The following is a 230,686-nucleotide window of genomic DNA, read 5'->3' as shown; positions in this document are numbered from 1 at the left end:
TTGATGTGAATTCCAATCTTGCAATTAAAGCGGATAAAGCAACAGTTCTTGAGCAATTCGGCACCTTCACCACCGATCTTGAATCTAAAGCTGATAAACTTACCCTTCAGCAGGAAGTGAACCGGATAAAAGTTGTTGAAGATGGATTGATTGATGTGAATTCTAATCTTGCGATTAAAGCGGATAAACTTACGCTTCAGCAAGAAGTTAACCGGATAAAAGTTGTTGAAGATGGATTAGTTGATTTGAATGATAATCTTGCCATTAAAGCGGATAAAGCAACAGTTCTTGAGCAATTCGGCACTTTCACCGCCGATCTTCAATCTAAAGCGGATAAACTTACTCTTCAGCAAGAAGTAAACCGAATAAAAATTCTTGAAGATGGATTAGTTGATGTGAACTCCAATCTTGCAATTAAAGTAGATAAAGCCACAGTTCTTGAGCAATTCGGCACCTTCACCACCGATCTCCAATCTAAAGCTGATAAACTTACACTTCAGCAAGAAGTTAACCGGATAAAAGTTGTTGAAGATGGATTAGTTGATTTGAATGATAATCTTGCCATTAAAGCGGATAAAGCAACAGTTCTTGAGCAATTCGGCACCTTCACAACCGATCTCCAATCTAAAGCGGATAAACTTACACTTCAGCAGGAAGTTAACCGAATAAAAGTTGTTGAAGATGGATTAGTTGATGTTAATTCTAATCTTGCAATCAAAGCGGATAAAGCCACTGTTCTTGAGCAATTCGGTACTTTTACCACAGATCTTCAATCTAAAGCAGATAAACTTACGCTTCAGCAGGAAGTGAGCCGAATAAAAGTTGTTGAAGATGGATTAGTTGATTTGAATTCTAATCTTGCAATTAAAGCAGATAAAGCTGTTGTTCTTGAGCAATTCAACGGTGTTAACATTAATTTAGGATTAAAAGCCGATAAAGCTACAATTGACCCCGAACTGAATAAAATAAAATTTCTTGAAGATGGATTGGTTGATGTAAATTCTAATCTTGCCATTAAAGCGGACAAAGAGACTGTTCTTGAGCAATTCGGTACTTTCGCCACCGATCTTCAGTCTAAAGCCGATAAACTCACACTTCAGCAGGAAGTGAACCGAATAAAAGTTGTTGAAGATGGATTGATTGATGTGAATTCTAATCTTGCAATTAAAGCAGACAAAGCCACAGTTCTTGAGCAATTCGGCACCTTCACAACCGATCTCCAATCTAAAGCGGATAAACTTACGCTTCAGCAGGAAGTGAACCGAATAAAAGTTGTTGAAGATGGATTAGTTGATGTGAATTCTAATCTTGCAATTAAAGCAGATAAAGCAGTTATTCTTGAGCAGTTGAATGGTGTTAATATTAATTTAGGATTAAAAGCGGATAAAGCTACGATTGAACCAGAACTGAATAAAATAAAATTTCTTGAAGATGGATTAGTTGATGTGAATGCTAATCTTTCCATTAAGGCTGATAAACTTACGCTTCAGCAGGAAGTAAACCGGATAAAAGTTGTTGAAGATGGATTGATTGATGTGAATTCCAATCTTGCAGTTAAAGCGGATAAAGCAACAGTTCTTGAGCAATTCGGCACTTTCACCACCGATCTTCAATCTAAAGCTGATAAACTAACCCTTCAGCAGGAAGTAAACCGGATAAAAGTTGTTGAAGATGGATTGATTGATGTGAATTCCAATCTTGCAGTTAAAGCGGATAAAGCAACAGTTCTTGAGCAATTCGGCACTTTCACGACCGATCTCCAATCCAAAGTTGATAAACTCACCCTTCAGCAGGAAGTTAATAAAATAAAATTTCTTGAAGATGGATTGATTGATGTGAATTCTAATCTTGCAGTTAAAGCGGATAAAGCCACTGTTCTTGAGCAATTCGGTACTTTTACCACAGATCTTCAGTCTAAAGCAGATAAACTTACCCTTCAGCAGGAAGTGAACCGAATAAAAGTTGTTGAAGATGGATTGGTTGATGTTAATTCTAATCTTTCAGTTAAGGCAGATAAAGCAACAATTCAGGAACAACTGGGTGGTGTGAATGCCGATCTCCAAAATAAGGCAGATAAAGAAGCATTAGAAAACCACCTTTGGTCAGCAGATTCGCATATCAGCTATTTAACAAGAAGAGATGCTTCAAATCTTGATTCTAAAAATATTTATGATTGGCAAAAGGTTTTAGGGATTGTAGATTCTACAGAGCCTAAAAGGAACTATAAAATTTACAGAGCACTATTACATGTGGATGAAAAATCTTTCGAACCCAGATTTACTGTATTAGAAAACACAATTGGAGATATTAATTGGAGCCGTAATGACGTTGGTTTCTACACCGGATTTATGGAAAAAGCGTTCCCCGAAGGCAGAGTTTGGATCAATAGCAAAATCAATAAACCATATAATAAATCAACTCCGGTAGATTGTATGGCGGCAAGGTCTGATGATCATATGGTAAATCTAAATATTTTCACGCCAAGGGAAGATTATGTTCCTGTTGATATGACAGGAGAATTCGGAACTATAGAAATATATGTCTATGATCCAGAAAAATAAGACTTACTGCAACTACAGGATAGCAAGGGCAAAAAACTTTCATACGAACAAAAAAAAGATGAATTTTGAACTTTAAATCTATGAATACTAATTGGCTCCGGAGGGCAATTGTATCAGGAAAATAAACAATAAAATATCAAAAACACAATGAAAGAAAAGAATATTTTAATCCAAAGAAAAGAACTGAAAACCTATTTTGAAACAGGTAAATATCCTACACAGAATCAGTTTGGAGAGTTCATCGATAATTATGTCCATTTAAATGAATTTAGTTTCGGATTGGATGTAAAACCATCTCGGGATTATAAGAAAAAATACTATCATTTCTATGTCGCTGAAGATATCGAGAAATCTGGCAGAGGTCATATAAATATTGAAGATCCGGAAGAAAATGAACCCCAAAAGATAGATGATTATAAACATGTTTCAAGTAGAAATGTAGCTTATAAATGTTTGAACGTAAAATTATTAACCGACTTAGATATCGATAAATATCAACCCAAAATCATCATTAAACGCTACAAACAACAAAAAACACTTAAAAGTGGTTATGTAAAAAATGCAGGTTATTATCAGGAGCTTTTGTCGGATGCAGAATCTTGGGGTCGACAGTCGGAATATCCGGTAACGTCTAACGAAATGATTATAGATCTTAATCCGATCAACTATTTTAAACCTGATTCAGATTACAACGAGTTTGCTCCGTCGGGAACATTTAACAGACCTGGTTCATTTAAATATTCTGCGCATCACAGAAAACCATTTTCACTTATTCAAATGTTATTAGAAATTAATATTAATGGAACAAAATTCAGATCGCAACCCGTTACTATTAAAATTATTTTAGGACGAGACGAGAATGATTTAATCAATTACATTATAAATTAAAAATTACAACCTTAATAGAGTAGATGCTCTTTAATAAAGCATTTTGCTCTTGAAATCATACAACCAAACGTTCAATAACATGACAGATTTAGAAACAATATTAAGTTGGTTTCAGACCGGCGACATGCCAACACAGAAAGAATTTCAACAAACTTTTTCTTCTTTTAGACACACTAACACAAAAATTCCGATCACAGAAGTTGACGGATTAGAAGCATCATTAAATAACAAGGTGAATGTCGGCGATATTATCGACGGTGGAGGAGAAAAATCTATTCCTTTAACGGGTACAACTCCAGAGTCACCGGCATCAGGTTTAATAACAGTTCAAAATGAAGGTGGAAGAATAGAGTTTGGTAAAAATGGAGTAAGTAATTCTCACTTTTTAGCTACAGAATATGTAAACTCAGATCAGGTGTTCTTTATGACCAATATAGAAGAGGGTATTAATACATCTGTTTCTACTGAAGATTTTAACACGATGAATGAGTTAAAAATAACTAAAACTTTTACCAGACTAAGTGCTATGTCAGCAGGAGTAGGTACAGTAGAATTAGATATAAAACCAAAATCTTTTAAAGTAACAACATCTGATGCTACAGGAGGAGGCAGTAACAAAATTACTGAGATAACTCAAAACGGGATTAGAACAGAAGCTTTAACGAATGCTCAGGGAGATCCCAGTTTCAATAGAAAATTAGTTCAAAAAAACACTGGTGAGATAGGGTATATTGAAGTAGGCATTAAAGAAACAGGACAAATCAACTCTGAGGATTTTATTATGTCGGGAGGTTCTTCTGCAAATGGTGTAATTAATTTTGAACATCAGGAAGGAAGCGAGTATGTTACCATAAGATTTAGATTAAGCGCCACAATTAAAGATGAAAATATTTATATCCCTTTGCCTTTTGGAATTGGTATATCTAATCTTAAGAGATTTGCAAATTTTGGTTTTAATGACCAGTTTATTAATATTTCATCTCAGGAACAAGTAATTATATTATCTAAACTCAATTTTGCTGGAGATTTGAGTGTTTATATTAATGAATGTATTGTTTTTCCTTATGGTTATGAAGGAGCACAAGATTAAAATAAAACAGCAAATATAATAACAGTTTAAACGCAGACTTTGTTTTCACTTCTATCAGAGAACTATTTGTATGAAAAACTTAATCAAAAAAGTTAACTAATGAGAATTTTAAAATCAATTTAAATAATAAAAAACAATAAAAAAATGAGATGTTACAAAAGTTATTTTTATTCATAGGTGAGCAACTTTTCGGTTGAGGTCTATTAAAGTAAACCACTTTATAGTGCGAAATTATTTTACAAAATACCTCAATCGGGTGAGATGTTCTTTAACAGGAAACCTTTTGTCTTTGAAATAATGGAATTTTCTGATGTGAGAGCATTAGAATCTCATCCAAAAAACAGAATAATAGCTTATGGCTGAGCTATTATTTTCTTTCAAGCGAAGATCATGATTCCTTGAGAGCGGAAGATTGATTTTTTAACAAGTAGGAATTTCAGGAAGGGAAAGACTTTCAACAAAAAATAATTGCTTAGGCAGTTTGGGTAAGACTTTCTAATATGAATTACGTTTACTACTAGTAACCAATTAATAATTGTTTTTCAAAAATTTTAAGACAAAAAAGAATTGATTTGCTACACTTAGAAAGCAGAAACAAGAATTTATTGAAAGAGATGAAGAAGAGTAAATTTTGAATTTTAAAAAATAAAAAAGACTAAAAAACCAATGGAACAAGAACAAATACAAAAATTATTTACTCATTTAGAAGAGGTTATAAAATGGCGTATCAACAATGCTTCAGAAGATTTTAATACAGCAGCACCCGAATTGAAAACTAATGATCATGAAGGCTTTCAGCTAGGAAACTATATTTCTGGGAAAAAGCTTAAACATCAGGAAGTTATAATTCTGTTGATGGCTTTGTTACCAAGACTGGATCCGTCACTGCTGAAGCGTATTTTTCTGGAGTTTCCAAGTAGTGTGTTGTTTGATTACTGTGTAACCAATGATAATGGCAGACTTTTTTATCCGACAATTCAGACTGTTCAATATATTTTGGGTGGAGAAAGCATTTCAGAACGACTGAAGGCTTTAGATTATTTCGATCCCAATTCGGTTTTGATTAAAGAAGAGCTTATTGTTTTATCGGGTTCATCTGAGCATAGTTCAACGAATAGCCAGATAAGTGTGCATCAGGAAACTTTTAATACGATTGTTTTCGGAGTAGAAGTATTGCCAAAAATGAGCAATGATTTTCCCGCAGAGCTATTACAGACCCGCCGATCGTGGGATGATTTGATACTTCCTAAAATCACATTAAACGAAATTAAAAGCATTGAAGACTGGTACAACAGCAGCCGGATTCTTATGGAAGATTGGGATATGCAGAAAAAACTTAAACCAGGCTTTCGGGTATTGTTTTATGGCGAACCGGGAACGGGGAAAACTCTTGCAGCGAGTCTTTTAGGGAAATATACGAAACGCCCTGTCTTCAGAGTTGATGTTTCGATGCTGGTCTCAAAATACATCGGCGAAACTGAAAAACATTTAGCCAAATTATTTGATAAAGCAGAAAACAAAAACTGGATTTTATTTTTTGATGAGGCAGATGCCATTTTCGGAAAACGAACCAATGTACGGGATGCTCATGATAAATATGCGAATCAGGAAGTTTCTTATCTGTTACAGCGAATAGAAACGTTTTCGGGACTTATTATTTTGGCATCCAACTTTAAAAATAATATGGATAAAGCCTTTACGAGACGTTTTCATAGCTGCATCAAATTTAATAATCCAAAGTATGAAGAGCGTTTGCGTATCTGGCAGCAAAATTTGCCTGCGCAATTACAGCTTAAGGATATAAATTTAGAACAAATTGCCAAACGGTACGAGCTCACCGGCTCTAATATCATGAATGTTATACAAGATGTCAGTTTAAAAACAATTGCATCACAGGAACCTGATTACAGAGTAAGTTTAGAAGTGTTCTTAGAAAGTATTAAAAAAGAATATGTGAAGGAAGATAAAATATTTACATAAAGATAAAAGTCGGGAAACATTGTTTACGAATACAATAACTTCCTTCTACTCCTGGCTTCTTTACCCTAATAATTTCAAAAAATAAAGCTTATGAAAGCAAAAATTCTGCTGCTGATTATATTCAGTGGCCTCATATTGTGTTGCCGAAGTAAACATAAAATTACAACCACTTATAAAGAAAATAAAAGTGAGACAGAGAAAGTAAAAGTAGATTCTGCAAGTGTACAAAGCACAAAATCTATTCAAAACACAGCTGTAGATGCATTAGTCAAAGAAAAGAAAAATGAAATATCCGGAGAGGTATTGATTACAGGAAAATCTGATCTATCCAACCCTTTTGTTTTCCATAATGTTGTTGGAAGCGATACCGTTCAAAGTATTTCTATCACAGGAAATGCAGAATATGCAATCAATAACCATTATATAAAGACCGACAATAAAAAATCGGAGGTCAGAAAAGAAGAATTTACATATATTTTTCAGGATTCAGCTCAGAATGCTGTTTTAAAAGAAGCTAACAGAGAAATCGATTCAGAAGTTTTTGAAGAAACTAAAAACATCAATTCTACAGGCTTTCAAGCCGGAACATGGATCGTAATTACGATTGTTGTGACCTTTTTAATATTCATCTTTTTCGTCTATAAATATTTTAAGAAATGAAAACATCAAAAAAAGGAATAAACCTGATTTTATCATTTGAAGGATTCAGTTCAAAACCTTATTTGGATTCAGCAGGAATCCCGACAATCGGCTACGGAAATACCTATTATCCGGGCGGGAAAAAAGTAACCCTGAAAGATCCTTCAATTAGTAAAGAAAAAGGAGTAGAATTATTTTCATCTGTTTTACCGACGTATGAAAAAATAGTCAGCAATAAAATTAAAGTCGCTCTTACACAAAATCAATTTGATGCTCTTGTCTCGCATACTTACAACACAGGAGGATCTGATACTCTGTTTTCACTGATCAATAAAAAAGCAAATTCAGAAACTATCAAAGATTGGTTTATCTCAAGATATACGACCGCCGGAGGAAAAACTTTAAACGGTTTAATCAGGCGTAGAAAAGCTGAAGCAGACTTATTTTTTTCGAAATAAGATTTTAAAAACTGTAATTCGTATTGCCTTCAGAGGAAGTCTGTTTTAGATTAACTGGCTTTAGCAGCAATACAATAAAATGCATGGTTTTCTTGATGATGACCATGCAATTCATTAATTGATAGGGTTGATAAAGAGGAATGAAATCAAGAATCACTCAAAAAATAGAGAATTTTTACTAAAGCAATAAGCCTGAAAAGACAGATCACTCCCAATTATCAATTTTATCAAAAACTAATTTTAAATCATTAAATGAGTACACCATTACATACAATCTTCAGTTGGTTTGAAGCTGGAGATTTTCCAACGCAAACACAGTTTGAAGATACTTTTTCATCTTTTCATCACAAAGATGACTTGATTCCTAGGGAGAATATTGACGGGTTTGAAGAAATTTTTCAATCATTTACCCTACAGATTGATGATATTAAAAAGATACTGGTATCGAGTGATCTGTCTCTGGACGAACTTCAGGAAATAGTCGATTTCATTAAAAAAAACCGGCAGGACATTGAAGCTTTAAAAGCTATGCCGATAGGAGAATCCAGGGAAGATAAAGTGAAACTGTTATTCGATTATGATTGGTTAAACAGTCCGAAAAATCAACAGGAATTTAATAAGCAAATCTATGATAAGGTTTTGCTCATCTCACAGACTTCTACAAGTGCAGTGGTACAAGTGACAGGAAGCACAGTTTTCCCAAACACCTTAGAAACTGAAAATGTAATCATTCAGGCCCGGGATAGTGTGACGGGTAAAAAAATAAATATTGACGATTACGCAACCAATCAAACCATAGAAATTAAGATGCTGGGAGATCTTCCCAATCCAATTAACATTCTCATTTTAAAAGTTAAACCATAAATAAAAATAAAATAACCATGAATAATAACGCAGTAATAAGTAATAACGCACATCAGGATAATTTTTTTGGAGAACTGAAACGTACCAGATTCCAATATTTTGACACATTTCCGAGTACAGATAATGTGCCTGCAGGTTGGGTAATTGATTATAAACGTGAGTTGCATCAATGGAACGGTGCCGAATGGATTAATTTAGCCCAAAATTATGTACATCCTGATTATCCGCTGACCAATAATCCTTTTCAGACAGATCAGACTGGTGGACTTCTATTGCTAAGCCAGATCCTGACGAATAGTTCGGGACACGTTATTAAAGTAGCGGGCCGAAACCTTACCAATGCAGATATCGTCTCCATTTTCCTGAATGATGCTACGCAGTCGGGTACCTATACATGGTCATCTAATAAGATTAAAACTTATATTGAAAACTTAATAGGGCAAAGCCTTACAGGAGCATTAATTTATCAGCCGGGAGGCTATATCCCTGCGACAGTTAAAGGATCAATGTCCACTCCTTCGCCAATTACATCAGCTACCATTAAAACAGGGATGGTCTGGGTGATTACGGCAAATGGTTGGGTGGGTGATGAGCCCGTTTCAATCGGTGATCATCTTATTGCTAATACCGATAATGCTTCTAATGTTGCTACAAATTATCAGATTATAGAAAAAGGAATTCCTGATATTGTAGATGCTACAGATACAGTGAAAGGACTTATTCAGATCGCTACAGATGTTGAAGCTATTGTGGGAACTGATGCTGTTAAAGCAATGACTCCAAAATCGACGAAAGCTGTTTTGGATGCAAAAATTAAAAGCAGAACATGGCAGATCGGTGACGGCTCATCTGTAACTTTTTCATTAACGCACAACTGGGAAACCCGAAACGTTGATTATACCTGCTACCGAAATGCAGATAACAGGAGAATAAATCTCAGCTGTGTACCTGTTACCGAAAATGATGTGCAGATCGATGTTTTGGCACCTCTTACTCCGAACGAATATAGAATAACCTTAACTGCAAGATTAGATTGATGATCGCACCCGAATATTTTAATAATCACGTCGCCGTTGAAGGCGAAATTATCGTAAAAAGTGTTCCAAACGAGGCCGGTTTTGTGTTAGTTTGGAACCCTACTACAAAAAAAATCAGTAGAAGAACACATACAGAAATAGTTTCTGATTTAAATTTAGTAACATCAAATCAGCTAGGGAATTATTGGCAAAAATATGATGGCAGTTTCAGAGGTATTAATGATGATGATGGGCAGAATTTTTCATTTCTTACAAATGGTGGTGGTAGTGCAAAAAAATTAAACACAGGTGGATTATTGACCTCTGATTTATATTCAGACCAACAATATATTCCAACAAATGGAATTTATTCAAAAGGAAATATTGCCACTTTAAATTATGGATCAGCAAGTGATTGGAATGCTAAAGTAAGTCAAAGTCAATTAAACGATTATATTACTTTAAATACAGAACAAAACATAGAAGGTGCCAAATGGTTTAAAACTATTGGAGGTAATCAATATCTTAATCATAGATTAAGAATAATATCAGAAGATAATTCAAATCCTGGAATGGTATTCTATAAATCAGGGGTTAATGTTGGAACTATTCAATATGATGGGTCAAACTATCTCTTTACTACCTCTGATACTAATGCTTTCGCAAATTTAGCTTCAGCTGGATTTATTAAAGAAGGTTCAAATGATGGTTATGCACTACTAGGAGGTGGAGGTCACAAACCAATTTCAGATTTTGCATTAATTAATCATACTCATAGTTTTCTACAATCAACAGCTACTGGAGAAGCTGATTTGAATAATCTTATTAATGATTATACGTTTAATTATTATCCAGTAATATATCCTACCTCAACTAACTTATTTCCAAATGCTGTAGATAATGCAAATGGTTTAATATCAATAAATACACACCCTGGTTATGGTATTCAATTGGGTATTAATACTTATGGTGATATTTATAAAAGATCTTTGCACACTGGTAATTTTTCAGGATGGTCTAAAATTGTTACATCAACCGATTCTGATAATTATGTTACCATTAATACACCACAATGGATTATAGCTGATAAAAATTTTGCTTTAACTTCTAACGTTTCTTTTTATGGTAATGAACAAAATCAAGTAGATGTTTGGAAGACTTCATCATCTATTAATAGTATTGTTTCAGGACATATTTATCATTTTTATAATACAAGATGGAAGGTAGGTAATAAAAGAGGTGGTAGTTCTGATAGTTTAGGATACGCTTTCCAGTTTTCCTCTGATGGTGGGGCAAATTATTCTGAACAGGTATTAATTCAACCTGATGGTAATATTCTTACGTCTAATTTTGGTTCTGCAAATCTGTGGAATGCTAAAGTAGATCAAAGTCAATTAGCAAATTATCAACCATTAGGACAATATGTAAGAATTGGAGGAACTGGAACAACTGGTAATAATATACTACTCGGCTGGACTGGTTCTCAATTACAAGCAACTGTTGATGCTACAACAATTGGTAATTTATGGCACTCAGGGAATTTTAATCCTTCTAATTTTCTTCAAAATGATAAGATAGCATCAAAATCAATTGGTGTTGTTGCCACAACTTTAGATGCAGAATTACCAAATGGGGGTTTTATTTCTAGTTATTATTCATCTAGTTGGGCTGGAACTGATAGACCAGATGGAGCAAGTTATGGAGGTTATATAAAATTTTCAGAAGTCGGGGGAGACAATAATAATTTAGATTTTTATTATAATAACGGTCACAATGGTGATGTTTCAAGACTTTGGTTTAGAACAAAAGAAGCTGTTAATGGTGTAAGACCTTGGATGGAATTATGGCATTCAGGGAACTTTAATCCAAATAGTTATGTCACCATTGATACGCCACAAACTATAATTGCACATAAAACATTTTCTGGTGCTGAAGGAAATGGTTACACAGGTGCTGGTATAATGATTAACGGTAATGGCAGCTCAAATACCATTTATCCTACTTTATCCTTTCATCAGCCGACATTGTATGCTGGAACTATTAGCCATAGAGGGGATGGTTTTTACTTCATGAATATTAACGGTGATGGTTTTGACAATGTAAAAGCTAACGGATTTTTGAAATCAGGATCACATGATGGCTATATATTATTAGGTGGTGGTGGACATAAGCCTGTTTCCGATTTTGCTACTTCTGCACAATTAGCAAACTATCTGCCATTGTCAGGTGGTACTTTAACTGGAGGAGGTAGAATTAGTGAACAAGGTGTTATTACAATTCAACAAGCATCAACATTAAATGCCACTGGATTATTCTGGGAAAAGATGGATGATTCTGATTTTATGGCAGGTATTGGCGCTTTAACTACAGGAGATAATTTTGCTCATGTTTATATGGGATGGGGCTTAACACCTTGGGCTTTTGCAAATAGTTTAGCTGTTGGGGAAAATGCATTTCGCTATAAAGATAATCAAGTTTGGCACGCAGGAATTTTCAATCCTGATTTATATTTAACGATAAGAGGTGGTCAAGATACAGCATTAATAGCTAAAACAGATTTTCCTTTATCTATAACAGATTATGCTGGAGACCCAGCATTAACAAATTTCCAAAGTTATTATGGAACTTCATTTCATTTCAAAGGAGGAAACACCTGGTATAACAGATTAGATTTCCCAACAACTGCTGATAACTTATTTTTATATCAAGGTATCAACACCACCGATATGTCTTTGAGGGGTTATATTCCTATTATTGACATCAATGCTATAAACTGGACTTCTCTGAATTTTAGCCCTGATTCAAAAGTAAGCAAATCAGGTGATACCATGACCGGAGCATTGCGTATTGGTAATACTAACATAGGCAAACAAAGAGTTCTTCATTTAGCAGAACCCACTTTATTAGATTCTTATGGGTTTGATTTCTATACAGATACCAATACAGGGTTATTAACTCTGCATAGTTTAAATAATGGACTAAACAATTCGGCACCAATTTTATCAGCAAACAGGGCGAATAATTTTGTTGGTATAAATAAGGAAAACCCTACAACTGAATTAGATGTTAATGGTAATATTACTTCAAATGGTTTTATTAAGAATAATTCATCCGATGATTACTTCCTTATGGGAGGTGGAGGCCAGCTTACAAAATATAGTAAGGATGATGCATTTGTTAATTCATATAGAGATTTTACAGATGGTACATTAATTACAACAAATATTGACTATTCGCAGACTCAGGGAGAATCTTTTCTTTTAGAAATTAAGGGTAATATGTACGGAGGTGGTATACCGATGGATACAAAAGTTCAGGGTTACATCTATGCAGATACTATCATCAATCAGTCAGGATATTCAACCTATTCAGATCTTACTACTATTATTGCAGTAAATATCAACGGAAACCTATGTTTTTGGTTTCCAAGATTGTGGTACTGGCAAGGATTTTCAGTAAAAGCTATAACCACTGGCGGTGGCGGTCAAACAACTGTTAATCGCGTAGTTTCAATTGATAACTCAGCTGAACCAGTAGGAACGAAACAAGTAAAGATAGCAATCTATACATTAGCAACACAGAACTGGGTAAATAATCAAGGATTTCTGACCTCAGCAAATTTAAATAGCTATGTCACACAATCTGCTTTAAATGCTCAATTAGGTAGTTATGCCACATTGAATGGTGTGCAAACTTTCGCCAATACAAATACTTTTTTACAAAGTCCTGTTATTCCAAATGGTACAATTGGTGTTCATGCCGTCAATTTAAATCAGTTATTAGATGTAGCACCACCTTATCATTGGAACTATGTAGGTCAACCAGCTATCACTAATAGACGGGTTCTAAGCGAAATGACCTGGAATAATTACGGGAATGGCCATACTATATTTGATATTTCAAGTGGTACAACTCCTTGGGGAACTTCAAAATCAAATGTAGACGCAGAATACCAGTGGAATCCTAGTTATCCAACGTTAGTAGGTGGAAATGGCTCCGGAACTTATGGTGTAAGAGTAGATAGCGCAAGGAATGCTGATAATTTAGGTGGAATTTCATCAGGCAGTTATGCAACACAAACATGGGTTGATAGTAATTTCATTTCTAATTCACATCCTGTAAATAATATAACTCAAGCTAATATTAATTCATGGAATGCGGCAGCAGGAGGAAGTTCTCATACCCATTCCAATTTATCTTATCTAAATAATATTGACCAATATTTAGGGACAGGACAAGCTCCACAATTCAGCAGTGTGAGATTAATGAATAGCATAGGTTACGGAACATTAGCCTTAGAAGAAGATTACATTGACGGAGAAGCTGGACTTGTTGATTTATCTAATGAAGTGTTCTACGCAGGTAGAATCAATGAATACATTAAATACGGCTCATCATTTAATGGATTTGAAGGATTAAATATTCATTTTGATGCAAAGTTACTTGGTATAGGAAGAGAGGCAGGTAATCATGAAGATAAAGTTCAGATAGCTGGAGATTTATCAGTAGATACGGTTGACATTCATAACACTTCTATGCAGTTGATTCTTAATCCTCTGTATAACACAGATGGAGATGTAAGACGTTCTAGAAATGCTCATATTTATATTGTAACAAGAGAAACCGTAAGATTACCACAAAAACCAATATTAGGACAGCGTATTGAAATCTTCAATGATAGCGACAGCTATATAGAAGTGACTCATGATAATGTAGGGACAATGTTTAAGGTTCCTGGTTTTTGTAAAATAACAGGTATAGCTGCTAATAAAGGATTCAAATTTGATACGGAGCCAATTTATACAAAGCAATATGACATCTAATGAAGAAGTAGTAAAATACTATTTTTTTGTCTACTGCAACTACAGAATACAGAGATCAAAAAACTTTCATAAGAACTAAAAAATAGTGAATTTTGAACTTGTAATTACAAAGCAGTATCATCAGATTTTACAATAATAATGGTTGCTGCAACTACAGAATGGGGAAGGCAAAAAACTTTTATAATACCCAAAAAAAATTGAAATTTGAGCTCTGAATAATTACACTCTAGAGTAAGTTGAAATTGTTATAAAAAACGGTAAGTGAATTTGTTGAGGTGACATACAGTCACCATATTTACAACGGACACTGTTTTTTTAGTAATGATCTTATCAGTAATTCATTCGCAAATACTCTGATAAAGAAGGGGGTGAAATCAAAAATAGCTTAAAAAGATATAGCATTCATATAGGATATTAAACTTATGAATCATGTAGACCTTCCCCAATTATCAATTTTATCAAAACTAATTTTCAATCATCAAATGAGTACACCACTAAATACAATTTTCAGTTGGTTTGAAACTGGAGATTTTCCAACACAAACACAGTTTAAAGAAACGTTTCTGTCTTTTTATCATAAAGAAAACTTAATCCCTATGGAAAGTATTGAAGGGTTTGAAGAAACTTTTCAATCATTTGCAAGTGCAGAAGCTTTCCAACAGCATTTAGCAGATTCAATGGCTCATTCGGGATATCTGGCTTTGCTGAATGCGGATAATTTAACAGCAACTCATGTTAGTAGCTGGAAAAATAAACTCGGAATCAGCAATGTTGCTACGACTGACAGTTCTGATCAGTTGGGGAACGTGTACACAAAAATACAGGTAAATGGTTTTGTCGATGAATTGAAAGATGCAGATAAAGACCTGACACTGGAGATAGAAAATATTAAAAACAAACTATTATCAAACGACCTTTCTTTAGATGAACTTCAGGAAATCGTAAACTATATCAAAGAAAACACGCAGCAGATAGAATTGCTAAAAGACGATATTATCAGAGGCAGTTATGATGATAAAATAAACGTTGTCGGAACATATTCAAACTGGAACGCAATCAAATATCAAAATCAGTTTAATGATCAGGTGTACGATAAAATCAAAAATATCGAAGACGCAGCCAGTTTAGAAAAAATCAAGTACGAAGAAAGAGTGAGGGGAGACTCTAGAATAAAACATGATCTTGATACATTAAGCTTTGTGATTGATGCATACGACACAGTTACAATGTTTACAGTTCCCCTTAAGGTGAGACGAATAGACAACAATACTATTGAAGTGCTGTTTGATTCTGTACCACCCAATATAATTCAGTTAACAATAAAAAAAATATAATTATGGACATTAAATACGCTTATTACAGAAGCTCTGTAGGTTACAAAATTGAAGGTAAAACAGACAATGATATTTTAACCGCTGGAGGTAGCACAAGACCGATCAATTCTTTTTGGCATGATGGAAATTTGAACCCATTAGATTATGTGCCAAAAACAAGAACGTTAACAATCAATGGGACAGCCTATGATTTATCAGCAAACAGAGTAATTACAACGCCAGACACGATTACCCGTCTGAAAGGGGGTGCATCTGGAACTCTAGTCTCTGGGGATGTGACCCTTGCAGCAGGAGCTAATATGACGATCAACCAAACCGGAAGCACAATTACATTAGTTTCTACAGATACAACGTATAGTGCAGGTAATGGTTTGACATTGTCTGGTACTTCATTTTCACTACCGGTTACTACGTCAGGTACAGGGAATGTGGTTACAGGAATTACTCAGACCGCCAACGGAATTACGGTATCTCTAGGTTCTATGCCTACTGCGGCAGATTTGGCTAATTATGTTCCTTTATCACAAAAAGGCGCAGCGAATGGGGTTGCTTCATTGGATGCATCAGGCTTGGTTCCTGCATCTCAATTGCCATCGTATGTGGATGATGTTTTGGAAGGATATTATAAAACGGCTGATGGAAAATTCTACAAAGAAGCAGCATATACCAACCTCATCGCAGGAGAAACGGGTAAGATATATGTATCTCTTGATACCAACAAAACCTATAGATGGACGGGTACAACATTTGTCTATATCACCTCCGGAGCTGTAGATTCTGTCAATGGATTAACGGGAGTTGTGGTTTTAAATAAATCTCATGTTGGCTTAAGTAATGTTGATAACACGGCAGATGCAGCGAAAAGTGTTCTTTCCGCTTCAAAATGGACGGCAGCACGAACGATTACGCTTTCCGGAGTTACCTCAACAGCACAGACGATTGACGGTTCAGGAAACGTTGCAATTCCTGTTACTGCTGTTCCTGCAACATTATTGACGGGGACTGCAGCAATCAATACCACAGGGTCAGCTGCAAAATTGACAACAGCGAGAACAATTTCTGCTTCAGGTGACGCTACATGGGCCACAACCTTTGATGGTTCTGCAAATGTTACTTCAGCGTTGACATTAGCTGCAACAGGAGTAGCGGCCGGAACTTATGATGAAGTTACAGTAGATGCTAAAGGTAGAGTCGTTGCAGGTAGTAATATTGTAAGATCATACACTACTGCTATTTCCGGTACTTCAAGTATAGCACACAACTTAGGGACTAGAAACGTAGATGTTGACATGTACGATACTGTAACATTTTACAAAATCGAAGGCAGAATAAAACTTACCGATCCGAATAAAATAGATGTAGAATTTGATTCTGCTTTACCTAATACTGTATCTATAACAGTAACCCGTAAAGATATTTAAAATGGATGTTAAATACTCATATTATAACACCTCCAAAGGTTATAGAGTGACGGGCGGTACTGCCGCCCACTTTTTAAAGGCGGATGGTAGTTTAGATAATACTTCATATATTCCTGCGAATACAGAAATTAATATGGGGGATAAAAACCTCAATTTTACTTCCGGAAGCCTTTCAAAATTTGAAAATAGCTCACGGGTTTTCAATAAAGTTTACCAAAGATCTAGTAATGCCAATCAGGTTGGGATTTTGAGCTTTAAGTTTCCACAAGCAAGTACATCTGCAACAATGTTTGATGTAACTTTAAAAATTTATGGTTGGCAAAATAGAATTTTAGGTAATATAAGAATTGGATTCTATAAGATAACCGGCGTAGCGGTTAACGGAAGTCATAAGGCTATTATTGAGTGTTCAGATAATTTCCCTACGAATATAATTAATGTGGGAATTGATGCGGCTGGAATGGTTTGTATCAATATAGGTGAAGCAACAACAGTATGGAATACCTATCTGAATGTTGAAGTTGAAAGGGTAGTATCTTTCCATTCTGGTGCAAATTTTGATTGGTCAAAAGGCTGGTTACAAACCATTGAAACAGACGTTTCTTCTTATATTTCAATTGCTAATGTTGCTACAGAAGTAGTGGCATCCAGAAGTTGGACTGATGCAAACAATATAGGTTCTATTCCAAAAGCCCCAACAGCGTTAAGCGATAATAGTTTAAATACGATCACAACGCCTGGTTTTTATAATCAAACTGCTGATGCTAATGCAACCATAGCAAGAAATTATCCTATTGCTAATGCCGGGTCTTTAAATGTTTATAGAACTACAATCAATGGTGTAATACAAGAATATACTACTTATAACAATAATATAACTTATAAAAGAAATTATAACGGTTCTTCTTGGGGGGTATGGAAAACAATGTTAAACAGTGTTGATCTAGGAAGTTCTGCTATAACATCAAATACAAATCAAACTGGATTAACAGGTGATAAAACAACATCGGGTAATTGGATATTTAATGGAACAGGAGCAAATAGTTTAACAGTATTAAGACCAGGTTCCACTATCAATAATAGTATTGCTTTAGGTTTTGATACACCTTCTATGTATATGGGACTAGCTGATGCTGATACATTTGCAGTAGGAACAAATGCAAATTTAGTTTTATCTAATAGAACTTTTTGGGTCGATAACATAGGCAATGCTTCTTTAAAAGGTAATTTAAATTTTAATAGTGAACTTATTTTGCAAAGAAATAATGTTACGAGATTTAGAACATCAGGAACAGACACTGTAATTTCATCGGAAGGAACTAATATTTATCTTAGACCAAAAGGAGATTCATCGAATGTAAATCAAATAATATTCAATAATAATACTTCTCAATACACTGATAACCATAATATATTATTAGGAACTCAAACGAGCGTAGGATCTTCAGTTTTTCATACGGGTGTGGCTGGTGCATTATCGGGATATGGCGCATGGATGGGACATAATTTACAATGGGATGGAACAAATTTCATTCAACCAAGAGGTAATTTACATTCATGGGGATTTACTGCCAACAATCACAAAGGTTTTTCATTTAATTTTGGACTTAGCACAGGAACTAATGGAGGCATAGTAAGCTTAACTGAGGTTTTGAAAATAGATAATTCAGGTTTGATTACTACTTTAAATCATGGTAACTCTTCTCAATGGAACACTGCATTTAATTGGGGAAATCATGCCAATGCAGGGTATGCCACTACTGCGCAGTTAGGTTTGTATATCCCATTGTCTCAAAGAGGTGCTGCAAATGGTGTAGCTACATTAGATGCTGCTGGATTAATACCGACTACACAATTACCAAGTTATGTAGATGATGTTATAGAAGGTGCAAGTTTAGCAGTAATTAATGCATTACCAGCAAATGAAAAGCAGACCGGTAAAATATATGTCACAACAGATACCAATAAGTCTTACAGATGGAGCGGAAGTGTCTTTGTGGAAATTTCATCAGGGGCAGTTCAAAGTGTAAATGGTCAAACAGGTGTTGTTAATTTAACATATTCAGATGTTGGTGCATCAGCAGTGAACCATACCCATACAATTGCTCAGGTCACAGGATTACAAAGTGCATTAGATGGTAAAGTAGACGATTCTCAGGTTTTGACAAATGTACCGGCAGGTGCAGTATTTACTGATACTATTTACACTTTACCTACAGCGACAAGTACTAATAAAGGTGGTGTTGAAATATTCAGTGACACTGTACAAACAGTTGCATCGAATACAGTTACAGCTGCAGCAAGCAGAACCTATGGTATTCAGTTAAACTCCGCAGGTCAGGCTGTTGTTAATGTGCCTTGGGTTGATACAAATACAGCTTATACCGCTGGGAATGGATTAACATTAACAGGAACTGCATTTAGTTTACCTATCACAGTATCAGGTTCTGGTAATTATATCACAGATGTTGCTCAAAATGCCAATGGAATTACAGTTACTAAAGGTAATTTACCTTCCTATTCGCTTACAGTAGCAACATCAACTTCACTAGGAGGGATAAGATTATTTTCTGATGTTGCAAATAATATGGCCCCAAATTCAGTTACAGAAATAAAAGGACGTTCTTATGCTGTGCAACTGAATAATAATAATCAAGCTGTAGTAAATGTTCCCTGGACAGATAGTAACACAATCTATACAAGCAGTAATGGTATTGTCTTATCAGGAACCAATTTTACGCCAACATACGGAACAACTGTAAATACTATTGCACAAGGTAACGATTCAAGAATTAATAACGGTGAAACTGCATTTGGTTGGGGAAATCATGCCAATGCAGGATATCTTCCCTATTCTGCATTATCAAATTATTACACTAAAAACGAGTCTTTAAATTTATTTGTAAAAAGCAGTGGTGTTGAGACTATATCAGATACTAAGACATTTACTCATAGCCCTGTTATTCCAAATGGAACCCTCGGTGCACATGCAGTAAATAAAAGCCAAATCGAATTAATCACTAGTTCTGAAAGCGAAGGCGGACAACAATTATATATAAGCGGAAATAATTCTGTAAATCTTACCAATTACTTTGTAACATCAAGAGACGGATCAAGAAATCCAGATGATATAACACCAAACTCTACTCCCCGAAGGGTGAGATTTGATTTTGCTAATTCTACGAGTGCTGGTTTGGGAGGTTCTGGAAATTACGCAGGTATTATGACTTTTGCTCCTTGGGACGGTACAACTGCTTCTACAGGTGATTCTTCTTATCAGTTGGCATTTGCAAATCAAAGTGGTAGCAATGGTGCGGGAGCTCCAATGTTGAAACTTAGAAAAGGAATTGATGATAAATGGGGTAAGTGGACTAAATTCTGGACAGATGCAGATTTTACCAATTTAAATATTCAGCAATGGAATTATGCTTCTCAATATGGATTAAAACTAAATGAAGAATTTTCCATCAATACAGGTTCAAGATTAATGCTTGCAGATGGCTTCTACGGAAATGAATCGGGGATGATGGATCATACTTTTGAAAGATTTGTTTCGGGTAAACAAAATGAATATTATAAATATGGTTCACGTTACGGCAATTTTGATGGGTTAAACTTCAATGTAGATACACAACTCTTCGGAATGGGAAGAGAGGCTAATAAGGATGATAAGTTGACTGTAGAGGGATCTGTAAAGGCAAGTAAAAACTTTAAATCAGAAGATGAAAATCCTGATACCCTATTTATTCCTAATGGTAACTTAGCTACTTTAAGAGATGAAATTGTTAATGATCAATCTGATTATGCCATTAGATTAGATCCACACGAATATAATATAGATCCTTCCGGCGTCCTTGCTGTAGATGATAGAAATAGACTGATCCATATTATTGGCGAACAGGTTAAAATGACTGTTGATTTTAAAAGAGTTTATCCTAAACAACAGATCGTCATTTACAATTTTGATCAATCTGGAGGCACAATGGCGGTTAAAATACAAGGCAAGCTTATAGCTACTCTTAGTGCACGTTGCTTTCTTAGATTGTATGTAACGAAATCACAAAGAGTAATTGCTGAAAGACAACAACCATGTGACTTTGTTTGGTAGGAATTAAAACGTTTTCCAACAAATTAAAAGTTTAGTAAATATTTAACTAAAATAAAGCCCACAGTAAGAGGAAAGAAACCTTTTCACTGTGGGTTTTTGTTGTAATACAATGAGGAATAGCGCTATTTCTACAAACAAAATCTTACTCTGTTTGGTATTTAGATCAATTGATATTAAAATCGGTAGCCAATACTCAATCCAAGTTTTAAAACCTGATTGTGATCTGTTTTATCTGCATTGAAGATTAGTCTTCCGTAGCCGACATTGGCTTCAAAAACAAATCCTTTTTGGGTAACCACTTTCCATCCAAAACCGGCGCCTAGTGCAAGATCGTAAACATCTTTGCCTTCAGTGAAGGTCACATTGTCTGCTGCGTATACTTTTGTTCCGTCAATGGAAGTGAACATTCCAAATCCTTCGACAAAAAAACCTGAAGCATATTTTTTTCCGAAATAGTATCTGTAATATGGGGAGACGAAGTAATTCATATCGTTTTCTTTTGTATGATCATATACAAATAATGCAGAGATTCCACCGATGACTTTTTGTTGAGGTACCGTTCAAAACCAACTTCCACAGCGCCGGATAATGGCGTGATAAGATTCAGCTTAATTTCATTGTTTTTCTGATAAGGGTTTGCATCAGTTTCATTTTGGGCATTCACAGAGCAGAAAGCAAACAAAATGATGAACAGTAAAAAGTTCTTTTTCATAAAAAAGTTAATTTGAATTATTTAAGTGCAAAACTCAAATAAATCAAATTAGAAAGGGTTTCAAAAGCTTAAAAATGGATAAAATGGTACTTATTTGTTGCTGTTTTTTTATGCATTGGGTGTCTTACCGGTTACTTTTTTAAAGGCATTGTAAAAAGTTGTTTTTGAGGTAAAACCAGATTCTAGGCCCATTGTGAGCAAAGTATAATGTGCATATTCCGGATCCGACATCATTTCCTTAACAGCTTCCACACGATATTGATTGATATAATGCGCAAAATTGTCTCCTGTTACCGTATTTACAATTTGTGAAACATATCCTGCGCTTATGCCTAATTTTTCAGCTACTTTTTCTCTGTTTAATGTACTGTCGGTATAAATGTGCTGATCTTTACAAAGAAATTCTAATTTTTGAAAATAAAGGTTATCTGCTGTGATAGATTCCTTATGTTCATGTGGTGTGTCATTACCATTTTTTTGTACAGTTTGCAGATTAGGATACAAAATAGCTGAATCTTGATTTAGAAAATTGTAGATGGCCTCTTTGTTTTTTGCTAGTTTATATTTGTAAATGCCGATATATGCTGTCCAATGAATAATAAATGTTGCAAATAAAGCCACAGCACTCATTGTAGAAGAAATATCATAGTTAAGAAGTAATCCGGCTAGGGCGGTAATGAGCCAGGCAAATAATAATAAAGAAACAATTGTTAATAAGGTAAATATCCATTTTTTTTCCTGAGAATCTTTGAGATGTCTTATCATAAAATAAGAGTAAAGCGGCAGGAACGGAATGAATGTAACGGCTAAAACAAGATGAAACAACCCAAGTGCATTAATTATAGCGAGACCTGCATCTGGGAAATTATAAATCCCGGCAATATGATCAAGATCGTTTATAATATTAAGGATAGCGGAATAGACAAATGGAATAAAACACCAGTAATCTTTTAGTTTGCTTTTTCCGGTATGATCTGTTTTGTTTTTAATAAAGAGGAATAGGAAAGCTGGTATCAGAAATACCCATTCGATGTTGTCTACAAAACGCAGAAGAGGATAAGAAGTAAATACCTGCTGAATCTCAAAAACATGAGTCAGTAATTTAATTGAAAGCGTAAACAGTAAGTAGGCTAAATATTTGTTTGAATGACTAGTGAACAGGGAGGACTTCAAAATCACTAATCCCAATACTATTCCCTGGAAAATAGCAATATTTAAAAGCGTTGTATAAATCAATTTTGGATAAGAGTTATTTCAAAGACTTGCCTCGGCATATCATGGTAATTATTCTTTAAATATAGCTCTTTCAGGCGAATTGATAAAGATGAATTTATTTTAAGACTTTGGACTCATCATTTCAGCTATTAAGATTTTTTAGTGAGTAGAGTTTTCGATGTATAGATTTAATAATTTCATTAATTTAATAGAATAATAAATGTAAGTGCAAAGTATTCACACAAAGCTTTGTAGATTTTTATCGATACTGAATTTTAATTCTGTTTATTGCTTACCTTTGTGAAAACTCAGATTGATGACAAAAATATATTTTATATTTATTGCCGTATCATGTATTTTTTTTAATACTGTTAAGGGCAATAATTCTTATACCAGAGGAGATTCTCTCCAACTCAATACTAATTCTTTAAGCAATATTAAAAATAATAAGCACTTATCCATTGAAAAAATAGATAAGTTTTCGACGTACTTTAATAATGACCCGGAAACTGACAGAGAAATCGGTAAAGCAATGGGAGCATTTAATGAACTGGAAAGCAGTGGTAATTTTACAAATACAATTAATCCCAATGAGCTAACAGAATTTCCGATAGGTCTTAAAGAGAATATATCAAATGTTGAATATGGAATTGTTGTTACCAAAGCTAAATTTACTCCTGAGTATGCTTTAATTAATGTTTATGCAAGAGTTGTAACGCCACAAGCCGGCGCAGAAGGAGGTAAACGAACTTTATATTTTGGTGCAGAAGGTGTCATGCTTTCTTATAAAGGAAAGATAATAGGTGACGCAAAGCTTTCATTGCTTGGCAACATTCATATCCCGTTTAATCAAGACCAATGGATGCTCACTTTGGAAGGAGGAGTGATGAACAAATACAGCGGAGAAAGTGTTGATGTAAATACCTATGTCATAATTGATTGTGACGGGATCAAAGAACTTGCTCTCAAGGGAAACGTTCAGATTTCCAGAAACGTCCTCGTTCCCCTGGATAGCAATGGTGCGGTACTTCCCGAAGTAGGAAATGACGGCTACACCAATCGTGTACAAGGTGATTTTGCCTTAAAAGCCAGTGACTGGAATGATTTGCTGGTCAATGTAAGCATCACACCATTTGCTATAACATCGCAGATCAAAAATCAGGATAAAGGCTTTTTCTCTTTCTATGTCAATAATGCCGTCTTGGATCTAAGTGATTTGAGAACAGATCCTAATGTTCTCTTTCCACAATATTATGCCACTCACGGATACTTGATTGGGGGAACAGACTCATGGCGGGGTCTTTACGTAGAATCTTTATATGTAGGTCTTCCACAGGAGTTTAAAACAGAAGATCATATTGATAGAAGAGTGTCCTTTCAGGCGCAAAATCTGTTAATAGACTCTTATGGAGTTTCAGGCAACTTCTCAGCAAATAATTTATTTCCTTTAGAAAAAGGGATTACAAGTGAACAAAATTCATGGAGATATTCTCTTGATCAGATTGGGGTAGATCTAGCTGCCTCAAAAATTGTTGGGGCAAATCTTAAAGGGAAAATACAGTTACCAGTCCAGAAACAGAATAATGCTAATCAGAATGAGAATTTACCTGATCGCCTAGGTTATCAGGGGGTAATTACCGAAGAGGAGTATATGATCACAGTGGCTACTTTAGATCATATCAATTTTGATATCTGGAGCGCAAAAGCAACAATTGCTCCCGGTTCTTACTTAGAATTAAAGGTTAAAAACAGAGAATTTTTACCAAAAGCCGTGCTTACAGGAACCTTGGCAATCGGAGCTAATGGAAAATCTACTGAAAACAACAACGATCCCAATGCAAAGAAAGACGCAGATTTTAAAGGAATTAAATTCCAGGAACTGACGCTTCAAACCCGAGCACCTTACATCACTGCACAATATTTTGGAGTGCAGGGAGAGCAAAAATTAGTAGGTTTTCCTGCAAGCATCAAAAACATATTTGTAGAAGCGGATAATGGCTATGCCAATCTGGGATTTGAGATAACTGTAGGGTTACAGGAAGAACGTTTTTCAGCGTCGGGAGGTATGAAAATCAGTGGTCTCATCATCAATGAAAACAATCGCCAGAGATGGAGATATGATGGGTTTAATTTAACCAAACTAGGTTTAAAAAATGTAGACATAGGCGTAGCAATCGTTTCGGGAGAGTTCCAGATTATGCGTAATGATCCTTTATACGGAGACGGCTTTACGGCACATTTGAATGCAAAGTTGAAAGAACTGAATATTGAAGTGAATGTAAATGCCGCGTATGGATTCAGTACTTTCCGATATTGGGGATTTGAAGGTTCAGTAGACGGGCTTAAAATTCAAGCATCCGTATTAACGATTACAGGATTTACTGGAGGAGCATTTTACAGAATGGTTCCCAATAGAGATATGTCAGCAGATCCTGCATATAGAGATAAAGCTTTGGTTTTAACTCCGGACAATACGGTTGGCTTGGCATTGAGAGCCGGAATTTATGGATCTATTGCCAGCAAAAATGCAGTAAGTATTATGGCGGGCTTTAATATGTCAACCAATCCAAACGGAGGTTTAGCCAATGTTGGATTTATTGGAGAGGCTCTGGTTATGGCCGATTTATCTAAGCTTATTCCCGGAGATCCTTTAGCAGGCGTTAAAGACAAGTTTAAAGAAATGGTAGGAAAGTCGGAGTTTTTAAATAAGTTAAAAGATGATGAGATCGTCAATTCTTTCCTTGATACAAAAGCTGTTGACGAGCAATATCCGGTAACCAAAGATGTGAAAGGTGCTATTTATGCCAAGCTGGCAATGAATTATGACTTCAACAACAGTGTTTTTCATGCCAATTTAGATGTTTTTGTAAATATTGCCAATGGAATAATTTCCGGTATCGGGCCGAATGGCCGAGCTGGCTGGGCAGTCGTACATATTGCACCCAATGAGTGGTACATGCATATCGGGACACCAACGGATATGATTGGTTTAAAAGTTGGCTTTGGAAGTTTTTCATTACAATCCGGAAGTTATTTTATGGTAGGAAATCGTATTCCGGGAAGTCCGCCACCACCACCTGAAGTTGCCGATATTTTAGGATTAAAGCTGGATGATATTGATTATATGAGCAGCCTTAATGCTTTAGGAGATGGTAAAGGATTTGCGTTCGGAACACATCTTAAATTTGATACCGGAGATATGACAGCTTTGTTTCTGTATGCAAGATTTCAGGCAGGTTTAGGAACAGACATTATGTTGAAAGATTATGGCGAGGCAAAATGTTCAAACCGGGGTGGTGACCAAATCGGAATCAACGGATGGTATGCAAACGGACAGGCTTACGTTTATCTTCAGGGAGAACTTGGGATTAAAATAAAATTGTGGTTCATTAAGAAAAGAATTCCAATTATTAAAGCGGGTGTCGCTTCATTACTTCAGGCAAAAGGTCCGAATCCTTATTGGGTAAGAGGATATCTTGGTGGATACTACAATTTACTCGGAGGGATGATTAAAGGAAGGTTCAGATTCAAAATGGAATTTGGAGAAGAATGCGTATTAGAAAATGCTTCTGTTTTAGGAGGAATGAAGATTATAACAGACCTTACTCCAAAAAATGATGATACTGACGTGGATGTATTTGCAATCCCACAGGCCACATTTGCAATGAGAGTGAATGAGCCTATTGTTATTCCTGAAGACGATGGTGATCACACGTATAAAATTGTTGTCGAAAAAATGACCATTGTTGACGATCAGGGCAAGGAAATAAAAGGAGTCATAGAATATGCAAATTCAAAAGACGTTGCCAATTTTGTTTCAGATGACATTCTTCCGCCGAGTAAAACTCTGAAAGCAATTATGCAGGTAAGCTTTATGGAAAAAAAGAATGGGATGTATGAAGTGGTCATGGTAGACGGCCAAAAAGCGATTGAAGTAGAAGAACGCACCTTTACTACAGGTACTGCTCCTAATGTAATTCCTTTGTCTAATATTAAATATGCTTATCCTGTGGCCGAACAAGAAAATTACTATACGCAGGAAAGCAATAAAGGATATATAAAACTAAAAAGAGGACAAGATTATTTATTTGATGATCCAAACTGGACGACAAAAATTGTCTTTGCAGCAGACTCTCCGGCAGAAAGTAACTTCTCATATAATGGCAACGACAACATCGTGAATTTCACTGTTCCAAATCTAAGCAAGCAGAAAGATTATACGTTGGCATTAATTGCTAAAAATAAAAATGGTGCCGGTAACTCTTCCGGTAATCAAACGGAAGAACAAACCGTAAAAACAGAAGAAAATGAAGACGACTCAGCTGTTTCTGTAACCACAGAAGTGAAGAAAGCTCAAAACCTTTCTAAAAATGGTGAGATCGACAGGCTTTCGTTTGTTTTCAGAACAAGTAAGTATAATACAATGTCTGATAAATTATCTGCGCTGAACTTTAATTCGTTATGGATAAAACTACACTCAGATGTCGTAACGCTTCAGAACAATATGAATGCCGATGAATATTTTGATGTAACCGAACTTACAGGTTCTAAATATACTGACAACAAGCCTCTTATCAATCTCATGGCTTTGATGGATGATTCTTTCGCTGCTAAGTTCAAAGGTCTCTTTTATGACGCATATCCTGTTGACCAATTGACATTAGACAGAGCAGAAAGTGAAGAAGACTTTGCAGGAATTCCTCCTGTTAAAGCATTCCCGGTATTCACATCCTACTTACAATATTTAGGTAGTGACAAAGGAAATACATTTCTTAAGCAGACCTTCCCCTACAAATATGATTTGTTCAGTTTCTATAAATCAGACTGGTACGTATTAGTTTCAAAATCTGCCTCAAAATATGTTGGCATACCTTTAAATGCAAGACCGCAGGCTATTAACAATTTGCTTCGATCTACTTACGGTATAATCCCAACCTTGAAATACAGAGTAAAAGCGAAATACATTTTACCGGGAGATAAAGCAGGCTCTGAAAAACAAATCGATTACGAATTTAAGTAAACGATAATTTCAGAGTAAAAGAGCAAATTTAGAGCAGATCAAAAAATAACACAAAACAGAGTGATGAACCATTCCTACAACGATAAAAGAAAATATAAACCGTACTTCAGACCGAAATTTAAAAGTTTCGGAATGAAAATGTGGGCATTGACAATGCTTGTGCTATTGGGCTTTCAGTCTATCGCTGTAAAATCGCAGCAGTATCCTGTAAAGTTGGTTCCTGTGGTGCTCCCGCCGTATAGCATGCGATTGGGAGATTATGCTACTTCCACCGATAACAAATTACAACTGCAGGTATTGATGACCGACTTGATGGAGCCGCAACATCAAACCGGCATCAAATTTACCTTAGAAGCCGGATTGAGTGCCGTTCCTTTTGCAAAGAGCAATGATTTTATTGTCGGAATGAATACTTTTATGCTCTATCCGGGCAGTAATGTTACGCTGACCAATGTAGATTTAAGAGCTCTATTTGAATTACAGAATTTAGGAGGAATCAGTGCGGTACAATATGGTCAACCTTTATCTGACGGGGTGTATCAATTTTGCTTTCAGGCGTATGATTTTTATACTAAAAATAATCTGTCATCCAAAACCTGTGCAACGGTATTTCTTACGCAGTACGACCCGCCGATGCTTAATCTTCCGCAAAATGCCGAAAAAATACAGGCAATGTCCCCGTATGCAGGAGGAAGCGGAATCGTATTTCAATGGATGCCGAGACAGATCGCTCCCAACACAAAATACATTTTTACACTTAAAGAACTGTGGGATTTAGGACAATCGCCGATTTCAGGATTTTTGTCTTCTCCGCCACTTTGGCAGGAAGAAACCTATGCACCCACATTGTATTACAGTTTGGATAAAACGCAGCTCATTCCCGGTAAAAGATATGCTTGGCAGGTGCAGGCCAAAAGCGGAAACCCCGTTTTGGGAGCCAACCCTACAGAAGATAATGGTATTTATAAAAACAACGGACTTTCTGAAATTTACTATTTTGATTATGTAGAAAACTGTACTGTTCCTACACTTTTGATGACAAAAAATGTAGGCAGAGGAAGAGTGGAAATTAGTTGGAGTCTCGGAGGCAAACCTGCCGGTTTATACAATGTACAATACCGTAAAAAAGACAGCAATACGGACTGGGTTACTCAGCAAAGTTACCAGTCTCCTGCAATTCTCAACGGCTTGGAAGACCTTACGGAATACGAGTACCGTGTAGGTTCTCTTTGTGGGAATATGAACGGAAATACTTCCGGCAATGCCTATTCTTACAGCGCAATACAATATTTTACTACCAATGCCAATGATGTAGATAATAACTACCAATGCGGGATAATGCCTTCAGTTGATATTGCCAATAAAAACTCTCTGCAGACTATGTTGGGTGTCAACGAAGTATTTACTGCGGGAGATTTCCCTGTTACGGTACTTTCTGCAGAAGGCAACAATGGTATTTATACAGGAACGGGATATATTATTGTGCCATATTTGGCTGATACTAGGGTAAAAGTGATTTTCAATAATATTATGCTTAATACCGACAAGAAATTAATTGAAGGTGTTATTGAGACTACATACGACCCAAATGAAAGCGCAATACATTATGCTTCTGCAGGAATAGGAGAAACATTTGGTGATGCTGGCGTAAAAGACGTTTTCATTACTTTCCCAATTGGTAATATTACTTATTCTGCAACACCTCCTCCTGGAAAAATTACCATTACAGGAAGTGATGGAGGCGGTGGAACCGGAAGCACAACCGAATATCCGGGAGGTAAAGACTACACCTTCACAGACTCTAAGGGGGAGATTTGGACAGTGGATGAAAATGGAATTGTAACTAAAGGCGGAACCGTAGCAAAAGGTGGGGCCTCAACCTCTACCAATACAGATGGGGTAACGGGAAGCGGAAAAAATGCTACAGTAAATCAATATACGGCGAAAGGCGTTAAGATAGAATGGAAAGAGAATGTTGCTGGACATTTTGCCTACGATACGGAAGAGAAAAACAAACTGCCAAAAGATAAATATCCGTCGGTAAAAGACTCGGAAAACAATACTGTTTCCGTTCCTTACAAAGCAACGGTTAATAAAAAGACTGAACTCTTTGACGCCAAAGTAAGTATTACCGATCCTTTATTGAAAGATGCGACAATCATCTTCAAAACATTGAGCATCGGTAAAGCGATTGAAGCTACAGAAATCAGTAAAACAGATACGGAAAGAAACTATCAACTGAAATTGATTGGCTCATTTGATTACGCTGAAGAAGAAGTGATTGCGGTATTGATGCCGAAAGACAGCATTTCAAAACAGAAGGTAATCAGCAGTTTCAGATTGGTACACCTAAGCCCGAAAACGGTAAATGTAAGTTTAGTTCCATTGGATGCAAATTCACAATCTAAATTACAATCTCAAGGCGATCAGCTGAACCAGATCTACAATAGGATAGGGGTTACTTTCAATATTAAAAAAGAGCCTGTTTTAGATATCGGCGGTATTGTAAGCGAAGATACCATCAATAGTGAAGATTCTGACCTAATGATTACCTACAGTCCTCAGCAGCAGCAGATCAACGCAATGTTCAAAACGACTTATGACAGGTATGTTCTTTTCGTTACCAACAAAAAATCTTCGACAGGACAAAAAGGATATATGCGCCTAAACGGTCAGTTTGGGTACGTGTACAACAATGCACAAGACAAAACAGGAGCTCACGAACTGGGACATGGTGTGTTTAAACTGGAACATCCTTGGAAAGCTTACGGAACTACGCAAAGTGCAACTCCTCTATTGATGGATTACAGCAATGGCGAAGAGCTTTCTCATTTGGACTGGAAACAGATCAATGATCCGAAGCTTAAATTGTATGCGTTTCAAGGGCAGAGTAGTGGAGAAGATAGAAATGGAGACGGTATAGATTTACTTGGAAATATAATTGTTAAAGTTAAGCAGGATGCTACTGATTTATTAAAGCATTTAATTGTCGGACAATTAGATCAGAATAAACCTTATGTAAGATCTGGATATGACGTTTATGACATCTCAAATGGAACTGTAAAAGAAGATACAAGAATTTCTTATACAGCTATTGCAAGAAACGGAGCTGTAGTTTACGAAACGGAAAGTGGAGCTAAATTCCCATACAGTATAGAATTAAGTACTAAAGGAAGCGCAGTGGTAAAGGCGCTTGATCAATCCACAAGCTGTTCATTCAAATATCAGACTATTATCTGGGAAAAACCATCCAATAAAACTACTGCGGAAATATTAACACTTATTGCTGCAAAACTGGATCAATCTAAATGGAAATATCAGGAACTGTTTAATAAAACATGTAATGATGACATTGACCAGTTTTACAAAAATACAATCGGCAATGGTGGTCTGGAATGTCTTAAAAGATCTGCAGTACGTGCTAAAGATATTATTAAAATTAACCCGACACCTTTAGGTTTTGGTCTTGCACTGTACACGGGGGGACTAGAATATGGTATCTGCATGACAGAGGAAGATAAGCTGAATGCTAATGATGCCTACATTACTAAATTCTCATATGGTTTTGTAAATGAACTTTTCCATACCATAGATATAGAAGCTATGGCAAGTGGACTCACGAAAATTGCTGTAGAGAAACTGGTAAAAGACATCAAATGTATTACAGATAAACGTGGAACAACCTTGATGGTTACAGGACCGAACCAAAGTCAGCTGGAATACATGTATGAATGTATGGGTATTGTGAGTCCTGCCGAAGTTACCAAGTATAATAAATTAATTAATGCTGCATGGGAATGGGCAAAGAAAAACTATTCAAACCCATACGTACAAGGAAAGGCTACTTTCTTTATAGCGAGTATTGTAATTCCTGTGGTGGGAGAAGCAAAACTTCTGAGAACAGAGAAATTATTGGCGACAGTAGAAAAAACAGAACCTTATTATGACGATTTTGTAAAATTATCTAATGATCTGAAAGGTAAAAATGTTGATGAGGCTGTTGATATCCTGAAAGGCAATAAATCTGCATTAGTAGAATCGCTTGCTTTAGAACTTAAAAACACTTACGATGAGCTTATAACTGCTGGTTTAAAAGCAAGTGAAGAAAGCGCAGTTATCAACTTCCATGATGAGGCAGGAACTTTAATAGCTGAAATTAAAAATAATAAATTTGTAACTAAAAAATGGGTTACTGCTTATAAAAATGATCTTATAAAACATACTGATGCTGGATATAAACTTATAAGGAATAAGGAAGGAATTTTAGGCTTTGATATTGGCTTCAAAGATGGTAGGGTACTAACAGCTGAAGAGTTTAATGAGTATTATATTGCAATAGGAAGAAATGATCCTTATCGTCAAGGAACACCTATTATTGAAAGATCTTTACAAAAAGGAGATAAGGTATATGTTGTAGAAAATTTAATTAATGGTAAAACGGGTAAGGTAGAACCTAATCCAGGAGGTTGGGGATCAAAGAATGCTATTACAACTGAAAAAGAATTGAGAGAATACCTTGCTGTTTTAGAGGATTGGAAAAAAGCACAAGGAATTGATGATGCTTTAGTACTAAGAGAGTATACTGTTACAAATCCTTTACAGGTACGTGATGGTGTAGTTGGTCCACAGATGGATAAATTTCCTGATGGCTCATATAAAGTATATTACGGAGGTGAACATCAATATGAGTTTATACAATACCTTGGAGACGCAAATTGGAAAAACTTCTTACAACCTAAAACAGAACAAGGTGTAATTTTAAAAAAATAAATATGAATTTTAGAGTTTTTAATAAAGAAGGAGCTGTAATACCCTTAAATTTAGATTTAAATGCAGATTATTGGGCACTTGGAGATAAAGATGCAGCATTTAATTTCATGTGTAATCCATCAAAAAATGGAATAATGTGGGATCATAATGATGAAGAAATTATTTTAGAGGACGAGAATGCCGATCTTAAGGGTTATCCTACAGCAAATTTAAAAAATGTTGTAGTAATTTATTTAGGTATTAATGGAAAACATAAACCACCGCATAATTGTGTAATTTATAATTTAGATGGAAGTATTCATAAAATACTTGAAATACCATCTTTAAAATCTCCACTAGCTATAAAAAGAATGGAATTTTTAAAAGAAGAAAATCCTCCTCTTGATACAGCCCTTTATGAAGGTGCTTTATGTTTCTCAGGTTTTAGTGTTATTAAATTAAATACTGGTGAAATTGTGAACTCAATTGCTATAGACTATGATAGAGAATTATGGGAAACTAGAATTTTAAATCCAGAAACAGGAGAAATTGGGGATTTGATTTATTATGGTAAAAATTAATACTTTACGAACCTGAAAACTTTTTAAAACAAATCCTATATATAAAGGTGGGGAACATCAATTTGAGTTTATTGAAAACTTGAGAGGAGATGAATGGAAAAAATTTTTAAAAGTCAAAGATGAAGAAGGAGAACTGTTAAAATAAAACCAATGTTATCAAAAATTATAAAATTTAATCAACATGGAATGATAATTCCCATTTCAATCGGTTATGAAAAAAGTGAATTTGATCTAGTTTCGAAGCAAGAAAAATTAGATTATGTAAATTCCTATTCTAAAGAAAGTTTTAGTTGGGAATATAATGGTGAAAAAATTATTATTTCGGATGAAAAAGTTTCGGTTTATGGATACCCCACTGTAGACAATAAATATATTATTATTTATAAAGGTATAGATGGACAATTTAAACCACCAAATAATGCAGTGATTTATAATCTTGATGGAAGTATCCATATGATATTAGAAATACCACAATTGATTTCTGAAAGAGCAAAAAAATATTTGGAGAAAGAGAAATTGGGTAACCCACCATTGGAGTTGGTTAAATACGAATCTGGATTAAATTTTTTAAGCTTTGGGTGGAGAAAGAATGAAAATGGAGAACACTTTAATTATATTTCTATACAATATGATCTAGATTATGGAGAAGGAAGAGAGTTAAATACGGAAACAGGGGAGATTGGTAGATTAATAGATGACTGGTATAATTATTACTAAATGATACAAATTTTTGAAGTTACAAGCGCATCAGGTGCAATTTTACCTGTTAAATTAGAGTTTCCATTAAATCCATTTGAAAATGTGGATCATGAAAATTATCAATTATATTTTGATTCATCATTACAAGGAATATCATGGAAAAATGAGGAAAATCAGAGGGGTATAATTAACGATGAAAATGTTGATGTAATAGGATTTCCTACAATAGATTTGAAATATATCGTGGCAATATACAAAGGTATTAATGGTGCATTTTTGATACCAAATAATGCTGTTATTTACAATTTAGATGGAACAATACATAAGGTACTGAAAATAACTGAATTAATTTCAGAAAGATCTAAGAAGTATTTAGAAAAAGAAAATCTTGAAAATCCCCCATTAAGTTTGGCAAAATACCCACAAGGTTTAGCCTTTAGCAATTTTGGTTGGAGAAAAGATATAAATGGAAATTTAATTAATTCAATTTCAATAGATTTTGATAGAGATTATGGTGAAAAAAGAGAACTTAATCCTGAAACAGGAGAAATTGGAAAAGTATTAGATGATTGGCAAATTAAAGATAGATTTTTTATAAAAAGTAATATTTAACTCTATTAAGGATTCCATCGTATACAAGAAGAAATTCTTAAAAGTCAAAGATGAAAAAGGAGGGTTAATGTTAAAAAATAATTATTATGAAAATAGATAAATTGATAGATAATAAATCTCAAGTTTTATATGATGGGTTTTGTGCGGAGCTTAACCAAGAGTTTAATATAATTATTGGAGAAGAGAATATAGCTTTTAAAATTTCTGATCTAATCAATAACAGTTTTAAAAATATTAAAGACTTTTTAAGTAAAAATGATCTAGAAATAATTTTGGAAAAAGGTGAGATAAAAAATAATGTTCCAGAATATATTAAAAGATTAATTTCTGAAAATGAATATACTGATTTAATAAAAAATGCAAATTATTATAAATCTGAAAGTCATTTAGCTTTAAATTATTTCGTAAAAAATGATTTACTATTATTATTTACTTATGGTGAAAAGCAACCCTCACGTTGGATTTTGATACTAGAGAATGTTTGGAAAATTAAATAACAAATATCTATTCTGAAAGATTGAAAAAAGAAGACATTCGGGAAGGTTTGGTTACAAGAGAATATACTGTAATAAAGCGACTTCCAGTAAGAGACGGAAACGTATACGAATTTGGCGGGAGGTGATACTGAAGCAAAATCCAGATTCAGTGTTTTTATGAATTTTTGGAGCTTTCAAATAAGAAAGAAATACAATTAAAGCATAATGTATAGAAAAAATAATTAATATTTAAACACAACAAAAGATGAAAATTAAATTAATACTCGTTGCGACAATGTTCGCGGGCATTTCCGTATTCTCTCAGGAAGTAAAAGTAAAAAAAGGAGAAATCCAGATTGACGGAAAATCAGTTGCCAAAATCGACAGAGAGAAATATATTTACACGATCAGCGATTTGTCGGGTAAAGCTTTATTTACTGCCACAATTACCAATAAAACTCCATTAAATAATGATGCTTCCAAAAGCTGGCTACAGCTTACCGGAACCAATGGTGTCGTACGAGAGCTGGAGCTAATTGACAAAACCAGTTTCTCACTTGGATTAGAAAAGCCAATCACAGAAAATCTTACAAAGAGTACAGATCCTCTTTTACCTGCTTCCGGAATTGACGAAGCAAAGATAAACAGCTTTTTCCAAACCGAAGACAAAAGTATTTCCAAAGCAGAAGATGCCGCAATAGAGGAAACTAAAGAGATTATCCGGGCAGAAGATGCCCTAGCTGCTGAAAACAAAATATTGATCGACCGTGTCGGCATCATCAGTGCAAACAATGAGAAAATCGGGTATATTGTACGAAAAGTAACAGGAAAAGATGGGATCCAGACATATCTTTCTTATACAGTTTTAGATATCAACAAAATTCCGATTGCAAAAATAGATTTTTCAAACTATGACGGTGCCAACGCAAAATATGGTTTAATAGTAAAAACGTATGACGGAAAATCTTTCCCAATAAAAATGGCAAATTATACTTCCGAAAGGTTAGAAGAAGATAAGCTTGCACCAAGAGTCATTAAAAAACTGTATGCCAATGGTTACACTTTGGGAGATATGAAATCGATAACAGAGATTGCATATCAGGAAAACGCAGATGCCGCCAACCAGCAAAATAAAGAAATGGAAGACCATGCTAAAGCAAATTCAAAAAACATTTATGATACCGCAGGTTATGTTATTGACAAAAATGGAAACAAAAAAGAAGGAACCATTACAATGGAATTCGAGTCGATTTCTGAAAAAATTGGAAAAGAGAAAAATATTTCTGACGTTACCAGCTACGGAACTTTTGTTCTTTTAACAACAAACGGAAAAACTGAAACCCATAAAGCTAAAGACGGCGTAAAATTCTGTGTCGTGGAAAGATGCTTTGTAGGTGCAGACGGCTTGGAAGACGGCGGAACCGGAAATAGTAGTGGTTCGCAATTAAGTGTATTAGGAGAAAGCCTTTTCTTTGAAATTTTGGCAGAAAATGAAGGAAATTATGTCCTCAATTATGTCAAAAACCCTCAATATTTATATTTGAAACTGGCTAACCAGTCGAAAGCAATTTATCTGGGAAACAAGGCAGGTTTCGGAACAAAAAAGCCTGAAAAAATAAAGAAGATATTTGACGAGTATATGAAATGTCCAACGTTGGATTTTTCTAAATACGATACCACAACGAAAGAAGGATTGGTACAGGTTCTCGCTGATTATTCTGCACAACGTAAAAAATAAATCCTATTAACTATTCATCTCTTCCTGTCAATAAAAGATGGGAAGATTTATCCATTATATTTTATGAATAAAAAATACCTATTGAGCTTTTGCTTTCTTATGATTTCAGTTTTTGTTTTTTCGCAAGAAAAGCAGGACAAGGTCATTATCCCACATATCCGTTTGAAAGTAGATAACAAAAAAAACCATATTTCGCTACGATGGGCTGTTGATGAACCGATATCTTGGCAAAAAGCGAACAAAACAGGTTTTGTTTTAAAAAGATATACACTTTCAAGAGACGGAAAGTTGCTCGATAAACCCGAGGAAAAAGATTTGGGCATTTTCAAACCCGCTTCTGAGGCAGAATGGAAAAAGATTGTTGAGAAAAATGATAATGCCGCTACTGTGGCACAATCACTTTTCGGAGACACTTTTGAAGTTGAAATGGGAGAAAAACAGGGCAAACTTGAAGGTGTAGTCAACAAATCTCAGGAAGTAGAGCAGCGTTTTTCCTATGCATTAATGGCTGCCGATTTAGATTTTGAAGTCGCTAAACTTGCTGGTTGGGCCTATAAAGATGTCAATATAAAATCTAATGAAAGATATCTCTATTCAGTAAGTATTAATCAAAACAATAGTTCGGGAGTTTCAGCTTTGGTTGTAAAAGGTGATGCTGTAGCAGAGGTTTCCAGTAATTCAGATTTGCCAAAGCCTGTTGATTTCATTGGGATTTTTAAAGATCAGACAGTTACAATTTCGTGGGAATATTTACAGTTGAGAGATACCTACACTTCATACTATGTCGAAAAATCTGAGAATGGAAGTGCTTTTAAATCTTTGGGTGACCTTCCGGTAATGAATATGAATGATACCGACGGTAGACAGGCACAGGGAATGACATTTGTAGACTCGTTGGCTCAAAACAATTCAAAATTCAGCTACAGAATCAGAGGAAAAACCATTTTTGGAGATTATGGTCCTTATTCTGACGCTATTTCAGGAAAAGGAAAGAAAAGTCTTGAAATTACTCCTAGAATTTCAAATTTTAAGATTTCCGAAGACGAACAAATCGCCATAAATTGGGAGTTTCCTAATGAGGTCGAAAAAGATATTATTGCTTTTGAGCTTCTTCACTCTGAAACAGATCTGGAGAATACCTACAAAGTTGTTAAAAATAAAATCCCTGTTATTGACAGAGCATTGGTGACCAAAAGTTTGGCTTCATCTAATTATTATAAAATTCAGGCAATAGGAAAGAACAAAGATAAAAGAGAATCTTTTGCAGTTCTAGTTCAGCCCAATGATATAACACCTCCCGAAACTCCTCTAGAATTGAAAGGAAAAATAGATTCTTTAGGGATTGTTCATCTGCAATGGAAAGCCAATAGCGAGAAAGATTTGGAGGGCTATCATATTTTCAGAGGAATACAAAAAGGAGATGAGATGGTGCGCATTACTCCGCAAGCCATTTCTAAAAATATATATAAAGACAACGTCGTTTTAGAAAATCTGAATTCTACAGTGTATTATTATGTAACGGCAACAGATATCAGAAAAAACCAATCTAAACCATCTATCATTTTAGAATTAGAAAAGCCCGATAAAGTAAAACCTCAGGCTCCGGTTTTTACAGAATATAAATTGGAAGAAGATGGTAAAATTACTTTAAGCTGGCTGAGAAGCTACAGTGATGATGTTGCACTGCATCAATTATATCGTCAGGATAAAGACGGAGCAGATAAAAGCTGGAAAATGATCTATGAAGCCAAAGATATTCAGCCAAATTTCATTTATACCGATAAAAATGTAGAGGCTGATAAACGATATGCTTACTATTTGTTGGCGATTGATAAAAACAAATTGAAATCTGATAAATCTCCTGAAATTACACTAAGGAGCAACAGCTTTGAAGCACAATCTGTTTTGACCAATTTATCGGGTTCTGCAAATAGGGACAAAAAGCAGATCGAATTGATTTGGAAAATAGATAAGAAAGACGTAGGTGAAATTTTGGTATACCGACAGAAAGGAATAGAAAAACCTACTCATTGGGGAACATTGAGTGGAGCTCAAAATTTCCTGGAAGATAAAGCGGTTCAAACAGGGAATGTTTACACCTATCTTTTGAAACCAATGTTAAAAAATAATCATGTTTCAAAAACGGAAAAAATTACCATAGAATTTTAAAAACACAAATACGATGAAAAAAATATTATTTTTATTACTACTAATAAAGGCTGCTTTTCTTTGGGGGCAAGGCGGTCAGGCGGAGTATAAATTTGAATTGTATAATTTGAGATTTGAGATTAGAGAACCCGTTAAAAATAACACAAGTTCAAATGTAACTCTTACTCTTAAATATGAAGATAATTCAGAAGAGCAAATTTATTATAGAAGCATTTCAGAAGAAGATCATGACGAATGGGACTGGAATTTAAACCCACCATTAATTAGGTCTAAACGTCCTGTTTCTATACGTGTTTCGGGGTTTGTAAACTTTAGATCAGGTACTGATGCAAGCTATGATATTACAAATAGTTTGACAATATGTCCGCTGCAGAATTTTTCAGTGGCAAGTAATTCTTCCAGAATGTCTGAGATAACTTTTAAAACAAGAGTTACACCGGTTCATTCTTTAGTCTCTTTAACAGATACAGGAAGCACAAATACATTTTTACCCAGTGACGATAAAATACATTTTTATGCAAGACAAGGTTTTGCAGCAAATCTATATGGCTATCAATATAGCGTTGACAATGTAAATTGGGTAGACATTAATTCCTCTCTTTCTATACTTAATAAACTTAGTATTTCCGCAAAAGACCTTTTCGGATCCAATTACAGCCAATATATAGGACAAAATATTTACTTTAGAGTAGCATCTTGTTTATCTAGCGGAGTATATCAAGCGGTTTCTCCACCTGTAATTTTAACATTGGTAAAATCAGCACCTCACATTCTCACAAGCTCAGTAACCCCTACAAAATGTTTCGATACCATAGATGGTACTGCAACACTTAATTTTGACAGAACTTTACTTGCAGGAGAAACCCTTAAAATCTCTTTAGTAAATACAGTAACCGGAGCAGCAGTATTTAATCAGGATATTACTAACGATTTACAGACCATTGCCTCATATACTTTACAAAATCTTCCTCCGGGGACTTATAAACTAGATATATTAGGAACTTATAATGGTAATGCAACCTATACCGACAGCCCCACTCATACCATCAATTTTGAGATTACAAAACCGACCCCAGTTACTTTTGATATGACTTCCAAAACAGACGTATATTGTTTTCAAGGAAATGACGGTATCATCAACATTACTGTAGGAGGTGGACAAAACCAATATCAATATATCGTAACCAAAAACGGACAACCTTTTTTGGATTGGACTAATTTTACAAGCGGACAGACTGCTGCTATTCAAAATTTGAGTGCCGGGATCTATAAAATACAAGTGAGAGATTCTAACATGTGTATTGCAAAAGATCCTTCTAATTCGAGTGTTGAAAAAGAAATTACGATCACTATTACCCAACCTTCTGAGGCTATTGCTCTTCCAGCTGCTGATATCGAAATTGCACAACCATCAGGATACGGATTGGGCAACGGGTATATTTCTGTACGGGTAACAGGTGGAACGCCTAATACAAACGGAAGTTATAACTTTGAATGGAGAAAAGATACACCAAACGGAGCTGTTATTTCTACAGGAATTACGACAGATGCCGTCAATAATCCTTACACAATAAAACTTGCTAATCTTCCTGCGGGAAATTATTACCTGACCGTAAAAGATAAAAATTATGCGGATGCAAGCACCCAGTTAGGAAATTGTGGGATTATTTCTCAGGAATTTATAGTAGAGCAGCCTCAACCTTTAGTTGTAACTATAGAAGTTGAAAGACAGATTTCATGTAATATTTCCAATGATTACCCCAATAAATTGGATTTAGATAATAACGGAATTCCTGATGAAGCTGAAGATGGTAACCTGAAAGCTGTAGTTACCGGAGGAGTAGGAGCATACGAATACCAATGGCAAGTTTTAGCTGGAGGAACTTTCCAAGATATTCCGGGAGCAACGCAAGCAATTTTATCTAATCGCTCTGTAGGAAATTACAAAGTACTGATAAACGATATCAATAGCAATATGACAAATGCAGAATTTACATTTGCGTTTCCTCCACAATTGTCTATCACCTTATCGGCAAATACAATATCATGTTATAATCAAAATACGGGTATGGTTTCCGTAGATGCTACAGGAGGAACCGGAATGCTTTCTTATCAATGGAATACTTCTCATACCACCCCAACGGTTACAGGATTGCCCGGAGGGAATTACTTTGTATTGGTTACAGATTCTAAAAATTGTAAAGTGAAGGGTAATGTGCAGATTATTCAGCCGGATCAGGTTATCATTACTGATATGTCTGTGCAAAATCCTATTTGCTTTGGAGCAAGCAACGGAGAAATTAAAACCAATATTACAGGAGGCGAAGCACCATATTCTATACTTTGGTCTAATGGAGCGACCACAGCAGATAATATCGGAATTCCAGCAGGAAATTATATGATGACTGTTACTGATGCGAATGGATGTATTTCAACTAAACAATATATTCTGATTGATCCTTTGCAACTTACGGTGGATTTAGGAGCAGATGTAACTTTATGTTCTGGCGATACACAAGTTTATACTGTAGCAGTAAATGACCCTTCTGCTACTTATCTCTGGGAAGATCAAAATGGAAATATAATTGGTAATTCATCAACAATTACTTTGTCTGCAGCAGGAACTTATACTGTAACTATAACAGATTCTAAAGGCTGTATAGCTACCGATAGTGTGAAAATAAAGAATTCATGTGAAGTATTGAATCCTCAGTTTTTACTGGCTACCCACGCTTATTCCGAAGCCAGTGTGGTTTTAGTGAATACTTCTCCAACTCAGCCGCAAGCAGTTGAATGGATAGTTCCGACAAATAATAATATCCAGGTCATTCAGAAGACAAATAATCTATTAGAGCTCAAGTTCTCCGTTCCTGGTACTTATGAAATAGGATTGAAGGGAATTCAGGGAGAATGTGTAAAAACGTTCTATAAAAAAGTGATCGTTGAAGAAAATACGTCGGGAGTTACCCTCAATCCAACAAAAGCCTCTAATATAACAGAATTTACAATTCTCCCCAACCCGAATAATGGAGTATTCAAAATTTTAGTAGGTCTTGGAACAGAAAATTCGATTAAAATCCGAATAATGGATATGGTTTCTCATGAAGTTTTTCCGGCAGTGATGCAACCTAAAGCAGCGTACTTCGTTGTACCATTTAATACTTCTCTGCCTGCAGGAACATATCTGGTAATTTTAGAGACGGGTAATGAAGTGCTGGTAAAAAGAATGCTGGTACAATAAAAACAATTGGTGACTAAAAATAAAAACACAATCAATGAATTTTCACAAATATTTAAAAAGAATGTATTCTGCAGTTCTTTTAGTAATCCTCGCAATCACTTTCAATGCATGTGCTGTAGAAGAAGAAATTCAGATAAAAGCTGATTTCACAATAAAAGTGAGTAACGATGACTATTCGGTGCCTGTAAAAGTAGAAATTATTAACAAATCTACCGGAGCAGATACCTACGAATGGTCATTTGAAGGAGCAACAGTAACGAGTTCTACAGAAAAAAATCCTCAGCCGATTATATATGCCGAGGCAGGAGTTTATAAGATAAAACTAAAAGCTTCTAACAAAGATGGCAATGAAGACGAGAAAATTGTAGAAATAAAAGCTGATGCCTCAATGAAAGTAGATTTTGAATGGCAGATGCAGGGAAGTGATATTTCTCCGGTAACCTTACAGATGGTAGACAAATCTTTGGGAGCCACGCAATACCTATGGGAATTTGCAGGAGGAATCCCGGCTACTTCTAATGCTCAAAATCCAACAGTGGTATTTACAACGCCAGGAGATCATATTATCAAACTGACCATATCCAACGTATTGGAAACCTATTCTACTCAAAAAACGGTTACCATACAACCGGAAATGACTATTGATTTTAACTGGAGCGTAGATCCTATTGATAATGATTACGAAGCACCGTTATTATTACATCTTAATAATTTATCGACCAATGCTTTTTCGTACGAATGGGAAATAACTGGAGCAACCCCTTCTATATCTGCAACGACTAATCCTGATGTCAATTTCAGCAGCGCAGGAACTTATACCATTATTTTGAAAGCGACAAACGATAAAGAAACCAAAATACTTCAAAAGCAGATCACCATACAGCAAAATACCAATTTGCTTTCTTTTAGTAATGTGAAATTGGGAATAAATAACGCTCATTCTACGATTGGGTGCTTCTTTTCTTCTTATATAGGAGCGGTTATTAGACAGGGAGATGTTACACCTGCAAATGGTTCTAAAATCGATTTTGGATTTTTTGGACTTAATTCATCATTTGCCTATAACCAATTTGTATCTCCGGATGAGGTTCAGAATACTGCTTTTTCTTCAATCCCGAATGCGACTCACAGTAAGATCATTAATTCACAAGAGTTAGTAGGTAATCAACTTTCCATTTCAGGTTTTAATGCTATTAATGCAGGAAGTGATTTTAATTCTATTAATGTAACGGAAAGCAATGCCGGAAAGACGCCATTCAATAATATTACTGTTCCCAGAATAGTATTATTTAAAACAGAAGATGGCAGAAAGGGGGCAATAAATATTACAGACTTTGTATCAGCCGGAACAAGCTCCTATATAATGGTAGATATTAAAGTTCAAAAACAACCATAATACTTTTATGATGAAGATTTATACTAGAAATATTGTACTGGTATTGTTGGTTTCGGCTTCAGCATTATATAAAGCTCAGGAAGTTGACCTAGAAAACTTAGGTAAGAAAACAAAAGAAGAACTCAAAAAAAATCCTTTTAAAATAAGTGGAGGGATTTCAGCAAATTCTGTTTTTTATAGCTCCAATGTATACAGAGGAAGAGAGCCATTTACCTATTTTCTTAACGGAAATCTGAATCTTGGTTTATATAAATGGTCGATGCCCATCTCATATAGCCTTACCAATCAGGGCAGTCAATTGGGATATCAGGTACCGTTTAAATTTAATCGTATAAGCATTGCTCCAAAATATAAGTGGGTAAAAGCTTATATGGGAGATGCTAATATGACATTTTCACCTTATACATTCAACGGATTACTGTTTACAGGAGGAGGGCTAGAACTCACACCCAAAATACCATTAAAAGTAGCTCTGATGACAGGACGCCTCAACAAAGCAGTAGAAGATGATGGAAACCCAAATACAATCCCTGCCTATAAAAGAATGGGATATGGAGCTCATTTGAAATGGGAAAAAGACAAGTATAAATTGGGGTTAATTGGGTTTTATGCAAAAGATAATGTCGGTTCTCTGAAGAATGCGCTTGATGATAAAGGAGTTTTACCACAGGAAAACCTGGTGCTTTCAATGGCTGGAAATTTTAAACTCGATAAAAATATAGAGGTCTATGGAGAATATGCCAACACCGCTGTAATCAACGATCTAAGAGCGACAGAAAACGGAGCGGTAAAGAAAGGTATTTCTTCTAAATTTCTTTCACCAAATTCTTCAATGGAAAACTATTCTGCCTTCAATACAGGGATAGACCTTAAGTTGAAGAAAGGAATGATTGGTATTAAATATGAAAAAATAGATCCCGGATACAAAACGTTGGGAGCGTACTATTTTAATAATGATCTTGAAAATATTACGCTTAATTCTTCTTTTACAATGTTGAAAGATAAATTATCACTTTCAACAAATATCGGAAGACAACGGGATAATCTTGACAATAAAAAGGCCAAGCAAACCAGCCGTTGGGTAGGCGCAGTGAATGCTAATCTTAAAGCTTCAGATAAATTGATGATTACTGCAAGTTATTCCAATTTCACCATGTTTACAAGCAGGCAGTTGAATCAGTTTAACACCATAAATGATAATCCATTAATCATACAGCAGCCAAAAGATTCTATTGATTATAAACAGATTTCACAGAATACGAATATCAATATAAATTATATCCTTTCCAGCACAAAAGAAAAGGTACAGAATATCAATTTTAATTACTCTTTGAATGATATGGCCAACAGGGAAAACGGAATTGTGAGAAGAGGCGGTTTATCAAGATTCCATAATGCCAATTTAAATTATAATTTAGGCTTACCCGATAAGAAAATGAACATTGCGGCTTCTTTCAATTTTACACATACCTTTGCAGCATCACAAGTTTCAAAAATTTGGGGACCAGGCGTTAATATTACCAAATCTTTCTTAAAAGAGGAAAAATTAAAAGCCAGTGTTGGAGTGTCATACAACCACTCGGCGAGTACTACTGCTAATATTAATGTGATGAACTTTAGATTGGGAGCCATTTACATGCCTTGGAAAAAGCATAATTTCAATCTGAATTTTATTCAAATGTTTAGAAATACAGATCAGGCTATTGAAAATCCAAAGCTTAATGAAATGACCTGTACAGTGGGTTATAATTACAGTTTGTAGAATTTTATTTTTCAGAAAATCAAGAGAATTTTAGTAGTTCAATTAGTCAATATTTATAAAAAACGGCGCCACTTATATTAAAATGGCGCTATTCGGTTATATGACAAAAAAGGAAGTTTATAATGACTTTATTCATTTGATCCAATTTAACAGGAATCAGAAAGTTTTTTTATCAGATAATTTCTTGTAGGTGAAATTTCTTGCATTTAATTTTTAAAAATAATCGAAATTGAAACAATTGATCTTTTGTTTGCTTTAATTGTCTTTACTTTCACACACAGATTTTACGAATAATAGAATAGAATTTCTGGATTTGCTAAGTGCTTTTTCTTTAAAGATTGAAAGAAAGATGATTTACTTATATTTGCTTCGCAAAGCAAATTCAAATGTTCAAAAAAATAAGCACTGTATTTCTCCTTGGCTTTTTTACGGTTTTTTGTTCGGCCCAACAGGTTCGTCCTTCAAAATCATCTGAAATTTATCGCGACCTCAAAACGCTCAAAAATTTACCTAAAGTTTTATACTTAGCTGCTCATCCTGATGATGAAAATACGGGATTACTTTCTTGGTTAATCAACGACCAAAATGTAGAAACGGGTTATTTATCTTTAACAAGAGGTGATGGCGGTCAGAATTTATTAGGCACAGAACAAGGTGCTGCATTGGGTTTAATTAGGACGCACGAGCTTTTAGAGGCTAGAAAGTTAGACGGCGCCCAACAGTTTTTTACCCGCGCTATTGATTTCGGGTTCTCTAAAAACACGACCGATACCTTTAAACAATGGGATGAAAATAGTATTACAGCTGATGTAGTTTGGGTAATCCGTAAATTCCGTCCTGATGTGATCATTTGTCGTTTTCCGCCTACTGCGGCGGCAGGTCACGGACAGCACGCGGCTTCGGCTGTGGTTGCAGAAAAAGCTTTTAAGTTGGTAGGCGATAAAACGGCTTTCCCAAATCAACTAAAATATGTGAATGTATGGCAACCAAAACGTATCCTGTGGAATACTTTCCGCTTTGGTGCAGTTAATACAACCGCTGAAAATCAACTGAAAGTTACCGTTGGGCAATATGATGCACAACTGGGAATGGGCTATGGTGAATTGGCAGGATTAAGCAGAAGTTTACATAAAAGCCAAGGTGCAGGAACACAGTCTGTAGCAGGCATTAAAACTGAATATTTTTCTCATGTTAATGGCGAACCTGCAAAAGAAACACTTTTTGACGGAGTAGCTAAAACCTGGACTGCAAAAGGAAACGCTGATATCGATCAATCATTGGATAAAATTATTTCCGCTTTCAACTTCAATAATCCTGAGCTTAGCTTGCCTGCTTTGCTTGCTTTGCGAAAAAAGGTAATGACGTTACAAGATTCAGAAATAAAAAAGGATAAAATTAAATCTCTCGATAATATTATTTTAAGCTGTGCAGGGTTTATGGGTGAAGTTGTTACTAATCAGGCTGAAGCTGTTGCCGGAGAAAATTACAGTTTTAGGTTAAATCTGATTTCAAGAGCTGATAATCCTGTCGTTTTAGAAAATGTAAAATGGTTGAATCAATCAGAAAGCTTCAACAGAAAATTGTCAAAAGATTCTTTAATTACCATTCAACACGAAATTCAGATTCCTGCAGATGCGGTACTCACAGAACCTTACTGGTTGGCCAAACCAGCCACGAATGCAGCAACTTTCTCTGTTCCGAATGATACTTTAGTCGGTTTGGCAGAAGCAGAATCACCACTGAATGTTTTCCTTGGTTTAAAAATCGGTTCGGAAAAGTTTCAGGTTAAACTTCCTTTATCTTTCAAGAAATTAGATCCGGTGCGTGGTGATGTGGTTGAAGCCTTGCGCATTGTTCCTGCATTGGAACTTAAATTTACACAACCACTTTATTTAGTGAAAGAAAACGAAGATTTGAATTTAAGCTTAAATTTTAAGGTTAATTCCAACAAACAGTTCAATAATGGAAAAGTAAATCTGATGTATAACGGAGAACGTTTAGGCGGCGGTGATTTAAAATCAGTTAATGGAAAAGATTTTACCATTGATTACGTTATTCCGAAAAATAAGCTTGCCTCAATCAATTCGAGTCGTTTGCAATTGGATGCAAATTATGTTGCAGATGGAGTAACTTATAATAAAAATAAGGTATTAATTCAATATCCGCATTTACCTGCCTTACAATATTTTGCGCCTGCAACGGTAACCGTAATGAAAGGAGATATTCAGGCGAAGGTTAAAAAAGTAGGTTACATAGAAGGTGCAGGTGATTTCATTCCTGAATTTTTACGCATTGCAGGAATTCAGGTAGATGTCTTGAAAGACGAAGATTTTTATGGCAATTTAGATGAATCCGGTGGAAACGGTGGTCAAAATAAGTTATCACAATATGAAGCCATTGTTCTTGGTGTTCGTGCCAATAACACGGAGAAAAAGCTAGGTCGCTGGATGCCTTTTTTATGGTCTTATGTAAAAGGCGGAGGTAATCTGGTGATGCAGTATAACACCAATCAGGATACAACGGTTGACCAATTGGGAATGTATAATTTCAGTATTGCTAATAAGCGGGTTACCGAAGAAAATGCTGAGGTTAAATTTTTAAATCCAAATCATAAATTACTGAATTTCCCAAACAAAATTACCGAAAATGATTTTAAAGGCTGGGTACAGGAGCGTGGCGCTTATTTCCCAGCTCAATGGGACTCAGCGTATGAACCGCTTTTTGAAATGCACGATACCGGTGAAGAGCCTCTGCAGGGATCAACTTTATATGCAAAATACGGAAAAGGTAATTTTATTTATACACCTTTGGCATTTTTCAGACAGTTGCCGGCAGGAAATGTTGGTGCGGCACGCTTATTTTTAAACTTTTTATCTGCACAGAAAAACTGATGAACAATCAACTTAAAAATTGGAATATCTGGTATATACTATTAGCAGTTGCATTAGTAGTTCAGATCGTATTTTATTATTTGTTTACTAAATTCTGGGCATGAGTACAATAGATTGGACCGTTCTTATTTTTACACTGGTTGCAGTGGTTGTTTATGGCGTATTTATTGGTCGTGGACAAAAAAGCAACGAATCTTACCTGAAAGCAGATAATAAAATGCCTTGGTACATTGTGCTTATCGGTATTATGGCGACGCAGGCAAGTGCGATTACGTTTCTTTCGGCACCGGGTCAGGCTTACACAGACGGTATGCGTTTCGTGCAGTATTATTTTGGTTTGCCTTTGGCGATGATTGTGATTTGTATTACTTTCATCCCGATTTTTCAGCGATTAAATGTTTACACCGCCTATGAATATTTAGAAAACCGTTTTGATAAAAAAACAAGGGTACTCACTTCACTACTTTTTCTTTTTTCCAGAGGCTTATCAACAGGAATCAGCATTTACGCTCCGAGTATCATCTTATCAAGCGTTTTAAACTGGGATATTTATTTAACCAATGTTTTAACGGGTGGCATTTTGTTGATCTACACTTATATTGGCGGTGCAAAAGCAATCGCTCACACCCAAAAAATACAGTTTTTGATCATTCTGGGAACTATGGCTTTTGCAGGTTATTTGCTAATTCAAAATATGCCAAATGGAATTGGTTTTAAAGATGCACTTTATCTCGCAGGGAAATCTGGAAAGCTTAACGTAATCACCACAGAATTCGATTGGAAAGATAAATACAATATTTGGAGCGGCTTAATTGGTGGTTTTTTTCTGGCACTTTCTTACTTCGGTACCGACCAGAGTCAAGTTGGTAGGTATATTACTGCAAAGGACAATACCAATGCAAAAATGGGCTTGCTGTTGAACGGATTGGTTAAAATTCCGATGCAGTTTGCTATTCTGCTTATTGGTGCTTTGCTTTTTGCATTTTTTTCTCTAAAACCTGCTCCGATTTATTTTAATGAACGCTCTTATCAAAATCTGAAGGAAACACAACCTGAACAGGCTGCAGTATTTGAAAAAGAGCATCAGGATTTACAAACAAAATTTAATTCAGAATCGAAAGAAATTTTAAAGCTAAAAGAAACTCAATCTCCTCAACTTAACAAAACAATTCAGGATTTTAAAAATACACAAACCGAAGTAAAAGCGCTTCACGGAAGGGTAGAGGAAGCTATTAATAACTCAAACTATAATGCTGAGAAAACAGATACTAATTACATTTTCCTGTATTTTGTGAAAAACACCTTGCCTGTTGGGATGATCGGTTTACTGTTTGCCGTCATTTTTCTAGCCAGTTGGGGTTCAATTTCTGCAGCGCTGAATTCCCTTGCTGCCTGCTCACTGAAAGATGTTCATTTGATATTTAAAAAAGAAATTCCAGATGATGCAACCGAATTGAAGTATAGTCGTCTGCACACTTTAGCGTGGGGTATTTTCTCCATCGGCGTAGCGATGTTTGCCACTCAAATGGGTTCACTTATTGAAGCGGTTAATGTGTTGGGTTCTCTTTTCTACGGCCCGATATTGGGGATTTTTCTTGTCGCTTTTTATTATAAAAAAATCGATGGAGCGAATGTATTTATCTCTGCCATTTTATCAGAAATTACGGTGATTGCTATTTACAATTTCGATATTGTTTCATTCCTTTGGCTTAACGTAATCGGTGCAGCGGCAGTCATTATATTTTCGTCAATCGTGTTACTATTTTATAAGCAGAAAGCATTAACTTCGTAACGCATAAGTATAAAATACATACAACAAAAATATTATGAAAACAATCATTAAAACTGCTACTGTACTTTTTGCTACAATGGCAATTTCAGTAAATGCATTTGCACAGGAAGCTAAAAAACCTGCCAGTCCTCCGGCTACTGCTACGGGAAAGATTAAAGATGCAACCATTACAATTGCCTACAGCAGTCCGTCTGTTAAAGGTCGTACAATCTGGGGTGGTTTGGAAGCTTATGATAAAGTTTGGCGTGCAGGTGCGAATGAAGCAACGACTTTCGAAACCAATAAGGACATTACCGTACAGGGCAAAAAATTGCCAGCAGGTAAGTACAGCTTTTTCTTAATCCCTAAAGAAAGCGGAACCTGGACTGCAATTTTTAACAAAGAGCCAAAGCAATGGGGCGCTTATAAATACGAAGAAGCTAAAGATGCTTTACGTGTTGATGTAAAAACAAAAGCTTTACCAGCAACACAGGAAACTTTAGTGTATAAAATAAACAATAAGGGATTCACAATGGATTGGGATAAAATCTCAGTTCCTGTAGAAATCAAATAAATTGAAATATTTAGAAATTAAATCCCGTTTATGCGGGATTTTTTTGTTTATAATTTAAATATTGCTTCAACGATTAAAGTTAAATTCCGGTTATTGTTTAGAACAGCTTTTAGAATTGCAAATTAGAATAGTAAATCCTTAGTTGGCTTTATTATTCTTGTACCCACATTTGGTTAGAAGATTTAGTGAGAATTTCTCAAATTTAATTTTAGTTTTAAAAAATTATTATGAAATTAAAAGGTATATATAAACACTTTGTTACCCGATATGATAATATTTTAAAGTCTTAAGTTGATTATAATAGATTATATAACAAATTAGAAGAGTTAGGTTAACTTACCTGACGATTAAATAAAAAAAGTGAATCAATTTTGATTCACTTTTCATTTGTATATATATTTTAACTAAGCCTCAATAAACTCCAAAAGGTCTTTATTAATCGTCGCTGCTTCCGTAGTCGGCATTCCGTGAGGGAAACCAGGATATGTTTTTATCGTGCCATTTTTCAATAATTTGATTGATTTCAACGCCGCATTTTGATAAGGAACAATCTGGTCATCTTCGCCGTGAAGCACCAAAACCGGAATATCAACATTTTTCAAATCCTCAGTGAAATCAGTTTCAGAAAACGCTTTGATTCCGTCATAATGAGCCACAATTCCACCCATCATTCCCTGTCTCCACCAGTTTCTCTGCACGCCTTCTTTCACATCTGCACCTTCTCTGTTGTAACCGTAGAAAGGGAAAGTCAAATCGATGTAAAACTGTTGTCTGTTGTTCAAAGTCTGGTCTCTGATACCATCGAAAACAGACATCGGAACACCATCAGGATTTTCATCACTAGCCACCATAATTGGAGGTACTGCACTGATTAAAACTGCTTTTTTAGCTCTTCCATTAGCATATTTATTCACATAACGGATCACTTCGCCACCACCAGTTGAGTGACCGATGTGAACTACATCTTTCAGGTCAAGAAATTCTACCAATTCAGCTGCGTCAGAAGCATATTGCTCAATGGTATGATTATAAATATCCTGACTGGAACGACCGTGACCTCTTCTGTCGTGCGTCACCACTCTGTACCCTTTTTGTAAGAAGAAAATAACCTGTGCGTCCCAATCGTCTGATGATAAAGGCCATCCGTGGTGAAACATCAAAACTGGTCCTTCGCCTTGGTCTTTGTAAAAAATCTCTGTTCCGTCTTTTAATTTAAGTGTGCTCATAATTTAATTTTTTTAATGTTGTGATTACTTTATTTTAATATTTTGTTGTCTTAATTCTTTAGCAAATGTAGGATGGTTCAATTCGTTTCTCGTTAATCTAGTTTAATATCGTACATTTTTTATGATTTTTTATTTGGGCAGCTTTATCCGCCTGGAGTTTATCCTGAGCTTGTCGAAGGGTTCCCAATCTTTTTTGCTCGAAGATTTCAGCTAAATAGAAATTGATTGCAAGCAAAAAAGGATTTCCACTCAAGTCGGGCTGCAGATTCGGTATAACACGATTTGATTTCAGAAATTAACTTAAGTGTTCTTATTTACGCTATGATAAAAACTTATACTTACTTAAGTGTCAAAAAATATTTTGTAGTTTAACTCTCAGTATTCTCCCTCAAAAGCTCAACCAAATCTTCCGCGCCACCATCATATTTCTTTCCATTCACGAAGAATGAAGGTGTTCCGTTCACGCCGCTCATAATTCCGCTTTCAAAATCTGAATCTACTTTATTAGCCAGTTCAGTACTTTCCAAATCCTTTTCAAATTGAGGAATGTTCAGTTTTAATTGTTCCGCCAGCTTCATCAGCAAGTTTTCATTCAAATCTCTCTGATTTTCATAAATCGCATCGTGCATTTCCCAGAATTTCCCCTGAAAATTGGCTGCTTCTGCTGCGATGGCCGCCGGTCTTGCGTATTGATGCATCTCAGACAATGGAAAGTTCCTGAAAACAAATTTAATTTGACTTCCATATTCTTTCATCAATTCTTTCAGAATAGGATAAGCAGCGCCACAGTATGGACATTGATAGTCGCCATATTCTACGATAACAAGTTCGGCTTCTAAGTTGCCTTGTGAGTGGTCAGCTTGGCTGACGTTTGGTTTTAGTGACATAATTTATTTTGTGTTAAGGTTTTCTAAAGCGTCTAAAATTCCGTCTGCGCCAGGATTAATTGCCGTTGGTGACAGATAACTCCATTCGATGATGCCTTCTTTATTGATGACGAATAATGCCCGTTTACATTCACCTTCTTCATCATCATAAACGCCGTACTGTTTTGCGATTTCTCCTTTAGCTTCAAAATCGGCTAACAAAGGAAAATGTAAATTTCTTGACTGCGAAAATGCAAGATGACACCATTTGCTGTCTACGGAAATTCCGAAAAGTTCTGCATCGTATTTCTTGAAAAACTTCAAAGTTTCATTATACAAAGCCATCTGGTCGCTGCAAACCGGACTCCAATCCGCTGGATAAAAAGCGAGGATGACATTCTTTCCTTTGAATTCTGAAAGTGTAATTTTCTGGTCTGGCGTTGCGTACAAAGTGAAATCTGGAGCAACATCGTTTTTCTGTAACATAATATTAGTTTTTAGTGTTATTTTTTGAAATCAAAATTCCGCAAATCATTAGTAATAATGCAGGAATCATCAAAGTCAATTTTACAAAATAATCGAGTAGGAAAGGGGCGACAAATGCACCTGATAAAAAGCCAATCCACAGCAGCAAAAGATGAATAGCGTTGGATTTATACTCTTCTTTTTCCATTTTATCATCTGTCATCGTCAGCATTGCGCTGTTCCTTGCCAGACTGTTCAGAGTTCCCGTCACGAAATCCGTATTCACTTTTTGGTTTCCTACAGAAGTCACAATCGTGTTCATCAATCCCATTGAAAATCCGACAATTACAATGGATAACAAATTATTGATATCATAAAAATAAGCAATAATTGAATAGAAAATGAGAATTCCGGAAACTATATAAAATGTTAATATTTGGTTCTTAATTCGCTTCCATAATAACAGGCAGGTTCCGGTGTAAATTCCTATTAAAAAGCAAAGGATAACTGTGACTGATGTAATTATAATTCCAGATTTATCGGTTGAAATTGCCGCTCCTAATGACGTGGTATTTCCACTCATAAAAGAGACGTACGTTTTCCATTGAATCAGTCCTGTTGCATCAATATAACCTGCAATTAAAGCTAAAAGTATCGCCAATCTCTCTTGCATCTTAATCGAATCAGATGAAGCGGAAATGTTTGTTTTGATGACAGAATTATCCATTATTTCGAGAGATTTTATTCTAATCTTATTTCTGAGGCTGAATGAAGACTTTCTCAGTCGGGAATTTTTCGATTTCGCCTTCTTTCAAACCAAAATTGGTTACAACAACATCTTTTGGATTTCCCGCCAGCCATTCGCTCAAATCAATCGATTCATATTTTCCGCTGTTGAAGCCAATCAGAATTCTACAAACCGTATCGCCTGTATTTTTGATGTAATGTCCGGCTCCCATTGGAACATAACCGACATCTCCTGCACTGAATTGTTCTGTAACGCAAGTAGATTCTGCAAGGAAAACCGACATTTCGGCCTGTCCTGAAATAAAATATTGCCATTCGTCAGCATTCGGATGCCAGTGCATTTCTCTTAAAGCGCCAGGCTGCAATTCTAAAATAGAACCCGACATTGTACTGCTGATAGGGAATTCTTTGCTCGTTACCAATCTCTGTAAACCTCCGCCCGGAACGATTCTCGGTTGTTGAGAATGCAAAGGATAACGGTGGAAACTCGTTAATTCGATATCGGATTCATCCGGACGAGCCTCGGCTGTGAATGACATTTCATCCGGAACAATTCCCGCTGCGAAATAGGCTTCTTTCTGCGGCAAAGCAGCCACTTCTTCTAAAGTTAAACCCAAATTTTGCGCAACGATTTCAGGTGGTACTGAAGAAACAAAATCTGTCACGCTGAACGTATGGTCTTCAGAAAAATTACCGTTATCAAAAATCAAAATGAAATGACATTCTTCCGTTCCCGTCGCCTGAATCGAGTGACCGTACCCTTTTGGAAAATACCAAACATCACCCGGCTCAAAATTGTCTGTGTAGCTGTGTCCGTCAGGATGAATAATTGTTGTACGAACCGTTCCTGAAATTACATAAGCCCATTCTGCGGCGTTAGCGTGCCAGTGTAATTCTCTCATACTTCCAGGTTTCAATCTCATAGAAACGCCGGCAATGCCTATAGAAGCAGGGAAATCTTTTACAGAAGCACCTCTTGTCGTTCCGCCGTCGTTGGTTCTTGGTTCTTTTTTCTCTAATTCGTATTTGAAACTTAATGATGCAGTATTCATAATGATAAGTTTTTGTGATGAATGATAGTTTGTCTTTATTTCTACTGTAAAGCTACCTCGGAATCACAGGATTTTGAAGTGCTTTTCGGTGAATGGGCAAAATGAGTCGGTGGGAATTTGAAAGAGATAGTTGGTGAATTGTTAGGATGCCACGAATGCACGAATTTTTTTTTACATGTCTGTTTTAATCATAACACTAAAATCATCATTCATTTTGTCGTTCCATAGTAATCTAAACTACTTTATTTTCAGTGTGTTGAGATTCCTCCGGAATGACAAACAAACTGTCAAAAACTAATTTATTACAAATTACGGATAATCATATTTTTGTAAATCAAAATCGGAATTTAAAATACTTTCATCAAATTAATTCGTGCATTCGTGGCTGTTAGCATTTATCTTTAGAGTAGAGAAAATAGATAAAAGACAAAAGAGTTTCAATTTTGAATTTTATTAATTACAAGAATCGTAAGCAAGTCGATTTCAATAATAAAAAATCCTTCACAATTTGCATTGAGAAGGATTAAAATTTGCGGGTCAGATTATTATTAAATCTATGTATTGCTTTATCTCACAAGAATAATCTTTCCTGTATGCGAACCGTCTTCAAGCAGTCGGTGAGCTTCTGCAGCTTCCGAGAAAGGAAATGTTTTATAAATGACAGGTCTGAACTTTTTAGATTCAATCAAAGGCCAGACATTTTTCTGAATCTCTTTGGCCAATTGTTTTTTGAACTCATATTCCCGACTTCTCAAAGTACTTCCTGTAACAGTCAAACGCTTTGTCATTACTTTCCAAATGTCTAAATCTACGTGACTGCCACTTACCGCATTGATGTGAACCAATCTGCCTTCAGGTTTTAGAATGTTGATGTTTTTGGCCAGATAATCACCGCCAATCATATCCAGAATGACGTCGACACCTTCATTTTGAAGTTCGGTTTCAAAATTCTGGGTCTTATAATTAATGTAAGAATCAGCGCCAAGTTCAAGACATTTCCGTCCTTTTTCATCAGAACCAACTGTGACAATTACTTTTGAACCCAATGCGTGAGCAATCTGAATGCCTGTGATTCCAATCCCGCTGTTTCCGCCGTGGAGCAAAAGGGTTTCTCCCGGTTGAAGATTTCCTCTCTGAAAAATATTAGACCAAACTGTAAAGACTGTTTCCGGTAAGCTTGCCGCCTCAGCAAAACTTAAATCTTCCGGAATCGGTAAACATTGACCTTCTCGCACAGCGACATATTCTGCGTAACCGCCACCTGCTAAAAGTGCACAAACTCTGTCGCCAACAGTAAAATCTACGACATCAGATCCGCATTTTACAATAGTTCCGGCAACTTCCAATCCCGGAATTTCGGCGGAAGCTCCTTCCGGTGCAGGATAATTTCCTTCACGCTGAAAAACATCGGAACGGTTGAGTCCGGCTGCTTTCACTTCGATTAAAACTTCGTCTCCGGAAATTTCGGGAGTAGGGTAATCCTGTAATTTCAATACTTCAGGACCTCCAGATTTTGTAATAACGATTGCTTTCATTTTTTTTAAATTTTAATATCACATTCATTTTCAAACTCTCTTCCAGGTCAGTTTGTGAGTCACCAACCTCGAATTGCTGGTGAACGGTTTTTCGCTTTCAAGATGCAGAAAACCATCTTTAAAGATAACGATTCTATTCTGCGTTTGCCCCGTCCAGTTGGGAAAAAGGGAGATGTATATCGTGTGGCTCACCAACTGTTTTTCATCGTCCGTTTTGAACGGCCCTGAATACGCAAGATAGGTCGATCCTTCCTGTGTATATTCTTCCGGCGTGGCATTGGTCCAATGTTCCTGATGAAAGTTTTCCCGATGCGTATCCATAATTTGTGCCGACATATAACCATCAGGATTGTAAATAATCAGTCCTTTCGGATTTTCGCCCATCGGATGCGTAATTTCGCCGCCGTTGACAGGAACTTCGATGAGTTCTACCAAAATCCAGCTTCCTACAAGTTTTTCAAAAAGTGTTTCCATAACTTTAAAATGAAATGAGCGTACCGAAATACGCCCATTATGTTTTTTGAATTAGAAAGGTTGATTGTATTTTCCGGTCAACGCTTTGTTTTCGATACTTTTTGCAAAGTTGGGCGTTTCTTCGTGATTGTGTGCATCGGAAGCGGCTTGTCTGGAAGCTGCGGCATCAGCAAGATTCACGTTGTGTTCTTTCAGATATTCAAACATTTCGGGAGTGGCTGTTGCGTGAATTTCGTTGGTGTACAAGGTCGTGTTATCATCAATTTTAGTGGCTTTCAGTTCCCATAAAACCTGAACTTTGGTACGTCCGCCTTTGGTAATAGAATCTGAGATGGATAACATTCTGCAGTAATCAGGACGGTGTTCTACCGCCACATAATGCTGAACCATCAAAGCATCTCCGATTGTTTCAACGTTTAAAGAAACGGGTTCGCCATCATACGTAGTCGAAATTGCTGCTCCGATGTGCTGAGTAGAGCATCTTTGATATTCTGCATCGGGAAGATTTAATAACCAATCTGCGATGTTAACTTTTTCGATTGGGGCATTGATAATCGCTGTAACGGTAGAGTGAGATAATGCGTTTTCTGGTGTTTGAATAATTTCCATAATGTATAAAGTTTAAGTGTTTGTATATGTTAATTTGATGGTGTAAAGCTACATTCAACAAATTTCAAAATCAATTGGTGTTCGATGAACAGGCGGAAAGTGTCGTTGAATGAAAAAATAAGATGGTCATATTCCGTAGACTATTTATGTAAAATAAAAAGTTGTTTATTCCAAACAGGGTTGTTTTAAACAAATGTAAAATGCATTTTATTTCAAACGGTTTGCGGGAAACAATCTGCAATGTTATTTAGTTCCAGACAAGGTTATTTTAAATAAATGTAAAATGTATTTTGTTTCAAACAAGTTGCAGGAAACGAACTGCAATGTTATTTGGTTCCAAACAGGGTTGTTTTAAACAAATGTAAAATGCATTTTGTTTCAAACGGTTTGCGGGAACCCATCTGCAATGTTATTTGGTTCCAAACAAGGTTATTTTAAATAAATGTAAAATGCATTTTGTTTCAAACAAGTTGCAGGAAACGAACTGCAAAGTACATTAGTCTCAAATAAGTTGCGGGAAACCAACTGCAAAATAATCTTGACTTACCGAAAACAACACACACAGTTTGTCATTACGTAGGAAACCTAATGAAGTGGTTCGATGAAGTGAATCTAGGCAGTTTAGATTCTTTCTGAATGACAAAAAATGGCACAAAAAAATCACTGGAAAATTCCAATGATTTTAAATAGATTTAGATGAATATTCAATTACTTATAAAGCCATTTTCTAATCAGCTTCGTGTAATTCGGCATCACCACGTAAATCACCAAAAAAACCAGACAGCCGGTACTCACTAACGTATCAAAATAACCATTGGCAGGAATATTCATTAATCTTAAAGAGGGCAATAATAACAATTGCATCAAGAGTGACAAAGGAAAAATGGCAGACCAAGTTGTCAGATATTGTTTCCATCGAACCGGAACTTTGGTGTCTGTTTTTTCGCCATAGAACAAAAAATCCAGTCCGGATTTGATTTCGTAATTATCTTCTTTTGTGAATAATGGATGGGCTTTATCAATCAATTTTCTTCTGGTATCAGATTCCATCCAGGTTCTGAGATTTTCAATCGTGTCAAAGCGGATAATCACGGTGTAAACAAACGTCAGATCGGGAATCGGACGAATGATTTGCCAGTCGATAAAACCTTTGGCACTTTTGGAAACGGGTAGAATTTCTTCCAGCCATTTTTCATATTCGATTTGTTTTCCGGCCAAAACGTGATGTGTGATAACCACAGATGCGCCTTGAGTTTCCATAATGAGATTGGTTTTTAATAAATTTAATGATCGATGGCTTGCATAAATAATTTTGTTTCAAAGAAAGATTTCAGCAAAACATCTTCTAGTTCTTCCAAAGTTTTTTCTGATGCCGGATTTTCTTCGGTTGTTAGTTCTAAAATATCTAATTTTTCCTCTAATAGAGGAAGCAAACCCATTATCGCAACACTCGATTTCAAATCGTGTGCTTTCAATTTTAGTAATTCGAAATCTTTGTTTTCATAAGCCAGTTTCAGTTCCTGCAAATGAGTTGGGACATTATCTAAAAACTGCTGCGTCACGGTTCTTTCAAAATTTTTGTCGCCATTGCTGATAGACTTCAAATAAGTAAGGTCGATGAACTCGTAATTAGAAACGATTTCTTCGGTTTTCGTTTCCGTTTTTCCGTTTTCTTTCAGTCCGAAATTTGAAATTAGTTTGAATAATTCTTCCTCTATGATAGGTTTTGAAATGTATTCGTTCATTCCACGACTCATACATCTTTCGCGTTCGCCTGCCAAAGCGTGTGCGGTCATTGCGATGATTGGCGTGTTCAGTCTAAGTTCTTCACGGATTGTTTGTGTGGCCACGTAACCGTCCATTTGCGGCATTTGGATGTCCATTAAAACCAAATCACAGTCGTTGTTCCTGAGAAATTCTACTGCTTCCAGACCATTGTTTGCAGTATCAAAATCGACGTTCCATTGTGAGAGAAGATGCTTCATCAGATTTTGATTGATAGCGTTATCATCCACGATTAGCACTTTCAAAGGTGTATTTGTTTTATCTTTAAAATAATCTATATCAATTTTAGGAATTACATTAAGCTGTTCTTTCGCAATTGTGTAAGGAATATAAAAATGGAAAGTGGTCCCTTTTCCCTGTTCGCTTATCACTTCGATATCGCCGTTCTGCAACTGAATCAGGCTTTTCACAATCGATAAACCAAGTCCGGTTCCTCCGTAATTTCGTGTCGTTGAATCTTCGCCCTGATTGAATCTTTCAAAGACTTCAATGAGTTTTTCTTTATCAATTCCGATTCCTGTGTCAGAAACTTTAAAACCGACAATGACTTCGTTTTCGGTCTGTTGTTTATTGTAAATTTCGATATTGATAGTTCCCTGATGCGTAAATTTGATGGCATTTCCGATGAGGTTGACCAGAATCTGAGTCAGTCTTGTGGCGTCGCCATTCAAAGTATCAGGAATTGAGGTGTCGATTTTGCTGGAAATCGTCAATCCTTTTTCTTTGGCGCGTTCCATAAAAAATGTTTCAACAGAGTTCGCTAGTCCACTGATGCTGAATATGCCTTTGGTAATGCGCATCATACCGGCTTCAATTTTTGATAAATCGAGAATATCATTAACAATTGCCATCAGATTCTCTCCTGAACGTTGAATTGATGAGACAAATTCTTTAGAGGTTTCATCCAAAGGTCTTTTTTGTAAAAGGTTTGTAAAGCCCAGAATTCCGCTCAAAGGAGTTCTGATTTCGTGGCTCATATTGGCTAGGAAATTTTCTTTGGTCTGTGCTGCGACCGAAGCTTTTTTCTCTGCAACATCCAATTCCTGAATCAACAATCGCTGACGTTTGAACTGACGTAGAATGTGATAACCAACAATTGAACCGCTTAAAATCAAAAGAATCAACAGGGAAATATCATACAATCTCGCTTTTTGTCCCATTGCTTCAGTCTCTTTGCTGAGGTCGACCATATGAAGTTTTCGGCTTTCGTAAATTTTTGCAGTGATAGAAGTGATTTCGTTCGAAATTTTTCTAGCTCTCGGGTTGGCGATGGAAGTGTTGTCGTCCATATTTCCAAGGGTGTGGTAACGAAGCAATAATTTATCCTTCGTTGTTTTCTTTTCCATCGCAAGAACGCTCAATCTATGAATCAGCTTTTCTTCTACGCCATCTGAATTGTCTTTGGAAAGTGAATCTAGAAAGTTTTCTATCTGATTAATTTTCTGGTCGATTCCTTCAAGATGAGTGGTGTCATTGGTTGCTATGGAAGCTCTGATTCTGCTTTCCACGCCGAGAATATCACGGTCGATTTCACGTAAATGATTACTTGAACGCAACTCGTTCAGAAGTCTGTTGTTATTTTTAATAAGTTCTTTGGTATTTTTAGCTGAGTTGATTTGAACCGCTATCAATAGGAGAGAACCCGCAATAAATGTGAGGATGATGAAATAGCTGAACCGTCTGTTTCCCATTACTGAGGATATTTTTTTCATAAGCGTTTATACTTATTTTGAATTGTTAAAACCACCCCGTCAAATATTCTTTCGAATTTTCGCCACCCCTCCAGAGGAGGGGAATTTTACATTCGAATTAGAACGTCGAATTGTTGCAGCCCGACTTGAGCGGAAATCCTTTTTTGCTTTGAATTAATTTCCATTTAAAACTGAAATCGTGTGCAAAAAAGATTGGGAGCGGAAGGCGGATAAAGCTGCCCAAATAAATAATTAATAAATCTGGCTAATTCTAAAAAACATTCATTCTGGTGTTGAGCGCTCTTCTGTACGCATCTGCAACGGGAATGAATTTTCCGTTTATCATAATTCCGCCGTCCTGAAGCGTGTCTATCTTGCCAACCGAAACGATGTAAGAGCGATGAACTCTGATAAAATGGTCTTTCGGGAGACGTTCTTCTGCCGTTTTCATCTTGCCGTGAATGGCAAACATTTTTTCCCTTGTGTAAAACTTCACGTAATCGCCCATTGCCTCCGCATAAAAAATATCGTCGAGCCTCAAACGCCTTGTGATATTGGAATCTCTGACGAAAAGGAACTCATCTTTGGTCACTTCAACATCTTCTTTTCTGCTTTCCAAAATCGATTGTGCTTTGCTTACCGCCTGTAAAAATCTTGCAGGCATTACGGGTTTCAGGATGTAATCTGCGATATTCAGTTCGAAAGCTTCGAGTGCGTAATCCTTATTTGAAGACGTAAAAATGATGATGATATCTTTTCCTGCAAGGTTTTTGGTGAGTTCGATTCCTGTCATTTCCGGCATTTCGATATCGAGAAATATCAAATCTACCTGATTGTTCTGCAAATGATTGTAAGCTTCAATCGCATTGGAATATTCGTTGACAATCGTCAAATTCGGGACTTGTTTTGCCAAATGTGCGAGCGTGGTTCTTGCGATATCGTTATCATCAACAATCAAGGCTTTCATAGAGATAGTTTATTATGGTTGACACAAATATAATTATTCCTTTTCTTATTTTCTTTAATTTCTGAAGTAAGAACGTATCATCCAAGCCATTTCTTCGTGCGTTTCTATCAGACTTGTGATGAAGTCGCTGGAACCGTAATCTTTGTATTTTTCAGCGAAAGGTGTAACATTTCCTCTTAGAAAATCGATGATGCTTTCGTGGTCTTTTAGTAAATCTTTCATAAAGCCTAATCCGTCATTGGTTCTTTCGCTGTATTCTGTAAGATGCGTCAATTCAAGATAGATTTTCATTGTGGCAGGTGCGTAATGTCCGATTTTTCTTAGACGTTCTGCAACGCTGTCAATCAACCCGTCCAACTGTTTGTACTGTTCTTCAAAGAAAATATGGTTGGCGTGGAAATTATCGCCAGTCACGTTCCAATGGGCATTTCTGGTTTTTATGTAAAGTACAGTTTCGTCAGCTAATAATTTTGCCAATTGTTCTGCAACAGCCTCTGTGTTTTGCTCTGTAAGTCCGATGTTTGTTTTCATAATTTTAAGATTTAAGTAAGAGCGGTATTGCTCTTTTTCTGATGTAAAGTTCAGAATGAATCTTAAAAAATGGATGACTTTTTCGGTGAATGGGCAAAATGAGTCGGTGAATTCAATTTTTAATGAAGTTTCATAATTAATAGAAAAATTATATAAAATGTGATTTATTAAACTGGTTAAATGTCCAGCATTTTTATCGGTATAAATTTTTATATCAAAATTAAACAATCAACAAAAAAGAAACAGATTATTAGTACTAGGACAGCGTTAACATCAATGGAAAGAACTTTTTTGTAGCGATGTTGAGATCATCAATAAAAATAATGTACCTAAAAAAGGTCTTTAGGAATGATGTAAAAAAAATTAACTTTTGCGCAAAAAATGAATATTTGAATAGGTTTTATTAAAGTTTTATAAAACATTATTCTGGTATGCTCTGGCATAAAAAAAACAGCTCCATTTAGATTAAAATGGAGCCATTTGGCTGTTTGTGACCTCGACAGGATTCAAACCTGTAACCTTCTGAGCCGTAATCAGATGCGCTATTCAGTTGCGCCACGAGGCCTTGTTTAAAGGTTTGCAAATATAATACTTTTTTAGTTTCTTTGAAAGATGAAAGCAAATTTTTTACTGATAATCGCATTTTTATTTCTAACCAACTGTAAAAGAGAACAAAAAATATCGTCTCCCGATTGGGAAGTGATCTCTTCTAGACTGCAGTTTAAAGATGATGATGGGAAATTAGATGTGAAATCGGGTAATTTTACTTATAGTTTTGAAAAAAATAAAGTTCCTTTCCATAAAATTATACTTTTGAATGCAAGTTTGATGGGCTTTGTTTCTGAGCTCGAAGCCGAAAATGTAGTGATCGGAATTGCAAGTCCCGAATATATTTATTCAGAAAAAATTCACGGTTTAGTAAAATCGAGAAAAATTCAGAATGTCGGAAACGAACAGAAATATGATGTAGAAAAAATAATTTCGATGAAACCTGATGCAATTTTCACCAATTATATCGCGAGTTTTGACAACACGTACCAGCTTTTGAAAAACAATAATATTCAGGTTATTTTTTTAGATGAATATATGGAGCAAAGTCCGATGGTGAAAACTTCATACATCAAACTTTTTGGGAAACTTTTAGGAAAAGAAAAAGAAGCGGAAGAAAGATTTAACCAAATTCAGAAAAATTATAATGATTTAAAAAAAATAGCTTTACAATCAACGTCAAAGCCTAATATTTTGGCGAATGAAATGTACGGCGATGTTTGGTATATGCCGGGTGGAAAAACATTTACAGCCAATTATATTGCAGATGCAAACGCTCATTATATTTTAAAAGATAATACTGAAGAAAAAGCTGTAACGATGAGCTTTGAAGAGGTTTTTGCAAAATCTAAAAATATTCAGTTCTGGGTAAACGCAGGAAATCATTTATCGAAAAAAGAGATGCTGAATATCAATCCGTTTTATGGAAAGCTAGACGTTTTCAACAAAGGAAAAATCTATGGTGTTTCAGGAAGAGAGAAGCAGAAAGCCAATGATTTTTTTGAAAGCGGAGTGGTGCGGTCAGACGTTGTTTTAAAAGATTATATCAAGATATTTCATCCTGAGCTTTTGCCCGATTATCAATTGACTTATATGAACGAAGTACGGTAACTCGCAGTATTTTTATACTTTTGCGTTAAGTTTTTAGCATATGTGGAAAAAAATAAAACAATTTATTTTTATTGTTCTGATTTTGAATGTGGTTTTTATTGTTTGGGGAAGGTTTTTCAATCCACCCATTACGATTACACAAATCAGTGGTCTTTTTGAGTACGGAAAACTGCACCGTGATTACATTTCTTACGATGAGATGGGAGCGAACGTAAAAAAAGCCGTCATTGCCTCCGAAGATCAGAAGTTTTTCAATCACAACGGTTTTGATTATACAGCGATCGAAAAAGCCATGAAAAATAATGAAAAAGGGAAAAAACTGAGAGGCGGAAGTACTATTTCACAGCAAACGGCTAAAAATGTTTTCCTTTGGCAAGGCAGAAGTTGGGTGAGAAAAGGGCTAGAAGCAGTTTATACATTCATCATCGAAAAGGTTTGGTCTAAAGACATTATCCTGGAAAGATACCTGAATTCTATTGAAATGGGGCAAGGTGTTTTCGGGGTAGAAGCTGCTGCACAGTATTATTTTGGAAAACCTTCTAAAGATCTTAATACTTCAGAAGCAGCATGGATTGCCGCTGTTTTGCCTAATCCTAAAAAATACGATCCCAAAAATCCGTCCGCTTATCTGAGAAAGAAGCACAACTGGATTATGAGACAAATGAGGAATGTGAGTTTGAAATAGTATCTTTGCACCAATGAGACTGTTGAGTTCGAGCACAAAAAATTTTGAATCTGTCCTTAAAAAGTATTTTTCTTTTAAGAATGAGACTTCTTCATTGGAGCCTTTAGCAGAGTTTTTAGAAGCAATAAAAAAGACAGATTTTAAGAATGTTCTTGATTTTTTAAAGTCAAACCCGAGCTCTGCAAATCACTTCAGACATTATCTTTTCACTATTTTTGAAGAAAGGCCTTTCAATCTTTCTTTAACGGAGGCCAATATTCTCTCGGAAAACGCTTTCTTTCCCGAACTCAAAAAAAGGATATTAAATAAAATTTTACCGCCGGTAGAACATGAAAAAACAGTTTGGTATGTTATTGATAATGTCAGTTTCAGTCCAAAAAAAGATATTGAATATCTGCATAATATTCCTGAAGATGAGGTTAATGAATTCCTGAATATTTTAGGAATTTCAGATTTCATCGAAAAAACAAACGTAAAAAGCGAACTTATATTTTCAATGAATATCCTTTCGTGGCGCGTGACAGGTATGGCTCTGGAAGTTGATGTCGTAAGAATGGCTCCTGAATACAGAAATTTTGATAATCCTTTTTTGGCATTACAAAACGAATTAGAAGCTTTGGCTGAAGATTTTAAAATCAATCCTGAGATTCAACTGCATTCCAAAGACAGCCGTTATAAACAGATCAAAATTTATGCTGAGCAATGTCAGAATTTTGTAAATATCGCTTTTAAAAACTCTTCAAAATACGGTATTTCGGGGAAGATTAATCAATCTTTGCTTAAGATTCGCCAGCAGACACAGAGAATCTCTGAAATTGTCAATTTATTGATTATTGATCAGCCTGAAGATGTTGTTATAAAATCTAAACAGTTGGTTTTTAATATTCTGAGCTATAAATCGCACAAGAATAATATTTCAGATCTTATCAATGACAGCACGCGTTTGATTTCGCATTTGATTACAAACCACACCGCAGAAACCGGAAGTCATTACATCACCTCAAGTCGCAAGCAGTACATGAAAATGTTTTACAAAGCAAGCGGCGGCGGAATTATTGTTGGTGCTTTATGTGTTCTGAAAATGCTGTATGGTTTTATGCCTGGTAGTGACTTTTTCCATGCATTTTTGTATTCATTAAATTATGCAATGGGATTTGTGATGATTTATCTTATGGGCTTTACTTTAGCAACAAAACAGCCTGCAATGACGGCTGCAACGATGACAAAAGTCTTGTCTGAGCAAGAAACTACAAAACAAAATTATAATGAATTTGCTGATTTGGTCTCGAAATTATTCCGAAGTCAATTCATTGCTTTTGTGGGAAATGTACTTCTTTCCTTCCCGATTGCATTGCTGATTATTTATGGTTTGGATGTTTTTTTCTCGCAGAATCTGGCGGTAGAAAAATCGGACAGGTTGCTGAAAGATCTTGATCCTTTTAAATCTAAAGCAATTTTACACGCCTGTATTGCGGGTTTTTATCTTTTTATTTCAGGGATTATTTCAGGGAATATTGGGAATAACTCTGTGTTTTATCAGATTCCGGATCGAATTGCCAAAAATCTTCCCATAAGAAGGATTTTTGGAGCTCGTTTTGCGAAAAGTCTCTCAAAATATTACGCAAAAAACTGGGCTGGTATTATTTCTAATTTCTGGTTTGGAGTTTTCCTTGGTGCAACAGCGCCCGTCGGCCTATTTTTCGGTCTCGATCTCGATATTCGTCACATTACTTTTGCTGCCGGTAACTTTGCAATTGGTTTGTACGGAAAAGATTTTACTGTAGATTCTTCAGTTTTCTGGACTTCCTTTATAACCGTTTTCATCATTGGATTTTTCAATTTTCTGGTAAGTTTCAGTTTGTCTATGTTTTTGGCATTCCGCTCTAGAAAAATGAATTTTGGCGAAGTAAGGGAAATTTACCGTGCAATTTTCAGATATTTTGTAAGAAATCCTTTGAAGTTTTTCATCCCTTTGCAATCGACTTTTGATTTGAAAGCAAATAGTCTGGTACAGAATTCAATTCCTACAAAATCTGAAGATCAATAAATTTTTCTTCCCCAAATTTATCCTGAAACTTTTTTAGATAAATGCTTTTTCTCATTTTAAAATCATTTTTCAGCAAAGGTGAATTGATTCTGATCTGAATAATTTTGTCGTCTATATTGACACTGACAATTTCCTGAAAAAGACTTTCATCAAGATAATCTTCCAAAAAATCTTTAATTTCAAAAGCAATCAGCTTATCTTCAAAACCATGAATTCTCGCAAAAGATTTTACCAACTCAGAAGATTGGAATTCTCGTTTTTTATTTTTTTTCATAAGATCACACTTCAAAAATTATACTCTCTTCATTAATCTTCTTAACCACACTTTCAGTACGTTCTCTGTGAGTATCGGTAATGAAAATCTGCCCGAAATTTTCCTGATTAACCAATTTAATCAATTGAGCAACCCGGGTATCATCGAGCTTATCAAAAATATCATCCAGTAAAAGAATGGGTGTTTTATTCGTTAATTCTTTTATCAAGCTCATTTGAGCTAATTTTAATGAAATTAAAAACGATTTTTGCTGTCCCTGAGAACCTATTTTTTTTATGAGAACGGAATCCATTTCAAAAAGCAAATCATCTTTATGAATTCCTTTTGAAGTGTAGGTCAGCATTCTGTCCCGTTCTAAACTTTCAATTAAAAGTTCATGAAATTTTCTGTCAGGCTGAGCGGAGTCGAAGCCTTCCAATAGATGAGATTCATAAATAACAGAAACACTTTCTTTTCCACCAGAAATAATCTGATAAAAATTCTGAACGATTGGGTTTAATTTTGCGACAAACTCTCTTCTTTTCTCAAAGATTTTAGTTCCGGATTTCGTGATCGGGTCATCGTATATTTCCAATGAATCTTTATCCCAAACTCTGTTTTTTGCAAAATATTTCAGTAAAGCATTTCGCTGTTGAATGGTTTTCTGATACTGAATCAAATCATAAAGATATCCGGAATCGGTCTGAGAAATCATCGAGTCTAAAAACTTTCTGCGGCTTTCCCCGGAATCTGAGATGAGGTTTGAGTCGTAAGGAGAAATCATCACACTTGGCAAATAACCAATGTGATCGGCCATTCTGTCGTAGCTTTTATCATTCTTTTTAATGACCTTTTTAGCTTCTCTCGGCTGAGATATTTTTAAAGTATCTTCACTGTCTTCATTCTGAATTTCAGCATCAAGGGTGAAAAAATCTTCATCTTTTTTGATGTTGTTAGTATCAGTATTTCCTAAAAAGCTTTTTCCTACAGAGAGATAATGCAGCGCATCGAGAATATTGGTTTTTCCAACGCCGTTGTTTCCTACAAAACAGTTTATTTGCGGGGAAAATTCAAACTTTTTTTCAGAATGATTTTTAAAATTGTAAAGGGTAAGTTTATTGATGATCATTTATAAAGTAAAATGTTCGGGATTTTGTCTGGCGTCCCAAATTCTTAAAATTCTAATTGTTTCAGGTTTTATAGAGTAATGAATGTAGTAATTTTCAACTAAAACAGCTCTTATATTTTCAATGTTTGTTTGAATTCCGGAATCTGGATTTTCTGAAATTTGTTTCAGCTTTTGTTCAATTAAAAGGTTTAATTTTTTACTGTATATATTTGATCTGTTTTTTGAAATCCAAAATTCAAGAATTTCTTTTTTATCAAAAAGAGCTTTAGAAGACCAAATTATTTCAACCATTCTTCAGTCATTTTTCTTACTTCTTCATCAGTGTAGAAATTACCACTTTCAATATCTTGTTCGGCTTCTTTAATTAATTTTAGCTGCTCATTTGTAAAGTGAATTTTTGATTGATAAATTGCTGTATCGTCACTCACAATGTTTTTTATATTGTTTTTTTCAAATTCTGAGATGTATTCTTCTATTTTTAAAAGAACTTTAATATCATCAATTCTGATTATTTTCTGAATCAGTCTCAATTTATATTCATTCATATTTTCCATCACTCAAAATTTTAAGTAAAGATAAATAATTAAAAACAAAAAAGGAAGTCCCGAACAACTCTCAACCCAAAAAGAATAATATGAATCTTTATTTGTATTCTTAGAAAAATAAATAAGAATAAAGGTGAAAATTAAGGTTAAAAAAAAGCTGGCAGCAAATTGAATCTTTAAATAAAAAATAGATAAAATGCAGGCAAGAAAAACTAAAAGATAAGCAAGATATTTTGTGTTTTGAACGCCAATTAATTTTGGGAATGTCTGAATAGTATCACTTTTCATATCCCGAATATCGAATGGTAAAACAAGTGCCGTCACAAAAAAGAAACTGATAAAAGATATAGGCAAATTAAATTCAGGTAAAGTCAGCCATGAATTGACCAGTGCCCAAACTAAACCTACATAAAATACTTTTAACAAAGGAATTTTCCGAATATACGTTTCTAAAAAAAAGCTGTTGTATAATAATCCTAAGACGACAATGACAAACCATTTTACCAAACGTATTTCATTATGATTAAAAATAATTAAAGCCGCAGAAATAATTCCGGTGACGATATTTAATAATAAAATTTTGTAAAAATATTTTGTGTTTTGGTATTTTGTATAAAGATAGCCACTGAAATAAGTGATGAATATCAAAAGAGTAGAAGGGAAACGGAATGTGTTTTGCTCAAGCATGAAAAATACTGCGAAAACTGTTCCCATTAAGGATACGTAAAGTTGGCTGTCTATGACATATTTTTTCAGTACTTTTAAACAATTCATTTATCAAAAATAACACTTATGCAAAGATTTTCCAAGGTTTTGTTCCTGATCCTATTTTTATCGTGTTTTTCTAATGCTTTTAGTCAAAAGTATTACGATACGCAATGGAAAAAAATACAAGAAAACTACGAAAAAGGAACTTACAAATCAAATCTTCCGGTTGTTTTAGAAATTCAAAAACAAGCTATGAAAGAAAATAATGCGCTACAGTTGATTCGGTCTCTAAAAGCAGAATTCAGCATTGTAAACCAGACTATTGATGACGAGAAAAATGATTCGGCATCAAAGTTTTTTGCTAAACTACAAACTACAGAAAAGAATCTGAAAGGCGATGATCTTTTATTGTATAAGGTTTTGTTGTCTGGTTTCATGTTCGATTATTATAATCAGCATTCATGGGAAATCAATGGCAGAACCAATATGAATTCTCAAGATGTTTCTCAAATTGAAACATGGAGCAAGCTTGATTTTAAAAATTATTTAATTCAAAACTTTAAGGAGCTTGACCAACAAAATCAGGCGATGAACAAAATATCTTTGTTAAAATACAAAGATATTTTTTTGAATACAGAAGATATTTCTTATTTCTCTACTTTACAGGACTGGTATTCTCTGAAAAAAGTGAATTTTTTATCGAATAACGAATTATTTACAAAGAACGAACTTGCTGAGAACAGAGTTTTAATCAATGCGATTTTTGATGAATTAATTGCTAAAAGTACAGGCAACCAAAAGCTCTACTTCATGCATCAGAAACTGTCTGAAAATTGTATTTTCAATTCTTGTAAAGATAAATTGGTACAGCTTCAGAATCTGATGAAATCTAATATTGAAGGTGATTACAAAGTGCTTATTGGAGAAGAAATAATAAATGAATTAATTACAGGAAATAAAGAAAAAGAGGCACTTCAGCTTGTCAATTCTCTCAAAAATCAATATCCTAAATCGCCTTTCATTCAAAATATCAAGAATAAAGAAACTCAGATTGTTAATCCTTTATTAAGTTTCAAATATGAAGAGCAGACTCAGCCTAATCTTCCAATTCATTTGGTTGCTGAGTTTAAAAACGTGAAAGAATTTTCTGTGAATATCTATGAAGTGAAAGACAATCTTTTACCATTGATGCAATATGCAAGAAATCCTTATAATGATGCGTACTCAAAAGTTAAAAAAACGTTGGTAAGAAAAGAAGTTTTTCAGTTGAATAATCCCCAGGATTATCAGGTTCATAAAACTTCGATTGAAATGAAGGCGCTTCCTCCCGGAATTTATGTTGCAGAATATGAAGTTTCCGGTTCGAAACCTGAACAGGATAGTAATCATAACTTTTATTTTATAGTTTCAAATCATAAAATTATTTATCATAATATCAACGCAAGCAATACCCTTTCTAATGAATTGAAATTAATCAGCTCAGAAAACGGCCAGCCAATCACTAATGAAAATCTTACATTTTATGAATTTGTAGAAAATAAAGCATTAAATAAAGTTGTCGGTAAAACCAATGATAAAGGTGTTTTTAAATTTCCAGCGACCAATAATAAAGATTATTACAGAGCTATTTTAATCCAACAGCCGAAAACCAACGATTTTCAGTTGATGCAAATGTATGGCAACAATAATCGGGAAATATATAATCCCAACAAACAAACCCGTACTAAAGCTCAGATTTTTACGGACAGAGCAATTTACAGACCCGGACAAACCGTATATTTTAAGGTAATTAATACCAAAATAGATAAAGAAATAGAATCGGTTGTAGCAAATTTTAAACAGAAAATAACGTTGAAAGATGCCAATAATCAGGAAGTTTCGGTACAGGATTTCACAACCAATGAATTCGGTTCTTATCATGGAAGTTTTAGTTTGCCAAAAGGAAAGCTGAACGGAAATTTTACAATCTCAACTGATGGAAATTCTAATGGCTACAAATACATAAAGGTCGAAGAATACAAACGCCCAAAATTTGAAGTGACTTTTGATCCTGTAAAAGATGAATATAAATACGGTCAAACTATCGAGCTGAAAGGTAAAGCCATGATGTTTTCCGGCGTGGCTTTGAGTAATACGAACGTTAACTACGAAATCAAAAAACAAAACATCCGTTGGAGATATTTCCCTTGGTATCCGAATGATAATGATAACGAAAACTCGATTCTCGGCGAAGTAAAAACCAATGAAAAAGGAGAGTTTACCATAAAATTAGATCTTAAAAAAGATGAAAAAATAGAAGGAATTCAGATAGATAATTATCAAATTAACGCTTCTGCTACTGATATCAACGGCGAAACGCAAACTGCGAATACCAATTTGAAAGTGGCTTCGGTATCTCATTACATCAAAGCAGATGAGATTAAAAATACTTTTGCAGATGACAACATAAAAGTAAAAGTTGAAACCAAAAACTATAACGATCAAAATCTTAAAAAATCCTATCAGATAAAACTTTCAAAACTGGAAACTCCGAACAGGATTTTTAGAGATAACTTCAAAACAGAAGTTCAGAATTTGCCAAAATTTTCAAAAGAAGAGTTTATCAGCAAATTTCCGCATGATTTGTATGATAAAAATGATAAACTGGAAAACTGGAACACGTCTTCTGTCATTTTGAATGGAACACAAAAAAATGAAGAATCTCTAGATTTAGGGAAACTGGAAGCCGGAGATTATCAATTAGAATTATATAATATTGAAGGTAAAGACACGATAAAAACCTCGCAGAATTTCAGTGTTTGGGATAAAAAATCTTTAAAACCAAGTCAGAAAACTTTCTTAACGGTTTTAGAACCAAAAGATGAGGTTTCAAGAGGTGAAAAAGCGAAAATTTATGTTTATTCATCAATTCCAAATGCTTTGGTGAATGTTTTCCTGCAAAATGGTTTGGGAAAAACAGTTACCGAAGTTCATCAGTTTAAAAATGGAGTGCTCGAATATGAAACTGAAATTCCAAATGATAAAAATGTGACGGGTTTAAATATTCAGTTTCAGTTGGCTTCATTTAATGATATTCAGACAGAAACGGTTGATTTAAACATTAAAGATACAGAGCAGCCATTGAAAATAGAAACGGTAACATTTAGAGATAAAATAGAACCTAATTCTAAAGAAAAATGGACAGTGAAGGTTTTAGGAAATGATAAAGAAAAGATAAATGCTGAGGTTCTGGCCAATATGTACGATATGTCCTTGGATCAGTTTTCTGTGAATACTTTCAACTGGCAAAAACTCTACAGGCCTTATTCATTTATATCTTCTTACGCAATTCGTAACGGTCTTGAAGAAAAATATTTTCAAAGCAGAATGGAGTATTTTGATGGGAAATATGTAAATATTCCTCAGTTTAATTGGTTTGATGGTAATATTTACTTCACAGATTACAGCACACAATTGGAAACCACAACGGGAATGGTCAGTCAGGAAGGTGTAAAAGCAGCTGCATATACTCCGCCACCTCCACCACCAAGCGCAGTTGCAAAAAGAAGTGCTTTAATGGTGAAGGCAGAAGTTGCAGCTGATGAAATGGTGGAAATTATTCAGAATGTTGTTCCTGAACCTGCAAAAGCTCCGAGAATTGATGGAGATAATGTTTCAGATAAAAATCGAGAAACTTTAGGAAGCGTTCAGGTTCGTCAAAACTTAAACGAAACTGCATTCTTCTATCCTGATTTAAAAACCGATGCAGAAGGAAATGTCAACTTCGAATTCACCTCTCCTGAAGCTCTTACAAAATGGAAATTGATGTTCCTGGCTCATACAAAAGATGCAAGAGCAACAACATTGGAAAAAGAAGTGGTGACGCAGAAAGAGTTTTCTGTTACCCCAAATTACCCAAGATTTTTGAGAGAAGGCGATGAATTGAATCTTCAGTCAAAACTATCAAACTTAACAAACAAAAAATTGAATGGTTCTGCGCAACTGCAGATTTTGGATGCATTTACCAACGAAGATATTTCAGAGAAATTTGGGTTGAGTACTTTGACGGCAGTTTCCGGTTACAATAAGGAGCAAGCTTTTTCGATAAACGAAAACGGAAACTCTGCACTAACCTGGAAAATAAAAGTGCCGAATAATGTTTCATCAATCATTTTAAAAATAGTAGCAAAAGCCGGAAAATATTCTGATGGTGAGCAAAAAGCAATTCCGGTTTTACCAAACAGAATGTTGGTGACCGATGCGGTTTCGATCTTTGTGAAAGAAGGCGAAACGAAAACTTTTGTTTTAGACAATCTTAAAAATACAAACTCGACAACCATTTCTAATGTTTCAAATACTTTAGAATTGACAACCAATCCGATTTGGGAAATTATGTTTGCGCTTCCAAGTCTGAAAAATGACCAGAATAGTTCTGCAGATGTAGTCTTTAATAAATGGTTTGCGGATGTTTTGGCTTCTGAAATTTTTAAAGCAAATCCGAAACTGAAAACAGTTTTTGAAGAATATCAAAGCAAAGGGTTATTAACTTCAAATCTTGAGAAAAATCAGGAACTGAAACAATTGTTGCTTGAAGAAACTCCTTGGGTTTTGGAAAGTAAAAACGAACAGGAACAGATGGCAAAATTGGCATTGTTGTTTGACACGAATAATATGCGAAATGCGATCAATCAGGATTGGGATGATTTCAAAAAACTGCAAAATCCGGATGGTGGTTTCTCTTGGTATCAAGGGTATCCGAGTTCGTACGGAACGTCTCTTTATATTCTTAAAAATTTAGGGAAAATAAACGTTTGGCTAAAAGATAATGTGAAAGACTATCAATCTTCTGAACAGAAAGAATTGATAGCAAAACTGATTGGTTATGTTGATCAAGAAATCAATAAATACACTGATGTTAAAAAAGAAAATGTAATCAATAACTGGACTTTAGATTATCTTGATACCCGAAATTATTGGGAAAAACAATATCCTTTAAAAGGAAAAGGAGCAACGCTAAAATCATTAGTAAAACAAAAAGCCAAAAAAGCAAAAATTACCGATTTTACATTCTTCGGATTGCATCGTGCAGCTTTATTGATGAGCGATTATGGCTTAAAAGATGTTTCGGATAAATTATTAAATTACTTAAAAGAAACTTCAGTCGATTCTAAAACTCAGGGAATTTATTGGAAGCAAAACCTTGATGATTGGGGTTGGTTCAGTTCAAAAGTTGTTAATCATGCAGGAGCTTTGGAAGCTTTTAATAAACTAAAACCAAACGATCAGAAATTCATCGAGGATATGAAAATCTGGTTGATTACTCAGAAAGAAGTCAATTCTTGGGGAAGCTCAAGAGGAACTTCAGAAGTGATTTTCACGATTTTAAATTCAGGAAAATCTTGGACTTCAGCAGAAAGCGATAAAGCAACAATTATTTGGGGCGGAAAAGAACTGAAACCGGAAACTCAAGCAACAGGTTATTTGAAATCTGCTGTAAAAACAGATGTTTTAGATAAGAATTTAGCGACCGTTACCGTTACAAAACCAGGTGCAGGAATTGTGCAGGGAGGTTTATTCTGGCAATATTATGAAGATTTAGATAAAATAAAATCTTCCGAAAATTATATCTCTCTTGTAAAAGAACTGTATAAAAAAGTAAAAACAGTAAACGGTGAAGAATTACAGAAAATTTCTCCCAATACTCCGCTTAAAGTCGGCGATAAAGTAACGGTAAGAATGATTTTGAATACAGATCGTGCAATGGAATTTATTCATATAAAAGATATGCGTGCTGCAGGTTTTGAGCCATTGAATGTGCTTTCCGGTTATCAGTGGAATAATAGTCTGGGATATTACCAATCGACGAAAGATGCGTCTACAAACTTCTATATTCAGTATATGCCAAAAGGAAAATATGTGTTCGAATATGATTATGTAGCCAATGCATCAGGGAAATTTTCTAACGGAATTACCACTATTCAAAACTACTATGCGCCGCAGATGAATTCGCATACAAAAGGCAGCAATGTAGTAATTGTGGAATAATTTTTGAGCGTAAGGAATTTGTAATTTTAAATCAAACAATTATGAAATTTTTAAAAGCAGTATCTGTAGTATTGATGATGGTTGTAGTAGGTAATGTATCTGCTCAGAAGAAAAAAACAGATAAATTTGAAAAACTGCAAATAGAGATGTTTCCAAAAGCTAAAGAAGGTTTTAAGCAAGTTTATATTCAATTGCCTGTTGCAAAAAATGAAAACGATTTGAAGGTTGAATTCTTTGTAGGAGCTGAAAAAATGTTGGATTGTAATAAGCATTTTCTAATGGGAAAAGTAAACACTCAAGATTTGCAAGGCTGGGGATAAAGTTATTATGAAGTAGAATCTAGCGGAGAAACGGGCGGAACTTTAATGGCTTGTCCGGATCAGAAAAAAACAAAGAAGTTTGTTTCATTACAACCTGAAATTGTAAGATACAACAGCAAATTACCATTGGTTTTTTATGTGCCTAAAGACTTAGAAGTTCGATACAGAATTTTGCGTCCCGATGCAGCAATGAAAAAAGCAACTCAGAAATAAATTAGTTAGGCTCCGTGTAAATTTACATGGAGCTTTTTATTAAAATGAAGTGAAACGCCTGTATTTAGCTTAATTTTAATACACTAATACATTATTCTTTGTCTTGCTTTTCATTTAAGCAAACTAAAAATAGAGAAGTTTTTCATCCAAATATTTTATTGATAATTCACCGTCCAAATTCAAAAAAAATCTTTAAACGAAACAAAAAAACTGATATATTTGTTTTCAAAGATTTAGACTAAAATGGAAAACGTATTTGACGCAAAAGATGCTCAGAATTATATCAATAGAATCAATAATCTTGTGGAAGAAACGCACGGTTTGTGGGGGAGAATGACGGTAGATCAGATGTTGGCACACTGTTGCGTGTCTTACGAAATGGTTTACGAACCCGAAAAACACAAAAAACCGGGAGCTATTGCCAAGTTTATTTTAAAAACTTTCGTAAAACCAAAAGTGGTGGGCGAAAAAGCATATCCGCATGATTCTCCTACTGCACCTCAGTTTTTAATAAAAGAAAGACGAAATTTTGAGGAGGAAAAAAAGAGACTGATCGGCTACATTCAAAAAACCCAGCAGTTGGGAGCTTCTGCTTTCGATGGTAAAGAATCTTTTTCTTTTGGAAAACTAAATTCTCAGGAATGGAATAATATGCTTGCTAAACATCTTAATCACCATCTGAGCCAGTTCGGAGTTTAAAAACCACAAAACATGAGAAAAATTTTATTTTTCATTATTCTCGTTTCCAATTTTGCTTTTGCGCAGATGCCAAATATTTCCAGTGTTTGGCTGAATAATTCAAAGCCTTATGTAGGAACGATCGGAAATGATAAAGAAACCATTAAACTTAAAATAAATATTTCTGAGCAAGATAAGAAAAACGATCAGGAATATTTCGTTTCAGGATATACAGTCGTGGAGAATAACTACTCAAAATTTGAAGGAAAACTTAAAATCACCAAATATAAAGATGCCAAGAAAAAAGGTGTTGTTTATGGCGATTACGAGTTGGTAGAAGAAAATAAAGGCAAACATTCAGGAGTTTTTACAGGTAAATTTATTTATACTTTTAAATGGAATAAAACATCCGAAAAAATTCAAAGCCAATACATCGAATTAGTTGGTGACTGGAAAAGCTACGACAAAACTTTGGATTTTAAAACACTCTTAAAAAATCAATAATTATGGTAAGAAAAATACTGGCTGTTTTTGCGGGAGTTATCGCTGCATCCATTTGTATCTGGGCGATTGAAACGATTAATCATTTAATGTTCCCTTATCCTGATGGGATCAAGCCAAATGATATGGAAGGATTCAAGGCGTATGTTCAGACTTTACCCTTTTTAGGGAAGTTTATGGTGATTATTGGCTATGCCGTGGGCGCTTTGGTAGCAGGATTTATTTCTACTAAAATTTCGAAAGACGGAAAACCCACCGCAGCAATAATTTGCGGAATTGTTTTTCTTGTTTTCACCATTTACAATATGACAATTTTACCAACACCTATTTGGTTTTGGATTCTCGGGATTTTAGTTTGGACACTGGTTTTAGCAGGATACAAATTGGCGTTAAATAAAAAATAAAAGATATGAAATCGCCTTGATTACTTCATAAACAATCAGAAAAAGGCGATGCATATTGCAAATAAAAAACAATAAAAAGAACATATGAAATTAGGTGTATTTTCGCTAAGTTTAAGTGTAAAAGACCTTTCTAAATCTAAAGAGTTTTACGAAAAACTAGGTTTCTCTGCGATGGGCGGAGGTATGGAAAATAATTATCTCATCATGAAAAACGGAAGTACGTTAATCGGTCTTTTTCAGGCAATGTTCGACGGGAATATGTTGACATTCAATCCGGGATGGGACGAGAATGCTCAGAATCTTGAGGAATTTGATGATGTAAGAGAAATTCAGAAAAAACTAAAAGAAAGTGGAGTAGAATTAGATAAAACCGCAGACGAAACCACATCCGGTCCGGAGCATATTTTCCTCAAAGATCCCGACGGAAACATGATTCTTATCGATCAGCATCGTTAACTCGAGCCTCGAGATTCGTGTTACGAGTTCCGCACGTCAAACGCACGTTCCGAATCTTGTATCTCGAAACCCGTATTCCAATCTCAAAATCAAATAAAAACTATATTATGGCAACAGTAAATGTTTATCTTACCTTCAACGGAAACTGCAGAGAAGCTTTCGATTTTTACAAATCGGTTTTCGGCGGCGAATATCCTTACATCGGAACTTTTGGAGAAATGCCTCCGCAGGAAGGAAAAGAAATGTCTTCTGAAGATAAAGACAAAATTATGCACGTCTCACTTCCGATTTCAAAAGAAACAATGTTGATGGGAAGTGATACTGGCGGAGAATGGTCTTCAAGCTTAAAGGTTGGAAATAATTTTTCAGTATCTATTAATGCAGATTCTAAAAAGGAAGCCGATAAACTTTTCAACGGACTATCTGAAGGTGGAAATGTTACAATGCCTCTTGAAGACACTTTCTGGGGAGCGTATTTCGGAATGTTTACCGATAAATTTGACATCAACTGGATGGTAAATTATGATGATCCTGCGAAAATGCAGCAACATCCATAAAATTTAGATTCTAAATGTGAATATAAAAAAACAATAACCGGCAATCATCTGTCGGTTATTGTTTTATGAATACTTTAATTATGAAGAAATTGGTTTTTCTTCGATGAGTGACACGCCTTTGCGAACGAAAAATATTTTCAAACATTTTAAATAAAAACTTTGCGCCCTTTGCGTTAAAAAATAAAAAAGTATCCATTTTTAATTGTAATTAAAATTACAATGATTTTAATTCACTTATAAATTAGTAAACTCAGATTTATTTAAAAAATTCAATCAATGATTCTTTTGGTATTATAGATTTTTAATATTAATTTTGTTGAATACGATAGATGAATGAAATAATTCATTCTATTATGTAAAATATTAATTTGACTAAGAAAATCGAAACCTTTGGTTTTAGCAACGAATTTTTAGGTCTTGAATTTTTGTTTCTTTTGTTTCACTTCGTCGAATCTTTGATTTCGAGACAAAAGAAAAGTAATAATAAAATTATGAAGTTTTTTAAAAAGTTAGCTGTTTCTGTTTTGTGTTTTGGAAGTATCCTGTCATTTGCTCAGGAAAGTGGTTTGGGAGCTTGGTATATGTATTTTGGGAATAATAAAATCAGCAAAAAACTGAATTTCCATAATGAGATTCAATACCGTAATTTTGATGGAATTGGTGATTTGGAGCAATTGTTAATTCGTACCGGAATTGGTTATGATTTGACAGAGAATAACAATAATGTTTTGTTGGGTTATGGTTTTATTTTGAGTCAGCCTTATGTAAAAGGTGAAAAATCAGAAAATATTGAGCACCGTATTTTCCAGCAGTTTATTACAAAACAGAAGTTTGGAAGATTTAATCTGCAACACCGTTACCGTTTAGAAGAACGTTTTTTACAGGATGATTTCAGGATGAGGTTCCGTTATTTATTGGGATTGAATATTCCGATTAATAACAAAGAAATGTTGCCCAAAACAGTGTATATTTCAGCTTATAATGAGATTTTTCTTAATTTAGACAGTCCTGTTTTCGATAGAAATCGAGTTTATGGAGCTTTAGGATTTATCATTAATAAAAATATGAGAATTGAAGCAGGATATATGAACCAGCTTCAGGAGAATAAAAACCGGGGACAAATTCAAATCGGTTTTTATAATAATATACCTTTTACTAAAAATTAATTTTTTTTAAACCGCAAAAGAAACAAAAGATTTATGAGCCTTAAGTTGTTCAAAAGTTTCCAAAATTGTAAATGAAGTAAAATATTACCTTTTGCAACCTTTGAAATCCTCTTTCTTCAATTATTCCTTTTGTAGCTTTTGCGGTTAAAATTTATGTCTCAAAAAATTAAAGTAAAAAAGACGTTGATTCGGTCTTTAAAAACAGAATCTGTAAAGAGTTTTCAAAACTCAAAAAAACTAAAATACTTTTTTATAACAACTAAATAATCACAGACCATGATTCACGATTATGTAATTATTTCCATCGCTGTACTTTTATCGGTGATGATTTTGGTGATGGTAGGGCAGAAACTCAAAGTAGCTTATCCGATTTTTCTTGTGATTGCAGGTTTACTCGTAAGCTTCATTCCGGGAATGCCGCAAATAGAAATTGAGCCCGATTTGGTATTTCTCATATTTCTTCCGCCCATTTTATTTGAAGCGGCCTGGTTTACTTCGTGGCAGGATTTTCATAAATGGCGAAAACAGATATTTTCAATGGCATTCGGATTGGTTTTTTTAACATCGATTGTCGTTGCCTATCTTTCGTCATCCATTATTCCGGGATTAACTGTTGCAATGGGATTTCTTTTGGGTGGTGTAAATTCTCCTCCGGATGCGGTCGCAGCAACTTCTGTTTTAAAAAACATGAAAATTCCAAAAAAAATCACCACCATTTTAGAAGGCGAAAGTTTGATTAATGATGCATCGAGTTTAATTGTATTTAAATTTGCTTTGGCTGCGGTAATTTCAGGACAATTTATTTTCCGTGAAGCGGTAACCGATTTCTTTACAATGGCGATTGGTGGTGTCGCTGTAGGAATTGGAGCAGGTTTTGTTTTTGGAAAATTTTTAAGATTAATTCCTTCCAATTCAAATATTGATACCGTAATTACTCTGATTGTTCCGTATGTAATGTATGTTGCGGCAGAACATTTTCATTTTTCAGGAGTCTTGGCGGTTGTTGCAGGAGGTTTGTTGATGTCTTATAATTCGCATTGTTATTTAAGCCATACGTCGAGAATTCAGACCGGAAATGTCTGGAGTGTCATTATTTTCTTAATGAATACCATTATTTTCATTTTGATCGGACTTGAATTACCAATCGTAGTTGCTGCAATGAAAGATTACACTATTTCAGAAGGTATTTTTTACAGTATTGTGATTGGGGGCGCTATTATTTTCACACGTTTAGCTTACAGTTATGCGATTGTTTATGTTCCAAGACTTTTGTCAAAAAAGCTACGGCAGGAAAATCCGAAACCAGATTGGAAAGAACCATTTATCATCAGTTTTGCAGCAATGAGAGGCGTAGTTTCTTTGGCTGCTGCTCTTTCAATTCCTGTTTATATAAGTCCGGGAGAAGCATTTCCACACAGAAATATTATTCTGTTTGTGACTTTTGTGATTATTCTGATTACTTTGGTTGGGCAAGGATTATTGCTTTCGCCAATTTTAAAATTCTTAAAAATTGAAGATGCAGGAAGTGAACTTCCGGAAGAAAAACAGGAAGCTATTTTAATGAAAAAATTAAAAGAAACTGCACTCGAAAAACTGACTTCAGATTTCTCCGAATTGTCTGAAAACAACAGTCTCGTAAGACATCAGATTTATAAACTGGAAAATGAAATGAAATTAATTGCCGATAAAGCACAATGTATGGGCTCGGCGGTAGATTATGCATCAGCAATGAATGAAAATAAAGATGTTTTAAGACAAGTCATTCAGGCGCAGAGAAACGAACTTCATCGCATAAAACGTGAAAAAGCTTTTGACGATCATGTTTTGCGAACGATAGAAATGCAGCTCGATTTTGATGAAGCCAAGATTACAGGTTTTGCCCATTAAATTTAAATACATCTGTTCTTCAATTGAGCAAGCTGCATTATAAATTAGCAGAGAGGAATAAAATTTGCTATTTTTGGTGAAATTTTAGAAATAAAAAATGAAAAATAAGATAATTGTAGGTTTTGCAGCTTTACTTATGGTAATGTCTTGTAATAACGACGAAAAAATATTGACTTCTTTAGCTGATTATAACGCATCAATGGAAACTACAGGTTACCATTTTGGTGATAAACTGGATATTCCTAAAGACGTTTTAGATAATGCAGAAAGCATTACCATCAGTTTTGGAGAAAAAGAGTCTACAAGCCTTATTGTAGACCCTAAATATTTTACGCTAGGTGATAATGCCGTAACTTTTAATATTAAAACTAAAGGTGGCGAAACTTTATATCAGGATGCAACCATTAATGTATACAGCAAAAGTCCAGAGCAAAATTTAAACTATGAAATTGTTGCTGAATATCCGCACGATCCGGAAAACTTTACACAAGGTTTCCAGATTGATGGCAATACAGTGTATGAAAGTGAAGGACAATACGGTTCGTCAAGATTGATCACTTATAAACTTGGAGAAAACACTCCTATTAAAGAAACAAAACAACCTGATGATGTTTTTTCGGAAGGAAGTACAATTGCTGGCGATAAAGTGTATCAGCTGACTTGGGAAAACAAAAAAGGATTTATTTACGATAAAAATACTTTGAGCTTGGTTTCAGAATTTGCTTATCCCGATATGATGGTGAAAGGTTGGGGTTTAACGTATGACGGTAAAAACCTTATTGCTTCTGACGGTACAAAGAATCTTTACTTTTTAGATGCAAAAGATCCTTCGAAAATGGTGAAATACATTTCTGTGGCAGGAAATACTTCAGTATATGATCAATTAAACGAGCTGGAATTTTATAAAGGATTTATCTATGCAAATGTTTGGCACAAACCGATAATTTTAAAAATTAATCCTGCAAACGGAGAAGTTGTCGGGAAATTTGATTTTACAAAAATTGCCGATCCTTTTACCAAAGCAGACAGTGAAAATGTATTAAACGGAATAGCTTTCAAAGGTGATAACATGGTAATTACCGGAAAAAAATGGTCTAAAATCTATGAAGTTGCCATCAAATAGTTAAAATTGAAAGCAAGTTCAGATTGAATAAAATAAAGTGTGTAAATTGGTAGCGTTCCTTTTGGAGCGCTATCTTGGTAAAAAGATTTTTTTTGAAATTAATATCTCTTTTTCTGGTATTTGTTTTCTGTTCGGTTTCTGCGCAGAAAGTACTTCCTTTTGATACCTTAAAACTTAAGGAAACAAGAGATATGTTTGCAGACGATTACGGAAGCATTTATCTGTACAGAAACAAGGATTTCAGTTTTACCAAATACGATTCTTTGGGAAGACAGTTAGGGAAAATGATGTTTACGGTTCCTTATAAAGTTCAGGGAGTACAGAATCCTTTAACTGTGGCTCTTTTTTCAGAAAATGCGCAGGAAATAAAATTTGTCGATCAAAATCTTAATGATATTCAGAGGTTTGATTTTAAGCAGAAATTCAGTTTTATAAAACACGCTTACGCAGAAGATCTTCAACAGATTTGGCTGCTTGATGAAAGTGCAAAACGTCTTTTGCAGTACAATTTCAGGAACGAAACAACCATCAATTCTTATCCTTTTGATGCCAGTTTTGATGAGGTTATTGATCTGTTGGTTTTCGAAACTAAGGTATATATTTTATCTAAAAATAAATTCAGTGTTTACAATTTAAAGTTCGAAAAACTTTTTGAAGCTCCGATGGAAAATGCCAAACGTTTCCGCAGAGAAAATGAAGTAATTTTAATTATCGCTAAAAATACCATATTCAAATACATTCCTGAAAAAGGATTAGTCAAAATTTTTGAAGATCCTGAAGCGCAGATTGTGGATAAAAATTCGTTATCATATTTTGAAATAAAAGGCAACAAACTCTATCTTTACAGCCTTGAAGATATCGCTGATATTAAAAAACTTAAAGAAGCCGAGAACCAGAAAAAAGAACTAGAAAAATCCATTGAAAAACTTGAAAAAGAAAGATCTGAAAAATCGGATATTCTTAAAATAATGGATGAAATTCAGGACTTGGGATTTTAGATTTTAACATTTCAAAATAAAGAGATAAATATGCATATTGCAGTTACAGGGAACATTGGTGCAGGAAAAACTACTTTAACGACGATGCTTGCCAAACATTACGGTTGGGATGCCCAGTTTGAAGATGTAGATCATAATCCTTATCTGGAAGATTTTTACGCAGATATGAGTAAGTGGAGTTTTGCATTGCAGATTTATTTTCTGGGAAGCAGATTCCGTCAGGTAAAGGAAATCAGAGAAAGTGGGAAAAATATAATTCAGGATCGTACAATCTATGAAGATGCGCACATTTTTGCAGAAAACCTGAATGATATGAAGCTTTTATCTGACAGGGATTTCAAAAATTATGCATCGCTTTTTGATCTGATGAAAACTTTTGTTTCGGCACCCGATTTGCTTATTTATCTTAAATCTGACGTGCCCAATCTGGTCAAAAAAATCTATAAGAGAGGGCGGGAATATGAAGCTTCAATCAGTATAGAATATCTTTCTAAGCTGAATCAGAAGTATGAAAAATGGATTTCAGATTATACAGAAGGGAAATTATTGATCATAGAAGTAGATGATCTTGATTTTGTAGAAAGACCGGAAGATTTCGGATTTGTTTTAGAAAAAATAGATGCTGAACTGAACGGTTTGTTTTAAATAACCAGCTTAAATTTTATTATGATGATTAAGGTCTTACACAACGGTAACTGTTCAAAATCAAATGCTGTTTTAGAGTATTTGGACGAAAATGGTGTTCAGTTTGAAATCATCAATATCATGGAAGATCCTTTAAGCGTTTTGGAACTTAAAACGGTTCTGAAGAAAATGAATCAAAGTGTCTTTCATATTATAAGAAAAGAAGAGAAGCTCTATCTGGAAAAATTTGCGGGAAAAGATCATTCAGAAGAAGAATGGCTTCAGATTTTGTCTGAAAACCCGTCTTTGATCCAGAGACCAATCATTATAAAAGGCTCGGTTGCTATGCTAGGAAGGCCTCTTGAAAACGTAAAGTTTTTTATTGAAAAATAGATTAAAATCTATATAAAAAAGAAAAGGTTAGTTGTGAAAACTAACCTTTTTTTTATTGCTCTTATTTTTTTTTAATTAAAGTAAAATAACTCCTTCAATTTTTGCCACTTCCTGATAAATTTTAATTACCTGATCTGCATCCAAAACAAAAGCATTCACATTACATGCGGTATATTTCCCGTTTTTACTTTCTCGGTTTCCCAGTGTAAATTTGATGCCGTCAAAAACTTTGTAGATCTCTGTAAGCCTGGCCTGGTCTGTAGGAATAATAAATTTGAACAAATAGTCTTCCGGGAAATCATGTTGATTCTCCAGTTTTTCCTTTAATGATTTATAAAATTCTTCAGGATTTGTGTTTTCATTTCCTTGTAATATTTCCATTTTCTTCCTTAATTATGTATAAATTTAACGAAAATCAGCCTATTTTCCAAATGGCGCAAATAAAGACGCAGAATTTTGCTTTTCGTGATCTTCGATGATATTAAAAAGGCCGTTTACAATTTGCTCTGAAGCCAACGTGCTCAATCCGCCTGCATTCACATTGGTTTTATTGCCGCCCAAAAGACTTCCTAAAAGATTAGTTCCTGATAATGCCGTATTAATTGTTTTTACAATGCCATATTTATTAAGTTCCTCTTCAACTCTTGGTGCAATTGCGGCAACAAGTTGTGTTTGGGTTTTTTCTTTCAGAATTAAAGTGGCTGTTCCTTTTTCACCTTGAATAATTCTGGTGACGTCTTGCGCATTCAGACTGTTTACTGCTGTTTCTAAAATTGGTTTTGAAATATTTACAGTATAAACTGCAGCTTCAGCAATGTATTGTCTCTCTTTAGCAACAATGGAAGGTGCTATTTTTTCTAAAGTAGTGTTGATGTCTCTCAGTTCTTTTGGTAAAGCTTTATCAACTAAATTATTTTGTAAGAAAGCTTCTTTATTACCGTAGATATTGGCTCCTTTGTTGATTCCGCCTAATAGAACTCTTTTAATGACTGCCAGTCCAAGATCTGTCGTAGCAAGCGTAGAGCAAGAATGCAAGCTTGTGGTAATCACTGCACCCGTTCCGAAGATCAGTGCAGCCGCTATAATATATTTTTTCATTTCCAATTTTTTTATCATTGTCAAATAACGCACCAAAGGTAATTACAATTGTGTGTTTAACAAAAAATTATTTGTTTGTAATAAAACCGATTTTAAATTGAGGATTAAAGTGATTACATAGAATTTAGACTTTAAAAGGTGTTTTTGGGTGTTTTTTAGTCAAAAATAAGCTTTGCTTCAATATGAAATATTCATTTTTTTTAAAACTTTCAATTGCGAAATTTATTAAAATTTAGTTTTACTTAACATATTTGATAAATTAATCATCAATTAATAAATTATTTAACTAAAATTAACATCAGTTGATATTTTTTATATTTTTGAACAAAGTCTTCTTTTGAGAAAATAGAATTTACCAAAGGCTTATTTTTCAAAATTGATTATACAAGATAAAATTAAACTATATGAAACAAACTAATTTAAAGTACTCTTGTCTTATTGCCGTTCTCTATTTTGGGATGAATGTCAATGGGCAGGTTGCTCCTAAAGACACTGTTGCGAAAGAGCAGAAAATAGAGGAGGTTGTGCTCATAGGATATGGTACACAGAAAAAAGAAAACATTACAGGGAGTATTGGTTTGGTTACAGCAAAAGATCTTGCTGATAAACCCAACTCAAACCCACTTAGTTCTGTTCAAGGGAAACTGGCAGGGGTAAATATTACCAATACTGGTACTCCCGGAGGTTCACCAAGAGTTGACATCAGAGGAGTGGGTTCATTAACCGGGAATACAGTATTTATTGTAGACGGTATGATTACAACGGATATCTCTTATCTTAATCCGCAGGATATCGAATCGATGAGTGTTCTGAAAGATCCATCGAGTTTAGCTATTTTTGGAGCTCAGGCAGCGAATGGTGCTGTAATCATTAAAACGAAGACTGGAAAAGGAAAACCTGTTTACAATTTCAATTCTTATATTGGATTTAAAAAGGTAACTAACATTCCTAAAATGGTTAATTCTGATCAGTATATCGAGTTATACAACGAAAAACTGATAAATGACAACGGTTCGAGTGCTGGCTCTATTTCCAGAGCAAATTTCCCTGCAGATACAGATTGGTACAAAGAGATTTTCCGTACAAGCATTATTAATGCTAATGATTTTTCTGCAACAGGAAGTATTGGAAAACTAAATTATTATGGTAGTTTAGGATACCTTCAGGATGAAGGTAATCTCGCGGCAGGTAGTGGTATTAATTCGGGAAGTGGGTTTAATAGATTTAACAGTAAATTAAACTTAAGCTATAAGATTACCGATAACATTACCGATAACATTACGATAGGAAATAACTTCAGTTTTTCTAAAATGCGTACTGATATCTCAGCGAATCCTTTATTAACCGCTTTTATTGCTCCACCAATATTTTCCACAATCAATCCTACCACAGGAGATTATCAGTATTTTGACGGGTATAATATTGCTAATCCAAGAGCACAGCTTGATCTTTATCGTTCTCAAAGAAGAGAAGAAAGATTATTGAATAATGTGTTTGGAGAAGTTAAGTTTTTAAAAGACTTTACGGCTAGAATAAGCTATTCTTCTGATAGTTATAGTCCTAGTCAATATGAATTTACACCAACTTTAACTTACATTCCTGATGATAAGGAAACTCCTTCAACTTTAGTTACCCGAAATTACAGAAATAGAAATTACGTTTGGGATAATACCATCAATTGGAAAAAGAGCTTCGGAAACCATAACTTTGATGTATTAGCAGGATTCTCTAGAACGAGAACATCTGTATCACAGGATTATTGGTCTGCCAGAGGTGTCAATTATAATGGAACAAACGAATCTCTGAACATTAATAATGGTACCGGTCTCGTTCACCATATTATAGATGTCCCAGATTTAAATGTAGATCAAGATCAACAAAGAATTGAATCTTTCTTCGGAAGATTAAACTATGATTATAAAGGGAAATATCTGATTAATGGTTCTATCCGTAGAGATGCAAGTTCACAAGTTAGTGTTGATCGAGCTAGGGTGTTTCCTGCTGTTAGTGCAGGCTGGGTAGTGTCTAAAGAAGATTTTATGAGTGGACAGAACGTTTTCAATCTTTTGAAATTGAGAGCAAGTTATGGTGAATTAGGAAATCCTAATATTGGAAGAGGATATACTGCAAACATATCACAAATACTAAGTGGTGCCTACTTCGGAAATGTAGGAGCTCCTGCTACAACTGTTGATCAATTTATCGATCCTAACATTGGTTGGGAGACTACTACTGGAAAGGATGTAGGAATAGAAATGGCATTATTTAATAATAAGCTGAAAATTGACGCTGCATATTACGATAAAGATTCTAAAAATGTAGTTTATGGAGTGAATCAGGGTACAGTATCTGGTGCTGCTAACTGGAGAAATTTCGTCACCAATGCTTATTCTTTCAATAACAGAGGTTTTGAAGTTTCTGTTAATTATAATACTAAGCTTAGTGATAATGTTAGTTTTGGAGTGTATGGTAATTTTACATCACTTAAAAATGAAATCACATCTGTTTATCTTGACTCTTATTTAGAAACTGGAGCCAGCTTATTTGGTAATTCAATTATAAGATTAGAAAAAGGTCATGCAGTTGGTTCTTATTATGGTTACGATGTTGCAGGTGTCTTTCAAACAGACGCAGAAGCAGCTGCATCAGGACAACCAGGTGCAAAAGCAGGATGGTTTAAGTTTGCTGATCAAGATGGTAATGGGGTTATTGACACAAGAGATAAAACATTCTTAGGAAGTCCGATTCCGAAAGGAACGTATGGTTTTGGGGTTAACTTTAATGTGTATGCTTTTGATATTGCGGTTGATTTCCAAGGTGTATTCGGTAATAAAATATACAATTACAATCGTGAACAACGTTACGGTAACGAGACTTGGGATTTAGACATGTATAACAACAGATGGAATGGAGCAGGCACTTCTAATACCAATTCTATGATCACATCCAACCAATTAATAATTGCACCAAACAGTTTCTATGTTGAGGATGGTAGTTATATAAGAATAAGAAATATTCAGGTTGGTTACAATTTACCGAAATCTTTTGCCAATGCTTTATCTATAACAAAACTAAGATTGTACGTGAGTGCTCAGAATCCTTGGACGAGCTTCAAGTATAATGGCTTTTCACCTGAAATTACCAATACGGATAGAGTGCAAATGGGAATTGATAATAATATTTATCCAATTTCAGCAATTTATACAATGGGTATGAACTTAACATTTTAATTAGAAAATCATGAAAAAAATATTTTTAGCAATCTCTTTGGTTTCGTTAATGGCTAGTTGTAGCGAAGATTTTGTAGATATCAAAGATGAAGGACGTACAGAAGTATCAGACTTCTTTACAACACAAGATGATGCGATGCGTGCAACAAGCGCTATTTATAGTTTTTTAAGAAGCTGGGAAAATACTGGTTTCCCTGCACAGTTTGTTTATGGAGTAACTGGTGATGATGTTGAAAAAGGATCTAATCCTGGTGATGCAGCTTTTATAAATGCATACGATAATTTTACTTTTACAGTAAGTGATGACGGAGTAAGAGGATACTGGATTGGGCAGTGGCAAGCTGTTAACAGAGCCAATCAGGTGATTACCAATGTTCCTAAAATTGAAATGGATACTACACTTAAAAATAGATTAGTAGCAGAAGCCAGAGTGTTGAGAGCCTACTTCTATTTCAATTTAGTAAGAATTTACGGTGGAGTTCCTATTTTTGACGGATTGCCTGCAGATGGAAATTATCTGAAAGCAAGAAATTCTAAAGAAGAAGTTTACAAGTTTATTGTTGCAGATCTTATTGCAGCGTCTGAAGTTTTACCTCAGACATATCCTGCATCAGATCTTGGAAGAGTTACCAAAGGAGGCGCTTTAGGACTACTTTCAAAGGTATATCTTTACATGAAAGATTATCAAAAAGCTTATGATACTTCAAATCAGGTTATTGCAATGGGATATTCTTTGGATCCGGACTTTAATCATTTATTCAGACCTGCTGGGGAATTTGGTACAGAGTCTGTTTTTGAAGTTAACTGTGGTTGTGATCCCTCTTTAGGTAAAGATGCAGGGAGTCAATATGCGGAAGTTCAAGGTGTAAGAGATCAATTTGGATGGGGATTCTTTACTCCAACAACAGCATTAGAAAATGCCTTTGAACCAGGAGATATCAGAAAGGAACTTACTATTTTAAGAGAAGGAGAAACAACTCTTGAAGGAGATTTAGTTAAGAAAGGAGATCCTAATGCTGGAAACATGTGGAATCAAAAAGTGTATGTTCCCAGATCTCTAAATAATAGCTCATGTGGCTACGGTTCTATTCAAAATGTTAGAATCCTAAGATTTGCTGATATTCTTTTAATTAATGCAGAAGCAGCTAACGAATTAGGAAATACATCTGCTGCTATCTTAAATATTAATAAAGTGAGATTCAGAGCAAATCTAGGAAATACTACAGCTTCTACACAGGCTGCTCTTAGAACGGCTATTTGGCAAGAAAGAAGAGTAGAACTGGCTATGGAAAACGACAGATTCCCGGATTTAGTAAGAACAGGACAGGCTGCTGCAGTTTTAGGGCCTAAAGGATTTACTCCAGGAAAAAATGAACTTTTCCCTATTCCTTTGGATGCGATGAATGCAAGCAATGGACTATTCGTTCAAAACCCTGGTTATTAATAGTAATCAATACACAAGAGGAGAATGAAAGTTCTCCTCTTCTTTTAGTATTTAAGTTTAAAAATTGATATAATGAAAAGGATAATACTCTCAATTGCAGCGGCATCATTACTTGCCGTTTCTTGCAAAAATTCTCAAATTGCAAAACAGGAATCTACCCAAAAATCAGTTGTAAAATCTAATATTACTGATGAGCAATTGATGGATAAAGTCCAGAAAGATGCTTTAAAATATTTTTGGGATTATGCAGAACCCAATTCTATGTTAGGAAGAGAGCGTTACCATGAAGACAATATTTATCCGGATAACGACAAACATGTCATCACTACCGGAGGTTCAGGATTCGGTTTAGCAACTATTTTAGTGGGGGTTGAGAGAGGTTTTGTTCCAAGAAAAGAAGCGGTGAAAAGATTGACAACAATTATGGATTTCCTTGCAAAAGCAGATCGTCATAAAGGTGCTTGGTCACACTGGATTAACGGAGAAACCGGGAAAACCGTTCCTTTCGGAAAAAAAGATAATGGCGGAGATTTGGTGGAAACCGCATTTCTTACCACAGGAATTATTCAGGTGAGAGAATATTTTAAAAACGGAAACGCTGAAGAAAAAGCTCTTGCCAAAAAATGTGATGAGCTTTGGAAAGGAATTCAGTGGAACTGGTACACCAAAGGAGGCGAAAAAGTACTGTATTGGCACTGGTCACCAGAATATCAGTGGGAAATGAATTTTCCTTTGGAAGGATATAATGAATGTCTTATTACCTACATTTTGGCAGCATCATCACCAACCTATTCTATCGATGCCGAAACGTATTACAAAGGCTGGACAAGAAATGGAACCTATCTTTCAGACAAAGAAAAATACGGACTTCCGATGTATGTAAAACACAACGGAGCTGAAGAATATGGCGGACCGTTATTTTGGGCCCAATATTCCTATATCGGCTTAGATCCTACCAATTTATCGGATAAATTAATTAAAAATTATTTCGATTTAAATAAAAATCAGGTCTTAATTGACTACAAATACTGTGTCGAAAACCCAAAACAGTGGAAAGGTTACGGACCCAATTATTGGGGATTAACGGCTGGTTACTCAAGAAATAAAGACGGAAGCGTTGGCTATAATGCTCACTTCCCGCAAAATGATCACGGAGTCATCACTCCGACGGCTGCTTTGAGCAGTTTCCCGTATTCACCAAAAGAATCTATGGACTTTTTGAGATTTATTTATACTCAGAAGCCAGAATTCATCGGTTCTGCAGGCCCTTACGATGCAACATCGATCAATTATGATAATTGGACGACGCCACGATATTTAGCGATTGATCAGGGAACTATCGCCCCGATGATCGAGAATTACAGAACAGGATTTTTATGGAAATTATTCATGAATGCTCCTGAAATCCAGAAAGGATTAAAAAAATTAAGCTTTACATCAGAAAAATATAATATTAAATAGTTTTTAGGAGCTATTTCCCGCTATCCGCTTTATCTTTTGTGTTACGACCTCCGCTTCGCTCCGGTCGCAAAACAAAAGGATGTCGCTCCTATCGGGGCTAAAAGATGCAGTAAGAATAGAATGTTTATCAATAGAAATGGGCTTTAGCCCTTTTAACCAAAACCAAAAATCAAACGGCTTTAGCCAAAACCTAAAGAAATATGAATTTAAAACTAAAATACTTACCACTTTTGCTTTTACCATTTTCTTTAAGCTTAAATGCTCAGGAAATCAAAGCAGAACTGAATAAAGAAGTTAAACGAGTAGAAAAAATATCATATATTTTAGATTATCCTCAAAAGGTAAAAGGTAATGTACCTTTGATTGTATTTCTTCACGGTTCCGGAGAAAGAGGAAATAATCTTGAATTGGTAAAAGCGCACAGTCCTTTTACATACAAAAATCTGATCAAAGAACCCGTGGCAATTTTAGCGCCTCAATGTCCTGAAAATACTTGGTGGGATACGGTAAGTGTTTATAATTTGATTAAAGAAATTCAGAAAAAATATAAAATTGATGCTTCCAGAATTTACCTCACCGGGCTTTCGATGGGAGGATGGGGAGCATTAAAACTCGCAATGGAACATCCCGAAATGTTTGCTTCAGTAGTTTCTGTCTGTGCACCGACAGATCGTGTGATGTATGCCAATATTCATCAATACAAAGATTTAAACATGAAAATATTTCATGGCGGAATGGATGATGTCGTGCTGCCGGAAAATGCATTTAATTTTTACCAAGTACTTCATCCGGTGAATCCATCTGCCGAATTGACGATTTTCCCGAATGATAATCATAATTCTTGGGACTCTACTTATTCAAATCCAGCGTTGTACGAATGGATGTTGTCTAAGAAAAAATATAAATAATGTAATTAATTGATAAAAATCTTTGAAAAATTAACTATTTAGTTTTTCTTTGCTTTAAATAGAATCATTGATAGAACAAAAAGGAATATAATTTAAGAAGTAAGATATATGAAAAAGTTTATTGTAATTGCGACTTTAGCATTAGCTCCCGTGTTTTCAGCACAGGAAATGGTAACAAAGCCGGTTCAGTCTTATCAGACCGCTCAATATCAGTCAAAGAAAAAGGCTTTTGTTGATGCTTTGCTGGCTAAGATGACTTTAGATGAGAAAATTGGCCAGTTAAATTTACCGACTTCCGGAGATTTTACAACAGGTCAGGCTCAAAGTTCAGACATCGGAAAAAAAGTAGAACAAGGCTTAGTTGGTGGATTATTCAACATCAAAGGAGCAGATAAAATTAAAGCAGTTCAGAAAGTTGCTGTTGAAAAAAGCCGTCTTAAAATTCCAATGATCTTTGGGATGGATGTTATTCACGGGTATGAAACGACTTTCCCTATTCCATTAGGCTTAGCAGCATCATGGGATATGAATTTGGTGCAACAATCAGCAAGAGTTGCCGCAAAAGAAGCTGCAGCAGACGGAATCAACTGGACGTTCTCACCAATGGTAGATATTTCACGTGAACCAAGATGGGGACGAGTTTCAGAAGGTTCTGGTGAAGATCCGTATTTAGGAAGCGAAATTTCTAAAAATATGGTCTACGGTTACCAAGGAAAAGATTTGGCAAACGGAACCAATATTTTGGCTTGTGTAAAGCATTTTGCATTGTATGGAGCAGGTGAAGCGGGTAGAGATTACAATACGGTGGATATGAGCCACGTAAGAATGTTCAACGAATATTTTCCACCTTATAAAGCAGCTGTTGATGCAGGTGTAGCTTCTGTAATGGCTTCTTTTAATGAAGTAGACGGAATTCCTGCAACAGGAAGCAGATGGTTACAGACCGAGGTTTTAAGAAACCAGTGGAAATTCAAAGGTTTTGTAGTGACCGATTATACCGGAATCAACGAAATGGTAGAACACGGAATGGGCGATCTTCAGCAGGTTTCTGCTTTAGCTTTAAAAGCCGGTGTTGATATGGATATGGTGGGTGAAGGATTCTTAACCACTTTAAAAAAATCTTTAGCTGAAGGAAAAGTAACGCAGGCCGAAATTGATATGGCAGCAAGAAGAATTCTTGAAGCTAAATACGATTTGGGTTTATTCGATAACCCTTACAAGCACGGTGATGCAAAATTAGCGGCTAAAGAGGTTTACAATTTAGAAAACCGTAATATCGCAAGAAGTGTGGCAGCGCAGTCGATGGTTTTGATGAAAAATGAAAACCAGGTTTTACCTTTGAAGAAATCAGGAACTGTTGCAGTAATTGGCCCATTGGTCAACAACTCTCTGAACATGGCGGGAACTTGGAGTGTAGCTACTAAACATGCAATCTCTGTTAACTTAATGCAGGGTCTTCAGGCTAATTACGGAAAAGAGGTGAAGTTCCTTTCTGCAAAAGGAGCCAACATTGATTACGATGCTAAATTAGAAGATATCTATGCGGCTCACGGTAAGAAAACAGACAGGGATAACCGTTCAAAAGAAGCGTTATTAAAAGAAGCGGTTGACATTGCCAATAAAGCTGACGTTATTGTTTTGGCAATCGGGGAATCTGCAGAAATGAGCGGAGAATCTTCGTCAAGAACTGAAATTACAATTCCTCAATCTCAGGTTGATTTGTTAAATGAATTGAAAAAAACAGGGAAACCAATTGCAATGGTACTTTTCACAGGTCGTCCTTTGGCGTTAACCAATGTGAAAGATGCTCCTGATGCTATTTTGAATGCCTGGTTTGCAGGTTCAGAAGCTGGAAACGCAATTGCTGATGTACTTTTCGGTAAAGTAAATCCTTCAGGAAAACTTCCGATGACGTTCCCGAGAAGTCTGGGTCAGGTTCCGATTTATTATAATGCTAAGAATACAGGCCGTCCTTTAGCTCAGGATAAAGTAGATAAATGTGTATACGAAAGATTCCGTTCCAATTACATGGATGAGTGTAATACGCCGTTGTATCCGTTTGGATATGGTTTGAGTTATTCTAAATTCAATTATTCTGATGTAACGGTTTCGAATGCAAATCCGAAAGGAAATCAAACGATTCAGGCTTCAGTTACGGTTACAAATTCAGGAAATTATGATGGGGCTGAAGTGGTGCAGTTATACATCAGAGATATGGTAGGAAGTATCACAAGACCGGTAAAAGAATTGAAAGGATTCCAAAAGGTAATGTTGAAAAAAGGAGAATCTAAAAAGATTACTTTTGACATCACTCCAGAAAGCCTGAAATTCTACAACGGAGATTTAAAATACGATTGGGAATCCGGAGAATTTGACATCATGATTGGTACAAATTCTGAAGAGGTGAAACATTCAAAAATCCACTGGACAAAATAAAATTTATACAAAGCCATTCGAGAGAGTGGCTTTTTTGTTTTGGTATAGTTTTTCCATTATAGTTACAGTTTAAACATACAAATTATGAAAAAAGTAATATTATCAGGTGCAATTTTCTTTTGCGCTTTTAGTTTTGCTCAGACAGGTAGCGACAGAGGTTCTCATGGCTGTATTGGTTCTGCAGGATACACTTATTCGAAAATTAAAGAAAATTGTGTAAGAGTTTTTGAGCAGGAAATTAAAATGACCCAAATAGATCAGAAAAATAGTTCGTCTTCGATGGCGGCAATTATCTTTAGTGATAATAAGAGAAAAGCTGAAGTATTGTTACCCGGTGAAAATATTATTCTCAAAAAGAGATGTAAAAAAGATATCTGGAAAAAAGGAAAATATATCTTGACACCTACTGAAACAGGATACAAGTTGGAAAAAGATAATATAGCAATCTATCAATAATCAATAAATAAAATAGGGAAGTCATTTTTGACTTCCTTTTTAATATGTAACCTAAATTTTTCGTTATCAATAATAAAAATAAAGCACGATATTTTTAGAAAAAACAGCAATTCCATTTTATTGTTGAATAATTTTTTTAAGAGAAATTCATACTTAATTTCACAAATTAGCGATAAACGATGTAACGTTTCATATACTTGAAGCGTCTTATAAATATATCGTTTAACCAAATCCATGAAATATGAATTTAAACTCCAAAATTTTAGGTATTACGCAAGTGGTAATCACAAGTCTCATGATGAATGCACAAACTACTGATAAAAAATTGCCGGGCGACCCGACATTGGTTTCATCAAAAGCTACGATAGAAAAGCTTATTTCTTACGACAAAGGAAATTTTAAGTATAAGGTAGAAGATTATTTTGCCAGGCCGAAAGCTTCACAATTTAAACTTTCTCCCGACGGGCAGTACCTGTCGTATAAAGAAAAGGATAAAGACAGTAAAAATCATGTCTATGTAAAAGATCTGAAATCTGGTGAAATTACAAAGGCATTGGTTGAAAAAGATGATTTAATAAGAAGCTACGGATGGCTTGATAAAAAACGTCTGTTTTACACTCAGGATAAAGGTGGAAACGAAAATATCCACTTATACGCCGCTGATATTGACGGTAAAAACTTAAAAGATCTTACACCATTTGAAGGAATTACGCTAAATTCTGTAAGACTGATTAAAGATACTGAGTTTGTTATTGTGAGCATGAACAAGAACAATAAGCAGATTTTTGAACCGTATAAAATCAATTTTAATACCGGCGAAATTACGCAGTTGTATGAAAACAAAGATGTAAAAAGTCCGATTGATGATTATCTTTTCGACAGACAAGGCAACCTGAGAGGCTACACAATTCTTGAAAATGGTTTGACGACCAAGCTGTATTACAAAGATTTGCAGACCGGTAAATTTAATCTTGTTAAGTCGACCGACTGGAAAGATACGTTTAGCGTAATTGGCTTTAATGATAATTCTAAGAACAAAGATGAGGTTTATCTGGTAACCAATCTTGGCAGTGATAAATCTAGAATTGTATTGTATGATTTAAAGAAAAACGCAATTATTAAGGAGGTTTATTCCAATCCTACATTTGATGTTTCTTCAATCGCACAGGCTGGAAAAAGCAGAAATTATGAATTAGATTACATCAGCTATAACGGAATTAAAAACGAAACCATTCCTGTAAGTAAATTTTACAAAGAAATTCATGATAAACTGACTTCTGAATTTGGCGATAAACAGTTTGGAATTGCTTCTTCAGATGATAAAAACGAAAAACTATTGGTTGTTGTTGACAGTGATAAACTGTATGGAAAGTATTATGAATACAATACAAAAACCAAAACAACCAAACTCCTTTTTGATTTGATGCCTCAGTTGAAAGAAGATGATATGGCTGAAATGCGTCCCATAGAGTTTAAAAGCAGAGACGGACTTACCATTTACGGGTATATTACATTGCCAAAAGCAGCAATAAATGGTGAAAAAGTTCCTTTGATTGTAAATCCTCACGGCGGTCCGCAAGGAATAAGAGATGATTGGGGCTTCAATCCTGAAACACAGTTGTTTGCAAGCAGAGGATACGCTACTTTGCAGGTTAATTTCAGAATTTCTGGTGGTTACGGAAAAGAGTTTCAAACATCCGGATATAAACAAATCGGCCGTAAAGCGATGGATGATGTAGAAGACGGCGTAAAATATGCAATCTCACAAGGCTGGATAGATAAAGACAAAGTAGCTATCTATGGTGGAAGTCATGGTGGTTACGCTACATTGATGGGATTAATTAAAACTCCTGATCTGTACTCTTGTGGAGTTGATTATGTAGGTGTTTCCAATATTTTCACGTTCTTCGATTCTTTCCCGGAATATTGGAAGCCGTATAAAGAAATGGTAAAGCAAATCTGGTATGATTTGGATAATCCTGAAGAAGCCAAAATAGCAAAAGAAGTTTCACCGGTTTTTCAGATTGATAAAATTAAAAAACCATTATTTGTGGTTCAGGGGGCGAATGATCCTAGAGTAAACATCAATGAATCTGACCAAATCGTTAAAGCTTTAAGAAGCAAAGGATTTGAAGTTCCTTACATGGTAAAATATGACGAAGGACACGGTTTTGGAAAAGAACCCAACAGAATTGAGTTTTACAAGTCTATGTTAGGTTTCTTTGCAGAGAATTTCAATAAATAAAAGAAGACAGTTTTTATAAATAATTGAACGGGAAGTATTTTGCTTTCCGTTTTTTTATTTAAATACAAATAAGCACTAATTTTTTTCACGAATATCACCGATGAATAAAACCAACCTTATATTTTTATCTTCTGATTTGAAATTCGTGAAGAAATATTTGGGTTATTAGTGTTTGTAAAAACACGATTAACAAACGAAAAATTGAAAATCCGAAAAAATATTTTAAATTTATTAAAGTAAAACAAACAGCACAGTCGTCCTAGCAATATGGAGATTGTCGAAAAATTACCAATGCCACAGAAGGAAAAGGAAAACATTATTTCGCAGACCGTAACAAGTTACGGTGGAAAATTGATGTCTTTTATTCGACCGAAAGTGAAAAATACCGAAGATGCAGAAGATATTCTGCAGGAAGTTTGGTATCAGTTCAGCAGTTTGACCAATCTTTCTGAAATTGTAAATGTTGGCGGATGGCTGTACCGCGTTACTGCCAATAAAATTACCGATAAATACCGTAAAAAGAAGACCGAAAATCTAGAAGATTTTGTCTACGAAGATGAAGACGGGACATTCTCTATAAAAGATATTTTGCTTTTGGATGACAGTGCAGGACCAGAAGTAAAAATGTTTCAGGATGAAATCTGGAAAAAACTGTTTGAAGCGTTGGAAGAACTTCCGGAAAAACAGAAGCTCGTCTACATGGAAAACGAACTGAACGATAAGACTTTACAGCAAATCGCCGATGAACAGGGTGAAAATATAAAGACCATTATCAGCCGGAAAAATTATGCGGTAAAGCATTTGAGAAACAGATTGAAACAATTGTACGAAGATTTAAATAATTAGAAATAAATAAAATGAACAATAAATATAAAAAAAGCTGGATTCTTTTAATTTTATGTCCGCCATTGATTTTCCTTGCCGTTGCGCTCATCGTAATGTGGCTTTGGAACTGCATTCTTCCCGAAATTATCGGTGTAAAAACCATTAATTATTGGCAGGCAATGGGAATTTTAATTTTAAGTAAAATTCTTTTTGGAGGCTTTCATGGAAAATTCGGAAGAGGAATGCGAGATATGAAGGAAAAACATCTGAGACATAAAATGGAAGGAATGTCTGACGAGGAAAAAGAAAAATTCAAAGAAGTCTGGAGACAGAAATGTTCAAGCGGATTCTTCAACAGAAATAACGAATAGTTTAAGAAATTTTCTTTTCCACGATCCTAAAGGAAGTGAAATTTCTTCATCAAAATTACACCCTTTAGGGTTTGGGGAAATTAATTTTGATGAATTTTTAAAGAAGTAGTAAAGTAAAAACTTAAACGAATTCGTCTCTATAAAAAAACAAGAAGTAGTAAAATTTAAAATTTAAGAAAATGAAAAATTCAGTATTAAAAGGAGTGTTAGGAGCGCTTGCTGTTGCCGGAGTTGCAATAGTTGCAAAAAAAGTAATCGAAAGAAAAAGATTTGTAAGAGGTATTTTTGATGAATACGGAATCAAAGAAAAATCTCCATTCGGATTGGCAGATAAAATCAGAGAAATGGATGATGAGCAATATCAGGAACTAAAAGGAAAGTTCAAAAAAGAATTTGCTAAATGTTGCGGAAAAGATAATACTTGCAAAGCGTAAGCTTTATAAAACTAAATTGAAATTGTTAATTCAGGCGCGGAAAGCAAAGCTTCCCGCGCCTGAATTTTTTTGCAGCGAATGAGTTTTTTGCCACGAATGCACGAATTATTTTTTACATTAAATCAATACAAACGTAAAGGAGAATAAAATTTAAAAAATTAAGATTCCTGTTTGCTGAGTGAAACGTCTCTGCTAACGAAAAATATTTTCAATAATTTAAAAAAAACTTTAGCGACCTTCGTTAAAAAACACTTAGTCAGGCTTGCAGTGACAAAATTCGTGTATTCGTGGCTTTTTTATTTTTGTCCACAGTGACAAAATCCTTATTTTTGTATTCACTTACATGAAAGATTACTACTATTTTCTCGGTATTCCTCATAATGCTTCGGATGAAGACATCAAAAAATCCTACAGAAAACTTTCATTAAAATACCATCCCGACAAAAATCAAGATGATGATTTTTTTGCAGACCGCTTCAAAGAAATTAAGGAGGCGTACGAAACACTGAGCGATAAAGGACGAAGAATTACGTATGATCAGAATTTAGAAAGTCATCAGAAAAGTTTCAGATATACCGTTCCGCCATCTATTAAAACTTTTACAGCAAACAAAATTCATGCGAAAAAAGGGGAGGAGATTATCATAACCTGGCAGACCCAGAATGCCGATGTGGTGAAGGTTTTACCGTTTGGTCTTGAGAAAGCTTACGGGGAAAGAATTTTTAAAATCACAGAATTTAAAAACGGAAAATTTCAGTTGTTGCTTCATGCAACGAATTCACTTTTACATAAAACCGTAGTTCAGGGAATTACGATAACCGAAGTTTTTGAAAACGATGGAGAAAAATTCAGAGACAGAGCAGAAGAACTTTTTAAGTCACAGCCACGAACCGTAACAAATCCTAAAGGACAACCCAAAATTTTCAGAATAATCCTGGCGATCCTATTTTTAGCTTTAGCATTGTACTTTTTAATCAGTAGTCTAACTAACTAACTAACTAACTAACTAACTAACTAACTAACTAACTAACTAACTAACTACGCCAATTTCTTATTTCCCGGGCATTTTTTGCACCTTTTTCCTTTCTTAAATTTTTTGCAACAAGATTTTTTGTCACCACAGAACATTTCTTCATTCTTGAAAGAAAATGCCGGCGATAATGGCGGTACTTTAAAAGGAGTGATGATATTCATACTGCAAATATATTAATTTAGAATAAATATAGATAATAAAATTTAAACTTTCTTGAAATGCTGATTAGTAGATGGTTTTAAAGATTTTTTGCGCTGTTTTTACTTGAATCATAAGAAAGTTAGTAGTATAAAAAAATAAGTGCCTGAAAATTTCCTAAAAATTACTCCCTTTAGGGTCGGGGAAATAATTTTGAGGAAATTTTCAATTCATTTTTCCGGTCTTTAGGGGTGAGGAAAAGAAAAATGTATTCAAAATTTTTTTCTATGAATCTTTTTAAGAAATTTATCAGTACTCATTTTTTTAAAATTAACATACTAACAAAATAAATATAAGAAAGTTTGAAGGCATATCACGTCCATAGAAGATTTGAATAAATTCCATTTTGTCGCCTGTAATCACACATTATGAAGTTTCAAAACCCGTATTTTAAAGCCAATTGCAAAAAGCCAATTTCCGATTGTTACTTAGGTTGCAAAATCATTTTAAAAATCGTAATTTTACGAATCTTTTTTTACAAACAAAATCTAATATAAAAAATGAATACAGAACAGTTTGTGAGCCGTCACATCTCCCTAAACGAAGCCGACAAGCAGGCGATGTTGGAAAAAGTTGGCGTTTCAAGTATCGAAGAATTAATTTCTCAAACCATTCCATCATCGATTCGTTTAGAAAATGATCTGAACATTTCAGAGCCACTTTCGGAGTATCAAATGTTGAATCATTCGAAAGAATTGGCATCGAAAAACACGGATTATACAAGCTATATCGGTTTTGGATATCACAATACCTTGTTGCCATCGGCAATTCAGAGAAATATCTTTGAAAACCCTAGCTGGTACACAGCGTACACGCCTTATCAGGCAGAGATCGCTCAGGGAAGATTAGAAGCTTTGCTTAATTATCAAACTGTTGTGTGCGATTTGACAGGTTTTGCTTTGGCAAACGCATCTTTATTGGACGAATCTACGGCAGCTGCAGAAGCAATGCACATGTTCTTCAACAACAGAACAAAAGATCAGAAGAAAGCAGGGGCGAATAAGTTCTTTATTTCTGATTTGGTTTTACCTCAAACCGTTTCTGTTCTCAAAACAAAAGCTGAAGGTTTAGCAATCGAAATTGTAGTTGGTGATCACAAAACTCACCCGTTTGACGAATCTTATTACGGAGTTTTATTGCAATATCCTGGTAAAAACGGAATTGTTTTAGATTATACGGAAGACATCGTTGAGTACAAAAAATTAGACTTACAGGTTGTTGTTGCTTGTGATCCTATGGCTTTGGTTAAATTGAAATCTCCGGCTTCAATGGGCGCTGACTGTGCTGTTGGTACTTCTCAGAGATTTGGTATTCCATTGGGATATGGTGGTCCTCACGCTGCATTTTTCTCTTGCAGAGAAGAATACAAAAGAGATATTCCGGGAAGAATCATCGGGGTTTCTCAGGATATGTACGGAAAACGTGCATTGAGAATGGCTTTGCAGACTAGAGAGCAACATATTAAAAGAGAAAGAGCAACTTCAAATATTTGTACAGCTCAGGTTCTTTTAGCTGTAATGGCAGGTATGTACGCTGTTTATCATGGTCCAAAAGGATTAAACTATATCGCTGACCAGATTCACTTTAAGGCAAATGCTTTGAAAGGAGGATTAAAAGCTTTAGGTTATCAGACGGTTGAAGAGCCCATCTTTGACACTGTAAAAATCGTGATGAGTGAAGATGAGAAAACAAGATTATGCAGAATGATGCTTGATCACAAATTGAATCTTAACTACTTTACAGAAGGAGTTGTGAGCATTGCAATCAATGAAAGCACGACGCTTGAAAAACTAAATGTTTTGATGGCTTCTTTCGCTCAGTTCAAAGATAAGCAGACTTTTAAATTAGAAATAAAAGAAGGATACAGCATTCCTGAAGAAAATCTTAGAAAAGATGAGATTCTGACGGAAGAAGTATTCAACAAATACCATACAGAGACAGAATTGATGCGTTACATCAAACGTCTTGAAAGAAAAGATTTATCATTAACACATTCAATGATCTCTCTTGGTTCTTGTACCATGAAGCTGAATGCTGCAACTCAGATGTTGCCGCTTTCTTGGGCAGAATGGGGAAGTATTCACCCATTTGTACCGGTAAATCAGGCAGGAGGATATCAGGAAATGATCAAAGAATTGGAGAAAGATCTTTCTGAAATCACAGGTTTTGCAGGAACTTCTCTTCAGCCAAATTCTGGCGCTCAGGGAGAATATGCAGGATTGATGGTAATCAGAGAATATCATATCTCAAGAGGCGAAGGTCACAGAAATGTAGTGTTGATTCCTCAGTCTGCACATGGAACGAATCCGGCTTCTGCAGCAATGGCAGGAATGAAAATTGTTGTTGTAAAAAACCTTGAAAGCGGAGAAATTGATTTTGAAGATTTCAAAGCTAAAGCAGAAGCTAATTCTGAGAACTTATCTTGTGTAATGATCACTTACCCGTCAACGTACGGATTCTTTGATGCTAACATTAAAGAAATTACTCAATTGGTTCACGATCATGGCGGGCAGGTTTATATGGACGGTGCCAACATGAATGCTCAGGTAGGATATACAAGTCCGGGAAACATCGGAGCAGACGTTTGTCACCTTAATCTTCACAAAACTTTCGCTATTCCTCACGGTGGTGGAGGTCCTGGAGTTGGTCCGATCTGTGTTGCTAAGCATTTAGTTCCTTTCTTACCTACGAATGCTAACATTAAAGTTGGTTCTAAAGAAGCAATTGAAGGTATTTCTGCTGCACCTTACGGTTCTGGATTGATTTTAAATATTTCTTATGCTTACATCAAAATGTTGGGAACTTCAGGTTTGAAAAAAGCTACTGAGCACGCAATTTTAAATGCAAACTATTTAAAAGAAATATTAGCTGAGCATTTCCCTATTTTATATTCAAATACAGAAGGTAGAGTAGCACACGAGTGTATCGTAGATTTCCGTCAGTTCAAATCTTTAGGAATTGAAGTGGCTGATGTTGCAAAAAGATTGATGGATTATGGTTTCCACGCACCAACGGTTTCTTTCCCGGTTGCAGGTACATTGATGATTGAGCCTACAGAATCTGAAAGCAAGTCTGAAATCGACCGTTTTGCAGAAGCTCTTATTGCGATCAAACATGAGATCGATGAGATTGCTAACGGTGAAGCTGATCAGGCAAACAATGTATTGAAAAATGCTCCTCACACTGAGCAATTGGTTATTTCTGATTCTTGGGATAAACCATACAGCAGAGAGAAAGCCGCTTATCCGCTAGATTGGGTAAGAGATCACAAATTCTTTGCTTCAGTTTCCAGAGTTGATGAAGCTTACGGAGACAGAAACTTAGTTTGTACTTGTGAGCCGATTGAAGCTTATATGTAATTAAAAGTTTTTTTATATAATTAATCCCTTTCAGTTTTTGAAAGGGATTTTTTTATTCAAATTTTAAATTACCTTTTTTTGGAGGTAAAGACAATTAACATTATAATTCCTCCAAAAATAAAAGTAATAATTGATACTGTTTTGATTGAAATTTCACTTGTTGTAGTGTATTCTTTTCCACACGAAACGAGGAAAAATGCTATCATTAAAAAATAGCTAAGTAGTAATTTTTTAGTCATATGTGTTGTGTTTTATGTTTAAAAAGATAAGAATAATTTATATAGTTCGCTAATTTTCAACTATTATTTATTATTCTTCACATAGTTATTTAAAGTTCATAGTGCTTTTCTTCTCAAAGAGTTATTCCTTTTTCTGAGTCAAATTTTCCGACTGTGTCTTTGTTGTACTAAAAACTGATCACTCTTCAATTTCAATATATATTAATCAAATTATTTTAATGAAATTTTGAGCTACTTTATTGATTTATAGTAACCAGCAGGATTGTGCAGGATGCTCATATTTACGTTTGTGTTTAGCTTGGTTAACACAAAATTAATATTTATGAAAAATAAATCTTTACTGATTAAGCAGGCTTTAAAATCATTGTTGTTATGTGGATTGACCTTATCCGCTGCTGGCTTAGATGCTCAGACATTGGCGTTTCCGGAAGCTACCGGTTTTGGTCGATTTACTACAGGAGCAAGAGGTGCAGCCAATCCTCAAATCTATTTGGTGACTAATTTAAATGACAGCGGTGCCGGTTCTTTTCGTGATGCGGTAAGTCAACCGGGGCGTTTTGTTATTTTTAAAGTAGGAGGTATTGTTAATTTACAATCTGTAGTTGCTGTCGCAGCCAATACTACAATTGCAGGACAGACTGCTCCTGGAGAAGGGATTTTATTTCTCGGTCCGAGAGTTTCATTTACCGGAGCCAACAATACGATTGCGAGATATCTGCGTATCCGTTATGGAGGAACTTCTCAAAATCAGGATGCGTCGGGAATTGCCAACGGAGCGAATATCATTTTAGATCACATGACTTTTACATGGGGTACAGATGAGGTATTTTCTGTCAACTGGGATAATAACGGAACAAGTCCTGATAACATTACGATTCAGAACTCGATTATCGGACAGGGAATGCACCGACACAATCATTCCGCAGGAGGATTAATGCAACCTCCAGCAGGTGGAAAAATCAGTCTGATAGGAAATTTATATATCTGTAATAAAACCCGTAATAATAAAATAAAAGGCATCAACGAGTTTGTAAACAATGTGGTGTACAATTGGGGGAATTATGGAAATACCTATGGCCACACCCAATCTGGGGAAGCGTATATTATGGGCGGAGATTCTGCAGGTGCTTCGTATGCCAATATCATCAACAATTATTTTATCGGAGGTCCCAATACGAGCGGTACGGTTTCTACCCCTTTCAGCGTAGGAAATGCAAACTTTAATTTATATGGTTCCGGAAATTATTTCGACAATAATAAAAACGGAGTTCTGGACGGAACTTTAGTTCCTGAGAATTTAACGGGATACCCTGTCGGAGACATCAATGCGATCCAGACGACTTCATATGATTATCCAATGAAAAATCCGACCTTGACTGCACAAGGAGCTTTTGATAATATTGTTTCAAAAGTAGGCGCTTCCTATCCAAGGCGTGATCAGGTGGATCAGTTGATGATTTCAGATCTGATGTCAAAAGGCACAACTGCAACTTATGTTTATGTACAAAGCGATTTAACAACTCAATTCGGGTTTACCAATGGTGGAGCAGGGCACATTTATGGCGCTCCGGCTCCTTTAGATACCGATAATGACGGAATGCCCGATGCTTGGGAAACTGCAAACGGACTGAATCCAAATGTTTTTGATGCTTTGGCAGTAAGTACAACGCATGCTCCATATCTGAATATTGAGGTATATATTAATGGTCTGCATAATACAGCAGCTCCGGATTTTATTATTCCGCCATCTAATTTAAATTTCACAAATCCAGTGACAGCCGGAACTCCGGCTTCAAGCTCATTAACGGTTAACTGGAATGATAATGCAACCAATGAAACCAATTATGTATTGGAACGTTCTCCCAATGGCACAGCGTTTACAGTCATTGCAACATTGCCGGCTAATACAACGACTTATAATGAAACGGGTTTAACGCCCAACACTCAATATTATTACAGAGTGAAAGCGGTGAATGCCACAGAATCTTCTGTGTATACTTCAAATGCTTCAGTCACTACACCGCCTGTTCCGTCAGCGCCTACAAAAGCAGCTAATCCAAATCCTGCCAATGGATTTAATGACTTACAGCTGACCAATGGAAATTTACTTTTAAAATGGACTGGAAGTTCCAACACTACTACCTACACCGTTTATTTTGGAACCGATCCTCAAAATTTAAGCAATGTGGCTACGGTTCCTTATGCTGCAGCACCATCGTATCAGTTGAGTAATTTAAATACGGCAACTAATTATTACTGGAAAATTGATTCGTCTAATGCTTTAGGTTCTGTAACAGGAGATGTTTGGAGTTTCCGTGCATTGACGCCTAGTCTTGTCGGGAACTGGCCATTCTCAGAAGCTCCCTTATCTGGTGAGCAGATTGCAGATTTAACGTCTTATGCCAATCACGGAACATTAAATGTAGCCTATGATAATGCTAGTGTGAGAGTTACAGGAAAAGAGAATTATGCCCTGGATCTGGCAACTTCACCCAATACTCCGTACATAGCGAGTATTCCGCATCAGGATCAGATTTTATTTAATACTAATTCTTTTACGGTTTCGTACTGGATGAAAGCTCCGACAAGTATGATCCCATCGTCTTCGGCAACCAGTCTGTATGTTCTGTGTAAAGGTTCGTTTACTAAAAATACGGCAACAGGAGCTACAGGAAAGCGTTTTAACGTAGAAATAAAAGGCGGCCAGCTGCGATATGCCATCGATGATGATGTTACGAAAAAGGAAATCACCTCACCAATCGCCAATTATTTTACCAACAACTGGGTACATGTTGTAATTCAGAGGGATATTACAGCGCATAAAATGAGAATTTATACGAATGGTGTTTTAAGTTCTGAAGGAGACGAAACCGCGGTTACAGGAATTGGTGAAGCAAGTGATCTGATCATCGGAAATATTGGTGAACTTGAGTTTTTATCAACGACCAATTCTCCAGCTCCTTACAAAGGTGCTTTTGATGAACTTAAAATGTATAATTATGCATTATCTCCAACGGAAATATCTGCTTTGTACAATCAGGCGGTGTTGAGCAATGCAGAATTCAGTATTAGCAAAAATGTGGGAACGGTTTATCCGAATCCTGTAAAAGATCAGATTTTCATTAAGCTTCCTGAATATAAAAAATCAAGTTTAACTGCCACAATTTTAGATATGACAGGAAAAATAATCTTTAAAGAGAAATTAAATGCTAACGGAAACGGAGTATTTAATTTAAATATTGCCGGTAAAAAAGTTTCAGGAAATTATATATTGAATGTTTCAGGAGATGAATTGAACAGCAATTTTAAAATTATTGTTCAGTAAGAAAATAAGAGCACACTTAGTTTAATTCATATTGTATCAAAAGGAAATCCTTTCAATTTTTTGAAAGGATTTTTTGTTTGTGAATATTTAAATTAAAAAAATGGTTTTTCCTGCTCTCTGATCAATACAATGTTTGCAGTTATTATTTACTTGGAGGTGGAGGTCCAACTTTTGCTGCAGGCTTATATCTAGATAATTGTTCAGGTGTCCCTATAATCTTGACATCATCATCAATGTATAGTATATTCATTTTAAGATTCTGATTTTTTATTATATCAATTGTCTTTATATCATTATTGTCTATAGTAATTTGTATCAAGTCGAGATTATTCGATAAATCAAGACTTTCTAATTTATTATTATCAATAGTCAAATATTTTAATTTTTTAAATTGAATTAAGTCAATCTTTTTTATTTGATTATTCATCATATTTAAAGATACAATATTAGGACAGTTTTTAATTTTGACTGCTGTTAATTGATTTAATCCACAAGCAAATTCATTTAGCAATGGTAGATTAGAAATTTCAAGTTTTTTCAACTTATTTCTTGCGATGTATAATTTCTCTAATTTAAAAAAATCCTTAATTATGAATTCTTCAATATTGTTGATTGTAAGTGATAAATAGGTCAAGTTTTTGAAATACTTTACGTCATTTGCATTTGTTAAGTTTGTTTCCATTAAACTTAGTTTTCCCAAACTTTCAGCTTCATTTTGTTCAATCCGATTGTTTTTGTTTGCATCAATTTCAGGATATTTTGCTAAAACTAATTTTTCAAATTCTGGATTCTCAAATTTTATACTTTGAGCGGAATAAATAGTTGTAACAAGTAAAAAAACAGTTGATATAATTTTCATAAATGTCAATTATGGATAGTATTGCTTAAAATTGCAGGTAACGTTTCTGTTTTTATGTTTTTTTGAGTTGAATATTTTCATCAGTCTACTATTACTAAACTTATGTTATCTGCTGTGGTTATTTGTCCGTTTCGCTTTTCCATTCGTGTTCAATATTGGTCATTAATAAAGCATTGTCAAAAGTTACCGAGCCTTTTGGGAAAAATTCTTCATTTTCAAAAAAAGTTGATTTTACATTTTGAACATCAAGTGGTTGAACTTCCCATTTATAGGCTTTCAATCTAAGTCCGTCAAACTTCCCTTTGTTGGGGGAGTAACCTAAATCTCCGCTTTCAAAAAAATCAGAAGCATTATTTAAGTTTTCAAAAATTGAACTATTGTTAAAGGACTTTGTTTCAATTGCGTCAATCAAAATCTCAGTGTCATCCGAACTTTTAAAATCAATATGATAATTTCCCTTGTCTTCTTGTACGTTAAATTTTGCGTAATAATGTTTACCTGGAAATATTCTTCCGCCTACAAGGGTATTTAGTTTAAGTGAAGTGTCTCTACGAGGAATATAAACTCCCGATTTAGTTTCTCCGTTTTCGTCCCACTCAACTGCAATTCTATGTGCTCCATTTTCTGAATTAACTCCAATAAAATCAGGAAATCCTTTTGGTTTAATATTTTTCAGTCGGATTAAGCAAATTCCCACAATAGCTTTGCCTTTATAAAGTTTTGGTCTAAACGGAAACGGAATAATTTTTTCCACAGCTTTTGGGTCAGCAGTGAAATTGATTAAAATTCGTCTATCAATATATCCGTGTATCGTCGGTATTTTCATTGTTGATATGTTTTTTTTACCATTGCAGGGAATATATTTCCTTAAGCAATGTGCCCATCCAAACTATATTTTGCTAAAATAAACTTTCGATCAGAACAATCTTTAAACATTGCAAAAAATTAAGCTTTCACAACCAACTCTGCCTCAAAAACATCCACAAAATGCTTTCTGATCTTGGCTTTAATATCTTCCATTTCTTCGGGAGTAAGCTCTCTTTCCAATTCTCTTTTCAGAGAAGTTACCTGCTTGTCTTTGATACCACAAGGAATGATGTATTCAAAATAACGCATATCGGTATTGATGTTTAAGGCAAAACCATGAAGAGTAACCCAACGTGAAGCTTTTACCCCCATCGCACAGATTTTTCTGGCGTAAGGTTTTCCGACATCTAGCCAAACTCCGGTTTCTCCGGGAGAACGCTCGCCTTTCAATCCGTATTCGGCAATGGTTCTGATGATGACCTCTTCAAGATTTCTCATGTATTTGTGAATGTCTGTGAAGAAATTTTCAAGATCTAAAACCGGATAACCCACGATTTGTCCGTAACCATGATAGGTAATGTCGCCGCCACGATTAACTTTTACAAAAGTGGCATCGATCTCTTTCAGTTTATCGATCCCGGCAAGCATATTTTCTTCATGACCGCTTTTACCGAGTGTATAAACATGAGGATGCTCTACCAAAAGAAAATGATTGGGCGTGGTAAGATGTTGTTCGGCAGGGAGATCCCTGTTTTTAACTTTAATATCAATAATATCTTTCATCAGTTTTTCCTGATAATCCCAAGAGGGTTGATATTCTTTGATGCCTAAATCTTCAAATTCTACGACTTTATTCTGATGTGTATTCATTCTTTAATTTGATGAAACAAATTTAGTGATTTTTACGCTCTTATGGAATGGATGAAATCTATGGCTTTGGTCTTCCAATCTCTATTTTGCAGAAGGATGTTGACGAAAGCAGTACCAATGATTCCGCCGTCTGCTTTTTGGGTAACGTTTTCAAAATCTTCTTTAGATTTAATTCCAAAACCTATCATTACAGGATTTTTGAGTGGGAGAGAGGCAAGCCTGGAAAAGTATTCTTCGTTTTTTAGAACAGCATTCTCATTTCCTGTTGTGGATGAAGAACTTACCGCATACAAAAACCCTGAACTTAAAGAATCCAAATATAAAATTCTTTCATCTGAAGTTTCGGGAGTTACCAAAAACGTAAAATTTAAATTGTATTTTTCTAAAATTTGCTGATAATTTTTTTCAAATTCAATCGGTGGTAAATCAGGAATAATTAAACCTGAAACTCCACTTTCAGAACATTCTCTGCAAAAATTTTCAAACCCGAAACTTAAAACCGGATTGATGTATCCCATTAATATAATTGGAATTTTAATTTCCTCTTTAATAGATCTCAGTTGAGAAAGTAAAGTTGAAATTGTCATTCCATTATTTAAAGCCAGTTCGTGCGCTTTTTGAATGACAGGACCATCAGCAACAGGGTCAGAATACGGCATCCCAATTTCCATCATATCAGCTCCGGAATCTTGAATAAGTTTTATAATTTCAGCGGTATCTTCCAGTTGTGGAATTCCTGCTGTGAAGTAGATGTTTAGTTTTTTCATAATAGAGTTGTATTAATGTATCATGTAAAATGTATTTATGTACTTAAAATCATTTTACATTAATACTTTTTACATTTTACAAGTTCTTTAAGTAAGTTTCCATATCCTTATCACCACGACCAGAAAGACAAATAACGACAATATCATTTTCGTTAAATTTCTTTTTATCTAAAACGGCTAAAGCATGAGCGCTTTCCAAAGCAGGAATAATTCCTTCTAATTTGGTTAAATCAAAAGCGGATTGCAAAGCTTCATCATCATTAATGCTGAAAAATTCTGCTCGGTTTTCTTTAAATAAATGCGCATGAAAAGGCCCAATTCCGGGGTAATCTAAACCTGCAGAAATAGAATGTGGTTCAATAACTTGCCCGTCTTTGGTTTGCATAACCAGACTTTTACTTCCATGTAAAACGCCTAAAGTTCCCAGAAAAGTTGTCGCAGCAGATTTCCCTGAATCCACTCCAAAACCTCCGGCTTCTGCAGCAATAATTTTTACATTTTCTTCCTCTACAAAATGATAGAAAGTTCCTGCAGCATTACTTCCGCCACCAACACAGGCGATAACATAATCAGGGTTTTCTCTTCCAATGTGTTCAAAAAGTTGTTCTTTAATCTCTTTTGAAATCACAGATTGAAATCTCGCCACCAAATCGGGAAACGGATGCGGACCAACCACACTTCCGATAACGTAATGAGTGGTTGTCGAGTTGTTGATCCAGTCTCTTAACGCTTCATTCACGGCATCTTTCAAGGTTTTTGAACCAGAAGTTGCAGGAACGACGGTTGCTCCAAGCATTTTCATTCTCGCAACATTCGGAGCCTGTCTTGCAATGTCGATCTCGCCCATGTAAACGATACATTCCAAACCAAGAAGTGCACACGCTGTAGCAGTAGCAACTCCGTGTTGTCCGGCTCCTGTTTCGGCAATGATCCTATGCTTTCCCAAACGTTTTGCCAACAAAACCTGTCCCAAAGCATTGTTGATCTTATGTGCTCCGGTATGGTTGAGGTCTTCTCTTTTTAAATAAATCTGAGTTTTATATTTTTCGCTTAAATTTTTCGCCAAATATAATGGAGTAGCACGACCTACATAGTTTTTCAACAAATCCTGATATTCATTTTGAAATTCTTCAGATTCTATGATTTCAAGATAATTTTTTTGCAGTTCTTCTACATTCGGATAAAGCATTTCGGGGATGAAAGCACCGCCGAATTCTCCGTAATAGCCTTGTTCGTCTGGATTTTTATAATTTGTTTTAATCATTTTTGTAATTAATTTCAGGTTGATGTTTTACTTCAAAATTCAATGAATTGGCAATAAAGCAATATTCATTTGCTTTCTGATGAAGTTCGATTGCTTTTTCTATCATTTCTTTTTCGGCAACCAAAATTTTGGGTTTTAGGATAATTTCTGTGAACTTTCCACTGCCGTTTTCGCTTTCTATCATTGTTCCTTCTGCAAAATCTAGATATTCTAAAACAAGAATGTCATTGACCGAACAAAAATGTAAATACCACAAAAGATGACACGAAGAAACGGAAGCCAACAGCAAATCTTCAGGATTATAAAGCTCGGGATTTCCTAAAAATACAGGATCTGAAGAACCTTTTATTTCAGCTTTTCCATCCACCGATATGGTATAACTTCTTTCATACGAACGATAGTTTTTTGTTGATTCACCGGTGTTTCCCGTCCATTTTATTTTTGATTTGTATTGATGGTTTTTCATGTTTTATATTTTTTGTGTCATAAGATTTTATTAAACTACCATTATATACTTTTCTATAATTGATTTTTGATTTCACTAATTATAGTTTCCACGTTTTTATTCTGCCAAATTTCAATCTCTCGAGTTGCTTTTTCTTTATCAAAACTATGCGCTTTGTTTTTCCATTCTAAGTTTTTGATGACATGTAAAATAGCTTTGTTGTATGAAATTATTGCAGTTTTATAAATTTCTGTTTTTTTAGATATAATTTCAATAGTCAAATTACTCAAAATAGCATTTTTTAGAATTTGTTTTTTCAATTCTAATTCTTCTTTTTTCTTTCTGGGTTCATTTCTCGGAGCAAAAGATGGCACTTTTATTTATAATATAAGATTGTTTAAACTGACGAATTAATATGATATTTAATATTTTATTAATGATAAAAATTCTTTTATTTTTTCTAAATCTTTAATTCCAGGCTCTATTTCAAATTTTGAATTGATGTCTAAAGCAAATGGTTGTTGGTTGATGGTTTTTAGTTGATGGAAGTTTTCCCAAGAAATTCCGCCGCTTAAAAAATAGGGAAGTGGAATTTTTATTTCGTTGAGAATATTCCAGTCGAAAGTTTTTCCTGTTCCGCCAAATGCTTTAGAATCGGTATCAAATAAGAGATAGTTGATAGTTGTTGGTTGTTGGTTGTCAGTCTGAGCGGAGTCGAAGATTTTTTGTGTCTGAAATCTGAAATCTGAAATCTGATTTCCAACTCTAATCACTTTTATAATTCCAACTTCAGTATTTAATTTTTTTCTCAATTCCAAAATAAAATCATCACTCTCATCGCCGTGAAGTTGAATAAAATTTAAATCTGCTTTTTCGGCAAACTCTATTATCTTATCTATATTCTCATTGACAAAAACCCCAACTTTTCCTTGATGATTTATTTCTGATATTTCATCTAAATTTAAATGATTCAGAACATATCTCGGTGATTTTTCGTAGAAAATAAAACCGATAAAATCAATTTTTAATGCCACTAATTCACGAATTTGGCTGAGCTGTGTCAAACCGCAAATTTTGAGTTTTGGTTGAGGATTTTCTGTTGATGGTTGTTGGTTCTCAATCATTGCTAAATTGGTAACTGTTATATTTTTACATTAGAAACGAATTCAGAGAATTTGTTTCCGGGATTTTCATTTTTCATAAAATATTCTCCCATCAAAAATCCATTAAACCCTTTTTCTTTTAAATATTTAAAATCATCTTCGTTATAAATTCCACTTTCTGCAACAGATAAAATATTTTCAGGTAGCTGATTTTTTAGATTGACAGAATGTTGTAAATCAACTTTAAAATCTTTTAAATTTCTGTTGTTGATGCCTACAAAATCAATGCTTTTATTGATATGTTGAAGTTCTTCTTCAGTATGAATTTCCAATAAAACTTCTAATCCTAATTTATGAGAAAGTTCTGTAAACTCTAAAACCTGATTGGGTGAAAGACAAGCGGCAATCAACAAAATTACATCTGCACCGATTGATTTTGCTTCATAAAACTGATATTCATCAACCATAAAATCTTTTCGCAGAATCGGAATTTGGATATGATCTCTTACACTCAAAATATCATCAAAACTTCCGCCGAAAAAATCTTTATCAGTAAGGATAGAAATTCCGCTTGCCCCAAATTTTTCATAAGCTGAAGCCACTTCTAAAGGCAAAATTTGATTATTAATAATCCCTTTTGAAGGCGATTGTCTTTTAAATTCTGCAATAATTCCTGATTTTGATTTTAAAGTTTTTTTCAGAGAAAAACTTTTTCTTCCAAAAAAATCTGAATCTTTCAATTGCTGCAAAGAAATTTTAGACTTTGAATCTTTTATTTCCTGTTTTTTTCTTGCTATGATTTTATCTAAAATGTTCATTTTTATAGGGTTGATTGTTTTTGCTTATTCGTTTCTATTAAGATAAAAAACTATCAACCATCAATTAATAACTGTAAGCTATTCAACGCTTTTCCTTCAAACAAACTTTCTTTTGCTAAAGTCAAGCAATCCTCATAAGTTCCAAATTTATTGGTGTGATGTAGGGCAACAGCTGCATTGGCTAAAATCACAGCATTTTGTGATTCGGTACCATTTCCTTCTAATATATTTTTGAAAATTTGTGCAGTTTCTTCAATCGTTTCTCCTGCTTTTATGTTTTCAGAATCAACCGATTTAAAACCTAAATCTTCTGCCGAATAAATATTTTCACCACTTTTGGTGATGATTTTACTGTCTTGAGTAAGGCTGATTTCGTCATATCCATCCATTCCGTGAACTAAAACAAAATCCTGATTTTCTTTTTGAAGCAAATATTGATAGAGTCTTGCAATCTCCAAATTATAAACTCCAATCACAGAAAACTGTGGTTTTGCCGGGTTTACTAACGGACCGAGTAAGTTGAAAAAAGTACGCAACCCTAAAGATTTTCGCAATGCACCTACAGACTGTAATGCCGGATGAAAATAAGGAGCGTGAAGAAAACAGATATTCGCTTTCTCTAAATCCTGATTAAGTTCGTCTGAAGTTTTTTTGAACCGATAACCTAAAGCTTCTAAAACATTGGATGAACCCGTAACAGTTGATGCACCGTAGTTTCCGTGTTTGGTCACTTTTTGTCCGGCTCCTGCAACAACAAAACTTGCCAGAGTAGAAATGTTGATGGTGTTTTTTCCGTCACCACCTGTTCCGACAATGTCAATGCTATCGTTAGTATTCAAATTAACCGGAACCGCCATTTGAAGAAGTGCTTCTCTAAAACCTTTCAATTCTTCCAAGGTAATATTCCGCATCAGAAAAATACTGATAAAAGCTGTAACTTCAGTAGCGTTAAATTTATTTTGAGCAATCTCAATCATAATAGCCTTTGCCTGCGATTTTGACAAAGTATGATGATTGAAAAGATATTCTAATATTTCTTTCATAATGGTAGGTGGTTGCTGGTTGTTAGTGATTGGTTGTTAGTTTTAAAGTATTTTTATAATAATTTTCTAAACTATCAACTAATTTATTCCCCAATTAAAAAATTTCTGATAATGGTTTCTCCATCGGGAGTTAATATACTTTCAGGGTGGTATTGAACGCCGTGAACATCAAATGTTTTATGTTTCAGGCTCATAATCATTCCTTTGCTGTCTGTACTGGTAATTTCCAATTCGTCAGGGAAATTTTCAGGGTTAACAGCCCAGCTGTGATATCGGCCAACTTCTAAAGTTGGAGGTAAATCATTGAAAATTTTATGCTTGCTGATTTGGATTGCTTCCGTTGCAACACCATGATAAATTTCGGTGAGATTGATTAAGCTTCCGCCAAAAGCTTCTGCAATTGCCTGTTGACCAAGACAAACGCCAAGAATACTTTTTGTTGGAGCGTATTTTTTAATTACATCTAATAAAATTCCGGCTTCTTCAGGAATTCCTGGTCCTGGAGAAAGAATGATTTTATCGTATTTCTGAATGTCTTCAAGTGCGATTTGGTCATTTCGAACGACATCTACTTTTTCGCCTGTAATTTGCTCAATCATTTGAACCAAATTGTAGGTGAAGCTGTCGTAATTGTCAAATACGAGGACTTTGGTTGATGGGTTTATATTTGTCATTTTTTCTATATTTTTTAATTGGATTTTATCCAATTCTATGGTAAATCATCCTTTCAGGACTCATTATCATCTGTTTTTTGATTTTTCTGACCTTAATTTTCTAGTTATGACGAAATTGCGACCCGGCTTGAGCGGAAATCCTTTGTTATTGCGATTGCTGAAAAATTCTAAAGATTGTTTCACTTTGTTCGCAATGACAAAAAAATTGACTACGTCGAACCACTTTGTTAGGTTTAGGAGCGGAAGACGGAATTTGTCGCCATAAAAGTTTCAAACCAGTTTCTCTGCTTTCTCAACAGCTTTTTTCAAAGCATTTAGTTTATTATTAACTTCTTCCAATTCATTCTGAGGGATTGATTTTGCAACCAAACCAGCTCCTGCCTGATAAAATAAAGTGTTGTTTTTGCTTAAAAATGTTCGAATCATAATTGCCTGATTACAATCGCCGTTCAAACCAATCATCCCGATGCAACCGCCGTAATAGCCGCGCGAATCTTTCTCGTATTCATTAATAAGCTGTAGCGCTTTGTATTTTGGTGCTCCGCTTAAAGTTCCCTGTGGAAAAGTATCAGAAACAATATCAAAAGGATTGGTGTTTTCCTCCAATTCAGCAGTAACTTCACTTACCATGTGAATAACGTGAGAGAAAAGCTGAATCTCCTTTAATTTGGTTACAGTCACATTTTTTCCTTTTTTTCCTAAATCGTTTCGGGCTAAATCTACTAACATCGTATGTTCAGCATTTTCTTTAGGATCTTTCTTTAAGGCTTCTGCAGATTGTAAATCAGTTTCAAAATCTCCGCTTCTTTTAAAAGTTCCTGCAATAGGGTGGATGATGGCTTTGTTGTTTTTAATAATTAATTGACTTTCAGGGCTTGAACCAAATAATTTGTAATTTCCGTAATCGAAAAAGAATAAATATGGCGATGGATTGATATTTCTCAAAGCACGATATACATTAAACTCGTCTCCTTTAAACTTCTGCTCAAATCTTCTGCTCAAAACCAATTGAAACACATCACCTCTTTTGCAGTGTTTCTGTGCTTTGTCTACGAGCTCCAAATATTCTTCATCAGTAAGATTTGAGGTTTCTGAACCGTCTTTTTCAAATGGATAAACAAGGGTATTTTTATTTTTAATTAAATCCTGTAACAAGAGCATTTCAGATTTTACACCGTCAATTTTATTTTCTATAAGATGCATTTCATCATTAAAATGATTAATCGCAATCACATATTGATATAGCCTGTAACGCAGAATCGGGATTTCAACTTCTTTGCTTTGAGGCTTAAAACTGATATTTTCAAAAAGTGGAACGGCTTCAAAACTTGTGTATCCAAAAAGACTTTGTGCAGTTTCTTCTATGTTGTCGTTTGTTTTTTCACAAACAAAAACTTTAGAAAAATCGTTTAGTAAATCGGTTACTTTAATATTTTCCAGAGATTTTTTCTCCGGATTTTCATTGGGGAATTTCACTTCATATTCATGAAGATTTTTGATTTCAATTCCGGCAATGGCATTTACAGCAATGAAAGAAAAGTTATTGTCGATATTTTTTGAATCTGAACTTTCAAGCAAGATCGTGTCGCGAAATTTATCTCTTATCTGAAGATAAATATTCATCGGAGTTTGAAGATCTCCCAGTGTTTTTTTTGAGGTGGTTTTTATATTAATTGTATTGCTAAACATATTATATTATTTAAGGTAATGAACAAAAAAAAGACTTCAACGCAATCGTCAAAGTCTCTGTATGTTTTTCTATAGAATTCCAGTTGTAATTTTAACAACACGACAATAGCATCAGACCCGACGAAGAGTTTGAGTGCCACCACCAATTTTTGTTGTTAGAAATAATCATGTGACAAATGTAGATAATTTTTTAATATCAAAAACAAAAAATTTAAAAAAGCTGAAATATATTTTTTATTTCTCTGGAATCAGTTTAAATATGATTTAATATAGCCCTAAATCTCACATTTGAAACTTTATTTTTTATATTTTTGTGACCAAATTAGAAAAACAATGAAAAAAGTATTAGCAATCGTATTCTTAGGAAGTTTAGTAGCAGTAAGCTGTTCAAAAAAAGCTGACAAATCTTTACAAGACAGCAATATTATGTTAGAAGAGCCTGCAGCACCTACTGTTGTAGATTCTACAGCTAAGAAAACCGATTCTACACCGGCTCCGGCTGCAACACCTGCACCTGCAACAACAGATTCTACAGCGACAAAATAATGAAACAACTGTTTTTAACAGGGATTGTAAGTCTACTTATAATTTCTTGTTCTAAAAAAGAAAATTCAGAAATACAGCCTTCTTCAGATACTTCTACACCTGTTCCGACCAATGCTTCAGGAAAAGATTTAATAGAAGCTTCTGACTGTATGGCGTGTCATAATGCTGTGGAAAGAACGATAGGCCCGTCTTATAAAGAAATTGCCGAAAAATATTCTGATAAAGATATTGAAATATTGGCATCGAAAATTATAGAGGGCGGAAGTGGAGTTTGGGGAAGCGTTCCGATGCAGCCTCATCCACAAGTTTCAAAAGAAGACGCCAAAAAAATGGTTGAATTTATTTTAAGTCAAAAGAAATAAATGACTGCCGAAAAATCAACTCTGCACCCAAGAAATCTGCACCGAAATTCTTATGATTTTGAACAGCTGATTTCTTGTGTGCCGGAATTGAAACATTATGTTTTCGTTAATTCTTACGGAAATCAAACTATTAATTTCAGTATTCCAAAAGCTGTAAAACTATTGAATAAAGCTTTGTTGCAGCATTTTTATGGAGTTAAAAACTGGGATATTCCTGACGAAAATCTTTGTCCGCCCATTCCGGGAAGAGCAGATTACATTCATTATCTCGCAGATTTATTGACTGAAAATTCTAAAGAAATTCCAAAAGGATTATCCGTAAAAGGTTTGGATATCGGAACAGGCGCCAACTTGGTATATCCTTTAATTGCTAATCAATTTTACGGTTGGGAAATGTTGGGAACCGATATTAACGAAAAATCTTTGGAAAATGCTCAGAAGATTTTAGATAATAATCCTGATTTTTCTGAAAATATTAAGTTGAAATTTCAATCGGATTCAAATTTTATATTTAAAAATATTCTTTCTCCCGAAAATAAATTCACATTCTCCATGTGCAATCCGCCTTTTCATGATTCTGAAGAATCTGCGATGAAAGGAAATATCAGGAAGACAAAAAATCTTAAAAAAACAAAGACTCCAAAAACCAATCTCAATTTCGGAGGACAACAATCTGAGTTGTGGTGTGAAGGTGGCGAATTGGCTTTTATCTCAAAAATGATTGAAGAAAGTGCCTTATTCTCATCCCAAATTCTATGGTTTACGTGTCTGGTTTCTAAGCAAGAAAATTTGTTTAAGCTGACTTTACTTTTAAAAAAAGTAAAAGCTGTTGAAGTGAAAACTATTGATATGTCTCAAGGTAAAAAAATCAGCAGAATTCTAGCTTGGACGTTTGTTCCAAAAGAAAATAGGGGAAATTGGTTTTAAAATTTTAATTATTCGGGCAGCTATTTCCTCCTTCCGCTCCCAATCTTTTATTCGTCGTTCCTCCTCACAAAAGGATTTCCGCTCAAGTCGGGCTGCGATTTCAACATAAAATCATAAATTATCATTTCTATAGAATCTAAGCAACGCTGTAGGAATTCCTACGGAATAACAAATTCACGGTGAATATAAATCTGCAAAATTTCCTTAATCTGCGAGAAAAATTTCTTACCAAAATTTAACTTCCATAAACCTATAAAATTCACTATTTTTGCAATTCGAAAAAATTGAATTACAATGCAATTATCAGAACAGGAAATCATTAGAAGAGAAAAGCTGAATAAGCTTGTTGAAATGGGAATCAACGCATTCCCTGCAGAAGAATACACGGTTACAGATACTACAGAATCTATAAAACAGAATTTTTCTGAAAGTAAACAGGTGAAGATTGCGGGCAGATTGATGTCTCGTAGAATTCAGGGGAAAGCTTCTTTTGCTGAATTGCAAGATTCTACAGGAAAAATTCAGGTATATTTCAACAGAGACGAAATCTGTAAGGGAGAAGATAAAACTTTATATAATGACGTTTACAAACACCTTTTAGATATCGGTGATATCATTGGTATCGAAGGAGAATTGTTCACAACTCAGGTGGGTGAAATGACGGTTTTGGTAAAAAACTTTATACTTTTAACGAAGACTTTAAGACCTCTTCCTCAGGCAAAAACTGACGAGAATGGAGTGGTGCACGATGCTTTCAATGATGCTGAATTGAGATACAGACAGCGTTATGTAGATTTAATTGTGAATCCTCATGTAAAAGAAATTTTCATGAAACGAACAAAATTGTTCACCGCTATGAGAAATTTCTTTAACGACGCTGGATATTTTGAAGTAGAAACACCAGTTTTGCAATCTATTCCTGGTGGAGCTGCTGCAAGACCGTTTATCACGCATCATAATGCTTTAGATATTCCTTTATATTTAAGAATTGCGAACGAATTATATCTTAAAAGATTGATCGTTGGTGGTTTTGACGGAGTTTATGAATTTTCAAAAAACTTCAGAAATGAAGGGATGGACAGAACGCATAACCCGGAATTTACAGCCATGGAAATCTATGTAGCTTACAAAGATTACAACTGGATGATGGATTTTACAGAGAAGTTACTCGAGTTCTGTGCAACTCAAGTGAACGGATCTTCAGAATCTACTTTCGGTGAACATACAATCAACTGGAAAGCACCTTACCCAAGAGTTTCTATGACGGAAGCAATTGTGAAATATACAGGTTTTGATATTACAGGAAAGACTGAGCAGGAGTTGTTTGACTTTGCTAAATCTATCGGAATCGAAGTAAACGAAACAATGGGTAAAGGAAAATTAATCGACGAGATTTTTGGTGAAAAATGTGAAGGAAACTTCATTCAGCCAACTTTTATCACTGATTATCCGGTAGAAATGTCACCTTTAACCAAAAAACACAGAAGTCAGGAAGGTTTGACAGAGCGTTTTGAATTGATGGTTTGCGGTAAAGAAATTGCCAATGCATATTCTGAGCTGAATGACCCAATCGATCAAAGAGCACGTTTCGAAGATCAGCTGAAATTGGCTGAAAAAGGTGATGATGAAGCAACAGGATTTATCGATGAAGATTTCTTGAGAGCTTTAGAATATGGTATGCCTCCAACTTCAGGTTTAGGAATCGGAATGGACAGATTGATTATGTTTTTAACCAACAATCCTTCGATCCAGGAAGTGTTATTCTTCCCACAAATGAGGCCTGAAAAATTGGTTCCTCAAATCGAATTGGGAGAAGATGAAGAGATTATTCTAGAAATTTTAAAGTCTGGTGAGCAAATCGCTTTAGCAACTGTAAAAGAGCAGTCTAAACTTTCAGGTAAAAAATGGGATAAGGCTTCAAAAACTTTAACGAAAGGAAACTTGGTGAAGGTAGAGAAGATTGAAGACGTTGTTTTGATGAAATTGGTTTAAGCTTAATTATCAAACAAAATTATATTTAAATTCCTGAAACTATTTTCAGGAATTTTTTGTTTTCTGAAACAATAATTAAATATTTCTCCGTTCTAAATAAAACTCAAAATCTGATGAAATATTTTGTATTATTTTTTTTGATCTCAATTGGATATAAGGCGCAAATGATGACTTCTGTTTATTTTGCACATAATTCTTACGAGCTAAATCCCGAATCTAAACAAAAACTGGATAGTTTAGCACAATTGAAAACCAGCCTAAAATTCAAAATATTTGGAAACTGTGATTCTTCCGGAACGAATGAATATAATAGTAAACTTTCGGAAAACCGTGCAAATACCGTTCGTAATTATCTTCAGAATAAAGTTTCAGGAAACATTCAATTAATCAATGCTGTTGGTTTAGGAGAAGAAAAACAAATCAATGACAACAGTACCGACGAGTTGCGTGGGAAGAACCGTAGAGTTGATATTTTTATTGAAAAAGCTTTTGTTCAGGGAGAGAAAATTTCAAGAAATGCTTTGCCTAGTTTTTTAAGTACGGAAATTTCTCAGATGAAAGTGAAAGATACTTTTGCGCTTCCGAATGTCAATTTTGTTGGAGGTCGTCATGTTTGGCTTCCGAAAGGACAATCTGAGATTGTAAAACTTTTAAAAAAATTAAAAGAAAATCCTACATTAGAAATCGAATTGCAGGGACATATTTGCTGTGATTATGAAAATTTTGATGGTGAAGATTTAGATTTAAAAACATTCAATCTTTCTTTTACCAGAGCCAATGCAATCAAAGAATTTTTATTGAAAAACGAAATCAATTCCAACAGAATTACTGCAAAAGGACTCGGCCATCTCAATCCTGTTGCATATCCCGAAGAAACAGAATTAGATAAAACTAAAAATCGAAGAGTAGAAGTGGTTTTACTGAAGAAATAAGGCTTTAAAATTTAAGATTGTTAAAAAATATTCAAACTCAAATATTTTTTATACATTTATAATGGCTGAATAGCCAATAAAAACACAATCTTATCTATGTTTGATCTGAACAAAGCTATTGAGCTAATTGATGAAAAACTTGAAATTTGGTTCCGCGAAATTGTAAAAATTTTACCAAATCTGCTTTTGGCAGCACTTATCCTCGTAATTGGATTCTTCATTGCAAAATGGATCCGGAAACTGACGTTAAAAATTTTTAGTAAAATTTCCTCCAACCATACCATAACCAATCTTTTTAGCACTTTTATTTATATCACTGTTCTCGGTATTGTTTTTTTTACAGCACTGAGTATTTTGAAACTTGATAAAGCGGTAACGTCAATTCTTGCGGGAGCCGGAATTTTCGGGCTGGCTTTGGCTTTTGCCTTTCAGGATATCGCATCCAATTTTATTTCCGGTATTTTTATTTCGTTCCGTAAACCTCTGCATATCGGTGATATTGTTTCGGTAAAAAATTATATGGGAAAAGTAATGGAGGTGAATCTTCGTGATACCGTTATTAAAACTTTTCAGGGAAAAATGGTTATTATTCCGAATAAGGAGGTTTTTCAGAATCCGGTGGAGAATTACTCACTTCTTGGTAAACGACGTCTTGATCTGAAAGTGGGTGTTTCTTATGATGCAGACCTTGAAAAAGTGGCTCAGGTGGCTTTAGATGCTTTAAAAAATATTGAAGGTCTTGCTCCTGAAGAAGAAATTACCCTTTTTTATCAGGAGTTTGGCGATAGCTCGATCAACTTTACAGTTCGTTTGTGGTGCAAATCTACAGAGCAGATAGATTATCTTAAAATGGGTCATGATGCTATTATTTCAATTAAAAAAGCTTTTGATCAGCACAAAATAAGCATTCCGTTTCCTGTTCGAACGCTGGATGTCAACTGGCCGGAAAAACTGTAGCGATTTTCCGGAGTTTAAAATGATTAAAATTTAAAATCAATTATTTTTTTGATGCTTTTGAAAACGAAAACATCAGATAAAACAAAAAAGGAAGAATAAAAAGCGATCCCAAAACCAAGGCCCAACCTAATGCTGTAATAGTCTTTGGAGCTGCAACATGCTTCAGTAAAGAAAGGTGCTGTCCGTTTCCTAATAAAATAATATCCGGATTGTGCTGATAAGTTGCAGCCACTAAAATCATAATAATTTGAAACCCAGCTAAAGCTCTTACCGGAAGCAGTTTTTTCTTATGCATCGCCCTTAAAATTAAGCCTAAAGCAACGGTTGCAAAAGTAATCGCCATCACACCCAGATATTTTGAGAAAATCCATTTTGTTAGTGGAATATCAGACAGATAGGCTGCTAGAAAAACCAATAAACCGGTAACGACTACAAAAAGCATCGTTTGGTGCGATTTGCTGATCATTAATTCTAATTCTAGCCTGTCGCTGGTTTCCCTTAACGAAAAAATGGACGCTAAATAGGCACAAAGTGAAACGGTGAATAATCCTACTGCAACACCGAACCAATTAAGCCAGCTGAAAACATATAAATCTAAAAAGTTATTTGCATCAGGGTTTATCGATTGTGAAACGGTTGCAGCCGCTATTAAACCTAAGAAAAAAGGCGTTAACAAACTCGCATAATAGAAAATCTGCGTATAAATGATCTGCCATCGATCTTCCACTGCATCGTAATGTCTGAAAGTAAAGGCTGTTCCTCTCGCAATAATCCCAACAAGCATTAATACTAAAGGAATATGAAGATAAGTAGAAAGGGTGGTATAGATTTCAGGAAATCCTACAAATAAAATAACAATGGCAATGATGAGCCACATGTGATTGGCTTCCCAAACAGGAGCAATCGATTCGTACATTATTTTTTCGGTGTACTTTCTGTTTTTCTTTTTGGTCATCAATTCTACGATTCCGGCTCCGAAATCTGCACCACCCAAAATTACATAAAGACATACGGAGAGCCATAGAAAACCAATTACAACGTAGATCATGATTTTTTGTTTTTAGAATTAAACTGAGGGTCTGTAGGATCGTAAAGTTTGGGAACCATTTGTATCTGTCTTCTCAAAAGAAATATAATAATTAATGACAATGAAATAAAAATTGCTGTGAAAAAATAAAATGAATACTGAATTCCCGGCATCGGTGTAACAGCATCTACGGTTTTCATAATTCCGTAAATAATCCAAGGCTGTCTGCCAACTTCTGTGACTGTCCAGCCTGCTTCCAAAGCAATATAACCAAATGGTGTAGCAAAAAGGAATGTTTTTAACAGCCAGTTTTTTGTCAGCCAATCTTTTTTGAAAAAGAAAGCATACAGATAAAGAGATCCAATGGAAATCATGACAACGCCAAAGAAAATCATAATCTGAAAAGCATAATGCACAACGGCAACAGGGGGCCATTCATCTCTTGGGAAATCATTCAGTCCTTTTACTTCGGCATTAAAATCATTACTCACCAAAAAGCTTAAAACTTTTGGAATTTTTATAGCATATTTAATTTCTCCCTTTTCTTCATCAGGAATTCCACCCAATACAAAAGCTGCTCCTTTTTCAGTTTCAAAATGAGCTTCCATTGCCGCTAATTTTATAGGTTGTCTTTCGGCAACAGATTTTGCGGCAACATCGCCACTCAAAGGAGCACCGAAAGCTCCAATCATTGCAAAAGCTGCAGCAATTCTAAATGCCTTAGTGTGAAATTCTACATTTTTCTTTCGCATAATTAAAAAAGCATGAACTCCTGCAACCGCAAATCCTGTTGCACAAAAAGCGGCAACCGTCATATGTAATGCCTGTGGAAACCAAGCGTCATTAAACATTGCTTTTATAGGGTCTATATTGACGTATTGTCCATTAATATAGTCAAATCCGGTTGGTGAATTCATCCAGGCATTTGCCGCAACCACTAAAATTCCTGAAGCTAACCCGCTTAAGCCAACTAAAAATCCGCAAAACCAGTGAAACCATTTATTAAATTTATCCCAACCGTAAAGGAAAAATCCGATGGCAATGGCTTCAATAAAAAATGCGGTTCCTTCAAGAGAAAAAGGCATTCCGAAAATAGGTCCAGCGTGTTTCATAAATCCCGGCCAGAGCAATCCGAGTTCAAATGAAAGCATCGTTCCCGAAACTGCTCCTGTTGCAAATAATATAGCAACTCCTTTGCTCCACGCTTTGGTAAGACCTTTATAAATTTCGTTTCCGGTTTTGAGGTATTTCCAATGGGCAAATGCCATCAAGAAAGGCATGACCATTCCGACGCAGGCGAAGATGATATGAAAACCTAAAGAAAGCGCCATTTGGGCGCGTGCAGCAATAAAGTCATCCATAAAATTTAATTTTTCAGTTTAAAGTTAAGGATAAATTGCTGAGATTAAATATGATTTAAAACATTCCGGTCAATTCAAATTTGCATTGTAACTTTATTGTTTTTTTTCCTGAATGAATCGCTCAAATTTTAGGATAAATTCTGACATTTTAAGATGTAAATTACTTTGATAAGTCGAAAAAAATCACGATATTTGTGGGTCTTTGCATTAAGCAAATTTATTCAATTTATATGAGTCAAAAACAATATACAGCTAGTAGTATCCAGGCATTAGAAGGCATGGAGCACGTTCGACTAAGACCATCTATGTACATTGGTGATGTAGGAGTGAGAGGTCTTCATCATTTGGTTTATGAAGTAGTAGACAACTCTATTGACGAAGCGCTTGCAGGTCATTGCGATACAATATTAGTTACAATACATAAAGGAGAGAGTATCTCTGTAAAAGATAATGGTAGAGGGATTCCTGTAGATTTCCACGAAAAAGAACAAAAATCAGCTTTGGAGGTTGTAATGACCAAAATCGGAGCGGGTGGAAAATTTGATAAAGATTCTTACAAAGTTTCCGGTGGTCTTCACGGGGTTGGTGTTTCTTGTGTGAACGCACTTTCTACCTTGTTGGTGGCTACAGTAAGCCGTGACGGTAAATTATATCAACAAAAATATTCTGAAGGAAAAGCTTTGGCTGATGTTGCTGAAATAGGAACTACGGATGAGAGAGGAACTGAGGTTTTCTTCCAGCCAGACGGAACTATTTTCCAGGAATTGGTGTATAATTATGATACACTGGCTTCAAGATTAAGAGAACTATCTTTCTTGAATAAAGGTATTACAATTACACTTGTTGACGAAAGAGAAGAAAATGAAGACGGCACTTTTGCGTTTGAAGTTTTCCATTCTGAAGGTGGTTTGAAAGAATTTGTTGAGTTTATCGACGGAAACCGTGAAGCGATCATGGAAAATGTAATTTTCATGGAAGGTGAAAGAGATGATATTCCTGTAGAAGTGGCGATGCGTTACAATACATCTTTTAACGAAAATCTTCACTCTTACGTTAATAACATCAATACTCATGAAGGGGGAACTCACTTGGCTGGTTTCAGACGTGCTTTGACGAGAACATTGAAGAAATATGCAGATGATTTAGGGATTCCTGCAAAAGAAAAAGTAGAAATTACCGGAGATGACTTCCGTGAAGGTTTAACGGCTGTAATTTCTGTAAAAGTAATGGAGCCTCAGTTTGAAGGACAGACAAAAACTAAATTAGGAAACTCTGAAGTTTCTGGTGCGGTTGATAAAATTGTAGGTGAAATGCTTACCAACTTCTTGGAGGAGAATCCAAACGAAGCAAAAATTATCGTTCAGAAAGTTGTTTTGGCTGCAAAAGCAAGACAGGCTGCGAAAAAAGCTCGTGAAATGGTTCAGAGAAAATCTCCGATGGGAGGTTCTGGTTTACCAGGGAAATTATCTGACTGTTCATCAAAAGATCCTGCAGAATCTGAATTGTTCTTAGTCGAGGGAGACTCGGCAGGTGGAACTGCAAAGCAGGGGAGAGATAGGCATTTCCAGGCTATTCTTCCGTTGAGAGGTAAGATTCTGAATGTTGAGAAATCAATGCTTCATAAAGTTTACGATAACGAAGAGATTAAAAATATTTATACCGCTTTAGGTGTATCTGTAGGAACTGAAGAAGATAGTAAGGCCTTAAATATGGCGAAGTTAAGATATCATAAAGTAGTGATCATGACCGATGCCGATATTGATGGATCTCACATTTCTACACTAATTCTTACGTTCTTTTTCCGTTTTATGAAGGAAATGATTGAGAACGGATATATTTATATTGCACAACCGCCTTTATACTTATTAAAAAAGGGTAATAAGAAAGTTTACGCTTACAATGAAAAAGAGCGTGAAGAGTTAACTCTAGAAATGTCTCCGGACGGAAAAGGAGTAGAAGTTCAGCGTTATAAAGGTCTTGGGGAAATGAACCCTGAGCAGCTTTGGGAAACTACATTGAATCCTGAACACAGAATTTTGAAGCAGGTAACAATTGATAATGCTGTAGAAGCAGATTCAGTTTTCTCAATGTTGATGGGAGATGAGGTTCCACCAAGAAGAGAATTTATAGAGAAAAATGCAAAGTATGCTAAGATTGATGTCTAAATCATCTTTTGAATAATATTTCAAAGACTCCATTTTTTGTGGAGTCTTTTTTTTGTTTTAAATAGGTAATAATTCTCATATTCATGATAATTTTTTTTAACATTTATTAAGATTTTATTAAGATTTTTTATATTTTTGGAGAAAATATTTACGAATGATGAAATTATGGTGTGTAGGAGCGCTTTCTCTAGCCTCTTTTTACTACGCACAAAGTTATCCGGTATCAGAAATTAGTGATGTTTTAAAGAAGAATGCAAGTGCGGTGATCCGAAACGAAAGTACGATTTTGGAAATCAATAAAGTGGATGAAATTGTTTACCGAAATTCTTCTGCAATAACTGTAATCAACAAAGATGCGGTTGGCTTTTCTTTACCCAAAATATATTATGAAAAAGGAAATACAGTTTCCAACGTCAAAGTAACTGTCTACGATGAGAAAGGAGCTAAAATAAAAAGCTACTCCAAAAGTGATTTTACGGATGTCGCAGCCAACTCGCAAGGCTCGTTTTATTCGGATAACAGAATGATGTATTTATCTTATACGCCTACAAGTTATCCCTATACTATTGAGTTTAGTTACGATCAAAAAGATCAGAATACGGTTTTTATCCCGGATTTTACACCTTATAATGATTTTAATATTTCTTTACAGAAAAGCAGTTTTAAGATTATTAATAAATCAGGAATCAATTTACGATCGAAAACTTATGATTCGCCTTTCGGATTTGCTTCGGTAAATACTTCTCAAGAGGACGGAGGAAAATTATATACTTATCAAAATATACCTGCAATTGATAATGAAAATATGGTTCCTAATCCACAAAAGATTTTACCAAAAGTGAGTTTTTCTTTGGATCAGTTTAGTCTGGTCGGAAAAAAAGGGAATATTACCACCTGGAAAGATTTCGGTTTATGGTATTATAATAGTTTATTGACACCGGTTGCAGCTTCCACACCACAGATAAAATCTGAAATTACAGCACTTAATCTTTCAGGATCTACAGAAGAAAAAGTAAAAAAGATTTATCAGTATATGCAAGGTAAAACAAGATATGTTTTTGTAGCCTTGGGAATTGGTGGTTGGCAGCCCATGATGCCCGATGAGGTACAGAAGAAAGGTTACGGTGATTGTAAAGGCCTTACCAATTATATGAAAACGCTTTTGGACGAGGCGGGCATAAAATCTTATTATGCAATCATTAATTCTAATTCTTCACCGATAAGTTTTGATACTGATTTTCCAAAAATGGGAGGAAATCATGTGATATTGGTTATTCCAACAGAAAAAGGAAATATCTGGCTTGAAAATACTTCTCAGGAAATGGCTTACAATCATTTAAGTTTTAATACCACAGACCGGAATGTTTTAGCAGTAAAACCGGAGGGAATTGAGATTATGGAAACGCCAAGTTATTCTTCACAGCAAAATAAAGAAAAGCAGATATTAAATATTCAGCTAAATCGGGATAAAACGATTACCGGGAATGGTAAATTTACTTACACAGGAAATCAGTATGATTTTAATTTAGCCTATGCGGGGCTTAGGCAGACTGAAAAAAATAATGCCATAAAAAATGCATTTTCTACATTAGATTTTGAGAAAATTGAAATGTCTGATTTCAAAAATAACAGAGATTTGGCAACAATCGATTTCGATTTAAATTTCAAAGCGATCAATTATTCCAAAATGGTGGGTTCCAGCTATATTTTCAGGGCGGTTCCTATTTACTCGAATGCTTCATATCATCAGGATGAAAACAGAAATCTTCCTTTTGAAAACCGTTTCTCTTTTGAGGATGAATATGAGATTATTTATCAGCTTCCTGCAGGCTATATCATTGAAGAAATGCCGGATAACAGTACTTTGAGTTCAGATTTTGGGACATACAGAATCTCTTTTGAGAAAAAAGATGAAAAATTGATTGTCAAAAGGTTCATTCAGATCAAAAAAGGACTCCATTCTAAAGAAAAGTACAATGACTATGTAAGTTTCAGAAAGAAAATAATGAATGCTGATAACTCAAAAATTTTAATTTCAAAAAAATCATAAATGAAAAACATAATAACCTTATTGTCTCTTTTTTTGATCAGTACAACTGTTTTTGCACAGAATCAACAGTTTCTGAAGGTTCCTAAGTTTAATAAAGAAGATCTAAAAAAAGAAAAATCAGAGATTGATCCTAAAGCTCCCGCAGAATTGCTTTATCGCGCTATACATTACAGAATAGATAACAGAACAGGAAATCTTATAAAGGAATACACGTATCGTGTGAAGATGTACGAAAAAGATAAATCTGAAGATTGGCACAATCTGGAGGTATCTTTGTATGATAACAATTCCGGAGACCGTGAAGTTTTGGTGAATATGAAGGCTTTGGTCTATAATCTTGAAGGCGACAATGTAGTGGAAACTAAAGTTGATAAAAGCTCAAAATTTAAATCAAAAGAAAATAAATATGTTACAGTTAGTAAATATGCTTTTCCCAATATAAAGAATGGTTCGGTTATAGAATATCACTATGAAGTTTCTTCACCATTTACGTACGAAATTCCGTTGATCTATATCGAACTGGATATTCCTTCGGTCTATACGGAATATGTTTTTGATACTCCGTTACAAATGTCTTACAGTGTAGATTTTACGGGAAGTCTTTCGCCTAAATATAAAATTGTGAAAGAAGATATTATTTATGGCTCACAACATAAAACATATAGATTCGGTTATGATAATCTGAAAGGCTTTAAAACTGAAAAGTATGTGAAAAATAATGATAATTACAGAACAAAAATACGAGCAGAGCTTCATTCAACTTATTTTGGTGATAACCTTAAAATGTACACTTCCACTTGGGAAGACATTAGAAAGAAACTTTGGGATCATGATGATTTTGGGGCACTGTATAAAAAAGACAGATTGGTAAAAGAGCTATTACCTGCAGGAATTGCTGATGAAAAAGATGATTTATCAAAAGCCAATAAAATTTTAGATTATGTGAAAACAAATTTTACATGGAACTATGATAATGGTATTTATGCAGAAAACGGAATTAAAGATCTTATAAAAAATAAAACAGGAAATGATGCAGATCTCAATTTGATGTTGGCAGCTATGTTTCGAAGTGCTGGTCTTACGGCATATCCTATACTTATATCAACCGTGAGAAATGGAAATTTAAATTTAGCTTTTCCAAATTTGGGTAATTTTAACTATGTAGTGGTAGGAACCGAAATCAACAATAGATTTTATCTTTTTGATGCCACTTCAAAACAGTCACAGGCTAATCTTTTGCCATCCAGAGTCTGGAATAATAACGGACTTTTGGTGAAAGATGATAAAGCCGAAGTAATTACGATGTTTAATGCTAAAATGAGTTATGGCAAATATCTTACGAAAGCTAAAATTAATGATGATGGTACTGTAAGTGGAACTTATGAAGATAAAGATGCCGGACTTTTCGCTCTCGATGCTAAGGAAAGCTATGACGAAAACCCGGATAAGTATAAAAAGCAATATAAAGACAGTTATGCTATAGATTTTTCAGATATCAATTCTTCTGTTAAAGATAATGGTGATTTTGAGTCTAAAATGAAGTTTTCATCCAATAGCTTAATTGATAATGTAGGAAAAAAGAAAATTTTTAATCCTTTGTTATTTCTTCATCAGTCTGGTAATGATTTTAATGAAACGGAAGAGAGAAAATACATGATCAATTTTGTTTCACCTTATACAAGAACTAAAAAAGTAGAAATAGAAATTCCTGAAGGATATACGGTAGCCGATTTACCAAAAAGCAAAAAGATAACAACAGACGATAAAGAGATTTCGTATTCTTATATTGTAGAGAATAAAGACAATAAAATTACAGTAACTTCTGAGGTCAAAATCGCAAGTGCAGATTATCCTAAAGAATATTATCCTGCATTCAAACAAATCTGGAAAGTAATCTCAGATTCTGAAAGTCAGGTAATGAGTTTGATTAAGAAATAATCGATTATTGATACAAATTTTAAAAACCATTCATTTTGTGAATGGTTTTTGCATTCTAGTCGAAAAATAACTATTATGAAAAATAAAGTTGCAATAATGTTACTCTCTGGCGCTTTTCTTTTAGCCGCCTGCAAAAAGACAGAATCGGAAACAGTGAATGTAAACACAGAAAATAAAAGTCCTGAAAAATTTACCGTAGATTCTCTTAAAGTAAATGATTCTATGAGGATTAATGACAAGCTTTCTGTGAATTACGCATCAAAAGTATTAATTTTCCCAACTTTAAAAGATAAAGCTCTTTTAGACAGTATTTATTATGATAAAAAAGGGATTACCGATTACTCAAAACAAGGATTACAGAGCTTTTTAGACAAAGATAAAACCGAATTTTACGCATCAGTAAAAGAAGATAGTAAAGAATGGATTTCAGATATACAAAATCCACAAACCTGGGAAGCCGGCTCGTTTATGAAGCTGATTTCTCAAAATGATGATTTTCTTCAGATTGAATATTTACATACTTCTTATCAGGGCGGAGCGCACAGTAATTATTCTTTCGGTGCAAAAGTTTTTGATTTGAAAAACAATAAAAAATTAGATCTAAAAGATATCACCACAATGCCAAAAGCAAGACTTGAAGAACTTTTAATGAAAAATCTTGATAAACTGCCGAGCGGAACGACTGATTCTGATGGTCCGGTAAAAAATTCAGATATGCTTTTGGTAGATGTAATTCCTGCAAACCAAGCTTTTTATTTTGATAATGAACACCTCTACTTCCATTACAGTCCTTACGAAATTGCAGCTTTTGCAGCCGGAGATATTGTAATTCCCGTCTCCTGGAAAGAGCTCGACGGGACCATTAATCCGGAATTTAAAAAGAGAATGAAAATTAACTAATATTAATGCTTCCAAATCAGGAAGCATTTTTTACTTTTGTGACCATGGAAAAAGTTGCCTTTATCATTAATCCTTTTTCGGCAAAAAAAAATTATCAGCCCTTTCTAAATGAACTAAAAAGTAAAGTGCAAAACCCTTTGTACTACATTTCTGAGTCTATTTTGGGAACTGATGATTTTATCGAAAGTCATTTTGATGATGTTGATTTTTTTGTGGCTATCGGAGGCGACGGAACTATTTCTACAGTTGCCAAAAAGCTTATCGGCACCGAAAAAGTGCTGGCTATTTTTCCGGCAGGCTCTGGAAATGGTTTTTCTAATGAAACACAATTCAGCAAAAATTTAGATGAATTATTAAATAAACTAAAGGCTAAAAAATCTCGAAAAATAGATACTTTCACCGTAAACGACAGGCTTTCTATCAATGTTTCAGGAACTGGTTTTGACGGAAAAGTTGTGAAAGAATTTGAAAAAACGAACCGTGGATTTAAGAATTACATTAAAGTTTCTTTGAAGACTTTTTTTAATTATAAACCGATAAAGCTTAAATTTTTTGACGAAAATTATAAACAATATAACGGGAAGTATTTGATGATTAATATTGCAAATACGCGTCAGTTTGGTAACAACGCATACATTGCGCCGATGGCGAGTAAGAGTGATGGTCTGGTTGATATGGTTTTGGTGAAAAAATTTCCGTTGACTTATTCGCCACTTTTTGCTTTCAGAATGTTTACCAAAAAGCTGAAAGAGGATGATTATATCACTTATCTGCCGGTTTCAGAAATCGAATTTAAAGTAAATACCAAAAACTGGCATCTTGATGGAGAGTTTAATAAAATAAAATCTCCGATTCACGTGAAAGTTCAGCCTTCAAGCCTGAATATTTTAATATAACTCATTTTAAAAATAAAAGCCTTCCGTAAAGAAGGCTAAAACACAAATGATGAAAAAGTTATCATTATAATAATGATCTGTTACAAAGTAAATACTTAGAAATTGAAATTTTTATGGTTATAATCATAAAAAACATCTTAAACTTCTAGTTTTTTCTCAATTTCATTAGGATTGGCAAGACAATATTGTAGCTGTTCCTTATCCAATTGTTTTTCCCAGTTGGCTACAACTACAGTCGCTACAGAATTTCCAATGACGTTGGTCAAAGCACGGCATTCACTCATAAATTTATCAATTCCTAAAATTAAAGTCATTCCCGCAATCGGAATTTCAGGAACCACGGCTAAAGTTGCTGCTAAAGTAACAAAACCAGCTCCTGTAACTCCTGCAGCACCTTTTGAACTTAGCATCGCTACCAAAAGAAGCATCAATTGTTTTTCAATGGAAAGATCAATGTTTAAGGCCTGTGCGATAAATAACGAGGCGAGAGTCATATAAATATTGGTGCCATCAAGATTAAAAGAATATCCGGTGGGAATCACCAAACCTACAATTGCTTTGGAACAGCCGGCTTTCTCCATCTTTTCCATTATTCCGGGAAGTGCAGACTCTGACGAACTTGTACCTAAAACCAGTAAAAGTTCTTCTTTCAGATAATACATCAGTTTAAAAATATTAAAACCATTGTACCAGGCAACTGCTCCCAAGACCAAAACGACAAATAGGATAGAAGTGATGTAGAAAGTTCCAACAAGAAAAATTAAATTTAAAACAGATGCCAAACCATATTTTCCAATCGTAAAAGCCATGGCTCCAAAAGCTCCGATAGGCGCTAATTTCATCAGCATATGAACGATTTTGAAAACAGGAGCAGCCAGAACCTGTAAAAATTCGGTTACTTTTCCACTTTTTTCTTTTGTTAAAACCAAAGCAATTCCCATTAAAATAGCGACCAAAAGTACCTGAAGAATGTTGTCTCCAACCAAAGGACTGAATAATGTTTCCGGGATAATATTCATAATAAACCCGGTGAGCGTGGTGTCGTGTGCTTTTTGCTGGTATTGAGAAACGTCTCCCGATAAACTTGCCGGATCAATGTTTAAACCTGCTCCGGGCTGAATAATATTTCCTACAACTAAACCGATAATTAGCGCTAATGTTGAAAACGTGAAAAAATAGAGCATTGCTTTTATGGCAATTCGTCCCACTTTTTTCAGGTCTGTCATGTGGGCGATTCCTAAAGTAAGCGTAATGAAAATGACCGGAGCAATAATCATTTTTACCAATTTGATGAAACCGTCGCCTAAAGGTTTCATTTTTTCGCCCAATTCCGGGTAGAAATTTCCTAAAAGAATTCCCAGAGTAATGGCAATAATTACCTGAAAATAGAGTTGCTGGTAGAATTTTTTTGCTTTCAAAAGAGATGGATTTACTTTTTTAAGAACGAAAAATAGGAAAATTTGAAATAAACTTTAATTTAATTTGGTGAAAAGTTTAATTCAATTTAAAAGCTTCAATTGAAATTGTCACGTAATTCCCCAAATCTACAATCTTAACCTTGAATCTCGAACCTCAAATAAAATTTATTCTACTGCAACAGAGTCGTCACCACGACCATCTGCAACAGCATGAATATTTCCGTTATCGTCTATTAAAATCATTTCCGTTCTTCCCAATTGATTCACTCTTTCAGCTTTATAACCTAATTTTTCTAAATCTTTAATCGTTGTTTCCGGAAAATTTTTTTCAAAAGATACTGTTTCAGGAAGCCACTGATGATGAAATTTTGGAGAATTAACGGTCATATTGGTATTCAGTTTAAAATCAATTACATTCACAATCGACTGATAAACAGAAGTAGGGATGGTTGTTCCGCCCGGAGTTCCTACAATCATAAAAGGTTTTCCTTTTTTCAAAACAATGGTTGGTGTCATCGAAGAAAGCATTCTTTTATTAGGCTGAATTGCGTTTGCTTCACCGCCAACTGCACCAAACATATTCGGAACACCTGGTTTTATCGAGAAATCATCCATTTCGTTATTTAAGAAAAAACCAGCTCCAGAAACAACAACTTTACTTCCATACAGACCATTTAAAGTTGTGGTAACAGCAGCTGCATTTCCGTCTTTGTCAATCACTGAAATATGCGTGGTTTCCGTAGATTCTTTGGTTTGGTTAATGACTCTTCCGACTTCCGAACTTGGCGTAGCTTTACTAAAACTAAAACTTTCCCATCTGTTTTTCAAATAATCGTCAGAAATTAAATAGGCTGTTTTATCCTGAATAAAATCGGGATCTCCCATGTATTCGGCTCTGTCTGCAAAGGCTCGCCTTTCTGCTTCCACCATAATCTGAACCGCTTTCGTAGAATTTTGCTGATAATTTTCTAGATTTTCATAACCCGACATCTTTAGCATCTGCGCCAAAAGAATTCCACCGCTTGATGGTAAAGGCATCGAAATAACATTGTTCCCTTTGTAATCAAACTCAAGTGCTTTTCTTTCAGCAACTTTATAGTTTTTCAGGTCTTCTAAAGTAATGATTCCTTTTTCTTTTTTCACTTCTAAAACCAGAAGTTCGGCAGTTTTTCCTTCATAAAATCCTTTTAATCCTGCTTTTTGAATCAGTTTTAATGTTTCCGCCAATTCTTGCTGCATGAGAATATCCCCTGATTTCCAAGCTTCATTTTTTATAAATGCATTGGACGTTTTATTATATTTTTGAAAATATTCTTTATGCGAATTTAATAATCTGGCTTCCTGTTCGGTAATTGCAAAACCTTTTTCAGCCAAATCTACTGCCGGCTGAATCAGTTTTTCCATCGGAAGATTGCAATGCTTTAAAGTTGCAAAAAATCCCGCCACACTTCCAGGAATTCCAACCGCTAATCTTCCGTTTTGAGACAAATCGGTATTGGCTTTTCCGTTTTTATTGAGATACATATTTTTGGAAGCATTTTTAGGAGCCGTTTCACGGTAATCGAGCGTAAATTTTTCTCCGTTATTTTTCACACCCACCAAAAAACCGCCACCGCCAATATTTCCGGCTTGAGGATAAACAACAGCCAAAGCGTATTGTGTAGCGACCACTGCATCATAAGCATTTCCGCCCATTTTAAGAATTTTTGCCCCAGCTTCACTTGCTAAAGGATGCGCAGAAACTACAACTCCTTTATTTTTTACCTTAACTTCTTTTACAATATTAATATCCGTGTACTGTGCTGAAAGCGAGTAAGAAAGCAAAATGAATGAAATGATAATTTTTTTCATTTGTAAAAATTGTAATCGAATTTACAATTTTGTTTTAAAATAGGGTCTAAAATTTCTATTTTTGCTTTTATCATAATAATAAAAAGTAAAATGGAGTCTTATACGGAAAAAATATTGATTACAGGTGCTTTAGGGCAAATCGGAACTGAGCTTACGAATAGATTGGTAGAAATACATGGCGCTGATAATGTGGTTGCTTCGGGTCTAGACAGATATCAGAAAGATATTACTTCAGCCGGGCATTATGAAAGGATGGATGTTACCAACACGCAATTGGTAAAACAAGTTATCAAAGATTACGAAATTACAACAGTATATCATCTGGCTTCTCTTTTGTCGGGAACATCAGAAAAGCAACCTATTTTTGCATGGAAACTAAATCTGGAGCCACTTCTTCAGTTTTGTGAGCTGGCGAAAGAAGGTTTACTTAAAAAGATTTTCTGGCCTAGTTCTATCGCTGTTTTCGGGAAAGGAATTCCAAAAGAAAATGTAGGTCAGGATGTAGTTTTAAACCCTACAACAGTGTACGGTATTTCTAAAATGGCAGGTGAAAAATGGTGCGAATATTATTTTGATAAATATGGAGTAGACGTAAGAAGTATCCGTTATCCCGGTTTAATTTCCTGGAAAACTCCTGCAGGTGGAGGAACTACCGATTATGCAGTTGAGATTTTCTACGAAGCAATTGAAGAAGGGAAATATACAAGTTTTATTTCTGAAAATACAGGAATGCCGATGTTGTATATGGATGATGCGATCAATGCAACTTTACAGCTAATGGATGCCCCGAAAGAAAGCCTTACGGTTCGTTCTTCTTATAATTTAGGTGGAATGTCTTTCACTCCAAAAGAATTGGCAGCTGAAATTAAGAAGGAAATTCCTGAATTTGAGATTGATTACAAACCAGATTTCAGACAGGCGATTGCAGATTCCTGGCCGGCTTCAATTGATGATTCTGTAGCGAAAAAAGATTGGGGATTATCTTACGATTTCGGAATTTCTGAGATGTCGAAAGATATGATCAAGAATTTAAAAGTAAAACTGAATAAAAATTAATCTGATTACCTTCAATCAGTTATAATTAAAAGTCTGATTAAAAAGTATTCAAAATAAATTTTCAAGGCATTTTTTCTTTTCCCCAATCCTAAAGGGCGAAAAAATGTCTTGAAAATTTAATCAAAATTACTCCCTTTAGGGTCGGGGAAAGAATTTTGATTAAATTAGTTTATCCCTTTATTAATGATTACTTTCATCTAAAATTATACTGAATGATATTGCTCACTTTCAACATCGTAAATTTTGAGGCTGAAACTAAAAACAGCATCACTATTTCTGATGAAGAAAGATTGAAAATTACCGAAAGTAATACCAAAGCAATTCTAAGAATTTTAGATCTTCACGATATAAAAGCGAGTTTTTTTGTAGAGATTTCTATTGCAGAAAAACTTCAGAATTTACTAAAAGCAATTTCTGCTCAAGGGCATGAAATTGCTTTTTATAATAAAAATTCGAACCTTGAAAAAATCGATCAGGTAAAAAAAACGACTCAGGAATTTCTTGAAAAACAGATCAAAGGAATTCGCCAGAAAGACAATCAGTTTTCTTTGGAAGAATTAAAATCAATCGGTTTTAATTATATCTCAAATATTGATCACGCAGATATTCTGTTTCCTTTTAAGCGTTTAAAAAGAACCTCAGAAATTATCGAAGACAATGGACTGAGTGTTGTTCCGGAAAGTATTTCGCCATACAGTCAATTGCCTTATAACGATTTTGTTTTTCAGATCTTGCCGATGCAATATTATCAGAATATGGTTTTTGAAACCTTGAAAAATGATGATTTTGTATTGGTCTATCTTGAATCGTGGCAGTTTACCGATATCAAGAAATATCAGTTTAAAGTTCCATTTTACCGAAGTTTTTATTTGGGAAAAAAGATGGAGGATAAGCTCGAAGCTTTTCTTTCATGGATCAATGAAAAAGAATTGGCGACTTCAAGAATGAAGGATTATATTTTTTAGATAGGTTGCAGGAATTAGGTTTTAGGGCTTGGTTAAAACTTTAAACTAAATAAATGAACTTTTTTAACCTAATTCAAAAAGAGTAATTTCCGGCAACACTCCAACTCTTCCGGGATAACCTAAAACACCGAAACCACGATTCACATAAAGCATTTTTCCTTCACTTTCGTACAAATCTGCCCATTTCGGATAACGGTATTGTACAGGAGACCATTTTATATTTTTCAAATCTAAACCAAACTGCATTCCGTGCGTGTGACCTGAAAGCGTTAAATGAATATCTTTAGGATGTTTTTTTACCACATAATCGAAATGAGTAGGGTCGTGGCTCATTAAAATTTTTGTGGCGTCCTGCGGTACGTTTTCCAATGCTTTGTCAATGTCTCCATATTGTGGAAAAGGCTTTAATCCCCAGTTTTCAACACCTAAAATGTAGATTTTTTCACCGTCTTTCTCAATGATTCGGTTTTCATTACGAAGCATATCAAAACCGGCTTGTCTTTCATATTCTATTAAGGTTTCAAGATTTTTCTTTTGTTCATCCTTAGAATTCCATTTTACATAATCGCCGTAATCATGGTTTCCTAAGACTGCAAATTTTCCGTCTTTCGCTTTAATTTTAGAAAATAAAGGAATGAATGGTTTAAATTCATCGGCAACATTATTCACCATATCTCCGGTAAATAAAACCAAGTCTGGATTTTGTCCATTAATTAAATCAATGGCGTGCTGCAATTTGCCTGGGTCAGAAAAACTTCCGCTGTGAACATCAGAGATTTGAATGATTTTATATCCTTTAAAACTTTTGGGAAGGTTGGCAAATTTCACTTTTACTCTTCTTACGGTATGACGGTATTTTCCAAAAGTAATTCCGTCTATGAAAAGAGCAGAAAGCACACCTCCCAATCCTAATCCGATTAAGCTTAAAAACTTGCGTCTTTCGGGGAAAAAGTTTTCGGCAGGTTTAGTGGTAAGTCCTACCAAATATCCTCCTGTTCTGAAGATATCGTCAACCAATAAAAACAGAACAATAAAGACTTTAGGTAAAATAAAAACTAAAAATAAAGAGATCGATATTTGTGCTCTTACCGTACTTCTGTCACTTCTTTGAAAATGGGTTATTTCGTATGCAAGAACACTGTAAATAGCCAAAGATAAAATAACATAGCCGAGTCTTATCCAGAAATTATCTGTTAAGGTTCTTATTGCCTGAAAAATATAAACTTCTAGAAACAAGAAGATTGCGACAATGAATAAGAAGTTTTTCTGCATAATAAGGTTAAAAAAAGCACAAAAAATAAATTTCCTGTGCTTTTTATATTTTTAATTAATATTCTTAGGGAAATTTATAAACAATAGCATTAATGTTCATTCCGGCACCTACCGATGTCATCACAATGTTACCCTTATCTTTAAACGAATGACCAGTCATTTTTCCTTTAATTATTAAATCAAACATGGTAGGAATTGTTGCTACAGAAGAATTTCCGAACTCCTGAATCGTCATTGGAGATATCGCGTGATCGTAATCTTTGATGTCGTAAAGCTTATGAAGTCTTTCAATCATCGCATAATCCATCTTCGCATTTGCCTGATGTATAAGTATTTTGTCGATATCTTCAATAGATAATCCGGCGTCGTCAATGGTTTCTTTAATAGCTGCAGGAACATTTTTTAGAGCGTACTCATAAATTTTTCTTCCCAGCATTCTTACATATAAACGTTTTTGATCTGCTTCTTTATTGATTGACGGTCCATTTGCAAGATAATTAAGCTCAATGCCATTATCGCAAATCGTATTGTGAGCAATGATCCCAACATTTTCTTCGTCAGTAGCTTTTACTACTACAGCTCCCGCTCCGTCAGCAAAAATCATTCTGTTTCTGTCGTGAGGATCGGTCACTCTGCTCAAAGTTTCAGCACCGATTACAAGGATTGTTTTGGCAACTTTAGCTTTAATTAAGTTATCTGATAAAATCATTGCTTCTACCCAGCCCGGGCAACCGAAAAGCATATCATAAGTAACGCATTTTCTGTTTTTGATACCCAATTTATTTTTTACTCTTGCTGCCATTGTCGGCATAAAATCAGCGTAACCATTTACGGTAACTTCGCCAAAATTACTGGCGTAAATAATATAATCAAGCTCCTCCTGATCTACATTGGCATCTGCAATAGCAAGCTTTGCAGCCTCAAAACCGATTTGTGAATTTGAAAGATCTTCATCTATAAATCTCCTGTTTTCTATCTCTGTAATTTCTACAAATTTTGCAATAGTTTCTTCAGCAGGCTTGTCAATCTTTATACCGTCTTCTGTATAAAATTCTGAATCTAAGAAAAAATCCCTTCCAATTACTCTATTCGGAAGATAAGATCCGGAACCAATAATGATCGTATTTGGCATTCGCTTATGTAATTTTTTAAAGATGCAAAGTTAATAATTAATATTAATAAGAAAGAATTAAAAATATTATTAAATTTGCAAAAATTGTTTCAGCCAATCTATGAAAAACAATCCATCTTTAAAAGGTTTAATTATTGCTGTTGTGGTATTTATCGGTGCTTTCGCTGTGTACAACTTCTTTTTGGCAAAAAAAAATTATTATCTCGTAGATAATCCTACTCCCAATACATATTATTTTAAAATCAACAACGGCTCTGAAGGTATTATTTCGGCAGGTCAGTTTGTGCAGGTAGATTTGCAGAAAGGGAAAAACTCTATAAAGGTCTTTGATCAGAATAAGAAAATGCTTTATGACTCTGCTTTTGAGGTTAATAAAATTCGTGGTCTTTTAAATATTGCCCATAAAGATTATTACATTAATGAGCAATATTATGGGTACAATCTTAAAAAAGATTCATTACTTTTGGCATTGGATAAAACAATGATCGACGGGAAACAATATTATGGGGGTGCCAAACGTTTTAATAAATTATATACAGAAGATTTTTATTATAATGTAGATGAAGATTATGATCAGATGATCAAAAATATTCAGAAGGTAGAATCCCGTACAAAGATTTTCCGCAAGGAGGATTATCTGAATTATTATAAAGAATACTATAAGTTTTAAGTTTTGACAAAAGATATCAACCAAGTAACACCCTACAATTCTGAATCTAGCAAAAAGAGTCAGGTAGAGGATATGTTCGACAACATTGCGCCTAAATACGATTTATTAAACCATGTACTTTCTATGAAAATAGATGTGCTCTGGAGAAACAAATTGGTAAAATGGATGAATAACGACAGCCCAAAAGAAACATTGGATGTTGCCACAGGAACAGGAGATTTAGCTATTGCGGTGGAAAAAGGAACCGGTGCAAAAGTGGTGGGATTAGATTTATCGCAACAAATGTTAAATGTTGGCATTGTTAAAATAAAAAAACTTAATTTAGACGGCAAAATTTCCATGCAAAAGGGCGATGCAGAAAATTTACCTTACGAGGACAATAGATTTGATGCAGTTTCCGTTGCTTTTGGAGTGAGAAATTTTGAGAATCTTACTAAAGGTTTGGCAGAGCTGAGAAGAGTGGTTAAAGAAAATAAAAGTGTTTATATTCTGGAGTTTTCAAAGGTAGAGGGTTTTTTAGGACCATTTTATATGTTTTATTTCAAAAATATATTGCCGGCAATCGGCAGACTGGTTTCTAAAGATAATAGGGCGTACACTTATCTTCCCGATTCTGTAAATGCATTTCCATTTGGAGAAAAGATGAGACAAATTCTTTTAGATACAGGATTTAAAAAAGTAGAATACAAAAAATTAAGTTTAGGTATAGCCACAATTTATAAAGCAACAAAATAACCTATGAATAAATTTCTATTAAAAGCTCTGGTTTTAGCCTCAGTAAGCATTGCAACGGTTGCAAATGCTCAATTTAGAACCCGTAACAGGATGGACAGGTTGGAAGACTTTGACCAGAAAAAAGTCAGTTGGGGGTTTTATCTGAATGGTAATTTACTGGATTATAGAATTGTGCTCAACCCAAGATATGGAATGTATGAAAATTATAATCTAGTATCTTCAAAAGAAAGCACGAGCTTCGGAGCCGGTCTTATTGCCAAGTTCAGACTTAATGATTATTTAGACGTAAGATTAGAGCCAGGTTTGCAGTTTGCTCAAAGACAATTGATTTTTAATACAGATACTAATTCAAGGTATCAGGATGGAAGTTTGACGAATCCTCCTTTTGCTCCGATTGCTTTAACAGAAAAAGACAGAGTGAGAGATATTAAATCTACTTTGGTTGATATCCCTGTGATTTTGGAGTTACACGGTGAAAGATGGTACAACTCGAGACCGTATGTTTCGGCTGGTGTGAATTATATTGTTAATTTACAGTCAAACTCAGATTCTCAGGATGATAACATGCAGCAGGTTTTCAGATCTACAACACACAATTTTGCTTGGTCTGCAGAAATGGGAATTCAATTCTATTTTAATAAATTTAAATTAACTCCGGCAATCAGAGGTACATTCTTTATGAATAACGAAATGGTTGCAGATAATGCTACAACGCCTCCATATTGGTCTGCAGCAGTTTCTACATTACAGACAAGAGCAGTTATGTTTGTTTTGAAATTTGAATAATATAATAAAAAATTAATATGAAGAGGAGGTGCCTGGCATCTCCTTTTTTATTTTTGTCAAAATATAGAGACTATTATTTTTGTCGGTACTAATATTTTCCTATTTTTGCTAATAGTTAGAAAATTTATAAACCTGAAATGCTTCAAGAATTAGAAAATAATTTTTCAGAATTAGAGAAAAAGATTTTGAGCCTCCAAAAAAGCCATCAAAATATATCTGAGAAATATTTAGAATTAAATAAAGAGCATGCTGAGCTGAAGACGAAATATGACGAGGAAAGAAAAAAAAATCAGGTATTGGCAGAAGAACAGAAAAATATAAAATTGTATTCAGCAATATCAGGAAATCCTGAACACAACAGACTCATGAAAAACCATATCAACAGATTGGTAAAAGAAGTAGACTTTTGTATTGCACAGCTTCAAAACAGTGGATTATAATGGAGGTAAGGAGAATAACCATCAACATTGCTGGAAGAGTATATCCGCTAAATGTACCCGCAGCAGAAGAAGAAACTTTGCGCAAAGTGGGGAAGCAGATTGAAAATATGATTAAAGATTTTGAACAAAATTTTGATGTAAGAGACAAACAAGATGCTTTGGCAATGTGTGCCCTGAAACTGGGAACCAATGCAGAAGTAGTTGCTCTGAATCATGAAAAAAATATAAAATCAACCAACGAAAGATTAGTAAATATTAATCAGTCGCTGGGTGATATAGGAAAATAGAAACTTTTTCCGGAAAAAACTGCCTACAGTAATTCTAACACATTAAGGTAAACTCAACACTAAACAATTAACGGTCGAAAGTCTTTTCAATGGCGTGCTGCTTTACGCAGATTACAGACAGAAGGAATCAGATCAAATCGTGGAGATCCGGAGTTTACTCTAAATCACTGAATTACTGTGGGTTTTTTATTTTAAATTAACAAGACAATTAAAACTCAATATATATGACAACAACCGCTATTATTATAGGCGTAATTTGCTTAGTAATCGGTGCAGTAGCAGGGATGTTTTTCTCAAAAAGCTCTCTCAATACCAAGGCAAAATTTATTATAGACGATGCACAAAAAAATGCAGATAATTTAATAGAAAAAGCTAATGTACAAGCTGAATCCATAAAAAAAGAAAAGAATCTTCAGGCTAAAGAAAAATTCTTGGAACTAAAGTCACAGCACGATGCAGATATTCAGGCTCGCGAAAAGAAGATGCAGGACGCTGAAAAAAGAACGAAAGACAAAGAAAATAAGCTGAATGACGAACTTAGCAAAGCAGGGAAATTAGAAAAAGATCTAGACAGACAGATTGCTGATTATGCTAAGAAAAACGAAATTTTAGAGAAAAAGCAAAGCGATCTAGAGCAGGCAACTGCCAAAAAAGTTGAAATGCTTGAGAAAATTTCAAACTATACAGCAGAAGAAGCGAAAGCAGAATTGGTAGAAACCATGAGAGCTGAAGCAAAAACCAGAGCTCAGGCGCACGTTCAGAGCATTATGGAAGAAGCTCAGTTGAATGCTAAAAGTGAAGCGAGAAAAATCGTTATTCAGACCATTCAGAGAATTGGAACGGAGCAGGCGATTGAAAATTCGGTTTCGGTATTTAATATTGAATCTGATGAAGTAAAAGGTAGAATTATCGGTAGAGAAGGTAGAAATATCCGTGCTTTGGAAGCAGTTACAGGGGTTGAGATCATTGTTGATGATACTCCGGAAGCTATTCTTCTTTCATGTTTTGATCCGGTAAGAAGAGAGATTGCAAGACTATCGCTTCACAGATTGGTTACTGACGGTAGAATTCACCCGGCAAGAATTGAAGAAGTTGTAGAAAAAACAAGAAAGCAAATCGAAGAAGAAATTATAGAAGTAGGTAAAAGAACGATCATTGATTTAGGAATTCACGGTTTACATCCGGAATTGGTGAAGATCGTTGGTAGAATGAAATACCGTTCTTCTTATGGGCAAAACCTTTTACAGCACTCAAGAGAAGTTGCCAATATTGCTGCGACAATGGCTGCTGAATTAGGATTAAACGTAAAATTAGCCAAAAGAGCAGGTCTTTTACACGATATCGGAAAGGTTCCTGAGCAGGAATCTGAACTTCCACACGCACTTTTAGGAATGCAGTGGGCAGAAAAATATGGTGAAAATGCAGAAGTGATCAATGCAATCGGTGCTCACCACGATGAAGTGGAAATGACGTCTCTATTATCTCCGATCATTCAGGTTGCCGATGCGATTTCAGGGGCAAGACCAGGAGCAAGAAGACAGGTTTTGGAATCTTATATCCAAAGACTTAAAGATCTTGAAGCTGCAGCATTGAGTTTTGAAGGTGTTTCTTCAGCATATGCAATTCAGGCAGGTAGAGAATTGAGAGTAATGGTAGAAAGCAGTAGAATAAACGACGAAATGTCTTCTCAGCTTTCTTATGATATTTCAGAGAAAATTCAGAATGAATTAACGTATCCCGGACAGGTAAAAGTGACGGTAATCAGAGAAACCAGAACTGTAAATATCGCAAGATAATTAAAGTTTAAAACAAGAATATGTATAAAACCTTTCAAGTATTTGAAAGGTTTTTTTAATTTTAATTTTAATCCACATTAAATTACAGTATACATTATTATAGTCTGAATCTGCTAATATTTAAAATTTTGATAATATTTTTGGTTTTTTGGTTGTGTGTTGATAAATAATATTTAAATTTGATATTCAAACTATATTAATTAAAAAACAAATCACATGACAAACATTTTAAAAAATGCGAAAAAATTAAAAAAGTCAGATCTTAAAGACATCATCGGAGGAGTTAGCGGAAACCCGGATCTGTCTCTTTGTGGATGCGATTGCTCGGGAGCGGTTACAGGTCCTTACTATTGCGTACAGTATATCGGCTGTCCTCAAGTATACACTTGCAAAGACGTATATTAAAAATAAAAAATAGATCTTCTTTAGTTTTAAGGTAGATTTAAAAATAAAAATATGCATAAAACCTTCTAGTTAATGGAAGGTTTTTTTATTTAAGTCTCAGCAGGTTTAAAAATTATTATGAATTGTTTCGGCTTGTCTTTAATTATGTGTAGAAATTTGGATAATATTTATTGTTTGTTTGCGTTATATTTATAAATAATAGTAAATTCGATATTCAAACTATATTAATAATTAAAATCAAATCACATGACAAACAACATTCTAAAGAACTCGAAAAAACTTAAAAAGTCTGACCTTAAAGACATTGTCGGAGGAATAGGTAAAGTAGGAACTCCGGATTTATCTCTTTGTGGATGCAGTTGTACGGGAGCCGTTACGGGTCCTTTATATTGCACGCAATACATGGGATGCCCGCAAGTGTATAATTGCAAAGACTAAAATATTAAATCCCTTCCAAATCTTTGGAAGGGGTTTTTACTTTAAATGATTCTTATAAAAAAGGTTTCATTTCATTTTCAATTTGGGCTCTCAAATCCATCAGCCTTTTGGCATATTTCTCCTGTTGTTTTTCTTCTTCGGTTTCAGGAACCCATTTGGGAACAGGAAGTTTCTTTCCGTTTTCGTCAACGGCTACAAATACAATGATGCAATGTGTTTTCTTGTCAAAAGTAGGTTGTTTTAGGTTTCTCGAAAAAACGTTGATCGAAATATGCATGCTCGAAGAGCCCGTATAGATTACCTGCGCTTCTACTTTTACTATTTCACCGATCTTGATAGGTTCATAAAAACGAATTCCGCCTACATATACCGTTACAGAATAATTTCCGCTCCAGGTTGTTGCACAGGCGTATCCGGCCTGATCTATCCATTTCATTACACTTCCGCCGTGTACATTTCCACCATAATTAACATCTGAAGGTTCAGAAATAAATTGAAAAGTAACAGGTTTGTTATCCATTTTTTTTTAATTTTAATAAAGGTATTTAATAATTTTCAAAATTTTATATTTAGCCTTACTTTTGAAGATTAAATTTTTATCAGTGAAACGTCCATATTTCATCAATAATTGGTTCTGAAATAAAGGCGGCATTTCATTTAACATTAATAAAATATGTAATTATATTATGAAAAAAGTATTTTATCTCAATACATGCGATACATGCAGGAAGATTTTGGCAAACTTTAATCTTTCAGATTGGGAGCTAAGAGAAATAAAAAAACAACCGATTACCATAGAAGAGCTGGAACAAATGTACAGCATAACAAATTCTTATGAGGAACTGTTCAGTAAAAAATCTACTCAAATTAAATTAAGAGAGCTAGATCCTAAATCTTTACAGGAAAGTGATTATAAAGAGCTTATTTTAGATCATTATACATTCCTTAAGCGTCCGGTTTTTGTTACAGATAAAGAGATTTTTATCGGAAGTGATAAAAAAAATGTAGATGCTTTGAAGGCATTTTTTAGAGCTGATTAATTGTTTTGTCATTGCGAGGAGCGAAGCGGCGAAGTAATCTTTAAAAAATCTGTGTTTACGAGCAATTTTTTTATTTAGTGACAAACGCTAAAAAAAGACAAAAACCCTAGCCCCGATTGCAATGAAAATCCTTTTTTGCAAAAAAAGATTGCAATGTAAAGCGGGAAATAGCTCCTAAAAAAAATGTTTTACAACGAAGCTTATCATAACAAAAAAACCGCAGACTGAATCTGCGGTTTTGTATTTTAAAATAATTTCTAATTATACGAAAGGCATTTTTACCACTTTCGCCGGAATATTTTTATTTCTTACCTGAATAAAGATTTCAGTTCCCAATTTGAAATGTGGTTTATCAACATAAGCGATTCCCAAACCGATTTTTTTCATCGGTGACTGAGTTCCTGAAGTTACTTTCCCGATTACATTTCCTTCTGCGTCTACTACAGGATAATCATGTCTCGGAACGCCTTTGTCTGTCAATTCGAAACCAACCAATTTTCTGGTAATACCTTCTTCTTTTTGTTTTGCGAAAATATCTTTAGAAACAAAGTCTTTATCAAACTTGGTAATCCATCCCAATCCGGCTTCAATAGGAGACGTTGTGTCGTCGATATCCATTCCGTAAAGGCAGAATCCTTTTTCTAATCTTAAAGTGTCTCTTGCAGCCAATCCGCAAGGAATAATGCCTTCTTCTGATCCGGCTTCAATAATAGCATCCCAGAGTTTTTCTGCAGATTCGTTGTTGAAATAAATTTCAAAACCACCGCTTCCTGTGTAACCTGTATTTGAAATGATCACATCGTTTACTCCGGCAACGGTTCCTACAGTGAAGTTATAATAAGGGATTTCAGAAAGATTAGTTTCTGTTAATTTCTGAAGAATTTCAGTTGCTTTCGGTCCCTGAATTGCCAATAGAGACATTTCGTCTGAAGCATTGGTTAATCTTGCCCCGAAACTGTTGTATTTTGAGATATGATCCCAGTCTTTATCTATATTTGAAGCATTTACAACTACAAAATATTTTTCATCTTCCATTTTGTAAACGATAAGGTCGTCTACAATTCCTCCGTTTTCGTTCGGAAGACAAGAGTATTGAGCTTTTCCGTTTTCTAAAACATCTACATTGTTGGTCGTCACAAACTGCAAAAGATCTTTTGCACCAGCACCTTCAACGAAAAACTGTCCCATATGAGATACGTCAAATAATCCTGCTTTTTCTCTTACTGCAAAGTGTTCTTCCGTTACTCCGGAATATTGTACAGGCATTTCAAATCCTGCAAACGGTACTATTTTCGCTCCCAAAGAAACGTGTTTGTCGTACAATGCTGTTTTTTTCATAGGTAGATTTATTTCTATTTTTTAATTTTAAAACTTTCAAAAGCTTCGTTGAAAACTTTCATATAATTTCCGTTCCAGTGTTTTTGCTGGCAATTGATGCTCACAAGAAAGATGTCTTTGTCTTTCTGATATAATTTTGTAACCCAGAAAAGCTTTTCTTTCTCATCAAAATATTCATACTGATATTCAGAATATCCTTTTTTACTGCTTGTATTTTTTACTTTTTTCTCTTCATCGGGAGAATTGTACAAGGCAAGAATAAATTTTTTAACATCTGTTTTTGGCAGATCCAGATTGTGATATTCTGAGATGGTAATTGCGCCAATCTCATTGGTGGGAAAGATATTTACAATGCCTTCATCATCGGTTGCCTTCCAGGTATCGGGCATAGAAATCGAATAGTTTTCGCTTTCGTAACGTTCTTTGCCCAGATCTTGGGAAAATGAGTAGACACATATCAGAAGTGCCGTAATTAAAATTGATTTTTTCATAATTGTGTTTAAAAATGATGTTTATATTCTTCCAGAATAATTTTAAACCATTCTGTAAATTGCTCGGGATGTTCCGAAATTTCTTTATCTAAATCTTCAGGTGAAATATAGCGCACTTCTTCCACTTCATCTGTATTCAGACTAAAATCTGAATTGTAAGTTCCGCTGAAAACATGATCGAGCTCGTGCTCCCAAAGTCCGCCTCCAACGTCTGCTTTATAGATAAAATGAAATTTTTCTGAAAGCTCAGCATCAATTCCTAATTCTTCTTTCAGCCTTCTTTTTGCACCTTCAAGATACGTTTCTTCAATTCTGGGATGAGAGCAAACGGCATTGGTCCATTGTTGAGGAGAATGATATTTGTTGGCAGCACGTTTCTGCAAAAGCATTTCACCGTTTTCATTAAATAAAAAAACGGAAAAAGCACGATGGAGCAAACCATTAATATGAGCCTGCTGTTTTTCCATTAAACCTAATACTTCATCCTCGGGATTTACTAATACGATGAATTCTTCCATTCCTACAAATTTAAGTTTAAAACGTGATTTTGTAAAATAAATGTTTAGTTTTTTTAATTATTTATGAAATATTGGCTTTTGTTGACGTGAAAAACATTCGCATTATTTACGAAAAATGCAATGAAAGGTTAATTTTTATTATTTTTAAACTTGTTTTTGTGTTAAAATTTTAACATAAACTAAGATTAATATAACTGTTTGAATGATAAAGTGTAACTTTGCACTTTAAAATTTTGAACGATGGAGCTAGATTATATTGAGCATATCAGTCCGATTCTGAAAGATGGAATTAAAAATTATCTTATCGATATAGACGGAACAATTACAGAAGATGTTCCCAACGAAGAACCCGAAAGAATGGTAACGTGCGAGCCTTTTCCTGATGCTTTGGCAACTGTGAATAAATGGTATGACGAAGGACACCAGATTTGTTTTTTTACTTCAAGAACTGAAAATTTAAAACAGATTACGATAGATTGGTTAGACAAGCACGGCTTCAAATATCACAGTGTTTTGTGTGGTAAACCAAGAGGCGGAAATTATCACTGGATTGATAATCACCTCGTAAGAGCTACAAGATACAAAGGCAAATTTACTGATTTGGTAGAAAAGCAGGTTACAATAGAAGTTTTTAAAGAAGATTAAATCATAGAAAGGATTTAAAGATTAAACGAAAGGTTAAAAACCAGAAATTCTTTTAATTTTTAAATCTTTTTACATTTTTAAATAGATTATTAGGTATGAAAGTTTTAGCAAACGACGGTTTAGATCAATCAGGAGTTGATGCACTAACCGAGAAAGGCTTTGAAGTAATTACAACAAAAGTTCCTCAGGAGCTTCTTTTAGATTACATCAACGAGCACAAGATCCGTACTGTTCTGGTAAGAAGTGCGACGCAGGTAAGAAAAGATATTATTGATAATTGTCCGTCACTGGAAATCATCGGAAGAGGTGGAGTTGGGATGGATAATATTGATGTAGATTATGCAAGAGAAAAAGGAATTCATGTGATCAATACGCCTTCTGCTTCCTCAGAATCGGTTGCTGAATTGGTTTTTGCACATTTGTTTTCAGGAGCAAGATTTTTGCAGGATTCAAACAGAAAAATGCCTCTGGTTGGTGATACTGAATTTGCATCGCTTAAAAAAGCTTACGCTGCAGGGATTGAATTAAAAGGAAAAACCATCGGAATTGTAGGAATGGGAAGAATCGGTCAGGAAGTTGCCAAAATCGCTTTAGGTTTGGGAATGAGAGTGATCGCTGCTGATAATATGGTAGGAAAGGCGAGTATTAAGGTAACTTTCTACAACAATCAGTTCATCAATGTTGATATTGAAACTGAACCTTTGGAACAGGTTTTAAAACATTCAGATTTTATTACGCTTCACGTTCCGGCTCAGAAAGAGGGCTACATGATTGGTAAATCTGAGTTTGAAATGATGAAAGACGGTGTTGCCATCGTTAATTGCTCAAGAGGTGGTGTAATCGATGAAACTGCATTAATTGAAGCGTTAGATTCAGGGAAAGTAAGGTTTGCAGGCCTTGATGTTTTCATTAATGAGCCGACTCCTTCAAAAGAAATTATTACACATTCTAAAATTTCGGTAACACCACATACAGGTGCTTCTACTTTAGAAGCTCAGGATAGAATCGGGCTGTCTTTAGCAGAACAGATCTCAAGTATTTTGCAGATTCATTAATTTTGAATCTTTAAGAATAAACAAAAATGCCGCAAAGATTTTGCGGCATTTTTTATTTTATATATTATTTTTTGTTTTTAACAAATCTCTGATTTCCATTAATAATTTTTGGTCTTCAGTTGGTCCTGCAGGAGCTGCAGGTACTTCTTCTTTTCTGTTGAGCCTGCTGATTACTTTAATAAGAAGAAATAAAACAAAAGCTACAATTAGGAAACTAATTACAGAAGATAGAAAATTACCATATTTCACACCGTTCCAGGAAAGTTCAGCTATATTTTTTACATTCGCTTTTTCTAAAGCAGGGTTTAGAAGCAATGGTGTAATAATATCGTCTACAAATGATTTTACAATCGCACTGAAAGCTGCTCCGATAATAACACCGACAGCAAGATCTACAACATTCCCTTTGAATGCAAAATCTTTAAATTCTTTAACAAATCCCATAATTTATATTTTTAGTTGTTTTACACAAAAGTATCATTTAAATATAATAAATTTTAAATATTTTTTGGGTATTTTTTTTGCTTTAATCATCATAATATATAATTACACTTAGAAAAATAGATCCATATGAAAGTTTTTACTGTTGAAAATATCAGATTGGCTGATCAATATACGATTAAGAATGAGCCGGTTTCATCTGTTCAGTTGATGGAAAGAGCTGCTCTGAATTGTGCTGAGTGGATTTATTCAAACTGTAAAAATCATACAAAGTTTGCTGTATTTTGCGGAAACGGAAATAATGGCGGTGACGGTTTTGCCATTGCAAGAATGCTGTATCTGAAAGGTTTTGATATAGACGTTTTTATTAATAAGGATCATCTCAAGTTTTCTGATGATGCTTTAGTAAATTATAAAAAATTAAAAGATATTTCAGGAATTTCGCTGAAAGATTTTCATGAGATCGAAAGATACAATTTTGATGAGAAAACAATTATCATCGATGCTCTTTTCGGAACCGGATTATCAAGAAACCCGGAAGGGATTTTCAAAAAAGTGATTGAAATTTTAAATTCAAAAGTTAATCCCAAAATATCAATTGATATTCCGTCAGGGATGTTTGCCGATCAAATCAATAATGAAAATGCAACGATCTTCAAAGCAGATTACACGTTGACTTTCCAGTTTTGGAAGAGGGCTTTCCTTCATCCGGAAACCGGAAGTTTTACAGGAAAAGTGGTTGTTTTAGATATCAATTTATCTCAGGAATTTATTGAAAATACTTCAAGTAATGATTTTGTAATTGATGATGAAGTCATTAAGAATATTTTTAAAATCAGACAAGATTTTGCCCATAAAGGCACTTATGGTAAATCAATTATTGTAGGCGGAAGTTACGGGAAAATAGGAGCGATAATGTTAGCTACGAAATCTGCTTTAAAAGCGGGTTCAGGTCTGACGTTTGTCCTCGCTCCCAATTGTGGTTACGAAATACTACAGACAAATGCTCCTGAAGCAATGTTTATGAATGGTGGCGAAAAAAATATTAATCAGATTGAAGAACAGGAAAATACGGTCTACGGAATTGGCCCCGGTCTCGGAACGGAAAAAGAAACGGAAAAAGCATTGGTGAAATTTCTTGAAAATCATCAATCTCCTTTAATTTTGGATGCTGATGCGTTAAATATTATTTCTAAAGACAATAATTACATGAAATTGATCCCCAAAAAATCAATTATTACGCCGCATCCGAAAGAATTTGAGAGGCTTTTCGGTAAAACGGAAAACTCATTTGACAGATTAGATTTAGCCAAAACAAAAGCAAAAGACTTGGGAATTTATATAGTTTTAAAAGATCATCACACGCAAGTTATAACACCATCGGGAAATGTTTTCTACAATATCACAGGAAATTCAGGCTTGGCAAAAGGGGGAAGCGGAGATATCTTGACCGGAATTATCACTTCACTTTTAGCACAAAAATATTCTGAAGAAGAAGCTGCCGTTTTAGGAGTCTGGCTTCACGGAAAAGCTGCTGATTTTGCTGCCGAAAAGTATTCAAAAGAAGCAATGCAGCCGACCGATGTAATTAATGAACTCGGAAACGTCTTTCTCGACTTAAACAAAAAAGCCACAACTCAGTTGTGACTTTCATATTTTTTATTTGATATAAAAATTATTCAGGTTTAGCATTTTCAGCTTCTGTAATTTTGAATTTTTTAGAATAAATCATTATTACAAATCCTGCAATCATGAATGGGATTGATAAAATCTGCCCTGTATTTAATCCTGCAAAAGAAATAAACTCATCGCCTTGAGGCTCTTTCAGGAATTCTACAAAGAATCTGATCGCCCAAAGGATAATGAAGAATAAACCAAATAGCCAACCTTGCTGATACTTTTTATCAGTTTTCTTGTATAAAACCCAAAGTAAAATAAATAATAAGACATAACCGATTGCTTCAAATAACTGCGTCGGGTAACGCGGAACGGTAATTCCGTATTCACTGCTTTGTTGTGGGAAAAGTAAGGCAAAAGGAGAATTAGGATCAACTGGTTTACCAACGATTTCAGAATTGAAAAAGTTACCCATTCTCACAAATGCGCCTCCAATTGCAACCACGATTCCAAGTCTGTCATATACCCAAAACGGATTTTTCTTGATGATTTTAAATGAATAATAAAGCGTTGTGAAAATTAATGCAATTGTAGCTCCGTGACTTGCCAGTCCTGAAAATCCTGTGAATTTTAAACCATTTTTTGTACTGATTGGTAAAAATACACTCCAAAAATCTTCTTTGAATAGTTCAGGCTGATAAAAAATAACGTGTCCCATTCTTGCTCCCAAAATTGTCCCGATTAAAGTCCATGTAAAAAGAGGTTCAAGATATTTAAGGTTTACATTATCCGTATTAAACATTTTGGTCATTAAGACATATCCAAGACCAAATGCGAAAATGAACATCAAACTGTAGAAATGAAGCGTTATCGGTCCCAATTCAATTCCTGAAGTAGGATCCCAGATTTTAAATGATGTTTCTAAAGATACGGTATCAGCTGAAGCAATAGGTTTTTCAGTTCTTACCACATATTTTAGCGTTTCGATATTATCAGCAGTTACAGGAACGTTTTCTATCAGCTTAAATTCTTTATCGAAAAATTGATATTTTGCATTTTTATAATTAGCCAAAATCATCGAACTGCTGATAAAACGTGATTTTTCAACATTAGATTTGTTGAGGATAACCAAAGTGCTTGGGTTTTTATTAACCTGCGCAAAAGAATCTAGCTCATAAGGTTCTGAAGTTGCAAAAATCTTCACAGGAATATCTTGGGAATTGACCTTTAAAGTTCCGTCTGATAAACCATCTTTATAGTATTGTGAGAAAAAGCATTGCGAAATCAATGCAAATGCAACAAGATAAGTTCGAAAGAGAATAGTACTCATTTTTATTTGTTTATTATTGAATAGTTTAATTTTTTGGAGGAACCGGATCATAGCCGCTTCCGCCCCAGGGATGACATTTTGAAATTCTTTTTATACCCAGCCAAAATCCTTTAAAAATGCCGTGTACCTGCAGAGATTCTACCATATAATGCGAACAGGTAGGCTCGTATCGGCAATTCTTGGGAAGTAAAGGCGAGATAAACCATTGGTAAAATTTAATGAGAATTACCAAGGGTGAAGTAATGATTTTATTAAATGAAAGTTTCAAAACATTGCAAAAGTAGGGTAAAAAATTGAAATTTAGTTTAAATTTGTTTGAAGTTTCAGACGGTAAACAGATGATCCTTCGGATAACTTAATCGGTTTTTTCATTTCTGTTTACTTTCGCAAATATTTTAAATTCAAATAGATAAATCTTGAATCACAATACTCCTTTAGCAGAAAGATTAAGACCGAAAACCTTAGATGAAGTTTTGGGGCAGGAGCATCTTACCGGTGAAAAAGGCACAATCAGAAAGATGCTGGAAAATGATGCCTTAAATTCTCTTATTCTCTGGGGACCACCGGGAACAGGAAAAACGACTTTGGCAGAAATTATTTCTGAAAAATCAGGAAGGAAATTTTTTAAACTTTCGGCTGTTTCTTCGGGGGTTAAGGATGTTCGGGATGTGATAGAAGATGCCAAAAAACAGAATCTTTTTTCAGGAAAATCTCCGATTCTATTTATTGATGAGATACACCGTTTTAATAAATCTCAGCAGGATTCTCTTCTTCATGCTGTAGAAAAAGGATGGGTGGTTCTTATTGGCGCAACTACAGAAAATCCTAGTTTTGAGGTGGTTTCCGCTTTGCTTTCGAGAAGTCAGGTTTATATATTGAAAGCTTTAAGTCACGAAAAGCTGGAAGAGCTTATTGATATTGCTTCAGAACGATTTAATAAAGATGAGAGAACTGATTTTAAGATTAAAGAAAAGGAGGCTTTCATTCAGTATTCAGGTGGTGATGGCAGAAAGCTGATCAATTCAGTGGAGTTGGTACTTAATCAGTTTAAAAATTCAGACAATAAAGAGATTTCCAATGATGATGTTATGTCGGTTCTTCAGGAAACGATGGCGTTGTATGATAAAAATGGAGAGCAGCATTATGATATTATTTCGGCTTTTATTAAATCGATGCGCGGAAGCGATCCTAATGGTGCAGTTTATTGGCTTGCAAGAATGATTGCTGGTGGAGAAGATATTAAATTTATTGCGCGAAGAATGCTTATTCTCGCCTCCGAGGATATTGGTCTGGCCAATCCGAATGCTTTGGTTATTGCCAACAATTGTTTTCAGGCAATCAATGTCATCGGGAATCCTGAAGCAAGAATTTTATTGAGTGAAACGGCTATTTATCTTGCAGTTTCTCCAAAAAGCAACTCGGCATATGCTGCGATTAATGAAGCTTTAGCGTTTGTAAAGAAAACCGGGAATCTGCCTGTGCCTTTGCATTTACGAAATGCTCCGACAAAGCTGATGAAAGATTTAGATTATGGTAAAGAATACAAATATGCTCATTCTTTTGAAGGCAATTTTGTGGATCAGGATTTTTTGCCGCAAGAAATAAAAGATGCTAAATTCTACGAACCAGGAAATAATGCCACCGAAAAGAAAATATACGACGAACTAAAGAAAAAGTGGAATAACAAATATTAATCACAAAAAAACGGATGCTCGAAAGAACATCCGTTTTTAAATATAATTTGATTTTTATTTTGCTGTAGTTGTAATAAATACAGATTTTACACCATTGTAGTCTTTAACTTCTAGCTGCTGTACAATTCCTGCATAAATTCTCATATTCGTATCCTTGAATTCATAACCTTCAATGATTACAGGAGTGTCTTTAGGAAGGTTGCTTTGCTCATTATATTGAGATAAGCTTGCATTGTCTAAAGGACCTAGATTGTTTTTTAACTTAACCTCAGAAAGCCCCTGATCTGCTATAAAACTAAATTTTTTCAGTTTTTGAGGTAAATTGGCAGCTTTATATGCCTGCGTACTTTGTACATATTCTTTTTGGTTTTCAAACAATGTTGTTGTACCCACCATATCTCCTGCAACGGCAAATTTTACTGTCGTATTTTTCTGCGCAAATAATGTTGCAGAAGCGAAGATCAACAGAGAATATAGAAATTTTTTCATAGTTAATAATATAAGTGTTAAAAACGTGATAAATATACTTACTTTTTGTAAAATATCAAGTGAATTTTTAAAATAATTGTAAAATGTTGATAAATATAGTCTTTATAGTAATTTTAAATCTCTTCATCGGCCGAGTTTTCATCTTTTTCAACAAGATTTTTTAGCATGTTTTTAAATTTTTGAAACATAAAAGAGCTCATCAATAAAATTATACCTAAAATAATAAACGCTATAATTCTTGAAACATTATCCATTTGCCAGACATCATAAAGATATAGTTTGAGGATAGTAATCCCAAGTAAACTAAAGCCTATTTTATTGAGCTCTGGAATATTCTTTTTAAGACCTGCAAAAATAAAACTGCAGGATAAAACAGCCCAAATAATAGGAAGATAAAGAACCCTGAAGTGTTCTTGGTGTTCAAAGAGATTTTTATAATTACTATTATTTGAGAAAATATAAATTCTGTAGAATTCAAAACTTACAGAAAGAATACATACAAATGATACAATCCAGTAGCTTGCTTTCTGTTTCAAAAACTGCGATTTTGGAATCAGCTTTATAATGAAATACAGCAGCGGCAACAAATATATTAAATGAACCCAATAAAAACTAAGATCAATTTCTTTTGATAATACTGCATTTACGATTTGTGAACTTGAAATATGTGCTATAAACAAGAGTAATGCTCCATAAATCAATAGGTTTTCTAAATTTTCTGAAATGCTTAATTGATTCTTTATGCTTAATAATAGACACGTAAAAACAATGCTGTACAAAAAGCTATATGTAAGAATGATGACAAGATGCAATGATGAAAGCTGGTAAATCAATTCAAACAGAATAGAAAGATATATAACGCCAAAGCATAAAATTTTAAAAGTGTTTTCAAAAAACTCGGTATCACTTTTTTCTTTCGACTCTTTTTTAAGTAAAATCAAATTGAAAAAGCAACTTGCAATAACAACAAGACTTGTCAGAAAAACAGGATTGAAAACGACGGTTAAATGTTTTTCATTATTAATATATTCCGTCCAGGTCATCATTTGCGATAAAATAACCAGCGGAAAAAGCAGGTAGAAAAATACTTTGAAAATGCTGTGATTGGTCTTTTTCCATATGTACAACAAAAGTGAGGCTTCTATTGCCCAAACACTGGTGATGAGGTGGGTTTTAAATTGTAATGCCACCGCCAAAGTCAAAAGACTGATGCCGATTCCTGCAAAAACAGAATAATTTCTTTCAAACTTCTTATTCTGATATTCTCTGAAAGCAAAAAATACATTGATCAATGCAAAAGCGAGCGGGAAAATACTTAACGGGTCATATCTTAAAACATTAAATATATAAACCAGACCAATGATACTCGTAAAATTAATCAAAACCAGCATCAAAATATCAAGCTTTGAAAGCGTATTAGATTTAAAATAATTCTGAAGCGCAAACGCATAAAATATAATATACGTAACGATGTAAAATATAATAGTGGTAAGATCAGTTTTCTGAATAGTCCAGAAATAGAGATAGATTGCTGTAAAAATAAAAGCGATCCAGCCGACACTTTTCCAGTTTTTAAGATAAACAGTAATCAGCATTCCTATATTTAAAAAAGATAGATAGGTAAAAAGGAAAATGTAATTGCTTTGCCCGGTGCTGATCATTAACGGAGCCAGAAAGCCACCGAACAATGAAAAAACAATCAGTGTTTCACTGTTGTAACGGTACGAAAGAAATATGGAAAGCAAAGTAATCGCGCAAGTGATAAGAAATGCGGTATTCTGCGTAAACAAATGATATTCTCTGAATGCAATCGTGGTCGTAAAATAGAGCACAGCAAGTCCGCCACCCATAATTATAGATGAGAAAATAGTATAGTTTTTTCTAATGAAATGAGCTGCAATGATAAGAATAAATCCTGCCAGAAAACCAATTCCCATTCTTGAGTTCTCACCAATCCAGTTTTTATCGATGGCGTATTTCACAAAATAACCTATTCCTAAAACCAAAGTAAAGATGCCAATAATCGTAAGGATATTGTTTTTGATAAAATCAAAAGGAACCAGCCAGTCTTTTTGAATCTCTTGTTCTGTTTCCTTACGATCTGTAGAGGTAGCAGTAGATGTGAAATTGTAGCTGGTTGCTTGTGTAGGTAAGATAACTTCCTCATTTTGTATTTCCTTTATTTCCTCATTTTCCTGAGATTCTTTTTTTGATAAATCGGAAATCTGTTTTTCTAAAATCTCAATTCTCCGATTAAGTTTGTAATAAACCCAAGAGACAAGAATGATTAATATGAAAATTAGAAGTAAAGGGGAAGTCATAGATTTGATTTGTTATCAAAAATACTTAATTACAACGAGAAACTTTAAAAATATAAAAATCCTGACCATATTGATAATTCTTAAAATCAATCTGAAATCTTATAAATAATAGCAGAAGTGTGAATGTTATTGCTCAGCAAATCGATATTTGTATTATCCGGATTCATATGAAAGCTGATCTCGTCACCTGCGGAAAAACTAAAGACAGAACTGATCATGGCAGTACTCGAAAGAATGCTTAGTGAAGCTGCATTTACGACACTGAATTTGGTCTCTTCTATCATTGTGGCTCCGTTGAAAACGCCTATTCTGGGGTAGCCGCTTACGGCCAAAGTACCTGCTTGTATCCCGTCACCATATTTATAGATGAACTTTACTGCATATATTCCATTAGCTGGAACGGTATATACATCGTTTGTTAGGTTAAAAGCAGATCCCGAAAATGTAGGACTATTGAGAAAATTTATTTTCTGGTATCCATTATTTGATGTCAACCCTAAATCTGCGCCGTTGCCTACAGCTTCTGCTTTTGCGATCGAATTATTTGTAGATGACCCAAGCGCAGATGCATCAATAGTTTTTACTTCCTTAGATATATTGTCAATCATCAAGAGTTTGTGTCCGTCTACTACGGCGGAATTAGGTGTTGCCCGGATTTTTAAATTTCCGTTGATATCAAGTGTTGCAGAGGGAGTTTCTGTATTAATACCGACATTCCCTGTTTGTGCATATACACAATAAAAAATTGTGATAAAAACTAAGATTAAAATGTTTGTTCTCATAACTTCCTTTTTTTTATATTAATACGTGATTTAAAAAAAACCGCATATTTAAATATAATAAAAAACCGCATATTAAACAAATTTTTCAATAAAATAGTTGTATTTTAATGCTTTTATTTGGTTATAATTCAATTATTATGTTAAATTGTTAGTTAATTGATAATTTTGATATTTTGAATTTAAATATTTTATTTAAGCATTCCAGTTTTCCTCAATTAATTTCATTAAAAAATCAGGACATTTGATTACTCTGTTGGTTTCGGCACTTAAAAAGAAAAGGGTAGTAGAGGCTTCGGTGATTTTAACGCCTTCATCATTGTAAATTTCATATTCAAATTCAATTCTCACTCCAGGAATTTTTCTCATAAAAGTGTGAATTTCTAATTTTTGATCGTATAATGCTGGTTTTAAATACTTAATTTTATAATCGGAAACCGGAAGCCAAATTCCCTGCTTCTCTATCTCATCGTAAGAGATTCCGATGCTGCGAAAAAGTTCAACGCGCCCCAATTCAAAATATGTAGCGTAATTGCCGTAGTAGACGTATTTCATGGGATCTGTTTCTGCGTAACGTACTCGTAATGAGTGTTTTGAGTGTATCATTTTTATCTCTTAATTATACATACAAATATATTTTTAAATAATCAATACACGAAATATTTTTTTTTGAAAATAAAAAATGAGACCTTTGTCTTCCTCCTAAAACGACTAACCAAAGCATTAATCAGGGCATAAAAATGGATGAAAATTTAATGATGATATGGCAGAAGTGCCTTCAGTTTATGCGAGATAATCTTAACGCAGCTGAAGATAATTCTGATCTTAAAAAACTTGAAAAATCTTTCGATTTACTATTCGACAAAGTACAGCCAATTTCATTGGTTGACAATAACCTTACGTTGATGGTTCCGAGTGATTTTTACAAAGAATATATTGAAGATAACTATCTGTCATTGCTTTCTGCTGCCCTAAAGAAAAATATTGGTAAAGGCGTTAAACTTTGGTATTCGGTAATGGAAAACAAGCCAAGCGGCTTAGAAAAACCGGTTACCATGAATATGAAGGGGAAGTCTGTTCCCACACCAAAAATTCAGGAAACAATGCCTCAGGGGTTTTCCGGTAATATTGTAAATCCTTTTGTAGTTCCGGGAATCAAAAAAGTAAACATTGATTCTAATCTTAAAGCAGATTTTTCTTTTGATAATTATGTGGAAGGTGAAAGCAACAAATTTGCTTCTACCGTTGCACGATCAATTGCTAAAAGACCGGGAGCAACTGCTTTTAACCCTTTGTTTTTGTATGGAGGTTATGGGGTTGGTAAAACGCACTTGGGTCAGGCTGTAGGTCTGGAAGTGAAAAGCCAATTTCCTGATAAAGTAGTGCTTTATTTATCATCTGAGAAATTTATCCAACAGTTTATTTCGGCTGCTAAGGCTCATAAACAAACAGAATTTGCCAATTTTTATCAAATGGTAGATGTATTGATTATTGATGATATTCAGTTCCTTTCCGGGAAATCCGCAACTCAGGATAGCTTCTTCCATATTTTTGATTATTTGCATCAAAACGGAAAGCAGATCATCCTTACTTCAGATAAAGCTCCTGTTGACATTATGGATATTCAGGACAGAATTGTTTCCCGTTTCAAATGGGGACTTTCTGCAGAAATAAAATCTCCGGATCTCGATACCCGTAGACAGATTATTGTTGATAAATTGAGCAGAGACGGTATCGTTCTTACAGATGATATGCTCGATTTCCTGGCTGCAGAAGCAAAAACCAATGTAAGAGAATTGATTGGTGTTATTAATTCTGTAATTGCTTATTCAACGATTTATAAATCAGATTTAAGCCTTGAATTATTAAAGGAAACTATTAATAAAATTGCGGCTAATCAGAAAAAGATCATCAATATTCCTTATATTCAGGATGTGGTTTGTGATTATTTCGGAATTAAAAGAGAACAGCTTTTATCTAAAACAAGAAAAAGAGAAATTGCACTTCCGAGACAATTGGCAATGTATTTTGCAAAAGAGTTTACCAACGCTACTTTCACAAAAATAGGTGAAGAAATGGGTGGCAAAGATCACTCAACGGTAATGTACGCCTGCGAAACGATCAAAGACGTTTCTAAAATTGATAAGGAAATAAAAAAATATGTAAAAGAATTGACAGAAAAAATAAAACATTAATTCTGTACAACGATATTATAGAAAGGAGAATAAGCTTATTCTCCTTTTTTTATTTAGTTTTGTTAATTAAAATTAGTTTTAAATAAAATTTTTAAATAATATTAGCATGAAAATCTTAATGGTCTGTCTTGGAAATATTTGCAGAAGTCCTTTGGCAGAAGGGATTATGCGATCAAAATTACCAGATAGCTTTTTTGTAGATTCCGCCGGAACCATTGATATGCACAAAGGAAGCAATCCCGATAAAAGATCGGTGAAAACTGCTGCCAAATACGGCATTGATATTTCAAAGCAATGTTCCCGACCCATTACCACTGAAGATTTAAATCATTTCGATAAAATTTATTGCATGGATCTGAGCAATTTTGAAAATGTAATTTCTTTAGCTCAAAATGAGGAACAGCGAAGTAAAATTTCATTATTAATGGAAGCAGCAGATCTTAATCATGCTTCAGGTGAGGTTCCCGATCCTTACTGGAGCGAGCTCGACGGTTTTGAAAAAGTATATCATCAGCTGGATGAAGCCTGCGAAAAAATTGCCCAAAAACTTCTCATTTCCAAAACTCAAAACTCATAATTTACAACTTATAACTTACCAAAATGCTTTTCCTACTTCCCGCCTATCTTTCAGAAAATACTTCAATCAGCCATTTTTCGCCTGTGATTAAAGATTATATCATGCAGACCGATTATTTTTTTGTTGAAAATGAAAAAACTGCAAGAAAGGTTGTGAAGTTTTTTGCACCTGAAAAAAAGCAGTCAGATTTGAAACTTTTTTTGTTAGATAAATACACGGAAAATGCCGATATCAAAGAAGCTCAGGATAGAATGCTGAATGGTCAGGATTTTGGTCTTCTTTCTGAAGCAGGGCTTCCATGCATCGCAGATCCCGGGAATTTAATAGTGAAATGGTGTCATGAGAAAAATATACGGGTCATTCCTATTTCAGGACCTTCATCTATTATATTGGCTTTAATTTCAAGTGGCTTTAATGGCCAAGAATTTACTTTTAATGGATATTTACCGATTGATAAAGGTGAAAAGAAGAAAAAGATCCAATTTTTGGAAAGTGAGCTTCAGAAAACAGGCTATTCTCAAATTTTCATGGAAACACCTTATAGAAACAATGTGCTTTTTGAAGATTTAACCAAATTTTTATCGCCCAACACAAAGCTTTGTATCGCAGCGAATATCAACGATCCTGACCATGAATTCATCAAAACAAAAACCATTAAAGACTGGCAAAAAGCTAAACCTGAGTTGCATAAAATTCCTGCCGTTTTTGTTTTAGGAAAGTAATTGATGTTCTATAATCTCTCGCAGATTAAGCAAATTGAGCAGATTTCTATTTATTAAAAAATCGGCGTAATCAGCAAAAATCCGTGTAATGTGTTTTTTATTTACTAAAATAATAATTTAACAGCCATTAACACATCCTTAGCATCATTCTTGTCTATTCAGATACATAACTTTTAAAAATCATATTATGTCTGAAAAAAAATTAGCTGGTTTATGGATCGATTCTCAAAAAGCAGTAGTTGTAAAAAATCATGATGCACAGAATGCATTCAAATTTTTTCTTTGCAGTCCGGTGAAAGCCGTTATCCAGCACGGTAATTCAAGTGAAAATGCAGGTAACAATGCTGAGCAAACCAATAAGATTAAATTCTTCAAAGAAGTAGAAAATCTTCTTACGAATTCTGAAGAAGTTTTGATTACCGGACCGGGGACAATTCAGGAAGAATTAAAACATTATCTTCACGATACTGCTCAATTTAAAAATTTAAAAATAACTTTAGAAACGTCTCAGCAAATGTCTGACGAACAGGTTTTAGAAACTGTAAAATCGCATTTTAATGCTTAATAAAGTTTCATCTAAATAAAAAGATCCGAATATCATTTGATATTCGGATTTTGTATGCTTTTCATTTATATAAAATGTAATTGTGATCAATTTTAAAAACTATGCTTAAAATCTAGATTTACTTTTATATTTTTATTGAATGAAAAAAAGTCTTTTAGCATTGGCATTTTTACCGGTTTTAATTTTTGCTCAGGAAAACCCCAAGTTGACGGATGAAATGGCAATAAAACTATCCGAAAAACCGCTTCATTGCATCAATCAGGAATATCCGAACAAAACAGCACACATTATTAATAATGCGAATGAAGTAGCTTTAAGCCCGAAAGAGCTACATCCAAGTTTTTACGGATGTTTTGATTGGCATAGTTCGGTTCATGGTCATTGGATGTTGGTTCGACTATTAAAAACAAAACCGAACTTATCGGTTGCTAAAGACATTGAAAAAATATTAGACAATTCATTTACAAAAGAAAATTTACAGACTGAAGCTGATTATTTTACGAAATATCAGTTAACAACGACTTTTGAAAGAACTTATGGTTGGGCATGGTTATTAAAGTTAGATGAAGAATTAATGACTTGGAATCATCCGAAAGCTAAAATCTGGCATCAGAATCTAAAGCCTTTAACAGATAAAATTCTGAGTTCTTGGAAAACTTATCTTCCGAAGCAAACGTATCCCAACAGAACGGGAGTTCATCCCAATACAGCTTTTGCAATGGTTTTTGCATTAGATTGGGCAAAAGCAACCGGTGATAAAACTTTTGAAAACGAATTGATTGAAAAAGCAAAATATTTCTATTTAAATAATACCAAAACTCCCGCATATCTCGAACCAGATGGTTCTGACTTTTTCTCGCCAAGTTTGGAAATTGCAGATTTAATGCGAAGAATTCTTCCTCAGAAAGAGTTTGTAAAATGGCTTGACCAATTTTATGAAAAGAGAAGTATCGAAAATATCGAGAAAATTCCTGTAGTAAGTGATTTGAGCGATTATCAAACCGTACATTTAGTTGGTTTATCTTTCACTAAAGCTTGGTGTATGAAGGGTATTGCGAAGTCTCTTCCGGATAATCATCCACTAAAAAAACAATTCCAAAAAACGGCAAATATCTTTTTAAACAACGGACTTCCGCTTTTATTTCAAGGAAATTATGGTGGAGATCATTGGCTGGCAAGTTTTGCGGTGTATGCTTTGGAAGATTAAATTGAAATGGATAAAATGACTGCTTTAGAAAAATTCGGAGTTGATGTTTTTACGCAACACAATATTTTCGAAAGAATATCTGTGGATAAACCTTTCCGGCCTGATAATCCGGCTTTTATCTTTATTAAAAGTGGGTCTATAAAGCTTCGTCAACATTTCAACGATCTTGAGCTTACTGCCAATACATTTATGGTGACAGATCCGCAAACGGTTTATGAGATGATTTCTGTGAGTGACGATTTTCAGTCGAGAATGGTTTCTTATAAACGTGAATTTATTTCTGCTTTGTCGTTGAAATTCAATAGGTTGATTACTTACCGGTATTTTCGACAGCAAATGAATGTAGGAGTTCCTTTTTCTCAGAATGATTTGGATCTAATTTGGAAAAGTGTCAATTTTTTAAAATATATTATAGATTCTGAAACAGAAATGACTTATAAAAAAGAGATTGTAGAGCATCTTTTTTCGGTGTTCTGTTATCAGATAGCAGGAATTATTTCTAATGAAGATAGCCGTGCAATGAATCAGATGTCGAGACAGCAAGAGATCGTTTTTGTTTTCCTAAATGATTTATCGTCTCACCATCTTAATAATAGAACAGTAGAGTTTTATGCCGAGCGACAGTCGATTACAACCAGACATCTTTCGTCGGTAGTGAAGTCAGTAACAGGTAAGTCGGCAAGTCAAATTGTTGCTTCTATTGTAATCAATGAAGCGAAGGTCTACTTAAATTCTTCTAAAATGCCTATTTCAGAGATTTCTACGATATTAGGTTTCAGTGATCAGTATTCTTTTTCTCATTTTTTCAAGAAACATTTAGAGATAAGCCCGAGTCAGTACCGACAGCAATACCAATAACTAAATCCTACATTTGAACATCTTTTTCCAAAATTCAAACATTTGTTTGATTGTATGCTTCGCCTAACTTTGCATCTGTAAAGCAAGGTAAAATGGTAAAAAACATAAAAACAGCACTATCAGTTTTGATAGGTCTTTTTCCTGCGCTGTTTTTTTCACAAGAAATAAAACAGATGACAGCGAGTGAAGTTGCCGAACTGGCAATTCAAAATCATCAGCAAATTAAAGTTTCTGCTCAGAATATCGATATTGCAAAACAGCAGACAGATATTACAAAACTTCAGAAACTTCCTACAATCACAGCTTCTACGAGCCAATTTTATTTGGGAAATGTAATCGCAATTGACAAAGATTTCTCGAATTCAACGACTATTCCGATGCCGCATTACGGAAGTTCATATGCTGTACAGGCGACTCAATTGATTTTCAAAGGAGGGTTGGTCAATAAATCTATTGAATTGGCAGGACTTCGTGAACAGCTTTCGGAATTAGATTTAGAGAATAGAAAACAGGATATAAAGTTTTTGGTGATCTCTAATTATTTAGACATTTATAAAATTTTAAATCAGGAAGTTGTCATTCAAAACAATAAAAAGCTGGGTCTGGAACGTCTGAAAAATATTCAAAAATTTTATCAGCAAGGAATGATTACCAGAAATGAAGTCATTCGTGGTGAATTGGCGATTAAAAATTTAGACCAGGGAATGCTAACTTTAGTCAACAATAGAAAAATCCTCAATTATAATCTGAATATTGCTTTAGGATTAGATTCTGAAACACAGATTATTCCCATAGAAAATTTAGGCAATAAAGAAACCGGAATCGGGATGGATTATTATCTGAATTTGGCTCACGACAACAATCCACAAATAAAATCTGCAAAAACCAACATTGCCGTTGCCGATAAAAATATCGAAATCATTAAAACGGATAAAATGCCGACACTTTCAGGTTTTGGAGGATATACTTTGCAACGACCTATTACGACAAGAAATCCTGTATTGGATATGTACTCAAGCGGATGGCAAGGTGGTGTTTCTTTGAGTTATAATATTGATAATTTATATAAAACCAAAGAAAGAGTGATGCTTGGTGAGTTACAGAAAAATCAGGCAAATGATGCGATGACATTGGTACAGCAAAATCTTGATATGGCAGTGAATGCAGCATATACAAAATATCAGGAAGCGATACAGCAGGCTGAGATTTTGAATGATGCTAAAAATTTGGCGGATGAAAACTACAAAATTACGGAAGCCAAATATCTGAATCAATTGGCTGTACAGGCGGAAATGCTTGATGCACAAAACCAAAAACTGCAGTCGGAATTAGATTTTGCCAATGCAGAAATCAATGTTCTGTATCAATATTATAATCTGCTGAAATCTACGGGAACACTTTAATCTTTAAAACTGAAAATCAAAATAATGGAAAACAAAGAACAAAATACTCAAGATACACAGCCTGCAGTTTCAAGTGCAGAAGCTAAGAAAAAACAAAATAAAAAGAATAAAATAAGAGCCATCATCTCAAATATTATTGTTTTTCTGGTGATTGGTTTTGGACTGTTTTGGCTGATTCGTCAATATTTTCATATCGGCGATAAAACCTATACAGAAGCTGCTCAGGTGGAGGAATTTATAAATCCAATCAACACACGAGTTTCAGCTTATATCAAAGAAATTAAATTCATCGAACATCAACAGGTGAAAAAAGGCGACACTTTGGTAATCCTGGATGAGAGAGAAATTATGACGCAGCTTGGTCAGGCGGAAGCAGCTTATCAAAATGCTTTAGCACAAAAATCGGCGACAAGTTCATCGGTAAATACAGTTTCTAATAACGTAAGTGTTATGGAATCTAATATTGCCGGAGCAAAAGCCAGACTTTGGAATGCCGAACAGAATTTAAACCGATACAAAAACCTTTTAGCTTCGGAAGCGGTCACAAAACAGCAATTTGACCAGATGAAAACAGAATATGATGCCCAAAAAGCAGCATACGAAACATTAGTAAATCAAAAGCAGTCAGCCAATCTTTCTACAACTGAAGTGAAAAGTAAATTAGGAATCAACGATGCAGAAATCAAAAGAACAAAATCTGCATTGGAAATGGCAAAAATCAATCTTTCTTATACCGTAATTACTGCGCCTTACGATGGCGTGATGGGAAGAAGAGTGATTTCTGAAGGTCAGCTGATTCAGCCGGGACAACAGGTGGGAACGATTGTTTTAAATAATCACAAATGGGTAACTGCCAACTTTTTGGAAAGCCAGATGCCGAACATCAAAATCGGACAAAAAATGATGATGACCGCAGATGCTTTGGGTGGAAAACAATTTGAAGGAACGGTAACTGCAATTTCTGCAGCAACGGGTTCGAGATATTCTAGTGTTCCAACAGACAATTCTACGGGTAACTTCATTAAAGTGCAACAGAGAATTCCTGTAAGAATAGAATTTACATCATCAAACAAAAAAGAAGATGTTGCCAAGCTGAGCGCAGGGATGAATATGAATGTTTCTTTATAAAGAGACGAATAGATTATAGACAGATAGATAAAAGACTTTTGTGATTCTTTGTCATAAACCAAAATTCTCATCTATCTAAATCTTATGACTGTCTATTCTCTATTAGTCTATCATCTATTAGTCTAAAAATTATGTATAACAAAGGTCTTTTCAGCGATTGGGTTCCAAAACCTGTTCAGCTGTTAATTATAGTTTTACTGCTTATTGTCGTAATGCCTTTAGGAGGCGTTTATGCAGGGAATTTGAGCTTTATGGTAAGTGGAACCGGTCAGCTTACCGAATATTTTATGTGGGCAAATTATGCCACAACAATTGGGATGGGTGCTTGTATGCCGGTCGTTCTCAGATTTAAAATGCGATATAAAGTACGTGATAAAGTAGTGCTTTTATTGGTGCTTTTAGGACTGCTAAGTTACATTAACGGAACTACGATGGAGCCTGTAATTATCATTGCAAGTGCTTTGGTTATTGGGTTTTTTAAAATGATGATCACGATCGAGCTTTTTCTTCCGTTGATGGCAATGATGGGTGGAAGAGGGGTTTTCTATGGTGTATTTTATACATTTGTTTTGAGTTTGACTCAGATTTCAGGTTATTATGCGGTAGAAGTTTCGATGCTTTACAATTGGCAGCAGTTTTTCGTTTTCGCAGCGGTTTTATGTTTTGTAATGGCTTTGATTTGCTGGATTTTTATGCACAATAAATATTTTGCTTTAAAAGTTCCGTTGCATTATATCGACTGGTTGAGTATTCTGTTATTTGTTTCTACTTTTATGTTTTCGGCTTACGTTTTTTCATTTGGAAAACAGCAAGATTGGCTGAATTCTACAAGGATTATCAATGCAAGTATTGCGGCATTTGTCAGCTTTGCTTTGTTGGCAATTCGCCAGATGACTTTGAAAAGACCTTATTTATCTTTTAAAATCTTCAAGCGAAGCAATGTTCAAAACGGATTGTTTATGCTGTTTTGTTTGGGAATGTTTTTAGGAACTGCTTCCATTCAAAATATCTTTTCAGTCGGTGTTTTAGGATATGACCAATTGACCAATGCTAAACTGAATCTGATGATGATTCCCGGATTAATTCTTGCCGGAATTGTCGCTGTTTATTGGTTTAAAAAAGAGAGACCTCTCAAAATGTTCATCTTTTCAGGATTTTCTGCGATGATCGGGTATGCTATTATTATGTATTTTTCGATGGTGCTAGAATTCAACTATGAAAACTGGTATTTGCCGATGTTTCTGAAAGGTTTTGGGATGGGCTCGCTATTTATTTCCGTTTGGTATTATACTTTAGACAAGCTGGAACTCGATGATATGTTGGCGGCCATCGGATTGGTTTTGGTTTGGCGTACTTTCCTTGCGGTAGGATTTTTCTCAGCATTATTTTCATGGTTTCAATATCAGTTTCAGATTGAGAGTTTAGGCAATTTAGCAGTCTATTTAGATGGAATGACACTCACTCCGCAAGATCTTTCAGCCAACTTAAAAAATATTCAGCTAAACGCAATTCTTTCTGCCAACAAGAGAATTTTCGGTTACATCATCGTTGCAGGTTTTGGAGTATTGCTGTTTGTTTTAACCCATCATTTTGGGGAAGAAAAATTCAAATATCCAAGATTTATAAGACTCATCAATGGTAAATCGGTCATTGCCAGAAGAAGATTGCAGGAACGCAAAAAGTTATTAGAAGAAATAAAAGATGCGGCAGGACCTGTCGTTTAAAGATACCTTGTTTTCACTTGTAAAGTCTCGTTTTAATTTCAAAGCGGGACTTTACTTTTAAAATACAGTCATCAAAAGTAAATATTAATCATTACTTATTAATCATTACCAATTACTTATATTTTCCGTAGCTTTTTCCCGCTATCCACTATATCTTTTGTTCCGCTTTGCTTCACAAAAGGATGCCGTTTCTATCGGGGCTAATTACTATTTGTCACATTCAGGATAATGTCTACATTTGTGAGGTAATCTTCACAAACACATGAAAAATATTTTAGTATTCTTATTCCTCACTTTGTCATTTTTATCATATTCGCAGGATAATTATGTGCATTCTATTACCAAGAAACAGCAGTTTCTAAATCTTGCAGGAAAACCGCTTACCGATAAGTTTACGAATATGAAATCTGTAAAAGTGGTCTACGATTACGGTGCAAAAAAAATGTATTTCTTTAACAGTACGAGATATACCTATCATTACGATTTCTGTGTACAGGTTTTGGGGTATAGTCAGGAAATTGGTGAGTTTAATAAAGAATCTTATAACCCGACCAATAAGAGAACGTATCTTCTTGCCAATATTAATTATCTGGAAGATTCTGATGATTGGGTGATGGAACTGGCTGCGTCAGACGAGATGAATGCAAGTTTGATCAATTTCTTTTTTAATGAAGTCAATAAAAATGTGTTTTTCAAAGATAAGTTGAAGTTTTATCTGAATTCTCCGCATGTAATCGGCCTAAATTCAAAAAAAGCATTAAAGATTCCAACCGTTTTCTCAGATTTTATTTTTAAAAGAATTACAGAACAGTCGATTGAAAATACTTCCAGTATCGGGATTCTTAAAAAATATGATTTACGGAAGAAGGAAGATTTTAATCCTAAAGCTGATGAAATTATCATCATTAATACAACTCCTGAGTTTATTCCAACCGTTCGCGGAATTATTATTACAGAACTTCAGACTCCTTTAAGTCATTTGGTTTTGCTGGCAAAAAATAGAAATATTCCGGTGTATGTTGATACAAAAGTTTGGGAGAAGCAATCAATTAATAATCTCTTAGGTAAGAAAGTAGAATTGATTACAAAAGAAAATTCATATTCATTAAAAGCTTCACAAAAACCAATTCCAAGTAAGAAAGCGGTGAAAGAAATTATTCTGAAAAGAGACCTTTCGGTAACCGATTTAGTCGATCTGGAAACCGTCACTCCTTTAAATATCGTTAATTCTATTGGATCAAAGGCTACAAACCTTGGACTTTTAAAGCAGATTCAAAAAGAATTGAAGTCCTATAAAACTCCTGAATATGCTTTTGCAATCCCGTTCTATTATTTTGACCAGCATATTAAGGATAATCATTTTCAGGATAAAATCAATGCATTGTATGCAATTCCGAAAGATTCTGTGAAACTTTTAGAAAAGGAATTAAAAGCATTTAGAAAAACGGTGAAAAATTCTAAAGTGAATACTGAACTTTTGAAGAAAATAGAAGAAAAGCTCAACGCTCAAAATGATTTTAAAAACTTTAGATTCCGTTCTTCAACCAATGCTGAAGATATGGAAGGATTCAACGGGGCTGGATTATACGATTCTAAAACCGCAATCATCGGAGACACTGAAAAAACTGTAGAAAAAGCTATTTTGGAAGTCTGGTCAAGTTTCTGGAATTTCCGTGCTTTTCAGGAGCGTGATTTGTTTGGAATCAATCATGAAAGCTGTGCAATGGGCGTGTTGGTACACCGTTCTTTCCCTGACGAAAAAGCAAACGGTGTTTTGGTTACAAGAAATCTTTACCGTGACCGATATGCAGGAATTACCGTGAATGTTCAATTAGGTGAAGAATCTGTCGTAAAACCTGAACCCGGCGTAACCTGTGATGAATTTTACTGTCACAATTTCAGCGGATTTGGTTCCTTTGTCGTTGATTATCGTTCTACATCAAGCCTAAATAGCGGAAAACCCATTCTTACAGAAACTGAAATTAAAAAACTGTTTGATATTTCTCCTGTTTTAGAAAGAAAACTTTATCTTCTTTGGCAGAAACGAAAAATGGCCAAGAGAAGTTATCCTTTAGATATAGAATTCAAATATTTGGGTGATGAAAAGCAATTGTACATTAAGCAGGCAAGAGCTTATATGGATTGAGTTTTCTCTCGCAGATTGAGCTAATTTCGCAGATCATTAAATTAAAAATCTGCTCAATCTGAATAGTCTTTTATAATAAAATAACGCATATTCTTCAAGCTTAAGCAACTTGTTTGCTACTCTTTGCCCCTTAAAATAAGAAATTGTTTTATTAAACTTTGCGTGGCAAAAAAACTCATTTTATTCAAAAAGTTAAACCATTAAAATTATTAAACTTTAAAAAATAAATGTTTTATAATAAACACAAAGATGATGTTTCTTTATAATAACTTAAGGAGCAAAGATGAATCAATAAAATTGATTTTATAAAGTTATGTATATTCTTTACGCTTTTCGCTATTAATCTTTAATCTGTTTAATTATAATCTTTAATAATACAATGACGCATATTCTTCAAGCTTAAGCAACTTGTTTGCTACTCTTTGCCCCTTAAAATAAGAAATTGTTTCATTAAACTTTGCGTGGCAAAAAATCATTTCATTTAAAAAGCTAAACTATTAAAATTGATTAGACTTAAAAGAATAAATCTTTTATAATTGTTCATAAATTTTGATTATATGAATTAATTTTTTGATTAAATGTTTTATAATAAAAGCAAAGATGATGTTTCTTTTACAATAACTTAAGGAGCAAAGATGAATCAATAAAATTGATTTTATAAAGCTTATGTACATTCTTTATTCTTTACGCTTAAGCGACTTGTTCACTATTAATCTTTAAATCTGTTTAATTATAATCTTTAATAATACAATGACGCATATTCTTCAAGCTTAAGCAACTTGTTTGCTACTCTTTGCCCCTTAAAATAAGAAATTATTTTATTAAACTTTGCGTGGCAAAAAAATCATTTTATTTAAAAAGCTAAACTATTAAAATTGATTAGACTTAAAAAAATAAATGTTTCATAATAAACGCAAAGATGATGTTTTTTTATGATAACTTAAGGAGCAAGATGAATCAATAATTTCATTTTATAAAGCTTATGTACATTCTTTATTCTTTACGCTTAAGCGACTTGTTCACTATTCTTTGCTTCTTAAATATGCTCCAGTTTTATTAAAACTTTGCGTTATAAATGCATTAATGCGAAACCTTTAAAATCACAATATTATCATTCAGATTAATACTCTTAATATTATAGCTGAAATTTTTCAGTTTGGTTTTTTCGGTTAAAACTCTTTTACGTTCTGCTTCTTCAAGCTGAAGGAAATCTAATGAAGAAATAACTTCAATATAATTTTTTTCAGAAACGATAGGTGACTTTTTTTCGAAATAATTTAAGATTAAATAAATCACAACAATCGAAATATTAATTCCTAAAAGAATTTCAAGGTTTTTAATGGGTAAAAGCCCGTCTAACAGTGAAAGTGTGATGGAAACAAAAAGAAAAACAATAGTCTGAATGGTAAAAGTTTCCGTTCTGAAACGGAGGATTGAAAAGATGGCAAAAAGACCAAAACCCACTCCGAGACTATATTCCGCTTTGGTAAAAACCAGACACATGAAAAATGTGCAGACACTAATCAATCCTAGCAAAGGATGCAACCTGATGTTACGGTTTCTGTTTGAAAAATAATAAAGAGTGAAAATCGATATGCAAAGTATCGCTAAACGTTCAAAAAGTTCCTGTAACTCCAAAATTGTGCTTTTAGTTTTGACAAATATACAATTTAGAATGAATGATTTTTAGAAAAAATGAAATTCGTCAATTCGAGTGTTTTTCCGAAACAAAGAGAAGGGGAAATATGTCGAGAACTTTTTATGTACATGCCTGTTCTCGATACGAAATTCTTTCAGAATTTTTACTCGAACTGACATGTACATAAAAACAAAAAAGGAAGCACAAATCTCAAAGATTTATGCTTCCTCTATATCATAATCATTGTTTCAAAAATTAATTTCTGAACAATTGTCTTACATCTGCAGAGTCGAAAGTATATGTTGCTGAGTTTTCAGACTTATCTAATTTTTTACTGATTGTCAAAGCCCATAAAACCAGTTCTTTGCAGAAGTTTTTGTCTTCTTCATTGAGTTCAGTGGCATTTTTTTCAACAACGGTTGTTAAAGGTGTAATGCTGTTGAGTTTCTTATAGAATTCTTCATCTGTATCCGTATAATTAAGTTCCAGCTGATTTTTATTGAACCATTTGATTAAATCGGTGTATGGCGTTTTGATGCCCTCTTTTTCTAATTTTGAAATGCGTGGGAAAATACTTTCAAACTGTACCATCACGGCTTTATCAATCAAAATTTTGGCAACATAATCAGCACCTTCCTGTTCGCCTTCGTAAACCAATTCAATCTTTCCAGTAATTGAAGGAATAATCGACATGAAATCAAGCAGACGAACAGTAGTTTTTTGAGCTTCAGATTCTATTAAACGTAATTTTGATGCAGCAACAAGGTTTTCCATCGCACTGATCGTCAATCTTGCACTTACGCCACTTTTCGCATCCACATATTCGCTGTCACGGGCTGCAAAAGCAACTTCCTCCAAAAGATTTTTCGCCAAATCCGGAATTTGAATCTGTTCTTTATCTTCCGCAGAAACTTGAGCTTCCTGTTCAGTGATTTGTTTTGCTAAGGCAATGGTTTTTGGATAATGCGTAAAAATCTGTGACCCGATTCTGTCTTTCAAAGGCGTTACAATGCTTCCACGATTGGTATAATCTTCAGGATTTGCCGTAAATACAAACTGAATATCAAGCGGCATTCTCAATTGAAATCCACGAATCTGAATATCGCCTTCCTGCAAAATATTAAATAAAGAAACCTGAATTCTAGCTTGTAGATCGGGCAATTCATTTAAAACAAAAATGGAACGGTTCGCTCTTGGAATCATTCCGTAATGCAGAACACGTTCGTCAGAATAAGGAAGTTTTAAAGTTGCTGCTTTAATAGGATCGATGTCACCAATTAAATCGGCAACATTCACGTCGGGAGTTGCCAGTTTTTCAAAGAAACGATTTGAACGGTGAACCCAAGAAATCGGTGTTTCGTCACCCAACTCAACAATTAAATCTCGTGCATATTTTGAGATTGGCTGAAACGGACTGTCATTGATTTCAGAACCTTTTACAATCGGCATGTATTCATCCAAAAGATTCACCATGCTTCTTGCAATTCTGGTTTTTGCCTGTCCGCGTAAACCTAATAAATTGATGTGATGGCCTGCTAAAATCGCCTTTTTTAATTGTGGAACTACAGAATCTTCATATCCCCAAAGTCCTTCAAAAACGGGTTCTTTTGCTTTAATTTTCGCAATCAAATTTGCCTGAATTTCCTGACTGATGGTTTTATTTGTATATCCTGATTTTTTTAATTCTTTAAATGTAATATCGTTTTTCATTTGTTTTAATGATGTTGTTTGTTAATGGTTGGGTGCTAGAAATGGGAAGCTGGAAGGTCAACTGTCGGCTTCGAAATTAGTTTCCGAAATCGCATAAACTTCTCTTTTCCGATTTCCAGTCTCTTTTACCTTTTTACTTTTTCCCTGGCTCTTCTCAAATCCTCTTAATCCTATTCTTTTCGTAATCCTCAAAGATCATTTGCCCTAATCCTGAAAGACCTGTGAGAAAAGCTTTCCCTTTATTTTGCGCTGTAAAAGCATTCACAAATTGTCGTAGATAAGGATCTTGGGCAATCATAAAAGTGGTAATAGGGATTTTTAGTTTTCTGGCTTGTGCAGCTTTATTGAGACATTCAGAAACAATTTTTTCGTCTAAACCAACACTGTTCATATAATATTCTCCGGTAGGAAGTTTTAAGCAGCTTGGTTTTCCATCGGTGATCATGAAAATCTGCTTGTTGGTATTTCTTTTTCTACGAAGAATATCCATTGCCAATTCTAATCCTGCAACGGTATTGGTATGATAGGGACCAACTTGTAAATAAGGAAGGTCTTTGATTTTAATAGGCCACGCTTCGTTTCCGAAAACAATAATATCGATGGAATCTTTTGGATATTTTCGCTTAATCAGTTCAACCAAAGCCATTGCAACTTTTTTCGCAGGTGTAATACGATCTTCACCGTACAAAATCATCGAATGACTGATGTCGATCATCAAAACCGTGCTCATTTGGGCTTTGTGTTTGGTTTCTTCTACAATGAGGTCGTCTTCGGTCATTCGAAGGTCAGAAATTCCATTATTGATTTGGGCGTTTTTCAGACTTTCCGTCATGTTTATTGAGGATAAGTCGTCGCCGTACTGGAAATTTCGGTTTTCACCATCCCGTTCATCGCCAACTCCTGATTTGTTGGTTTTGTGATTTCCGATGCCGCTTTTTTTAAGCTTTCCGAAAATCTGGTCTAAAGCATATTCCCGTAAAGCGGCTTCCAGTTTGGCTGTAAGAATGTTTTTTCCTTTTCCTTTTCCGGAATTGCCATCTTCAGAATCGTCTTCTTTTTTGATGTAACCTCGCTTTCTTAAATCTTCTTCAAAATCCTCAAGCGTATATTCGTCGGTGAAAATATCATATTCTTTATCGAGCATATCGAGCCACTCAAAAGCTTCCTCAATATCGCCAGAAGTGTGGGTTAGCAAGTCTTTGAACACATCAAAAACCCGGTCAAAATGCGAAATATCTTCCGGAATATGTTTGCTGAATGTAAAACCCTGTTGAAAATTAAATTGTTTATCTGTCATGAGATGAATCTCGTTTTTAGAAAAGACAAGTTAGGGAAATATTGCAAGAAGAATGAGAGTTGGAAAATAGAATTTTTTTATGATGCTGATTTGAAAATACATTTAGTAACAGTCAAATTTGTAGTCTGTCTTAAACTTTTCACCTTTTGCAGTTGTTCCTTTACATATTTTATTCAAAAAATTTAGAACATGAATTCGAAAATTATCTGTAGGATAATTGGTCTGATAACAGGTTTTATCACCGCCTCTTTGTATAATTAATGTGATTGTGGAGTGTCTGTAATAAAACCGTCGTTGTAATATTTATAATTAGGTTCAGATATTTTCTGTATTTTTTTATTCAAATTCTGAAAAGTAGCATCATCTAATTTTCCTTTAAAATATCCCATTTTTGATGAATCTAATTCATAACCGTAAATTGAAAAATCATCTTTAAATACTTCTTCAGCAAACAATTGAAAAGTTTTATCACTGTTTATTTGAAGATAATAAGTAGGACAAGTTCCGAAGCAGCTTGTAGTTTTGTATATAATTTTGTCAAATTTTGGATTTTCCTGAGTGCATCCTACGAAGGAAAATAGAATAATAATTAATAAGGTATTTTTCATCAAATAGAGTTTTTACAATAATAAAATTAAAAATTAATCTTTTAATCATTTTTTATTCTATTCTTCTAAATCTTATCTTTGCACCATTAAAATTCAGCATGAAAGACTTAATGGGACGCGCAATCTGGGATTATTTTAAAAACGAAAATCCTGAAGATTTGCAGACTGAAACTTCAATTTCCGAACTCGATGAGCTTCCGGTAAAATATCTTTTCAGAGATTTTGAAGAGATGAATAAAATTGAAAAGAAAGCTTTAAAATTATCTCACGGAAAAGTTTTGGACATTGGAGCAGGAGCGGGTTCGCATTCGTTATATCTTCAGAATGAAAGAAATTTAGATATAACCGCTTTAGATATTTCGCCAAAGGCGATTCAGGTTTGTCAGTTGAGAGGAATTCAGAAAGCGGTTGCTCAGAATATGCTTGAATTTTCAGGAGAAACTTACGATACAATTCTTTTGTTAATGAACGGAACCGGAATTTTTCAAAGCCTGAAAGTAATTGATATTTACCTTAAAAAACTTCATTCTTTGTTAAATAAAAACGGACAGATTCTGATTGACAGTACCGATATTCTTTACATGTTTGATCAAGATGAAGATGGAGGAGTTTTGATTCCTGCAAACGGATATTATGGGGAATTAGATTATATTGTTCATTATAAAGGTGAATCTGAAGATCCAATTAAATGGCTGTATCTCGATTTTAATACCTTAAAAAATGCTGCTGAAAATAATGGTTTTACTATTGAAAAAGTTTTGCAGGATGAGGATTCTTATTTGGCAAGACTGATTAAAAAATAGGGCTAGATCAAAAGTCACAAATATATTTTTAAAAAAAGGTAGCGCTCCTACACAGTTCACCATCATCATTTCAATAATTTGCTACAAAGGTTACGCTTCTTCGGAGCGATCATTCTTTAAACAAATTCTTATACTATTTAAAAGGAAAATTTTCAATCTGGTCATCATTGAATATTCAAAAATAATGAATGTTCTTGTGATCAGATTTAAAGCTACTTCTTATTATTCATCATTTTATTTTAGACTAACTATAAATTGCATTGTTAAGTATTTGTTTTATAGTTAATTGTATTATGATGTTTTTAAAAAGGTATAAAAAATACATTTCACGGAATCATTTTTGTATCCATATTGATAATCACATTTAAATATACAATTATGAATACCAACAGACTTTCACCTGCGCTGGAAAAAGCATTGAGTGATCAGATGAATAAAGAAATTCACGCTTCACACACATTTTTATCTTACGGAATTTGGGCAGATGATAAAGGATATCAGGGAATTGCCAACTTTCTGTACCGTCATGCACAGGAAGAAAGAAATCATTCCATAAAATTTATGGAATATGTTTTAAACAGAGGCGGGAAGCCAAAAGTAGAAGCCATCCCGGAACCTCCTGTTGATCCCGAATCTTTAACTACTTGTTTCGATGGAGTTTTTAAGCACGAAGTGGATAATACTACGGCGATTTACAGATTGGTCGATTTAGCGTTAGAAGAAAAAGATTGGGCAACGTGGAATTTTATGCAGTGGTTTGTACAGGAACAAATTGAGGAAGAAACATTAGCTGCGAATCTGATTGATAAATTAAAAATTGCAGGCGGTGACAGAGCAAGCAATGAATCACTTTTTACATTGGATCGTGCATTGGAAGCGGCTCCAAATGATGTTCCCCTTGCTCAGGAAGCGACAGGAGATAATCCGTAAAAGTAAACGCACAAAAATAATTCATAGAATCTGTCACAATAGTGGCAGATTTTTTTTATTATGAAATCCACCGTAAAATCACTATCTTTGCCCGCTGAAAGTGAAAGGTAAAATCACCTTACACTTTAAACCTTAAACTTTGAATCTAACGTTATGAAATGTGGAATCGTAGGCTTACCGAATGTAGGTAAATCAACTCTTTTTAACTGCTTAAGCAATGCTAAAGCGCAGTCTGCCAATTATCCTTTCTGTACTATCGAGCCTAATTTAGGAACGGTTTCTGTACCGGATCAGAGATTATTTGAGCTTGAAAAATTGGTAAATCCTGAAAGAGTTTTGCCTGCTGTTGTAGAGATTGTAGATATTGCTGGTCTTGTAAAAGGAGCAAGTAAAGGAGAAGGTTTAGGAAACCAATTCTTGGCAAACATTCGTGAGTGTGAGGCGATTATTCATGTTTTGAGATGTTTTGAAAACGGAAATATTATCCACGTTGAAGGTTCAGTAGATCCTTTGAGAGATAAAGATATTATCGATATCGAGCTTCAGTTGAAAGATTTGGAAACAGTTGGAAAAGCTGTTGAAAAAGCGAAAAAATTCATCAAATCTGGTAAGAAAGAAGATTTATTAACATACGAAACACTTCAAAATCTTCAGAAACACCTTGAAGACGGTAGAAATGCAAGAGAATTTGCAATGGATGATTTTGCAAAATCAATCATTGGTGAAGTTCAGCTTTTGACGAATAAACCGGTTCTTTACGTTTGTAATGTGGATGAAAATTCAATTAAAAACGGAAACGAATGGATTGCAAAAATTGAAGAAATGGCGAAAGGTGAAGGTGCTGAAGTTGTTGTTTTGGCAGCTCAGATCGAAGCTGATATTAATGAGCTTGAAACTTTTGAAGAAAGAGAAATTTTCTTAGAAGAATTAGGTCTTACAGAACCTGGAGTAAACCGTTTGATAAGAAAAGCTTATGACTTATTAAAGCTTCAAACCTATTTTACAGCAGGTGTAAAAGAAGTAAGAGCCTGGACAATCGGACAAGGTTGGACAGCTCCTCAAGCTGCAGGAGTAATCCATACAGATTTCGAAAAAGGTTTCATCCGTGCAGAAGTAATCAGATACAATGATTATGTAACGTATGGTTCTGAAGCAAAAGTAAAAGAAGCTGGAAAGCTTTCTGTAGAAGGTAAAGAATACATCGTTCAGGACGGTGATGTGATGCACTTCAGATTTAATGTTTAAAAATATTAAAAGTTAGTTATATAGTATTTTAAAGACGCTTCCATGAATTTGGGAGCGTTTTTTATATATTAGTAAAAACATTTTATGAGATATTTATTTTTCTTGTTTCTGATTGTTTCGTGTTCAAAGAGTTTGGAAGAAAGGTGTTTTACAACTTCTGATGATATCTGGACTAAGTATTTTAAAAATAGTGAGGATTTAATCAATGATAATTATTATGCACACGCACAAAAATATAATGTAAAAAAGATTATTACTGAAAAGCCGAATTATCTACAGATTGTTAATCTCAAAAAATTTAGAAGCTTTAAAAAAGACAGTCTAGAATCGAAGTCGGAAGAGATTATGGAAAAGAAATGGAAAGAATATGATTCGGAATTTAAAGCATTTAATAATAAATTTTCAGAACAATTTACTTTTTCTAATCAGCAAAAAATCGGAAATGTAATGTATGCTTTTGGTAGAAACCAGCTCGGATTTTGGCTTTGTAAAATAGAAAATGAAAAACCTTCTGCTTATTTTTTAGGATTAAGCTTTAGTCATTATTATATTAATGAAGTTCAGGAAAAGCCGATTGTTAATAATGGTTTTTTAGAGCTTGAAGGAAGTTTTGTTAAAATCGTAAAAGTTCCAGGTTTGCCAGGTTATGATGATTATTCAGCAATTGAAGATGGAAAACTATTCAAAATAAAATTAGAAGATTTAGTAAAAGATTCTGACCACGACGGTTATAACGATATTTTTGAAAAAAGCTTTGGGTTAAATCCCAATAATAAAGATACCGATGGAGATGGAATGGATGATTTTAATGATTTGAATCCAATGTTTAAATCTGAAAAGAATAAGTTTACCCAGCTTTATGAAACGTTGTTACCTGATTACGGATCTGAAAATCTTAGTAATAAAAACTACTATTTTGAAATTTTCATTAGTGATTGTGATTATTTTCATCAAATAAGCCCTAAATATCATGTTTTGTTTAGTCCTGAAGATTCAAAATCAAAAACTGATTATTTAAAAGTTACGGATGTCTCATCACACGGAATCGGAAAAATTAAAAGAAATAAAAATAATCCTAATATTTTTTATATAAAAGAATGGGGAAACAGTAGCTCTACGGATTATTCTGCAGAATATAAAAATGGAAAATGGATTTTAGAAATTGCTGGAGGATATGTAATTTAACTCATATTTCATAAATTCCTATATTTGAATTATACAAATTCCACATCATGGAAAAACTAGCTCATGCTTCTCTGGAAGATTTTTACCTTGAGATGACCAAAGGACTGGGAAAAGATATCGAAAGCATCTTTCCGAAAGGTCTTCATAAAGATATTGGTCATTTTAATGTGTTTGATATTGCGCAGACCATTGCCAATGTCAAAAAAACCTCTGAAATGCCTTACAACAGGAGGAAATATTATAAAATCAGTTTAATAAGAGGGAAAAACAGGGCTGAATATGCAGATAAAGTAATCTCAATAAAAAAGAATGCTTTACTTTTTGCAACTCCGAAAGTTCCTTATCATTATGTACCTGAAGATGAGAATCAGTCAGGGAATTTTTGCGTTTTTACGGCTGATTTTTTTACTAAAAATTCGTCTAAAAATATTCTTGAAGATTTGCCTTTATTTCAGCCGGGTACCATTCCCGTTTTTGAGATTGATGATGAATTGGCCGATGAGGTTGATTTGCTGTTCGGAAAAATCAAAAAAGAAATAGATTCTGATTATGAATTTAAATATGATTTAATACGAAATTATGTTTCCGAACTGATTCATTACGGACAAAAATTACAACCTGCAGAAAAAGTTGGTCATTCACATAACGCAGCGGTAAGAGTAGTTTCTCTGTTTGTCGAATTGTTAGAAAGACAGTTTCCGATTGAATCTTCCAATCAACGAATTCAGCTGAAAGTAGCTAAAGATTTTGCAGATCGATTGTCGATTCATGTGAATTATTTAAATAAAAATGTTAAAGAAAAAACCGGGAAAACAACTACAGAATTTATTGCAGATCGATTGATTCAGGAAGCTAAAATATTATTAAAACAAACCAACTGGAATATTTCTGAAATTTCTTATGCTTTAGGTTTTGAAGAGGTTGCTCACTTCTCTAATTTCTTTAAACGAAAAACTTCATTTGCACCAATAGAATTTCGTACCTGATTTGAATTTTGCAAATTTCAGATTGATTGAAGTAAATCTTAAAGGCTGAAATTGACTCAACTTTGTAACATCAAAAAATCAAATTATGAATAACAGAACAAAAATTGCCCTTGTAACAGGCGGAAGTAGAGGTTTAGGTAAAAATTCAGCGTTAAAAATTGCTAAAAAAGGATTGGACGTAATCATTACGTATCATAGTAATAAGGAAGAAGCTGAAAATGTTGTCGCAGAAATTCAGGCTTTAGGTCAAAAAGCGATCGCTTATCAATTGGATACGAGAAATACAAAAAGCTTTGATGAATTTATCAAAAAAGTGACAGATCATTTGGAGGAAAATACAGGAAGCAAAAATTTAGATTATCTGGTAAATAATGCAGGAACAGCATTGTATTCTCCGATTGCTGAGACTACAGAAGACCAACTTGATGAGATGGTTGATATTCACTTCAAAGGAGTTTTCTTTTTAACTCAGAAATTTTTGCCATTCATCAATGATGGAGGAGGAATTATAAATGTTTCTTCAGGTTTAGCAAGATTTGCTTTGCCGGGATCGTCTGTTTATGGCTCATTGAAAGCGGGTGTTGAAATGTTGACCAACTATATGGCGAAAGAATTAGGGCCAAGAAAAATAAAAGCGAATGTAGTCGCTCCGGGAGCAATTGAAACTGATTTTGGTGGCGGAAGAACAAGAGATGATGAAAATGTGAACTCTATGATTGCCGGAAATACTGCTTTAGGCAGAGCTGGTTTGCCGGATGATATCGGTGGAGTGGTAGCATTTTTGTGTACCGACGATGCGGGTTGGATCACTGCACAAAGAATTGAAGCTTCCGGCGGAATGTTCTTTTAAAAATAATTTATTTCCTCTCGCAGATTGAGCAGATCTTTACCTAATCTGTTTAATCTGCGAGAGATTTATTTTAAAGTTTAGCTAAATTTTCAATAGCCTTTTCCAGGGTTTCATTCTTTTTTGCAAAGCACAATCTGATCACATTTTCATTCAGCTTATCTTTATAAAAAGCAGAAAATGGAATACTTGCCACTTTGTGATTAATCGTTAATTCAGTTGCGAAATCAAAATCATTTTTATCTGAAATTTTGCCATATTTCAAAGCCTGAAAATAAGTTCCTTCACAATCGAGAAGTTCAAATGAAGTTTGGGCTAAACCTTGTCTTAAAAAATCTCTCTTCTCCTGAAAAAATTGACTTAGTTGATTGTAATGCTCGTCATTTTTCATGTACTCTGCCAAAGCCATTTGAAGTGGAGTATTAACGCAGAAAATATTGAACTGATGTACTTTCCTAAACTCATCAGTCAGAGCTTTTGGGGCGGCACAATATCCGATTTTCCAACCTGTGATGTGGAATAATTTCCCGAAAGAGGCTACTAAAAGACTTCTTTCTTTAAGCTCAGGATATTTACAAATGCTTAAATGTTCGTTACCGTCAAAAACAATATTTTCATACACTTCATCGCTCAAAATTAAAATATTAGTGTCTTTTACGATTTTAATTAACTCCTCAATGTCATTTTCTTTTAAAATCTTCCCGGAAGGATTGTTCGGATTATTCAGAATAATCATTTTTGTTTTTTCTGAAACCAGTTTTTTTACAACATTCCAATCGATTTCGTAATCGGGAGCTTTCATTTGAAAGCGTTTTACAATTCCACCAAAAAGTTCAACGGTAGGTTCATAACAATCATAAGCCGGTTCGAAAATTATTACTTCATCATTTTCCTTTACAAAGGTCGCAATTGCTGTAAAGATCGCCTGGGTTCCGCCTGCTGTGATGGTGATTTCAGTTTCGGGATGATAAATTGCTTGGTGGCTGTTCTCTATTTTTCTTGCAATTTCTTCTTTTAAACCCATGATTCCTCCTAAAGGAGCGTATTGGTTGAATCCTTTTTGAATGAAATTATTCGCTAAATCAAGTAATTCAGAATCAGTCGAAAAATCAGGAAATCCCTGTGATAGATTGATGGCTTGATGTTGATTGGCCAGTTGAGACATTTGGGTAAATATGGTGGTTCCAACATTGGGAAGTTTTGAAGAAAGAAGTTGTATCATTTAAAAATCTTTAAAAATCTAAATTAGATCAAATTTTCAATATTTCTGATTTAAATTTCAATAAATGTGTGATTGTACTATTAAAATTTAACTAAAATGTTAATAAATAGGAACTGAAAAATTCGGATATTTTTGTCCATTTTCGTACTTTTGTATGTTTGCTGAAATAATATATGTCACAAGAAATACAACCTATCTATTCCGAAGATAATATCAGAACCCTCGATTGGCAGGAACACATCCGTTTGCGTCCCGGTATGTATATCGGGAAGCTTGGCGATGGCTCGTCTGCTGATGATGGTATTTATATTTTACTGAAAGAAATTCTGGATAACTCGATCGATGAATTCAGAATGAAATCCGGTAAAAGAATCGAAATAAAAGTGGATGACGGAAAAGTCACGATTCGTGATTTTGGTCGTGGGATCCCTCTTGGAAAAGTAGTTGATGCTGTTTCAAAAATGAATACCGGTGGTAAATATGACAGCAAGGCCTTCAAAAAATCTGTCGGACTGAATGGTGTCGGTACAAAAGCTGTAAATGCACTTTCAGATTATTTCCGCGTACGGTCTTTCCGTGAAGGAAGAATGAAGATTGCAGAGTTTTCCAGAGGTATAATCACTGAAGAACACGATGAAAAAGAAACTTCAGACAGAAACGGAACCGAAATTTCTTTTATTCCAGATGCAGATATTTTTCTTCATTTTAAATACAGAAAAGAGTATATCGAAAGAATGCTCCGCAACTATGCATATCTGAATCCCGGATTAAAAATTCTTTTTAACGGCGAAACGTTCTTTTCAGAAAACGGATTAAAGGATTTGTTGGAAGAAGAGCTGGAAAGTGACACCTTATACCCGATTGTTCATTTGAAAGATAATGATATTGAAGTTGCGATTACGCACACCGATAAATCGCAGACAGAAACTTATTTCTCATTTGTTAACGGACAAAATACAACACAGGGTGGAACGCATCTGAATGCTTTCCGTGAAGCGTATGTAAAAACAATTCGTGAATTTTTCAATAAAACTTTTGATGCATCCGATGTAAGAAAATCGATTGTTGCTGCCATCTCCATCAATGTTGAAGAACCTGTTTTCGAATCTCAGACCAAAACAAAATTAGGTTCGAGTGATATGGGACCAAACGGTCCGACTGTGCGTACTTTTATCATTGATTTCTTAAAAAATAAATTAGATAATTTCCTACATAAAAATCCTGAGATTGCAGAAGCGATACAGAGAAAAATTTTAATTTCTGAAAGAGAAAGAAAAGAACTTTCCGGAATTCAGAAGCTGGCAAGAGAAAGAGCTAAAAAAGTTTCTCTTCACAATAAAAAACTTCGTGACTGCAGACAGCATTACAACGATCAAAAAGCTGAAAGAAAAGCGGAGACACAAATCTTTATTACCGAAGGAGATTCTGCATCAGGATCTATCACAAAATCGAGAGATGTAGAAACGCAGGCTGTATTTTCGCTAAAAGGTAAACCGCTAAACTGTTATGGTTTAACCAAAAAAGTGGTGTACGAAAATGAAGAATTCAACTTGCTGCAGGCTGCTTTAAATATTGAAGAAAGTCTTGAAGATTTAAGATACAATCAAGTAATTATTGCAACCGATGCCGATGTCGACGGAATGCACATCAGGCTTCTGATGATTACATTTTTCCTTCAGTTTTTCCCTGATGTGATAAAAAACGGACATTTGTATATTCTTCAGACTCCGTTATTCAGGGTTAGAAATAAAAAAGAAACGAGATACTGCTATTCTGAGCAGGAAAGGGTGAAAGCTTTAAATGAATTAGGAAAAAATCCTGAAATTACACGATTCAAAGGATTGGGAGAAATTTCACCTGACGAATTCAAACATTTTATTGGAAAAGACATTCGCCTGGAACCTGTAGTTATCGGAAAAGACCAAACGATTGAGCAGATTCTAGAATTTTACATGGGGAAAAATACACCGGATAGACAAGTTTTTATTCTTGAAAATTTGGTTGTAGAAGATCAGGATATTAATAAAAAGGAGGTTTTGGATGAAGTTGAGCTTTAAAAAATAGTAATCAGTAGAAATCAATAATTACGATGAGATTAAGTAACAGGAAAAAAGTACCTGTGTATAATTTTTTCAATATATTACTATTGATGATATTATCAGGAGGGTGCATAGGTTTTATTGTAGATAAAATGAGGTTTGATATTTTAGATGAGAAAAGCTATATTTTAATTATTATTCCTGCTATATTGTTGATTATTAATTATTTGTATGGTAGGCAGATTTTTGAATATGATAGTGAAGGTGAAGCACTTCACTTTAGAAACAGGAATATTATTCCTTTTATAGATAAACCGCTGAATGATGAATTTCCAAAGTATAAACTGATTAAATTTGAAATGGTTTCGATATTGTTTTTCAGTAGACTTTATTTGACTGTTTCTAGCAAAAACGGTGGCTCGGCAATCTTAAAATATGAAACTTCCTATTTAACGAGAAAAGAAGTCAATGATTTAAAAACATCCCTCAATAAAGTAATAAATGCTAATAAAGAGAAAAGACATCAAGAATAAATAATGATAGAAGACAACTCTCACGAAGGCGAAAGCTTAAAAAAAGTTTCAGGACTGTACAAAGACTGGTTTCTGGATTATGCATCTTATGTAATTTTAGATAGAGCCATTCCGTCTGTTTACGATGGTTTCAAACCGGTACAACGTAGAATTATGCATTCTATGCGTGAGCTGGAAGACGGGCGGTACAATAAAGTGGCAAATATTGTTGGTAACACGATGAAATATCACCCTCACGGTGATGCTTCTATTACCGATGCAATGGTGGGGATCGGGCAGAGAGAACTATTGATAGATACCCAGGGAAACTGGGGGAATATTTACACCGGAGATTCTGCTGCTGCTGCTAGATATATCGAAGCAAGATTGACTCCTTTTGCATTGGAAGTTGTTTTTAATCCTAAAACCACCATTTGGTCAAAATCTTATGACGGCAGAAATAACGAGCCTGTAGATTTACCTGTAAAATTTCCTTTGCTTCTGGCGCAGGGTGTTGAAGGAATTGGGGTAGGACTTTCTACAAAGATTCTTCCGCATAATTTCAACGAATTAATTAATGCGTCTGTTGCTCATCTGAAAGGGAAAAAATTTGAAATTTATCCTGATTTTCTTACCGCAGGTTTTCTGGATGTTTCAGAATATAATGACGGTCACAGAGGCGGAAAAGTAAGAGCAAGAGCCAAGATTTCTCAGGTAGACAAGCATACTTTGATGATTTCTGAGCTTCCTTTTTCTAAAAATACCAGTGATTTGATTGATTCGATCATTAAGGCTAATGAAAAAGGAAAAATCAAAATCAAAAAAATTGAAGACAATACTTCAGATAAAGTTGAAATTCTGATTTATCTTCACAATGAAGTTTCGCCAGATAAAACGATTGATGCGCTATATGCATTTACCGATTGTCAGGTGACGATTTCTCCCAATGCCTGCGTAATTGTGGGCGATAAGCCAATGTTTTTAAACGTTTCCGAAATTTTAAGAATGAATACCGATCATACGGTTTCGTTGCTGAAAAAAGAACTGGAAATTGAGCTTAATGAATTGCAGGAAAGCTGGCATTTTTCTTCATTAGAAAGAATCTTCATCGAAAACAGAATCTATCACGACATCGAAGAGGTAAAAAGTTGGGAAGAAGTGCTGAAAACCATTGATAAAGGCTTAAAACCACACACCGCACATCTTTTAAGAGAAGTTACCGAAGAAGATATTTTAAGGTTAACTGAGATTAGAATTAAAAGAATCTCAAGATTCGATTTAGATAAATTTAAAGAAAATATTGCTGCATTAGAAGGCAAAATTGAGCAGGTAAGATTTCATTTGGCTAATCTTATAGCCTATGCGATTGATTATTATCTGAATATTCAGAAAAAATACGGAAAAGGCAAGGAAAGAAAAACAGAATTAAGGATCTTCGATACCATTGATGCGACAAAAGTTGCAGTAGCTAATGAAAAATTCTATGTTAATTTTGAAGAAGGCTTTATCGGAACTTCGCTTAAGAAAGACCAATATTTGTTTGACTGCTCAGACATCGACGATATCATTACGTTCAGAAAAGACGGAAACATGAAAGTCGTGAAAGTAGAAGCCAAAACCTTCATTGGTAAAGACATTCAACACGTTGCCATCTGGAAAAAGAACGATAAACGCACCGTTTACAACATGATTTATCGTGAAGGCAGAGACGGACCTTATTATATGAAGCGTTTTTCGGTGACGGGTGTTACCCGAAATACAGATTATCCTTTAGCATCCGATGTAAAAGGCTCAGAAATGCTTTATTTTTCGGCAAATCCGAACGGTGAAGCTGAGGTTGTAACTGTTTTATTAAAACCCAATCCGAGAATCAGAAAGAATAAAATGGAAATCGATTTTTCTGAACTTGCGATTAAAGGAAGAGATTCTAAAGGTAATTTGGTAACCAAATATTCTGTAAAAAAAGTTGATCTGAAGGAAGAAGGCGTTTCTACATTGGCGCCAAGAAAGATCTGGTTTGACGAAACGGTAAGAAGACTGAATGCGGATGTAAGGGGAACGCTCCTCGGAAACTTTAAAGGGGATGATAAAATCTTAACCATTAATGCACAGGGAGAAGCCAAACTCGTAAGTTTTGATCTTGGAAACCGCTTTGATGACGAGTATATTATTTTGGAAAAATGGCGTCCTCATCAACCGGTGACCTGCATTTATTATGACGGAGAAAAAGATATGTATTTCATCAAAAGATTCTTGCTGGAAAACAATACCAATGTACAGACTTTTATGCCATCTGAACATCCGAAGTCATTTGTCGAAAGAATTATAGTTTCTAATAATTCTACCGCAGAAATTATTTTCGCAAAAGATAAAGGAAAAGAAAGAGAGCCTGAAATCGTAAATATCGACGAATTTATAGCCGTAAAAGGAATTAAAGCGATCGGAAATCAGTTTACAAAATTTAAGGTTAAAAATATAAACATCACCATTCCTGAACCTGAAGAAGAGGAGCCGGAAGTGTACGAAGAACCAGATCTTACCTCTCCCATCATAGACGATGAGGGTGGAACAATCGGCGATTTGTTTGAAAGTGATGATAACGAAAAATAGAAAATATGAATACAGTTGTCATAATTATAATTGCAGTAACATGTATTATTAGCTATTTAGCTTTAAACGATATAAGAATGTTCGAAAAATACAAATTCAATGTTGGAGCAATTCAACAAAGAAAAGAGTATTTCAGACTTTTATCAGCAGGTTTTCTTCATGCAGATTTTATACATTTAGCATTGAATATGTATGTTTTGTATATGTTCAGCCCTGCTATTTTATATGCTTTTGGAGTGAGTGGTTTTTTAATTATTTATATCGCTTCGATACTATTAGGAAATTTATTTTCGCTCTTAATTTATAAAAATCAAAGTTGGTATTCTGCAATTGGTGCAAGCGGAGGTGTTGCTGGGATTATTTTTGCAAGCGTTTCTTTAGATCCTGTAAATATAAAAATCGGAATTATATTTCTACCTCCAGCCCTAAGTATTCCAGGATATATTTTTGGTTTGCTGTATTTTGGATATTCTGTTTACAGCATGCTGAAACCAAGAAGTCATGATAATATTGGTCATGCAGCACATTTAGGCGGTGCATTTTTTGGGTTAATTTATACAATCATTGTTTTCCCTCAAATTGCATTAAGCAATATTCTCTTTTTGGGTATTATGTCACTTCCGCTGATTTATTTAGCATATGAAGTATTTATAAGAAAAAGAATTAATTAATAAACTCTTTCAAATTATTGAAATAAAAAAGACTGTTCTCTATTTGAAAACAGTCTTTTTTATTGTGTTGAAAATTACTATTCTTCCCAGGCAATTGGAATATATATATTCACATAACCGTCTTGTCCCACTGAAGATGGCGTCAGGGTAACTGTTGTAGAACCGTAGCCAACCCAGCCTCCTTGTCCCTGATAAGCAGAGATTTCATAAGTTCCAGCTGGAAGATCGTTAAAATATCCGGGTAGTTTGGCGTATCCGTTAGAATAAGTGATATATCCGTCATAAACAATCCCTGTATTCACATCGGTTGCATAAATTCCGCCCATATCATAACTTCCGCTCATGGTGTTTACCCCGTTATGGATGGTACCTACTTTTAACTGATAAGTCTGTTGTTTCTTACTATTCTCACTTTTATTTGCGAGATTAGCATTTGTCATTTCAGCATCCGTTAAAGTTGTTGCATCAGTACTGCAACTGGTAATTGTTAATAGAACTCCGAACGCTAGTAATGCGCTTTTCATTAAATTTTTCATAATAATATAATTTTATTGTTTGGTGGGATAAAATTAAGAATATAAAAATAAAACGGAATTTGATTACAATTAACTTTATATGAACTTTTGAATTTAATATTATTTTATTCCAAAAATAAAACGGTCGTTCTCGCTCAGGTCTTTTATGAGTTCAACTTGTGAAAAATCTTTGTACAATTCTAGCGTTTCTTTCCCTAATTTCTGATTGATTTCTAAGAAAAGCAAACCGTTTTCATTTAAATATTTTTTAGAATCTTCGGCAATTTTTCGATAAAAAATCAAAGCATCGGAAATTGGAGAAAACAACGCCATTGTAGGCTCAAATTTCTTTACAGAATCTGCAATTTCGTTCTCTTCATCAATCCCAATATAAGGCGGATTTGAAATAATAACATCAAAATTCTGATTTAAATCTAAACTCAGATAATCGGCATGAATAAAATTGATGTCAAGCTGGTGAAATTCTGCGTTCTTTTTCGCTGTTTTTAAGGCTGCTTCAGAGAAATCAATGGAAGTAATTTCTGCTTCCGGGAAATGTTTTTTTAAAACCAAAGGAATAATTCCGCTTCCGGTTCCGATGTCTAAAATTTTGACTCTTTTTAATTCCTGTTCTTGCGAAGGTGGATATTTTGCTTCTTCAGTCCATTTATAATCTGTTTGTTTCGATCTTAAATGAATGTATTCCATTCTTGAAATATTTCTTTTTATCTCTTTAATCGCTATTTCCAGCAATTCCTCCGTTTCCGGTCGAGGAATCAAAACATTCTCATCTACAAAAATTTTCATTCCATAAAATTCAGTTTCACCTAAAATCTGTAAATAAGGTTTTCCTGTTTTTAATTCTGAAATGATTTGCTGGAATTTATTTATATTCTCATCAGACAATTCCAAATCTGCAGATTGTCTTTGCTGAAAGTTATTTAAGTCTAAAATATGTTCAGTAAAAATCTGAAATATAAAGGTACTTTCAGAATCTGTATAGACTTCTGAAAGTGAATCTAAAAAATGTGTTTTAAGTTGGGATAACGTCATTATCTTGTGAAAACGAGTTTTGTATCGGTTGATTTTTCTTCATCAATTAAGTATCCTTCATAGTTGAATGCTTTTACGTCATTTAATGTTTTTACATTATTTTCGGCACAAAATCTCACCAGCATACCTCTTGCATGTTTGGTGTAAACTACGATAGTTTTCAATTTTCCATCTTTCATTTCGTAGAAATCAAAATCGATAACTTGATGATTTAGTTTTTTTCTGTCTACAACTTTTACATACTCACCGCTTGCCAAATTCAGGAGAATTTCGTTCTTTTTCATTTCAGAATTAAGTTGATCCGTTATTTTTTCTGTCCAGAACTGGTAAAGATTTTTATAGCTTTCAAATTCGAAATTTCTGCCCATTTCAAGACGATAAAGCATTACTTTGTCTGAAGGTTTCAGCAAACCATACAGCCCGGAAAGCATTCTGTAATTTTTCTGAAGATAATCAATCGCATTTTTATCTAATGTTTTTGCATCCAGACCGCGATATACTTCGCCAGTAAAAGCAAACATTGCGGGAGCAGATTCTTTTGCAGTGGGTTTAGCTTTCCATTTTTGGTTTCTTTCCCAGTTTTCGTCTGCCAGTTTTGACGAAATTTCCATTAATTCAGAAAGATATTTTGGAGATTTATGCTTTAAATGAGATTGAATTAATGCTGCTTCTTCGATGAATTTCGGGGTAGAACTTCTCAATAAATCTGTTGAGTTTTCTACGTTCATTAATTTTGCAGGAGAGGTTATGATTTTCATAAGTTGAGTAAAGATAAATGTTTAGGATCAATAAAATTCATGAGCATCATCGAGATAAAATCGATCAGAAAATGACAGACAATTAGAATTTTAATGTTTGAATATTTTTTATAAAACAGAGCAAATACAATCCCAATAAAAAATGGGACAACAACCTGACCGATTGTTCCGTAAGTGCTGTGTAAAATTCCGAATAAAAGGGATGAAACAATCACTCCCAACATCGGACTATTGTATATTTTTTCAATTCGTGGCTGAATGTAAGCCCGCATCAGTAATTCTTCTATAACTCCGGCGGTAAGGCAGGTGAAAATGATCAGAAAATAATTGTTTTTAAATAATTTTTTAAGGTCTAAAAGTCTTTCGCTAGGTTTTTCCTGAGTTAAAAAAATAATAATCGCATTCAGAAATGCTCCACCAAATAAGCAAATAAAATACAAGCTTATTACTGCGCCCAAATAAAATAAAGGCGAATACTTTTTTTCTTCCCAAACAAAGAATGATCTGTTTTCTAAGAAAAAATTATAAATCAAAACAAGAACTAAAACCAGCCACAATGAAAGCCTGTTATAGAAAAAAAGATCAGCGGTTAAAGTTTTATAATTAAAAAATAAATTGATTAATGGGATTGAATACAGCATTGAAGCGGCAAGCAATACAAAAGTAAGTACAATGCCTAAAGAATATCTTCCGTTCAGACTCATCTCAATAACTGTTCTAAATTTCTCCTTTTCCCTGACGGATTATTTCCGGTTCGCCCGAAGTAAGATCTACAATGGTTGATGCTATATTATCACCATATCCTGAATCTATTACAATATCAACCAAATGATCATATTTTTCAGCAATCAGTTCCGGATCTGTAGAATATTCAATAATTTCATCATCATCTTTAATGGAAGTTGATGCGATTGGATGGCCCAATTTTTCAACAATCAATTGCGGAATTGAATGATCAGGTACACGGATACCGATTGTTTTATGATTTTTATAAGCTAAAGGAAGACTTTTATTTGCTTCCAGAATAAATGTAAAAGGACCTGGAAGATGACTTTTTAGAAACCTGAAAACTGAGGTGTCAATAGGTCTTGTAAAATCTGATAAATGGCTTAAATCATTACAAATAATTGAGAATTTTGATTTTTCTAATTTCTGTTTTTTTATTTGCGCTAATTTTTCCATGGCCTTGATATCAAAAATATTACAGCCTAAAGCATAAACAGTATCAGACGGATAAATAATCAGTCCGCCATTATTCAGGGATTTAATGACCTCATTGATAAGGTTTTCCTGTGGATTGTCCGGGTAGATTTTCAAAATTTTTGCCATAAACAAATGTACGAATATTTAAATATATTTCATGAAAATGCTTTATTTAAAAGGATCGCTTGCGGTTTTGAAATATATTCGTATATTTGCAATCCAATATCGCGGGATGGAGCAGTAGGTAGCTCGTCGGGCTCATAACCCGAAGGTCATCGGTTCGAGTCCGGTTCCCGCTACTAAGTTTCTTAAACTATAAATATCGGTCTAACAACAAGTTATACCGATTTTTTTATGTCATCATTACTTGAAACTTTAATAAGCGAATACAGTAACGAATACAATACTGATATGTCTGTCGTTCCATACAAGTTGCCTAAAATATATCATGGAGGAAAAGACTTCGACCTTTCCCAAAGATGGTATGTGTACTATTCATACTTAAATCCAATTACTGGAAAAATGCAACGTCAAAATCCAATTTATATGAACGTAAATCGGGATTACAATACTGTTGCTGACCGAATGAAGAGGTTAAAATTAATCTCTAAAAACTTAACTGAATTATTGAAAAATGGATACTCTCCATACTCGGATTCTGAGGTTAAGGAAAAGTATACTATTAAAGAAGCTATTGAATGGGCTTATGAATTAAAAGCTGCAACTTTATCTGATACTTCAATTCCAGATTATAGATCTAAGAAAAATCAATTTGTTAAATATCTTGAAAAACATGGCCTTGATGTTTATCGTTCTGATGAATTTTCTAAAAAGTATGTTCAAAATTACATGAACGAAATTATTCTGAAGAATTCTGGGAAAACACATAATAATCATAAAGTCGTTCTTTCATCATTTTTTGAAATTTTAAAGAAGAATGATCTGATATCAGAAAATTTTATTAAGGATATCGATAATCAAGTAAGTAAGCCTGAAAAAAATAAATCTTATTCCAAGGCACAATTAAACGAACTATTTAATGAAGTGTCAAAGGACGAACGATTATTTTTATTTGTCCAATTTATAAGCTATAATATTTTGAGACCAATTGAAGTAGCACGATTAAAGTTCGAAGATTTAAAAATACATGATAATCCTCCATTTCTTCAGGTTAAAACTAAGAACAAGCCGCTGAAAACAAAATTAATTCCATCAATCATGTTAAACAGTCTTCAAAATCTAAAATTTGGAAATCCAAGGGATCTTGTTTTTAAAACTAATGATAAAGGAATTGAAACTAATGAAATGAATCGTCGTGATTATTTCTCTGGAGAATTTAAAAAAATAAAAGATAAGTTAGGTTTGGGTGAAGAATATACACTTTATTCGTTTAGACATACATTTATTACAAAGCTATTCCGGGAACTTAGAAAAGAACGTACAGAGCTTGAAACTTATGATTTATTGATGAGAATTACAGGCCATAGCACCTTGAAAGCTTTAAAAGCTTATCTTAGAGATATTGATGCTGAACTTGCTGAAGATTATTCAGAATTCTTGGAATGATTATTTTCCTTTACGGTTTTCCGTTTTATAAATTTGATTTTGAACATTATTTTTGAGTTATGAAAGAGTTCAAAATTGAATCGCAGGCGAGCCTTATTTTAGAAGTAATAAAAGCTTTGAAGTATAATACTTCTGGGATAGGATTGAGAACAATTTACGATATTAAAATTGAGAGACTTTCTTATGAGAACTGTAGAATTACATTTATAGCAAAGGAAGGTAAAGAAATAAATCCTACAGACTTTTTTTATCTAGGTTTAGATATTAATCGATAACAGTTATATCTTTGAGAAATGGAAAATGAAGAGTTAGAAAGGCAGATACTAGAGATAGTTACGAAAAAGCATGATGAAACAGGCGGGAATAATGGAAATGGTTTTGGTGACTTTGACCATATTCTAAAAATGTCAATCGAAGATAGGAACTCATTCATAAAACGTTTGGTTGATGAAAAGAAAATTGCAATCAGAATGGGACCAAATGCGAGGATGATTATGTTGCCAAAAAATTAAGGAGTCAAAAATGATTCCTTTTTCTTTTAAAAGATATTACCGAAGTCTGGAAAATGATACTTTGTTTATATTTGTAAAAACTTAAGCTATGATTAATAGAATTATATTGATTGGTAATGGATTTGATCTTGCACATGGTATCCCTACATCGTATTGGGATTTTATGCATAATTATTGGATGAAATCTTTTACTGATTATTACAATTTACGTGGGGAATTGTACAAATGCGAAGAATTTGAGACGATTAAGGAAATTCCTAAAAGTTATTTTAAGGATCACAAAGAATTTATAGCATATTTAACTACTTATACAGACTCACATAAAAAATTAAACAATTTTTTCTTTAAACTGTCAAAGCACCTTTTGAAATGGGATTGGGTAGATGTAGAAACAGCTTATTATAATGAATTACTATTCTGTAAACCGCCAATACGTACAAGACAGCAAGATATAGTTAAATTAAATAAAGATTTTGAAAAAGTTAAAGATTTACTTGAAAAGTATTTGACTAAAGTTGTTGACGAAACAATTATTAACAGGCAAATTATTACAGCAGTAAAATCAATTATTAGGGAGGATTTATTTTTAAATGATTTATCTGAAAATGGACTAAGTCAAATAACAGACGAAATATATGGCAGGATAAAACCTTTTATTGGTCCTGAACCTGACAAAAATATTGATCCTTATTACCTGACTAAATTTGAAAAAGAGATTTTGAAAGACCATATCAATTTTGAATTTGACAAGAAATATTTGTTTAAATATCTTCGAAATAAAAGTATAACTAATGATATTTATATGCCTATAAATTTCTTGACATTCAATTATACTAATATTGAAGATAACTATTTAGACGAGGAAAATGATGATTCCGTAATACACATTCATGGTCAACTAAATTCTGAAAATAATCCTATAATTTTTGGGTATGGTGATGAGCTTGATGATAGTTATAAAGAAATTGAAAAGCTAAATAATAATCATTTTTTAGATAATGTAAAATCTATTAATTACGCTAATACCAATAATTACAAGCGGTTACTTGAATTGGTTAATTCGGGATTGTTTCAAGTCTATGTCTTAGGTCATTCATGTGGTAATTCGGATAGAACTCTTCTTAATACAATATTTGAGCATGATAACTGTGTATCAATAAAACCATTTTTTTATCAGGAGACTGAGGTAAAAGATGATTATTTAAAAATATATAAAAATATTTCAAGAAACTTTAATGACAAAGCTAAACTGAGAGATAGAGTAGTGAACAAGCAATTGTGTCGACCCATGATTTCATTAGATATTCAAAAAGCTGTAAAAGAGAAAAAATGAAACTAAAGGCTATTATTCGAGAAGATGTAAAACCTTCAGATAAAAAAATTATAGTGGAGTTTTACGGTGATGATAAAAACCAGCATTTTGAAGTCAAATGTTTATTCAGTCCGTTTTATTTGGAAATGAAAAAGTGGGAATCATGGATTCTCAATATCAAGATGGAAAGTGAAATTTTCACAGAACCTAAAACTGGAGCTAAGTCGTACTTCACGCATCTTTTGTGTAAAAAAGCTGAATTAGTTGATTCGCCTTACATAAAAGATAAAGATTCGCAACCTCTCGGAGAAAATGATAAGTAGATATTTTACCCATATCCAAATATCACTAAATGTCTTATGTAACTTGTAGCTTCAATTGAGTTACATTCATTAGCATCCATATCTCGAACTATTTTAGCCCTGATTTCTTGAACATGATGAAAGTTTTCTTCCGGACCTTCAAGCTTATCGAACATTTCAAAAAACTCTTTTCGTAAAACTTCCTTTTTTTCCGTCTCGTTTCTGTCGGATGCACCCCAATATTTCCACATTTTTTCTGTGAGAAATTTAATATTCATTTTCCAATCTTTATAACCCATAAAGTAAATTTAATAATTCTACAAATATAAACGTATAGAACGACAAATCTTGACGTAAAAAAACAACCCCGCAATCGCGAGGCTTGTTAAAACTTATATGAATGAAATGTGTTCTGCCATATTTTAATTTTAATGAATGTCTACAGATGTTTTTAATCTATATATATCAATTATCTATCTTGGGGTGTTTGCTACATAAATTTTTCTATATTTTGACATTAAACGGATATAATAAATGGCAATTCCACCCATAGTTATAAAACATATATATATAAAAATAGCTATTATTAGAAAAATGTTTTTTTCTGTTTGTTCATCAGGATTAAAAAAAGATGACCTTTTGATAAATGAAATATTTATACTATCATTAATTTTGTAGACATCATCATCAGCTATTTCTGTATTTTGTTTAACAAGTTTGAGAATGATCTTTTCGGCTATATCATCGAGTGAACTTCGGTCATGATAATAGAGAGAATCGTGGTATACTATATTTAAACTATCACTACTTCTAGAAAAATAATATGGTTTACTAGCTTGTATGCTATCTAGTAGTTTTAATTCAGATTTTTTTCTTAACTTATTTTTCCTCTCATTAAGTTTTTTATTTTTGACGAGCACCTTATCGTCCTCCAGTCTTTTGTTATTTATAATGTAAAGTTTTTCGTATCTATATGTCTTCCTTCTCAATGAGTCTTCTTTAGTTCTCACAACAACCTCAGTAGATTTTGTATATTTAGGTTTAAATATTCTATCAGCAAGATTTTCATTAGTAAAAACTATCATCGAAGTAAATAGAGTTAGAACAAATATTGATAAAATAAGCATTCCCCAGTAATCTTTAACTTTATTTTCAGCTAAAATAAGTACTTCTTTATTTACATTTAAAATTCTCTGCTGAGCAATGTATCCAACTTGATTTGCTTCGTAAAATGCATCAAACGTTATGAAATCTGAACTCATTAAATTATCTACTTTAAAATTAAGTACAGATGAATCGTGCTCAAGATTGCAGTTCAAAAGGCTGGTTTTATTTGTTACTTTATATTTTCTCCATATTCCATCAATATCCTTTATTTTTATATTCAAAGGAACTACAATGTCATCTGGTGAAATATCACCGTCTCCAGTTACTATAAATGTTCCAGATAAATAATATAGAAAATTTGAAATTTCATGATTATCAATTAATACTTTCAGCGGACTAAATCCAGAGGGTTTAATCGTATTAACTGCATAATTCTTTCTTATAATTAAGATTATGGTTTTTCTTCTAATCCTTTGCCAAAATGCAAACGCTAAAATCACTGAAACAACAATACCTATAATTCCTATCCAGTCACTTGTAGAAAATTGATTCATTTAGTTTTTTCTCAAAATTAATAAATTTTATTATTTATATCAAGTGGATTACTACTACTAAAAAAGAGTATTAATTAGATACTCTTTTTATCATAAATTTAAGAGAAAACCTTTTTAAACTTTTCTGTTTTTACTTTTCTGTCTTCAGCATGATTCGGTATCTTTTCGGTGTCAGGATTTCCGATATTAATCCCTCGTGAAATTTTCAGTCCTTGATCTTTGTCAGCATAAGAGTTTAATTTTTTCATTTGCCAATACCAAAGCGCTGCAATTAAAGAGTCAGCTTCATTCAATAGAAGATCTGGATTTTCAACATAATCAACATTTAATCCTAAAACTTCCTGAACATATTTTGTAAGTCCCCAATAATTTGATAATCCAGTTATCTGAAAAATTCCCCGGCCCCGATACTTCCAGCCATCACCAAAAGTTTTATTTCCGAGGTTCTTTAAACCCCAAGAACCACCATATAAAATATTTGCAAGCATTTCTTGGTTAGCTAATTGTGTTCTGATTCTTCCTAACTTTCGTGCATCAACCTCAGAAATTCTATGTCTCCCAAATTTAGAAAGAAGAGCTTCAACTGAATAATTTAGATTTTCCACTCTCGGTTTTAAATTGCTTTCGTGTGCCGCCTGACCGAAAAAATGAGCTAGTCTTAAAGGAGTATTCACAGCAAATTTTGTAAACAAATTTTGATATTTTGCACTTAATGGGTGCTTCGCTAAAGGGTCTGTATTTTTCATTTTTTAAAATATTTATAGATGAAAAAGATGAAGATTAAAAATATCAGAACGAATGTGATTAAAATCCATAGCCCTGCTTGCAAGCCTTTAACCTTTATTTCCTTTGTTTTATTTTTTACTTCCTTGAATCGCTCTTTAACATTATTTTCTTCAACAATGTTTTCGGAAAATTGCTTGAACTTTTCAACTAACGATTCTGATTTTTTTTCAGTTTTTACTTCAATTGATTTCAAAGCTTTTGATCTGAAGATAACATTCGCGTTCCCGGTAACTTTAAAACTTTGCAAAGTATCACCGTTTTCAATGTTGAAGATTTCAAGCGGCTTATCAATCTCAGACGTACCAACAATGTTAATTTCTGTCTGTGATTCTTTTTTTAGATCGGTTGACTTTTTTTCAGAAATAACTTCTTTCTCCTGGCTTTTGCTTTCATTCTGAATGCTGTCTTTTTTAGAATCAACTTTGATAAATTCTTTTTGAATTTCTGAGTTTTTTAAGACCTGCTTAGTTTTGCAGCCCATCATTAGAAGGGCTGCCAACATTATCATTAACGCTTTCATTTGCTTGTTTTTTGTAGTTAGATAATAGTTCTTGTAGAACATCTTCTTTTTTTTCTAGAATCTCAAGAACCTGAATCATTGAAGCATCTAATTTTCTCCTTTGCTTCTCATCACCTTTTTCATGTACAGACTTTGCTTCTGTAAAAACTAAAGCAACTGCAGCCAATAATGAGACAACCGGAATTGCTGAAATTGGAAACTCAAAAAAATATGATATTGGTACTATTGCATCGAAAATAAATGCAAAAACAAGCATTCCAAAATATTGATTAAACTTCGAAACACTCCTTTTATAGCCTTCAGAACTTCTTACTTCACCTACTTGTTTGGCTTTTCTAATTCCAAAAAAGAAATCAATAATCATCGCCAATAATACGGCGCACCAAAGAATACCTATAACTATTAATTTCATAGTTATCGCAGCGTAATCTTCTTTTAAAAATTCTAAAATCATAATTTATATTGTTAAATTATATTGGTTCCGTTAACATTATTTTTGAAAATGTCACTGTCTTGATCTCTGTAAAATTCTACCCAAGTAGCACTCCCAAGACTTGTAACATTGCTTCCGCCATCAAAATAAATTATTGGACTTAAAGAAGCTGAGCCGTTCAATATTCTTAAGGTTGCGCCTCGTGGCATATTTTCGACACGAATGTTTTGAAAATTGTTTCCTTTACAGGTAATTGTTGCGAATCGAACATTTGGAAAATCATCAAAATCAAAAGTCAAATCATTTGCGCTATTCTTATAAATCACCTCGGCGAACGTATCATTTACTCGTGCCTGTGCGATTTCTTCTGCCTGACCAAAAGGCACAGCATCGTCAGGTTGTGAAGCAAAAGGAACTTTTGGAGATGCCGTATAAGTTTTAATTCCGGTAATAATTTGATTACTGAAAAAAGTAACAAAATTACTTGATGTCCAACTTGTAGTCGCCAAGTTTGAATCAAAGCCAATGCTGTTTCTAATGTAAGGACTATCTGGTGAGCCTCCAATAAAACCTATTCCTACAGCGTTATCTAAAGCATTGATTTTAGTTGCTAATTGCGTAGTTAAACTTGCTTGAGTAACGTATGTTGGTAAAGTTCCTTTTGTAACTGTAATTCCATTAGCATTTTGAGTAACATCTGTGATATAATTACCAGAACCATTTACCGTAATGGGCAAACTGAAAACGGTTCCGGTCAATGTCAATCCATTCCCTGCTGTATAAGTTGTATTTGTATTAGTTGCAGATAAAATTCCTGTTCCGTCAATAGTTAAGTTTGCTCCGACTTTTACACCTCCTAAAACTGTTGTACTAGCAATTTGGTTTTTACCCATATAATTAGCAGAAACATAAGTAAAAATGTCATTAGTACTATTATCTACATAATCCGCTAATTGCCCTAAATTGACAGCATGATATGCTAAAGTTCCCCAAGGTATTAAAGGGCTTTGGTTAAAAGTAATAGTATTCGTGAAAGTCTGTACACCGTTTAATGTTGCATAACCTGCTAATTGAGTGTTTAGACTTGATTGAGTTAAATAACTATTAGAATCTATAGAACCATCAGCTTTTAAAAATTGAACCGCTGTTCCACCTGTTTTTACAAATTTTTCAGAGGTGATATTCCCTAAAGGTGATATTACTACTTTATCAGTATCAGCGTCACCGAATTTTAAATCGTAATACAATTTATTAACTCCGAATTTAGTTACGGTTGATCCTGTAGATGATAGGTCTTGTCTTGTAAGTTTCCAATCTATCTGTGATAATTGAGTGTTATGATTATTATGTCCGTAGATAATTACTTCCATGATGGATCGACCATAATTCCCTTCGTCTGTAGCTGATTGTACATTGGCTGTTAGTCCGTTATTACCAATGTAATCAGCGAAATTTAGCTTTTTCCATCCAACACCGTGGCTTTGAAAATTTCTATTATATACTCTTAATTCTGATTTATCAGGTGTTAAATTATAATAATATGACAAATATATAGAGCCATAAGGATAGGCAATAAGCTGGTTAAAAGCTGTTCTGCTGGTCGCCTTAGGTGTTATTCTAACTTTCATATAATGCTCGCTACCTGCTGTAACTCCGTTTTCGTAAGAACCATTGAACGGCAACGCTGCATTCAATGTTTGCACTACAGGGGAATCCAAGTCTTTTGGCGTATTATATTCAGGATAAACCTGAACAGATGTTGCCACCGCACCGAATACTATTGTTCCTGTTGTAGCATTATAGGTAAACTGTAAAGCCCCAACTGGATTAGAAGACACATCTGTGCAAAGTGTTGTACCTGAATAAACTACAACTTGCGGTGGCTTAGCAACATTATTGGTAATGGTAAAAGTTTTATTATCTGTAGTGCTTAATGAATACTGCTCGACCCAATCAGGATTTACTTTCGGGTATGACTCGGAATTATGAATTTTCATATGTAGAGTCACCTGTACATCCCATTTCTTATCTGCTGCATACATTGCATTATCTATCGAGTTGATAAACAATTTTTTTCCACCAAATGCATTCGAAGGCATTAGAGTATCACCGTAAGATACAGCATCAGTAACTCCATAACCAGCCAATGTTGTTGGCTTTGATGCTAATGAAGCGAAAGTGTGAGTGTGATTAGGAATATCTCCAGCAACTAAAGCTCTAAATGTTGGATTTCCAGATCCAACAGCGGGACTTGCAAAAAATAAGTTTTGTGATTTTGGCGAAAGTAATGAAGGGTATTTTGTATCTAAATAGTTCAAATCAATTTTTAATGATACATCTCCAGTACCACTATCAATTCCAGTTTGAGTATCGATTTTTATTCCATTATTACCGTCTATTAATTTTGCTACTACTGCTTTTCCTGTAGTAGTTATATTGATATCATCACGGGTAATGGTTCCATCCTTAATTTGACTTCCTGTTAATTGACTTTTAGCCATAATAGTTTAATAATAATAAGTTGCTCTAATAATATCTCCAACTACCGGAATAGTTAACATTGTTATTGTTGCACCAGAAATAGTATAATCATTACCAGTACCAGGTTCTAACAATTGGCCGTTTAAATAAATCATTTCCTTTCCAGCTAACGGAACATTAGCTAAAGAAAACACCGCATTCGTACCATTAACTAATCCTGATGGCGACTCTCTAACAATGTAATTAGAAGGATTCATGACGGCAATATTACTTGCAGAAGTAACTCTACCATATGCGTCTACAGTTACATTATTATATGTTCCTACAGCGACACCTGATGTCAATAAATCTATTGTTGGATTACCAGCAACACCATTTCCGTTTGTAATGCCAATTCTTCCAGCAGTTCCAGCAATCGATCTGGCAACATTTGAATTTGTGGAAGTGTTCACATAAAAACCGGGTCCGCTAAATGATGCTAAGTTTGTTAAATTAGCATTAGAAGGTTGTGCTCCGATATCTGCTGGAGTAGCTGTTGTTCCAGCTGTAACACGTCCATATGCATCTACTGTAGTTTTGGTATATGTTCCAGCAGTAACACCAGTTGTGGCTAAATCAATATTATCAGCATTTGCAACGATTCGGCCAGCAGTACCAACTACATCAAGCGTGTTCCCATTTTTCACCATACCGGTACCTGCTGAAATCTGACCAGCACCAGAGAATTGTGCGAAAGTTAGTACGGTTGATCCAATTGTAATAGCGCCATCGGTTGAAAGCACCCAGCCACTATCGGCATTAACAGTACCTTCTTGAATAAGTATAAAAGTTCCGCTTTTTAATTCTTCTGCAGTATCAGCATCGCTAGCTCTAGTCCATGCTCCAGTTGCTGCAACGTAAATACCATTCGCAGCGCCCGCGGTCTGATTCTTTACCAAAACTCTGTTTCCTGCAACAACAGAAACACCGTCAATTGTTTGTGCGCCAGATAGTGTAATGTTTGCAGTAGTAGCAACTCTTGCAGCATCTTTAAATGACAATCCTGCTTGATTATTTTGTAGATCGACCAATCGAACTGCGTCATCTGGATTTGAAGGGGCTCCCAAATTTGTTAATTTGTTTCCGCCCATCGATTGATCTCCTGTAAACGTTACAGTCCCTGTTTTTTTAATGAAATCAGATCCTTCAGCTAATTTACTTGTATCAATTGCAGCTGCTGAATCTATGTCAGCATTGACAATTTTCAGATTTTCAATCTGTCTTTTTTTTATGAGTGTTGTAGACATTATTTATTGTTTTATATAGTCAATTATTAAATTATCTGTTGGTTCAGGTGGAATATTAAGTATAATCGTATTGTTGTTTTCAACGTAGTCATTATTTATTCCTATCTTTTGTCTAATTCCGTTTACATAAACCCTTGTGCTGTTAATTATAAAAATATCAGGAAGAGTGAAGGTTTTATTTATATTATTTTGAAGTCCGGTAAATGTTGAATTATTCTTGATTGATGAGTTAAAATGACTGGATTGATTAATGTATATTTTCAGATCTTCCCAATCATATTTCTTTGCTACTCCCTCTTGAGTAACAACAAATAGCGTTGGTACTGACGGTGATCCGTCGGGGTTAATAGCTGCTTCAGAACTCATTATTTAGCAATTGAAATTTTGATTATTATTTATTCTTTTTAGATCTGTACTGTTAAAAATTTTTCCGGTAAATATTCCCTCGATTACTTCGATACCTGTGTCATCCGGAACAAGACTGATATCCATGATGAAGCCACTTAAAAGAATCTTTACTTTCATTTCAGTAACTTATGTATATATAAACTTAAAGTTGTGGATGTTGGAACATAAACTAAATAGATAATGATCCACATCCAAAATGTGGGAAATCCTGCATTCAATTCAAGGATAAAAAGCAGATAGAGCCAAAACCCCAAGAAGCTTAAGAAATGAGAAAAACACAACAAACAACCACCAAGAATTTTATATAAAATCAGTTTATTTGTTGTCCCTGCTACGTCAAATTTTCTCAACATATTTTGCCATTTGAAAAGCAAATCGAAAATCTGATCTTTCTGAATTGACATGTAAAGGATAAATGCTAATGCAGCATTGCCTATTATGAACATTAAAGTGGTAACTATAAACATTCGCTGTAAATTTTAAATGATAAGTTTTTAATTTTTGTTTTGTCCGTTTTTTTCAATTCAACGCAGTGAATAACTCCGGGCGTGAAATCGTTAGGAATCTTTATTTCCTCATTTTGAATTGCATTTGAAACAATCTTTTTCTTTGCATTATTGAAGGTGAATTCAATAATGATTTCACCAGTAAAGTCTGCGATTATTCCAGTTGGAATACTTTGATCGCAACTACCATAACAACCTATAAATTCATCACATTTTAGCATGTTGTACATATTTTACATTCGCAATTATTGACTGTGATTTTCCCTATTATTCGGATGTCAAACGAAAGTAGGCTGCCAAATTTTAGGTTTTTCAGAATTGACAATCGATCTTCAGCTTTCAATTTTGGATATTCTGTCAGAATTATTTTACCGATGTTTGTAGAACTTGAAATGACAGAAATTGGAGTTGAGTTTTTTTCCTTAAAACTCCAAAGAACATTCAAAACGCATTTTTTTACATCAGCAACATTCAAATCCCTAGCATACATAATGAGTTTAAAATCTTGAGAAGTTTCTAAGGTTTTAGGTGCTGAAATATTGATTGTTTTATAAGTCTCCTCACCATTTTCACGCAAATAGAAAAAAGCTCCGTTTTTGTCCGAAATTCCAACTTCGTCACCATAATAACTGATTAGTTTGCCTGTGATGTTATCAAGGAAAATACCCGTGAATCCTGCGTTAAGAAAAGGCAGTTCATTCAATAAATATTTTTTAATCTTATCCTCCATAGAAATAATCTCTTTGAGCACTTCTCAGTTTTTTAATAATGTTTTGAATATGATCCTGAATTTCCTTCTTGCTGAATGCGAATATTTTTGTTTGATATTTTTTTTCCAAATTTTGAACTTTGTCAAGATTTCGCTTTTCGTTGATCCCGATGACAACAGATTTTTCGCTTCTTGCAACTCTCAGGCTACGTTTTAAGTCTCCTGAATAATCCAAATTAACCTTGTCGGTTTTTAAACCTTGTATATCTCGCAATTCTTTATATCCATATTCAAGCTTCATCGTTTTTGTTCCCTTGAATGCTGAAGGCTTTATAAATACATCTTGTTTAACAATTGTAGGTTTAGTGCTGTAACTTTGAGCAATAATATTTCCGTCAGAATCTAATCCATCTGTGAAAATTCTCTTTCGAAATTTTCTTTCAAGTTCTGCTGCAGTTTCATCTAAAATTTTATCTTCCAAAATGTCAGGAAGATCTTTTTTGTATTGTTCGTACTTTCGTATTAATTTTTCATAACCATTAGACATTGGTAACTATTTTTGATTTATTGCAAACAAAGCAATCATCATTTTTAGTAATTAAATTTGGAATTGTTTCAATGAAAACATTCCATTTAGAATTGTATTCATTTAAAAGTTCTATCCTTTGGCTTTTAGCATCTTCTTGACCGTAGATAATAAATGGATTGATTCTGGAGCTGTTAATTCTTTCTTCGAGAGCATAAATTCTGGATTTCAGCCAAATCAGTAAACCGACAAAGTTTTTTGATTGTTGACAAAGTATCTGGGAATAATCGCATTCACATGAGAAAACTGCATTTATTCCAAAACCTTCTCTTTGAGTTTCAGAGGATCCGTTCCAACCTTTAACATAACCACAATCATTAGGAATGGTGCCGTTACAACCTAAAAGACATGTAAGTTCACTTGAATAAGTCTGAACACCTTCTAAAAGGATTTTTACATCGCTACCTTCAACAAAATAATCAGTAGCAAACTCGTTTACCTTCCCGCCGATCAGTGCAATGTTTAGAACCGATTCTTTTCCACTGTCAATAAATTTTAATTGTGCAGATGGGTGATCATTTACCGGGTAGATTCTTATTTTTTTTAGCCTGATCTTCTTTACACCCGAATTGCCTTGTTTGTGAATAACAATTCCCTTTTGGCCTGAAGCATTGTTGATATTTTGTGCTGAAAAATTACCTGTAATGACATCGTATGAGTTATTAGTTACTGATATTTTATTTGCGGATAAAACTGATATAAAATCGGTTTCAATATCTCTCAAAGCTAATCTTACGCAGTTTTTTAAAATCTTAAGCCCTGTATTATATTCTGCATTTGCAATATCATTAATTCGTACGATATCGATTTCGGGAGCGTCCATAAGATCATATCCGCTCGAACTATTGATAAACTGTTCTGCGCAAACATCTCTAACTGAAACTATACCTTCAAGACAAATCTGGCTCATTGAATTTTTTTTAAAACCTTTCCCCGAATAACGAGGAAAGGGAAATTAAGAAATAAGCATCTTCCTAATGGATGATATTTTTAAACTGCTACAGGACAAGTTGGCTCAATCAACTCACAACCTTCAAAATGGAAGATTCCATTAACGCCAGGCTTCGTACAAGAATCAGCCGGCATAAAGAACATATCCCATTCTAATTTGAATTGATACTTCCAAGTATCTGTACAGTCGTCGAATTTTGCGTTTAAATCCCACAATAGACCAGTCACAGGATCAACAATAGAACCTTTGTAGAATGTGTCTTTATTTTGGAAAGCTGTTTGTGGATTGAAATCACGGTCATCGGTTGCGAATCTTCCTGCATTTCTATTCCATGTTACGAACTTGAACATAGACGGGTCAAATGCGATTAGGTTTTCACCACCTGCGAATACTTGATTGATCAAACCATCATAAAAATAGTTATTCAATGAAGTTGCAGCACCTCTATTTACACCGTTTTGATCTATACCTCCAGCTGACTGCATAGATTGTGCAACGAAAACACTATCCCCTCCGATAACCATTGGTGTATTTGTCATCTGTGTATCAAGAAACACTTTCTCGATCAAAGCTTTTCCAAGTGGAGAAAATGCACCAGTTTTAGGGTCTGCCAGAATAGCTTTTTTCACGGTAGCAATTCCGTCAGGGAACTTACCAACGTTGGCAGCTAGAACTGTTAAAACTTCTAGAGCAAGTTTATTTCTCGCGGCTTGCATTTCGTTTGCAAAAACACCTAAATGCCACTCAGATAGAGTTACATTGTCTAAGTTTCTGTTATTATCCAATGTAATTTTGATAACATTTGAAGCTGTACATTTTCCTACTAGGAAATCTTTTTGCAACGGTTCAACTTCATTTCCGTCAACATCACATAAGTTTGTAGCACAAGATCCAGTAGAAGCACATACAGGAGGTAAATAGTTTAAAATCAACTTTCTTTTTTTACCGGCTTCTCGGCCAGTATCTTCAGCAGTGATTCTATTGTTCTGTCTTGCAGCTAACAAAATAGCTAGTAGAGCAGGATTTAGATAATTGGTTTTAGCGTAGTTTACTATAGTCCTTTGAATGGACTGATGGGCATTAGCGAATGACATCTTTAGAATTTTTTTTGATTAATAATTAAATTTCTAAAGGTTATTTAGGATACCTTAAATCCTACATGTCAAGTTTTTATGGCGTTTCCGACTATCGCCAACATTTGAACACCGGAGAGGATTTGAACCTCTCATTGTTCCTCTATTCACACGGTATTATTTCCCTTCAATTCCAGCAACTACACTGGCGAATGGCATATCTGTTCTATTTTGAAAATCAGTACTATTTCCTGCGCCGTTTCCTTTGTCAACATGATCAGTAGCATTTTCTTTCGACATATCTGTCTTGACCATACCTAATCCTTTGAAGAAGTTTTCGGCGTATGTTTTTGGAGTTAAAAGAGTGTTTTCGTTAAGCTGTGCAAATCTTTCAGGATTTTGCTTTTCTCTCAATTCAAGCTCTTTTTTCTCACGGTTCCATACTGGAGAATAGTTTGATTCAATGTTACTTTTTAAGGCTCCGATTTTAACAGCAGGATCTTCACCAATTAAAGGAAGTTCGTTAACTAGTTTTCCTAGATAAGACTCGATATGGAAACTGTCAAATTCTTTATCTTTTCCTGATAACTTTCCTTCATATTCTTCTTTAAGTTTATCAATCGTAGATTGTTGACTTTCAGAAAGAGTTTTCATCTGATTACGCAGATCTTCAGTTGAAGCATCTTTGTCTTTGTTCAAGAATTCAGCAAAAATCTGCAAAACTTCAGCATCTGATTTACCTGCTAAGTCACTGTCTTTAATCAGACCGTTTGAAAGTTTTTTAATGTTATTTTTTAGATTTCCTCCAAACTTTCCAGCTTCAGCTTTTAGTCTTTCAGGAAGAATTTCACTTTCAAAGTTCTGCATGAAAACTGGCTTTTTAGTTTCGAGAAAACCGTTGATGATTTCATCACCATTGAACTGATCTGCATCTTTCTCATCCTCCACAACTTGTACATCCTGTAGTCCTAGGGATGATAATAGTTTGATTAGGTTTGCTTGTGTTAATTTCATTTCTTATTTTTTTTTAATTGAAAATTTCTTGTTCTTACTGTAGAAGTCATCGAATGTTTTTTGATTACTGATGAAATGATTGACTTCTTTACCACTTTCATCAGCTTCTGAAATCAAAATTTCACCACGTTTTAAAACAGGTAAAGATTTTGATTTTGTTGGAGATGAAACAAAATCCTTAACTTCTAGAACTGGATTTTCTTCCACTGTTTTTTTTTCAGTTTCCTGCGTCTGTTTGGCCATTACTTCACGATTTTAGTAGTTGCGTCAAGGTTTTTAAGAATCTTTGCAGCAGTTCCGCTCAAATTAACGACCACGCCATTTACGTTTTTCACTTTTACAGTGCTGTCCTTAGAGAAATCTTCGTAAACAACCTGATCTGTCAAAGTTGGTTTAATAGGTTCGTCATGAATAGTTGGTTGAATCACATCAGTTACTAGAGGATTATCAAAATACGGTGCAAGCGTTTCTGTTTTTACAGGCTCTATAATTTCGGTAGCTTTGATATCTTCATTTTCTGATATGATTTGTTTACTATAAGGATTATGAATGTCCTCATTAGCAGTTGTTTCAGGTTCTGCTTTTATAGTCTGTGCTAAATCTCCACCAAATGCATCCGTCTGTAATTCTGGAGTATTGGGCGTAGCATTAGCAGTTGTTTCAGGGGCTTTTTTAGAATCCTGAGTCTGAGCTTTTGGTTGGGTTTGTTTAGCCATGATTTAAAGATTTTTATGATAAATAATCACTTGTAAAAATAAATTATTGAGTTACGACATCCTCGTCTTTTTTGCTTGAGTTACTTACAGGTATAGGCTTGAACAGCTCATCAACTTTAGTTCTAATCTCATCGAATGATTTTTCCAAAATAAAGTTCTGACCTAGATCGACCTCTATTTTATCAAGAATCATTGGAAGAGTTTGCGAGAATTGAATTTGCTCTGAAGATATTGTTTGCATTTGTGCAAGTTCAGCAGTTGAGAAAGCAAATAGAGGATCATTTAAAATGATGAATTTTGATTTCTTTTGCATCACATCATCGGAGCTGAAACGCTTGTTAACAAACTCACCGATCATCTTTCTTCGAATGAATATGGGAAGGTTAGCGGTTTGGGTCTCGTTAATTTCATTCAACAAATCCATTGCAGTTTTAATATTAAACTGTTGAGGTTTCACGAATGTGAATTCATAATCAGTTGGAAGTGTGACTCCATTATTGACCCGGACATTTCTATAACTGATAATATCCTTTATCGTATTGTAAATGAGGTTGTCAAAAATGTGAGTAGAAATACCAGATATGAACTGATATAGTTTTTCTTGGTCAACAACTTTAGCTGCACCGCTTTGCGCTTCCCTGATTAAAGTTAGATTAAGCGCATCTAATATTTTTTGAAATAATTTGTCAGTATTTTCTTGATGATAAGTGTTTATTGATACATCCGGATTTATAATTCTAATAGCCGGTTTATCCATGTCTTCTTTAGAAACCTCGAAGCGATCAGCTGGATTTATGCTGATATATTTTCGGCCTTTACATTTAGGACATTTTTCAAGAGTAACTCCGGTAGGATGTAAATCATCAATTGGGCATGGTACCTGTTTTTTTCCTTCTCCGTCACACTCAATACATTCGATGTTCATTTGCTGAATATAAGGATGTGAAGCCTCCTTGTCGATCATTTGTTTAGCAGAATAGTTTGAAACATATTCGTCAGCAACTGGCACAGCTTTGTTTAAAAATGATGAATAATAGCCGTCTGTTTCATAGCGACCTCCTAAGATGTTCGCAGGAATACGACCTAATAAATGTGCGAAATATCCATTCTCATTTTCAAGTTTCCATTTACCGGACTGCTCATCTTTAATGAATCGAATAATCACATTGGAATTAATCCAATAAATAAATTTGCGATCTCTACTATAAAATATAAAATCACCAGTGCTTGGCTTTCTAATAACATCCTTTATGCAAACGTAATCAACATTGATCTGAACTTCGCCTGTTGTTTCGTAACTTGGTTTTGATGGAATTCGGACGATATATCCATTAGGATCTTCAAGCATCAAACTTAAAATTCTGTTTGAAAATAGACCAATCAAATCAAATTCAAGAAATGATTTAGACCAAATATACTCATCATCATTTTTGTTAGGAAGTTGAATCGTATATTGACCATCGTTAAAAATTGCGCCTTTGATAATATCGGTGATTTGCAAGAACGGATCTCTTGTAAATGGCTTGTATTGTGATAGTCTCCAATTTCGAGTAACTTCACTTTCTCGTGGATGCCTTGATAATAGATAATTATCAAATATTTGTTGATAATCATCGATAAAGTCTTGATTATCAAATAACATTCCGCCTCTATCAAGTTTAAATTTTGGTCTTACACCTTTTGTGTGTAGAGATACAGATAAAAACACCCCGACCTCCTTTTTGGTGTCGGGTGTTTTGTTATCGTTGATAAAAGTAAGAACTTCAGAAAGATTCATAAATCTTTTTTAGATTACCATTTGCCTTTAATTTCTGGAATATCATTTAGATTAATGTCTGGTTGAACAAAGTCTAAAGGATCTCCTAAGAATTTAATTTTGCCTTGCTTGAATTCAAAAGCTCCGCCTTGTGTTTTTGCTTCATAGTTCAAGAAAACACTAAAAGTAGCAGGCATGCCCGCTGCAGAGTTTTTCTGTCTAGGAACTATGATACGTCCGTCAGACATAACAAGAACATAATTTAAAAGAGTCGAATGATCCCTTTTGTCTTTCCAGAATTCGTAATCCTTAAAAACAGTTTTTGACGCTTCAGTGATGGTAACAGCAATTCTATCTTGGAAAGTGATCTCCCTGCTTTCTACAAATTCAGCAGGTGGTCTACTATCTGAAAGTTTTCTTTCTGTTACTTGAGGATCTGCGAGAGTTACGTTAGCCAATTCATTACTAAAAACTAATCCGGGTTTAGTCGTTGCAGGATCAGTAGGAACAATAAGCTCTTTCAAAGCATCTTCTGTCAGTGGGTCGGGTAGAACTGTGCTGGCTTTATAAAAACCAATAGAGCGGATGTTTACATCTCTCTCTTCTAATTCGCAATTGCTTTCTTTTTCCTGTAGATCAAAATCAGTGCAATCCGTAGGTGTAATTGTTGCCATAGGTTATAATATTGTTATCAAACAAAAATACCGCAGGATATGCGGTATTGAAAGAAATAACTACTTGAGTTACTTACATGTTATAGGATCGCTTGATTATAGTTGCTATACCAAGGAAACGCTACACTGTTTGGTGAAACTATTTTCACCTCACCTGAAGATGTATAAATTTTCAATTGAACATTTACACTGTCAGCCCCGTTCCAGTCTCTGGTACCGATGTATTTACTCGGTTCCTTAAATCCATAAATAAATTGTTTGTTTAATGATATTGATGGTTGAGGATTTCCAACAGTGTGAGTTTCGGTTCGCTCAAACCAAATACCCGCACCAATAGAGCGGAATCTTACGTATAACTCAACCTTTATTATGTTTGATCCGTTTGCAGTCGCAATAAGACCATCAAATTTAAGCTGACCAACATAATGACTTCCTGAATCGGGTTTATATATTGTAATATAAACATTGGGTGCAGCTTCTACTTCGACCATGTCTGCACGTTTATAGCTTAAGACATTTGATTCGTAGGTATTTCCAAAAGAGTCTGATACTACAATTTTATATTTAGTAGTTCCTATAGATGAAACGCTATCTGATAAAGAATTTCCTATCTGATTTGCAATGAAAGTTGACCATGTTTGTCCATTATCAGTGCTTTTTAAAACTTTTGTTTCCGTAATAACATTATCCGGATCCGCTTTTACTATTTCAATAATAAAATTACAAGCATTCTGCGTACAAATCCTATCCTCGATGCCTTGATTATCCATCCACCTAACTGTGACGGACGGTTTTGTTGTTGAATCAGTATAATATACAGGAAGACTTACGTCTCCACTTTGACAAATCGTACTTATTTCCAGCTCATAATCTGATTTATCATCAAGATTGGTGATAGTGAAATTGTTTGTAGTTGGATTTGGTAAAAAATTAGTCCAGGTTTGTTCTGTTTTCTTACGATATCTTACAAAGAAAGACATGCCCTGCGTAAGAACGGGGCTTCCTACTGATATATTCCAGTTTTTAGGCATAATTATATTTTATAAGTTAATTTAAAAGTCAACATGTTATTTGTTGTATTTCCAGTCACAAAAAGATTTCCTTCTAGGTCTATGTAAATAGACACATTTTCGTAATCTTCATTAACTACTGTTGTTGGCACTCCCGGAGTATCTAATCTTAATACATACTCATCAATTAAATCATAGAAATCCTCTGGACCCATTGCTTGGAAGTTTAATTCGACTGTACCATCTGGGTATCTTCTAAAATCATAATAATTGACATCATTCCATCTTTCCTCCAAAACGGTGTACCTGAACGGTTGATAAGGCCTTTCAATTTCAGAGCTGCTAGTAATAAGAGAAGGTAGTAAGGCACAACCTCTAAATGTTGAGTATGTTGATGTAATACCTGAAGGTAATGAGGCACAATTAGTCATGCCATCACATAATTTGATTGGATTTTTACAGTCATCAAATTTTACAAAAATTCTATATTCGTTGAGTGGCATTTTATAATAAATAAAACTTGGAACATAGCCAAATGAATCAATTTTTATAGCAGCTACTATATGACATCCGATTGTTGATGTGTCAACATCTGTTACAGAAATAATATCATTCAGAGAATTAAAATAGTCTATCAATTCCTGATAAGTATCTCCGATTTTGCTCTTATCCTCTCTGTAATAATCTTGATCCTTTGTGCCGGAAGTAATTACGAAATAGTAACAATTCGTTATGCAATCTTCAATACAGGTAAAGTCATTTACTTTAGGAGCATTCTCTAGTTCTGTTTTGAATATCCACGAGTTAGAGCCTTGTATTTCATCCCGAGTAAAGGATTTTGCTCCTCTGTATATGTACTCAATGCCATCAACAAATATTCTACGACCAGAAAGAATACTTTCAATTTCTCTCATTTTCCAGTCAGGAAAAACCTCTAATCCAAAAACACTAAGCTTTTCAATATTTTCGGTTCTTTGAGGTTTGCCTAAGAATGTAATATTTCTTTTAATTTCCGATGGCTGTATTTGTAATTGTCCTTGAATGTAAAAGCTATTTTGATGAATCAAGGTTTGATCATTTCCGGGATAATTCAAAAGAGTTTTCGGATCTCCGTAATAAGCGTTTTTGACATTGTCAAAACAGTTGTAGGTGGCGGAAAGTCTTATTAATGGAAGTTGACATCCGTTTTCTTGCAAGAATTCAGTTGCGATGAGTGGTAGGTCAATTTTCACATCTTCACCTTTATAACAATATCCTACCTGTACGGTATCAAGACAATCAACGTATAAATAATAATTTCCTTCATTGTAATCAATTTCAAAACCTGAATCTTGAAGACCTTGACCAAATTGAAAGGTTTCACTATTTATCTTGATAAAACCCGCTTTACTAATAATCATCATAGCAAAGTCATCAATAACACCGTAACAGATTTTTGATGTTTTCAGTTTGCGGTAAGGCTCGGTAATTTTTGAATATAAAAGCAATCCGTTATTTCGTACAATAACTTTTAAAAGGAATAGTTCGATGTTTTCTTTATCAATTTGATCAAAATCCTTTAATTGAATATTGAAGTAATTCTGGTTAGCATTTGACACCGCAAAAAGTACTTTAAAGGAATCTGTAAGATCTGCAATAAATTCATCTCCGTCGTAGCTCATTAAGTGAACTTCGATAGAGTAGTTATTTTGAATTTGTTTTGGAAGAAATCCCTGTAAGCAAATATCTGAAGGTAACACAATTGGCTGGAAGTACAATTGCTCTTTGTAAGCGAGATTATACTGTTGTAATTGTGATAAGTTGTTTAATAATATCATTATGCTGTACCTTTTATTTTAATCCATCTACCTAATTTATCTGAAGCATCGAAGCTCAATTCTATTTCTTCAATTGTGCCTTCTTTGTAAAATTGACCCGCATTTAGTTTCACTTTCCTACCTATTGCGATATCTGAAGAACCATCGAAAACACCTAGTCTTATAAGTTCCGGAGTACAAAGCTGAATTTTTAATTCAAAGTTTTTATTCATCGGAGGATTGACACGAGGATCATCGATTTGATGAAACCGATCATATAGATTGCCCGTGAAATTAGCATCAAAGGCTAAAGGATAGTTAATGAGCTTGTTATTTTCGTTGTAATAATCATCATAATCGTAATCAAACTGGTGAATGCCTTTATAATTAATCCCTGTTGGATTATTAACCCCGTTTACCGGGGGCATATTGACATTAAACTGATAGTTCCATTTTACCTTTGCAGATCTTTTACTTTCACCGTCCCAAATCAAAAGCTTGGGCATTGTCAGAGTGTCGTTTTGAATGATGAGGTTATATTTGTACTCTCTCATTTTATTTCTCAAAGGAACAAGAAGCAGGTTTGCCAAACCTCCGGATATCGCAGCTGCTATCCAAATGTATTTTAATGATTCAGCAATGTAATCTTTCAGTATTCCATCTTGACGGAATCGTGCTGCAGCGAATGAGTTGACAATCTTATTTGACTCACCTTCTAGCATTGGATTTACTGGATTATTCCACTCAACAATATCATTAAATCGGCTTTTTGCGTCCATCGACATGTTGTCGAAAGCGTCGGTTGTGTAACCACAATTTGCATAAGCTCTTTTCTTTTCCTCATTCCAAGTATAACAGATACCTTCAACAATTAATGATCTATCATTTCCTGTAAAGTCAAAAATGTAATCATTGTACTGATCAAAGTCTTTTCTTGCGAAGTAAAGAGTATTATTTTTGATATACCATTTTGCATTAAAAACTGGCTTCAGCTCATTGAGAAACATGTCCAATGTCCACAAAGGTTTATTATCATCAATCCAATACGTTGTTGCATCCTCATATTTAACACCTTTTTTCACTTCGGCAGACATCATCACCATGTTGTAATAATCTGATGAAGGATCATAAAAAAGCGGTATTGATTGCGCCCCAACTTTAACACCGCATTTTGAGCAAACATTTGAAATGTAGTCGCGAACTAATGGCGCAGGATGTTCTCTGCCACAACCACCCGCCATGATCATATCTTCTTTCATTCTGTCCCACAACTCATCAGGCCGAATAGGTTTGTCGATCTTTTTGATCTTCTTAAATCCTAATGTTCTGAGAACTGCAATAATCGCATTGATTATGGTGATTATTAGCCAAATTACAGGATATAAGCTCGTGTAAGTAATTTGAGTTACCACGCCCTGAATAGCCATCCACGACCATAAAACGGTTAACAACCATGAAGGACGAAACTCATCGCAGTATGCTATTCTTGGGTGTTGGTAGGATCCGGAAAACATTCCAGAATGATTGTCGGCAATAAGAGTAGTTTGAATACATGTATAAACATCATCTTTTTGCTTCAACATTAAATCAATGGTACATGTGTCATCATCACAGTAGCTCAAACCATCATTTTTGATAATGAAATCTGAAAATACACCTCCATCAACTTGTAATCTAACTTCGATGCCGTTTAATGCAGCCGAAACATGATCATTAAGCCATTCTTTTATATAGATGTATGCTTTATTGACGAAGGTGATTTGATCGCTAGATCCTTTTTCTAAGTTCGATGTCGATTTTGCTTCAGCACCATTTTCCCTAAGTCTCCATGACAAATTTAGCTTATCAAGATTGTCGGAATCTTCAGTGAACTCAATCCAGTCATTATCTGGAATTAAACCGTTGACAATCTGCAACGTATTCGGATTTGTTCCTGTGTAATATATCGGTTGAGAAATATTCTGATGATACATCTGCAACTTCTTCAGGAATATTCTCATTTTCATAGATTACTTCTTTTTCTATTTAGCGTGTTAATTTCCTCTGTCATTGCCATAAATCCATTTCTGTCGATTGAAATACTGTTTGGGGTTCTTTCTTTAATAGCATTCTCAAGTCTTTCAATTTTATTTTCTAGCCTTGAAAAATCATAGGATTCTGAATTTGCAGAATTAATTGGTTGAATTTTACCCGGATTGAACTCTAAAGGTTTAAATACCTTACCAGCATTGATTTCCTCAAGAATTGCTTTGTTTTTCGCTGTCGCTTCGGCAGTAATAACACTTTCACCGTTTGAGATCCTTACTAAATTACTGTCGGAAGTACCGGTTCCTTTACCGTTGAATCCAATAACACCATCTTTAAATGCAGGAGTATCTTGCTGAAAACCTTTTACTGCTGCAAAACCTGTAGCCAATGCAGCTAAGACAATGGCAATACCTATTGGAGCCCCGATACCGCCAGACGCAGCTGCAGCTTCTGCAATCGCTAAGGCAATTGCTGAGGCTTGCATTAATAGATTGATACCAATCTGCTGTTTTGCAAATCGCTGTCTCGTTTTAACAGCTTTATCCAACCTTCGTTCTTCTTCTTGTAGAGCTTCGGCATTTCCACGATCTGCAATTTCTCTTGTTTGATCAACTCTTCTTTGTCGTATCTCAATTTCTCTTTCTGCTTGTTGCTCAAATGCAGAAACAATCATCTCAGCAGACTGAGCCGCTTGTTGAGCCATGTCATTATAACCTCTAACCCTTGCAGCTTGCAATTCCTTTAATCTTTCCGAATATTGCTCATCATCCATTTTGCCATCAGCAAAATCTTTTTTAAGGGTTTTTATTGCTTTTCCAATTTTACCAAATGCAGGCACCTCCATTCTTTCGCCCCATTTATCCTTAATTTGTCTAGCCAAATCATCAACTGCATTCTGTTGTTTATCGATTTCCTCCCTAGTTGATTTCCCATCAGCTACAAGCTTACCAAGTTTTTTATTGGCAGCATTATATTGGATATAAAGCGCTGCTGTTTCCTGTTTTCTAATTAGAACATCCTTTTCCTTACCTATTTTTTCTAACCGCTGAATTTCGGCTTTATCCTGCTTTTCGTTTTGCTGAACTTTATATCCGAATTCAAGCTTTTTTAAATCAGTCCATGCTGTTAATGCTCTGATTTGTAATTCTGCTTCCTTATCAACTCTTCTATTGAATTCGTCAATTTTAAGTCGTCTTATTCGATCATTGTATCGTAATGTGTCAGAATATTCTAAATGATGCTGTTTTAGTAAATTAGATTTGAGTTGACCAACAACAATTATATTACCTTGCTCTTCATGAGCAACAATTTGCTTAGTAAGTTGCTCTCGCTGTTTTCTATAAGTTTCAAGACGTTTGTTTTGATGATCTTCTAACTGAGCCAATTCATTTTCGAAAGTCTGGTCACGCAGAGAATACAGCTGATCATTTAATTCATTGAAATTTTTTATAGCTTCCTCAATCTCTTTTTTAGCACCGTCACTGATTTCGTTTGCGATTTCTGCGAGTTTAGCTTTTGATTGGGAAATGTTTGCGTTTTCTCCAGCTAAATTGGCAGCGAATTTGGCTTTTTCACCTGGTTCACCTTTTTTAGTTTGTAATGCAACAGCTTTTTTCTTGGAAGTATCAATTTCAATATTTGCAAGAACCTTTTCATGACTTTCCTTGTTTTTGGCTAAACGTAAATCAAGTCGGAACTTATTCTGATCAATTTCGTAGTCTTTACGATATCGTTCTTCAGCATCTGCTTTTCGCTTGTTCTCAAGTTCGGTGCGGAGTTTCTTTTCATTCTCAATCTCTTCGAAAGCTTTAGCTAAAGGAGATTTACCCTTCTTTTCTTTCTTTTTATCTTCAGTTGGTTTTATCGGAACTTTAATATCTGGCGCATATTCGTCGAACATAGCAACAAAATCTCCGGAACCAACAAGACCTAATGACTTACGCAGATCAAACCCTTGTTTAATAGCTCCGTCTTCCATAATTCCACCTTCTCGTTTTATCTTATCGTACATCAAATCAAATATTTTTTGATTATTTGATTTGATAGTGGAAATGCCCTGCTCAGCTAATTGTTGCTGCTTAGTTAATGAAGGGATTTCTACTAATAATTTATCTAAAGCTTTACTGGCTGAATTTAAACTAATACTAAAACTCAGAGTATCTTCATGTCCTCCATCAAAGGGATTTTTAAAAGATTCGAAAGCACCGAATTTACCGACTGCCTTTTTAGCTTCTGCAACAATTTCTCGTTGTCTTTTTAAGTTTCCTGCTGCTTTTTGAAAATCGTCTAAATATCCAGTTTGTCTCAATGCAGCAAGGAATGAAGGATCACTTAAATCCTCAGCTGTATCAGCGAATATCTTACCTTGCTTCTTGGCTATATTTTCCTTAATAGAAGTTTGTTGCGCTAAAGAAATTCTACGCTCATATGCTTTGTTAATTCCTTGTAACGTGTATAGGATATCTGCAGATGTTTTATTCTCCAAATTAAGATTGGCGACCAACTGTGGATATTTTGCATTTAATTCAGCAATAAGAATATTTCGAGATTGGTTTTCGCTGTTCAGGGAAGCGATTGCGCTGAATAAATTATTGACCTCTTGTTGTTCCTCACGTAATTGTTGTGCGGGGCTTTTCTCAATCATGTCATTAAATGCAGACAAGAGTTCATTAGCCAAATCAATCATATCTGACATGAAACCCTTACCACTTTTACCCATGTTGTACATCACGGAATCCCAAGTGTCACCCATGTTTGAAAGTTTTCCTTCTAAAGTAGTAGCCTGACCCGCCATACCACCAACAACGCCTTTCAACTCACCAAAGGATATGATAGCGTTTCTGATTGCTTCTTGATCTGTTTTTTTAACTTGCTTTTCAATGCCTTTGAAACTGAAAGTAACCATATCACCGCTAGTTTTGGCTTTGATACCGAATTCTTTCAATCGCTCGTATTCACCAGTTTGTGCATCGAGTAGGGCTTCAACATATTGATCAAATGATTTTCCTTGCGAGGCTGCAAGGTCTCCCATTTTTGTCAATTCCTCAGTAGTTGGATCAAAGCCTCTGTTTTTAAGCTTAATGAATGATGCTGTAAGTTCGTCAACACCGTAAGGAGTTTTAGCAGCAAATTGCTGTATTTTGTCGAATGCGCCTTGAGCCTTAACGGATGAACCATAAGCATTTTTTAATGTTTGGCTGTATCCTTCAAAACGCTTTGTCACTTCAAATATCTGTTGTCCTAATGATGCGATAGAAAGCGCACCGCCCACGACAGGAAGTAGCGAAGAAATTGCAGAACCAGCACCTGCTAACTGGCCTAAATTACCTAGGAATCCAGCAGCTCTATTTCTAGGAACTCTATTTAAACTGTCAAGTCTACTTTGTTCACGTGTGATGAGCTGTGAATATCTTCTTACGTCTGTTTCCGACGTTGCTTCTCTACGACGTCTATGAAGAAGATCAAGACGAGCATTGATGGTACCGATAAGACCAATCTCTCTTGTGAGTTGGTCATTTAAGTGTCGGTTGTTAAGTACATTATTTTCGAGACTCCTTGAATTTGTTTGAAGCAAAGTATTATTTCGCTCCATCAAGGATGCAATTCGACGGCGACGGTCTATTTCAGAAGAGGAAGTCCGGTCATATGCTTGAGCTAAACGTGCCTGTCTCTGACCAAGATGATTAATAGTCTCGGTTTGTCTGCGGAGTTGCGCTGTAAGTCTGTCGAGGTTGGCATCATCAACGTCAAATGCTATTCTGTGGATGATGTCTAAAATATCATCTGCCATACAGCAAAAATACCGCAGGAATTGCGGTATAAGAAGATAAAAGTAAGCGAGTTACTTACAGCTTTATGAAGACTTAGGCTTTGAGTTTTCATTTTTCCATGTAATAAATTCTTGAATATTTCTGTAACGGAAATAGAACTCATAGACTGAGCAATTCAGGATATAATCAGCTTTTTGCTGGTCACCGTCGGCAAGCTTCAATGCTAAACCGTTATAGTGATTGTACATTTCTTTTATTTTTGTTCCGACATGTTTAATGACATCGTCTGGAGCATTGTTTGCCTCTGACTTAAAGAACTCTCGGAAATTTCCTGTAAGAATTCGCTGTATGCCGGTGTAAGTTCCATTCCTATGGGCAAAAAAAAACTGTAAGCTTCGGGTTCAGCCAGAATCTTTTGAAGTTTCCATTCAGTCCAATGATTTTCGCATTTATCTGCTTGCTCTCGTTCGACAAAAGTATAGATCATGGCCATACGAAGGCTGGCATGTTCGTCGACTGGATATTTGGTTCTATACTTCAGATTGTTTGCGAGAATAGCGACATCAGTTATTTTTCTATCATTTACCGATTGAATCATTTTGTCACAGATTGCGTTAATAACTTCAGGTGTTATTCCTGCTGCAGAATATTGATTTTGAGCATTGGCAGCGATGTACCTGGACATGTGATAATTTGAAATGTTGACATAGGAATAATATCGTAAAGGTTCGGCGCCATCTACTAAAGTATTTCCATTAACGTCAAACATCTTACTTTCAAAGTCTAATTTAAATTCTGGATTGTCTTGGTATGTCATTTTCTTAATTTATTTTGTTGCGTGATAATTTGATCTTGCGAATTCTTGGAAATACTTCTGGAAGAAATATCTCATGTTGTCGAAGTGGTCCATTGCAAATGTTCCTCTATCTTTTTTCAGTTCATGTACATTCATTGACTTTTCGTCGATGGTTGCAACTTCACAATCGTTGATAGTTCCTTTACACCTCGGATGTATGAATAGATGAGGATAGTTATAAAACATTTGATTCATTAGAATACGGCTGTTTTCGTATGTTAAATTATATCCGTTCGGGTGCATCTGAGCATCAGATAAACCTAAATGTTTTTTTATCATAGAATATGCACTGTCATGTTTACTTTCATATCCGACCTCTCCTTGTTTTTTGCCAGAACTGTCACCGGTGACAAAGAAAGGACTGAACGGGTACTTTGCTTTGATTCTTTCACAGAATTCCCGCAGCACGACATTTCCTTCCATCTCATCAATCATGTGAATAAAACTGTCAGGCAATCCTTTTTGTGGTGACATCTGAAACATTTTTACAGTCATCGGATTTTTATTAAAGTCAAAGCTGAGATAAATAGGGTAGGACGGTATAAATGGTATTTCCCGAACATGCTTTTCTTTATCATAAGCATACAACCAAGGATCCTCATTTGGCATCTGTCCCCAAAGACCTTTCAAGTCAGAAGCAATTTTTGCTTCGTTTCCTCCATTATCCATTAACAACGTCTGTTTGTATTCTTCCTGATTGATAAATGGATTATCCAAATAAGTAGAATGGTTCAGGTATGTGTCCAGATTAAGGAACTGCTCTGATAGTTCATAGAGTCTTTCTTTATCAAATATTGTTTTTCTGATCCAGTGCAACTCATTGATGAACGTGTTAAAGGAAAGAATAAAACTGTTTTGAGTTTTAGGTGATCTTAAAGATTTATTAAGCGTGTCAAAATCATCAAAGGTCATTTGATCTGCTTCCTCAGCCCATATATGAGTTGGCTCAGCAATAGACTTTGTTTTATTATTATCATCGAGACCTTTTGCAATCGCTCTGTTTCCATTTCTGAGACAAACAAAGGAATAATCACTTTGATTAAACTTGAACTCATTCTCCCATCCCATCATTTTGACACAATCCTGAAATATTTTGAACTGTGAATCTTTAATGTGTGCAGACCATTTACGACAATACACCAAATACATGTATTCATCGGTCATCATTCGGGATAAAAGTAAGATTGCAATGTGTGTTGACTTTGAACCACCTCTTCCTCCGAAAAATATCATGTAACGATGAAACCGAATAAAAGCGTCCCGGAACTTGGGAGCAATCTTTTTCTTTGGTATCGCTAATTTCTTATTCGGAAGTTTCGTTTTCGTCATCATCGTCAATCAGTGTAACACCTGTTATCGTGGAAGCATCATTTAAATCAATTTCTTTTTTGTCACGCCACATCTGAGGATTTCGGTTCTTTAACCAGAAAATCTGAGCACCGGTATCTGGTGGGAAATAATCTTCGACTTCAATCAACTCAACTCTTTCAGTGGAACCTTCACCGTTTACAGTCGTTCGGAGCTTGATCGGAATAGTTCTTTTTTCTTTATGCCCGGTAGCTCTTTTGAACAATGATGCAGCGACCTTAACATCAGCTTCTTCTTTTCCCTTTTTTATGGCCTCCGAAAAATCAGGATAAGCTAACTTCCATTCATAGAATGTTGAGACAGCAATTTCAAAAATGCCCGCCATTTGCTCATCGGTTAGACCAAGGAGGCAAAAACCAACAACCTTTTTATCGTGATAGTTAGGATCGTATTTTGTTGGTCGGCCAAGTTTGTTTTCTTCGGACATATTTTTACTTTTTAATCTATTCGTTCTACCATTTCTGAAAGCCTTTCACCTTTGATCATTTTTAGTTCCGGATCAAAATCAAATCTCATCATGAAGGCTTCTTTTGCTTTACCTGTATCAAATGAAAGTGTAACATAAGCGTCCATGTTTTGAACCTTCTCAATTGATCTTTCCTCGATGTTTTTCTTAACATCTTTAACCTGTTGAATTTTCTCATCATCAGTCAGCTCTTGTTTAACAGCTTTCTCAATTTCTTTTTGGTCTTTTACCGGTTGATAAAAATCTTCAACATCCTGAAGGACCTCATTAGCTGTATCTGCATTAAAGTCTACTCCCAAATATTCAAGATCGTAATCAGTTAAACCTGCAGCAGTGTAATCAATATCAGGAACAAGGATTCTTAAAAGCTCATCATCGAAATCAGTACGTGACTTTGTTTGGAAAATATTTTGTTCTATTTCTGTTTTTTCGTCGAGATCTGTTTTTTCAACTTTTACATCATAGTCTGAATCTGGTGTACCATCATATTTGTAGATGATATCCATTGCTTGCAATCTCTTATGTCCATCCACACAGTTTGAGCTTCGTTCATTCCATATGATACCACCTAAAAAACCAACCTTCTTAAAATTTCTCTTAATCTGGTCAACCTGTTCTTTACTGTGATGCTTAGGATTGTAAGGTGCTTCTTTGATCTGGCTACGTTTTACAATAACCGTTTCACTTTCTTTAATTTTTTTCGTCATAATCAATTAGTAATTTTTCTGATAGGGGATAGGCGTTTAAAATTTTCTTTAAATCATTCGGGTAATATTTCCTTAGATAGACATAAACATCAATATCGAAATTAACTCCATTGCTTCGCTTATTTCCGTATTTGATAGGTTGAGGTAAATTGTTTCGTTTTATGTAGTCGATAACATCAGCATCTTTCCATAAACTAAGAGGGTAGACGTTGTTGGTTGTGGAAATTGCCTCTAACTCATATTGACGAAGTTTGATGTTTCTGGCCATGTTGTCGGCTTTCTTCTCTCCAATAAATGCGTACTTTAGACCTGTGCGAATTTTAATGGCGTTGATTGTATCAGCGAATTTTAGTTGGCGTATTTTTCGAGGCTGGCAGAATAAACCGTACTTATGAATTTTAGTCAGTGTCCAGTGTGGAACTTCTTCGAATGTGACGTTATCATATTTCTTCTTTGAGAATTCTATAAATCGGTTGATGTGCTCAAGATCTTTCACGAAGTACATGAAGACACACACCACCTCTTTAAATTCTTTACTCAATAAATCAAGTAAAGCAATGCTGTCTTTGCCTGCTGAATAAAAAAGGATAACACGATCAGCCCTTTCCTTGATCGTGTTAATAACCTCTTTTGAATGTTGTAGATGATTCATATTAACCACCTGCGAGACCAAAGGCAACCCTTATGTCTCTTCTTTTTTGATCTCTGGTACCGAACCCGGCTTGCTTGCCTCGTTCAACTTTACCACGATTCACTCTTGTTCTTACAGTACTTACACCTGTAACTCTGTTAATTAGATTTTTAATTGTACTTCTGACTCAGCTTTAAAATTTTAGGGTTAAACAATTATATATTTTTCTTTGAAACTACTTTACCGAGGGAATAAACCATTTGAGCTGTCAAATACATTTCTCCATTCTCTTCATACTCTATAAACTCACCATCTTCATCAACGATATACTCAATTTCAGCAGCTTTTACCTCAATGATGACTTCAGGTCTGTCAGCTTTATAACCGTTAAAAAACTGAATACGGTCTACCTGTTTAGGTTTAACATCTTCATCACCTTCAGCATTAAAATACTCGATGTACTTTTTTGAATTATTTGGTCTGATTTCTCGGAATTCTTCTTTCTTTTTACCGGAAAGAATTTGATCAAGAAAATCTTTTTTGATTTGTAGAGTTAATGTTTTCATTTCTTAATTTAATTTGTAGCGGGGGCTGGATTCGAACCAACGACCTTCACCAAGTCAAAGTGACAAGCTAACCTCTGCTCTACCCCGCGTTTTTATATTTTTCAATTATGTCAATTAGCATAAATCTATCATGTTTGAAACCTCTTGCGTATGCCATCATTTCTAAGTTGTCAAATCTTGCCTGACCGATCTTTTTGATGAGGTTCTTTTGATAAGGAATTAAGTTAGCGTGCAAATGCATGTTGCAGTAAATACACTGAGCATGAATATTGTCTAAATTATACCTTACACTGCCAAAATTACCCCGGTTATAGAAGTGACCTGCGTTGCACTGGTTTTTCGGCTTTCTTACCCCACATGAAATACAAATAAAGTCACCAAATTCATTAATTGAATCTCTTTTTCTCACGTAAGCATTAACTAATTCTTGAGCTTTTTCAATTAACCAACTAAGCTTTTTTGACTTGTATTTTTGTATGGTATTTGCCTCTAACACACTGACAAAAGTAGAGTAACCCAGAAGGTTTTCAAAGAGAAAACAGCCTGAGTTACTTACATGTATTACGCTATTTTAACAGTAATACAAAGTTGAAAATTCTCATTTTCATCAGTACCAAAGTTGAAATGTTTACCGATAAAATACCGTTGAATTTGCTCATCGGTTTGTTGTCCATTTACCGAGGTATCATAGTTATACTTTGAATCTTTGAAAATTACAGTTACTTTTTTCATCTCTTAAAATTTAAATATTCGGGACCAAAAACCTTTCTTTTTAACTTCGGCATTTTGCAGCATCATCTTCTCAAACTTTGAATGATTATTTTCAATCCATATCGTAAGTCGATCTAAAGCCTGATCGTCACTACATGTTTTTATCTGGTTGTAAATTTCTTTTCGAGGCACCTCGCTTGTTGCTTCACAAAATTCGAGATAAGCCCAGTAAGCGTCTGCCCGCATTTTACTTAAGTTGATTTTGTCTTCTTTCATGTTATTTTATTTTTGAATCTGCTTGTTTTATTAGTTTTTTAGCTTGAGAAACGATATTAATTAGGTCTTCTAGTTTCAAAGCTTTTAATGTTTGAATATCACCGGTTATATTATTATGTGATGTAATCCAAAATCTCTCTTTTGTGTATTTGCCACCTTTTTTACCGAATCTTCTGAATGTTATTGAAAAGCTTTTAATTACCTTTTTTTCAACAGCGGTAAATTCTGATTCTTCATTTGCTGATATTTTCATTTTTCTAAATTATTGATTAATCTTAACGATGTTTTGATTTTGTATGTGCAAATCTAAATATTAATTTGATTAAATCCAAATTTAATTTTGATTGCATTGTTGTTTATCAAAACAATGTTTTGATTTCGTATATTTGTAAAAAAAGGAATGGAGTTACTTAGATTAAAAGAAGTCTTAAATGAAAAAGGTATTGAAAGTAAAGATTTAGCAGTTTTAATAGGTGTTACACCGACCACTATATCAAACATTAATAAAGGAAATACGTTTCCAAAACCAGAGACGTTAAAACAAATAGCTGAGGTGTTAGATGTAGATATTCGTGATTTATTTTATTCAACAAAGAAAAGCGAAATGGAAACTATTTATAAAAAAGACGAGAACGGAAAAGAAATTGTAATTGGATTTCTAAAAAAGTAAGCCATCTGCTGTAGGTGGCTTTTTGTTATATTTGTGTAAACTAATAATTTATGAGGATTAATAATAGAGTTTTACTGCTGATAGGGTGTGGGTCTGCTGTTTTTATGGCAATTGTTCTATATTGTAATTACATGTATGCCAGTTCTTTAAAAAAGACTGGAGATGTCGAACCAGGAGTTTTTGGGGATATGTTTGGAGCTTCTAATGCTTTATTCACAGGATTGTCATTTGTTTTTCTTATCATAACTATACTTTTACAGAGGCAGGATATAAATGATCAACAGAAGGAGCTGGATAGACAAAATAAGGTAATGTCTACACAAAATTTTGAAACTACTTTCTTCAATATGATTAATGTTCATCACGAAATTGTTAACTCAATGCAATTAACACACAATTCAACAACAGTGGAAAAAGCAAGAGGTGTGTTTTTGTACTTATTTTCTGTTATTTACGAGAAATTAGATAGTGAAGGAAATAATTTTTCCAGAGTTTATCTAAGGTATTATCTGCCACTTAATTATCATTTGGATCATTATTACAGTAATTTGTATGAGATAATCAAATATATTGATGAATCTGACATACTAACTTTTAATCTTAAGGAAAGATATACATCAATTTTAAGAAGCCAGTTATCTGAACATGAAA

At 34.4% G+C, this 230,686-nt stretch carries 202 protein-coding genes, 3 tRNA genes and 1 pseudogene (2 of these 206 cut by a window edge); 109 read left to right on the top strand and 97 right to left on the bottom strand.

Translation table 11 applies throughout. The features are described from left to right. The 12 genes from EG358_RS14730 to EG358_RS14675 form a co-directional block, all read left to right on the top strand. A protein-coding gene (locus EG358_RS14730) for a coiled-coil domain-containing protein (protein WP_115596380.1) crosses the window boundary here: on the top strand, window positions 1-2,561 show its 3' portion. The gene continues 1,159 nt to the left of window position 1, outside the view; only the last 2,561 of its 3,720 coding nucleotides appear in the window; its start codon lies beyond the left edge, outside the window; its stop codon occupies window positions 2,559-2,561. Between the two features lie 147 nt (window positions 2,562-2,708). Next, entirely contained in the window at window positions 2,709-3,449 is a 741-nt protein-coding gene (locus EG358_RS14725; protein ID WP_076560906.1) for a hypothetical protein, read from the top strand. A gap of 79 nt (window positions 3,450-3,528) precedes the next feature. Next, a complete protein-coding gene (locus tag EG358_RS14720) occupies window positions 3,529-4,539 on the top strand; it encodes a hypothetical protein (RefSeq protein ID WP_076560908.1) in 1,011 nt (336 codons plus the stop codon). 666 nt (window positions 4,540-5,205) lie between these two features. Then, the gene (locus EG358_RS14715) at window positions 5,206-6,519 is read left to right on the top strand and encodes an ATP-binding protein (RefSeq protein ID WP_083677042.1); all 1,314 of its coding nucleotides are present in this window, start codon (window positions 5,206-5,208) and stop codon (window positions 6,517-6,519) included. A 90-nt stretch (window positions 6,520-6,609) separates the two neighbouring features. After that, window positions 6,610-7,179: a hypothetical protein gene (locus tag EG358_RS14710; protein WP_076560910.1), complete on the top strand. Its 570-nt coding sequence runs from the start codon at window positions 6,610-6,612 to the stop codon at window positions 7,177-7,179. Next, entirely contained in the window at window positions 7,176-7,616 is a 441-nt protein-coding gene (locus EG358_RS14705) for a lysozyme (RefSeq protein WP_115596379.1), read from the top strand. The genes EG358_RS14710 and EG358_RS14705 overlap by 4 nt, the downstream gene beginning before the upstream one ends. A 252-nt stretch (window positions 7,617-7,868) precedes the next feature. Further along, entirely contained in the window at window positions 7,869-8,480 is a 612-nt protein-coding gene (locus EG358_RS14700; protein WP_076559431.1) for a hypothetical protein, read from the top strand. Between the two features lie 17 nt (window positions 8,481-8,497). Then, window positions 8,498-9,517, top strand: coding sequence for a hypothetical protein (locus tag EG358_RS14695; protein WP_076559433.1), 1,020 nt, complete (start codon window positions 8,498-8,500; stop codon window positions 9,515-9,517). After that, window positions 9,517-14,319, top strand: a complete 4,803-nt coding sequence (locus EG358_RS14690; protein ID WP_076559435.1) for a hypothetical protein — start codon at window positions 9,517-9,519, stop codon at window positions 14,317-14,319. The genes EG358_RS14695 and EG358_RS14690 overlap by 1 nt, the downstream gene beginning before the upstream one ends. Before the next feature lie 482 nt (window positions 14,320-14,801). Next, window positions 14,802-15,653, top strand: coding sequence for a hypothetical protein (locus tag EG358_RS14685; RefSeq protein WP_076559437.1), 852 nt, complete (start codon window positions 14,802-14,804; stop codon window positions 15,651-15,653). A gap of 2 nt (window positions 15,654-15,655) precedes the next feature. Next, the gene (locus tag EG358_RS14680; RefSeq protein ID WP_076559439.1) at window positions 15,656-17,074 is read left to right on the top strand and encodes an autotransporter outer membrane beta-barrel domain-containing protein; all 1,419 of its coding nucleotides are present in this window, start codon (window positions 15,656-15,658) and stop codon (window positions 17,072-17,074) included. Between the two features lies 1 nt (window position 17,075). After that, complete coding sequence (locus tag EG358_RS14675) at window positions 17,076-21,182, top strand: pyocin knob domain-containing protein (RefSeq protein ID WP_076559441.1); 4,107 nt, start codon at window positions 17,076-17,078, stop codon at window positions 21,180-21,182. Between the two features lie 173 nt (window positions 21,183-21,355). Here the strand turns inward: EG358_RS14675 and EG358_RS19850 are convergent, their stop codons facing one another. The 3 genes from EG358_RS19850 to EG358_RS14665 form a co-directional block, all read right to left on the bottom strand. Then, window positions 21,356-21,670 carry a hypothetical protein gene (locus EG358_RS19850; protein ID WP_228421311.1) on the bottom strand — a complete coding sequence of 105 codons (315 nt, stop codon included), beginning with the start codon at window positions 21,668-21,670 and terminating at the stop codon, window positions 21,356-21,358. Then, window positions 21,667-21,894, bottom strand: coding sequence for a hypothetical protein (locus EG358_RS19845; RefSeq protein WP_228421313.1), 228 nt, complete (start codon window positions 21,892-21,894; stop codon window positions 21,667-21,669). Before EG358_RS19845 ends, EG358_RS19850 begins: the two co-directional genes overlap by 4 nt. Window positions 21,895-22,002: 108 nt before the next feature. Continuing rightward, the gene (locus EG358_RS14665; RefSeq protein WP_076559443.1) at window positions 22,003-23,130 is read right to left on the bottom strand and encodes a helix-turn-helix domain-containing protein; all 1,128 of its coding nucleotides are present in this window, start codon (window positions 23,128-23,130) and stop codon (window positions 22,003-22,005) included. A gap of 295 nt (window positions 23,131-23,425) precedes the next feature. On the opposite strand from EG358_RS14665, the gene EG358_RS14660 reads away from it, so the two are divergent. The 14 genes from EG358_RS14660 to EG358_RS14595 all read left to right on the top strand — a co-directional run bounded on the left by EG358_RS14660 (window position 23,426) and on the right by EG358_RS14595 (window position 50,788). Further along, entirely contained in the window at window positions 23,426-28,129 is a 4,704-nt protein-coding gene (locus EG358_RS14660; RefSeq protein WP_076559445.1) for a hypothetical protein, read from the top strand. Between the two features lie 63 nt (window positions 28,130-28,192). Then, window positions 28,193-32,899, top strand: coding sequence for a fibronectin type III domain-containing protein (locus tag EG358_RS14655; protein WP_076559447.1), 4,707 nt, complete (start codon window positions 28,193-28,195; stop codon window positions 32,897-32,899). A 2-nt stretch (window positions 32,900-32,901) separates the two neighbouring features. Beyond that, the gene (locus tag EG358_RS14650; protein ID WP_076559449.1) at window positions 32,902-33,459 is read left to right on the top strand and encodes a hypothetical protein; all 558 of its coding nucleotides are present in this window, start codon (window positions 32,902-32,904) and stop codon (window positions 33,457-33,459) included. Window positions 33,460-33,609: 150 nt separating this feature from the next. After that, window positions 33,610-34,176, top strand: a complete 567-nt coding sequence (locus EG358_RS14645) for a hypothetical protein (protein WP_123890121.1) — start codon at window positions 33,610-33,612, stop codon at window positions 34,174-34,176. Next, window positions 34,177-34,770 (top strand): hypothetical protein, encoded by a 594-nt coding sequence (locus EG358_RS14640; RefSeq protein ID WP_076559454.1) that lies wholly within the window; start codon window positions 34,177-34,179, stop codon window positions 34,768-34,770. An 86-nt stretch (window positions 34,771-34,856) separates the two neighbouring features. Then, a complete protein-coding gene (locus EG358_RS14635) occupies window positions 34,857-35,267 on the top strand; it encodes a hypothetical protein (protein WP_076559455.1) in 411 nt (136 codons plus the stop codon). A 244-nt stretch (window positions 35,268-35,511) separates the two neighbouring features. Continuing rightward, complete coding sequence (locus EG358_RS14630) at window positions 35,512-36,984, top strand: hypothetical protein (RefSeq protein ID WP_076559457.1); 1,473 nt, start codon at window positions 35,512-35,514, stop codon at window positions 36,982-36,984. 99 nt (window positions 36,985-37,083) lie between these two features. Then, window positions 37,084-39,153: a fibronectin type III domain-containing protein gene (locus EG358_RS14625; RefSeq protein WP_076559459.1), complete on the top strand. Its 2,070-nt coding sequence runs from the start codon at window positions 37,084-37,086 to the stop codon at window positions 39,151-39,153. Between the two features lie 13 nt (window positions 39,154-39,166). Further along, window positions 39,167-42,394 (top strand): T9SS type A sorting domain-containing protein, encoded by a 3,228-nt coding sequence (locus tag EG358_RS14620; protein ID WP_076559461.1) that lies wholly within the window; start codon window positions 39,167-39,169, stop codon window positions 42,392-42,394. A 34-nt stretch (window positions 42,395-42,428) separates the two neighbouring features. Next, window positions 42,429-43,790, top strand: a complete 1,362-nt coding sequence (locus EG358_RS14615) for a PKD domain-containing protein (RefSeq protein WP_076559463.1) — start codon at window positions 42,429-42,431, stop codon at window positions 43,788-43,790. 7 nt (window positions 43,791-43,797) lie between these two features. Continuing rightward, window positions 43,798-45,552, top strand: coding sequence for a TonB-dependent receptor (locus tag EG358_RS14610; protein ID WP_076559465.1), 1,755 nt, complete (start codon window positions 43,798-43,800; stop codon window positions 45,550-45,552). Window positions 45,553-45,938: 386 nt separating this feature from the next. After that, entirely contained in the window at window positions 45,939-48,443 is a 2,505-nt protein-coding gene (locus tag EG358_RS14605) for a PIG-L family deacetylase (protein WP_076559467.1), read from the top strand. 100 nt (window positions 48,444-48,543) lie between these two features. Next, a complete protein-coding gene (locus EG358_RS14600) occupies window positions 48,544-50,235 on the top strand; it encodes a sodium:solute symporter (protein ID WP_076559468.1) in 1,692 nt (563 codons plus the stop codon). A gap of 34 nt (window positions 50,236-50,269) precedes the next feature. Further along, window positions 50,270-50,788 (top strand): DUF2911 domain-containing protein, encoded by a 519-nt coding sequence (locus EG358_RS14595; RefSeq protein ID WP_076559470.1) that lies wholly within the window; start codon window positions 50,270-50,272, stop codon window positions 50,786-50,788. A gap of 404 nt (window positions 50,789-51,192) precedes the next feature. Here EG358_RS14595 and EG358_RS14590 read toward each other — a convergent pair whose 3' ends face one another. From EG358_RS14590 to EG358_RS14530, 13 genes are all read right to left on the bottom strand, one after another. Further along, the gene (locus tag EG358_RS14590; RefSeq protein WP_076559471.1) at window positions 51,193-52,014 is read right to left on the bottom strand and encodes an alpha/beta fold hydrolase; all 822 of its coding nucleotides are present in this window, start codon (window positions 52,012-52,014) and stop codon (window positions 51,193-51,195) included. Window positions 52,015-52,382: 368 nt separating this feature from the next. Continuing rightward, entirely contained in the window at window positions 52,383-52,901 is a 519-nt protein-coding gene (locus tag EG358_RS14585; protein WP_076559473.1) for a DsbA family protein, read from the bottom strand. A gap of 3 nt (window positions 52,902-52,904) precedes the next feature. Then, window positions 52,905-53,366 (bottom strand): redoxin domain-containing protein, encoded by a 462-nt coding sequence (locus tag EG358_RS14580; protein WP_076559474.1) that lies wholly within the window; start codon window positions 53,364-53,366, stop codon window positions 52,905-52,907. Between the two features lie 4 nt (window positions 53,367-53,370). Next, window positions 53,371-54,072 (bottom strand): YoaK family protein, encoded by a 702-nt coding sequence (locus EG358_RS14575; protein ID WP_076559476.1) that lies wholly within the window; start codon window positions 54,070-54,072, stop codon window positions 53,371-53,373. A 25-nt stretch (window positions 54,073-54,097) separates the two neighbouring features. Continuing rightward, window positions 54,098-55,144 carry a cupin domain-containing protein gene (locus EG358_RS14570; RefSeq protein ID WP_076559478.1) on the bottom strand — a complete coding sequence of 349 codons (1,047 nt, stop codon included), beginning with the start codon at window positions 55,142-55,144 and terminating at the stop codon, window positions 54,098-54,100. A gap of 566 nt (window positions 55,145-55,710) precedes the next feature. Continuing rightward, entirely contained in the window at window positions 55,711-56,679 is a 969-nt protein-coding gene (locus EG358_RS14565) for an NAD(P)H-quinone oxidoreductase (RefSeq protein ID WP_076559480.1), read from the bottom strand. Between the two features lie 30 nt (window positions 56,680-56,709). Further along, window positions 56,710-57,153, bottom strand: coding sequence for a lipocalin-like domain-containing protein (locus EG358_RS14560; protein ID WP_076559482.1), 444 nt, complete (start codon window positions 57,151-57,153; stop codon window positions 56,710-56,712). Window positions 57,154-57,204: 51 nt separating this feature from the next. Continuing rightward, on the bottom strand, window positions 57,205-57,762 hold the full coding sequence (locus EG358_RS14555) for a hypothetical protein (RefSeq protein WP_034974811.1): 558 nt from the start codon (window positions 57,760-57,762) through the stop codon (window positions 57,205-57,207). 708 nt (window positions 57,763-58,470) lie between these two features. Continuing rightward, window positions 58,471-59,022 (bottom strand): antibiotic biosynthesis monooxygenase, encoded by a 552-nt coding sequence (locus EG358_RS14550; protein WP_076559485.1) that lies wholly within the window; start codon window positions 59,020-59,022, stop codon window positions 58,471-58,473. Between the two features lie 23 nt (window positions 59,023-59,045). Next, the gene (locus tag EG358_RS14545) at window positions 59,046-61,259 is read right to left on the bottom strand and encodes a hybrid sensor histidine kinase/response regulator (RefSeq protein WP_076559487.1); all 2,214 of its coding nucleotides are present in this window, start codon (window positions 61,257-61,259) and stop codon (window positions 59,046-59,048) included. Window positions 61,260-61,509: 250 nt separating this feature from the next. Beyond that, window positions 61,510-62,205 carry a LytR/AlgR family response regulator transcription factor gene (locus EG358_RS14540; RefSeq protein WP_076559489.1) on the bottom strand — a complete coding sequence of 232 codons (696 nt, stop codon included), beginning with the start codon at window positions 62,203-62,205 and terminating at the stop codon, window positions 61,510-61,512. Window positions 62,206-62,259: 54 nt separating this feature from the next. Further along, complete coding sequence (locus EG358_RS14535) at window positions 62,260-62,736, bottom strand: Dps family protein (protein WP_076559992.1); 477 nt, start codon at window positions 62,734-62,736, stop codon at window positions 62,260-62,262. 491 nt (window positions 62,737-63,227) lie between these two features. Beyond that, window positions 63,228-63,301 (bottom strand) — tRNA-Arg (locus EG358_RS14530). Between the two features lie 47 nt (window positions 63,302-63,348). Between EG358_RS14530 and EG358_RS14525 the strand changes: the two genes are divergently transcribed. Genes EG358_RS14525 through EG358_RS14515 form a run of 3 tightly spaced genes read left to right on the top strand, consistent with a single transcriptional unit; the run spans window position 63,349 to window position 67,127 of the window. Beyond that, the gene (locus EG358_RS14525; protein WP_076559490.1) at window positions 63,349-64,395 is read left to right on the top strand and encodes an ABC transporter substrate-binding protein; all 1,047 of its coding nucleotides are present in this window, start codon (window positions 63,349-63,351) and stop codon (window positions 64,393-64,395) included. 40 nt (window positions 64,396-64,435) lie between these two features. Beyond that, on the top strand, window positions 64,436-65,080 hold the full coding sequence (mtgA, locus tag EG358_RS14520; RefSeq protein ID WP_076559492.1) for a monofunctional biosynthetic peptidoglycan transglycosylase: 645 nt from the start codon (window positions 64,436-64,438) through the stop codon (window positions 65,078-65,080). A 13-nt stretch (window positions 65,081-65,093) separates the two neighbouring features. Beyond that, the gene (locus EG358_RS14515; protein WP_076559494.1) at window positions 65,094-67,127 is read left to right on the top strand and encodes a recombinase; all 2,034 of its coding nucleotides are present in this window, start codon (window positions 65,094-65,096) and stop codon (window positions 67,125-67,127) included. Here EG358_RS14515 and EG358_RS14510 read toward each other — a convergent pair. From EG358_RS14510 to EG358_RS14490, 5 genes are read right to left on the bottom strand one after another with little or no spacing between them, the layout of a single operon-like run. Beyond that, entirely contained in the window at window positions 67,105-67,401 is a 297-nt protein-coding gene (locus EG358_RS14510) for a hypothetical protein (protein WP_076559496.1), read from the bottom strand. The genes EG358_RS14515 and EG358_RS14510 overlap by 23 nt on opposite strands. A 4-nt stretch (window positions 67,402-67,405) precedes the next feature. After that, a complete protein-coding gene (gene recF, locus EG358_RS14505; protein WP_076559498.1) occupies window positions 67,406-68,509 on the bottom strand; it encodes a DNA replication/repair protein RecF in 1,104 nt (367 codons plus the stop codon). Further along, the gene (locus EG358_RS14500; protein WP_076559501.1) at window positions 68,510-68,800 is read right to left on the bottom strand and encodes a type II toxin-antitoxin system RelE/ParE family toxin; all 291 of its coding nucleotides are present in this window, start codon (window positions 68,798-68,800) and stop codon (window positions 68,510-68,512) included. Continuing rightward, on the bottom strand, window positions 68,788-69,063 hold the full coding sequence (locus EG358_RS14495) for a hypothetical protein (protein ID WP_076559503.1): 276 nt from the start codon (window positions 69,061-69,063) through the stop codon (window positions 68,788-68,790). Before EG358_RS14495 ends, EG358_RS14500 begins: the two co-directional genes overlap by 13 nt. A gap of 3 nt (window positions 69,064-69,066) precedes the next feature. Further along, window positions 69,067-69,828 (bottom strand): UbiA prenyltransferase family protein, encoded by a 762-nt coding sequence (locus EG358_RS14490; RefSeq protein WP_076559506.1) that lies wholly within the window; start codon window positions 69,826-69,828, stop codon window positions 69,067-69,069. Window positions 69,829-69,846: 18 nt separating this feature from the next. Here EG358_RS14490 and EG358_RS14485 point away from each other — a divergent pair, with 18 nt between their 5' ends. From EG358_RS14485 to EG358_RS14425, 13 genes and pseudogenes are all read left to right on the top strand, one after another. Next, entirely contained in the window at window positions 69,847-75,786 is a 5,940-nt protein-coding gene (locus EG358_RS14485) for an alpha-2-macroglobulin family protein (RefSeq protein WP_076559508.1), read from the top strand. A 41-nt stretch (window positions 75,787-75,827) separates the two neighbouring features. After that, window positions 75,828-76,319: pseudogene (eco, locus tag EG358_RS14480) on the top strand (serine protease inhibitor ecotin). Between the two features lie 243 nt (window positions 76,320-76,562). Further along, window positions 76,563-77,018 carry a DUF1569 domain-containing protein gene (locus EG358_RS14475; protein ID WP_076559510.1) on the top strand — a complete coding sequence of 152 codons (456 nt, stop codon included), beginning with the start codon at window positions 76,563-76,565 and terminating at the stop codon, window positions 77,016-77,018. Between the two features lie 12 nt (window positions 77,019-77,030). Beyond that, entirely contained in the window at window positions 77,031-77,501 is a 471-nt protein-coding gene (locus tag EG358_RS14470; RefSeq protein ID WP_076559512.1) for a hypothetical protein, read from the top strand. A 2-nt stretch (window positions 77,502-77,503) separates the two neighbouring features. After that, complete coding sequence (locus EG358_RS14465) at window positions 77,504-77,902, top strand: hypothetical protein (RefSeq protein WP_076559514.1); 399 nt, start codon at window positions 77,504-77,506, stop codon at window positions 77,900-77,902. A gap of 84 nt (window positions 77,903-77,986) precedes the next feature. Further along, window positions 77,987-78,358, top strand: a complete 372-nt coding sequence (locus tag EG358_RS14460; RefSeq protein WP_076559515.1) for a VOC family protein — start codon at window positions 77,987-77,989, stop codon at window positions 78,356-78,358. A gap of 107 nt (window positions 78,359-78,465) precedes the next feature. Beyond that, window positions 78,466-78,915, top strand: coding sequence for a VOC family protein (locus EG358_RS14455; RefSeq protein ID WP_076559517.1), 450 nt, complete (start codon window positions 78,466-78,468; stop codon window positions 78,913-78,915). A gap of 491 nt (window positions 78,916-79,406) precedes the next feature. After that, a complete protein-coding gene (locus tag EG358_RS14450; protein ID WP_076559518.1) occupies window positions 79,407-80,081 on the top strand; it encodes a DUF2490 domain-containing protein in 675 nt (224 codons plus the stop codon). Between the two features lie 276 nt (window positions 80,082-80,357). Next, a complete protein-coding gene (locus EG358_RS14445; RefSeq protein ID WP_076559520.1) occupies window positions 80,358-81,968 on the top strand; it encodes a Na+/H+ antiporter in 1,611 nt (536 codons plus the stop codon). 97 nt (window positions 81,969-82,065) lie between these two features. After that, window positions 82,066-83,091 (top strand): glutaminyl-peptide cyclotransferase, encoded by a 1,026-nt coding sequence (locus tag EG358_RS14440; protein ID WP_076559523.1) that lies wholly within the window; start codon window positions 82,066-82,068, stop codon window positions 83,089-83,091. A 92-nt stretch (window positions 83,092-83,183) separates the two neighbouring features. Continuing rightward, window positions 83,184-84,089 (top strand): hypothetical protein, encoded by a 906-nt coding sequence (locus EG358_RS14435; RefSeq protein ID WP_076559994.1) that lies wholly within the window; start codon window positions 83,184-83,186, stop codon window positions 84,087-84,089. Window positions 84,090-84,119: 30 nt separating this feature from the next. Further along, a complete protein-coding gene (locus EG358_RS14430; protein ID WP_076559525.1) occupies window positions 84,120-84,734 on the top strand; it encodes a deoxynucleoside kinase in 615 nt (204 codons plus the stop codon). A gap of 21 nt (window positions 84,735-84,755) precedes the next feature. Next, complete coding sequence (locus EG358_RS14425; RefSeq protein ID WP_076559527.1) at window positions 84,756-85,106, top strand: ArsC/Spx/MgsR family protein; 351 nt, start codon at window positions 84,756-84,758, stop codon at window positions 85,104-85,106. 75 nt (window positions 85,107-85,181) lie between these two features. On the opposite strand, the gene EG358_RS14420 is transcribed toward EG358_RS14425, so the two are convergent. Then, window positions 85,182-85,487: a DUF493 family protein gene (locus EG358_RS14420; protein WP_076559530.1), complete on the bottom strand. Its 306-nt coding sequence runs from the start codon at window positions 85,485-85,487 to the stop codon at window positions 85,182-85,184. A gap of 39 nt (window positions 85,488-85,526) precedes the next feature. Next, window positions 85,527-86,204, bottom strand: coding sequence for a DUF4197 family protein (locus EG358_RS14415; protein ID WP_076559996.1), 678 nt, complete (start codon window positions 86,202-86,204; stop codon window positions 85,527-85,529). A gap of 404 nt (window positions 86,205-86,608) precedes the next feature. Between EG358_RS14415 and EG358_RS14410 the strand changes: the two genes are divergently transcribed. The 13 genes from EG358_RS14410 to EG358_RS14350 all read left to right on the top strand — a co-directional run bounded on the left by EG358_RS14410 (window position 86,609) and on the right by EG358_RS14350 (window position 108,168). After that, the gene (locus EG358_RS14410; protein ID WP_115596378.1) at window positions 86,609-89,434 is read left to right on the top strand and encodes a SusC/RagA family TonB-linked outer membrane protein; all 2,826 of its coding nucleotides are present in this window, start codon (window positions 86,609-86,611) and stop codon (window positions 89,432-89,434) included. A gap of 10 nt (window positions 89,435-89,444) precedes the next feature. Then, window positions 89,445-90,878 (top strand): RagB/SusD family nutrient uptake outer membrane protein, encoded by a 1,434-nt coding sequence (locus EG358_RS14405; protein WP_076559536.1) that lies wholly within the window; start codon window positions 89,445-89,447, stop codon window positions 90,876-90,878. A gap of 72 nt (window positions 90,879-90,950) precedes the next feature. Continuing rightward, window positions 90,951-92,339: a glucoamylase family protein gene (locus EG358_RS14400; RefSeq protein WP_083677012.1), complete on the top strand. Its 1,389-nt coding sequence runs from the start codon at window positions 90,951-90,953 to the stop codon at window positions 92,337-92,339. Window positions 92,340-92,539: 200 nt separating this feature from the next. After that, on the top strand, window positions 92,540-93,247 hold the full coding sequence (locus EG358_RS14395) for a carboxylesterase family protein (protein ID WP_076559542.1): 708 nt from the start codon (window positions 92,540-92,542) through the stop codon (window positions 93,245-93,247). A 108-nt stretch (window positions 93,248-93,355) separates the two neighbouring features. Further along, window positions 93,356-95,683 (top strand): beta-glucosidase BglX, encoded by a 2,328-nt coding sequence (gene bglX / locus EG358_RS14390; protein ID WP_076559545.1) that lies wholly within the window; start codon window positions 93,356-93,358, stop codon window positions 95,681-95,683. An 84-nt stretch (window positions 95,684-95,767) separates the two neighbouring features. Next, window positions 95,768-96,139, top strand: a complete 372-nt coding sequence (locus tag EG358_RS14385) for a hypothetical protein (protein ID WP_076559548.1) — start codon at window positions 95,768-95,770, stop codon at window positions 96,137-96,139. A gap of 241 nt (window positions 96,140-96,380) precedes the next feature. After that, window positions 96,381-98,384, top strand: coding sequence for a S9 family peptidase (locus tag EG358_RS14380; protein ID WP_076559552.1), 2,004 nt, complete (start codon window positions 96,381-96,383; stop codon window positions 98,382-98,384). 291 nt (window positions 98,385-98,675) lie between these two features. Next, window positions 98,676-99,230, top strand: a complete 555-nt coding sequence (locus tag EG358_RS14375; protein ID WP_228418915.1) for an RNA polymerase sigma factor — start codon at window positions 98,676-98,678, stop codon at window positions 99,228-99,230. A gap of 11 nt (window positions 99,231-99,241) precedes the next feature. Continuing rightward, on the top strand, window positions 99,242-99,580 hold the full coding sequence (locus EG358_RS14370; protein ID WP_076559556.1) for a hypothetical protein: 339 nt from the start codon (window positions 99,242-99,244) through the stop codon (window positions 99,578-99,580). A gap of 179 nt (window positions 99,581-99,759) precedes the next feature. Continuing rightward, window positions 99,760-100,014: a hypothetical protein gene (locus EG358_RS14365; protein WP_076559558.1), complete on the top strand. Its 255-nt coding sequence runs from the start codon at window positions 99,760-99,762 to the stop codon at window positions 100,012-100,014. Window positions 100,015-100,357: 343 nt separating this feature from the next. Further along, window positions 100,358-101,008: a DnaJ domain-containing protein gene (locus EG358_RS14360; RefSeq protein ID WP_076559560.1), complete on the top strand. Its 651-nt coding sequence runs from the start codon at window positions 100,358-100,360 to the stop codon at window positions 101,006-101,008. A gap of 737 nt (window positions 101,009-101,745) precedes the next feature. Continuing rightward, window positions 101,746-104,604 (top strand): aminomethyl-transferring glycine dehydrogenase, encoded by a 2,859-nt coding sequence (gene gcvP / locus EG358_RS14355; RefSeq protein ID WP_076559562.1) that lies wholly within the window; start codon window positions 101,746-101,748, stop codon window positions 104,602-104,604. Between the two features lie 561 nt (window positions 104,605-105,165). Next, window positions 105,166-108,168, top strand: coding sequence for a LamG-like jellyroll fold domain-containing protein (locus tag EG358_RS14350; protein ID WP_076559564.1), 3,003 nt, complete (start codon window positions 105,166-105,168; stop codon window positions 108,166-108,168). A gap of 142 nt (window positions 108,169-108,310) precedes the next feature. On the opposite strand, the gene EG358_RS14345 is transcribed toward EG358_RS14350, so the two are convergent. The 12 genes from EG358_RS14345 to EG358_RS14290 form a co-directional block, all read right to left on the bottom strand. After that, window positions 108,311-109,027, bottom strand: coding sequence for a leucine-rich repeat domain-containing protein (locus tag EG358_RS14345; protein ID WP_076559566.1), 717 nt, complete (start codon window positions 109,025-109,027; stop codon window positions 108,311-108,313). Window positions 109,028-109,145: 118 nt separating this feature from the next. Then, window positions 109,146-109,853 (bottom strand): DUF2071 domain-containing protein, encoded by a 708-nt coding sequence (locus EG358_RS14340; RefSeq protein ID WP_076559568.1) that lies wholly within the window; start codon window positions 109,851-109,853, stop codon window positions 109,146-109,148. 119 nt (window positions 109,854-109,972) lie between these two features. Then, window positions 109,973-110,704, bottom strand: a complete 732-nt coding sequence (lipB, locus tag EG358_RS14335; protein ID WP_076559570.1) for a lipoyl(octanoyl) transferase LipB — start codon at window positions 110,702-110,704, stop codon at window positions 109,973-109,975. A gap of 32 nt (window positions 110,705-110,736) precedes the next feature. Then, window positions 110,737-111,471, bottom strand: a complete 735-nt coding sequence (gene trpA, locus EG358_RS14330; RefSeq protein WP_076559572.1) for a tryptophan synthase subunit alpha — start codon at window positions 111,469-111,471, stop codon at window positions 110,737-110,739. A 76-nt stretch (window positions 111,472-111,547) separates the two neighbouring features. Next, window positions 111,548-112,735 (bottom strand): tryptophan synthase subunit beta, encoded by a 1,188-nt coding sequence (trpB, locus tag EG358_RS14325; protein ID WP_076559574.1) that lies wholly within the window; start codon window positions 112,733-112,735, stop codon window positions 111,548-111,550. Further along, window positions 112,728-113,201: an OsmC family protein gene (locus EG358_RS14320; protein WP_076559576.1), complete on the bottom strand. Its 474-nt coding sequence runs from the start codon at window positions 113,199-113,201 to the stop codon at window positions 112,728-112,730. The genes trpB and EG358_RS14320 overlap by 8 nt, the downstream gene beginning before the upstream one ends. Before the next feature lie 53 nt (window positions 113,202-113,254). Next, a complete protein-coding gene (locus tag EG358_RS14315; protein ID WP_076559578.1) occupies window positions 113,255-113,554 on the bottom strand; it encodes a hypothetical protein in 300 nt (99 codons plus the stop codon). Window positions 113,555-113,602: 48 nt separating this feature from the next. Then, entirely contained in the window at window positions 113,603-114,304 is a 702-nt protein-coding gene (locus EG358_RS14310) for a phosphoribosylanthranilate isomerase (protein WP_076559580.1), read from the bottom strand. Between the two features lie 17 nt (window positions 114,305-114,321). After that, window positions 114,322-115,101, bottom strand: coding sequence for an indole-3-glycerol phosphate synthase TrpC (gene trpC, locus EG358_RS14305; RefSeq protein WP_076559582.1), 780 nt, complete (start codon window positions 115,099-115,101; stop codon window positions 114,322-114,324). Between the two features lie 53 nt (window positions 115,102-115,154). Continuing rightward, window positions 115,155-116,144 (bottom strand): anthranilate phosphoribosyltransferase, encoded by a 990-nt coding sequence (gene trpD / locus EG358_RS14300; RefSeq protein WP_076559584.1) that lies wholly within the window; start codon window positions 116,142-116,144, stop codon window positions 115,155-115,157. A gap of 83 nt (window positions 116,145-116,227) precedes the next feature. After that, complete coding sequence (locus EG358_RS14295) at window positions 116,228-116,818, bottom strand: anthranilate synthase component II (protein WP_076559998.1); 591 nt, start codon at window positions 116,816-116,818, stop codon at window positions 116,228-116,230. Between the two features lie 270 nt (window positions 116,819-117,088). Next, on the bottom strand, window positions 117,089-118,507 hold the full coding sequence (locus tag EG358_RS14290; RefSeq protein ID WP_076559586.1) for an anthranilate synthase component I family protein: 1,419 nt from the start codon (window positions 118,505-118,507) through the stop codon (window positions 117,089-117,091). Between the two features lie 333 nt (window positions 118,508-118,840). Between EG358_RS14290 and EG358_RS14285 the strand changes: the two genes are divergently transcribed. The 6 genes from EG358_RS14285 (at window position 118,841) to EG358_RS14260 (ending at window position 124,223) form a co-directional block, all read left to right on the top strand. Further along, window positions 118,841-119,053, top strand: a complete 213-nt coding sequence (locus tag EG358_RS14285) for a hypothetical protein (protein WP_076559588.1) — start codon at window positions 118,841-118,843, stop codon at window positions 119,051-119,053. Continuing rightward, complete coding sequence (locus EG358_RS14280) at window positions 119,053-119,415, top strand: c-type cytochrome (RefSeq protein ID WP_076559590.1); 363 nt, start codon at window positions 119,053-119,055, stop codon at window positions 119,413-119,415. Before EG358_RS14285 ends, EG358_RS14280 begins: the two co-directional genes overlap by 1 nt. Then, a complete protein-coding gene (rlmF, locus tag EG358_RS14275) occupies window positions 119,416-120,342 on the top strand; it encodes a 23S rRNA (adenine(1618)-N(6))-methyltransferase RlmF (protein WP_076559592.1) in 927 nt (308 codons plus the stop codon). It abuts the gene before it with no gap. A 294-nt stretch (window positions 120,343-120,636) separates the two neighbouring features. Beyond that, the gene (gene lysS, locus EG358_RS14270) at window positions 120,637-122,334 is read left to right on the top strand and encodes a lysine--tRNA ligase (protein WP_076559594.1); all 1,698 of its coding nucleotides are present in this window, start codon (window positions 120,637-120,639) and stop codon (window positions 122,332-122,334) included. A 113-nt stretch (window positions 122,335-122,447) separates the two neighbouring features. Further along, a complete protein-coding gene (locus EG358_RS14265; protein ID WP_123890119.1) occupies window positions 122,448-123,266 on the top strand; it encodes an OmpA family protein in 819 nt (272 codons plus the stop codon). Between the two features lie 96 nt (window positions 123,267-123,362). Further along, window positions 123,363-124,223: a mechanosensitive ion channel family protein gene (locus EG358_RS14260; RefSeq protein ID WP_076559598.1), complete on the top strand. Its 861-nt coding sequence runs from the start codon at window positions 123,363-123,365 to the stop codon at window positions 124,221-124,223. A gap of 40 nt (window positions 124,224-124,263) precedes the next feature. Here the strand turns inward: EG358_RS14260 and EG358_RS14255 are convergent, their stop codons facing one another. Both EG358_RS14255 and EG358_RS14250 read right to left on the bottom strand, forming a co-directional pair. Then, window positions 124,264-125,271, bottom strand: coding sequence for a cytochrome d ubiquinol oxidase subunit II (locus EG358_RS14255; protein ID WP_076559600.1), 1,008 nt, complete (start codon window positions 125,269-125,271; stop codon window positions 124,264-124,266). Next, complete coding sequence (locus tag EG358_RS14250; RefSeq protein ID WP_076559601.1) at window positions 125,268-126,611, bottom strand: cytochrome ubiquinol oxidase subunit I; 1,344 nt, start codon at window positions 126,609-126,611, stop codon at window positions 125,268-125,270. Before EG358_RS14250 ends, EG358_RS14255 begins: the two co-directional genes overlap by 4 nt. A gap of 230 nt (window positions 126,612-126,841) precedes the next feature. On the opposite strand from EG358_RS14250, the gene gyrB reads away from it, so the two are divergent. From gyrB to EG358_RS14225, 5 genes are all read left to right on the top strand, one after another. After that, a complete protein-coding gene (gyrB, locus tag EG358_RS14245) occupies window positions 126,842-128,776 on the top strand; it encodes a DNA topoisomerase (ATP-hydrolyzing) subunit B (RefSeq protein WP_076559603.1) in 1,935 nt (644 codons plus the stop codon). A gap of 154 nt (window positions 128,777-128,930) precedes the next feature. Continuing rightward, window positions 128,931-130,826 (top strand): DUF3857 domain-containing protein, encoded by a 1,896-nt coding sequence (locus EG358_RS14240; RefSeq protein ID WP_076559605.1) that lies wholly within the window; start codon window positions 128,931-128,933, stop codon window positions 130,824-130,826. Then, window positions 130,827-132,764 (top strand): transglutaminase-like domain-containing protein, encoded by a 1,938-nt coding sequence (locus tag EG358_RS14235; RefSeq protein ID WP_076559607.1) that lies wholly within the window; start codon window positions 130,827-130,829, stop codon window positions 132,762-132,764. It begins immediately after the preceding gene. A 75-nt stretch (window positions 132,765-132,839) separates the two neighbouring features. Further along, complete coding sequence (locus tag EG358_RS14230; protein WP_076559609.1) at window positions 132,840-133,664, top strand: RsiV family protein; 825 nt, start codon at window positions 132,840-132,842, stop codon at window positions 133,662-133,664. Window positions 133,665-133,708: 44 nt separating this feature from the next. After that, window positions 133,709-134,560, top strand: a complete 852-nt coding sequence (locus tag EG358_RS14225; protein WP_076560000.1) for a diacylglycerol/lipid kinase family protein — start codon at window positions 133,709-133,711, stop codon at window positions 134,558-134,560. A gap of 137 nt (window positions 134,561-134,697) precedes the next feature. On the opposite strand, the gene EG358_RS14220 is transcribed toward EG358_RS14225, so the two are convergent. Beyond that, the gene (locus tag EG358_RS14220; RefSeq protein ID WP_076559611.1) at window positions 134,698-135,978 is read right to left on the bottom strand and encodes a dicarboxylate/amino acid:cation symporter; all 1,281 of its coding nucleotides are present in this window, start codon (window positions 135,976-135,978) and stop codon (window positions 134,698-134,700) included. A gap of 165 nt (window positions 135,979-136,143) precedes the next feature. Then, entirely contained in the window at window positions 136,144-137,829 is a 1,686-nt protein-coding gene (gene ggt, locus EG358_RS14215) for a gamma-glutamyltransferase (RefSeq protein WP_076559613.1), read from the bottom strand. A 90-nt stretch (window positions 137,830-137,919) separates the two neighbouring features. On the opposite strand from ggt, the gene EG358_RS14210 reads away from it, so the two are divergent. After that, window positions 137,920-138,885 carry an NAD-dependent epimerase/dehydratase family protein gene (locus EG358_RS14210; RefSeq protein ID WP_076559615.1) on the top strand — a complete coding sequence of 322 codons (966 nt, stop codon included), beginning with the start codon at window positions 137,920-137,922 and terminating at the stop codon, window positions 138,883-138,885. Window positions 138,886-139,097: 212 nt separating this feature from the next. Beyond that, complete coding sequence (locus EG358_RS14205) at window positions 139,098-139,850, top strand: polysaccharide deacetylase family protein (RefSeq protein WP_076559617.1); 753 nt, start codon at window positions 139,098-139,100, stop codon at window positions 139,848-139,850. A gap of 63 nt (window positions 139,851-139,913) precedes the next feature. Here the strand turns inward: EG358_RS14205 and EG358_RS14200 are convergent, their stop codons facing one another. Both EG358_RS14200 and EG358_RS14195 read right to left on the bottom strand, forming a co-directional pair. Continuing rightward, on the bottom strand, window positions 139,914-141,122 hold the full coding sequence (locus tag EG358_RS14200; RefSeq protein WP_076559619.1) for a metallophosphoesterase: 1,209 nt from the start codon (window positions 141,120-141,122) through the stop codon (window positions 139,914-139,916). Between the two features lie 64 nt (window positions 141,123-141,186). Beyond that, window positions 141,187-142,254, bottom strand: coding sequence for a 3-oxoacyl-ACP synthase III family protein (locus EG358_RS14195; RefSeq protein WP_076559621.1), 1,068 nt, complete (start codon window positions 142,252-142,254; stop codon window positions 141,187-141,189). Window positions 142,255-142,354: 100 nt separating this feature from the next. Between EG358_RS14195 and EG358_RS14190 the strand changes: the two genes are divergently transcribed. From EG358_RS14190 to EG358_RS14155, 8 genes are all read left to right on the top strand, one after another. Then, window positions 142,355-142,924, top strand: coding sequence for a hypothetical protein (locus EG358_RS14190; protein ID WP_076559623.1), 570 nt, complete (start codon window positions 142,355-142,357; stop codon window positions 142,922-142,924). Between the two features lie 72 nt (window positions 142,925-142,996). Beyond that, the gene (ubiE, locus tag EG358_RS14185; protein WP_236255552.1) at window positions 142,997-143,659 is read left to right on the top strand and encodes a bifunctional demethylmenaquinone methyltransferase/2-methoxy-6-polyprenyl-1,4-benzoquinol methylase UbiE; all 663 of its coding nucleotides are present in this window, start codon (window positions 142,997-142,999) and stop codon (window positions 143,657-143,659) included. A 3-nt stretch (window positions 143,660-143,662) separates the two neighbouring features. After that, window positions 143,663-144,445: a type IX secretion/gliding motility protein PorT/SprT gene (gene porT, locus EG358_RS14180; RefSeq protein WP_076559627.1), complete on the top strand. Its 783-nt coding sequence runs from the start codon at window positions 143,663-143,665 to the stop codon at window positions 144,443-144,445. 137 nt (window positions 144,446-144,582) lie between these two features. Beyond that, window positions 144,583-144,885, top strand: coding sequence for a hypothetical protein (locus EG358_RS14175; protein WP_076559629.1), 303 nt, complete (start codon window positions 144,583-144,585; stop codon window positions 144,883-144,885). Further along, the gene (locus tag EG358_RS14170; protein WP_076559631.1) at window positions 144,885-145,172 is read left to right on the top strand and encodes a cell division protein ZapA; all 288 of its coding nucleotides are present in this window, start codon (window positions 144,885-144,887) and stop codon (window positions 145,170-145,172) included. Before EG358_RS14175 ends, EG358_RS14170 begins: the two co-directional genes overlap by 1 nt. Before the next feature lie 224 nt (window positions 145,173-145,396). Next, window positions 145,397-146,968, top strand: coding sequence for a ribonuclease Y (gene rny / locus EG358_RS14165; protein WP_076559633.1), 1,572 nt, complete (start codon window positions 145,397-145,399; stop codon window positions 146,966-146,968). Between the two features lie 216 nt (window positions 146,969-147,184). Next, a complete protein-coding gene (locus EG358_RS14160) occupies window positions 147,185-147,373 on the top strand; it encodes a hypothetical protein (protein WP_076559635.1) in 189 nt (62 codons plus the stop codon). A gap of 246 nt (window positions 147,374-147,619) precedes the next feature. Then, window positions 147,620-147,811, top strand: coding sequence for a hypothetical protein (locus EG358_RS14155; RefSeq protein ID WP_076559637.1), 192 nt, complete (start codon window positions 147,620-147,622; stop codon window positions 147,809-147,811). A 52-nt stretch (window positions 147,812-147,863) separates the two neighbouring features. Here EG358_RS14155 and EG358_RS14150 read toward each other — a convergent pair whose 3' ends face one another. Next, the gene (locus tag EG358_RS14150; RefSeq protein WP_076559639.1) at window positions 147,864-148,331 is read right to left on the bottom strand and encodes an acyl-CoA thioesterase; all 468 of its coding nucleotides are present in this window, start codon (window positions 148,329-148,331) and stop codon (window positions 147,864-147,866) included. A gap of 166 nt (window positions 148,332-148,497) precedes the next feature. On the opposite strand from EG358_RS14150, the gene EG358_RS14145 reads away from it, so the two are divergent. Then, on the top strand, window positions 148,498-148,851 hold the full coding sequence (locus EG358_RS14145) for an arsenate reductase family protein (RefSeq protein ID WP_083677013.1): 354 nt from the start codon (window positions 148,498-148,500) through the stop codon (window positions 148,849-148,851). Between the two features lie 261 nt (window positions 148,852-149,112). Here EG358_RS14145 and gcvT read toward each other — a convergent pair whose 3' ends face one another. From gcvT to idi, 3 genes are read right to left on the bottom strand one after another with little or no spacing between them, the layout of a single operon-like run. Then, window positions 149,113-150,189: a glycine cleavage system aminomethyltransferase GcvT gene (gene gcvT / locus EG358_RS14140; protein ID WP_076559643.1), complete on the bottom strand. Its 1,077-nt coding sequence runs from the start codon at window positions 150,187-150,189 to the stop codon at window positions 149,113-149,115. 14 nt (window positions 150,190-150,203) lie between these two features. After that, complete coding sequence (locus tag EG358_RS14135) at window positions 150,204-150,680, bottom strand: hypothetical protein (RefSeq protein ID WP_228421315.1); 477 nt, start codon at window positions 150,678-150,680, stop codon at window positions 150,204-150,206. Window positions 150,681-150,688: 8 nt separating this feature from the next. Further along, window positions 150,689-151,198, bottom strand: coding sequence for an isopentenyl-diphosphate Delta-isomerase (gene idi / locus EG358_RS14130; protein ID WP_076559646.1), 510 nt, complete (start codon window positions 151,196-151,198; stop codon window positions 150,689-150,691). A 240-nt stretch (window positions 151,199-151,438) separates the two neighbouring features. Here idi and EG358_RS14125 point away from each other — a divergent pair, with 240 nt between their 5' ends. Both EG358_RS14125 and EG358_RS14120 read left to right on the top strand, forming a co-directional pair. Beyond that, the gene (locus tag EG358_RS14125) at window positions 151,439-151,843 is read left to right on the top strand and encodes an LNS2 domain-containing protein (protein WP_076559648.1); all 405 of its coding nucleotides are present in this window, start codon (window positions 151,439-151,441) and stop codon (window positions 151,841-151,843) included. A 95-nt stretch (window positions 151,844-151,938) separates the two neighbouring features. Continuing rightward, window positions 151,939-152,898: a D-2-hydroxyacid dehydrogenase gene (locus tag EG358_RS14120; protein WP_076559650.1), complete on the top strand. Its 960-nt coding sequence runs from the start codon at window positions 151,939-151,941 to the stop codon at window positions 152,896-152,898. Between the two features lie 57 nt (window positions 152,899-152,955). Here EG358_RS14120 and mscL read toward each other — a convergent pair whose 3' ends face one another. Next, on the bottom strand, window positions 152,956-153,342 hold the full coding sequence (gene mscL, locus EG358_RS14115) for a large conductance mechanosensitive channel protein MscL (RefSeq protein ID WP_076559652.1): 387 nt from the start codon (window positions 153,340-153,342) through the stop codon (window positions 152,956-152,958). Between the two features lie 126 nt (window positions 153,343-153,468). Between mscL and EG358_RS14110 the strand changes: the two genes are divergently transcribed. Next, entirely contained in the window at window positions 153,469-154,986 is a 1,518-nt protein-coding gene (locus tag EG358_RS14110) for a bifunctional ADP-dependent NAD(P)H-hydrate dehydratase/NAD(P)H-hydrate epimerase (protein WP_076559654.1), read from the top strand. Window positions 154,987-155,014: 28 nt separating this feature from the next. Here the strand turns inward: EG358_RS14110 and lgt are convergent, their stop codons facing one another. Together lgt and yidD are read right to left on the bottom strand one after the other, a co-directional pair. After that, a complete protein-coding gene (gene lgt, locus EG358_RS14105) occupies window positions 155,015-155,863 on the bottom strand; it encodes a prolipoprotein diacylglyceryl transferase (protein ID WP_076560002.1) in 849 nt (282 codons plus the stop codon). A gap of 448 nt (window positions 155,864-156,311) precedes the next feature. After that, window positions 156,312-156,554: a membrane protein insertion efficiency factor YidD gene (gene yidD / locus EG358_RS14100; protein ID WP_076559656.1), complete on the bottom strand. Its 243-nt coding sequence runs from the start codon at window positions 156,552-156,554 to the stop codon at window positions 156,312-156,314. A gap of 148 nt (window positions 156,555-156,702) precedes the next feature. On the opposite strand from yidD, the gene EG358_RS14095 reads away from it, so the two are divergent. Further along, window positions 156,703-157,980, top strand: a complete 1,278-nt coding sequence (locus tag EG358_RS14095; RefSeq protein ID WP_076559658.1) for a replication-associated recombination protein A — start codon at window positions 156,703-156,705, stop codon at window positions 157,978-157,980. A gap of 54 nt (window positions 157,981-158,034) precedes the next feature. Here EG358_RS14095 and EG358_RS14090 read toward each other — a convergent pair whose 3' ends face one another. The 4 genes from EG358_RS14090 to EG358_RS14075 form a co-directional block, all read right to left on the bottom strand. Continuing rightward, window positions 158,035-158,469 carry a hypothetical protein gene (locus tag EG358_RS14090; protein ID WP_076559660.1) on the bottom strand — a complete coding sequence of 145 codons (435 nt, stop codon included), beginning with the start codon at window positions 158,467-158,469 and terminating at the stop codon, window positions 158,035-158,037. A gap of 113 nt (window positions 158,470-158,582) precedes the next feature. Next, entirely contained in the window at window positions 158,583-160,790 is a 2,208-nt protein-coding gene (locus tag EG358_RS14085) for a DUF2339 domain-containing protein (protein ID WP_076559662.1), read from the bottom strand. An 86-nt stretch (window positions 160,791-160,876) separates the two neighbouring features. Further along, complete coding sequence (locus EG358_RS14080; protein ID WP_076559664.1) at window positions 160,877-161,572, bottom strand: hypothetical protein; 696 nt, start codon at window positions 161,570-161,572, stop codon at window positions 160,877-160,879. A gap of 192 nt (window positions 161,573-161,764) precedes the next feature. Further along, complete coding sequence (locus tag EG358_RS14075; protein WP_076559666.1) at window positions 161,765-162,175, bottom strand: acyl-CoA thioesterase; 411 nt, start codon at window positions 162,173-162,175, stop codon at window positions 161,765-161,767. Window positions 162,176-162,309: 134 nt separating this feature from the next. Between EG358_RS14075 and dnaA the strand changes: the two genes are divergently transcribed. From dnaA to EG358_RS14025, 10 genes are all read left to right on the top strand, one after another. Beyond that, on the top strand, window positions 162,310-163,764 hold the full coding sequence (gene dnaA / locus EG358_RS14070) for a chromosomal replication initiator protein DnaA (protein ID WP_076559668.1): 1,455 nt from the start codon (window positions 162,310-162,312) through the stop codon (window positions 163,762-163,764). A 106-nt stretch (window positions 163,765-163,870) separates the two neighbouring features. Next, entirely contained in the window at window positions 163,871-164,341 is a 471-nt protein-coding gene (locus EG358_RS14065; protein WP_076559670.1) for a low molecular weight protein-tyrosine-phosphatase, read from the top strand. Window positions 164,342-164,364: 23 nt separating this feature from the next. After that, window positions 164,365-165,063: an SAM-dependent methyltransferase gene (locus EG358_RS14060; protein WP_076559672.1), complete on the top strand. Its 699-nt coding sequence runs from the start codon at window positions 164,365-164,367 to the stop codon at window positions 165,061-165,063. A gap of 187 nt (window positions 165,064-165,250) precedes the next feature. Continuing rightward, window positions 165,251-165,628, top strand: a complete 378-nt coding sequence (locus tag EG358_RS14055; protein WP_076559675.1) for a hypothetical protein — start codon at window positions 165,251-165,253, stop codon at window positions 165,626-165,628. A 139-nt stretch (window positions 165,629-165,767) separates the two neighbouring features. Then, complete coding sequence (locus tag EG358_RS14050; RefSeq protein WP_076559677.1) at window positions 165,768-166,835, top strand: DUF2891 domain-containing protein; 1,068 nt, start codon at window positions 165,768-165,770, stop codon at window positions 166,833-166,835. Between the two features lie 6 nt (window positions 166,836-166,841). Next, entirely contained in the window at window positions 166,842-167,693 is an 852-nt protein-coding gene (locus EG358_RS14045; protein ID WP_228421317.1) for a helix-turn-helix domain-containing protein, read from the top strand. Window positions 167,694-167,785: 92 nt separating this feature from the next. After that, entirely contained in the window at window positions 167,786-169,096 is a 1,311-nt protein-coding gene (locus EG358_RS14040) for a TolC family protein (protein WP_076559679.1), read from the top strand. Between the two features lie 24 nt (window positions 169,097-169,120). Then, the gene (locus EG358_RS14035) at window positions 169,121-170,224 is read left to right on the top strand and encodes an HlyD family secretion protein (protein ID WP_076559681.1); all 1,104 of its coding nucleotides are present in this window, start codon (window positions 169,121-169,123) and stop codon (window positions 170,222-170,224) included. Window positions 170,225-170,355: 131 nt separating this feature from the next. Next, window positions 170,356-171,948, top strand: coding sequence for an efflux MFS transporter permease (locus EG358_RS14030; RefSeq protein ID WP_083677014.1), 1,593 nt, complete (start codon window positions 170,356-170,358; stop codon window positions 171,946-171,948). Between the two features lie 262 nt (window positions 171,949-172,210). Further along, window positions 172,211-174,094, top strand: coding sequence for a PEP/pyruvate-binding domain-containing protein (locus tag EG358_RS14025; RefSeq protein ID WP_076559684.1), 1,884 nt, complete (start codon window positions 172,211-172,213; stop codon window positions 174,092-174,094). 1,080 nt (window positions 174,095-175,174) lie between these two features. Here EG358_RS14025 and EG358_RS14020 read toward each other — a convergent pair. From EG358_RS14020 to EG358_RS14005, 4 genes are all read right to left on the bottom strand, one after another. After that, entirely contained in the window at window positions 175,175-175,732 is a 558-nt protein-coding gene (locus tag EG358_RS14020) for a DUF4956 domain-containing protein (protein ID WP_076559686.1), read from the bottom strand. A 256-nt stretch (window positions 175,733-175,988) separates the two neighbouring features. Further along, window positions 175,989-177,443, bottom strand: coding sequence for a sigma 54-interacting transcriptional regulator (locus EG358_RS14015; RefSeq protein ID WP_076559688.1), 1,455 nt, complete (start codon window positions 177,441-177,443; stop codon window positions 175,989-175,991). Between the two features lie 154 nt (window positions 177,444-177,597). Continuing rightward, a complete protein-coding gene (locus EG358_RS14010) occupies window positions 177,598-178,740 on the bottom strand; it encodes a vWA domain-containing protein (RefSeq protein ID WP_076559689.1) in 1,143 nt (380 codons plus the stop codon). Window positions 178,741-178,997: 257 nt separating this feature from the next. Next, complete coding sequence (locus EG358_RS14005; protein ID WP_076559692.1) at window positions 178,998-179,348, bottom strand: DUF6438 domain-containing protein; 351 nt, start codon at window positions 179,346-179,348, stop codon at window positions 178,998-179,000. A 98-nt stretch (window positions 179,349-179,446) separates the two neighbouring features. Here EG358_RS14005 and EG358_RS14000 point away from each other — a divergent pair, with 98 nt between their 5' ends. The 6 genes from EG358_RS14000 to EG358_RS13975 all read left to right on the top strand — a co-directional run bounded on the left by EG358_RS14000 (window position 179,447) and on the right by EG358_RS13975 (window position 185,347). Continuing rightward, entirely contained in the window at window positions 179,447-180,151 is a 705-nt protein-coding gene (locus tag EG358_RS14000; RefSeq protein WP_076559694.1) for a class I SAM-dependent methyltransferase, read from the top strand. Window positions 180,152-180,529: 378 nt separating this feature from the next. After that, window positions 180,530-181,081 carry a ferritin gene (locus tag EG358_RS13995; RefSeq protein ID WP_076559696.1) on the top strand — a complete coding sequence of 184 codons (552 nt, stop codon included), beginning with the start codon at window positions 180,530-180,532 and terminating at the stop codon, window positions 181,079-181,081. Window positions 181,082-181,234: 153 nt separating this feature from the next. Then, on the top strand, window positions 181,235-182,326 hold the full coding sequence (gene ychF, locus EG358_RS13990) for a redox-regulated ATPase YchF (RefSeq protein ID WP_076559698.1): 1,092 nt from the start codon (window positions 181,235-181,237) through the stop codon (window positions 182,324-182,326). Window positions 182,327-182,410: 84 nt separating this feature from the next. Then, entirely contained in the window at window positions 182,411-183,511 is a 1,101-nt protein-coding gene (locus EG358_RS13985; protein ID WP_076559701.1) for a hypothetical protein, read from the top strand. A 47-nt stretch (window positions 183,512-183,558) separates the two neighbouring features. Next, complete coding sequence (locus EG358_RS13980) at window positions 183,559-184,497, top strand: helix-turn-helix domain-containing protein (RefSeq protein ID WP_076559703.1); 939 nt, start codon at window positions 183,559-183,561, stop codon at window positions 184,495-184,497. Window positions 184,498-184,582: 85 nt separating this feature from the next. Next, window positions 184,583-185,347, top strand: a complete 765-nt coding sequence (locus EG358_RS13975; protein WP_076559705.1) for an SDR family NAD(P)-dependent oxidoreductase — start codon at window positions 184,583-184,585, stop codon at window positions 185,345-185,347. Window positions 185,348-185,417: 70 nt separating this feature from the next. Here EG358_RS13975 and EG358_RS13970 read toward each other — a convergent pair whose 3' ends face one another. After that, a complete protein-coding gene (locus EG358_RS13970; protein WP_076559707.1) occupies window positions 185,418-186,566 on the bottom strand; it encodes a methionine aminotransferase in 1,149 nt (382 codons plus the stop codon). 173 nt (window positions 186,567-186,739) lie between these two features. Between EG358_RS13970 and EG358_RS13965 the strand changes: the two genes are divergently transcribed. From EG358_RS13965 to EG358_RS13950, 4 genes are all read left to right on the top strand, one after another. Continuing rightward, the gene (locus EG358_RS13965; RefSeq protein ID WP_076559709.1) at window positions 186,740-188,623 is read left to right on the top strand and encodes a DNA topoisomerase IV subunit B; all 1,884 of its coding nucleotides are present in this window, start codon (window positions 186,740-186,742) and stop codon (window positions 188,621-188,623) included. 92 nt (window positions 188,624-188,715) lie between these two features. Then, on the top strand, window positions 188,716-189,138 hold the full coding sequence (locus EG358_RS13960) for a hypothetical protein (RefSeq protein WP_228421319.1): 423 nt from the start codon (window positions 188,716-188,718) through the stop codon (window positions 189,136-189,138). Window positions 189,139-189,141: 3 nt separating this feature from the next. After that, entirely contained in the window at window positions 189,142-191,727 is a 2,586-nt protein-coding gene (locus EG358_RS13955; RefSeq protein ID WP_174565090.1) for a DNA gyrase/topoisomerase IV subunit A, read from the top strand. Window positions 191,728-191,732: 5 nt separating this feature from the next. Beyond that, window positions 191,733-192,398, top strand: a complete 666-nt coding sequence (locus EG358_RS13950) for a rhomboid family intramembrane serine protease (protein ID WP_076559713.1) — start codon at window positions 191,733-191,735, stop codon at window positions 192,396-192,398. Window positions 192,399-192,475: 77 nt separating this feature from the next. Here EG358_RS13950 and EG358_RS13945 read toward each other — a convergent pair whose 3' ends face one another. The 5 genes from EG358_RS13945 to EG358_RS13925 form a co-directional block, all read right to left on the bottom strand. After that, window positions 192,476-192,934: a hypothetical protein gene (locus tag EG358_RS13945; protein WP_076559716.1), complete on the bottom strand. Its 459-nt coding sequence runs from the start codon at window positions 192,932-192,934 to the stop codon at window positions 192,476-192,478. 99 nt (window positions 192,935-193,033) lie between these two features. Further along, on the bottom strand, window positions 193,034-193,966 hold the full coding sequence (gene prmC, locus EG358_RS13940) for a peptide chain release factor N(5)-glutamine methyltransferase (RefSeq protein ID WP_076559717.1): 933 nt from the start codon (window positions 193,964-193,966) through the stop codon (window positions 193,034-193,036). Further along, on the bottom strand, window positions 193,966-194,724 hold the full coding sequence (gene yaaA / locus EG358_RS13935; protein ID WP_076559720.1) for a peroxide stress protein YaaA: 759 nt from the start codon (window positions 194,722-194,724) through the stop codon (window positions 193,966-193,968). Before yaaA ends, prmC begins: the two co-directional genes overlap by 1 nt. Next, entirely contained in the window at window positions 194,721-195,428 is a 708-nt protein-coding gene (locus EG358_RS13930; RefSeq protein WP_076559722.1) for a CPBP family intramembrane glutamic endopeptidase, read from the bottom strand. The genes yaaA and EG358_RS13930 overlap by 4 nt, the downstream gene beginning before the upstream one ends. Before the next feature lie 13 nt (window positions 195,429-195,441). Then, the gene (locus EG358_RS13925) at window positions 195,442-196,053 is read right to left on the bottom strand and encodes an L-threonylcarbamoyladenylate synthase (protein ID WP_076559723.1); all 612 of its coding nucleotides are present in this window, start codon (window positions 196,051-196,053) and stop codon (window positions 195,442-195,444) included. A gap of 100 nt (window positions 196,054-196,153) precedes the next feature. Here EG358_RS13925 and EG358_RS13920 point away from each other — a divergent pair. The 6 genes from EG358_RS13920 to EG358_RS13895 all read left to right on the top strand — a co-directional run bounded on the left by EG358_RS13920 (window position 196,154) and on the right by EG358_RS13895 (window position 199,640). Next, window positions 196,154-196,226, top strand: a tRNA-Met gene (locus tag EG358_RS13920). 55 nt (window positions 196,227-196,281) lie between these two features. Further along, window positions 196,282-197,493, top strand: coding sequence for a tyrosine-type recombinase/integrase (locus tag EG358_RS13915; RefSeq protein WP_076559725.1), 1,212 nt, complete (start codon window positions 196,282-196,284; stop codon window positions 197,491-197,493). Window positions 197,494-197,552: 59 nt separating this feature from the next. Beyond that, window positions 197,553-197,768, top strand: coding sequence for a hypothetical protein (locus tag EG358_RS13910; RefSeq protein ID WP_076559726.1), 216 nt, complete (start codon window positions 197,553-197,555; stop codon window positions 197,766-197,768). Window positions 197,769-197,786: 18 nt separating this feature from the next. Then, the gene (locus EG358_RS13905; protein ID WP_076559728.1) at window positions 197,787-198,005 is read left to right on the top strand and encodes a hypothetical protein; all 219 of its coding nucleotides are present in this window, start codon (window positions 197,787-197,789) and stop codon (window positions 198,003-198,005) included. A gap of 88 nt (window positions 198,006-198,093) precedes the next feature. Next, on the top strand, window positions 198,094-199,338 hold the full coding sequence (locus tag EG358_RS13900; RefSeq protein ID WP_076559730.1) for an AbiH family protein: 1,245 nt from the start codon (window positions 198,094-198,096) through the stop codon (window positions 199,336-199,338). Further along, entirely contained in the window at window positions 199,335-199,640 is a 306-nt protein-coding gene (locus tag EG358_RS13895; protein WP_076559732.1) for a hypothetical protein, read from the top strand. The genes EG358_RS13900 and EG358_RS13895 overlap by 4 nt, the downstream gene beginning before the upstream one ends. A gap of 5 nt (window positions 199,641-199,645) precedes the next feature. Here the strand turns inward: EG358_RS13895 and EG358_RS13890 are convergent, their stop codons facing one another. The 35 genes from EG358_RS13890 to EG358_RS13730 all read right to left on the bottom strand — a co-directional run bounded on the left by EG358_RS13890 (window position 199,646) and on the right by EG358_RS13730 (window position 229,618). Further along, complete coding sequence (locus tag EG358_RS13890; protein WP_076559733.1) at window positions 199,646-199,918, bottom strand: hypothetical protein; 273 nt, start codon at window positions 199,916-199,918, stop codon at window positions 199,646-199,648. Window positions 199,919-200,092: 174 nt separating this feature from the next. Further along, window positions 200,093-201,280, bottom strand: coding sequence for a hypothetical protein (locus EG358_RS13885; RefSeq protein WP_076559735.1), 1,188 nt, complete (start codon window positions 201,278-201,280; stop codon window positions 200,093-200,095). A 98-nt stretch (window positions 201,281-201,378) separates the two neighbouring features. Further along, window positions 201,379-202,026 (bottom strand): glycoside hydrolase family 19 protein, encoded by a 648-nt coding sequence (locus EG358_RS13880; protein WP_076559737.1) that lies wholly within the window; start codon window positions 202,024-202,026, stop codon window positions 201,379-201,381. Next, complete coding sequence (locus EG358_RS13875; RefSeq protein WP_123890117.1) at window positions 202,023-202,586, bottom strand: hypothetical protein; 564 nt, start codon at window positions 202,584-202,586, stop codon at window positions 202,023-202,025. Before EG358_RS13875 ends, EG358_RS13880 begins: the two co-directional genes overlap by 4 nt. After that, window positions 202,531-203,040: a phage holin family protein gene (locus EG358_RS13870; RefSeq protein ID WP_076559740.1), complete on the bottom strand. Its 510-nt coding sequence runs from the start codon at window positions 203,038-203,040 to the stop codon at window positions 202,531-202,533. Before EG358_RS13870 ends, EG358_RS13875 begins: the two co-directional genes overlap by 56 nt. Window positions 203,041-203,051: 11 nt before the next feature. Further along, window positions 203,052-205,520 (bottom strand): hypothetical protein, encoded by a 2,469-nt coding sequence (locus tag EG358_RS13865; RefSeq protein WP_076559742.1) that lies wholly within the window; start codon window positions 205,518-205,520, stop codon window positions 203,052-203,054. Window positions 205,521-205,526: 6 nt separating this feature from the next. Then, the gene (locus EG358_RS13860; protein ID WP_076559744.1) at window positions 205,527-206,786 is read right to left on the bottom strand and encodes a phage tail protein; all 1,260 of its coding nucleotides are present in this window, start codon (window positions 206,784-206,786) and stop codon (window positions 205,527-205,529) included. Window positions 206,787-206,789: 3 nt separating this feature from the next. Continuing rightward, window positions 206,790-207,152, bottom strand: coding sequence for a hypothetical protein (locus EG358_RS13855; protein ID WP_076559746.1), 363 nt, complete (start codon window positions 207,150-207,152; stop codon window positions 206,790-206,792). A 3-nt stretch (window positions 207,153-207,155) separates the two neighbouring features. Beyond that, window positions 207,156-207,311: a hypothetical protein gene (locus EG358_RS19700; protein WP_159436363.1), complete on the bottom strand. Its 156-nt coding sequence runs from the start codon at window positions 207,309-207,311 to the stop codon at window positions 207,156-207,158. 340 nt (window positions 207,312-207,651) lie between these two features. Beyond that, entirely contained in the window at window positions 207,652-207,921 is a 270-nt protein-coding gene (locus EG358_RS13845; RefSeq protein ID WP_076559750.1) for a hypothetical protein, read from the bottom strand. After that, entirely contained in the window at window positions 207,915-208,430 is a 516-nt protein-coding gene (locus tag EG358_RS13840) for a hypothetical protein (protein WP_076559751.1), read from the bottom strand. The genes EG358_RS13845 and EG358_RS13840 overlap by 7 nt, the downstream gene beginning before the upstream one ends. Further along, window positions 208,420-208,956, bottom strand: coding sequence for a hypothetical protein (locus EG358_RS13835; protein ID WP_076559754.1), 537 nt, complete (start codon window positions 208,954-208,956; stop codon window positions 208,420-208,422). Before EG358_RS13835 ends, EG358_RS13840 begins: the two co-directional genes overlap by 11 nt. After that, window positions 208,949-209,905, bottom strand: coding sequence for a hypothetical protein (locus EG358_RS13830; protein ID WP_076559756.1), 957 nt, complete (start codon window positions 209,903-209,905; stop codon window positions 208,949-208,951). Before EG358_RS13830 ends, EG358_RS13835 begins: the two co-directional genes overlap by 8 nt. A gap of 80 nt (window positions 209,906-209,985) precedes the next feature. Continuing rightward, window positions 209,986-211,041, bottom strand: a complete 1,056-nt coding sequence (locus tag EG358_RS13825; protein WP_076559759.1) for a hypothetical protein — start codon at window positions 211,039-211,041, stop codon at window positions 209,986-209,988. Window positions 211,042-211,197: 156 nt separating this feature from the next. Further along, the gene (locus EG358_RS13820) at window positions 211,198-212,034 is read right to left on the bottom strand and encodes a hypothetical protein (RefSeq protein WP_076559761.1); all 837 of its coding nucleotides are present in this window, start codon (window positions 212,032-212,034) and stop codon (window positions 211,198-211,200) included. 3 nt (window positions 212,035-212,037) lie between these two features. Next, complete coding sequence (locus EG358_RS13815; RefSeq protein ID WP_076559762.1) at window positions 212,038-212,277, bottom strand: hypothetical protein; 240 nt, start codon at window positions 212,275-212,277, stop codon at window positions 212,038-212,040. Beyond that, on the bottom strand, window positions 212,277-212,750 hold the full coding sequence (locus EG358_RS13810; RefSeq protein ID WP_076559764.1) for a hypothetical protein: 474 nt from the start codon (window positions 212,748-212,750) through the stop codon (window positions 212,277-212,279). The genes EG358_RS13815 and EG358_RS13810 overlap by 1 nt, the downstream gene beginning before the upstream one ends. Window positions 212,751-212,793: 43 nt before the next feature. Then, complete coding sequence (locus EG358_RS13805) at window positions 212,794-214,527, bottom strand: DnaJ-like cysteine-rich domain-containing protein (RefSeq protein WP_115596376.1); 1,734 nt, start codon at window positions 214,525-214,527, stop codon at window positions 212,794-212,796. Between the two features lie 14 nt (window positions 214,528-214,541). After that, window positions 214,542-215,180 (bottom strand): hypothetical protein, encoded by a 639-nt coding sequence (locus EG358_RS13800; RefSeq protein WP_076559767.1) that lies wholly within the window; start codon window positions 215,178-215,180, stop codon window positions 214,542-214,544. An 80-nt stretch (window positions 215,181-215,260) separates the two neighbouring features. Further along, window positions 215,261-216,211: a hypothetical protein gene (locus EG358_RS13795; RefSeq protein WP_076559769.1), complete on the bottom strand. Its 951-nt coding sequence runs from the start codon at window positions 216,209-216,211 to the stop codon at window positions 215,261-215,263. 2 nt (window positions 216,212-216,213) lie between these two features. Beyond that, complete coding sequence (locus tag EG358_RS13790; protein WP_076559771.1) at window positions 216,214-218,007, bottom strand: hypothetical protein; 1,794 nt, start codon at window positions 218,005-218,007, stop codon at window positions 216,214-216,216. Then, complete coding sequence (locus tag EG358_RS13785) at window positions 218,007-219,992, bottom strand: hypothetical protein (RefSeq protein ID WP_076559772.1); 1,986 nt, start codon at window positions 219,990-219,992, stop codon at window positions 218,007-218,009. Before EG358_RS13785 ends, EG358_RS13790 begins: the two co-directional genes overlap by 1 nt. Next, window positions 219,989-223,804, bottom strand: a complete 3,816-nt coding sequence (locus EG358_RS13780) for a hypothetical protein (protein ID WP_076559774.1) — start codon at window positions 223,802-223,804, stop codon at window positions 219,989-219,991. Before EG358_RS13780 ends, EG358_RS13785 begins: the two co-directional genes overlap by 4 nt. Window positions 223,805-223,867: 63 nt before the next feature. Further along, a complete protein-coding gene (locus tag EG358_RS19695; protein ID WP_159436364.1) occupies window positions 223,868-224,032 on the bottom strand; it encodes a hypothetical protein in 165 nt (54 codons plus the stop codon). Between the two features lie 5 nt (window positions 224,033-224,037). Further along, complete coding sequence (locus tag EG358_RS13775; RefSeq protein ID WP_076559775.1) at window positions 224,038-224,601, bottom strand: response regulator; 564 nt, start codon at window positions 224,599-224,601, stop codon at window positions 224,038-224,040. Between the two features lie 9 nt (window positions 224,602-224,610). Then, entirely contained in the window at window positions 224,611-225,972 is a 1,362-nt protein-coding gene (locus EG358_RS13770; protein ID WP_083677016.1) for a phage terminase large subunit, read from the bottom strand. Continuing rightward, the gene (locus tag EG358_RS13765) at window positions 225,944-226,333 is read right to left on the bottom strand and encodes a terminase (protein WP_123890115.1); all 390 of its coding nucleotides are present in this window, start codon (window positions 226,331-226,333) and stop codon (window positions 225,944-225,946) included. The genes EG358_RS13770 and EG358_RS13765 overlap by 29 nt, the downstream gene beginning before the upstream one ends. Window positions 226,334-226,446: 113 nt before the next feature. Then, complete coding sequence (locus tag EG358_RS13760; protein ID WP_083677017.1) at window positions 226,447-227,181, bottom strand: ParB N-terminal domain-containing protein; 735 nt, start codon at window positions 227,179-227,181, stop codon at window positions 226,447-226,449. Then, on the bottom strand, window positions 227,165-227,833 hold the full coding sequence (locus EG358_RS13755; RefSeq protein ID WP_076559782.1) for a phosphoadenosine phosphosulfate reductase domain-containing protein: 669 nt from the start codon (window positions 227,831-227,833) through the stop codon (window positions 227,165-227,167). The genes EG358_RS13760 and EG358_RS13755 overlap by 17 nt, the downstream gene beginning before the upstream one ends. Before the next feature lie 194 nt (window positions 227,834-228,027). Continuing rightward, complete coding sequence (locus EG358_RS13750) at window positions 228,028-228,378, bottom strand: hypothetical protein (RefSeq protein WP_076559783.1); 351 nt, start codon at window positions 228,376-228,378, stop codon at window positions 228,028-228,030. Window positions 228,379-228,394: 16 nt separating this feature from the next. Then, window positions 228,395-228,467: transfer RNA gene (locus tag EG358_RS13745), tRNA-Val, on the bottom strand. Further along, entirely contained in the window at window positions 228,458-228,874 is a 417-nt protein-coding gene (locus tag EG358_RS13740) for a recombination protein NinG (RefSeq protein ID WP_076559785.1), read from the bottom strand. The genes EG358_RS13745 and EG358_RS13740 overlap by 10 nt, the downstream gene beginning before the upstream one ends. Window positions 228,875-228,939: 65 nt before the next feature. Further along, window positions 228,940-229,110, bottom strand: coding sequence for a hypothetical protein (locus EG358_RS19690; RefSeq protein ID WP_159436365.1), 171 nt, complete (start codon window positions 229,108-229,110; stop codon window positions 228,940-228,942). Between the two features lie 3 nt (window positions 229,111-229,113). Beyond that, the gene (locus EG358_RS13735) at window positions 229,114-229,365 is read right to left on the bottom strand and encodes a hypothetical protein (protein WP_076559787.1); all 252 of its coding nucleotides are present in this window, start codon (window positions 229,363-229,365) and stop codon (window positions 229,114-229,116) included. A 1-nt stretch (window position 229,366) separates the two neighbouring features. Next, window positions 229,367-229,618: a hypothetical protein gene (locus EG358_RS13730; protein WP_076559788.1), complete on the bottom strand. Its 252-nt coding sequence runs from the start codon at window positions 229,616-229,618 to the stop codon at window positions 229,367-229,369. Between the two features lie 147 nt (window positions 229,619-229,765). On the opposite strand from EG358_RS13730, the gene EG358_RS13725 reads away from it, so the two are divergent. Beyond that, the gene (locus tag EG358_RS13725; protein ID WP_076559790.1) at window positions 229,766-230,035 is read left to right on the top strand and encodes a helix-turn-helix domain-containing protein; all 270 of its coding nucleotides are present in this window, start codon (window positions 229,766-229,768) and stop codon (window positions 230,033-230,035) included. A gap of 50 nt (window positions 230,036-230,085) precedes the next feature. Then, on the top strand, window positions 230,086-230,686 hold the 5' portion of the coding sequence (locus EG358_RS13720; protein WP_076559792.1) for a putative phage abortive infection protein. Its footprint extends 152 nt past the window's final position; only the first 601 of its 753 coding nucleotides appear in the window; its start codon is at window positions 230,086-230,088; the stop codon falls past the right edge of the window.

This window comes from Chryseobacterium indoltheticum (assembly GCF_003815915.1).
GTDB classification, from domain to species: Bacteria; Bacteroidota; Bacteroidia; order Flavobacteriales; family Weeksellaceae; genus Chryseobacterium; species Chryseobacterium indoltheticum.
This window is presented reverse-complemented; position numbering and strand designations above follow the sequence as displayed.

Bases quoted from the DNA above. Each gene is read 5' to 3' on its own strand.
- EG358_RS14445 (WP_076559520.1), top strand. From the start codon at position 80,358: ATGATTCACGATTATGTAATTATTTCCATCGCTGTACTTTTATCGGTG.
- EG358_RS13905 (WP_076559728.1), top strand. From the start codon at position 197,787: ATGGAAAATGAAGAGTTAGAAAGGCAGATACTAGAGATAGTTACGAAA.
- porT (WP_076559627.1), top strand. From the start codon at position 143,663: ATGAATAAATTTCTATTAAAAGCTCTGGTTTTAGCCTCAGTAAGCATT.
- EG358_RS13855 (WP_076559746.1), bottom strand. From the start codon at position 207,152: ATGAGTTCTGAAGCAGCTATTAACCCCGACGGATCACCGTCAGTACCA.
- EG358_RS19700 (WP_159436363.1), bottom strand. From the start codon at position 207,311: ATGAAAGTAAAGATTCTTTTAAGTGGCTTCATCATGGATATCAGTCTT.
- EG358_RS13910 (WP_076559726.1), top strand. From the start codon at position 197,553: ATGAAAGAGTTCAAAATTGAATCGCAGGCGAGCCTTATTTTAGAAGTA.
- ubiE (WP_236255552.1), top strand. From the start codon at position 142,997: ATGTTCGACAACATTGCGCCTAAATACGATTTATTAAACCATGTACTT.
- EG358_RS13770 (WP_083677016.1), bottom strand. From the start codon at position 225,972: ATGATGACGAAAACGAAACTTCCGAATAAGAAATTAGCGATACCAAAG.
- EG358_RS13735 (WP_076559787.1), bottom strand. From the start codon at position 229,365: ATGAAAGAAGACAAAATCAACTTAAGTAAAATGCGGGCAGACGCTTAC.
- EG358_RS14350 (WP_076559564.1), top strand. From the start codon at position 105,166: ATGAAAAATAAATCTTTACTGATTAAGCAGGCTTTAAAATCATTGTTG.
- EG358_RS13810 (WP_076559764.1), bottom strand. From the start codon at position 212,750: ATGGCTAAACAAACCCAACCAAAAGCTCAGACTCAGGATTCTAAAAAA.
- idi (WP_076559646.1), bottom strand. From the start codon at position 151,198: ATGGAAGAATTCATCGTATTAGTAAATCCCGAGGATGAAGTATTAGGT.
- EG358_RS14025 (WP_076559684.1), top strand. From the start codon at position 172,211: ATGAAAAATATTTTAGTATTCTTATTCCTCACTTTGTCATTTTTATCA.
- EG358_RS19695 (WP_159436364.1), bottom strand. From the start codon at position 224,032: ATGTACAATCACTATAACGGTTTAGCATTGAAGCTTGCCGACGGTGAC.
- gyrB (WP_076559603.1), top strand. From the start codon at position 126,842: ATGAGTCAAAAACAATATACAGCTAGTAGTATCCAGGCATTAGAAGGC.
- EG358_RS13730 (WP_076559788.1), bottom strand. From the start codon at position 229,618: ATGAAAATATCAGCAAATGAAGAATCAGAATTTACCGCTGTTGAAAAA.
- EG358_RS14035 (WP_076559681.1), top strand. From the start codon at position 169,121: ATGGAAAACAAAGAACAAAATACTCAAGATACACAGCCTGCAGTTTCA.
- EG358_RS13925 (WP_076559723.1), bottom strand. From the start codon at position 196,053: ATGGCAAAAATTTTGAAAATCTACCCGGACAATCCACAGGAAAACCTT.
- EG358_RS14385 (WP_076559548.1), top strand. From the start codon at position 95,768: ATGAAAAAAGTAATATTATCAGGTGCAATTTTCTTTTGCGCTTTTAGT.
- EG358_RS14190 (WP_076559623.1), top strand. From the start codon at position 142,355: ATGAAAAACAATCCATCTTTAAAAGGTTTAATTATTGCTGTTGTGGTA.
- EG358_RS14260 (WP_076559598.1), top strand. From the start codon at position 123,363: ATGTTTGATCTGAACAAAGCTATTGAGCTAATTGATGAAAAACTTGAA.
- EG358_RS13790 (WP_076559771.1), bottom strand. From the start codon at position 218,007: ATGATATTATTAAACAACTTATCACAATTACAACAGTATAATCTCGCT.
- EG358_RS13800 (WP_076559767.1), bottom strand. From the start codon at position 215,180: ATGGCAACAATTACACCTACGGATTGCACTGATTTTGATCTACAGGAA.
- EG358_RS14120 (WP_076559650.1), top strand. From the start codon at position 151,939: ATGAAAGTTTTAGCAAACGACGGTTTAGATCAATCAGGAGTTGATGCA.
- EG358_RS14155 (WP_076559637.1), top strand. From the start codon at position 147,620: ATGACAAACAACATTCTAAAGAACTCGAAAAAACTTAAAAAGTCTGAC.
- EG358_RS14540 (WP_076559489.1), bottom strand. From the start codon at position 62,205: ATGAAAGCCTTGATTGTTGATGATAACGATATCGCAAGAACCACGCTC.
- EG358_RS14655 (WP_076559447.1), top strand. From the start codon at position 28,193: ATGAACCATTCCTACAACGATAAAAGAAAATATAAACCGTACTTCAGA.
- EG358_RS13970 (WP_076559707.1), bottom strand. From the start codon at position 186,566: ATGATACAACTTCTTTCTTCAAAACTTCCCAATGTTGGAACCACCATA.
- EG358_RS14370 (WP_076559556.1), top strand. From the start codon at position 99,242: ATGAACAATAAATATAAAAAAAGCTGGATTCTTTTAATTTTATGTCCG.
- EG358_RS14310 (WP_076559580.1), bottom strand. From the start codon at position 114,304: ATGATTGAGAACCAACAACCATCAACAGAAAATCCTCAACCAAAACTC.
- EG358_RS14525 (WP_076559490.1), top strand. From the start codon at position 63,349: ATGAAAGCAAATTTTTTACTGATAATCGCATTTTTATTTCTAACCAAC.
- EG358_RS14090 (WP_076559660.1), bottom strand. From the start codon at position 158,469: ATGAAAAAATTTCTATATTCTCTGTTGATCTTCGCTTCTGCAACATTA.
- EG358_RS14255 (WP_076559600.1), bottom strand. From the start codon at position 125,271: ATGATCTACGTTGTAATTGGTTTTCTATGGCTCTCCGTATGTCTTTAT.
- EG358_RS13805 (WP_115596376.1), bottom strand. From the start codon at position 214,527: ATGAATCTTTCTGAAGTTCTTACTTTTATCAACGATAACAAAACACCC.
- EG358_RS14565 (WP_076559480.1), bottom strand. From the start codon at position 56,679: ATGAAAGCAATCGTTATTACAAAATCTGGAGGTCCTGAAGTATTGAAA.
- EG358_RS14420 (WP_076559530.1), bottom strand. From the start codon at position 85,487: ATGGAAATATTACAAGGAAATGAAAACACAAATCCTGAAGAATTTTAT.
- EG358_RS13995 (WP_076559696.1), top strand. From the start codon at position 180,530: ATGAATACCAACAGACTTTCACCTGCGCTGGAAAAAGCATTGAGTGAT.
- EG358_RS19690 (WP_159436365.1), bottom strand. From the start codon at position 229,110: ATGAAAAAAGTAACTGTAATTTTCAAAGATTCAAAGTATAACTATGAT.
- EG358_RS14395 (WP_076559542.1), top strand. From the start codon at position 92,540: ATGAATTTAAAACTAAAATACTTACCACTTTTGCTTTTACCATTTTCT.
- EG358_RS14365 (WP_076559558.1), top strand. From the start codon at position 99,760: ATGAAAAATTCAGTATTAAAAGGAGTGTTAGGAGCGCTTGCTGTTGCC.
- EG358_RS14695 (WP_076559433.1), top strand. From the start codon at position 8,498: ATGAATAATAACGCAGTAATAAGTAATAACGCACATCAGGATAATTTT.
- EG358_RS14150 (WP_076559639.1), bottom strand. From the start codon at position 148,331: ATGGATAACAAACCTGTTACTTTTCAATTTATTTCTGAACCTTCAGAT.
- EG358_RS13725 (WP_076559790.1), top strand. From the start codon at position 229,766: ATGGAGTTACTTAGATTAAAAGAAGTCTTAAATGAAAAAGGTATTGAA.
- EG358_RS14495 (WP_076559503.1), bottom strand. From the start codon at position 69,063: ATGGAAAATATGAATGAATATAAATTGAGACTGATTCAGAAAATAATC.
- EG358_RS13900 (WP_076559730.1), top strand. From the start codon at position 198,094: ATGATTAATAGAATTATATTGATTGGTAATGGATTTGATCTTGCACAT.
- EG358_RS14595 (WP_076559470.1), top strand. From the start codon at position 50,270: ATGAAAACAATCATTAAAACTGCTACTGTACTTTTTGCTACAATGGCA.
- EG358_RS14085 (WP_076559662.1), bottom strand. From the start codon at position 160,790: ATGACTTCCCCTTTACTTCTAATTTTCATATTAATCATTCTTGTCTCT.
- EG358_RS14415 (WP_076559996.1), bottom strand. From the start codon at position 86,204: ATGAAAAAATATATTATAGCGGCTGCACTGATCTTCGGAACGGGTGCA.
- EG358_RS14410 (WP_115596378.1), top strand. From the start codon at position 86,609: ATGAAACAAACTAATTTAAAGTACTCTTGTCTTATTGCCGTTCTCTAT.
- EG358_RS14285 (WP_076559588.1), top strand. From the start codon at position 118,841: ATGAAAAAAGTATTAGCAATCGTATTCTTAGGAAGTTTAGTAGCAGTA.
- EG358_RS14230 (WP_076559609.1), top strand. From the start codon at position 132,840: ATGAAAAATAAAGTTGCAATAATGTTACTCTCTGGCGCTTTTCTTTTA.
- EG358_RS14160 (WP_076559635.1), top strand. From the start codon at position 147,185: ATGACAAACATTTTAAAAAATGCGAAAAAATTAAAAAAGTCAGATCTT.
- EG358_RS13930 (WP_076559722.1), bottom strand. From the start codon at position 195,428: ATGAGTCTGAACGGAAGATATTCTTTAGGCATTGTACTTACTTTTGTA.
- EG358_RS13775 (WP_076559775.1), bottom strand. From the start codon at position 224,601: ATGACATACCAAGACAATCCAGAATTTAAATTAGACTTTGAAAGTAAG.
- EG358_RS14660 (WP_076559445.1), top strand. From the start codon at position 23,426: ATGACAAAAATATATTTTATATTTATTGCCGTATCATGTATTTTTTTT.
- EG358_RS14250 (WP_076559601.1), bottom strand. From the start codon at position 126,611: ATGGATGACTTTATTGCTGCACGCGCCCAAATGGCGCTTTCTTTAGGT.
- recF (WP_076559498.1), bottom strand. From the start codon at position 68,509: ATGATCATCAATAAACTTACCCTTTACAATTTTAAAAATCATTCTGAA.
- EG358_RS14715 (WP_083677042.1), top strand. From the start codon at position 5,206: ATGGAACAAGAACAAATACAAAAATTATTTACTCATTTAGAAGAGGTT.
- EG358_RS14265 (WP_123890119.1), top strand. From the start codon at position 122,448: ATGAAATATTTTGTATTATTTTTTTTGATCTCAATTGGATATAAGGCG.
- EG358_RS14465 (WP_076559514.1), top strand. From the start codon at position 77,504: ATGGTAAGAAAAATACTGGCTGTTTTTGCGGGAGTTATCGCTGCATCC.
- EG358_RS14545 (WP_076559487.1), bottom strand. From the start codon at position 61,259: ATGAAAAAAATATCCTCAGTAATGGGAAACAGACGGTTCAGCTATTTC.
- EG358_RS14175 (WP_076559629.1), top strand. From the start codon at position 144,583: ATGCTTCAAGAATTAGAAAATAATTTTTCAGAATTAGAGAAAAAGATT.
- EG358_RS14040 (WP_076559679.1), top strand. From the start codon at position 167,786: ATGGTAAAAAACATAAAAACAGCACTATCAGTTTTGATAGGTCTTTTT.
- EG358_RS13835 (WP_076559754.1), bottom strand. From the start codon at position 208,956: ATGTCTAATGGTTATGAAAAATTAATACGAAAGTACGAACAATACAAA.
- EG358_RS13860 (WP_076559744.1), bottom strand. From the start codon at position 206,786: ATGTCTACAACACTCATAAAAAAAAGACAGATTGAAAATCTGAAAATT.
- EG358_RS14125 (WP_076559648.1), top strand. From the start codon at position 151,439: ATGGAGCTAGATTATATTGAGCATATCAGTCCGATTCTGAAAGATGGA.
- EG358_RS14425 (WP_076559527.1), top strand. From the start codon at position 84,756: ATGATGATTAAGGTCTTACACAACGGTAACTGTTCAAAATCAAATGCT.
- EG358_RS13965 (WP_076559709.1), top strand. From the start codon at position 186,740: ATGTCACAAGAAATACAACCTATCTATTCCGAAGATAATATCAGAACC.
- EG358_RS13975 (WP_076559705.1), top strand. From the start codon at position 184,583: ATGAATAACAGAACAAAAATTGCCCTTGTAACAGGCGGAAGTAGAGGT.
- EG358_RS14570 (WP_076559478.1), bottom strand. From the start codon at position 55,144: ATGAATACTGCATCATTAAGTTTCAAATACGAATTAGAGAAAAAAGAA.
- EG358_RS14705 (WP_115596379.1), top strand. From the start codon at position 7,176: ATGAAAACATCAAAAAAAGGAATAAACCTGATTTTATCATTTGAAGGA.
- EG358_RS13820 (WP_076559761.1), bottom strand. From the start codon at position 212,034: ATGAAATTAACACAAGCAAACCTAATCAAACTATTATCATCCCTAGGA.
- EG358_RS14010 (WP_076559689.1), bottom strand. From the start codon at position 178,740: ATGACAGATAAACAATTTAATTTTCAACAGGGTTTTACATTCAGCAAA.
- EG358_RS14320 (WP_076559576.1), bottom strand. From the start codon at position 113,201: ATGAAAAACCATCAATACAAATCAAAAATAAAATGGACGGGAAACACC.
- EG358_RS13960 (WP_228421319.1), top strand. From the start codon at position 188,716: ATGATATTATCAGGAGGGTGCATAGGTTTTATTGTAGATAAAATGAGG.
- mtgA (WP_076559492.1), top strand. From the start codon at position 64,436: ATGTGGAAAAAAATAAAACAATTTATTTTTATTGTTCTGATTTTGAAT.
- EG358_RS14585 (WP_076559473.1), bottom strand. From the start codon at position 52,901: ATGTCACTAAAACCAAACGTCAGCCAAGCTGACCACTCACAAGGCAAC.
- EG358_RS14400 (WP_083677012.1), top strand. From the start codon at position 90,951: ATGAAAAGGATAATACTCTCAATTGCAGCGGCATCATTACTTGCCGTT.
- EG358_RS14195 (WP_076559621.1), bottom strand. From the start codon at position 142,254: ATGCCAAATACGATCATTATTGGTTCCGGATCTTATCTTCCGAATAGA.
- EG358_RS14615 (WP_076559463.1), top strand. From the start codon at position 42,429: ATGAATTTTCACAAATATTTAAAAAGAATGTATTCTGCAGTTCTTTTA.
- EG358_RS14295 (WP_076559998.1), bottom strand. From the start codon at position 116,818: ATGACAAATATAAACCCATCAACCAAAGTCCTCGTATTTGACAATTAC.
- EG358_RS13865 (WP_076559742.1), bottom strand. From the start codon at position 205,520: ATGGCTAAAAGTCAATTAACAGGAAGTCAAATTAAGGATGGAACCATT.
- EG358_RS14675 (WP_076559441.1), top strand. From the start codon at position 17,076: ATGGATGTTAAATACTCATATTATAACACCTCCAAAGGTTATAGAGTG.
- EG358_RS14345 (WP_076559566.1), bottom strand. From the start codon at position 109,027: ATGAAAATTATATCAACTGTTTTTTTACTTGTTACAACTATTTATTCC.
- EG358_RS14170 (WP_076559631.1), top strand. From the start codon at position 144,885: ATGGAGGTAAGGAGAATAACCATCAACATTGCTGGAAGAGTATATCCG.
- EG358_RS14200 (WP_076559619.1), bottom strand. From the start codon at position 141,122: ATGCAGAAAAACTTCTTATTCATTGTCGCAATCTTCTTGTTTCTAGAA.
- yaaA (WP_076559720.1), bottom strand. From the start codon at position 194,724: ATGAAAATCATAACCTCTCCTGCAAAATTAATGAACGTAGAAAACTCA.
- EG358_RS13875 (WP_123890117.1), bottom strand. From the start codon at position 202,586: ATGAAAGCGTTAATGATAATGTTGGCAGCCCTTCTAATGATGGGCTGC.
- ychF (WP_076559698.1), top strand. From the start codon at position 181,235: ATGAAATGTGGAATCGTAGGCTTACCGAATGTAGGTAAATCAACTCTT.
- EG358_RS14240 (WP_076559605.1), top strand. From the start codon at position 128,931: ATGATGAAATTATGGTGTGTAGGAGCGCTTTCTCTAGCCTCTTTTTAC.
- EG358_RS13950 (WP_076559713.1), top strand. From the start codon at position 191,733: ATGAATACAGTTGTCATAATTATAATTGCAGTAACATGTATTATTAGC.
- EG358_RS14690 (WP_076559435.1), top strand. From the start codon at position 9,517: ATGATCGCACCCGAATATTTTAATAATCACGTCGCCGTTGAAGGCGAA.
- bglX (WP_076559545.1), top strand. From the start codon at position 93,356: ATGAAAAAGTTTATTGTAATTGCGACTTTAGCATTAGCTCCCGTGTTT.
- EG358_RS14375 (WP_228418915.1), top strand. From the start codon at position 98,676: ATGCCACAGAAGGAAAAGGAAAACATTATTTCGCAGACCGTAACAAGT.
- EG358_RS14625 (WP_076559459.1), top strand. From the start codon at position 37,084: ATGATTTCAGTTTTTGTTTTTTCGCAAGAAAAGCAGGACAAGGTCATT.
- EG358_RS14075 (WP_076559666.1), bottom strand. From the start codon at position 162,175: ATGATACACTCAAAACACTCATTACGAGTACGTTACGCAGAAACAGAT.
- trpD (WP_076559584.1), bottom strand. From the start codon at position 116,144: ATGAAAGAAATATTAGAATATCTTTTCAATCATCATACTTTGTCAAAA.
- EG358_RS14045 (WP_228421317.1), top strand. From the start codon at position 166,842: ATGGATAAAATGACTGCTTTAGAAAAATTCGGAGTTGATGTTTTTACG.
- EG358_RS14600 (WP_076559468.1), top strand. From the start codon at position 48,544: ATGAGTACAATAGATTGGACCGTTCTTATTTTTACACTGGTTGCAGTG.
- EG358_RS14590 (WP_076559471.1), bottom strand. From the start codon at position 52,014: ATGAGCACACTTAAATTAAAAGACGGAACAGAGATTTTTTACAAAGAC.
- EG358_RS14455 (WP_076559517.1), top strand. From the start codon at position 78,466: ATGGCAACAGTAAATGTTTATCTTACCTTCAACGGAAACTGCAGAGAA.
- EG358_RS14015 (WP_076559688.1), bottom strand. From the start codon at position 177,443: ATGAAAAACGATATTACATTTAAAGAATTAAAAAAATCAGGATATACA.
- EG358_RS14470 (WP_076559512.1), top strand. From the start codon at position 77,031: ATGAGAAAAATTTTATTTTTCATTATTCTCGTTTCCAATTTTGCTTTT.
- EG358_RS14405 (WP_076559536.1), top strand. From the start codon at position 89,445: ATGAAAAAAATATTTTTAGCAATCTCTTTGGTTTCGTTAATGGCTAGT.
- EG358_RS14610 (WP_076559465.1), top strand. From the start codon at position 43,798: ATGATGAAGATTTATACTAGAAATATTGTACTGGTATTGTTGGTTTCG.
- lipB (WP_076559570.1), bottom strand. From the start codon at position 110,704: ATGAATACACATCAGAATAAAGTCGTAGAATTTGAAGATTTAGGCATC.
- EG358_RS14110 (WP_076559654.1), top strand. From the start codon at position 153,469: ATGAAAGTTTTTACTGTTGAAAATATCAGATTGGCTGATCAATATACG.
- EG358_RS13825 (WP_076559759.1), bottom strand. From the start codon at position 211,041: ATGTCATTCGCTAATGCCCATCAGTCCATTCAAAGGACTATAGTAAAC.
- trpC (WP_076559582.1), bottom strand. From the start codon at position 115,101: ATGAACATTTTAGATAAAATCATAGCAAGAAAAAAACAGGAAATAAAA.
- EG358_RS14710 (WP_076560910.1), top strand. From the start codon at position 6,610: ATGAAAGCAAAAATTCTGCTGCTGATTATATTCAGTGGCCTCATATTG.
- EG358_RS14685 (WP_076559437.1), top strand. From the start codon at position 14,802: ATGAGTACACCACTAAATACAATTTTCAGTTGGTTTGAAACTGGAGAT.
- EG358_RS14225 (WP_076560000.1), top strand. From the start codon at position 133,709: ATGGAAAAAGTTGCCTTTATCATTAATCCTTTTTCGGCAAAAAAAAAT.
- gcvT (WP_076559643.1), bottom strand. From the start codon at position 150,189: ATGAAAAAAACAGCATTGTACGACAAACACGTTTCTTTGGGAGCGAAA.
- EG358_RS14560 (WP_076559482.1), bottom strand. From the start codon at position 57,153: ATGGAAACACTTTTTGAAAAACTTGTAGGAAGCTGGATTTTGGTAGAA.
- EG358_RS14510 (WP_076559496.1), bottom strand. From the start codon at position 67,401: ATGAAAAAAAATAAAAAACGAGAATTCCAATCTTCTGAGTTGGTAAAA.
- EG358_RS14580 (WP_076559474.1), bottom strand. From the start codon at position 53,366: ATGTTACAGAAAAACGATGTTGCTCCAGATTTCACTTTGTACGCAACG.
- lysS (WP_076559594.1), top strand. From the start codon at position 120,637: ATGCAATTATCAGAACAGGAAATCATTAGAAGAGAAAAGCTGAATAAG.
- EG358_RS14620 (WP_076559461.1), top strand. From the start codon at position 39,167: ATGAAAAAAATATTATTTTTATTACTACTAATAAAGGCTGCTTTTCTT.
- EG358_RS14065 (WP_076559670.1), top strand. From the start codon at position 163,871: ATGAAAATCTTAATGGTCTGTCTTGGAAATATTTGCAGAAGTCCTTTG.
- EG358_RS13870 (WP_076559740.1), bottom strand. From the start codon at position 203,040: ATGATTTTAGAATTTTTAAAAGAAGATTACGCTGCGATAACTATGAAA.
- EG358_RS13915 (WP_076559725.1), top strand. From the start codon at position 196,282: ATGTCATCATTACTTGAAACTTTAATAAGCGAATACAGTAACGAATAC.
- EG358_RS14635 (WP_076559455.1), top strand. From the start codon at position 34,857: ATGAAAATAGATAAATTGATAGATAATAAATCTCAAGTTTTATATGAT.
- EG358_RS13795 (WP_076559769.1), bottom strand. From the start codon at position 216,211: ATGCCTAAAAACTGGAATATATCAGTAGGAAGCCCCGTTCTTACGCAG.
- EG358_RS14205 (WP_076559617.1), top strand. From the start codon at position 139,098: ATGATATTGCTCACTTTCAACATCGTAAATTTTGAGGCTGAAACTAAA.
- EG358_RS13880 (WP_076559737.1), bottom strand. From the start codon at position 202,026: ATGAAAAATACAGACCCTTTAGCGAAGCACCCATTAAGTGCAAAATAT.
- EG358_RS14575 (WP_076559476.1), bottom strand. From the start codon at position 54,072: ATGGATAATTCTGTCATCAAAACAAACATTTCCGCTTCATCTGATTCG.
- EG358_RS13890 (WP_076559733.1), bottom strand. From the start codon at position 199,918: ATGGGTTATAAAGATTGGAAAATGAATATTAAATTTCTCACAGAAAAA.
- EG358_RS14485 (WP_076559508.1), top strand. From the start codon at position 69,847: ATGCAAAGATTTTCCAAGGTTTTGTTCCTGATCCTATTTTTATCGTGT.
- EG358_RS13955 (WP_174565090.1), top strand. From the start codon at position 189,142: ATGATAGAAGACAACTCTCACGAAGGCGAAAGCTTAAAAAAAGTTTCA.
- EG358_RS14000 (WP_076559694.1), top strand. From the start codon at position 179,447: ATGAAAGACTTAATGGGACGCGCAATCTGGGATTATTTTAAAAACGAA.
- EG358_RS14605 (WP_076559467.1), top strand. From the start codon at position 45,939: ATGTTCAAAAAAATAAGCACTGTATTTCTCCTTGGCTTTTTTACGGTT.
- EG358_RS13895 (WP_076559732.1), top strand. From the start codon at position 199,335: ATGAAACTAAAGGCTATTATTCGAGAAGATGTAAAACCTTCAGATAAA.
- EG358_RS13840 (WP_076559751.1), bottom strand. From the start codon at position 208,430: ATGGAGGATAAGATTAAAAAATATTTATTGAATGAACTGCCTTTTCTT.
- EG358_RS14340 (WP_076559568.1), bottom strand. From the start codon at position 109,853: ATGAAAATACCGACGATACACGGATATATTGATAGACGAATTTTAATC.
- EG358_RS14005 (WP_076559692.1), bottom strand. From the start codon at position 179,348: ATGAAAAATACCTTATTAATTATTATTCTATTTTCCTTCGTAGGATGC.
- EG358_RS13845 (WP_076559750.1), bottom strand. From the start codon at position 207,921: ATGCTAAAATGTGATGAATTTATAGGTTGTTATGGTAGTTGCGATCAA.
- EG358_RS13985 (WP_076559701.1), top strand. From the start codon at position 182,411: ATGAGATATTTATTTTTCTTGTTTCTGATTGTTTCGTGTTCAAAGAGT.
- EG358_RS14700 (WP_076559431.1), top strand. From the start codon at position 7,869: ATGAGTACACCATTACATACAATCTTCAGTTGGTTTGAAGCTGGAGAT.
- EG358_RS19845 (WP_228421313.1), bottom strand. From the start codon at position 21,894: ATGAAAAAGAACTTTTTACTGTTCATCATTTTGTTTGCTTTCTGCTCT.
- EG358_RS14210 (WP_076559615.1), top strand. From the start codon at position 137,920: ATGGAGTCTTATACGGAAAAAATATTGATTACAGGTGCTTTAGGGCAA.
- gcvP (WP_076559562.1), top strand. From the start codon at position 101,746: ATGAATACAGAACAGTTTGTGAGCCGTCACATCTCCCTAAACGAAGCC.
- EG358_RS13885 (WP_076559735.1), bottom strand. From the start codon at position 201,280: ATGAATCAATTTTCTACAAGTGACTGGATAGGAATTATAGGTATTGTT.
- EG358_RS14630 (WP_076559457.1), top strand. From the start codon at position 35,512: ATGAAAATTAAATTAATACTCGTTGCGACAATGTTCGCGGGCATTTCC.
- EG358_RS13765 (WP_123890115.1), bottom strand. From the start codon at position 226,333: ATGGCGGGCATTTTTGAAATTGCTGTCTCAACATTCTATGAATGGAAG.
- EG358_RS14030 (WP_083677014.1), top strand. From the start codon at position 170,356: ATGTATAACAAAGGTCTTTTCAGCGATTGGGTTCCAAAACCTGTTCAG.
- EG358_RS14430 (WP_076559525.1), top strand. From the start codon at position 84,120: ATGCATATTGCAGTTACAGGGAACATTGGTGCAGGAAAAACTACTTTA.
- EG358_RS14290 (WP_076559586.1), bottom strand. From the start codon at position 118,507: ATGTTTAGCAATACAATTAATATAAAAACCACCTCAAAAAAAACACTG.
- EG358_RS14235 (WP_076559607.1), top strand. From the start codon at position 130,827: ATGAAAAACATAATAACCTTATTGTCTCTTTTTTTGATCAGTACAACT.
- EG358_RS14080 (WP_076559664.1), bottom strand. From the start codon at position 161,572: ATGAGAACAAACATTTTAATCTTAGTTTTTATCACAATTTTTTATTGT.
- rny (WP_076559633.1), top strand. From the start codon at position 145,397: ATGACAACAACCGCTATTATTATAGGCGTAATTTGCTTAGTAATCGGT.
- EG358_RS14135 (WP_228421315.1), bottom strand. From the start codon at position 150,680: ATGAAAAAATCAATTTTAATTACGGCACTTCTGATATGTGTCTACTCA.
- EG358_RS14490 (WP_076559506.1), bottom strand. From the start codon at position 69,828: ATGAATTGTTTAAAAGTACTGAAAAAATATGTCATAGACAGCCAACTT.
- EG358_RS13980 (WP_076559703.1), top strand. From the start codon at position 183,559: ATGGAAAAACTAGCTCATGCTTCTCTGGAAGATTTTTACCTTGAGATG.
- EG358_RS14460 (WP_076559515.1), top strand. From the start codon at position 77,987: ATGAAATTAGGTGTATTTTCGCTAAGTTTAAGTGTAAAAGACCTTTCT.
- EG358_RS14450 (WP_076559518.1), top strand. From the start codon at position 79,407: ATGAAGTTTTTTAAAAAGTTAGCTGTTTCTGTTTTGTGTTTTGGAAGT.
- EG358_RS13760 (WP_083677017.1), bottom strand. From the start codon at position 227,181: ATGACGAAAAAAATTAAAGAAAGTGAAACGGTTATTGTAAAACGTAGC.
- EG358_RS14475 (WP_076559510.1), top strand. From the start codon at position 76,563: ATGGAAAACGTATTTGACGCAAAAGATGCTCAGAATTATATCAATAGA.
- EG358_RS14440 (WP_076559523.1), top strand. From the start codon at position 82,066: ATGAAAAATAAGATAATTGTAGGTTTTGCAGCTTTACTTATGGTAATG.
- EG358_RS14360 (WP_076559560.1), top strand. From the start codon at position 100,358: ATGAAAGATTACTACTATTTTCTCGGTATTCCTCATAATGCTTCGGAT.
- prmC (WP_076559717.1), bottom strand. From the start codon at position 193,966: ATGACGTTATCCCAACTTAAAACACATTTTTTAGATTCACTTTCAGAA.
- EG358_RS14725 (WP_076560906.1), top strand. From the start codon at position 2,709: ATGAAAGAAAAGAATATTTTAATCCAAAGAAAAGAACTGAAAACCTAT.
- EG358_RS14145 (WP_083677013.1), top strand. From the start codon at position 148,498: ATGAAAAAAGTATTTTATCTCAATACATGCGATACATGCAGGAAGATT.
- EG358_RS14055 (WP_076559675.1), top strand. From the start codon at position 165,251: ATGTCTGAAAAAAAATTAGCTGGTTTATGGATCGATTCTCAAAAAGCA.
- EG358_RS14515 (WP_076559494.1), top strand. From the start codon at position 65,094: ATGAGACTGTTGAGTTCGAGCACAAAAAATTTTGAATCTGTCCTTAAA.
- mscL (WP_076559652.1), bottom strand. From the start codon at position 153,342: ATGGGATTTGTTAAAGAATTTAAAGATTTTGCATTCAAAGGGAATGTT.
- trpB (WP_076559574.1), bottom strand. From the start codon at position 112,735: ATGATTAAAACAAATTATAAAAATCCAGACGAACAAGGCTATTACGGA.
- EG358_RS13750 (WP_076559783.1), bottom strand. From the start codon at position 228,378: ATGAAAACATTAACTCTACAAATCAAAAAAGATTTTCTTGATCAAATT.
- EG358_RS14550 (WP_076559485.1), bottom strand. From the start codon at position 59,022: ATGGAAACTCAAGGCGCATCTGTGGTTATCACACATCACGTTTTGGCC.
- ggt (WP_076559613.1), bottom strand. From the start codon at position 137,829: ATGAAAAAAATTATCATTTCATTCATTTTGCTTTCTTACTCGCTTTCA.
- dnaA (WP_076559668.1), top strand. From the start codon at position 162,310: ATGGATGAAAATTTAATGATGATATGGCAGAAGTGCCTTCAGTTTATG.
- EG358_RS14650 (WP_076559449.1), top strand. From the start codon at position 32,902: ATGAATTTTAGAGTTTTTAATAAAGAAGGAGCTGTAATACCCTTAAAT.
- EG358_RS14720 (WP_076560908.1), top strand. From the start codon at position 3,529: ATGACAGATTTAGAAACAATATTAAGTTGGTTTCAGACCGGCGACATG.
- trpA (WP_076559572.1), bottom strand. From the start codon at position 111,471: ATGAAAAAACTAAACATCTACTTCACAGCAGGAATTCCACAACTGGAA.
- EG358_RS13815 (WP_076559762.1), bottom strand. From the start codon at position 212,277: ATGGCCAAACAGACGCAGGAAACTGAAAAAAAAACAGTGGAAGAAAAT.
- EG358_RS14500 (WP_076559501.1), bottom strand. From the start codon at position 68,800: ATGGTTGAAATAATTTGGTCTTCTAAAGCTCTTTTTGATAAAAAAGAA.
- EG358_RS14680 (WP_076559439.1), top strand. From the start codon at position 15,656: ATGGACATTAAATACGCTTATTACAGAAGCTCTGTAGGTTACAAAATT.
- EG358_RS13785 (WP_076559772.1), bottom strand. From the start codon at position 219,992: ATGAAAATGAGAATATTCCTGAAGAAGTTGCAGATGTATCATCAGAAT.
- EG358_RS13830 (WP_076559756.1), bottom strand. From the start codon at position 209,905: ATGAGCCAGATTTGTCTTGAAGGTATAGTTTCAGTTAGAGATGTTTGC.
- EG358_RS13945 (WP_076559716.1), bottom strand. From the start codon at position 192,934: ATGAAAAATTTAATGAAAAGCGCATTACTAGCGTTCGGAGTTCTATTA.
- EG358_RS14280 (WP_076559590.1), top strand. From the start codon at position 119,053: ATGAAACAACTGTTTTTAACAGGGATTGTAAGTCTACTTATAATTTCT.
- EG358_RS14380 (WP_076559552.1), top strand. From the start codon at position 96,381: ATGAATTTAAACTCCAAAATTTTAGGTATTACGCAAGTGGTAATCACA.
- EG358_RS14060 (WP_076559672.1), top strand. From the start codon at position 164,365: ATGCTTTTCCTACTTCCCGCCTATCTTTCAGAAAATACTTCAATCAGC.
- EG358_RS14640 (WP_076559454.1), top strand. From the start codon at position 34,177: ATGATACAAATTTTTGAAGTTACAAGCGCATCAGGTGCAATTTTACCT.
- EG358_RS14645 (WP_123890121.1), top strand. From the start codon at position 33,610: ATGTTATCAAAAATTATAAAATTTAATCAACATGGAATGATAATTCCC.
- rlmF (WP_076559592.1), top strand. From the start codon at position 119,416: ATGACTGCCGAAAAATCAACTCTGCACCCAAGAAATCTGCACCGAAAT.
- EG358_RS14050 (WP_076559677.1), top strand. From the start codon at position 165,768: ATGAAAAAAAGTCTTTTAGCATTGGCATTTTTACCGGTTTTAATTTTT.
- EG358_RS13755 (WP_076559782.1), bottom strand. From the start codon at position 227,833: ATGAATCATCTACAACATTCAAAAGAGGTTATTAACACGATCAAGGAA.
- EG358_RS14535 (WP_076559992.1), bottom strand. From the start codon at position 62,736: ATGAAAACAAACATCGGACTTACAGAGCAAAACACAGAGGCTGTTGCA.
- EG358_RS19850 (WP_228421311.1), bottom strand. From the start codon at position 21,670: ATGAATTACTTCGTCTCCCCATATTACAGATACTATTTCGGAAAAAAA.
- EG358_RS13780 (WP_076559774.1), bottom strand. From the start codon at position 223,804: ATGGCAGATGATATTTTAGACATCATCCACAGAATAGCATTTGACGTT.
- EG358_RS14555 (WP_034974811.1), bottom strand. From the start codon at position 57,762: ATGGAAATTATTCAAACACCAGAAAACGCATTATCTCACTCTACCGTT.